Annotated in this window: 208 protein-coding genes, 2 pseudogenes and 1 riboswitch (2 of these 211 only partly in view); of the genes and pseudogenes, 100 read left to right on the top strand and 110 right to left on the bottom strand. The window is 72.5% G+C overall.

Annotated elements, in window-relative coordinates; all coding sequences use genetic code 11:
• Nucleotides 1-709, top strand: the 3' portion of a protein-coding gene (locus tag OG462_RS08030; protein WP_406055854.1) for a dipeptidase. It extends 656 nt beyond the left edge of the window; the window shows 709 of its 1,365 coding nt (coding positions 657-1,365); its start codon lies beyond the left edge, outside the window; the stop codon is at nt 707-709.
• A gap of 131 nt (nt 710-840) precedes the next feature.
• Here OG462_RS08030 and OG462_RS08035 read toward each other — a convergent pair whose 3' ends face one another.
• Entirely contained in the window at nt 841-1,875 is a 1,035-nt protein-coding gene (locus OG462_RS08035) for an NUDIX domain-containing protein (protein ID WP_406055856.1), read from the bottom strand.
• A 155-nt stretch (nt 1,876-2,030) separates the two neighbouring features.
• On the opposite strand from OG462_RS08035, the gene OG462_RS08040 reads away from it, so the two are divergent.
• A complete protein-coding gene (locus OG462_RS08040) occupies nt 2,031-2,213 on the top strand; it encodes a hypothetical protein (RefSeq protein WP_406055857.1) in 183 nt (60 codons plus the stop codon).
• A 23-nt stretch (nt 2,214-2,236) separates the two neighbouring features.
• Here OG462_RS08040 and OG462_RS08045 read toward each other — a convergent pair whose 3' ends face one another.
• The gene (locus OG462_RS08045) at nt 2,237-3,220 is read right to left on the bottom strand and encodes an ROK family protein (protein ID WP_406055859.1); all 984 of its coding nucleotides are present in this window, start codon (nt 3,218-3,220) and stop codon (nt 2,237-2,239) included.
• Nucleotides 3,221-3,415: 195 nt separating this feature from the next.
• Between OG462_RS08045 and OG462_RS08050 the strand changes: the two genes are divergently transcribed.
• Nucleotides 3,416-4,450 (top strand): LacI family DNA-binding transcriptional regulator, encoded by a 1,035-nt coding sequence (locus tag OG462_RS08050; protein WP_406055861.1) that lies wholly within the window; start codon nt 3,416-3,418, stop codon nt 4,448-4,450.
• A 49-nt stretch (nt 4,451-4,499) separates the two neighbouring features.
• Here OG462_RS08050 and OG462_RS08055 read toward each other — a convergent pair whose 3' ends face one another.
• The 5 genes from OG462_RS08055 to OG462_RS08075 all read right to left on the bottom strand — a co-directional run bounded on the left by OG462_RS08055 (nt 4,500) and on the right by OG462_RS08075 (nt 9,001).
• Nucleotides 4,500-5,789: a DUF6986 family protein gene (locus tag OG462_RS08055; RefSeq protein ID WP_406055862.1), complete on the bottom strand. Its 1,290-nt coding sequence runs from the start codon at nt 5,787-5,789 to the stop codon at nt 4,500-4,502.
• Nucleotides 5,790-5,959: 170 nt separating this feature from the next.
• Complete coding sequence (locus tag OG462_RS08060) at nt 5,960-6,922, bottom strand: electron transfer flavoprotein subunit alpha/FixB family protein (protein WP_406055864.1); 963 nt, start codon at nt 6,920-6,922, stop codon at nt 5,960-5,962.
• 54 nt (nt 6,923-6,976) lie between these two features.
• Complete coding sequence (locus OG462_RS08065; RefSeq protein WP_406055866.1) at nt 6,977-7,762, bottom strand: electron transfer flavoprotein subunit beta/FixA family protein; 786 nt, start codon at nt 7,760-7,762, stop codon at nt 6,977-6,979.
• A gap of 199 nt (nt 7,763-7,961) precedes the next feature.
• Nucleotides 7,962-8,492 carry a flavin reductase family protein gene (locus OG462_RS08070; RefSeq protein ID WP_406055867.1) on the bottom strand — a complete coding sequence of 177 codons (531 nt, stop codon included), beginning with the start codon at nt 8,490-8,492 and terminating at the stop codon, nt 7,962-7,964.
• A gap of 197 nt (nt 8,493-8,689) precedes the next feature.
• Nucleotides 8,690-9,001: a TlpA family protein disulfide reductase gene (locus tag OG462_RS08075; protein WP_406055869.1), complete on the bottom strand. Its 312-nt coding sequence runs from the start codon at nt 8,999-9,001 to the stop codon at nt 8,690-8,692.
• Between the two features lie 227 nt (nt 9,002-9,228).
• On the opposite strand from OG462_RS08075, the gene OG462_RS08080 reads away from it, so the two are divergent.
• The gene (locus tag OG462_RS08080; protein ID WP_406055871.1) at nt 9,229-9,951 is read left to right on the top strand and encodes a lysophospholipid acyltransferase family protein; all 723 of its coding nucleotides are present in this window, start codon (nt 9,229-9,231) and stop codon (nt 9,949-9,951) included.
• Nucleotides 9,952-10,067: 116 nt separating this feature from the next.
• Here the strand turns inward: OG462_RS08080 and OG462_RS08085 are convergent, their stop codons facing one another.
• From OG462_RS08085 to OG462_RS08110, 6 genes are all read right to left on the bottom strand, one after another.
• The gene (locus OG462_RS08085; protein WP_406055873.1) at nt 10,068-10,760 is read right to left on the bottom strand and encodes a B3/4 domain-containing protein; all 693 of its coding nucleotides are present in this window, start codon (nt 10,758-10,760) and stop codon (nt 10,068-10,070) included.
• Nucleotides 10,761-10,786: 26 nt separating this feature from the next.
• Complete coding sequence (locus OG462_RS08090; protein ID WP_406066422.1) at nt 10,787-11,386, bottom strand: transglutaminase family protein; 600 nt, start codon at nt 11,384-11,386, stop codon at nt 10,787-10,789.
• 81 nt (nt 11,387-11,467) lie between these two features.
• Nucleotides 11,468-12,547: a threonine aldolase family protein gene (locus OG462_RS08095; RefSeq protein ID WP_406055875.1), complete on the bottom strand. Its 1,080-nt coding sequence runs from the start codon at nt 12,545-12,547 to the stop codon at nt 11,468-11,470.
• Entirely contained in the window at nt 12,544-13,305 is a 762-nt protein-coding gene (locus OG462_RS08100) for an SDR family NAD(P)-dependent oxidoreductase (RefSeq protein WP_406055877.1), read from the bottom strand. Before OG462_RS08100 ends, OG462_RS08095 begins: the two co-directional genes overlap by 4 nt.
• A gap of 35 nt (nt 13,306-13,340) precedes the next feature.
• Nucleotides 13,341-14,756: a DUF6421 family protein gene (locus OG462_RS08105; protein WP_406055879.1), complete on the bottom strand. Its 1,416-nt coding sequence runs from the start codon at nt 14,754-14,756 to the stop codon at nt 13,341-13,343.
• Between the two features lie 181 nt (nt 14,757-14,937).
• The gene (locus OG462_RS08110; protein ID WP_406055881.1) at nt 14,938-15,489 is read right to left on the bottom strand and encodes a GNAT family N-acetyltransferase; all 552 of its coding nucleotides are present in this window, start codon (nt 15,487-15,489) and stop codon (nt 14,938-14,940) included.
• 191 nt (nt 15,490-15,680) lie between these two features.
• On the opposite strand from OG462_RS08110, the gene OG462_RS08115 reads away from it, so the two are divergent.
• The 4 genes from OG462_RS08115 (at nt 15,681) to OG462_RS08130 (ending at nt 18,917) form a co-directional block, all read left to right on the top strand.
• Nucleotides 15,681-16,277: a DUF5134 domain-containing protein gene (locus tag OG462_RS08115; protein WP_406055883.1), complete on the top strand. Its 597-nt coding sequence runs from the start codon at nt 15,681-15,683 to the stop codon at nt 16,275-16,277.
• A gap of 103 nt (nt 16,278-16,380) precedes the next feature.
• Nucleotides 16,381-17,322, top strand: a complete 942-nt coding sequence (locus tag OG462_RS08120; RefSeq protein ID WP_406055885.1) for a M56 family metallopeptidase — start codon at nt 16,381-16,383, stop codon at nt 17,320-17,322.
• An 89-nt stretch (nt 17,323-17,411) separates the two neighbouring features.
• Nucleotides 17,412-18,095 (top strand): phosphatase PAP2 family protein, encoded by a 684-nt coding sequence (locus OG462_RS08125; protein WP_406055887.1) that lies wholly within the window; start codon nt 17,412-17,414, stop codon nt 18,093-18,095.
• 129 nt (nt 18,096-18,224) lie between these two features.
• A complete protein-coding gene (locus OG462_RS08130; RefSeq protein ID WP_406055889.1) occupies nt 18,225-18,917 on the top strand; it encodes a TetR/AcrR family transcriptional regulator in 693 nt (230 codons plus the stop codon).
• Here the strand turns inward: OG462_RS08130 and OG462_RS08135 are convergent.
• Entirely contained in the window at nt 18,896-20,335 is a 1,440-nt protein-coding gene (locus OG462_RS08135) for an LVIVD repeat-containing protein (RefSeq protein ID WP_406066423.1), read from the bottom strand. The genes OG462_RS08130 and OG462_RS08135 overlap by 22 nt on opposite strands.
• A 272-nt stretch (nt 20,336-20,607) precedes the next feature.
• On the opposite strand from OG462_RS08135, the gene OG462_RS08140 reads away from it, so the two are divergent.
• On the top strand, nt 20,608-21,258 hold the full coding sequence (locus tag OG462_RS08140) for a DUF305 domain-containing protein (RefSeq protein WP_406055891.1): 651 nt from the start codon (nt 20,608-20,610) through the stop codon (nt 21,256-21,258).
• 52 nt (nt 21,259-21,310) lie between these two features.
• Here OG462_RS08140 and OG462_RS08145 read toward each other — a convergent pair whose 3' ends face one another.
• Entirely contained in the window at nt 21,311-21,664 is a 354-nt protein-coding gene (locus OG462_RS08145) for an ArsR/SmtB family transcription factor (RefSeq protein ID WP_406055893.1), read from the bottom strand.
• A gap of 124 nt (nt 21,665-21,788) precedes the next feature.
• Between OG462_RS08145 and OG462_RS08150 the strand changes: the two genes are divergently transcribed.
• Both OG462_RS08150 and OG462_RS08155 read left to right on the top strand, forming a co-directional pair.
• Nucleotides 21,789-22,874, top strand: a complete 1,086-nt coding sequence (locus tag OG462_RS08150; protein ID WP_406055895.1) for an NADH:flavin oxidoreductase/NADH oxidase — start codon at nt 21,789-21,791, stop codon at nt 22,872-22,874.
• Nucleotides 22,875-23,007: 133 nt separating this feature from the next.
• A complete protein-coding gene (locus tag OG462_RS08155) occupies nt 23,008-24,090 on the top strand; it encodes a WD40/YVTN/BNR-like repeat-containing protein (RefSeq protein WP_406055897.1) in 1,083 nt (360 codons plus the stop codon).
• An 84-nt stretch (nt 24,091-24,174) separates the two neighbouring features.
• Here OG462_RS08155 and OG462_RS08160 read toward each other — a convergent pair whose 3' ends face one another.
• Nucleotides 24,175-24,852, bottom strand: a complete 678-nt coding sequence (locus OG462_RS08160) for a uracil-DNA glycosylase (RefSeq protein WP_406055899.1) — start codon at nt 24,850-24,852, stop codon at nt 24,175-24,177.
• Between the two features lie 110 nt (nt 24,853-24,962).
• Here OG462_RS08160 and OG462_RS08165 point away from each other — a divergent pair, with 110 nt between their 5' ends.
• Nucleotides 24,963-25,967, top strand: a complete 1,005-nt coding sequence (locus OG462_RS08165; protein ID WP_406055901.1) for an N-acetylglucosamine kinase — start codon at nt 24,963-24,965, stop codon at nt 25,965-25,967.
• Nucleotides 25,968-26,114: 147 nt separating this feature from the next.
• Complete coding sequence (locus tag OG462_RS08170) at nt 26,115-27,038, top strand: sirohydrochlorin chelatase (RefSeq protein ID WP_406055903.1); 924 nt, start codon at nt 26,115-26,117, stop codon at nt 27,036-27,038.
• Between the two features lie 153 nt (nt 27,039-27,191).
• Here OG462_RS08170 and OG462_RS08175 read toward each other — a convergent pair whose 3' ends face one another.
• From OG462_RS08175 to OG462_RS08185, 3 genes are all read right to left on the bottom strand, one after another.
• Nucleotides 27,192-28,247 carry a lactonase family protein gene (locus OG462_RS08175; protein ID WP_406055905.1) on the bottom strand — a complete coding sequence of 352 codons (1,056 nt, stop codon included), beginning with the start codon at nt 28,245-28,247 and terminating at the stop codon, nt 27,192-27,194.
• Nucleotides 28,248-28,445: 198 nt separating this feature from the next.
• A complete protein-coding gene (locus tag OG462_RS08180; protein ID WP_406066425.1) occupies nt 28,446-29,948 on the bottom strand; it encodes an FUSC family protein in 1,503 nt (500 codons plus the stop codon).
• A 324-nt stretch (nt 29,949-30,272) separates the two neighbouring features.
• The gene (locus OG462_RS08185; RefSeq protein ID WP_406055907.1) at nt 30,273-31,193 is read right to left on the bottom strand and encodes a hypothetical protein; all 921 of its coding nucleotides are present in this window, start codon (nt 31,191-31,193) and stop codon (nt 30,273-30,275) included.
• 251 nt (nt 31,194-31,444) lie between these two features.
• Between OG462_RS08185 and OG462_RS08190 the strand changes: the two genes are divergently transcribed.
• The 3 genes from OG462_RS08190 to OG462_RS08200 all read left to right on the top strand — a co-directional run bounded on the left by OG462_RS08190 (nt 31,445) and on the right by OG462_RS08200 (nt 33,137).
• Nucleotides 31,445-31,921: an Lrp/AsnC family transcriptional regulator gene (locus OG462_RS08190; RefSeq protein ID WP_406055909.1), complete on the top strand. Its 477-nt coding sequence runs from the start codon at nt 31,445-31,447 to the stop codon at nt 31,919-31,921.
• A gap of 101 nt (nt 31,922-32,022) precedes the next feature.
• Nucleotides 32,023-32,418 carry a molybdopterin-binding protein gene (locus OG462_RS08195; RefSeq protein ID WP_406055910.1) on the top strand — a complete coding sequence of 132 codons (396 nt, stop codon included), beginning with the start codon at nt 32,023-32,025 and terminating at the stop codon, nt 32,416-32,418.
• A gap of 89 nt (nt 32,419-32,507) precedes the next feature.
• The gene (locus OG462_RS08200) at nt 32,508-33,137 is read left to right on the top strand and encodes a DinB family protein (RefSeq protein ID WP_406055912.1); all 630 of its coding nucleotides are present in this window, start codon (nt 32,508-32,510) and stop codon (nt 33,135-33,137) included.
• A gap of 35 nt (nt 33,138-33,172) precedes the next feature.
• Here OG462_RS08200 and OG462_RS08205 read toward each other — a convergent pair whose 3' ends face one another.
• Nucleotides 33,173-35,233, bottom strand: coding sequence for a SpoIIE family protein phosphatase (locus OG462_RS08205; RefSeq protein WP_406055914.1), 2,061 nt, complete (start codon nt 35,231-35,233; stop codon nt 33,173-33,175).
• A gap of 425 nt (nt 35,234-35,658) precedes the next feature.
• Between OG462_RS08205 and OG462_RS08210 the strand changes: the two genes are divergently transcribed.
• Entirely contained in the window at nt 35,659-37,260 is a 1,602-nt protein-coding gene (locus OG462_RS08210) for a hypothetical protein (RefSeq protein WP_406055916.1), read from the top strand.
• A gap of 53 nt (nt 37,261-37,313) precedes the next feature.
• Complete coding sequence (locus OG462_RS08215) at nt 37,314-39,230, top strand: protein kinase domain-containing protein (RefSeq protein ID WP_406066427.1); 1,917 nt, start codon at nt 37,314-37,316, stop codon at nt 39,228-39,230.
• On the opposite strand, the gene OG462_RS08220 is transcribed toward OG462_RS08215, so the two are convergent.
• The 3 genes from OG462_RS08220 to OG462_RS08230 form a co-directional block, all read right to left on the bottom strand.
• Nucleotides 39,212-42,469, bottom strand: a complete 3,258-nt coding sequence (locus OG462_RS08220; RefSeq protein ID WP_406055918.1) for an AAA family ATPase — start codon at nt 42,467-42,469, stop codon at nt 39,212-39,214. The two genes, OG462_RS08215 and OG462_RS08220, sit on opposite strands and share 19 nt — an antisense overlap.
• 68 nt (nt 42,470-42,537) lie before the next feature.
• Nucleotides 42,538-43,371, bottom strand: coding sequence for a phosphoenolpyruvate hydrolase family protein (locus OG462_RS08225; protein WP_406055920.1), 834 nt, complete (start codon nt 43,369-43,371; stop codon nt 42,538-42,540).
• Nucleotides 43,372-43,474: 103 nt separating this feature from the next.
• Nucleotides 43,475-44,725, bottom strand: a complete 1,251-nt coding sequence (locus tag OG462_RS08230; protein WP_406055922.1) for a Tm-1-like ATP-binding domain-containing protein — start codon at nt 44,723-44,725, stop codon at nt 43,475-43,477.
• Between the two features lie 137 nt (nt 44,726-44,862).
• Between OG462_RS08230 and OG462_RS08235 the strand changes: the two genes are divergently transcribed.
• A complete protein-coding gene (locus OG462_RS08235; protein WP_406055924.1) occupies nt 44,863-46,434 on the top strand; it encodes a PLP-dependent aminotransferase family protein in 1,572 nt (523 codons plus the stop codon).
• A 53-nt stretch (nt 46,435-46,487) separates the two neighbouring features.
• On the opposite strand, the gene OG462_RS08240 is transcribed toward OG462_RS08235, so the two are convergent.
• Nucleotides 46,488-46,973, bottom strand: coding sequence for a DUF2000 family protein (locus tag OG462_RS08240; protein WP_406055926.1), 486 nt, complete (start codon nt 46,971-46,973; stop codon nt 46,488-46,490).
• On the opposite strand from OG462_RS08240, the gene OG462_RS08245 reads away from it, so the two are divergent.
• From OG462_RS08245 to OG462_RS08275, 7 genes are all read left to right on the top strand, one after another.
• Nucleotides 46,972-47,787, top strand: a complete 816-nt coding sequence (locus OG462_RS08245) for a helix-turn-helix domain-containing protein (RefSeq protein WP_406055928.1) — start codon at nt 46,972-46,974, stop codon at nt 47,785-47,787. The genes OG462_RS08240 and OG462_RS08245 overlap by 2 nt on opposite strands.
• 304 nt (nt 47,788-48,091) lie before the next feature.
• Complete coding sequence (locus OG462_RS08250; RefSeq protein ID WP_406055929.1) at nt 48,092-49,729, top strand: FAD-dependent monooxygenase; 1,638 nt, start codon at nt 48,092-48,094, stop codon at nt 49,727-49,729.
• A gap of 63 nt (nt 49,730-49,792) precedes the next feature.
• Complete coding sequence (locus OG462_RS08255) at nt 49,793-51,313, top strand: flavin monoamine oxidase family protein (RefSeq protein ID WP_406055930.1); 1,521 nt, start codon at nt 49,793-49,795, stop codon at nt 51,311-51,313.
• The gene (locus tag OG462_RS08260) at nt 51,310-54,525 is read left to right on the top strand and encodes a ferritin-like domain-containing protein (protein ID WP_406055932.1); all 3,216 of its coding nucleotides are present in this window, start codon (nt 51,310-51,312) and stop codon (nt 54,523-54,525) included. The genes OG462_RS08255 and OG462_RS08260 overlap by 4 nt, the downstream gene beginning before the upstream one ends.
• A 3-nt stretch (nt 54,526-54,528) precedes the next feature.
• Complete coding sequence (locus tag OG462_RS08265) at nt 54,529-56,241, top strand: FAD-dependent monooxygenase (RefSeq protein ID WP_406055933.1); 1,713 nt, start codon at nt 54,529-54,531, stop codon at nt 56,239-56,241.
• Entirely contained in the window at nt 56,238-57,494 is a 1,257-nt protein-coding gene (locus tag OG462_RS08270; protein WP_406055935.1) for a cytochrome P450, read from the top strand. Before OG462_RS08265 ends, OG462_RS08270 begins: the two co-directional genes overlap by 4 nt.
• A 147-nt stretch (nt 57,495-57,641) precedes the next feature.
• Nucleotides 57,642-58,172 carry a carboxymuconolactone decarboxylase family protein gene (locus OG462_RS08275; RefSeq protein ID WP_406055937.1) on the top strand — a complete coding sequence of 177 codons (531 nt, stop codon included), beginning with the start codon at nt 57,642-57,644 and terminating at the stop codon, nt 58,170-58,172.
• 57 nt (nt 58,173-58,229) lie between these two features.
• Here OG462_RS08275 and OG462_RS08280 read toward each other — a convergent pair whose 3' ends face one another.
• From OG462_RS08280 to OG462_RS08295, 4 genes are all read right to left on the bottom strand, one after another.
• Nucleotides 58,230-58,514: a hypothetical protein gene (locus OG462_RS08280; RefSeq protein WP_406055939.1), complete on the bottom strand. Its 285-nt coding sequence runs from the start codon at nt 58,512-58,514 to the stop codon at nt 58,230-58,232.
• A 242-nt stretch (nt 58,515-58,756) separates the two neighbouring features.
• A complete protein-coding gene (locus OG462_RS08285) occupies nt 58,757-59,104 on the bottom strand; it encodes an ArsR/SmtB family transcription factor (protein WP_406055941.1) in 348 nt (115 codons plus the stop codon).
• Between the two features lie 223 nt (nt 59,105-59,327).
• Nucleotides 59,328-59,714, bottom strand: a complete 387-nt coding sequence (locus OG462_RS08290; protein ID WP_319311802.1) for an anti-sigma factor antagonist — start codon at nt 59,712-59,714, stop codon at nt 59,328-59,330.
• A 28-nt stretch (nt 59,715-59,742) separates the two neighbouring features.
• A complete protein-coding gene (locus tag OG462_RS08295) occupies nt 59,743-60,150 on the bottom strand; it encodes an ArsR/SmtB family transcription factor (protein ID WP_406055943.1) in 408 nt (135 codons plus the stop codon).
• Between the two features lie 370 nt (nt 60,151-60,520).
• Here OG462_RS08295 and OG462_RS08300 point away from each other — a divergent pair, with 370 nt between their 5' ends.
• Nucleotides 60,521-61,117 (top strand): TetR/AcrR family transcriptional regulator, encoded by a 597-nt coding sequence (locus OG462_RS08300; protein ID WP_406055945.1) that lies wholly within the window; start codon nt 60,521-60,523, stop codon nt 61,115-61,117.
• Nucleotides 61,118-61,171: 54 nt separating this feature from the next.
• On the opposite strand, the gene OG462_RS08305 is transcribed toward OG462_RS08300, so the two are convergent.
• The 6 genes from OG462_RS08305 to OG462_RS08330 form a co-directional block, all read right to left on the bottom strand.
• Nucleotides 61,172-61,774, bottom strand: coding sequence for an isochorismatase family protein (locus OG462_RS08305; RefSeq protein WP_406055947.1), 603 nt, complete (start codon nt 61,772-61,774; stop codon nt 61,172-61,174).
• Nucleotides 61,775-61,961: 187 nt separating this feature from the next.
• Entirely contained in the window at nt 61,962-63,002 is a 1,041-nt protein-coding gene (locus OG462_RS08310) for a hypothetical protein (RefSeq protein ID WP_406055949.1), read from the bottom strand.
• Complete coding sequence (locus tag OG462_RS08315; RefSeq protein ID WP_406055951.1) at nt 62,999-64,180, bottom strand: DUF2306 domain-containing protein; 1,182 nt, start codon at nt 64,178-64,180, stop codon at nt 62,999-63,001. The genes OG462_RS08310 and OG462_RS08315 overlap by 4 nt, the downstream gene beginning before the upstream one ends.
• 185 nt (nt 64,181-64,365) lie before the next feature.
• Nucleotides 64,366-64,881, bottom strand: coding sequence for a helix-turn-helix transcriptional regulator (locus OG462_RS08320; protein WP_406055953.1), 516 nt, complete (start codon nt 64,879-64,881; stop codon nt 64,366-64,368).
• Between the two features lie 159 nt (nt 64,882-65,040).
• Nucleotides 65,041-67,431, bottom strand: a complete 2,391-nt coding sequence (locus OG462_RS08325; RefSeq protein WP_406055955.1) for an ABC transporter permease — start codon at nt 67,429-67,431, stop codon at nt 65,041-65,043.
• A complete protein-coding gene (locus OG462_RS08330) occupies nt 67,428-68,123 on the bottom strand; it encodes an ABC transporter ATP-binding protein (RefSeq protein ID WP_406055957.1) in 696 nt (231 codons plus the stop codon). The genes OG462_RS08325 and OG462_RS08330 overlap by 4 nt, the downstream gene beginning before the upstream one ends.
• 264 nt (nt 68,124-68,387) lie before the next feature.
• Here OG462_RS08330 and OG462_RS08335 point away from each other — a divergent pair, with 264 nt between their 5' ends.
• Both OG462_RS08335 and OG462_RS08340 read left to right on the top strand, forming a co-directional pair.
• A complete protein-coding gene (locus OG462_RS08335; protein ID WP_406055958.1) occupies nt 68,388-69,785 on the top strand; it encodes a sensor histidine kinase in 1,398 nt (465 codons plus the stop codon).
• A gap of 26 nt (nt 69,786-69,811) precedes the next feature.
• Entirely contained in the window at nt 69,812-70,558 is a 747-nt protein-coding gene (locus tag OG462_RS08340) for a response regulator (protein ID WP_406066429.1), read from the top strand.
• Here OG462_RS08340 and OG462_RS08345 read toward each other — a convergent pair.
• The 5 genes from OG462_RS08345 to OG462_RS08365 all read right to left on the bottom strand — a co-directional run bounded on the left by OG462_RS08345 (nt 70,498) and on the right by OG462_RS08365 (nt 75,644).
• Nucleotides 70,498-70,995: an STAS domain-containing protein gene (locus OG462_RS08345; RefSeq protein ID WP_406055960.1), complete on the bottom strand. Its 498-nt coding sequence runs from the start codon at nt 70,993-70,995 to the stop codon at nt 70,498-70,500. The two genes, OG462_RS08340 and OG462_RS08345, sit on opposite strands and share 61 nt — an antisense overlap.
• Before the next feature lie 166 nt (nt 70,996-71,161).
• Entirely contained in the window at nt 71,162-72,304 is a 1,143-nt protein-coding gene (locus OG462_RS08350; RefSeq protein ID WP_406055962.1) for a 2Fe-2S iron-sulfur cluster-binding protein, read from the bottom strand.
• A gap of 18 nt (nt 72,305-72,322) precedes the next feature.
• Nucleotides 72,323-73,813: a phytoene desaturase family protein gene (locus OG462_RS08355; RefSeq protein WP_406055964.1), complete on the bottom strand. Its 1,491-nt coding sequence runs from the start codon at nt 73,811-73,813 to the stop codon at nt 72,323-72,325.
• Entirely contained in the window at nt 73,810-74,253 is a 444-nt protein-coding gene (locus OG462_RS08360; RefSeq protein ID WP_406055966.1) for a nuclear transport factor 2 family protein, read from the bottom strand. Before OG462_RS08360 ends, OG462_RS08355 begins: the two co-directional genes overlap by 4 nt.
• A gap of 119 nt (nt 74,254-74,372) precedes the next feature.
• A complete protein-coding gene (locus OG462_RS08365; RefSeq protein WP_406055968.1) occupies nt 74,373-75,644 on the bottom strand; it encodes a DUF418 domain-containing protein in 1,272 nt (423 codons plus the stop codon).
• Nucleotides 75,645-75,743: 99 nt separating this feature from the next.
• Between OG462_RS08365 and OG462_RS08370 the strand changes: the two genes are divergently transcribed.
• Together OG462_RS08370 and OG462_RS08375 are read left to right on the top strand one after the other, a co-directional pair.
• Entirely contained in the window at nt 75,744-76,367 is a 624-nt protein-coding gene (locus tag OG462_RS08370; RefSeq protein WP_406055970.1) for a GNAT family N-acetyltransferase, read from the top strand.
• Nucleotides 76,364-77,470, top strand: coding sequence for a PaaX family transcriptional regulator C-terminal domain-containing protein (locus OG462_RS08375; protein WP_406055972.1), 1,107 nt, complete (start codon nt 76,364-76,366; stop codon nt 77,468-77,470). Before OG462_RS08370 ends, OG462_RS08375 begins: the two co-directional genes overlap by 4 nt.
• On the opposite strand, the gene OG462_RS08380 is transcribed toward OG462_RS08375, so the two are convergent.
• Together OG462_RS08380 and OG462_RS08385 are read right to left on the bottom strand one after the other, a co-directional pair.
• Nucleotides 77,467-78,420, bottom strand: coding sequence for an IS481 family transposase (locus tag OG462_RS08380; RefSeq protein ID WP_406055974.1), 954 nt, complete (start codon nt 78,418-78,420; stop codon nt 77,467-77,469). The two genes, OG462_RS08375 and OG462_RS08380, sit on opposite strands and share 4 nt — an antisense overlap.
• A gap of 146 nt (nt 78,421-78,566) precedes the next feature.
• On the bottom strand, nt 78,567-79,406 hold the full coding sequence (locus tag OG462_RS08385) for an arylamine N-acetyltransferase (RefSeq protein WP_406055976.1): 840 nt from the start codon (nt 79,404-79,406) through the stop codon (nt 78,567-78,569).
• Nucleotides 79,407-79,566: 160 nt separating this feature from the next.
• Here OG462_RS08385 and OG462_RS08390 point away from each other — a divergent pair, with 160 nt between their 5' ends.
• Nucleotides 79,567-81,168 (top strand): serine/threonine-protein kinase, encoded by a 1,602-nt coding sequence (locus OG462_RS08390; protein ID WP_406066431.1) that lies wholly within the window; start codon nt 79,567-79,569, stop codon nt 81,166-81,168.
• An 85-nt stretch (nt 81,169-81,253) separates the two neighbouring features.
• Here OG462_RS08390 and OG462_RS08395 read toward each other — a convergent pair whose 3' ends face one another.
• The 3 genes from OG462_RS08395 to OG462_RS08405 form a co-directional block, all read right to left on the bottom strand.
• Nucleotides 81,254-82,666 (bottom strand): aminopeptidase P family protein, encoded by a 1,413-nt coding sequence (locus OG462_RS08395; RefSeq protein WP_406055978.1) that lies wholly within the window; start codon nt 82,664-82,666, stop codon nt 81,254-81,256.
• Between the two features lie 127 nt (nt 82,667-82,793).
• Entirely contained in the window at nt 82,794-83,369 is a 576-nt protein-coding gene (locus OG462_RS08400) for a hypothetical protein (protein WP_406055980.1), read from the bottom strand.
• 87 nt (nt 83,370-83,456) lie between these two features.
• Nucleotides 83,457-84,620, bottom strand: coding sequence for an ATP-binding protein (locus OG462_RS08405; RefSeq protein ID WP_406055982.1), 1,164 nt, complete (start codon nt 84,618-84,620; stop codon nt 83,457-83,459).
• 239 nt (nt 84,621-84,859) lie between these two features.
• On the opposite strand from OG462_RS08405, the gene OG462_RS08410 reads away from it, so the two are divergent.
• Nucleotides 84,860-85,843: a LuxR family transcriptional regulator gene (locus OG462_RS08410; RefSeq protein ID WP_406055984.1), complete on the top strand. Its 984-nt coding sequence runs from the start codon at nt 84,860-84,862 to the stop codon at nt 85,841-85,843.
• Here the strand turns inward: OG462_RS08410 and OG462_RS08415 are convergent.
• From OG462_RS08415 to OG462_RS08440, 6 genes and pseudogenes are all read right to left on the bottom strand, one after another.
• Nucleotides 85,791-87,893 carry a prolyl oligopeptidase family protein gene (locus tag OG462_RS08415; protein ID WP_406055986.1) on the bottom strand — a complete coding sequence of 701 codons (2,103 nt, stop codon included), beginning with the start codon at nt 87,891-87,893 and terminating at the stop codon, nt 85,791-85,793. The two genes, OG462_RS08410 and OG462_RS08415, sit on opposite strands and share 53 nt — an antisense overlap.
• 4 nt (nt 87,894-87,897) lie before the next feature.
• The gene (locus tag OG462_RS08420; RefSeq protein WP_406055988.1) at nt 87,898-88,446 is read right to left on the bottom strand and encodes an FABP family protein; all 549 of its coding nucleotides are present in this window, start codon (nt 88,444-88,446) and stop codon (nt 87,898-87,900) included.
• 1,931 nt (nt 88,447-90,377) lie between these two features.
• Nucleotides 90,378-90,900: pseudogene (locus OG462_RS08425) on the bottom strand (DUF4157 domain-containing protein); the annotation flags it as partial.
• A 269-nt stretch (nt 90,901-91,169) separates the two neighbouring features.
• On the bottom strand, nt 91,170-93,236 hold the full coding sequence (locus tag OG462_RS08430; RefSeq protein WP_406055990.1) for an iron ABC transporter permease: 2,067 nt from the start codon (nt 93,234-93,236) through the stop codon (nt 91,170-91,172).
• Between the two features lie 4 nt (nt 93,237-93,240).
• Nucleotides 93,241-94,218 carry an ABC transporter substrate-binding protein gene (locus OG462_RS08435; RefSeq protein WP_406055992.1) on the bottom strand — a complete coding sequence of 326 codons (978 nt, stop codon included), beginning with the start codon at nt 94,216-94,218 and terminating at the stop codon, nt 93,241-93,243.
• On the bottom strand, nt 94,215-95,075 hold the full coding sequence (locus tag OG462_RS08440; protein WP_406055994.1) for an ABC transporter ATP-binding protein: 861 nt from the start codon (nt 95,073-95,075) through the stop codon (nt 94,215-94,217). The genes OG462_RS08435 and OG462_RS08440 overlap by 4 nt, the downstream gene beginning before the upstream one ends.
• Before the next feature lie 173 nt (nt 95,076-95,248).
• Between OG462_RS08440 and OG462_RS08445 the strand changes: the two genes are divergently transcribed.
• The 6 genes from OG462_RS08445 to OG462_RS08470 all read left to right on the top strand — a co-directional run bounded on the left by OG462_RS08445 (nt 95,249) and on the right by OG462_RS08470 (nt 100,624).
• Nucleotides 95,249-95,332: a putative leader peptide gene (locus OG462_RS08445; RefSeq protein ID WP_351816447.1), complete on the top strand. Its 84-nt coding sequence runs from the start codon at nt 95,249-95,251 to the stop codon at nt 95,330-95,332.
• Between the two features lie 173 nt (nt 95,333-95,505).
• On the top strand, nt 95,506-96,366 hold the full coding sequence (locus tag OG462_RS08450) for an ABC transporter permease (RefSeq protein ID WP_406055996.1): 861 nt from the start codon (nt 95,506-95,508) through the stop codon (nt 96,364-96,366).
• On the top strand, nt 96,339-97,070 hold the full coding sequence (locus tag OG462_RS08455; protein ID WP_406055998.1) for an ABC transporter ATP-binding protein: 732 nt from the start codon (nt 96,339-96,341) through the stop codon (nt 97,068-97,070). Before OG462_RS08450 ends, OG462_RS08455 begins: the two co-directional genes overlap by 28 nt.
• A gap of 50 nt (nt 97,071-97,120) precedes the next feature.
• Nucleotides 97,121-98,155: an ABC transporter substrate-binding protein gene (locus tag OG462_RS08460; protein WP_406056000.1), complete on the top strand. Its 1,035-nt coding sequence runs from the start codon at nt 97,121-97,123 to the stop codon at nt 98,153-98,155.
• Entirely contained in the window at nt 98,152-99,363 is a 1,212-nt protein-coding gene (locus OG462_RS08465; RefSeq protein ID WP_406056002.1) for an LLM class flavin-dependent oxidoreductase, read from the top strand. The genes OG462_RS08460 and OG462_RS08465 overlap by 4 nt, the downstream gene beginning before the upstream one ends.
• Before the next feature lie 109 nt (nt 99,364-99,472).
• Nucleotides 99,473-100,624, top strand: coding sequence for an NAD(P)-binding domain-containing protein (locus OG462_RS08470; protein WP_406066433.1), 1,152 nt, complete (start codon nt 99,473-99,475; stop codon nt 100,622-100,624).
• A gap of 18 nt (nt 100,625-100,642) precedes the next feature.
• Here OG462_RS08470 and mltG read toward each other — a convergent pair whose 3' ends face one another.
• Nucleotides 100,643-101,548 (bottom strand): endolytic transglycosylase MltG, encoded by a 906-nt coding sequence (mltG, locus tag OG462_RS08475; RefSeq protein ID WP_406056004.1) that lies wholly within the window; start codon nt 101,546-101,548, stop codon nt 100,643-100,645.
• Nucleotides 101,549-101,854: 306 nt separating this feature from the next.
• Complete coding sequence (locus OG462_RS08480; RefSeq protein ID WP_406056006.1) at nt 101,855-103,738, bottom strand: ABC transporter ATP-binding protein; 1,884 nt, start codon at nt 103,736-103,738, stop codon at nt 101,855-101,857.
• A gap of 90 nt (nt 103,739-103,828) precedes the next feature.
• On the opposite strand from OG462_RS08480, the gene OG462_RS08485 reads away from it, so the two are divergent.
• The 3 genes from OG462_RS08485 to OG462_RS08495 all read left to right on the top strand — a co-directional run bounded on the left by OG462_RS08485 (nt 103,829) and on the right by OG462_RS08495 (nt 108,938).
• Nucleotides 103,829-104,308, top strand: a complete 480-nt coding sequence (locus tag OG462_RS08485; protein WP_406056008.1) for a MarR family winged helix-turn-helix transcriptional regulator — start codon at nt 103,829-103,831, stop codon at nt 104,306-104,308.
• A gap of 39 nt (nt 104,309-104,347) precedes the next feature.
• Nucleotides 104,348-107,272 carry an FAD-binding and (Fe-S)-binding domain-containing protein gene (locus OG462_RS08490; protein ID WP_406056010.1) on the top strand — a complete coding sequence of 975 codons (2,925 nt, stop codon included), beginning with the start codon at nt 104,348-104,350 and terminating at the stop codon, nt 107,270-107,272.
• 232 nt (nt 107,273-107,504) lie between these two features.
• Nucleotides 107,505-108,938: a Gfo/Idh/MocA family oxidoreductase gene (locus OG462_RS08495; protein ID WP_406056012.1), complete on the top strand. Its 1,434-nt coding sequence runs from the start codon at nt 107,505-107,507 to the stop codon at nt 108,936-108,938.
• A gap of 64 nt (nt 108,939-109,002) precedes the next feature.
• Here the strand turns inward: OG462_RS08495 and OG462_RS08500 are convergent, their stop codons facing one another.
• On the bottom strand, nt 109,003-110,619 hold the full coding sequence (locus OG462_RS08500; protein ID WP_406056014.1) for a peptide-N4-asparagine amidase: 1,617 nt from the start codon (nt 110,617-110,619) through the stop codon (nt 109,003-109,005).
• A gap of 211 nt (nt 110,620-110,830) precedes the next feature.
• Here OG462_RS08500 and OG462_RS08505 point away from each other — a divergent pair, with 211 nt between their 5' ends.
• Together OG462_RS08505 and OG462_RS08510 are read left to right on the top strand one after the other, a co-directional pair.
• Nucleotides 110,831-112,714, top strand: a complete 1,884-nt coding sequence (locus OG462_RS08505) for an ABC transporter transmembrane domain-containing protein (RefSeq protein WP_406056016.1) — start codon at nt 110,831-110,833, stop codon at nt 112,712-112,714.
• Nucleotides 112,711-114,492, top strand: a complete 1,782-nt coding sequence (locus OG462_RS08510) for an ABC transporter ATP-binding protein (RefSeq protein WP_406056018.1) — start codon at nt 112,711-112,713, stop codon at nt 114,490-114,492. The genes OG462_RS08505 and OG462_RS08510 overlap by 4 nt, the downstream gene beginning before the upstream one ends.
• A 53-nt stretch (nt 114,493-114,545) precedes the next feature.
• On the opposite strand, the gene OG462_RS08515 is transcribed toward OG462_RS08510, so the two are convergent.
• Nucleotides 114,546-115,253: an NAD(P)-dependent oxidoreductase gene (locus OG462_RS08515; RefSeq protein WP_406056020.1), complete on the bottom strand. Its 708-nt coding sequence runs from the start codon at nt 115,251-115,253 to the stop codon at nt 114,546-114,548.
• Nucleotides 115,254-115,387: 134 nt separating this feature from the next.
• Here OG462_RS08515 and OG462_RS08520 point away from each other — a divergent pair, with 134 nt between their 5' ends.
• Nucleotides 115,388-116,140 (top strand): TetR/AcrR family transcriptional regulator, encoded by a 753-nt coding sequence (locus OG462_RS08520; protein ID WP_406056022.1) that lies wholly within the window; start codon nt 115,388-115,390, stop codon nt 116,138-116,140.
• A 29-nt stretch (nt 116,141-116,169) separates the two neighbouring features.
• Here OG462_RS08520 and OG462_RS08525 read toward each other — a convergent pair whose 3' ends face one another.
• Nucleotides 116,170-116,961: a metal-dependent hydrolase gene (locus OG462_RS08525; RefSeq protein ID WP_406056024.1), complete on the bottom strand. Its 792-nt coding sequence runs from the start codon at nt 116,959-116,961 to the stop codon at nt 116,170-116,172.
• A 70-nt stretch (nt 116,962-117,031) separates the two neighbouring features.
• Between OG462_RS08525 and OG462_RS08530 the strand changes: the two genes are divergently transcribed.
• Together OG462_RS08530 and OG462_RS08535 are read left to right on the top strand one after the other, a co-directional pair.
• Nucleotides 117,032-119,605 (top strand): DEAD/DEAH box helicase, encoded by a 2,574-nt coding sequence (locus OG462_RS08530; RefSeq protein WP_406056026.1) that lies wholly within the window; start codon nt 117,032-117,034, stop codon nt 119,603-119,605.
• Nucleotides 119,606-119,619: 14 nt separating this feature from the next.
• Nucleotides 119,620-120,483: an acyl-CoA thioesterase gene (locus tag OG462_RS08535; RefSeq protein ID WP_406056028.1), complete on the top strand. Its 864-nt coding sequence runs from the start codon at nt 119,620-119,622 to the stop codon at nt 120,481-120,483.
• A gap of 10 nt (nt 120,484-120,493) precedes the next feature.
• Here the strand turns inward: OG462_RS08535 and OG462_RS08540 are convergent, their stop codons facing one another.
• Nucleotides 120,494-121,564 (bottom strand): RNA ligase (ATP), encoded by a 1,071-nt coding sequence (locus tag OG462_RS08540; protein ID WP_406056030.1) that lies wholly within the window; start codon nt 121,562-121,564, stop codon nt 120,494-120,496.
• A gap of 118 nt (nt 121,565-121,682) precedes the next feature.
• Nucleotides 121,683-121,907, bottom strand: coding sequence for a DUF6011 domain-containing protein (locus tag OG462_RS08545; protein WP_406056032.1), 225 nt, complete (start codon nt 121,905-121,907; stop codon nt 121,683-121,685).
• 36 nt (nt 121,908-121,943) lie between these two features.
• Between OG462_RS08545 and OG462_RS08550 the strand changes: the two genes are divergently transcribed.
• Complete coding sequence (locus OG462_RS08550; RefSeq protein ID WP_406056034.1) at nt 121,944-122,426, top strand: glutathione peroxidase; 483 nt, start codon at nt 121,944-121,946, stop codon at nt 122,424-122,426.
• On the top strand, nt 122,419-123,189 hold the full coding sequence (locus OG462_RS08555) for a putative protein N(5)-glutamine methyltransferase (protein WP_406056036.1): 771 nt from the start codon (nt 122,419-122,421) through the stop codon (nt 123,187-123,189). Before OG462_RS08550 ends, OG462_RS08555 begins: the two co-directional genes overlap by 8 nt.
• 28 nt (nt 123,190-123,217) lie before the next feature.
• On the opposite strand, the gene OG462_RS08560 is transcribed toward OG462_RS08555, so the two are convergent.
• From OG462_RS08560 to OG462_RS08620, 13 genes are read right to left on the bottom strand one after another with little or no spacing between them, the layout of a single operon-like run.
• Nucleotides 123,218-123,985, bottom strand: a complete 768-nt coding sequence (locus OG462_RS08560) for a hypothetical protein (protein WP_406056037.1) — start codon at nt 123,983-123,985, stop codon at nt 123,218-123,220.
• 46 nt (nt 123,986-124,031) lie between these two features.
• Nucleotides 124,032-124,598, bottom strand: a complete 567-nt coding sequence (locus OG462_RS08565; protein WP_406056039.1) for a nuclear transport factor 2 family protein — start codon at nt 124,596-124,598, stop codon at nt 124,032-124,034.
• Between the two features lie 26 nt (nt 124,599-124,624).
• Nucleotides 124,625-125,386: a hypothetical protein gene (locus OG462_RS08570; protein WP_406056041.1), complete on the bottom strand. Its 762-nt coding sequence runs from the start codon at nt 125,384-125,386 to the stop codon at nt 124,625-124,627.
• Nucleotides 125,383-125,898 carry a hypothetical protein gene (locus OG462_RS08575; RefSeq protein WP_406056043.1) on the bottom strand — a complete coding sequence of 172 codons (516 nt, stop codon included), beginning with the start codon at nt 125,896-125,898 and terminating at the stop codon, nt 125,383-125,385. Before OG462_RS08575 ends, OG462_RS08570 begins: the two co-directional genes overlap by 4 nt.
• Entirely contained in the window at nt 125,895-127,169 is a 1,275-nt protein-coding gene (locus OG462_RS08580) for an MCE family protein (RefSeq protein ID WP_406056045.1), read from the bottom strand. Before OG462_RS08580 ends, OG462_RS08575 begins: the two co-directional genes overlap by 4 nt.
• The gene (locus OG462_RS08585) at nt 127,166-128,404 is read right to left on the bottom strand and encodes an MCE family protein (protein WP_406056047.1); all 1,239 of its coding nucleotides are present in this window, start codon (nt 128,402-128,404) and stop codon (nt 127,166-127,168) included. The genes OG462_RS08580 and OG462_RS08585 overlap by 4 nt, the downstream gene beginning before the upstream one ends.
• Nucleotides 128,401-129,480 (bottom strand): MCE family protein, encoded by a 1,080-nt coding sequence (locus tag OG462_RS08590; RefSeq protein WP_406066435.1) that lies wholly within the window; start codon nt 129,478-129,480, stop codon nt 128,401-128,403. Before OG462_RS08590 ends, OG462_RS08585 begins: the two co-directional genes overlap by 4 nt.
• Nucleotides 129,480-130,526 (bottom strand): MCE family protein, encoded by a 1,047-nt coding sequence (locus OG462_RS08595; protein ID WP_406056049.1) that lies wholly within the window; start codon nt 130,524-130,526, stop codon nt 129,480-129,482. The genes OG462_RS08590 and OG462_RS08595 overlap by 1 nt, the downstream gene beginning before the upstream one ends.
• Nucleotides 130,523-131,578, bottom strand: a complete 1,056-nt coding sequence (locus tag OG462_RS08600) for an MCE family protein (RefSeq protein ID WP_406056051.1) — start codon at nt 131,576-131,578, stop codon at nt 130,523-130,525. The genes OG462_RS08595 and OG462_RS08600 overlap by 4 nt, the downstream gene beginning before the upstream one ends.
• Complete coding sequence (locus OG462_RS08605) at nt 131,575-132,828, bottom strand: MCE family protein (RefSeq protein WP_406056052.1); 1,254 nt, start codon at nt 132,826-132,828, stop codon at nt 131,575-131,577. The genes OG462_RS08600 and OG462_RS08605 overlap by 4 nt, the downstream gene beginning before the upstream one ends.
• Nucleotide 132,829: 1 nt before the next feature.
• Nucleotides 132,830-133,636 (bottom strand): MlaE family ABC transporter permease, encoded by an 807-nt coding sequence (locus OG462_RS08610; protein WP_406056054.1) that lies wholly within the window; start codon nt 133,634-133,636, stop codon nt 132,830-132,832.
• 5 nt (nt 133,637-133,641) lie between these two features.
• Complete coding sequence (locus tag OG462_RS08615) at nt 133,642-134,406, bottom strand: ABC transporter permease (RefSeq protein WP_209493641.1); 765 nt, start codon at nt 134,404-134,406, stop codon at nt 133,642-133,644.
• A complete protein-coding gene (locus tag OG462_RS08620) occupies nt 134,403-135,419 on the bottom strand; it encodes an ABC transporter ATP-binding protein (RefSeq protein ID WP_406056056.1) in 1,017 nt (338 codons plus the stop codon). The genes OG462_RS08615 and OG462_RS08620 overlap by 4 nt, the downstream gene beginning before the upstream one ends.
• A 620-nt stretch (nt 135,420-136,039) precedes the next feature.
• Between OG462_RS08620 and OG462_RS08625 the strand changes: the two genes are divergently transcribed.
• The 5 genes from OG462_RS08625 (at nt 136,040) to OG462_RS08645 (ending at nt 141,986) form a co-directional block, all read left to right on the top strand.
• On the top strand, nt 136,040-136,675 hold the full coding sequence (locus OG462_RS08625; protein ID WP_406056058.1) for a hypothetical protein: 636 nt from the start codon (nt 136,040-136,042) through the stop codon (nt 136,673-136,675).
• Between the two features lie 118 nt (nt 136,676-136,793).
• A complete protein-coding gene (locus OG462_RS08630) occupies nt 136,794-138,431 on the top strand; it encodes a DUF6801 domain-containing protein (RefSeq protein WP_406056060.1) in 1,638 nt (545 codons plus the stop codon).
• A gap of 98 nt (nt 138,432-138,529) precedes the next feature.
• Complete coding sequence (locus tag OG462_RS08635) at nt 138,530-139,474, top strand: hypothetical protein (RefSeq protein ID WP_406056062.1); 945 nt, start codon at nt 138,530-138,532, stop codon at nt 139,472-139,474.
• Nucleotides 139,475-139,690: 216 nt separating this feature from the next.
• A complete protein-coding gene (locus tag OG462_RS08640; protein WP_406056064.1) occupies nt 139,691-140,899 on the top strand; it encodes a helix-turn-helix domain-containing protein in 1,209 nt (402 codons plus the stop codon).
• A 133-nt stretch (nt 140,900-141,032) separates the two neighbouring features.
• Entirely contained in the window at nt 141,033-141,986 is a 954-nt protein-coding gene (locus OG462_RS08645) for an IS481 family transposase (protein WP_406055974.1), read from the top strand.
• Here the strand turns inward: OG462_RS08645 and OG462_RS08650 are convergent.
• Entirely contained in the window at nt 141,983-143,356 is a 1,374-nt protein-coding gene (locus OG462_RS08650) for a cytochrome P450 (protein WP_406056066.1), read from the bottom strand. The genes OG462_RS08645 and OG462_RS08650 overlap by 4 nt on opposite strands.
• Before the next feature lie 142 nt (nt 143,357-143,498).
• Here OG462_RS08650 and OG462_RS08655 point away from each other — a divergent pair, with 142 nt between their 5' ends.
• Nucleotides 143,499-143,966: a VOC family protein gene (locus tag OG462_RS08655; protein WP_406056068.1), complete on the top strand. Its 468-nt coding sequence runs from the start codon at nt 143,499-143,501 to the stop codon at nt 143,964-143,966.
• Nucleotides 143,967-144,095: 129 nt separating this feature from the next.
• Here the strand turns inward: OG462_RS08655 and OG462_RS08660 are convergent, their stop codons facing one another.
• Nucleotides 144,096-145,313: an acyl-CoA dehydrogenase family protein gene (locus OG462_RS08660; RefSeq protein ID WP_406056070.1), complete on the bottom strand. Its 1,218-nt coding sequence runs from the start codon at nt 145,311-145,313 to the stop codon at nt 144,096-144,098.
• Nucleotides 145,314-145,476: 163 nt separating this feature from the next.
• Between OG462_RS08660 and OG462_RS08665 the strand changes: the two genes are divergently transcribed.
• Complete coding sequence (locus OG462_RS08665; protein ID WP_406056072.1) at nt 145,477-146,124, top strand: TetR family transcriptional regulator; 648 nt, start codon at nt 145,477-145,479, stop codon at nt 146,122-146,124.
• A gap of 90 nt (nt 146,125-146,214) precedes the next feature.
• Here the strand turns inward: OG462_RS08665 and def are convergent, their stop codons facing one another.
• Entirely contained in the window at nt 146,215-146,775 is a 561-nt protein-coding gene (def, locus tag OG462_RS08670) for a peptide deformylase (RefSeq protein ID WP_406056074.1), read from the bottom strand.
• Nucleotides 146,776-146,901: 126 nt separating this feature from the next.
• Between def and OG462_RS08675 the strand changes: the two genes are divergently transcribed.
• The 5 genes from OG462_RS08675 to OG462_RS08695 all read left to right on the top strand — a co-directional run bounded on the left by OG462_RS08675 (nt 146,902) and on the right by OG462_RS08695 (nt 151,557).
• The gene (locus OG462_RS08675) at nt 146,902-148,149 is read left to right on the top strand and encodes a MurT ligase domain-containing protein (RefSeq protein WP_406056076.1); all 1,248 of its coding nucleotides are present in this window, start codon (nt 146,902-146,904) and stop codon (nt 148,147-148,149) included.
• A gap of 19 nt (nt 148,150-148,168) precedes the next feature.
• Nucleotides 148,169-148,897 carry a type 1 glutamine amidotransferase gene (locus OG462_RS08680; protein ID WP_406056078.1) on the top strand — a complete coding sequence of 243 codons (729 nt, stop codon included), beginning with the start codon at nt 148,169-148,171 and terminating at the stop codon, nt 148,895-148,897.
• Between the two features lie 192 nt (nt 148,898-149,089).
• The gene (locus OG462_RS08685) at nt 149,090-150,115 is read left to right on the top strand and encodes a 6-phosphofructokinase (RefSeq protein ID WP_406056080.1); all 1,026 of its coding nucleotides are present in this window, start codon (nt 149,090-149,092) and stop codon (nt 150,113-150,115) included.
• A 103-nt stretch (nt 150,116-150,218) separates the two neighbouring features.
• Entirely contained in the window at nt 150,219-151,163 is a 945-nt protein-coding gene (locus OG462_RS08690; RefSeq protein ID WP_406056082.1) for a cytochrome c oxidase assembly protein, read from the top strand.
• Nucleotides 151,164-151,347: 184 nt separating this feature from the next.
• A complete protein-coding gene (locus OG462_RS08695) occupies nt 151,348-151,557 on the top strand; it encodes a hypothetical protein (protein WP_406066929.1) in 210 nt (69 codons plus the stop codon).
• Between the two features lie 88 nt (nt 151,558-151,645).
• Here OG462_RS08695 and OG462_RS08700 read toward each other — a convergent pair whose 3' ends face one another.
• Complete coding sequence (locus OG462_RS08700) at nt 151,646-152,656, bottom strand: DUF3048 domain-containing protein (protein WP_406056084.1); 1,011 nt, start codon at nt 152,654-152,656, stop codon at nt 151,646-151,648.
• Nucleotides 152,657-152,735: 79 nt separating this feature from the next.
• On the opposite strand from OG462_RS08700, the gene OG462_RS08705 reads away from it, so the two are divergent.
• A complete protein-coding gene (locus OG462_RS08705; RefSeq protein ID WP_406066437.1) occupies nt 152,736-153,419 on the top strand; it encodes a lysophospholipid acyltransferase family protein in 684 nt (227 codons plus the stop codon).
• 100 nt (nt 153,420-153,519) lie between these two features.
• Entirely contained in the window at nt 153,520-154,557 is a 1,038-nt protein-coding gene (locus OG462_RS08710; RefSeq protein WP_406056085.1) for an NAD-dependent epimerase/dehydratase family protein, read from the top strand.
• A gap of 66 nt (nt 154,558-154,623) precedes the next feature.
• Here the strand turns inward: OG462_RS08710 and OG462_RS08715 are convergent, their stop codons facing one another.
• The 8 genes from OG462_RS08715 to OG462_RS08750 all read right to left on the bottom strand — a co-directional run bounded on the left by OG462_RS08715 (nt 154,624) and on the right by OG462_RS08750 (nt 161,430).
• A complete protein-coding gene (locus OG462_RS08715; protein ID WP_406056087.1) occupies nt 154,624-156,204 on the bottom strand; it encodes an alpha/beta hydrolase in 1,581 nt (526 codons plus the stop codon).
• A 178-nt stretch (nt 156,205-156,382) separates the two neighbouring features.
• Nucleotides 156,383-157,126 carry an urease accessory protein UreD gene (locus OG462_RS08720; protein ID WP_406066439.1) on the bottom strand — a complete coding sequence of 248 codons (744 nt, stop codon included), beginning with the start codon at nt 157,124-157,126 and terminating at the stop codon, nt 156,383-156,385.
• The gene (ureG, locus tag OG462_RS08725) at nt 157,123-157,800 is read right to left on the bottom strand and encodes an urease accessory protein UreG (protein WP_406056089.1); all 678 of its coding nucleotides are present in this window, start codon (nt 157,798-157,800) and stop codon (nt 157,123-157,125) included. Before ureG ends, OG462_RS08720 begins: the two co-directional genes overlap by 4 nt.
• 19 nt (nt 157,801-157,819) lie before the next feature.
• Complete coding sequence (locus OG462_RS08730) at nt 157,820-158,485, bottom strand: urease accessory protein UreF (RefSeq protein ID WP_406056091.1); 666 nt, start codon at nt 158,483-158,485, stop codon at nt 157,820-157,822.
• Nucleotides 158,485-160,206 (bottom strand): urease subunit alpha, encoded by a 1,722-nt coding sequence (locus OG462_RS08735; protein ID WP_406056093.1) that lies wholly within the window; start codon nt 160,204-160,206, stop codon nt 158,485-158,487. Before OG462_RS08735 ends, OG462_RS08730 begins: the two co-directional genes overlap by 1 nt.
• A complete protein-coding gene (locus OG462_RS08740; protein ID WP_406056095.1) occupies nt 160,199-160,597 on the bottom strand; it encodes an urease subunit beta in 399 nt (132 codons plus the stop codon). Before OG462_RS08740 ends, OG462_RS08735 begins: the two co-directional genes overlap by 8 nt.
• Before the next feature lie 13 nt (nt 160,598-160,610).
• On the bottom strand, nt 160,611-160,913 hold the full coding sequence (locus OG462_RS08745; protein ID WP_406056097.1) for an urease subunit gamma: 303 nt from the start codon (nt 160,911-160,913) through the stop codon (nt 160,611-160,613).
• 238 nt (nt 160,914-161,151) lie between these two features.
• Nucleotides 161,152-161,430 (bottom strand): type II toxin-antitoxin system Phd/YefM family antitoxin, encoded by a 279-nt coding sequence (locus OG462_RS08750; RefSeq protein WP_266902731.1) that lies wholly within the window; start codon nt 161,428-161,430, stop codon nt 161,152-161,154.
• Between the two features lie 58 nt (nt 161,431-161,488).
• Here OG462_RS08750 and OG462_RS08755 point away from each other — a divergent pair, with 58 nt between their 5' ends.
• The 3 genes from OG462_RS08755 (at nt 161,489) to OG462_RS08765 (ending at nt 163,426) form a co-directional block, all read left to right on the top strand.
• Nucleotides 161,489-162,112: an ATP-dependent Clp protease proteolytic subunit gene (locus OG462_RS08755; RefSeq protein ID WP_406056099.1), complete on the top strand. Its 624-nt coding sequence runs from the start codon at nt 161,489-161,491 to the stop codon at nt 162,110-162,112.
• A gap of 7 nt (nt 162,113-162,119) precedes the next feature.
• Entirely contained in the window at nt 162,120-162,425 is a 306-nt protein-coding gene (locus tag OG462_RS08760; protein WP_406056101.1) for a hypothetical protein, read from the top strand.
• A gap of 324 nt (nt 162,426-162,749) precedes the next feature.
• Nucleotides 162,750-162,946, top strand: a riboswitch (cyclic di-AMP (ydaO/yuaA leader).
• Nucleotides 162,947-162,949: 3 nt separating this feature from the next.
• Nucleotides 162,950-163,426, top strand: coding sequence for a C40 family peptidase (locus tag OG462_RS08765; protein ID WP_406056103.1), 477 nt, complete (start codon nt 162,950-162,952; stop codon nt 163,424-163,426).
• A 71-nt stretch (nt 163,427-163,497) separates the two neighbouring features.
• Here OG462_RS08765 and OG462_RS08770 read toward each other — a convergent pair whose 3' ends face one another.
• A complete protein-coding gene (locus tag OG462_RS08770) occupies nt 163,498-163,935 on the bottom strand; it encodes an ATP-binding protein (RefSeq protein WP_406056105.1) in 438 nt (145 codons plus the stop codon).
• A gap of 239 nt (nt 163,936-164,174) precedes the next feature.
• On the bottom strand, nt 164,175-165,356 hold the full coding sequence (locus tag OG462_RS08775) for an 8-amino-7-oxononanoate synthase (RefSeq protein WP_406056107.1): 1,182 nt from the start codon (nt 165,354-165,356) through the stop codon (nt 164,175-164,177).
• A gap of 143 nt (nt 165,357-165,499) precedes the next feature.
• Here OG462_RS08775 and bioB point away from each other — a divergent pair, with 143 nt between their 5' ends.
• The 11 genes from bioB (at nt 165,500) to mug (ending at nt 176,032) form a co-directional block, all read left to right on the top strand.
• Nucleotides 165,500-166,759 carry a biotin synthase BioB gene (gene bioB / locus OG462_RS08780; RefSeq protein ID WP_406056109.1) on the top strand — a complete coding sequence of 420 codons (1,260 nt, stop codon included), beginning with the start codon at nt 165,500-165,502 and terminating at the stop codon, nt 166,757-166,759.
• Nucleotides 166,752-168,032, top strand: a complete 1,281-nt coding sequence (locus tag OG462_RS08785; protein ID WP_406056111.1) for an adenosylmethionine--8-amino-7-oxononanoate transaminase — start codon at nt 166,752-166,754, stop codon at nt 168,030-168,032. The genes bioB and OG462_RS08785 overlap by 8 nt, the downstream gene beginning before the upstream one ends.
• Nucleotides 168,033-168,070: 38 nt before the next feature.
• Nucleotides 168,071-168,805 (top strand): dethiobiotin synthase, encoded by a 735-nt coding sequence (bioD, locus tag OG462_RS08790; protein ID WP_406056113.1) that lies wholly within the window; start codon nt 168,071-168,073, stop codon nt 168,803-168,805.
• 134 nt (nt 168,806-168,939) lie between these two features.
• Nucleotides 168,940-169,284, top strand: a complete 345-nt coding sequence (locus OG462_RS08795; protein WP_406056115.1) for a VOC family protein — start codon at nt 168,940-168,942, stop codon at nt 169,282-169,284.
• Nucleotides 169,285-169,294: 10 nt separating this feature from the next.
• Entirely contained in the window at nt 169,295-169,960 is a 666-nt protein-coding gene (locus OG462_RS08800; RefSeq protein WP_406056117.1) for a class I SAM-dependent methyltransferase, read from the top strand.
• Nucleotides 169,961-170,023: 63 nt separating this feature from the next.
• Nucleotides 170,024-170,449 carry a GNAT family N-acetyltransferase gene (locus OG462_RS08805; protein ID WP_406056119.1) on the top strand — a complete coding sequence of 142 codons (426 nt, stop codon included), beginning with the start codon at nt 170,024-170,026 and terminating at the stop codon, nt 170,447-170,449.
• 220 nt (nt 170,450-170,669) lie between these two features.
• Nucleotides 170,670-172,013 (top strand): hemolysin family protein, encoded by a 1,344-nt coding sequence (locus OG462_RS08810; RefSeq protein WP_406056121.1) that lies wholly within the window; start codon nt 170,670-170,672, stop codon nt 172,011-172,013.
• Nucleotides 172,010-173,029 (top strand): hemolysin family protein, encoded by a 1,020-nt coding sequence (locus tag OG462_RS08815; protein ID WP_406056123.1) that lies wholly within the window; start codon nt 172,010-172,012, stop codon nt 173,027-173,029. The genes OG462_RS08810 and OG462_RS08815 overlap by 4 nt, the downstream gene beginning before the upstream one ends.
• 108 nt (nt 173,030-173,137) lie before the next feature.
• Nucleotides 173,138-173,920: an SGNH/GDSL hydrolase family protein gene (locus OG462_RS08820; RefSeq protein ID WP_406056125.1), complete on the top strand. Its 783-nt coding sequence runs from the start codon at nt 173,138-173,140 to the stop codon at nt 173,918-173,920.
• Between the two features lie 109 nt (nt 173,921-174,029).
• Nucleotides 174,030-175,472 carry an adenylosuccinate lyase gene (gene purB, locus OG462_RS08825; protein WP_406056127.1) on the top strand — a complete coding sequence of 481 codons (1,443 nt, stop codon included), beginning with the start codon at nt 174,030-174,032 and terminating at the stop codon, nt 175,470-175,472.
• Between the two features lie 62 nt (nt 175,473-175,534).
• The gene (gene mug / locus OG462_RS08830; RefSeq protein WP_406056129.1) at nt 175,535-176,032 is read left to right on the top strand and encodes a G/U mismatch-specific DNA glycosylase; all 498 of its coding nucleotides are present in this window, start codon (nt 175,535-175,537) and stop codon (nt 176,030-176,032) included.
• A 53-nt stretch (nt 176,033-176,085) separates the two neighbouring features.
• On the opposite strand, the gene OG462_RS08835 is transcribed toward mug, so the two are convergent.
• Nucleotides 176,086-176,502: a hypothetical protein gene (locus tag OG462_RS08835; RefSeq protein ID WP_406056131.1), complete on the bottom strand. Its 417-nt coding sequence runs from the start codon at nt 176,500-176,502 to the stop codon at nt 176,086-176,088.
• A 163-nt stretch (nt 176,503-176,665) separates the two neighbouring features.
• Here OG462_RS08835 and OG462_RS08840 point away from each other — a divergent pair, with 163 nt between their 5' ends.
• The gene (locus tag OG462_RS08840) at nt 176,666-177,823 is read left to right on the top strand and encodes an ROK family transcriptional regulator (RefSeq protein WP_406056133.1); all 1,158 of its coding nucleotides are present in this window, start codon (nt 176,666-176,668) and stop codon (nt 177,821-177,823) included.
• Nucleotides 177,824-177,929: 106 nt separating this feature from the next.
• On the opposite strand, the gene OG462_RS08845 is transcribed toward OG462_RS08840, so the two are convergent.
• Complete coding sequence (locus OG462_RS08845; protein ID WP_406056135.1) at nt 177,930-178,670, bottom strand: GntR family transcriptional regulator; 741 nt, start codon at nt 178,668-178,670, stop codon at nt 177,930-177,932.
• Between the two features lie 313 nt (nt 178,671-178,983).
• Entirely contained in the window at nt 178,984-179,877 is an 894-nt protein-coding gene (locus OG462_RS08850; RefSeq protein WP_406056137.1) for an RNA polymerase sigma-70 factor, read from the bottom strand.
• A 122-nt stretch (nt 179,878-179,999) separates the two neighbouring features.
• On the opposite strand from OG462_RS08850, the gene OG462_RS08855 reads away from it, so the two are divergent.
• Nucleotides 180,000-180,833: an alpha/beta fold hydrolase gene (locus OG462_RS08855; protein ID WP_406056139.1), complete on the top strand. Its 834-nt coding sequence runs from the start codon at nt 180,000-180,002 to the stop codon at nt 180,831-180,833.
• Nucleotides 180,834-180,929: 96 nt separating this feature from the next.
• On the opposite strand, the pseudogene OG462_RS08860 reads toward OG462_RS08855, so the two are convergent.
• Both OG462_RS08860 and OG462_RS08865 read right to left on the bottom strand, forming a co-directional pair.
• A pseudogene (locus tag OG462_RS08860) lies at nt 180,930-181,718 on the bottom strand (EamA family transporter); the annotation flags it as partial.
• A 48-nt stretch (nt 181,719-181,766) separates the two neighbouring features.
• Nucleotides 181,767-182,810, bottom strand: a complete 1,044-nt coding sequence (locus tag OG462_RS08865) for a helix-turn-helix domain-containing protein (RefSeq protein ID WP_406056141.1) — start codon at nt 182,808-182,810, stop codon at nt 181,767-181,769.
• Between the two features lie 91 nt (nt 182,811-182,901).
• On the opposite strand from OG462_RS08865, the gene OG462_RS08870 reads away from it, so the two are divergent.
• From OG462_RS08870 to OG462_RS08895, 6 genes are all read left to right on the top strand, one after another.
• Complete coding sequence (locus OG462_RS08870; RefSeq protein WP_406056143.1) at nt 182,902-183,933, top strand: saccharopine dehydrogenase family protein; 1,032 nt, start codon at nt 182,902-182,904, stop codon at nt 183,931-183,933.
• Between the two features lie 149 nt (nt 183,934-184,082).
• Nucleotides 184,083-185,645 (top strand): PLP-dependent aminotransferase family protein, encoded by a 1,563-nt coding sequence (locus OG462_RS08875; RefSeq protein WP_406056145.1) that lies wholly within the window; start codon nt 184,083-184,085, stop codon nt 185,643-185,645.
• Nucleotides 185,646-185,786: 141 nt separating this feature from the next.
• Complete coding sequence (locus tag OG462_RS08880) at nt 185,787-187,400, top strand: alkaline phosphatase D family protein (RefSeq protein ID WP_406056147.1); 1,614 nt, start codon at nt 185,787-185,789, stop codon at nt 187,398-187,400.
• 70 nt (nt 187,401-187,470) lie between these two features.
• Nucleotides 187,471-188,916 carry an SWIM zinc finger family protein gene (locus OG462_RS08885; protein WP_406056149.1) on the top strand — a complete coding sequence of 482 codons (1,446 nt, stop codon included), beginning with the start codon at nt 187,471-187,473 and terminating at the stop codon, nt 188,914-188,916.
• A gap of 59 nt (nt 188,917-188,975) precedes the next feature.
• On the top strand, nt 188,976-191,735 hold the full coding sequence (locus tag OG462_RS08890) for a DUF6493 family protein (RefSeq protein WP_406056151.1): 2,760 nt from the start codon (nt 188,976-188,978) through the stop codon (nt 191,733-191,735).
• Nucleotides 191,736-191,823: 88 nt separating this feature from the next.
• Complete coding sequence (locus OG462_RS08895; RefSeq protein ID WP_406056153.1) at nt 191,824-193,278, top strand: GNAT family N-acetyltransferase; 1,455 nt, start codon at nt 191,824-191,826, stop codon at nt 193,276-193,278.
• Here OG462_RS08895 and OG462_RS08900 read toward each other — a convergent pair.
• Nucleotides 193,175-194,416: a trans-sulfuration enzyme family protein gene (locus OG462_RS08900; RefSeq protein WP_406056155.1), complete on the bottom strand. Its 1,242-nt coding sequence runs from the start codon at nt 194,414-194,416 to the stop codon at nt 193,175-193,177. The genes OG462_RS08895 and OG462_RS08900 overlap by 104 nt on opposite strands.
• A 59-nt stretch (nt 194,417-194,475) precedes the next feature.
• Here OG462_RS08900 and OG462_RS08905 point away from each other — a divergent pair, with 59 nt between their 5' ends.
• The 3 genes from OG462_RS08905 (at nt 194,476) to OG462_RS08915 (ending at nt 197,244) form a co-directional block, all read left to right on the top strand.
• On the top strand, nt 194,476-194,973 hold the full coding sequence (locus OG462_RS08905) for an Lrp/AsnC family transcriptional regulator (protein WP_406056157.1): 498 nt from the start codon (nt 194,476-194,478) through the stop codon (nt 194,971-194,973).
• Between the two features lie 49 nt (nt 194,974-195,022).
• The gene (locus tag OG462_RS08910; protein WP_406056159.1) at nt 195,023-196,726 is read left to right on the top strand and encodes a DUF885 domain-containing protein; all 1,704 of its coding nucleotides are present in this window, start codon (nt 195,023-195,025) and stop codon (nt 196,724-196,726) included.
• 68 nt (nt 196,727-196,794) lie between these two features.
• Nucleotides 196,795-197,244, top strand: a complete 450-nt coding sequence (locus OG462_RS08915) for an Lrp/AsnC family transcriptional regulator (protein ID WP_406056161.1) — start codon at nt 196,795-196,797, stop codon at nt 197,242-197,244.
• Nucleotides 197,245-197,292: 48 nt separating this feature from the next.
• Here OG462_RS08915 and OG462_RS08920 read toward each other — a convergent pair whose 3' ends face one another.
• From OG462_RS08920 to OG462_RS08935, 4 genes are all read right to left on the bottom strand, one after another.
• Nucleotides 197,293-200,331, bottom strand: coding sequence for an AAA family ATPase (locus OG462_RS08920; RefSeq protein ID WP_406056163.1), 3,039 nt, complete (start codon nt 200,329-200,331; stop codon nt 197,293-197,295).
• Entirely contained in the window at nt 200,328-201,506 is a 1,179-nt protein-coding gene (locus OG462_RS08925) for an exonuclease SbcCD subunit D (protein WP_406056165.1), read from the bottom strand. The genes OG462_RS08920 and OG462_RS08925 overlap by 4 nt, the downstream gene beginning before the upstream one ends.
• Nucleotides 201,507-201,705: 199 nt before the next feature.
• Entirely contained in the window at nt 201,706-202,332 is a 627-nt protein-coding gene (locus OG462_RS08930; RefSeq protein WP_406056167.1) for a YigZ family protein, read from the bottom strand.
• Between the two features lie 100 nt (nt 202,333-202,432).
• The gene (locus tag OG462_RS08935; protein WP_406056169.1) at nt 202,433-203,917 is read right to left on the bottom strand and encodes a PucR family transcriptional regulator; all 1,485 of its coding nucleotides are present in this window, start codon (nt 203,915-203,917) and stop codon (nt 202,433-202,435) included.
• 186 nt (nt 203,918-204,103) lie between these two features.
• On the opposite strand from OG462_RS08935, the gene OG462_RS08940 reads away from it, so the two are divergent.
• From OG462_RS08940 to OG462_RS08950, 3 genes are all read left to right on the top strand, one after another.
• A complete protein-coding gene (locus OG462_RS08940; protein ID WP_406056171.1) occupies nt 204,104-205,603 on the top strand; it encodes a long-chain-fatty-acid--CoA ligase in 1,500 nt (499 codons plus the stop codon).
• Between the two features lie 31 nt (nt 205,604-205,634).
• Nucleotides 205,635-207,161, top strand: coding sequence for a carboxylesterase/lipase family protein (locus OG462_RS08945; protein ID WP_406056173.1), 1,527 nt, complete (start codon nt 205,635-205,637; stop codon nt 207,159-207,161).
• 79 nt (nt 207,162-207,240) lie between these two features.
• Nucleotides 207,241-207,681: a CoA-binding protein gene (locus tag OG462_RS08950; RefSeq protein WP_406056174.1), complete on the top strand. Its 441-nt coding sequence runs from the start codon at nt 207,241-207,243 to the stop codon at nt 207,679-207,681.
• Between the two features lie 15 nt (nt 207,682-207,696).
• Here OG462_RS08950 and OG462_RS08955 read toward each other — a convergent pair whose 3' ends face one another.
• Nucleotides 207,697-208,260 carry a YbaK/EbsC family protein gene (locus OG462_RS08955; RefSeq protein WP_406056176.1) on the bottom strand — a complete coding sequence of 188 codons (564 nt, stop codon included), beginning with the start codon at nt 208,258-208,260 and terminating at the stop codon, nt 207,697-207,699.
• Nucleotides 208,261-208,396: 136 nt separating this feature from the next.
• Nucleotides 208,397-208,969 (bottom strand): helix-turn-helix domain-containing protein, encoded by a 573-nt coding sequence (locus OG462_RS08960; RefSeq protein WP_406056178.1) that lies wholly within the window; start codon nt 208,967-208,969, stop codon nt 208,397-208,399.
• A gap of 104 nt (nt 208,970-209,073) precedes the next feature.
• On the opposite strand from OG462_RS08960, the gene OG462_RS08965 reads away from it, so the two are divergent.
• Nucleotides 209,074-209,937 (top strand): EamA family transporter, encoded by an 864-nt coding sequence (locus OG462_RS08965; protein WP_406056180.1) that lies wholly within the window; start codon nt 209,074-209,076, stop codon nt 209,935-209,937.
• A gap of 46 nt (nt 209,938-209,983) precedes the next feature.
• Here OG462_RS08965 and OG462_RS08970 read toward each other — a convergent pair whose 3' ends face one another.
• Nucleotides 209,984-210,730, bottom strand: a complete 747-nt coding sequence (locus OG462_RS08970; RefSeq protein ID WP_406056181.1) for an acyltransferase — start codon at nt 210,728-210,730, stop codon at nt 209,984-209,986.
• 131 nt (nt 210,731-210,861) lie between these two features.
• Here OG462_RS08970 and OG462_RS08975 point away from each other — a divergent pair, with 131 nt between their 5' ends.
• A complete protein-coding gene (locus OG462_RS08975) occupies nt 210,862-211,389 on the top strand; it encodes a gamma carbonic anhydrase family protein (protein ID WP_406056183.1) in 528 nt (175 codons plus the stop codon).
• A gap of 76 nt (nt 211,390-211,465) precedes the next feature.
• On the opposite strand, the gene OG462_RS08980 is transcribed toward OG462_RS08975, so the two are convergent.
• Together OG462_RS08980 and OG462_RS08985 are read right to left on the bottom strand one after the other, a co-directional pair.
• Nucleotides 211,466-212,119 carry a DedA family protein gene (locus tag OG462_RS08980; protein WP_406056184.1) on the bottom strand — a complete coding sequence of 218 codons (654 nt, stop codon included), beginning with the start codon at nt 212,117-212,119 and terminating at the stop codon, nt 211,466-211,468.
• A gap of 197 nt (nt 212,120-212,316) precedes the next feature.
• Nucleotides 212,317-212,754 carry a DUF4442 domain-containing protein gene (locus OG462_RS08985; RefSeq protein WP_406066441.1) on the bottom strand — a complete coding sequence of 146 codons (438 nt, stop codon included), beginning with the start codon at nt 212,752-212,754 and terminating at the stop codon, nt 212,317-212,319.
• Nucleotides 212,755-212,875: 121 nt separating this feature from the next.
• Between OG462_RS08985 and OG462_RS08990 the strand changes: the two genes are divergently transcribed.
• Complete coding sequence (locus OG462_RS08990) at nt 212,876-214,048, top strand: hypothetical protein (RefSeq protein WP_406056186.1); 1,173 nt, start codon at nt 212,876-212,878, stop codon at nt 214,046-214,048.
• Between the two features lie 159 nt (nt 214,049-214,207).
• On the top strand, nt 214,208-215,608 hold the full coding sequence (locus OG462_RS08995; protein ID WP_406056188.1) for an MFS transporter: 1,401 nt from the start codon (nt 214,208-214,210) through the stop codon (nt 215,606-215,608).
• Here the strand turns inward: OG462_RS08995 and OG462_RS09000 are convergent.
• Nucleotides 215,570-216,415 (bottom strand): spermidine synthase, encoded by an 846-nt coding sequence (locus tag OG462_RS09000; protein WP_406056190.1) that lies wholly within the window; start codon nt 216,413-216,415, stop codon nt 215,570-215,572. The genes OG462_RS08995 and OG462_RS09000 overlap by 39 nt on opposite strands.
• A gap of 34 nt (nt 216,416-216,449) precedes the next feature.
• Nucleotides 216,450-217,229: a DNA alkylation repair protein gene (locus tag OG462_RS09005; protein WP_406056192.1), complete on the bottom strand. Its 780-nt coding sequence runs from the start codon at nt 217,227-217,229 to the stop codon at nt 216,450-216,452.
• 115 nt (nt 217,230-217,344) lie between these two features.
• Here OG462_RS09005 and OG462_RS09010 point away from each other — a divergent pair, with 115 nt between their 5' ends.
• Nucleotides 217,345-218,100, top strand: coding sequence for a TVP38/TMEM64 family protein (locus OG462_RS09010; RefSeq protein WP_406056194.1), 756 nt, complete (start codon nt 217,345-217,347; stop codon nt 218,098-218,100).
• A 9-nt stretch (nt 218,101-218,109) separates the two neighbouring features.
• Here OG462_RS09010 and OG462_RS09015 read toward each other — a convergent pair whose 3' ends face one another.
• A complete protein-coding gene (locus OG462_RS09015) occupies nt 218,110-219,279 on the bottom strand; it encodes a thiolase family protein (RefSeq protein WP_406056196.1) in 1,170 nt (389 codons plus the stop codon).
• 136 nt (nt 219,280-219,415) lie between these two features.
• On the opposite strand from OG462_RS09015, the gene OG462_RS09020 reads away from it, so the two are divergent.
• From OG462_RS09020 to OG462_RS09030, 3 genes are all read left to right on the top strand, one after another.
• Nucleotides 219,416-219,886, top strand: a complete 471-nt coding sequence (locus OG462_RS09020; protein WP_406056198.1) for a winged helix-turn-helix transcriptional regulator — start codon at nt 219,416-219,418, stop codon at nt 219,884-219,886.
• A gap of 81 nt (nt 219,887-219,967) precedes the next feature.
• The gene (locus OG462_RS09025; protein WP_406056199.1) at nt 219,968-220,840 is read left to right on the top strand and encodes an undecaprenyl-diphosphate phosphatase; all 873 of its coding nucleotides are present in this window, start codon (nt 219,968-219,970) and stop codon (nt 220,838-220,840) included.
• A 425-nt stretch (nt 220,841-221,265) separates the two neighbouring features.
• Nucleotides 221,266-221,529 (top strand): helix-turn-helix transcriptional regulator, encoded by a 264-nt coding sequence (locus OG462_RS09030; protein ID WP_406056201.1) that lies wholly within the window; start codon nt 221,266-221,268, stop codon nt 221,527-221,529.
• A 248-nt stretch (nt 221,530-221,777) separates the two neighbouring features.
• Here the strand turns inward: OG462_RS09030 and OG462_RS09035 are convergent, their stop codons facing one another.
• Both OG462_RS09035 and OG462_RS09040 read right to left on the bottom strand, forming a co-directional pair.
• Nucleotides 221,778-221,960: a hypothetical protein gene (locus OG462_RS09035; RefSeq protein ID WP_406056203.1), complete on the bottom strand. Its 183-nt coding sequence runs from the start codon at nt 221,958-221,960 to the stop codon at nt 221,778-221,780.
• Between the two features lie 104 nt (nt 221,961-222,064).
• Entirely contained in the window at nt 222,065-223,249 is a 1,185-nt protein-coding gene (locus tag OG462_RS09040) for a helix-turn-helix domain-containing protein (RefSeq protein WP_406056205.1), read from the bottom strand.
• A 118-nt stretch (nt 223,250-223,367) separates the two neighbouring features.
• Here OG462_RS09040 and OG462_RS09045 point away from each other — a divergent pair, with 118 nt between their 5' ends.
• Nucleotides 223,368-223,916, top strand: a complete 549-nt coding sequence (locus OG462_RS09045) for a flavoprotein (RefSeq protein WP_406056207.1) — start codon at nt 223,368-223,370, stop codon at nt 223,914-223,916.
• Nucleotides 223,917-224,656: 740 nt separating this feature from the next.
• On the opposite strand, the gene OG462_RS09050 is transcribed toward OG462_RS09045, so the two are convergent.
• From OG462_RS09050 to OG462_RS09075, 6 genes are all read right to left on the bottom strand, one after another.
• The gene (locus tag OG462_RS09050) at nt 224,657-224,953 is read right to left on the bottom strand and encodes a hypothetical protein (RefSeq protein ID WP_406056209.1); all 297 of its coding nucleotides are present in this window, start codon (nt 224,951-224,953) and stop codon (nt 224,657-224,659) included.
• 14 nt (nt 224,954-224,967) lie between these two features.
• On the bottom strand, nt 224,968-225,195 hold the full coding sequence (locus OG462_RS09055; protein ID WP_406056211.1) for a holin: 228 nt from the start codon (nt 225,193-225,195) through the stop codon (nt 224,968-224,970).
• A gap of 14 nt (nt 225,196-225,209) precedes the next feature.
• The gene (locus OG462_RS09060) at nt 225,210-225,998 is read right to left on the bottom strand and encodes an N-acetylmuramoyl-L-alanine amidase (RefSeq protein ID WP_406056213.1); all 789 of its coding nucleotides are present in this window, start codon (nt 225,996-225,998) and stop codon (nt 225,210-225,212) included.
• Between the two features lie 62 nt (nt 225,999-226,060).
• The gene (locus tag OG462_RS09065) at nt 226,061-226,567 is read right to left on the bottom strand and encodes a hypothetical protein (protein WP_406056215.1); all 507 of its coding nucleotides are present in this window, start codon (nt 226,565-226,567) and stop codon (nt 226,061-226,063) included.
• Entirely contained in the window at nt 226,567-226,968 is a 402-nt protein-coding gene (locus OG462_RS09070; protein ID WP_406056217.1) for a hypothetical protein, read from the bottom strand. Before OG462_RS09070 ends, OG462_RS09065 begins: the two co-directional genes overlap by 1 nt.
• Nucleotides 226,969-226,978: 10 nt before the next feature.
• Nucleotides 226,979-227,130 carry the final stretch of a hypothetical protein gene (locus OG462_RS09075; RefSeq protein WP_406056218.1) on the bottom strand. Its footprint extends 2,191 nt past the window's final position, so 152 of the gene's 2,343 nt are visible here — the last part of the coding sequence; its start codon lies beyond the right edge, outside the window; it ends in the stop codon at nt 226,979-226,981.

Below are 227,130 nucleotides of genomic sequence, written 5' to 3' on the forward strand. Positions count from 1 at the left end.
GTTCGGCGGCGCCGCGCCGGACGCGCTGGCCGCGATGATCCGCGTACTCGACTCGCTGCGTGGCCCGGACGGTTCGACCGTCATCGACGGGCTGCCGGGCGACACGGTGTGGGAGGGCCTGCAGTACCCGGAGGAGGACTTCCGTCAGGACGCCAAGGTCCTCGCCGGCGTGGCGCTGCCGGGAGCCGGTACGGTCGCCGACCGGATCTGGGCCCGTCCTGCCGTCACCGTCATCGGCATCGACTGCCACCCGGTGGCCGGGGCGACCCCGTCGATCCCGTCGTCGGCGCGTGCCCAGCTGAGCCTGCGGGTGCCGCCGGGCCAGGACGCGGCCGAGGCGACGAAGCTGCTGTTCGCGCACATCGAGAAGCACACGCCGTGGAACGCCCGCGTGTCCCTGGAGCAGGTCGGCCAGGGCCAGCCGTTCCAGGCGGACACGTCGAGCCCGGCGTACGCGTCGATGGCCGAGGCGATGCGGGTCGCGTACCCCGGTCAGGAGATGCAGACGGCGGGCATGGGCGGCTCGATCCCGCTGTGCAACACGCTGGCCACGCTGTACCCGGAGTCGGAGATCCTGCTGATCGGGCTGAGCGAGCCGGAGGCGCAGATCCACGCGCCCAACGAGTCCGTCTCGCCGGAGGAGCTGGAGCGCCTGTCGGTGGCCGAGGCGCACTTCCTCCTCAACTACGCGCGCTCGAAGCAGGGCTGACGGAGCGTCGGCTTCGCCGTATGGGTTCACCGGACGGTTCACCGGACGGGTTCACCGTAGGGCGAAGCCTCTCCGTCGGCCGCCCTCGGCCGGGCCCGTCTCGACGCCTCCGCCAGTGACCGCTCCGGCGGTCAGCCCACCGGGTCTCCCGCCTCCAGGTTGAGCACCGTGCCGCGTTCACGCGCGCGCAGGGCCCAGCGGAGGCGGCGGTAGCGGACGGGGGGCAGGAGGTCGGCGGCCTCCTCCTCGGTGACGAAGCGCCAGTCGCGGAGTTCGGCGCCGGGGAGGTGGAGGCGCTCCGTCTCGGCGGGGCCGAGCGTGCCGCCGTCGAAGAGGAGGCGGAGTCCGCCGTAGCCGGGGGGCCGGGGGCGTTCCCAGTCGACGAGCAGGAGGCGGGGTACGGCGTCGAGTTCGAGGCCTATCTCCTCGGCCACCTCGCGTATTCCGGCGCGGGCCGGGGGTTCGCCGGGCTCGACGACGCCACCGGGGAACTCCCAACCGGGTTTGTAGGTGGGGTCGACGAGCAGGAAGCGGTCCTGTTCGTCGAAGAGCAGGACTCCGGCCGCGAGGGTCTCGCCCGTCGGTTCGGGGGTCTGGACGATGCCGCAGGGGGCGGCGTGGCCGGCCCGGACCGCGTCGGCGACGGACCGGGCGGCCTCGGCCACGGTGAGCGCCGAGGTGTCGACGACGTACGCGTCGGCGGTGAGCCAGTCGAGCGCGGCGCGGTAGGGCGCGACGTGGCCGTGGCACCACTCGCGGACGCGGGCGTCGGTCTCGGGGTCGCCGTACTCCGACCTGCCGTCGATCCGCTGCCGCAGGATCGTTTCCTCCGGGGCGAGCAGCACATGCCGTACGTCGATGCGGCGGGCGGCGAGCCCACCGAAGATCTCGTCCCGGTACTCCTGCCGCAGCAGGGTCATGGGGACGACCAGGACACCGCCGACCTCGGCGAGCAGGGCGGCGGCGGTGTCGACCACCAGGCGCCGCCAGATCGGCAGGTCCTGGTAGTCCTCGACCTCGGCGAGCCGCTTGGCCGGAAGGAGGCCGCGCAGCCCCCCACCCGTGACCTCGGGGTCGTACAGCGTGCTGTTCGGGATCAGATCGACCAGCTCGCGCGCGGTGCTGGACTTCCCCGCGCCGAACGTACCGTTGATCCAGACGATCACGATTCCCCCTCTTCGACAGCCCCCTGTGGCTTGCCCGCAACACCCTGCCACGAAAACCCCGAACCCATGGCCCGGCATATGCGTCCCCTTGGGCATGTGCGTGACACTTCCGCACGGGTGTCGTTGAGAACGGCAAGCACGAGGGGGTGCGGAGAATGAGTCGTAGGGTTCTCGAACGTTTTCCGGCCGGCGGCCCGCGGGGCAGTTGGCCGGCGGAGGAGTTCGCCGGGGCGCGACGCGACGAGGGGGTGCCGGCCCGGGTCGTCATGGACCTGGCGTCCGACACGTTCCTGGTGATCGTCGAACAGCGGACGCCGGAGCGGGTGCGGGAGGAGTGAACCGGGCTTCGACCGCCCCTCGTTCAGGACGCCCCGCCCGCCCGCGCTCCCCCGCCCACCGCGCGCGATGCCGCCGCGGCGGCGCCGAGGAGACCCGCGTCGGTGCCCGTGAGGGCCGGGACGACGGTCAGGTTCCGGACGAAGTCGAGCGTGGCGTACGTGGCGAGGCCGCGCCGGAGCGGAGCGAAGAGGACCTCTCCGGCGCCCGCCACCCCGCCGCCGACGACCGCGATGTCGATCTCGACGAGGGCCGCCGTCGCGGCGATGCCCGCCGCGAGGGCCTGGGCGGCCCGCTCGAACGAGGCGATGGCGACCGGGTCCCCCGCGTGCGCGGCGGCGGCCACGCCGGCGGCGGAGACATCGCCGTCGGCCCCCGGGCGCCAGCCGTTCTCCAGGGCGCGGCGGGCGATGTGCGGGCCGCTGGCGATGCGTTCGACGCAGCCGCGCCCGCCGCAGGCGCAGGGCTCGCCGTTCATGTCGACCACCATGTGTCCGATGTGACCGGCGTTGCCGGTGGGGCCGGGGTGGACCTGTCCGTCGAGGACGAGGCCGCCGCCGACGCCCGTGGAGACCACGAGGCAGAGGGCGTTGTCGTGGCCCCGGGCCGCGCCGAGCCAGTGTTCGGCGGCCGTCATGGCGACGCCGTCGCCGACGAGGGTGACGGGCCGTCCGCCCGCCGCCTTGTGGACCCGTTCGACGAGCGGGTAGTCGCGCCAGCCGGGCACGTTGACCGGGCTGACGGTCCCCCGGTACGCGTCGACCGGTCCCGCGCTGCCGATGCCGACGGCCCCGGCGGCCTCCCACAGGGGCGAGCCCGCGAGGTCGGCGAGCACGTCCTCGACCGCGCGCATCACCGTCTCGCCGTCCTCATGCGCGGGCGTGGGCCGCTGGGAGCGGACGCGAATGCGTCCCTCGCCGTCGACCAGAGCGCCGGCGATCTTGGTGCCCCCGACGTCGAGGGCGACGGCGAGTCCGTCGGCGGGGCCCGTGGCGGGATCGGTGTGCATGGGCGCGGGGTCTCCAGTCGGCGACAGGCGGACGGAACCGTGTTCTTTCGTGTCCGTTCCGTACAGTCTCCCCTCCCGTGACAACGTTGTCCAGGCCCTATGCTTCGGCCAAGGAGTCGATCAGACACCGCTGTACGCCCGGCCGAACCGCTCTTCGCCCGGACGACCCGATCTTCGACGGAGGAACCGCGCACCGTGGCCGACATCGCCCGCCGCACCGAGCACCGCTACGGCAACCGGCCCACGATGAAGGACGTCGCCGCGCGCGCGGGCGTCGGCCTGAAAACGGTGTCCCGGGTCGTGAACGGCGAGCCCGGGGTCACCCCGGACACCGAGCGGCGGGTCCAGGAGGCCATCGAGATCCTCGGCTTCCGCCGTAACGACAGTGCGCGGGTCCTGCGCAAGGGCAGGACAGCGACCGTCGGCCTCGTCCTGGAGGATCTCGCCGACCCGTTCTACGGGCCGCTCAGCCGGGCCGTCGAGGAGGTCGCACGGGCGCACGGGGCCCTCCTCATCAACGGTTCCAGCGCCGAGGACCCGGCCCGGGAGCAGGAGTTGGCGCTCGCCCTGTGCGCGCGCCGGGTGGACGGCCTGATCGTCATCCCCGCCGGCGACGACCACCGCTACCTGGAGCCGGAGATCAGGGCGGGCGTCGCCACCGTCTTCGTCGACCGCCCGGCCGGCCTGATCGACGCCGACGCCGTGCTCTCCGACAGCTTCGGCGGGGCGCGCGACGGCGTGGCCCATCTGATCGCCCACGGGCACCGCCGGATCGGCTTCATCGGCGACCGCCCCCGTATCCACACCGCGTCCGAGCGGCTGCGCGGCTACCGCACGGCGATGGAGGACGCGGGCCTGCCGGTGGACGACGCCTGGGTCTCGCTGGGCTCCACGGAGCCGGAGCGGGTGAGGACGGCCGTACGGGAGATGCTGGCGGCGCCGGAGCCGGTGACGGCGCTGTTCGCGGGGAACAACCGGGTGATGGTCACGGTGGTCCGCGCCCTGGCCGGGCACCCGCGGCCGGTGGCCCTGGTCGGCTTCGACGACATGGAGCTGGCCGACCTGCTCGGCATCACGGTCATCGCCCAGGACGCGGCCGCGTTGGGCCGGACGGCGGCGGAACGCCTGTTCCGGCGCCTTGACGGAGTCGACGACGCGCCGGAGCGGGTGGTGCTCGGCACGACGTTCCTGGCCCGCGGTTCGGGCGAGATCCCGCCGCCGGCCGTCTGAGCGACGACTGTTCCAGGCCGCCGCCCCGGCGGCCCGGACGGTGTCGCCGCTACTCGGCCGAGGCCGTCAGGTCGCCTCGGCGCGGTGCGGCGAAGCGGTCGAGGGCGGCGCGGTTCATGCCGGTGAGGGCGTCGACCTCGGCGGTGTCGAGGGCGCCGCAGTCGATGCCGCGCAGCAGGTAGGAGCTGAGGGCCTTGGCGGTGGCGGGCTCGTCCATGACGTCGCCGCCCGCGTGGTTGGCGTACGCGGAGAGCCGCTTGGCGGCGGCCTCGAAGCCCTCGCGGTAGAAGGCGAAGACGGCGGCGTACCGGGTGGGGATGTGGCCGGGGTGCATGTCCCAGCCCTGGTAGTAGGCGCGGGCGAGGGCACGGCGGGTGAGGCCGTAGTGCAGGCGCCAGGCCTCGTGGACGTGCTCGGTGGTGCCGACGGGGAGGACGTTCGTGGAGCCGTCGGAGACGCGGACGCCGGTGCCGGCGGCGGCGACCTGCATGATCGCCTTGGCGTGGTCGGCGGCCGGGTGGTCGCTGGCCTGGTAGGCGGCGGAGACGCCGAGGCAGGCGCTGTAGTCGAAGGTGCCGTAGTGCAGTCCGGTCGCGCGGCCCTCGGCGGCGCCGATCATGCGGGCGACGGCGGCGGTGCCGTCGGTGGCGAGGATGGACTGGCTGGTCTCGATCTGGATCTCGAAGCCGAGGCGGCCGGCGTCGAGGCCGTGCGCCTTCTCGAAGGCCTCCAGGAGGCGGACGAAGGCGGAGACCTGCTCGGGGTAGGTGACCTTGGGGAGGGTGAGGACGAGCCCGTCGGGAAGGCCGCCGTTCTCCAGGAGGCCGGTGAGGAAGACGTCGGTGGTGCGGATGCCCCGGTCGCGCACCGCGGACTCCATGCACTTCATCCGGATGCCCATGTACGGGGCGGCCGTGCCGTTCCGGTACGCCTCCGAGATCAGCCGGGCGGCGCGGGCGGCGTCCTGGTCCTCGTCGGCGCCGGCGTAGCCGTCCTCGAAGTCGACGCGGAGGTCCTCGATGGGCTCGCGCTCCAGCTTGGCGACCACGCGGCCGTAGACGTCCTCGGCGAGGTCGTCGGAGAGGCCGAGGACGGCGGCGAAGGACTCGGCGTCGGGGGCGTGCTCGTCGAGGGCGGCGAGGGCCTGGTCGCCCCAGGAGCGGATGGTGCCGGCCTCGAAGACGTTGCCGGGGACGTAGACGGTGTGGACGGGCTGACGGGTGCCGGGGTCTCCCGGGTAGCGGCGGTCCAGCTCGGCGTCCACCGCTGCGAGGGAGGCGCTGATGCCCTCGCTGACCGCGCCCGCGAGGCTCGTCGACACCTTCTCCTGCTGACCCATCCCACATCCTCCTATTTTCCGCTTCACGGAATCAACAATCCGTATAGCGAAGTTAGTAGTCCGTCGGGACCTGCGTCAATGGCTGTCCGAAACGACCGGGGGCCGCGCGGTGATCATCACCACGCGGCCCCCGGACCGTACAGAAGCGCAGGTCACACCTGCGGTGTCAGTCAGCCCTTGCGGGACTTGACCTCTTCGGTCAGCTGCGGGACGACGTCGAAGAGGTCGCCCACCACGCCGTAGTCGACCAGGTCGAAGATCGGCGCCTCGGCGTCCTTGTTGATCGCGACGATCGTCTTCGAGGTCTGCATGCCCGCGCGGTGCTGGATCGCGCCGGAGATGCCGGAGGCGATGTACAGCTGCGGCGACACCGACTTGCCGGTCTGGCCGACCTGGTTGGAGTGCGGGTACCAGCCGGCGTCGACCGCGGCACGCGAGGCGCCGACGGCGGCACCGAGCGAGTCGGCGAGGGCCTCGATGATCGCGAAGTTCTCGGCACCGTTGACGCCACGGCCACCGGAGACCACGATCGCGGCCTCGGTCAGCTCCGGGCGGCCGGTCGACTCGCGCGGGGTGCGGGCGACGATCTTGGTGCCGTGCGCCTGCTCCGAGAAGGAGACGGCGAGCGCCTCGACGACACCGGCGGCCGGCGCGGCCTCGACGGGAGCCGAGTTCGGCTTGACCGTGATGACCGGGGTGCCCTTGGAGACACGGGACTTGGTGGTGAAGGAGGCGGCGAACGCGGACTGCGTCGCGACCGGGCCCTCGTCACCGGCCTCCAGGTCCACGGCGTCGGTGATGATGCCCGAACCGATGCGGACCGCGAGGCGGGCCGCGATCTCCTTGCCCTCGGCGGAGGACGGCACGAGCACGGCGGCCGGGGAGACAGCCTCGTACGCGGCCTGGAGGGCCTCGACCTTCGGGACGACGAGGTAGTCGGTGAACTCGGGGGCGTCGGCGGTCAGGACCTTCACCGCGCCGTGCTCGGCCAGGACGGCGGCGGTGTCGGCGGCGCCGTTGCCGAGGGCGAGCGCGACCGGCTCGCCGATACGGCGGGCGAGGGTCAGCAGCTCCAGGGTGGGCTTGCGGACGGCTCCGTCGACGTGGTCGACGTAGACGAGAATCTCAGCCATGGGACTTCAATCTCCTGCGAACGAAAGGGGCGGTCTGAGGGGCTCGCGCGAGCCTTAGATGAACTTCTGGCCCGCGAGGAACTCGGCGAGCTGCTTGCCGCCCTCGCCCTCGTCCTTGACGATCGTGCCGGCGGTGCGCGCCGGACGCTCGGCGGCCGAGTCGACCGCGGTCCACGCACCCTCGAGACCCACTTCCTCGGCCTCGATGTCGAGGTCGGAGAGGTCCAGGGACTCCACCGGCTTCTTCTTGGCGGCCATGATGCCCTTGAAGGAGGGGTAGCGCGCCTCGCCCGACTGGTCGGTCACGGACACGACCGCCGGGAGGGAGGCCTCCAGCTGCTCGGAGGCGGTGTCGCCGTCGCGACGGCCGGTCACCTTGCCGTCCTCGATCTTCACCTCGGAGAGCAGCGTGACCTGCGGGACGCCCAGACGCTCGGCGAGGATCGCCGGGAGGACACCCATGGTGCCGTCGGTGGAGGCCATACCGGCGATGACGACGTCGTAACCGGTCTTCTCGATGGCCTTGGCGAGCACGAGCGAGGTGCCCATGACGTCGGTGCCGTGCAGATCGTCGTCCTCGACGTGGACGGCCTTGTCGGCGCCCATGGACAGCGCCTTGCGCAGCGCGTCCTTGGCGTCCTCGGGGCCGACGGTGAGGACGGTGACCTCGGCGTCGTCGGCCTCTTCGGCGATCTGGAGCGCCTGCTCGACCGCGTACTCGTCGAGCTCCGACAGCAGGCCGTCGACGTCGTCGCGGTCGACGGTCAGGTCATCGGCGAAGTGCCGGTCGCCAGTGGCGTCGGGCACGTACTTCACACAGACAACGATCCTCAAGCTCACGCCGGCTCTCCTACTGCATCGTCATAACTGGGCTGCCTTGTTGCTCGCAGCATAGGCGCCTGAAGGGCGGGTTTCCGGTCGGGGCGCCGGACGCCCCGACCGAAATATTACTCGTCAGTACACCCAGTTTGTTACCAGTAAGCAAGCGCTCAGCGTGTGATCTGCCCAACGCGCGGAGAGCGGCGCGGCGGGGGAACTCTCAGTCGCGCAGCGCGTTGAAGCGGCCGTGGTGGTAGAGGAGCGGCCGGCCCGCCCCGTCCGGGTCTCCGGCGACGGCCTGCGCGATCACGATCCGGTGGTCGCCGGCCGGCACCCTGGCCACCACGCGGCAGACCAGCCAGGCGAGTACGCCGTCGAGTACGGGTACGCCCTCGGGTCCCACGCTCCAGCGGGTCCCCTCACCGAAGCGGTCGGCGCCGCTGCGCGCGAAGGTGGCGGCCAGCTCCTGCTGGTGCTCGCCGAGTATGTGCACGCCGATGTGCTCGGCCTCCGCGAGCACGGGCCAGCTGGAGGAGGTCGTGCCCACCCCGAAGGAGATCAGCGGGGGTTCGGCGGCGACGGAGTTGAGCGAGGTCGCCGTGAAGCCGACGGGGCGCTCCCCGTGCGCGGTGACGACCGCGACACCGGCCGCGTGCCGGCGGAAGACGGAGCGGAGCAGATCCGGCGAGGCCTGCCGGGGTGCGCCGATCGTGGGAACGGTGCCGAGTCGGAGGTCGGGCGTGACCGTCATGGAGTTGTCCTTCTGCGAGGGAGGCATGAGAGAGGTCCGGGGGTGGTCAGACACCCGGACAGCGCGCGCTCGCGTTGCGGGCCAGGTCCACGTGGGTCCGGCCGTAGAGAAGGAGTTCTGGGGGCACACCGTCAGGGTGACGATCGTTGCCGCGTGCAGTCAAGTGCGTACCGCGATGTGGGAGAAGTGTCACCGCGTCAGACCGCCCGCCCCAGGGCGGCGATGACGTCCGCCTTGCGCGGCTGTCCGGCGGCACGGCGGACGACGCGGCCCGTCCGGTCGAGGACCAGCACGGTGGGGGTCCTGGCGATGCCGAGCGCGCGCACGAGATCGAGCCGCTCCTCGGCGTCGATCTCCACATGCCCTACGCCCGGCACCATCGCGGCGACCTCGGCGAGGGTGCGGCGGGTGGCCCGGCAGGGCTGGCAGAAGGCGGTGGAGAACTGGACGAGGGTGGCGCGCTCCCCCAGCTCGACGCCGAGCGCGTCCGGTCCGAGCACCTCGGTCACCCCTGTCCCCTCTCTCTTTCGCACCCTGTCATGAGGTGCAGCGTCGCACGGGAGCGTTCGATTCCCGCCACGACCACCGCGAGTGACGAGAATCTCCCTGTACGAAGCCGCCTGGACTGGTCACGGCGGCCCACATGGGGCACGATCTGCCCAAAGCCGAAAACCTACGGCTGCGTAACTTCCGCCGGGAGAACCCTCCCCAGGCACAGAAGAAGGGTTCCTCTCAGATGGCAGAACTCGTGTATCGGCCGGTCATCGGCGCCGCACTGACCATGTTCAAGGCGCTCGACCTGAAGATCGACACGCAGGGTTCGGAGCACATTCCGCGCACGGGCGGCGCGGTGCTCGTCAGCAACCACATCAGCTATCTGGACTTCATCTTCACGGGCCTGGCCGCACTGCCGCAGAAGCGTCTCGTGCGCTTCATGGCGAAGGACTCGGTCTTCCGGCACAAGGTCTCGGGGCCGCTGATGCGCGGCATGAAGCACATCCCGGTGGACCGTTCGCAGGGCGAGCACGCCTACAAGCACGCGCTCGAGTCGCTGCGGGCCGGTGAGATCATCGGCGTCTTCCCCGAGGCGACCATCTCCCAGTCGTTCACGCTCAAGGGCTTCAAGACGGGTGCGGCGCGCCTCGCCCAGGAGGCCGGGGTTCCGCTCATCCCGATGGCACTCTGGGGGACGCAGCGCGTCTGGACCAAGGGCCGTCCGCGCAACTTCAAGCGCAGCCACATCCCGGTGACGATCCGTGTCGGCGAGCCCGTCGAGGCTCCCGCCGATCAGTACGCCGGCGCGATCACGCGGCGGCTGCGCGAGCGCGTCCAGGAGCTCCTGGAGGCCGCGCAGCGCGCCTACCCGGTGCGCCCCAAGGACGCGAGCGACACCTGGTGGGTGCCCGCGCACCTCGGGGGTACGGCTCCGACGCCGGCCCAGGTCAAGGAAGCGGGCTGACGGCTGCGCGGACGCGCGCCACTGCACCGTTCGAACGAAGAACCGTTACCTCGGGTCCCGGACGGTGATCCACCGCGGGTCCCGCATGGCGATCCACCGCGGTCCCGCACGGCGATCTACTCCGGATCCCGCACGGTGATCCGAACCCCCGGGCTGAGCTTCTCCAGCGACTCCGCCAGCTCGGCACCGGCCGCGAGGAGCTCCTCCCCGGTCATGGGGGCGAGCGCCTCAAGCAGGAAGAACGCGTCGACGGTGTCGTCGTCGATGCGGGTACGGGGGCCCTGGCGCCAGTTCCAGCGGCGGCAGGTCACGCCCTCCTCGTCGCACCAGACGATCTCCCCCGGCTCGGGGTGCTCCACGGCCTCCGCCCCGCCCGCCATGGTGACGAAGGGCTCGTCGCCGATGGCCCGGACCAGACGCATCGCGCCCCGGATCCTGCCCAGGTCCTCTCCGCCGACCGGGATGAGGTGGGCGACGCTGACCGCGTTGTAGGCGTCGACGAGCCGGTTGATCCGGGGCAGCCCACCGTCCGCGAGCGCGCGCCTGGCCAGCGCCTCCGCGGAGTTGCGGGTACGGGAAGGCTTGGCGCCGAACGCGGTGTACGCGGCGCGCCAGGCGGCGATGTGCGGGTCCTGGTCCGGGGTCCGGCCGTCGAGGCGCTCGGCGAGCCGCCGCGCGGCCTCGTCGAGAAGGGCCGAACTGGCGTCATCGCTGGGGCCGTTGATCAGCCCGTGGGCCTCGATCACCAGAGCGGTGAAGCCGGGTACGAGGGTGCGCACCTCGTCGGAGACGGTGAGCGTGAGATTCATGATCCGCCGTTCGCTGGTGTCCGAGGTCAGAGCTCCGTGGGGAGCGTCCGCCAGAGGTTCGGCCGGTCGGGTGCGGCGCGCAGCGCGTCCAGAACAGCCGGGTGTGGTTCAGCATAGAGCACTGGATAATCCACTTCATTGCACTCCGGTCGTACCTTCCACGCCAGCCGCTCCTCCCTCAGGGAGAACTGGGCGTCGACGCCGGGCTTGTTTCCACGTACGTCCTGACGAGCCCAGGCCCGTTCGCCGGGGAGCAGGACGGCGACGAGGCCGTGGATCACCGGGTTCGAGCCGTCGTCGTCGGCGAGCCGCTGGTAGCAGAGGGCGGCCGGGACGCCACGGGCCCGCAGGAGCGCCGCGTACGCGATCGACTTGGCGTAGCAGATGCCGGTGCGCTGCTCCAGGACGTCCGAGGCGCGCCAGGTGACGCGCGGGTCGCCGGCGTCAGCGGAGTGCGGGACGGTGTCGCGCACGCAGGCGAAGGCCGCTTCGGCGTATGCGTATGCGTCGGGGTGCCCTCCGGAGAGGTGGTTCACCACGGCACGGACCGTCGGATGCTCATGGTCGACGGCTTCGCTCGCGGCCAGGTAGGCGGCGATGTCGGGGTTCTGCTGGACGAGTTCCATGCGTTCCATGCGGGTGGAGCGTACGGAAACGGCCGGACGGAAGTCAATGACTTTCCATCCGGCCGTATATTCATGCAGCGACTAGCGGGCCAGCTCTTCCTTCAGGGCCTGGAGGAAGGCGTCCACGTCGTCCTCCGTGGTGTCGAAGGCGCACATCCAGCGCACGTCTCCGGCCGACTCGTCCCAGAAGTAGAAGCGGAAGCGCTCCTGGAGCCGCCGGGTCACGTCGTGCGGCAGGCGGGCGAAGACCGCGTTGGCCTGCACCGGGTAGAGGATCTCCACCCCGTCGACCTCGCGCACCCCGGCGGCGAGGCGCTGGGCCATCGCATTGGCGTGGCGGGCGTTGCGCAGCCACAGGTCCTTCGCGAGGAGGGCCTCCAGCTGCACCGACACGAAGCGCATCTTCGACGCGAGCTGCATCGACAGCTTGCGCAGATGCTTCATGTGGCTGACCGCGTCGGGGTTGAGGACGACGATCGCCTCGCCGAAGAGCATGCCGTTCTTCGTGCCGCCGTACGAGATGACGTCGACGCCCACCGCGTTGGTGAACGCGCGCATCGGTACGTCGAGCGAGGCGGCGGCGTTGGCTATCCGGGCCCCGTCGAGGTGCACCTTCATGCCCTTGGCGTGGGAGTGCTCGACGATCGCTCGGATCTCGTCCACCGTGTAGACGGTGCCGAGCTCCGTGTTCTGGGTGATCGAGACGACCTGCGGCATCGCCCGGTGCTCGTCCTCCCAGCCCCAGGCCTGCCGGTCGATCAGCTCGGGGGTGAGCTTGCCGTCCGGGGTCGGCACGGTGAGCAGCTTGAGGCCGCCCATCCGCTCCGGCGCCCCGCCCTCGTCCACGTTGATGTGCGCGGACTCGGCGCAGATGACAGCGCCCCAGCGGTCGGTGAGCGCCTGGAGCGCGGTCACGTTCGCCCCGGTCCCGTTGAAGACCGGGAAGGCCTCGGCGGTGGGGCCGAAGTGGCTGTGCATGATCCGCTGGAGGTGCTCGGTGTACTGGTCCTCGCCGTAGGCGACCTGGTGGCCGTCGTTGGCGAGGGCGAGGGCCGCGAGGACCTCGGGGTGGGCGCCGGCGTAGTTGTCGCTGGCGAAGCCCCGGACCGACGGGTCGTGGTGACGACGTGCGTCGGTCCTGGGGCCGAGTGCCGCGGTCACGGCTTGGGGGTCAGCCACAGACGCTGTCCATTCACTTCCTGGGCGGGCCTGCTCCACAGACCGGCGATCTCGTCGGCCAGGACCGTGACGTCGGTGAAGCCCGCGAACTTCGCGTTGGGGCGTTCGGCGCGCATGGCGTCGTGCACCAATGCCTTGATCACCAGGATCGCAGCCGCCGCCTGGGGGCCGTCGTCGCCCCCCAGCTTGCGGAACGAGTCGGCCATGGCGAGGGTCCAGGCCTCGGCGGCCGCCTTGCCGGCGTTGTACGCGGCGTTGTTGGCGAGCGGCTTGTGCGCGCCGACCTGGCTGACCAGGGCGTATCGCCCGCGGCCACCGGCCCGCAGCAGTCCGTCGTGGAAGGCCAGCGAGGTGTGCTGGACCGTACGGATCAGGAGCTTCTCCAGGAAGTCCCAGTCCGCGAGGTCGGTCTCCGTGAAGGAGGCGCTGCCGCGCCAGCCGCCGACGAGGTGGACCAGGCCGTCGATCCGGCCGAACTCCTTCTCGGTCTTCGCGGCCCAGTCGCGTGTGGCGTCCAGGTCGAGCAGGTCGACGGTGTCACCGACGACCTTGGCGCCGCCGTGCGCGTAGCGGGCGGCGTCGACGGCCTCCGCGAGGCGCGCCGGGTCGGCGTCGGCGCCGACGACGGTCGCGCCCGCTTCGGCGAGACGCATCAGCGTCGCGCGGCCCGCCGGGCCGGCCGCACCGGCGACCGCGATGACGGCGCCGTCGAGCGGCCCGCCGTTTCCGTTGGCGTTCATGGGCGACGCCTCCTCCGTGTCCTCCGTACGAGCGCTCACGCGGCAGCCCGCTCGGCCCGCTCGGTCCGCGAGACGTCGGCGGCGGTGATCCCCTTGGTGTCGGCGATCACGCCCTTCAGCTTCTTGGCGAGGGCCTCAAAGAACATGCTGAGCGGAAACTCGTCCGGAAGCACGTCGTCGACGAGCTTGCGGGGCGGGAGGGAGAGGTCGAGGGCGTCGGGGCCCTTGGCCCACTTCGATCCCGGGTGCGGGGCGAGGTAGGTGGAGACCAGCTCGTACGCCTTGAACCAGTGGACGAGCTTGGGGCGGTCGATGCCGTCGCGGTAGAGCTTCTCGATGTCGGCACAGAGCTGGTTGGTGACCTCGGGGGCCCGCTGCCAGTCGATCTTGAGGGTGTTGTCCGTCCAGCGCACCACGTCGTTCTTGTGGAGGTACGCGAAGAGGAGCTGGCCGCCGAGACCGTCGTAGTTGCGGTTGCGGTCGCCGGAGAGCGGGAAGCGGAACATCCGGTCGAAGAGGACCGCGTACTGCACGTCACGGCCGTGGGTGTTGCCCTCGGCCTCCAGCTTCACGGCCTCCTTGAAGGCGGTGAGGTCGCAGCGGAGCTCTTCCAGGCCGTACATCCAGAAGGGCTGGCGCTGCTTGATCATGAAGGGGTCGAAGGGCAGGTCGCCGTGGCTGTGGGTGCGGTCGTGGACCATGTCCCAGAGCACGAAGGCCTTCTCGCAGCGCTCCTGGTCGTCGATCATCGCGGCGATGTCGGCGGGCAGCTGGATACCGAGGGTGTCGACGGCGGCCTCGGTGACCTTGCGGAAGCGGGCGGCCTCACGGTCGCAGAAGATGCCGCCCCAGGTGAAGCGCTCGGGGGCCTCGCGGACGGCGATGGTCTCCGGGAAGAGGACGGCCGAGTTGGTGTCGTACCCGGCGGTGAAGTCCTCGAAGGTGATGCCGCAGAAGAGCGGGTTGTCGTAGCGGGTGCGCTCCAGCTCGGAGAGCCACTCCGGCCACACCATGCGGAGCACGACGGCTTCGAGGTTGCGGTCGGGGTTGCCGTTCTGCGTGTACATCGGGAACAGCACCAGGTGCTGGAGCCCGTCGACGCGGTCGGCGGCCGGCTGGAAGGCGAGCAGCGAGTCCAGGAAGTCCGGGACGGTGAAGCCGCTCTCGGCCCACTTGCGCAGGTCGGTGGCGAGGGCGCGGTGGTAGGCGCCGTCGTGCGGGACGAGCGGGGAGAGCTGCTCGACCGCGGCGGTGACCCGGTCGAGGGTCAGCTCGGCCACGGCTCGGGCAGGCGCGTCCTCGCGCTCGAAGTCGATGGAGCCGTCCGCGCTCTGCCAGGCGCGGATCTCCTCCACGGCATTCTTGAGCTCGGGCCAGGCGGGGTGGTCGATCACCCGGGCGGCGGTGGATATCCCCCCACCAGTCACGTCCTGCACAAGAATTTCCGTCATGCCTCTTCCTCCACAGGAGAACCTCGCGTCAAGACACCGTAACCATTGACGCTTCTTCGCCACAAGGGGGTCCAAGAGAAATTATCCTGCGCGACCCCCCTGATCGCAGAAGTTTTTCCTGTCAGTCAGGGGGGAGGCCACCCTTCCGCCGTGTTGCTCGCCGTGTTGCCGGCTGCGTGGCTCAGCTCAGCGGCTTCACCAGGAGCTCGAACTCCAGGTCGTCGCGCTGGGGCACACCGAAGCGCTCGTCGCCGTACGGGAACGGGGTCGTCCGCCCGGTACGGCGGTAGCCGCGGCGCTCGTACCAGGCGATGAGCTCCTCCCGTACGGAGATCACCGTCATGTGCATCTCGCGGGCGTCCCACAGCACCCGCACCCGGCGCTCGGCCTCCGCGATGATCTGCTTGCCGAGGCCCGCGCCCTGCAGCTCGGGGCGGACCGCGAACATGCCGAAGTAGGCGGCCTCGCCGCGGTGCTCCAGCTGGCAGCAGGCGACGATCTCGCCGTCGCGCTCGACGACCAGGAGCCGGCTGCCGGGCGCGGTGATCACGGCGGCCACGCCGTCGGGGTCGGTGCGCTGCCCCTGGAGGATGTCCGCCTCGGTGGTCCAGCCGCCCCGGCTCGCGTCGCCCCGGTAGGCCGACTCGACGAGCGGTACGAGGGCCGGGACATCGTCCAGGACCGCCTCGCGATAGCTGATCCGGCCGGTCTCCTGCGACGTGGCGGTGTCCATGTGAACGGGGCTCCCCTCGGGCGCTGACGATCGCCGTACGCGATCGTCCCGAGCCTACTTGGCTGCCTCACCCCGTCCTCCGCACCTTTCACTCCCCTCTCGTACGCCTGTGCGCGCCTGTGCGCCCGCGTGTGCCCGGTCGACTGTGGGCAACCTCCCGAGAGGGGACGGCGTCGAGGGGGAGGTGTGCCGTGCACGGACCGGCCCTGTCCGGATGGTTGATGGTCGTGCTCTGCGCGGTGACGGGCGTGTACTGCCTGCTGCGGATGCGCGCGTGCGCCGGCGAGGAGCGGCGGGCCGCGGGGGGCGAGGCGGTGATGGGCTTCGGGATGGCGTCGATGGCGCTGCCCGCGGCGGTGCTCACGCCGCCGGAGTGGAGCTGGGCGGTGTACGCGGCGGTGTTCGGCGGCGCGACGCTGCACGGTCTCGCGGCGGTCCGGCGCGGCGGGCACCATCTGCACCATCTGGTCGGCTCGCTCGCCATGGTCTACATGGCGGTGTCGATGGCGGCGCCCGCCACGGGGGCGCACACGGGGCACACGGCGGGCACCGCGGGTGGCATACCCGTACTCACGGGCGGGCTGCTCCTCTATTACATGGTGTACGTGCTGCACGCGGGCGCGAGACTCGTGCCGGTCGCGATACCGGCGGCGTCGATCCCGGCGGGCGGCACGGCGTCAGGAGCGGGGCGGGTACCGGGGCCGGCCTGGGCGACCCGGCCGGAGCTGGCCCTCGCCTGCCGACTGTCGATGGCACTCGCGATGCTGGCCATGCTGGTGACCCTGTGAGGACCGCCGACCGGTAGGGCAACGGGCAACGAAACCGTGGCGTACGTCACTTGCCGCCCGCGGGCATACCCCCGACCAGTACCGCACTCATAGGCTGACGCCCATGTGGGTCTCCCTCGCGCTGCTCCTGCTCGGCGTTCTGACCGCCCTCGCCGCCCCCCGGCTGCTGTCGCGGGCGGACTGGGTGGAGCGAGAACCCGTGGTGGCCCTCTGGGTGTGGCAGTGCGTGGTCGCCGCCGTACTGCTGAGCTTCGCGCTCTCCATGACGTTCAGCGCGTCGACCGCCTGGCAGGCCGTTCGGGGGCAGGTCTTCGCGCCCGCGCCGCGCGCGGTGGTCGACGCGTACGAACTGGGGACGACCGGGCCCTGGTCCGCGGTGCTCGCGGTGGCCCTGGCGGCCGGCGGGGTCTGGTCCGGGGCGATGCTGGGCCGGGAGTTCAGCCAGGCGCGGGCCCGGCGCAGACAGCGCCGCTGCGATCTGCTCGTCCGCGCGCCCCTGCTGCCCGGGGAGCAGCCGGGCAGCGAGCGTCTCGTGGTCCTGGAGGGCGAGCGGGCGAACGCCTGGTGGCTGGCGGGGAGTACGCCCCAGCTGGTCATCACGACGGCGGCGCTGCGGCGCCTGAAGGGGCGCCAGCTGGACGCCGTCCTGGCGCACGAGCAGGGGCACGCGCGCGCACGGCACGACTGGCTGCTGCACTGCTCGGCGGCGCTGGCCGCCGGCTTCCCGGGGATCCCGGTCTTCGCGGCCTTCCGTGAGGAGATGCACCGGCTGGTGGAGCTGGCCGCCGACGATGTGGCCTCGCGCCGGTTCGGGCGGCTGACGATCGCGCTCGCCCTGGTCGAACTGAACGAGGACCGGGGCGTGTTCGGGCCGGGCCAGGCCCCGTACGGCGACCTGCCGCAGCGGGTGAACCGTCTGCTGACCGCGGCGCCCCGGCTCACGGCCGGCCGTCGGCTCCGTCTCACCGCGGCCGCTTCCCTGGTGCCGGTGGTCCCGGTGCTCGTGGCCTTCGTCCCGGCGCTCAGCGCGCTGGGACAGGGGTGACGTCAGGCGCGCCGGTCCGGGCGCGCGCGACGGCGCGCGCGGGGAGCGCGAAGGATCGTCCGGGGCTGCTCGTCGGGCAGGATCGACTCATGCGCTCCTCCGCCGTGATCTCCGGGGTCCTGGCCGTTCTCCTGCTCGTCCTCGTCGCGGTGGGGTGGGCGCCCCTGCTCTCCTTCGACCGGTCGGTGGTCGAGACGCTCCACCGTGACGCGGTGGCCGACCCCGGGCTCACGCAGGCGCACCGCATCCTCAGCGACTGGGTGTGGGACCCGTGGACGATGCGCGCCCTGGCCGCCGCGGCCGTGGTGCTGCTGTGGTGGCGGCGGGAGCGGCGCCTTGCCGTCTGGGTGGCCGCGACGAGCCTGCTCGCGGTGGGGCTCCAGCAGGGCCTCAAGACACTGGTGGGGCGGGCTCGGCCGCAGTGGACCGACCCGGTCGACTCGGCGCGCTACGCCGCCTTCCCGTCCGGGCACGCGATGACGGCCATGGTCACCTGCGGGCTGCTGCTCTGGGTGCTGTCCCTGCGATGGCGGGACGAGTGGCGCGGCTGGGGCACGCTCGCGGGCGTGGCGCTCGTCTCGGTGCTCGGGGTCGGCTGGACCCGGGTCTACCTGGGCGTGCACTGGCCCACGGACGTGCTCGGGGGCTGGCTGCTCGGCTGGTGCTGTGTCGCCGTGGCGGTCCTGACGTACCGCTGGAGCGAGCGGCGCGTCCCCCGGCCCGGCTCCGAAGACGCCCATGACAAGGGGAGCAGAATGGGAGGAACAGGATGAAGCCGCCTGTTCTGGACGATCCCCCGTGTCGCCCAGAACAGACGGCATCCCCGGCGGTCTGCCACACGGGCATGCCGACGGGATGCGCCGAGTATATTGGCTGGCAGCCAGTCAACGCAGGAGTCCAGCATGTCCCCGCGTAGCCCATCGGTCAATGAAGAGCTTCGACGCAGGTCCCGGGAGCGCATTCTGCAGGCCACGGTGGAGCTGGTCGACACGCACGGCTACGAGGCGACGACGCTCGGCGACATCGCGGAGCGGGCCGGTTCGGCGCGGGGGCTGATCTCGTACTACTTCCCCGGCAAGCGGCAGCTTCTGCAGGCTGCGGTGCACCGGCTGATGCATCTCACCCTGGAAGAGGCTCTGGAGCGCGAGCCGCGCACGGAGGACGGCCGCGAGCGCATGGCGCGCGCGATCGACGCGATCCTGGGGCTCGCGGCGGAGCGCCCCACCCTGATGCGGACCCATATGGCGGGAATCCTGCAGGCCGAGGGGTTCGTGCAGTGCGAGGAGCAGCAGCGCCTCGCGTTCCTGCTGCGGGACACGGTCACGCGGTACGGGTCCGAGGACGTGGACACGGACTATCCGATGCTGCGTGCCCTGCTGATGGGTGCGGTGGTGGCGGTGCTGCTTCCCGGCGCCAAGATGCCGCTGGCGCGGCTGCGGTCGGAGCTGTTCCACCGCTACGGCCTGGACTGGGAGGCGGGCGCGCCGCCGGACGGGGGTCCGCCCGACGGCGCGCCGTCGCTCAGGCCGTCAGCCGGCCGTCGTGAGCCGACGGCCGGCGCTCACGACTCCGGTCAGTCGTCGAAGTCGAAGTAGTCCGGCTGGGTCTGGACGTTGAGCTCGTCCATCCGGATCCGCTTCGCGGGGTCGGTACGGCGGTCGGAGAGCTTCAGGACGTCGAAGCCCTTGGCGATGTCGTTCGAGTAGATGTAGCCGTTGTAGTAGTACGCGGACCACGAGCCACCGGTCGCGACGGTGGTGGCGGACAGCGGACCGCGCTCGAAGTAGGCGATCTCCTTGGGCTTGCGGGAGTCGGTGAAGTCCCAGACGGAGACGCCGCCCTGGTACCAGGCCTGGACCATGAGGTCCTTGCCCTTGACCGGGATCAGCGAGCCGTTGTGGGCGACACAGTTCTCGGTGTCGGCCTGGTGGCGCGGGATCTTGAAGTAGCTGCGGAAGACGAGCTTGCTCTTCTTGCCCTTGCCGACGATGTCGTAGATGCCGTCGGCACCGCGGTTCGGACCGACCACGGCGTTGCAGGTGGCCGCGCCGCCGCCGCCGAGCTCGTCGGTGAAGACGACCTTGTTGGCCTTCTGGTTGAAGGTCGCGGAGTGCCAGAACGCGAAGTTGACGTTGTCCTGGACCTGGTCGATCACCCGCGGGTGCGCGGGGTCCTCGATGTCGAAGAGGATGCCGTCACCCATGCAGGCGCCGGCCGCGAGGTCCTTCTCCGGCAGCACGGTGATGTCGTGGCAGCCCGTGGTCTTGGAGACACCCGGGTTGGTCGGACCGCCCGGGTTGCCGCCGCCGTCCGGGCCCTCGCCCGGGAAGAGAACGGGGAAGCTCACGATCGCGGCCTTCTCGGGCGCCTTGCGGGGCACCTTGATGACCGAGATGCCGTCGTGCGGGGGCTGGCAGTCCGGGAACGCGGCGTTGGGCGAGTACGAGGAGACGTAGACGTACACGTCCTTGCGCTTCGGCACCAGCGTGTGGGTGTGCGAACCACAGGCGGTCTCGACGGCGGCGACGTACTTCGGGTTGGCGATGTCGCTGATGTCGAAGATCTTCATGCCCTCCCAGGATTCCTTCACCGAGGCGGGCTGCGAGGTGCTGGTGCAGGAGTTGTCGCTGCGGGAGGAGTCCGTCGAGAGGAAGAGCAGGTCCCCGGAGACGGAGATGTCGTTCTGGGAACCCGGGCAGAGGACCTGGGCGACGGTCTTCGGGGCCTTCGGGTTGCTGATGTCGAAGATCCGGAAGCCGTCGTAGTTGCCGGCGAAGGCGTACTTGCCCTGGAACGCGAGGTCCGAGTTGGTGCCCGGGAGGGCGTCCTTGGGGATGTTGGCGAGGTGCTCGATGTTCGAGCTGTGGACGATCTCGTCCACGCCGGGTATCTCACCGCTCTGTATCGCCGAGCGCGCCTCGGCCGCCTGCTCCGAGGAGACCTTGCCCTGGACGAGGGCGTCGCCGGGGTCGGGGGTCGCGGTGGCGGGGCCGGCCACGAGCAGTGTGGCCATCAGCCCGGCCGCGGCGGATGCCACTCCCAGGCGTCTGAGCCGGGCACGCGGGTCGCGCGTGATGGACGTGGTACGCGGGGTACGCAACGAAGTCACTCCGTCCTCCCTGGTATCCGTTCAGCGTTGAACGGGTGTTGGACCCCGGCAGTATCTTCCTTGCCGTGCACATCTCAACAGATGGCAACACAGACGTAATGAAGGTTTTTGATCGGTCACCCCGAGAAAAGTGCTAGGAACGGTCACTGTCCCCGCAAGAACATCTGGAGGTCGCGTTGTTGATCCGCCGTCAGCGTGCCGTCGTCGCCGTGGCCCTGTCCGCCGTCGCCGTACTCGCCCTGGCCGCCTGCGAGTCGGGGCCCGACAAGGGCACCCCGGAGGCCAAGGCCTCGACCGGGACCACGGTGGTCGCGCCGGGCAAGCCCGGTGAACCGGCCAGGCGGATATCCCCGGAGGAGGCCGCGAAGCTGCTCCCGGACGAGAGCCCGAACGGCGCCGACTTCACCTATGTGCAGATGATGGTCGTACACCACCGACAGGCCCTGACGATGACGGCGCTGGCCCCCCAACGGGCGGGTTCACCCCAGGTCAAGAAGGTGGCCGAGCGGATCGCGGCGGCACAGCAGCCCGAGATCGGCGCGATGGAAGGTTGGCTGAAAAACAACGGTGGCCCGCGCGAACAGGCGGGCCACGACCATCACGCGATGCCGGGCATGGCGACCGAGGCGCAGCTGAAGGAACTGAGGAACGCGAAGGGCAAGGCCTTCGACGAACTGTTCCTGAAGCTGATGATCACGCACCACGAGGGGGCGGTGACGATGGCCGCCGAGGTCCTGAGCGAGGGCAACAACGTCCTCGTGGAGGAGATGGCGAACGACGTGATCGCTCAGCAGACGGCGGAGATCGGGAGGATGCGGGGGCTCTAGGCGGGGCTGTGGGCGGGCGCGGGCCGGCCTGCGGGGCGCGCGCCCGTACCCCCTAGGCCGTCTCGTCCTCACGGGCGGCCTGGGCTCCGGCCGCCGCCAGGACCGCGCCGAGGAGGCCCGGGAAGAGGGCTTCGAGGTCGTCCTCGCGCAGGGCGTTCAACTTGGCCGTGCCGCGGTACGTCTGCTGGATGACGCCACCCTCGCGCAGCACCCGGAAGTGGTGCGTCGTCGTGGACTTGGTCACCGGGAGGTCGAAGTACGAGCAGCTCAGCTCGGCGCGCTCGCGCGCCATGTCCCGCACGATCCGCAGACGCACCGGATCCGAGAGCGCGTGCAGCACCGCCTCCAGGCGGATCTGGTCGCGCGTGGGGTGTTCGAGGGCGCGGGGGCTGGTGGCGGTCGTCATGGCGGCGGCTCCACTTCATCCGGGATACGGGCCATTGTACGAGAACCCTCGTAGTTTGACAGACGCCGTACTACGATGGTTACCGTACTAGCGTCCTTCGAGGCATCCCGAAACGGAGTCCGTCATGAGCGTCGCCCTGTTCGAGCCCTACACCCTGAGGTCGCTGACCGTCCCCAACCGGGTCTGGATGGCACCGATGTGCCAGTACTCGGCGGAGATGACCGGACCCGACGCGGGTGTCGCCACGGACTGGCACTTCGCCCACTACGCCTCCCGGGCCACCGGCGGCACCGGACTGATCCTGGTCGAGGCGACCGCCGTAGCCCCCGAGGGCCGGATCAGCCCGGCGGACCTCGGCCTCTGGAACGACACCCAGACCGAGGCCCTCCGGCGGATCGCCACTTTCCTCAAGGAGCACGGCACCGTCCCCGGCATCCAGATCGGGCACGCGGGCCGCAAGGCCTCGACCAAGCGCCCCTGGGAGGGCCGCGGGCCCGTCCCCGAGGGCGGCCCCCGCTGGCAGCCCGTCGCACCTAGCCCGGTCGAGTTCGCCGAGGGCTACCCGGTACCGACCGAGCTGACCGTCGAGAAGATCCAGGAGATCACCGGCCAGTTCGCGGACGCGGCCCGCCGCGCCCTCGACGCCGGCTTCCAGGTCATCGAGGTGCACGGCGCCCACGGCTACCTGATCGGCGAGTTCCTCTCCCCGCACAGCAACCACCGCACCGACGCGTACGGCGGTTCCTTCGAGAACCGGACCCGCCTCGCCCTGGAGGTCGTCGACGCCGTGCGGTCCGTGTGGCCCGAGGAGCTCCCCGTCTTCTTCCGCATCTCGGCCACCGACTGGCTGGAGGAGCAGGGCTGGACGGTCGACGAGACCGTACGGTTCGCCGCGCTGCTCCGTGAGCACGGCGTCGATCTCCTCGACGTCTCCAGCGGTGGCAACGGCGGACCGGCCGAGATCCCGGTGGGCCCCGGCTACCAGGTCCCCTTCGCGGCCCGCGTCAAGGCCGAGACCGGGCTGCCCGTGGCCGCCGTCGGCCTGATCACCGAGAGCGGGCAGGCCGAGAAGATCGTCGCCAACGGCGAGGCGGACGCGGTCCTCCTCGGCCGCGAGCTGCTGCGCGACGCCTCCTGGGCCCGCCGCGCCGCCCGCGAGCTGGGCGCGGCGACGCACGCGGCGCCGCCGCAGTACGCCTGGGCGATCTGACGACCGCGAAGTGACCGCCGGAGCCTGAGACACCGCCGCGCGGCAGGGGCGCGGGAGTGTCCGGGGGCCGTTGTCAGTGGCCGGGTGCAGACTGACCCGTATCCGCGACAACGGCGTCCTGGAGGTGGCAGCCATGCCCGACGTACTCCTATCCGTAGGCACCCGCAAGGGGCTCTTCATCGGCCGCAGGCACGACGGCCGATGGGAGTTCGACGATCCGGCCTTTCCCGCGCAGGCGGTCTACTCGGTCGCCGTCGACACCCGGCGGCCGACCCCGCGTCTGCTCGCGGGCGGGGACAGCGCCCACTGGGGGCCGTCCGTCTTCCACTCCGACGACCTCGGCAGGACGTGGACCGAACCGGCGCGACCGGCCGTGAAGTTCCCCGAGGACACCGGGGCCTCTCTTGAGCGCGTCTGGCAGCTGCACCCTGCACCGGAGCACTCCCCCGGCGTCGTGTACGCGGGCACGGAGCCGGCCGCGCTCTTCCGGTCGGCGGACGGCGGGGAGTCCTTCGAGCTCGTCCGCCCGCTGTGGGAGCACCCGACCCGCTCCCAGTGGGTGCCGGGCGGAGGCGGGGAGGCCGTGCACACCGTGGTGACCGACCGGCGCGACCCGGCGGCCGTAACGGTCGCGGTGTCCACCGCCGGGGTGTTCCGCTCACAGGACGGCGGGGCCGCCTGGGAGCCCTCCAACAAGGGTGTGTCGGCGGTGTTCCTGCCGGATCCGCACCCCGTGTTCGGGCAGTGCGTCCACAAGATCGCCCAGGACGCGGGCAATCCGGACCGGCTCTATCTCCAGAACCACTGGGGCGTCTTCCGCAGCGACGACTCCGGCGCAGGCTGGACGGACATCGGTTCCGGGCTGCCGTCCGACTTCGGCTTCGCGGTCGCCGCGCACCCGCACCGCCCGGACACCGCCTATGTCTTCCCCATCACCGCGGACTCCGACCGGGTCCCGGCCGGCCGCCGGTGCCGGGTCTACCGGACGACCGACGCCGGGGCCACCTGGGAGCCGCTGACCCGGGGGCTGCCCGAGGGCGACCACTACGGCACGGTGCTCCGGGACGCGCTGTGCACGGACGACGCGGACCCGGCGGGCGTGTACTTCGGCAACCGGAACGGCGAGCTGTACGCGAGCGCGGACGACGGGGACAGCTGGCAGCTCCTGGCGGAGCACCTGCCGGACGTGCTGTGCGTGCGGGCGGCGGTGATCTGACGGCGCGGGGCGCCGGGATCGGAGGAGTCGATCAGGGCGCCGTGCAGTGGTCCGGCGCCCTTTCGTTCTCCGCCGGGCCGAGGGTCACGGCAGGCGCCAGTCCACGGGCTGAGCGCCCTGCTTCAGGAGGAGTTCGTTCGCGCGGCTGAACGGGCGGGAGCCGAAGAAGCCGCGGTCCGCCGACATCGGGGACGGGTGCGCGGACTCGATCGCCGGCAGGTTCCCGAGGAGCGGGCGGGCGTTGCGGGCGTCGCGGCCCCACAGGATCGACACCAGCGGCTTGCCGCGTGCGGCGAGCGCGCGAATGGCCTGCTCGGTCACCTCTTCCCAGCCCTTGCCGCGGTGGGCGGCCGGCTTGCGCGGGGCGGTGGTCAGCGCCCTGTTGAGGAGGAGGACGCCCTGACGGGTCCAGGGAGTCAGGTCGCCGTTCGACGGCCGGGGCGTCCCGAGGTCGGTGTGCAGTTCCCGGAAGATGTTCTCCAGACTGCCCGGCAGCGACTGGACCTCGGGCGCGACCGCGAAGCTCAGTCCGATCGCCATTCCCGGTGTCGGATAGGGGTCCTGACCCACGATCAGGACCCGCACCTCGTCGAAGGGCTGCTGGAAGGCCCGCAGCACATGCTGTCCGGCCGGCAGATACGTCCGGCCCGCGGCGATCTCCGCCCGCAGGAAGTCACCCATCTCCGCCACACGGCCTGCCACGGGGCTCAGGGCCTCCGCCCAGCCGGGCCCCACCAGTTCGTTCAAGGGTCGCGCTGTCACGGTCCGTCACTCTACCGGCCTACACGGACACCCCGGTCCGGGCGCCTTCCCGGCCCACCCCCTAGAATCCGCCCACTCCCCCGCCCCACCCGTTGCGAGGACGGTGCACCGTGGTTTCCGTGGCTTCCGTGAACGATCCGTCCGGCGCTCTGGTCGTCGGTGTCGACTCCGGGGGTTCGGGGCTCCGGATCGCGCTGGCCGAGGCGGCGAGCGGCACCGTGCTCGACACCCGGTCCTCGCGTGAACCCGTGCGGACCGGCCCCGGCGGGATCTCCGCCCGGCACTTCCTCGATCAGGTCCTGCCGGCCGTCGGCGCCCTGACGGAGCCTCATGGCGCGCGGCCGGTCGTCGCCGTGGCCGTGGGCGCCGCCGGGATGGCGACCCTCGGGGACGAACTGCGGGCCGAGCTGCCGGAAGCCTTCGCCGAGGCCTGGGGCGTACGGCGGCTCGCCCTCGCGGCCGACGCGGTCACGGCGTACGCCGGAGCACTCGGGCAGCGGGCGGGGGCCGTCGTCGCGGGCGGCACGGGGATGATCGCGCTCGGCACGGATCTGACGTCCTGGCGGCGGGCCGACGGCTGGGGCCACCTCCTCGGCGACTGCGGCAGCGGCGCCTGGATCGGCCGGGCCGGTTTGGAGGCGGCCATGCGCGCGTACGACGGGCGGCGCGGCGGTTCGGCGGCGCTCCTGGCCCGGGCGGAGAAGCTGTTCGGGCCGGCGGCGGGCCTGCCGGGCACGCTCTACCCCCGTACCGACCGGCCCGCGGTGCTCGCCTCCTTCGCCCCCGAGGTCGGGCGGTGCGCCGCGGAGGACCCGGTGGCGGCGGACATCCTGGCGCGGGCTGCCGGACACATCGCGGAGGCCGCCGAGGCGGCGTGCCCGACCCGACCGGGGGCTCTGGTGGCGCTGACGGGTGGCCTGTTCAAGATGGGCGACCCCCTGCTCGTACCGCTGCGCTCGGCGCTCGGGGAGCGGATCCCGCAGGCCCGGACGGTGGCCCCCGCGGGGGATCCGCTGGCCGGTGCGGTCGCGCTCGCGACGGCGCACGCCACCGGCACGCTGCGGCTGCCGGAAGACCCTTCACTGCTGTGTCTGTTCGGGAAGGCCGCCCCCTAGGCGGCGACATCCGCCCAGGTGGGAGGCGGTGCGTCGGGCCCTGACGGGGGTGCAGACCGGATTTCGGACGGGACATAGGGGGACAGAAGGCGCATGATCGTACCTCAGCCGACGCCGCCCCGGGCGAAACCAGTAGCATGCGGCGCCATGAGCTCCCCCAATGGGCCTGCTTCCGGCCTGCCTGTACGAATGCCTCGACCCCGTCAGTCCGGGCGGCACCGTCGCCCCGAACCCGCGGCGGCGCCCGAGGGCGCTCCCGCACTGGTTCTCGCTGTGCCCGGCGCGCCGTCCGCCGCCATACGCTCGCTGGCCGAAGAGGTCGTGAGCATCGCCCGTTCCGAGCTGCCCGGCCTCGACGCCCTGATCGGCTTCGTCGAGGGCGACGACAGCGAGTACCCCTCGCTCGCGACCGTGCTGACGGTCGCCGCCAGACTGCGCACCGAGCGGTACGAGCTGGCCGTGGCCGCCGGCCGCGAGGTCAGCGCCCCCACCGGCCCCGCCTCGGTCGTCGTGCCGCTGCTCGCCGGTCCGGACAGCGCCCAGACGCGCCAGGTCCGCCAGGCCGTCATGGACGCCGGCAACACCGCCGAGCTGACCGATGTCCTCGGCCCGCACCCGCTGCTCGCCGAGGCGCTGCACGTGCGTCTCTCCGAGGCGGGTCTGGCCCGTGCCGACCGCGCCCGGCTCTTCACGGTCGCGACGGCCGCCGACGGCATCATCCTCGCCACGGTCGGTGGCGAGGAGGCCGTCCAGGCCGCGGGGATCACCGGCATGCTGCTCGCCGCGCGCCTCGCCGTGCCGGTGATGGCCGCCGCGCTCGACCAGGAGGGTTCGATCGCCTCCGTCGCCGAGCAGCTGCGTGCCACCGGTTCGGAGCAGCTGGCCCTCGCCCCGTACCTGATCGGCCCGGAGCTGGCCGACGGTCTCCTTGAGGTGGCCTCGAAGGAGGCCGGGTGCGCCGCCGCCGAACCGCTGGGCGCCTACCCGGCGATCGGCAAGCTGGTGTTCTCGCAGTACACGGCCGCCCTGGGCATCCCGCCGCAGCAGCCGCAGGGCGCGCCCTCGCTCTGAGCGCCGCGACCCCGCCCGTACGTCGAAGGGCCCGCACCGGACATCCGGTGCGGGCCCTTCGACGTACGGGCGGAGCTGCGGAGGCCGGCACGGCCGGGCGTCGCGGGGTCCGCCACGGCGGGGCGGGGTCGCCCAGTCCGCTACGGGCGGGCCTCAGCCGAAGACGACACAGGAGGCCGCCGGGGCCTCGATCGAACCCACGCGCGCAGGGATCCCGGTCTCCGGGTCGAGGCGGAACCAGGTGACGTCGCCGGAGCGCTCGTTGGCCGCGTACAGGTGCCGACCGGACGGGCCGAGGGTCAGATCGCGGGGCCAGGTGCCGCCGCAGGGCACGGTGGCGACCAGGGCGACCTTGGCGCCGTCGGGGTCGAGGGCGAGCACGGCGAGGGTGTCGTCACCGCGCACGGCGGCCCACAGGAAGCGCCCGTCGGGGGCGACGACGACCTCGGACGGGTAGCTCGGACCGAGGGTGCCCTCCGGGACGACGGGGGTCTCGCCGAGCGGTTCGAGCACACCGGCCTCGGCGTCCCAGCGGCAGACGGTGAGGGTGGGTTCCAGCTCGTTCAGGACGTACGCGTGCGTGCCTGCCGGGTGGAAGGCGAGATGGCGCGGACCGGTGCCGGGACGCAGCGCGGTCTCGCCGTGCAGGGTGAGCGCCCCGCTGTCGGGGTCGAGGGCACAGACCCGTACGGAGTCGGTGCCGAGGTCCACGCTGACGATCCAGCGGCCACTGGGGTCGGGGAGCACCTGGTGGGCGTGCGGGTCGGCCTGCCGCGAGGTGACGGGTCCGCTCCCCTCGTGCCGCAGGACGGTCGTGGCCTGCCGGGCGGTGCCGTCCCCGGCCAGGGGCAGGGCGGTCACGCTGCCGGAGGTGTAGTTGGCGGTGACCAGGTGCCCGGCGGCGACGGCGAGGTGGGTGGGTCCCGCGCCGTCGACGGGGACGGGCGCCCCGAGGGGCCGGGGTACGGGCCCGCTGACGTCGAAGGCGGCGACGGCTCCCGCCTCGGTCTCGGACACGGCGTGCAGCACGGGGCCCGCGACGGCGAGGAAGGAGGGGTCGGCGAGGGCGTCGTCGGCACCGGTGACGGTCAGCGCGCCCGTCTCCTGGTCCACGTCGGCGGCGAGCACGCCTCGCCCGCCCGCCGAGGTGAAGGAGCCGATGTACGCCCGTATCGCGCTCCGGCCCTGAAGCGTCCCTGTGCCGCCCACGGTGCCTCCCCTGTCCCCTGGGGCCGGTCGCGGTCGACCGGCCTGCGTCCGGCCGACGGTAGCAGGCGGTCTAGACCAAAAGGGGGCGTTGGCGGGGGCGCGGCAGAGATGGCGCGGCGGAGCAGGCAGCCTGGAGCAACGGGCGCGGAGCGGCGTCTGCGACGGTGCCGGAGTCGCGCCGGGGTCCTGCCCGAGTTGTCAGGAGCGAACGAGCAACGAGCCCGGGGGCGTCCGCAGCGGCTCGTCGAGAGCCTCAAGGAGCTTCTCCAGACCGCTGACGTGGCCGAGCGCGGCCTGGCCTGCGGCCGGGGCTGCCACACCGTCCGTCGCCATCCGCTCCCCCGCCTCGCGACCGCCCCGGGGCGACGTCAGCCGCTCCACGGCGGCCTCGACGCGCCAACAGGCCGCCGCGAGCCGGGCGTCGTGACTCGCGGCCGGATCGGCCGCCACCGCGGCGAGCCCCCGCACCTCGTCGGCGCACTCGTCGAGCAGCGCAAGCACCTGACGGGCCCGGGCCTTCCGGCCGCGGAAGGGGCTCAGCGGATGGACCAGCGGCGCGAGGGAAAGGCGCACGCGCCCGAGCAGCAGCTCCAGCTCGGCGGCATGAGGGGTCGGATCGGCGTCCACGTCACCGGACAGGCGCCGCAGGGAGGCCGACGTGGCCGACCGCACGCCCCGCAGGGCGCGCTGGATCCAGGCGTCGTTGATCGCGTGGGTGGTGACCGGGAGGATGAGAAGCACGGCGAGCGCGGCACACGCCGCGCCGACGGCGGTCTCCTCGAGACGCAGCACCAGCAGCGCCGGATCGAGCACTCCGAGCAGCCCGTAGAGCAGACCGGCCATGACCGTGACGGCCAGCATCATCCAGCTGTACGACACGGGCGCCGTGTAGAAGATCCCGAAGACGCAGAGGGCCACCAGGACGGCCGTGGGCACCGCGGCACCGTCGAGCGGGATGGCGACGACCATGCCCACGGCGATCCCGATCACCGTTCCCAGGACGCGACGGAAGCCACGTACCAGCGTCTCGCCCCGCGACACGGTGTTGACGAAGATCCACCACGTCGTGCCGACGGCCCAGTACCAGCGGTCGTCGGAGAGCACCTGGCCGACCGCGAGCGCCCCCGCGCACGCGGCCGCGGCCTGGATCGCCTGCCGGGTGGTCACCCGGGAGAGCCCGGAGCCGGGCAGCGGGGCGGGCGCGGCGGGTGGAGGCGTACGTCGCTCCAGCGGCCACAGGACGAAGCGCACCGCGCCGGCGGCGGCCAGGGCGATGCCCACGGCGGCGTACAGCTCGGGCAGCTGCCCGGGAACGGCGTGCAGGAACTGGGTCGTGAAGAAGTTCATGAAGGCGAAGATCCCCAGCGCGTGCCCGCGCGGGCCCCAGCGTCGTGCGTAGACCCCACAGAAGACCACCGCGAGGAAGGCGACGTCCCGCAGCAGCGTGATGTCGTGCAGCGCGGTGGCCACGGCGAGGACGGGGAAGCCCGCGGCCGGGAGGAGCAGGGTGGTGACGGCCTGCGCGCGGACGGTGGAGTCCATGACGGTGAACAGCGCGAGCAGCGCGGCCAGACCACCGGTGATCGAAGCGGTCAGCGACAGGCCCGCCAGCTCCGCGAGGGCGACGGCGAGGGCGATACCCATGACGGCCCGCAGCGAGTTCTTCAACCTGACGTGCCCCGGATCCGGTGCCACGAACATCCTCTTCACGGCTGTGAACCGCCCCCTCGTCTTGCCTTCCGTCCTGCCTCACGGCGTCCCGGGGTGGTGGGAGCTCGCGGACATGACGAAGGCGCCGCGGTCCGGACCGGCCTCGTCGCCGCCCCGGCGCTGCGCGGCGCCGAAAGTACCTGGATACGACAAGGAAACCATCCGGGTCGCCTCTGGCTCAACTCACGGCCCATCGACTGGGCCATTGGCCCAGTGAAGCGACCCTCTTTCTGCCCACCTGGCGACCAACGGACCACCACGGTTCCGGCACGGTGCCGGCACATGCAGTGCCCGGCCTGACCGGCAGGACAGCCCCTAGCTCTCGCGCTCCAGGCGCTGAACGGCACGGGCGGCCTGCTGGGCGGCGCTGCGGGCTTCCCGCAGGGCGCGCTCCGCGGTCGTCACGGCCTTACCGGCCGTCGTGGCGACCGCCCCCGTCTGCTGCTTGGTCTGCCGGGCGTCCCGCAGCTCGCCCTCCAGGCTGCGGACCCGCTCGGCAGCCCGCTCGGCCTCTTCCGCCGCGGCCTGCCGCGCCTCCTTCGCCTCGGCGAGCCCCTGCTCGCGTCGGCCGACCTCGGCGTCGGCCTCCTCCGCCGTCGTACGGGCGTGTTCGAGGTCGCGCAGTCGCCGCGCGCTCTCGTCGCCGCCCGCCTTCGTCGTAGCCGTGGTCGGCTTCGCCGTCTTCCCGGTCTTCGCCTTCGGTGCCGGAGGCGGGGTCTTCGGGGTCGCGGTCCGGCGGGCGGGCACCGTGTCCGGAGCGACCGCGGCGAATCCGACGGCGGCTTCGGGCACCTTCACGAGACGGCCCTTCGACCACTGCTCGGCGATGTCCTCGTCGGCGAGGACGCCGTGGAGGGTCTGCTCGATCTCGTGCAGCACCGTGTCGCTCACCGGCTGCCCCGCTTCTCCGGCCACGGCGGCGGCCGTACGGGCGAGCGTCGTGACCAGCCTGCGCCGCTGCCCGCTCGCGGTCCGCAGCTGTTCGGCGTCGAGGGTCCGGTGGGCCTCCCGCAGCGCCTCCCCCAGGGCCAGGAACTGATGTGCCTCCTCCTGTCGCCGTCGGGCCAGCTGGTTCGCCGCCCAGGCGGCGAGCGACGGGCGCCGCAGCGCGGCGATCGCCTTCGCCGCCTTCGCGTCCTTCGCCTTGCGCGCCTCGGCGACGTACGCGTCCCGCGCGGGCACGAACTCCGCCGGCCTCAGCCCGTACAGCTCCTCGGCGACTTCCTCGACATCCACGCCGCCCACTCTGCGCCGACCGCGCGCGGCCGACACGCTCCCGCTCGCGGCCTCCTCCGGATGCCCGGTCCGATCACCCACTCGGACGCCGTCCACCCGCCGGGCGACTGTCCGGAGCCGCCGGGCGCAGTCGCCTTCCGGCCACTGTCGTGGGCCCGGAGGGACCCTGGAGGAGCGGATTCCGTACCGGAATGAAACGATTCCGAGCCCAGGGACGCACGCACCGAAGGAACAGAGGAGGCCCGCGGAGTATGGCCGTGGACGAGCTCGACACCCGGATCCTGCGGCTGCTCATCGAGCAGCCGCGGACGAGCGTGCGCGAGTACGCCCGGATCCTGGGCGTGGCGCGGGGCACCGTACAGGCCAGGATCGACCGCCTGGAGCGCGACGGGGTGATCACCGCGACCGGTCCCGTCCTCTCCCCCGCCGCGCTGGGGCACCCGGTGCTCGCCTTCGTCCACGTCGAGGTGACCCAGGGCCATCTGGACGAGGTCGGGGACGCCCTCGCCGCCGTGCCGGAGATCGTGGAGGCCTTCTCCATCACCGGCGGCGGCGACCTGCTCACCCGGGTGGTCGCCCGCGACGCCGGGCACCTGGAGGACGTCATCCAGCGGCTCATCCAACTGCCCGGGGTGGTCCGTACCCGCACGGAGATCGCGCTGCGGGAGCGGGTGGCGCACCGGCTGCTACCTCTGGTCGAAGCGGTGGGGCGACGGTCGGGTTCCTGAGCCCGTGCTCGATCGACCCCCTGGGATGAGGTTGGCAAATGCGATGAGAAATGCCTCTTTTTGCTTGCACATGAGATCCACCACGCCTTAACGTAAGGCGCATGCAGTCCTACACCATCGGGCAGGCGGCACGCCTGCTGGGCGTGAGCCCCGACACCGCGCGCCGCTGGGCCGACGGCGGCCGGTTCGCCACCCACCGCGACGACAACGGCCGGCGTCTGATCGACGGCCGCGACCTGGCCGCGTTCTCCGTCGAGGTCGCGCAGACCGGGCAGGGGGACGAGGACATGCCGTACACCTCGGCGCGCAACGCGTTCCCCGGCATCGTCACGGCGGTCAAGCTCGGCGACATCGCCGCGCAGGTGGAGATCCAGGCGGGCCCGCACCGGCTCGTGTCGCTCCTCACCCGCGAGGCGGTGGAGGAGCTGGGTCTTGAGGTCGGCATGCAGGCCACCGCGCGCGTGAAGTCGACGAGCGTGCACATCGACCGGGCCTGATCACGCCATTCATCCGGCCCGCCCTACTCCTACCCCTGCCCCTGCCCCTGCCCCTGCCCCTGCCCAATCCCCGCGATCCGGAGCTCCCGATGGCGATACCCGCACGGCTCGTCCCCCTTCTCGGCCAGTTCGACTTCGCCCGGCAGCGGCTGACCGACCGTATGGCGGGGCCGACGATGGACAGCGGGAACGGCACGGACGTCGAGGTCGGTCCGATGACCGACGCGGAGTACCTCTGGGAGCCGGGGCCCGGCTGCTGGTCCGTACGCCGCCGTACCGACGGTCCCGGGCCGCGCGCCACCGTGCTCACCGGCATCGGCGACTGGGGCAGGGACGCGACACCGGCACCGCACCCGACTCCGCCGCCGTTCACGACGATCGCCTGGCGGCTGAGCCATCTCAGCGAGCTGCTCGCGCTCCGCGCCGACCACACCGACGGCACCCACACCCTCACCCGCGACGACTACGTGATCAGCGGGGACGTGGCGACCGCCGTCGCCGCCTTCGACACCGCGGCCGGTGCCTGGCGGGACGCGCTGCTGTCCGCCGACGACACGGCGCTCGACACCGTCGGCCACAGCACCTACCCGCACGGCAGCGATCCGGACGATCCGTTCCTGGAGACCGTCTGGTGGGTGAATCAGGAACTCCTGCACCACGGGGCGGAGATCGCGCTCCTCCGTGACCTCTACCGGCTCCAGCAGCCCGCGGGAGCCTGATCCGGAAGTCCGACATCCGCTGCCCGGGAGGGAGTTCAGCGGGTGATACGGGCAAGCAGCATCGCCACGTCGTCCTGCGCGGGCGCCGCGAGCAGCTGTTCCAGGATCTCGTCGCACAGCTCGTCCAGGGGACGGTCGAAGTTCCGGAGCGCCCGTGCCAGCTGCCGCATCCCCTCGTCGAGGTCGCGACCGCGGGCCTCGATGAGGCCGTCCGTGTAGAGCACGAGGAGCCCGCCCTCGGGCAGGGCGACCTCCTCCGTGCCGAAGTCGTGCGCGCCGGTGCCCAGCGGGGTTCCCGGCGGCCCGTCGAGGAAGGTGATCGTTCCGTCCTGGGTGGCCACGGCCGGCGGCGGATGGCCGGCGCGGGCGATGACCCAGCCGCCGGTGGCCGGGTCGTGGACGGCGTACACACAGGTCGCCATCGTGTCCTCGCCGAGGTCGGCGACGACGGCGTCGAGGGAGCTGAGCATCTCGGCCGGCGGGATGTCGTGCCGGGCCAGGGTCCGTACCGCCGTGCGCAGTTGGCCCATGACCGCGGCCGCGTGGATGCCGTGCCCCATGACGTCGCCGATGACCAGGCCCGTCCTGCCGCCGGGCAGGGCGATGACGTCGAACCAGTCGCCACCGACGTCATGTGCGCTCGCGGGCAGGTAGCGGCCGGTGAGTTCGAGCCCGGTGACGGCGGGCAGCGCGCTGTTGGTGAGGCTGTGCTGAAGGGTGAGGGCGGCCTCCCGCTGGGTGGTGTAGAGGCGCGCGTTGTCGATGTTGAGGGCGGCCCGGGCCACGACCTCGTCGATGAGGACGCAGTCCTGCGTGTCGAAGGGCTCGCGGGTCCGCAGCCGGGTCACCGTGACCGAGCCGAGCACCTTGCCCCGGGCCACCATGGGGACGAGCCGCGCCGAGCCGATGCGGGTGGCGAAGTAGGTGCGGAGCGCCTCGGTGCGCGGGTCGGTGAAGAGCTCCGGGATGTCGGACGTGGAGAGGTTCGTGGGCCGGCCGCGGGCGACGACCTCCTCGTACACGGAGTCCAGCGGGATCTGGAAGGTCTGCCCCGCGACGAGCAGGGACGTGGGGGCCGTGGGGTCCGGAAAGCGGGCCGCGAGCCGCCGTAGCACCCCGCGCGTGGAGGCGACGGGATCGTCCGGTGCGAGGACGGACTCCAGAACCTGTACGTCAGCCGAGTCGGCGAGCTGGGGCACGAGGAAACGTACCGTCTCCTCGGCCGTCTGCTTCAGATCCAGAGTGGTGCCGATCCGGGCCCCGGCCTCGGCGAGCAGGGCGAAGCGGTGCCGGGCCCGCTCGACCTCGCTGTGCGCCTCCTGGCTCTCCGTGATGTCGACGAGGGAGGCGATGAGTCCCAGGGACCGCCGGTCGGTACGGTCGATGAGCGGGGCGTACGAGCAGGACCAGATGTGGTCGCGTTCGGGGTCGGCGGGGGTACGGCCGACCCGGCGGGCGTCGACGACGGCGTTCCCGCTCTCCATGACCTCACGCATCAGGGATTCGAGCGATACCGCGTTGACTCCGGGCACCACTTCGGTGAGGCGGTGCCCCACGTGCTCGGCCGCAGGCACCCCGTTCATCCGGGCCAGGGCGTCGTTGACCCGCAGAAACCGCAGGTCGGGGCCGAGCAGGGCGAGGCCGATCGGCGACTGGGTGAAGAGGCTCTCCATCGCCGCCAGGTTCTCCCGCATGCGCAGGACCTCGGAGGTCTCGACCGCGATGAGCATCGCCCCCGGGCGCCCCTCCGGGTCGGCGGCCGGCACGATCCACATCTCCATGGCGATCGCGTGCCCGTCGCGGTGCCGGACGGGGAGCGTGCCGACCATGGTCTCGCCGGCCTGGACACGGTGGGTGAGCCGTTCGGCGAGTTCCCGGTTGGCGTCGGGGACGAGCAGCGGCGTGGCGAGCCGTCCGATCACGTGTTCGGGGCGGTGGCCGAGCAGGTCCTGGGCGGCGAGCGACCACTCGACGATGCGGCCCTCGGCGTCCTCCCGCCACAGGGCGATCGGCAGCAGCTCGCGGAGCACACCCGCGTCCCCGACGGCCGCCCGGGGCGGCTGCGGAACCCTGCTCGACGACTGGTGGTTCTCCAACGCATCGACCTACGCATCGGCCCGGCCCCGGGGGGCACATTCCCTACCGAAATCACCCTAGCCGAGTACCTGAGGGCGGGCGCTGCGCAGTGCGGCCGATCGATTCGGGGGTGGGGAGGGGGAGGTGGAGGGGGAGGGACGGAGCACGTCGGGCACGGGTGGGCGGAGGCAGGGGCGGACGGGGCCCGGCGGTAAGGGCAATGCCGCCGGGCGAGGATTCCGTAGTTCTACGGATGTGCGAGGGGCGCGGGACTGCGAAAGTCGGTCCGACCTCTGTGTTTGCAGTCCTGCCGTCTGGGTCGTCCTCATTTCCCCACCGCTCCGCGCCTCCCCCGTTTCCCCTCTCTTTCGCCCTCTTTCCCCTCCTTCCCTCACTTCCCGGTCCGCGTCCCCCCTCCCCGTCCCCTCCCCCCGGAGCCCCCCGCATGAGCAGCCGCTCGCCCGACGAGTTCCGCCTCGGTGTGCGTCCGTACGGCCGGGGGCCCGGCAGCGGCGGCGAGCCGGAGGATCCCCACGAGCTGCTCCACCGGGCCCGGCGGCTCACCGCCCATGGGCATCCCTGGGCCGGAAGCGCCTGGGAGCGGGCCGCGACGGCCCTTCAGCGCGCCGGCGGGGCGCTCACCCCCGGGGATCACGCCGACGCCCTGGACGCGACCGCGCTCGACTGCCGGGGCGCGGCGCTGCCCGCCGCGGGACCGCTCTTCTTCCGAGCCGCCGACCTGCACGAACAGGCCGGGCGGCGGGGCAAGGCCCTGGTCTCGCGGGCGCGTGCGCTCGTCGCGGGCCCCGATCCCGGCGCGACGGCCTGCGCCCGGCTCGGGGAGCTGTGCGAGCGGGCCACCGCGCTCCACGCGATCGGGCAGTCCGGAGCCGCCGAGACCGCGACGGTGCGTCTGCTGCACGGCGGGGCCCGAGCGGATCTCCTGGACACCGCGCCCGACCCGGCGGCCGAGGCCTCGGCCCTGCGCGAGGAACTGACCCGGCTGGTCGCCTTCGCCGCGCCGCACCGGGCCGATCCCGCCGTCCTCGGCGTGCTCGCCGACACACGCGCACTGCTCGGCCGGATCGCGGCGCCCGACGACCCGGCCGCCGCGCCGGCCCACCTGAGGGCCGCTCTCGACGACCACCGAGCCGGGGGCCTGCTGTGGCCTGCCACCGAGTACCAGCTCCAGCTCGCCGCGGTACTGCGGACCACGGGCGCGCATGAGGAGGCGGCCGCGCTGCTCCGGGCCGCTCTCGCATCCGAGGTGCCGGACACGCCGCTGCGAGCCGCCGACCGGGCCCGTCTCTGCCTGGCTCTGGCACGAACGCTCGACGGGTCCGGCGAGCAGGACCGTACGGCCCGAGGGGCGGAAGGGGAGGACGAGCGGCTCTCGCTCCTCGCAGAGGCCGTGCACCACGCCGACGGGCCGGCCCAGGATGTCCGTGTGGGCGCCCTCGCGCGCCTCCTGCTCGGCGTCGCGCACGCCGAGCACGGACGGTGCCGCAAGGCCTCGGCCCTCCTCGAACAGGCCCTGACCGGGTTCGGGGAGGACGGGGACACGGCGGCGCGCGTACGGGTCAGGGCCTGGCTCGCGGACTGCGTGCTGCGCCTGGGCGAACCCGGCCGGGCCGCGCGGGAGTACGCGCTCGCGGCGGCGGAGGCCCGGTCCTGGGAGGACCAGCGCCACGGCACGGCCCTGAGCCACCGAACGGCGCACGTGCTCGGCATGGCCGGTGCGCCGGAGAGGACCCGACGCCCGATGGCGGAGGTCCACGGCACGGGCGGTACGGTCGACGCCGACGAGAAGGCCGAGACCGAGGCGGACGTTGACGCCGGGGACGGAGTCGGCTCCGAGGCGGATCCCGAAACCGACCCCGATCCCGAAGAGGGCTCGGGCGCGGACGGGCCTTGGCCGGGATTGCGTGAGCTCCCGGAGCCGTTCGGGCCGCCGGGGCGCTACCAGGTGAACATGTACGGCGAAGTGGGCGGGGCAGGGCCGTGGGCCGCCACCGCCCCGGGGACCCGAGTACAGGGGTGCGTGTGAACAGAGTGATCGACGGCCGTTTCGAGCTGGTGGAGCGGCTGGGCGGCGGCGGGATGGGGACGGTCTGGCGCGCCCGCGACCTGGTCCTCCACCGTGACGTGGCGGTCAAGGAGGTACGCCCGCCGGACCCCGCGCACGCCGAGCACGACGTCGAGAGCGCCCGGACCCTGCGCGAGCGTGTCCTGCGCGAGGCACGCGCCCTTGCCCGGATCGACCACCCCAACGTGGTGACCATCCATCACATCGTCGACGCGGGCGAGGGCACCTACCCCTGGCTCGTGATGGAGCTGGTCACCGGAGGATCCCTCCAGGACCGGCTCGATCGGGGCCCGATGACCCCCGTCGAGGCCGCGACGATCGGCCGCGAGCTGCTCTCGGCCCTGCGGGCCGCCCACGAGCGGGACATCGAGCACCGCGACGTGAAGCCCGCCAACGTCCTGCTGCGCCCCGACGGGCGGCCGGTGCTCACCGACTTCGGCATCGCCGCGATCCGCGAGTCCACCGTCCTGACGGCCTCGGGCTCGATCATCGGCTCGCCCGACTACATGGCGCCCGAGCGGATCCGCGGCGGAGGCGGGAGTGGTCCGGCCGCCGACCTGTGGTCGCTCGGCATGGTGCTGTACGTGGCCGTCGAGGGCCACCACCCGCTGCGCCGGGAGAACACCCTCGCCACACTGGCGGCCGTCCTCTCCGACGACGTACCGCCCCCGCAACGCGCCGGCGAGCTGACCGGCGTACTGACAGGGCTTCTCGTACGGGACCCGTCGGCCCGCCCTGACGCGGACGAGCTCGACCGGGCGCTCGCCGCCGTCACGTCACCGGACCCGACCGCGCGTCCGGCTCTCCGTCAGGACGCGGGCGCGGTACGGGACCTGGCGCCGGCGCCCGCGAACGGGGCGGGTCCGGGAGCCGTCGGCGAGCAGAGGGAGAGTGCGGCGGGCGAGGGCGAGGCGACTTCGTTCCACCTGGCGCCGCCTGCGACTGCGGCGGCCTCGGGCTCGACGTCGGGTTCGATGTCGGGTTCGGCCTCGGTTCCGACCTCGGTTCCGACCTCGGGCTCGGGTTCAACCTCGACCTCAAACTCGGGCTCGGGCTCGGGCTCGGGCTCGGACTCGGACTCGGACTCGGACTCGGACTCGGACTCGGACTCGGGCTCGGCGGCTGCCGCGACGGCCTCTTCGGCCGGTTCTCCGGCAACCGCTCCCCCGGCGGCCGCCCCCGTGAGCGTCCCCTCGGTTGTCTCCCCCTCGGCCACTCCCTCGACTCCCTCGACCACCTCCCCGGCCCGGGCCGCCGAGGGGCGGCGGCGGAGTCGTACCTCCCGGTTCCTGGGTTCCGCCGCCGTGGTGGTACTCGCCGTCGGGATTCCCGTCGCCGCCATGACCTGGGACTGGCGGCCGGCCGACCTGGGAGGCGGGCCGAGCAGCGCGCCTCCGTCGCAGCAGGGCCCGGTCGCCCAGCGGCCCGACGCGTCGAAGACACCGACGCCGACGCCGACGAAGGACGCCGACCCGGTGAAGCTCGATCTGCTGACGCCCGCCGGGGTTCGGTCCGCCATCGCCGCGATCAAGGAGGCCGCGGGCGGGACCATGGTCACCGGCTTCGTCGTGTACCCGGAGTACGCGGTCGCCGAATCAATCGTCAAGGGCAGTACGAAGCGGTACGACCGGTACATCTACCGGGGCGAGGACGTGGCCGTCCGCCAGGGATCCGGCACCTCGTTCCCCGGCGCGGTGCCGGCCGATCTGAACGACTTCGACTGGGACGCCCTGCCGGGGCTGATGAAGCGCGCGGACAAGGAGCTGGGCGTCGACAAGCCGACCAGTCGCTACCTCGTCCTCACCCCGGCCTCCACGCTTTTCGGGAGCAAGGCGGGAATGAGTGTCTATCTGTCCGACACGTACGGCACCGCCTATCTGAACGCGGACGCCAAGGGCCGGGTGACCGATACTCATCCCCGCGAGGACTGACCGTCACCGACCCCGTCCCTGACCACGAGGGAGGCGAGGGCGGCCCGGGTCTCCACACCCGTCTTGCGGTAGACCCGGGCGACATGGCTCTCGACCGTGCGGGGGCTCAGACAGAGCCGGTCGGCCACAGCCTGGTTGGTGAGCCCCTCGGCGACCAGGACCGAGATCTCCCGTTCCCTCGGCGTGAGGAGGGAGAGCCGTCCCCCGGCAGCGGCGTCCGGCGGGGCCGGGCGGGTGCGGTCGGCCAGATCGACCAGCATGCGGGCGCCGCCCTCGGCGGCCAGACGGCGGCCCCTGCGCCACTGGGCGGCGGCCGTCGCCGCGTCGCCCATCGCATGTGTCTGCGGCGCGGCGAGGAGCAGGCTGTGGGCCTCGCGCAGGACGGCCCCCGAGTGCGCGCTCTCCCGCGCCGCGTCGGTGAACGCCCGTGCGGCGGCGGCCGATTCGCCGCGCCGGGCCAGGACCTGCCCCCAGGCACGCAGCGCGGCGGCGCGCTGGACGGGCAGGCCGAGCGGTTCCGCCTCCGCGAGGGCCCTGCGGGCGACCCGCTCGGCCTCCGCCCGGTCTCCGATGGCGAGGGCGGCGCCCGCGAGGAGTTCGAGGTAGCCGGGGCGCAGGGAGGCCTGGAGCCGGGAGAGGTTCCGGTCGCCGCCCGCGCGCACCAGCACGTCGCGCACCCGGTGCGGGTCCCTGCTGAGCGGTAGGGCGTAGCCGAGCAGGCTACGGGCCTGCGTCGCCCACCAGCCCTCGGCGGTCCCCACCGTGGCCGCGGCCTCCTCGGCGGCGGCCTGCGCCGAGGGGTCGCCCAGGGGCCGGGCGTGGAGAAGGACGACGGCCCGGATCGCCCCGCTGAAGCCGACGAGTTCGGCGCCGCCCAGAGCGCGGGCGACGGCGAGCGACTCCTCGGCCAGGTCGAGCGCGGCACCGACCCTGCCGGTCAGGAAGTGGACGTACGCCGAGCAGAGGAGGAGCTGCGACAGCGCGAAGGGCCGTCCGGCGCGGCGGGCCATCCCGATGCCCCGGGTGGCGTGGCGCTCGGCTCTCCCGTACTCCTCCAGGAAGACCTCGGTCCAGCCGAGCCGTACCAACGATTCGGGGTGGGCGGCCAGTTCGCCGTCGGTGAAGGTGTCGGTGAGGGCCGCGGCCTCCGCCGCGTGGGCGCGGGCGGCGGCGGTCTCGCCCGCGTACACCTCGCCGAGCGCGGCCAGGGTGAGCACCTCCGCCGTGCCCGCTTCGTCGCGCCGCCGCCGGGCCTCGTCGAGGGTCCGGGCGACGACGGGTCGGACTTCGGGGTACCGGGCGGCGAAGAGGGCCCGGCAGCCCCACTCGACGACGAGCCAGGTCCGCAGGTCGGGGCGGGGCCCGGGGGTTCGCTGGAGTTCCCGGCGGAGCAGCGCGTCGGCCTCGGGGTAGCGGCCGAGGTGGCGCTCCATGAAGGCGCAGAGCAGGACGGCCGAGGTCCGCAGCTCGGCCGTGTCCGTCCCGCCTGAGATGCCGCTGCTGTCTTCCCGGCTGCTGCCTTCCCTCCCCTGGTCACCGGGGCGGCAGGCGTCGATGAGGTGGTGGAGGAGGTCCCGGCTCTCCGCCACCCGGCCGGCCGATCCGAGGGCCTGGGCCCGTCTGAGCGTCAGGTCACGCCAGGTGGCGCGGTGTTCGGGGGTGTCGGGGAGCAGGGCGAGGACGGCCGCCAGCCAGTGGGCGGCGCGCGCGGGATCGGCCGCACCGATCCGCTCGGCGGCCTCGACCAGCTCGGCTGCGACGGCCGGGTCCCAGGCCGTCACGGCGCGGACCAGGTGGGGAGCGCGCTCGGTCACGGGCGCCCCCGCCCGGGCGAGAGCGTCGGCCGCCCGCCGGTGCAGCTCACGGCGGCGCCAAGGGTCGAGCGTGCCCCGGACGAGCTCCGGCAGGGCGGGATGACGCAGCACGAGCACGCGCCCGTCCTCGTCGGGCCGGACGAGGTCACGCCGGGTCAGCTCGCTGAGGACCTCGCCCGAGGCTGCGGGGCCGGCAGGGACCACCGGGCGCGCTGAGTCCGGTGGGTCCGCGGGGCCTTCTGGGTTCGGTGGGTCCGCGGGGCCTGCCGGGTCCGGTGGGTCCGCAGCGCCCACTGCGCCCGCTGAGGCCACCCGGCCTGCCGAGTCCACTCGGCCGACCGTGCCCGACGGGCCTGCCCGGCCCGTCGGGCCCGGCGCCTGCGGCGTGGCCAGAGCGACGGCGGCCAGCAGTTCGGCCGTGGGGCGCCCGTCGAGTACGGCGAGCGCCTCGACGACCGCCCGCTCCGCCCCCGTGAGCGCGGCGAGCTCGTCGAGCACCACCGCCACGGGCCCGGTGCCGGGTGCCGCTCCTCGGCGCGTACGGGCGTGGGCGAGAGCACGGTGGTAGAGCGGGTTGCCGAGGCCGACGGCGTGGATCTCCCGGGCGAGGTCGGACGTCAGCCCGGGGACGAGTCCCTCGGCGCAGTCCTCCGGCGCCAACGGCCCGAGGGCGAGCCGGGCGAGGTCCCCCGCGTCCGATGCACGGGCGAGGGCGGAGGCGAGCGCGGGCCCGGTCTGACGCTCGCGGCGGGCGAGGACGAGCAGGACTGGCGCCCGGAGCGGATGCCGGAGGAGATGGTCGACGAGCGCGACGGAGGCGGGGTCGGCGGCGTGGAAGTCGTCGAGCACGAGCAGGAGCCCGGGCGCCGGAACCCGGCCCAGCGCCGCCGCGATGCCCCGCACTTGGGCGCCGTCACCCGAACCGGAATACGTGAACTCCCCTCCGGGCCCACCGCCCGAGGCGGCCGGAGTACCCGCGGCTGTCGCGCCGGGGGCGGTCGAGAGGGACGAGCCGCCGCCACCCGCCTGGCCGCCCTGACCTGTCCTGTCGCCGGACGGCGGCAATGTCGGCTCGACCAGTTCCGAAAGGGCGGCCAGGGCCGGCGACGTCGCGCGGTCCCGGTGGTCCAGGTCCGCGAAGGCGTCCGCGAAAGCCTGGAACGGCGGGCCCGGGTGCCGGTCGGTGGGTCCCGCGCGGCCGCGCAGGACCGTCGCCCCGCGCCGCCTCGCCCGTACCGCGAACTCGGCGAGGAGTCGGGACTTGCCGATGCCCGGCTCGCCCACGACCTCCACGGCCACCGCGGCCGCCACCGGGCCCGTTCCCTCGACCCGGTGGCGCAGCAGCGCGTCGAGCCGGTCGAGTTCGACGGCCCGCCCGACGAAGGGCGCACGCCCGGCACACCCCAGGTCCGCGACAGTGTCCACCTGCAGTCCCCTCGTGCGGTCGTTCTCTTCCCCGCCCTCAGTTGTACGGCACGGCACCGACAACGGCGTCAGCCGGTCACGAGGGCCTTGAACGCGCGGGTCTGTTCCGTGATCGCCCGCTCCGTCGGCAGACGCTCGATCGACGAGGCTCCGAAGAAGCCGACGACGCCGGTGGTGTGCTCCAGGACGTGGCGGGCGTCCTCCGGCTCGGCGATGGGACCGCCGTGGCAGAGCACCAGGATGTCGGGGTTCACGCGCTTGGCGGCGTCGTGCATCTCCTGGACCGCTGCCGCGGCCTGGTCGAGCGTCATGGCCGTCCCCGCGCCGATGGCCCCCTTGGTCGTGAGCCCGACGTGGGGCACCAGGACGTCGGCGCCGGCCCGCGCCATGTCGGCCGCCTGCCCGGGATCGAAGACGTACGGGGCGGTGAGCAGGTCCCGCTCGTGGGCGGCGCGGACCATGTCGACCTCCAGGCCGTAGCCCATACCGGTCTCCTCCAGGTTGACGCGGAAGGTGCCGTCGTAGAGGCCTACGGTGGGGAAGTTCTGCACGCCGGCGAAGCCCATGGCCTTGAGCTCGTCCAGGAAGAGGTCCATGCTGCGGAACGGGTCCGTGCCGCAGACGCCCGCGAGGACGGGGGTGTCGCGGACCACGGGCAGCACCTCGCGCGCCATGTCCTGGACGATCGCGTTGGCATCGCCGTACGGCAGGAGTCCGGCGAGGGAACCGCGCCCGGCCATCCGGTACCGGCCCGAGTTGTAGATGATCAACAGGTCGACCCCGCCGTCCTCGGCGCACTTGGCGGAGAGTCCGGTGCCCGCGCCGGCGCCGACGATCGGGCGGCCGGCGGCGACCTGGGCGCGCAGCCGGTCGAGCACGTCCTGACGGCTGATGGTGTTCACGATGACGTTCGCTCCTCGGTGTCTCGGATTCCCCGGTGGCCGGTGCCCCGTGGCCCGGTGGCCCGGATTCCCGGTGGCCCGGTGGCCCGGTGCCGTACGTGTCTCAGCGGACCGCGCCGCGGGCGTTCTCGGTGATCAGCTGGTGGAGGCGGTCCGCCATGGCGACCGCGAACGACGGGTCGTTGATGTGGGCGTCGAGTTCGTGGACCCGCACCTCGCCGCCCCGGACGGCGGCGCGCAGCGCGTCGAGGCCTGCCCGGTCCGCTTCCGGGTCGGCGAAGGGCCCGTCGGTGACGTCCACGGCGGAGATCCCCCGGAGCGGCCAGAAGACCTCGGCAGGTCCGCGCGAGGCGCGGAGCTTGCGGCCCATTCCGGTCCCGATCTCGCCCATCTCGCGCGCGGTGGTCCGCATCAGGGTGACCGTCGCGTTGTGGATGAGCAGGTGTCGTCCGGCGAACCGCTCGGGAACGCTCGCGACCGGTCCGAAGGTGACCATGTCGAGCGCGCCGGGGGCGACGACCTGCGGGATGCCCATGGCGCCGGCGGCGGTGAGCCGGGACGGGCCCGCGCTGAGCACCCCGCCGACGAGCTCGTCGGCGAGTTCGGTGGTGGTGAGGTCGAGGACACCGTCGAGCATGCCGTCCCTGGCGAGTTTCTCGACGGCCCGGCCGCCCGCGCCGGTGGCGTGGAAGACGAGGACCTCGTAGCCGAGTTCGGCGAGCCGCGCGCGGGCCACGTCGACGGCCGGGGTCGTCACGCCGAACATCGTGGCCGCGACGACCGGCCGTCCCCGGCCCGCGGGCTCGTCGTGGTTGCGCTCGTGGCGGCGGGCCATTCCGGCGGCGGCGGCCGCGGCATTGCCGAGCACCTGGCGGGTGACGGAGTTGAGCCCGGAGACGTCGACGACGCTGTACATCAGGGTGAGGTCGCTGCTGTCGACGTACGGGGAGACGTCACCGCCCGCCATGGTGCTGACGAGCACCTTCGGTACGCCGATGGGCAGCGCCCGCATGGCCTTGGCGGCGATGGCGGAGCCACCGCTGCCGGCGGCGGCGAGCACGGCGTGCAGCCTGCCCTTGCGGTAGAGGTCGACGACGACCCGCGTGAGGCCCTGGGCCATGGCGGCGACGGCCGCTCCGCGGTCGCCGTCGGCCCGCAGCCTCGCCAGGTCGTGGCCCGCGGCCCGCGCGACGGCATCGGCGGTGACGTCGGCCACCGGCGCGTGGGCGGGCGCGGGCATGATCCCGGTGTCGACGAGGAGGACGTCGCTGCCGTACTCCCTGAGCCGCTCGCGCAGCCAGGCGTACTCCTCCCCCTTGGTGTCCAGTGTGCCGACCAGCACGACGGTCGCCATGCGCCCACCCTTCTCCCGTTCCCGCCTCTCGGTCCCGTCGCCCGGGCCCCGCCGCTGTCGATCCTCCGTCGGGTGACCTGCGGCGACAACGACCAGTCGGGCCGGATTGGCCTGCGTCGTGGCGCAAGATGGGTGCCATGGCCAGGATTGCTTCGACCCGTTTGTCCCGACTCCTCACCGGCTGGTCCTCGGAGGGGCCGGGGCCGCTGCCACGGCGGCTCGCGGACGCGCTGCGGGAGCTGGCCGAGCGCGGCGACGTGGCGGGCGGCACCGTCCTGCCCTCGCAGCGCGAACTGGCCCTCGTGCTCGGCGTGAGCCGGTCCACCGTGACGGCCGCGTACGGGCTCCTGGAGAGCGAGGGGTGGCTGGAGAGCGTACGGGGCAGCGGCTCGCGGCTGCGGGGGTCGGGGGCGGTCGACGGGTACGTCACGGAGGGACGGCTCGTGAGCTTCGACGCCCGGTCGCGTACCGCCGCGGCCGGCACCGCGGACCTGTCGAGCGGGGCGCTGCCCGGGCTCGGCGCGGTGGGCATGGCGGTGGGGGCGCTGACATGCGGGGATCTCGGTGCGCTGCTCGAGGACGACGGCTACCACCCGTACGGGATCCCGGCGTTGCGGGAGGGCATCGCCGCGTACTACCGGGCGGCGGGGGTGCCGACGGAAGCGGGGCAGATCCTGGTGACCTCGGGTTCGCAGCAGGCGGTGTGGCTGGTGGCGCAGGCGCTGGTCGACCCGGGCGACACGGTGCTCGTCGAGAACCCCACCTACCGGGGCGCCCTCGAAGCGCTCCGCGCGCGTGGCGCCCGTCTGGTCCCGGTGGGCGGGGACGGTCCCGGCGGCGGCGCGGCCGGTGCCGACGCGGCAGCGCTGCGGCGGTTGTGCACCCATGGGCGGCCCCGGCTCGTGTATCTCCAGCCGACGGCGCACAACCCGACGGGGCGCAGCCTGGACGGCGCGGCGCGGCGGGAGTGGCAGCGGGTGCTCGCGGACCAGGAGCTGTTCGCGGTCGAGGACACGGCCTGCGCGGAACTCACCTTGGGGGACGCGCCGCGGGGCACAGCCGGGCCGGACGGGGCCGCTCCGGAGGGGGCGGCTTCGGGCAAGTCCGGTCCCGACGCGGCCACTTCAAACAAGGCAGCTCCCGACCCAGTCGCTTCGGGCCATGCCGCTCACGACGGGGCCGCTCCGGTGCCGCTGGTGGCCGAGCTGCCGATGGGGTCGTCGGTGACCGTCGGCACCCTTTCGAAGCTGTTCTGGGGCGGTCTGCGGGTGGGTTGGGTCCGTTCCTCGCCGCAAGTGGTGGCCCGGCTCGCGAAGATCAAGACCTCGGTGGACCTGTCCTGCTCGGTCGTGGACCAGCTTGTCGCCGTCCGTCTGCTCGACCGGTTGCCGGAGGCACGCGCGCGGAGGCGGTCCGAGTTGCGGGGCCGACGGGACGCGGCGGAGGCGCTCCTGCGCGGCAAGGCCCCGCACTGGGAGTGGACCCGGCCCGCGGGCGGCCCCGCGCTCTGGGTAAAGGTCCCGGGAACCGACACCGAGGCCCTCGCCCAGCTGGCGCGGCGTCACGGTGTGTCGGTCGTCCCGGGGCCGGCCTTCTCACCGGTGGACGGTTTCCGGGACCGGCTCCGACTGCCGTACGGGCACGGGACTGACGCCCTCGCGGCCGCGCTGCCCACCCTCCTGGAGTGCGCGGAGCGCGCGGCCGGGTGATGTCCCGGGGTACTACGCGTCCGAGGGCAGCCCGCGAGAGCCCCGGTGGCTCCTCAGGGGTGCATCCGCGCGCCCTTGAGCACCTTGTCGACCGCGTTGCGCGGCCCGTACACCGCGAGACCCGCCAGATCCAGCCGGTCGCTCGCCACGGCCCGTACCGCGGCGCGGTTGTCCCGGTCGTTGCCGGTGGTGAAGAGCTCGGTCGTGAAGACCGCCCGCGGGAGCGCGCGGGAGAGTGCGCGGGCGTGCGCTGCCGCCAGCGTCTCCTTCGAGCCTTCGAAGACCAGGACGGGCTGTCGGAACATCGGCAGGTACGGGGTGTCGTCGGCATCGGCGTACGGGTCCCCGATCACCTCGGGCCGGTCCGAGCCGAGGCCGCTGACCAGGAACGCGGTGACGTTCAGCCGTTGCCAGGTCTCCAGGTCCTCCCTCAGGAGCACGGCGATCTTGGTGTCGAAGCGGACGGGCGCGTCATCGGTGGTCGTCATGGTCCGAGACTGCCGATCACCCCGTCGGACCGTCTTGTACATTCCTTGCATGGTGGCCGGGCAGAAGGTTTCGGCATGGCGCCCGCACGTTCCGGGAGTCGTGGAGGTCTTCCACGCCCACTTCACCGCGCACGCGTACCCGATGCACGTCCACGACGTGTGGACGCTGCTCATCGTCGACGACGGCGCCGTCCGCTACGACCTGGACCGGCGCGAGCACGGCACACCGGGCGACACGGTGTCCCTGCTCCCGCCGCAGGTGCCGCACAACGGCTCGCCGGCGACCCCGCACGGCTTCCGCAAGCGGGTCCTCTATCTGGACCTGACCCAGCTGGACGAGAGCTTCATCGGCGCAGCGGTGGACGGGCCCGATCTCGTCGATCCGCTGCTGCGCCGACGTGTCGGACAGCTGCACGCCGCTCTCGCGCACCGGGGTGGTGAGCTGGAGGCGCAGAGCCGTCTCGCCCTCATCCGCGAACGGCTGCGCACCCACCTGAGGCCCAGACCGGTCACGCGCGCGCGGCCGGCAGATCCCGGTGTGGCCCACCGTCTGCGCGAGCTCCTCGACGCACGGCTGCTCGAAGGGGTGACCCTGGACGAGGCCGCGCGGATCCTGCACGCCCATCCCACGCATCTGGTACGGGCGTTCAGCGGCGCCTTCGGTATCGCCCCGCACCAATATCTGACGGCCCGCCGCCTCGACCGGGCCCGCGGGCTGCTCCTGGACGGGCAACCGCCCGGGGAGGTGGCGGCGGCGACCGGCTTCTACGACCAGTCGCATCTGAGCCGCTCGTTCAAGCGACTCGTGGGCACGACCCCGGGGCGCTTCGCCCGGAGGCCCGAGGAAGCGGCGCCCGTGTCGTGAACTGGCCACGCTCCGTGGCGTGAGCGAGCCGCGACGACACTCCGGGAGTGGGCGGGCAGGAGCGGAATGGACGCTACCTGGGGACAACTTCGCTCCCCAGCGTAATGATCCGGCCAGGGGTGGTGACTCTCCGTGCAGTAGACGGCTGAATTCCGCCGCCGTCACGCAAACGGACCAGATGATGCACAGGTAGTCACCTCCCCTGGTCGCCGTGATCCCCGCGCCCCGCCGCACGCCCTGTTGAAGGTGATCTTCCGCCCGCACGCTGAGTATCGGGAACTTGAGCGGAGAGCGGGTGACACGGGTGGAGACAGGCAGGGGCACGGACGGGGCCCGGGACCACGGCGGCGGGGCCGGAGACGTGGACGTGTGCGTGGTGGGGGCGGGGCCCGTCGGGCTCACGCTCGCGATCGGCCTGCGCCGGCTCGCGCTGCGGGTACGGATCGTCGACAAGGCCCCCGCGACCAAGCACGAGGCCCGCGCCCTGGTGCTCTGGGCGCGGGCCCGGGAGGCGCTCGACGCCCTGGGGGTCGGCGAAACGCTCCGACGCAACGGCGTGGAGCTGGACGTGGTGACGATCCACGCCCGCGATCGCACCCTCGGCGAACTCACCACCGGCTGGGCACGGTCGGCCCACGCCCGCCCGCTCAACATCGAGCAGCACGACATCGAGCGGCTCCTCTGCGAGGAACTGGCCCGGCTCGGCACCCACGTCGAGTGGAACACCGAGGTGACGGACGTCAAGGTCCACGACGACCGGGCGGAGTTCACCCTGCGGCGCGAGGACGGCGCCGTCGAGTCCGCCGCCGCCCCGTGGATCGTCGGCTGCGAGGGCACCGCCAGCGTGGTCAGGGACCGCCTCGGCATCCCCTTCGAGGGCCGGCGCCGCACCGGCCTCCAGGTCGTCCAGGGCAACGCCCACCCCACCTGGGCGCTCGGCGAGGAGCCCGGCCGGGGTCACATCTTCCTGGCCCCGCACCGCTCGCTGCTCGTGTTCCCGCTGCCCGGCGGGGGCTACCGCTTCTTCTGCTTCCGGGACGACCCCGATCCCTCGCTGACCGCCGCCCCCACCCTCGGCGAACTGCGGGACCTGGTCGCGGACACCGCCCGGATGCCGGACCTGCGTCTCGGCGCCACCGAGGTTCCCTGGCTGAACCGGGCCCGCTTCAGCGACCGGGTGGCCGCCACACTCCGCTGCGGACGCGGGCTGCTCGCCGGGGACGCGGCGCACGCCTGGGCCCCGGTCGGCGGCCACGGCATGAACGTCGGCATCCTCGGCGCCCACAACCTCGCCTGGAAGCTCGCCGCCGTGCACCACGGGCAGGCGGGCGAGGACCTCCTCGACACGTACAGCGACGAGCAACGGCTGCTCGCCGTGCGGTACATCCGCGAGATGCGGTTCAACTTCATGGAGCTTCCGCTGCCGCCGCTCGGCTACCGGGCGTTCACGGCCACGGTGCCGACCGCGCTCGCCCGGCGTGGCTTCCAGCGTCGGCTCGACCTGCGGCTGAGCGACCTGGGCCGGAACCACGCGGGCAGTGCGCTGTCCTCGCACCGCCCCGGCCGGCAGCGCCGTTCGGGCCCGCGCGCGGGCGACCGCATGCCGGACGTCACGGTCACCACCTGCCCGACGGATCCCACCAGCCCGTCCGCCACGCGTCTGCACACTCTCCTCGACTACGAGCGGTGGACCCTGGTCCTACATGCCGCCCGCGCCCGACCGGGCGTGCTCGACGCCCTCAGGGACGCGTGCGCGCACTTCCCCGCCCCGGTCCGGATCCTGCCCGTGACCCCGTGGGACGGCGCGGAGGCCGAACGCCTCGGGCACCCCGACGACCTGCGTCTGGTGCGCCCCGACGGCTATGTGGGCCTGGTGGCCCCGCTCACCCGTCCCGCCCTGCTCCGCGACTACCTGACGGCACTTGCCCACAGCGGCCCGTGAACGTCCGAGTTCCGCCACACCCACCCACACCTGCGCACCGAACCGATCGGGAGTCGGACCGTCATGCAGACCACCACCGTCATACAGTCCCGTCATGTGCCGCGCGCCCGGCGGCGGACCCGCGCCAACAGCACGGTCAGCGTCGTGGGCGCCGGGATGGCCGGCCTGGTCGCCGCCTACGAACTGGAGCGGCTCGGGTTCCGGGTCGAGGTCATCGAGGGCAGCCACCGGCTCGGCGGCCGCGTCCACACGCACCGCTTCGGCGCGGCCGAGGGCGCCCCGTTCGTGGAACTCGGCGCCATGCGCATCCCCACCGCGCACCACCGCACCATGCACTACGTGAAGCACCTGGGCCTCGCCGACCAGGTGCGGCCGTTCACCACCCTGCTGTCCGAGGAGAACGCCTTTCTTGCGACCAGTACCGGCCATGTACGGCTCCGGGACGCGCCCCGGGCCCTGATCGCCGATGTCCGGGCCTCGCTGCCGGGTGCCCCGTACCGCGAGGAGACCGTCGTGTTCGGCGCGTGGCTGGCGGCGGTCGTCGACGCCGTCGCACCGCCGGGGCTGCGCGCCGGGCTCCGCGCCGACCTGGCCCGCAACCTCCTCGACCTGGTCGAGGACGTCGACCTGTCGCCGCATCTCCTCGGCCACGCCAAGGACCGGATCGACGTGCACGGTCTGTTCGCGGCGCACCCCGGGATCCGTGCGGGCTGCGGTGACCGGCTGAACAGTTTCCTCGACGACATCCTCACCGAGACCAGTCCCGAACTGGTGCGGCTCGCCTGCGGGATGGACCAGCTCGCGCAGCGGCTCGCCGCCCGGATCCGGGGTCCCATCTGGCTCGGCCAGCGGGTGTCCGGCTTCGAGGTGGCCCCCGATCACGTCCTCGTACGCCTCGGGGGCGGCCCGTCGGCAGCGGTCCGGCGCTGCGACTACGTCCTGTGCACGGTGCCGTTCTCCGTCCTGCGGAGTCTGACGCTCACCGGTTTCGACGAGGACAAGCTCGCGGTCGTGCGGGAGGTGGACTACTGCCCGGCGACGAAGGTCGCCGTCCACTGCCGCGAGCCGTTCTGGGAGCGGGAGGGCATCAGGGGCGGTGCCTCGTTCAGCGGGGGCCGCATCCGGCAGACGTACTACCCGCCGTCCGACACCGACGGGGCCACGGATCCCGCGCAGGGCGCAGCGCTGCTCGCCAGCTACACGATCGGTGAGGACGCCGAGCATCTCGGCACGATGCCACCCGCGTTGCGGCATCGGACGGTGGTGGAGGAACTGGGGCGGATGCATCCGCAGTTGCTGCGTCGGGGCATGGTGCGGGGCGTCGCGAGCCTCGCCTGGGGCGAGCATCCCTGGACGGCCGGCGGGTGCACGATCCGTTGGGGGCAGGACGCGGTCGCGTGCGAGGAGCAGCGGCGGCGTGCCGTGCGGCCGCAGCACCGGATGTTCTTCGCCGGGGAGCACTGCGCGAGCGAGCCGGCGTGGATCGAGGGTGCGGTGGAATCGGCCCTCGAAGCCGTGACGCTGATCGCCCGGCACGCGCCGGGCCGGGGCGTCGTGGAGCCGGCCGGACTGGAGGCGGCATGAGCGTGTTCGATCTGCCCCGGCTGTACTTCGGGGGAACGGCGCTGACCCGGCTGCCGACGGGTCCGCGCGGCGGCTTGGTGGACCTGGCACGCAACACCGCTCTGCGGCGCAGGGACGTCGGGGAGACGGGTCCCGAACGACCGGCCGTTGTCGGCCCGTTCGGCGCCGACGAGCCCGCCGAGGCCTACCACGAGCACCTGGCCGGACACGGGGCGCGCGGGGTCCACTTCTCCGGGAACGGCCACTTCCTCCTGGAGGCCCGGGTGACCGGGGTGCAGCGGACGGACGGCAGTGCCGTGGACACGGCGGATCCGGTGGTCGGGCGAGCCGTCGATCTGTGGGGGCACTACAACCCGTACCTGGGGACGACGGTGAACCGGGCCCGGGTGTTCGACGTCGACCCCGCGTCCGCGTGGACCACGACGCTGATGGGCGGCCAGTTCGCCTTCGGGCGCGACGGGCGCTCGCACGACGCGGGCTATCTGTGCGTCGGGGAGGTGACCGGTTTCATGCCGCCCCGGTGGCACGGCTTCGCTCCGGTCCGCCGCACGCTCCACCAGTTCGCGATCGCGGCCGGGGAGGGACTCGACTGGCCGAACGGGTCGGCGGACTCCCCCGCCGTACGGGCCCTCAGGGCCGCCGCAGAGGCACGTGACGGCGGCGGCATCCTCGTCCAGTTCACCCTTGAACAGCCGGTTGTGAACGGTGACTTGGCGTGGGAGGACGCTCCGGGGCAGTGGCGGCTGCGGGGTGCTGTCGCGCCCTGGCACCCCGACGAGCCGCGCACGCACCCGGCGGGCCGACTGCTCGTCCCGCACAGGCGGCACGCGGAGGGTGTGCCGGATCCGTGCACGGTACGGATCTCCCCGGCATGGGTGTCCTTCAACTGGCCTTTCACGAGTCGGGCTCACGTCTCCGACGACCAGGGCGTACGGGACGAGGGTGCCCTGGAGCTGAGGACCGCGCACTCGGATCTGCCGGTCGCCCTCCTGCCCGAGGGGGCGCCCGAGGGCGGTGCGGTGGTGACCGTGCCGGCGGCCTCGGCGGAGGCGGTGCGACATGCGGAGGCGGAGGGCCTCGTCCTGGTGCGGCCGAGCGGAGACGGCGGGGCCTCGCGCGTGGTGCTGCTGCGGGAGCGCGAGGCGGTCGTCCTGACCGACGAGGCCTGCCTGATCCTGGAGCACCCGGACCCCGAGCGGGGTGACGAGCACGCGGTCGAGGTCCCGGTGCGGAGCTTTCTGCGGGGTCGCCCGGCCTCCGTCGACCCGGTTGTCGTCCGTCAGTACCCGAACCCGCGTGCCCTGCCGCTGGATCCCGTTGCCTCGACGCCGAACGCCCGCTGTGGGGACGTGGAGATCGTGCGGCTCCGGGCGGGCCGGACCACCGCGGAGAAACCCGCGACGGACGCGCCGGGAACGGCAGAGGGTGCGCGCTGCCGTCTCGTCACGGACGCGCGCGGGCGTGGCTGGTTCACGGTGTCCGGTGCTCGGGCCGGTACGGCGCGGCTGCTTCTCGCGGCGGAGCCCGAGGAACAGCCGCCCACCGATCCGGCGGCCCGCGGCTCGGCCGAAGCCTGCTACGACCACGACAACGCCCTGGACTTCTGGCCGTGGGCGGGCTCGGCTGCGGTCCGGGTGCTGCCGGACGACTGGCCGCTGGACGCCGTGCTCCAGCAGGACGTGACCTTCGAGCTGCTGCACCGCGAGGTGTTCGCGTACTACGAGCAGTTGTTCCCCTTCATGCGCGACGAGGTGTTCAGCCTCGCGGACCGCTGCAAGGTCGAGACGTACGCGAAGCTCATCTGGCAGATGTGCGATCCGGCGAACAAGGACCGGACGTACTACATGCCGCCGACCCGCGATCTGTCGCTGCCGAAGGCGCGGCTGCTGCTCAAGTACCTGCGCGCGCAGAGCACGGCGGCGGCGGTGCCACCGGCGGCCGTCCCGTCGCCGGTCCGCGCGTATCCGCAGATCACCACGCGGGCGCAGCTGCGGTCGGCGCTCTGGCAGGCGGTGTCCGTGGAGCTCGCCAGTTCACTGCAGTACCTGTACGCGGGCTACTCGGTCCCCACCCACGGCACCGGGTTCGAGTACGTGCGCAGCGGGGTGTGGACACCGCGGCAGCTCCGGCTGGCCTGCGGCGACGGCGGCGAGACCCTGGCCAAGGGCGTGCGGGACAGTCTCTTCGACGTGGCCCGCGAGGAGATGATGCACTTCCTCGTCGTCAACAACATCCTGATGGCGATGGGTGAGCCGTTCCACGTCCCGGAGATCGACTTCGGCACCCCGGGCCGGCTGCCGCTGCCCCTCGACTTCGCCCTGGAGCCGCTGCACCTGGGGAGTCTCCAGCGGTTCATCGCCATCGAGCGGCCCGAGCGGCTCGCGGGCGGCACGGGAGCGATGGACGGGCCCAACCCCTTCGGTTCGCCGAGCGAGCTGTACGCGGGCATCCGGGAGGGTCTGACACGCGTCCCCGACCTCTTCGTGGTCGACCGGGGGCGGGGCGGGGGCGAGCACCATCTCTTCATCGGCGGGGCGGTCAACGCCGTCCATCCGGACTACCAGTTGGAGGTGGACGACCTGTCGAGCGCGCTGTTCGCCGTGGACTTCGTGACCGAGCAGGGCGAGGGCGGTGTCCTCGACACGGAGAAGGACGGCTCGGAGTCCCATCACGACACCTTCGTACGGCTCGCGGAGCTCCTGACGACGGAGCGCGCCGACGGCCCGTACGGGGAGGGGACGCCGTGGCACCCCGCGTACCCCTCGCTGCGCAATCCGACGCTCGACCCCGGGCACCCCGGGCGGGCGGCGGTGAGCGATCCGCACGCACGGCAGGTGATGCGCCTGTTCAACCGCTGCTACTTCATGATGCTCCAGCTGATCGTCCAGCACTTCGGGGAGAGCCCGGACGCGAGTCTGCGCCGCTCGAAGCTGATGAACGCCGCCATCGACGTGATGACGGGGATGATGCGCCCGCTCGCCGAGCAGGTGATGCCGCTGGAGTCGGGGTGGCGGGGACGGACGGCCGGCCCGTCCTTCGAACTGGAGGAGCCGCCGGCGTACATCGCGCGCCCGGACGTGGCGCGGCGCGGGTTCGCGATGCGGTTCCGGCACCTCGCGGCAATGGCCCGGGAGTGCGAGGGCGTACCGGACCGGGTGCCGGAGCTGATGGCCTGGTACGCGGAGCGCTTCGAGCACGAGGGGAGCAACTGAGTCGTGGAGACTGATGTGTTGATCGTGGGCGGCGGGCCCGTCGGGCTCGCCCTCGCGCTCGATCTGGCCCAGCGGGGCGTGGACTTCGTCCTCGCGGAGGCCGGTGACGGCCAGGTCGCCCATCCCAAGGTGTCGACCGTCGGTCCACGGGCGATGGAGGCGTTCAGGCGCTGGGGCGTCGCGGACGCGATCCGGGGTGCGGGGTGGCCGGCCGATCACACCCTGGACATCGCCTGGGTGACCGCCGTCGGAGGCCATGAGCTGCACCGGCTGCGCCTCGGCACGGCCGGGGACCGGCCCCCGCCCCCGTACACACCGGAACCCGAGGCGATCTGCCCGCAGCACTGGCTCGCGCCGCTGCTCACCGCCCGGCTCGGCGTCCACCCGGCGGGTCCGGTGCGGCTCGGCACCCGGCTGCTGGAGTTCACCCGGCTTCCCGACCGGGTGAGCGCCGCGCTCGTGGACGGGGCGGGGGTACGGACGACGGTGCACGCCCGGTACCTGGTGGGCTGTGACGGGGCCTCGTCCTCCGTGCGCAAGGCGTGCGGGATCGGCGCGCCCGAGCGGCACCGGACGCGTGTCCTGCGCAACATCCTCTTCCGGGCACCGGGGCTCGGCGCCCTCCTCGGCCCGCGCGCGGCCCTGGTGCACTTCGTGACCGAACCGGGCGGTCTGCGCTACCCGTTGAGGGCGATCGACGGGCGGGACCTGTACCGGCTGACGTGTCCGGCCGGCCCCGCCGAGGCGCTGAAGGCCGTGCGGCGGGCCGTCGCCCCGGACGTGCCGGTCGACGTGGTGTCGGACTCCACCTGGTACCTGACCCACCGGGTGGCTTCGCGGTACCGCGCCGGGCGGGTCCTGCTCGCCGGGGACGCGGCGCACACGCTGTCGCCCTCGGGCGGGTTCGGGCTCGCGACGGGCGTGGGCGACGCGGCGGACCTGGGCTGGAAACTGGCGGCGGAGCTGGCGGGGTGGGCCGGGCCCGGTCTGCTCGACACGTACGAGAGCGAGCGGCGGCCGGTGGCCCTCCGCAGCCTGGAGGAGAGTCACCGCAATCTGCGGCGGACCCTCGACCGGCGGCTCTCCGCGGCACTGTGCGACGCGACGGCCGGTGGGGAGCGGGCGCGTGCCGCGCTCGGCCGGGAGATCGCGGAGTCCGACCCGGGGCGCGAATTCGACGCACCCGACGCCCACTTCGGGTACCGCTACGCGTCGCCGGTCGTGGCGAGGGAGAAGGTCGTCACGGGCGAGAGGGTCGTCGCGGACGAGAAAGTCGTCACGGGCGGGCAGGTCGTCACGGGCGGGCAGGCGGAGGCTCCTCGAACCGGCGCGTCGGAAGCCGACCCCTGGTGGAACCGTACGGCCGTGCCGGGCGCCAGGGCTCCGCACCTGTGGCTGGGGCCCGGCCGGTCGACGCTCGATCTCTTCGGCCCGGAGTTCGTGCTCCTCTCTCTCGGCCGGGGCGACCCGCCGGGCCTCGGCCGGGGCGACCCGGCGGGCCTCGCCCGCGGCTTCGCCGACCGCCGGGTTCCCCTGCGGGTGGTGTGCTGCGACGACGAGGAGGTGGCGAGGCGGTACGAGCGCCCGCTCGTACTCGTACGCCCCGACGGTCATGTGGCCTGGCGGGGCTTCACCGCTCCGGCGGATCCAGGGCGCCTGGCGGACCTGGTGCGCGGGGCGGAGACGGCCGGGGACGGGGCGGGGGCGGAGGGATGAACGGGCGTCGAGCAGCGACGGGCGGCCCGGAGCCGTTCGATCCGGCACGACTCGACCTGGCCGACCCCTACCCCGTCTACAAGCGCTACCGCGAGACCGACCCCGTCCACGCGGTACGCCACCCACGCGCCGGCGGCCCGACCGGGCCGACGACCTGGTACCTCTTCGGCCACACGGAGGTGGCGCGGGTCCTCACCGACCGGGGCTTCGGGCGCGCGTCCCCTGCGACGGCCGGCGCGGTACCGGTACCCGAGGGGTACGTGATGCTCCGCCGGATCGTGGAGAACTGGCTGGTCTTCCTGGACCCGCCCCGGCACACGCGGCTCCGTGCGCATGTGGCCCCGCCCCTGGGCGCCCCTGCCGTACGGGCCCTGCGTCCGCGCGTACGGGAGATCGCGGAGGAGCTCGTACGGCCGCTGGCGCGGCGGCCGGTGGTGGAGCTGGTCGAGGGCTTCGCCGCGCCGTTCCCGCTGCTCGTCGTGGCGGGGCTGCTCGGGGTGGACGCCGGGCGGTGGCCCTGGTTCCGGACGGAGGCTCTCGCCCTCCAACAGGCCGGCGGGACCAGGGGTGACCGTTCGCCGGCCGCGCTCGAACGGGCCGACCGGGCGGCGGCGGAGCTCGACGGGTATTTCCGTGAGGAGCTGGCGGTCCGGCGTACGGAGGACCGGGGCGACCTGCTCTCCGCTCTCGCGGCGGCCGGGGTCGAGGACCCGTCCCTGGGGACGACCGCGCTGACGTCGACGTGCGTGCATCTGCTGACGGCCGGGCACGAGACGACGACCGGGCTGATAGGAAAGGCGGTGCTCGCGTTACTCGCCCGTCCGGAGATCGGGGAGGAACTGCGCGCGGACCCGGGCCTGTTGCCGAACGCGGTGGACGAGTTCCTGCGCCACGACCCACCCGTCCAGATGATCACGCGATGGGCGCACCGGGACGTCGAACTCGCCGGCCGGTCCGTCCACCGGGGCGACCGCGTCCAGCTGGTCCTGGGCTCGGCCCACCGGGATCCGGCACGCTTCCCGGACCCCGACACGCTGGACATCCACCGGGACAGCGGCCGGCACTGCGCGTTCGGCCTGGGCATCCACTACTGCGTGGGCGCGGCGCTCGCGCGGGCGGAGGCCGAGATCGGGCTCGGGCTCCTGGTCGACCGGCTTCCCGCGCTCCGTCCCGGCGCCCGACCACGGGTCGAGGTGGAGTACGCGCCGGACTGGGTGTTCCACGGCCCGTCACGCCTGGTGCTGTCGAGCTGACGTGGCGGCGCGGCGTCCTGGCGGCGGCGTCCTGGCGGCGTGGCAGCTTGGCGTCCTGGCGGTTCGGAGTCTTGATGGCCCACGCCGTCGGGAACGTCCCCGACCCCCTCCTCGTTATACCCCCCACGGGTATAACGAGGAGGCTTTGTGACCACGAGAAGACTGACCGCGCTCACACCCGAGCAGGCACCGGGACGGGCGGGCGAGCTGCTGGCCGACATCGTCCGACGACACGGTTCCGTCGGCGAGATGGTGTCGACGATGGCGCACTCACCGGCCCTGCTCGACGGCTACCTGAACCTGTCACGGGCGATGAAGCGGGTGAAGATCCCACGCGCCCTGAGCGAGAAGCTGTCGCTCGCCGTCCAGGAGTGGATCGGCTGCGGCACCTGCGGCGAGGCGCACCGCGAGGCGGGTCGTGCGGCGGGTCTGAGCGAGACGGACATCGAACTGGCCCGCCAGGGGACGTCCACCGATCCGCGCGAGGCCGCCCTGATCGGCCTGGCGCTCCGGGTCCTGGCCGAACCGGGCTCGCTGTCGGACGAGGACGTCGCCGAGGTCCGGGGCCACGGCTGGAGCGACCGCATGATCGCGGAGGTGGTCGGCGTGGTCACTCTCAACCTGCTGACGGGCGCCTTCAATCTGCTGGCGGGCATCCAGCCGGACCGCGAGGCCTGACGGACCGGGGGGACACCGCCGCGCCGCCCTGAACCCAGGCCGACGGCGGGTGTCCCCTCAGCGCAGGATCCCGCGCGCTTCCCTGGCGACGGCCGCGTCGGCGTCGTCCGTCAGGGCCGAGACCAACTCCCGGAGCCGTTCGACGTCCTCATCGGACTGGCGGCAGACGTCGTTGATCGCGAAACCGAGGTGGTCGGCGGCGTTGTCGTCCGCGCGGACGAGCGCCGCCAGGACCATGCGCACGCCGAGGACGTCCCACCGTTCCAACAGAGCTTCGGCCGTCTCGCGAGTGACGCCGGTGTCCCGCTCGTCCAGCAGCAGCCGATGCAGCACCTCGGCCACTCCGGCACCCTCGGTTACTCCGGCACTCTCGGCTGCCCCGGCACTCTCGGCCGCACGAGCCAGCCGCCGCCCGGCGGCCGCCCTGACGGCCCACGACTCGGAACGTGCGTCCCGAACGGCCGCAAGCACGAGAGCGTCGATATCAGAGCCGGCCACGACCTCCATCCTGCCAGGCCGCGCCGGGGCCCGGGCGGGAGCCCACCCCGGCTCGTCGAGGTCGACGGACCCGAAGCCGAGTCCGGCTAAGGGGTCTTCTCCCGGGGCGCGGGGGTCCGGAGGCCGGAGGGTGGTTCCGCCTGGCACGCGACGGCGCCGGAGAGGATCGTGCGTGCGATCCGTAGCAGTCCGGCCACCTGAGGAGTCGTCAGCGCGTAGTACACGGCCGTGCCCTCGCGTCGGGCGACGACCATGTTCGCGCGGCGTAGCACGGCCAACTGCTGGGAGAGGTACGCCGGTTCGACACCCGTGTCGCGGAGCATCTCGGCTACCCCGTGCTCGCGCTCGCTCAGCAGTTCCAGGACGCGGATGCGGACGGGGTGTCCGAGCGTCTTGAAGAACTCGGCCTTCAGTTGGTAGAGCGGCGTACTCATCGCACCCACCCCGAGCGTCGCGTCGGCCCAGCACTCTGCAGCATGACCCCATCCTCGCGCCTGCCGCGACGGAAGGAGAACCAGGGGCGAGCCCTGGGCGGATCATGGCCCGAACCTGCCCGGACCGCCCGCCACTTGGACGGGACTTGGGCGTTCGTGAGCGGTACTCGGCGGGCCCTGCGGCGAGACTCGGTCGCCCGCCGGCCGGGCGGCCGCCGCGGGATCAGGTGGTCGGCCAGGCGTCGCTGCGCCACGCCCGCTGTTCCGCGCCCGCGTCGCGGTGCGCGGCGAGCGCGGCGGCCAGGTCGCGGTGGACCAGGACCGGGGGCCCTTCGCCCGCGGGGACGAGGGAGCCGTCGGCGGGGATCGCGGCCAGTTCGAGGGCGCGGCCGGCGGCCCTGAGCCGGAGCGCCGCCTCCGCGACGGCGAGCTGCCCGCCCACCGACCAGCCCCGCAGCCTGGTCAGGTCGAGGACGACCGGCCCCGTGCCGCGCGCGACCGCCCACCCCACGGCCCCGGTGAACCGTCCCACGGCGTCGGCTCCGAGGAACCCGGCCAGGGACAGTACGCCCAGGTCCTGCTGGACGGTGTAGCGCCATTCGATGGTCATGTGCGTCGTCATCCTTCTCGTACGGCGATCACTGCGGAAGCACGGGTGGGAGGCAGGACTGAGGGGTGGGGGTACAGGAGGCGCCAGGGGTGGCGGGCGCGGCGGGGGTGTCGCTCTCGTGGAGTTCCGCGAGGAGCCGGCCCTGTCCGGTGAGCATCTCGGTGAGGATCCGGCGGGCGGCCTGCATCAGCTGGGTCACGTCTCCGCCCGCGAGCGTGTAGACGACGGTCGATCCCTCGCGCGACGCGGTCACGATCCCGAAGCGGCGCAACACGGCGAGCTGCTGCGAGAGCGCCGCCGGCTCGACCTCGATCCGTGCGAGCAGTTCCCGTACGGGCATCGGCCCGCGCTGGAGCAGTTCCAGGACCCTGATGCGTACGGGATGGCCCAGCATGCGGAAGAACTCGGCCTTGGCCTGGTACAGCGGGACCGGCACGGTCTGTCCTCCGGGGGCGCGGGTGCGCGGGGCGGGGTGCCGGCCCGGCGGCTACCCACGGGCACGGCCCGATCAGGATGTATCGAATTGCAGAAATTTGCAATTTACCTATCTCACGTCCCGAGACGCCTCATGGCGCGCTCCGCCCCCTCCCCTCGCACGCCTGGCGGAAGCTGGTGAACGACCGGCCTTGATCACGCACGACCGGAACAGACAACCGACACAGACGGCCGGAAGCGAACATTCCGGAGAGGTCTCCCCCGAGCGCACCGAAGGCTTCCAGGGCTGACCGCGCGCCTCCCGGACCCGGGCACTCCGCCGCCGCTTCATTAGAACCAAATTCTAATTACGGCTGCACTAGGGTGTGCCCATGTCTCCTAAGCAGCAGCGTGGCGAGGCCACGGTCGAGCGCCTGCTGACCACGGCACTGAGGGTGTACGCGGACTCCGGCCAGCAGGGTTTCACCGTGAACGCGGTGACGGCGGCCGGCGGTGTCAGCCTCGGCAGCCTCTACCACCACTTCGGCAGTTTCGACGGTCTCGCCGCCGCCCTGTACATCCGGTGCACGGAGCAGCTCTGCGGCGAGGTCGTCACCGCCCTGACCCGTACCAGGACCGCCCGTACCGGCGTGCGGGCGGTGGTCACCACGTACCTCCGGTTCACGGAGGAGCACCCGGACGCCGCGCTGTTCATCCACGCCTCCGCCTGCTCGGGCCTTCTCGTCGCCCACGCCGACCGCATCCGGGCGGCCGAGGAGCCGATGCTCGCCGCCATCGGGGCGTGGAGGCGGCCGCTCGTCGAGGCCGGCGAGATCGCGCCCCTTCCCGAGCCGCTGATCGAGGCGCTGGTCATCGGGCCGGTCGCCGAGACGGCCCGGCGCTGGCTGTCCGGCGCGCACGACGTGGATCTCGCGCAGGCGACCCGGCTCCTGCCGGACCGGATCTGGCGTTCGCTCCGGCCGGAGTGAGCACGCGCCGGGACCTCGACCGGGGCCGAGGACTTCAGTGGGCCTGAGGGAACGTCAGCCGGCGGCAGGGGCCGTGAAGCTGACCTCCGAGGCGCGTACGGTGACCTCCGCGTCGCTTCCGAGGGCATAGGCCGCGACCCGGGAGACCGTCGCGGCCGGTACGACCTCGCTGATCCCGGGCGCCGCCGGAACGTCCTGGGTGGCGTGGGCGTCATGCGGTACGACGACGCGGTAGCCGTGCGCCAGGGCCGTACGGGCCGTCGCCTGCACGCACATCTCGGACATCACGCCGCAGACGGCGACCGCCCGCACCCCCGCGTCGGTGAGCACGCCGCCCAACGGGGTCTCCTCGAAACCGTCGTCGTGCGGCTTGCGGATGACCAGCTCCCTGGGGCCGGGCTCGACCGGGTGGTGGAGCTCCCAGCCCGGCGTGTGGGGTTCGTCCTCCGCGCCGGGCAGGCCGTCGTTCTGGAGGTGCACGACGAGCGCCCCGTCCCGCCGGGCCCGCGCGAGGAGATCCGTCGTTCGGTCGACGAGCCGGGCCGCCGCGGGCACGGCGCCGTCACCGGTGACGAAGGCCGCCTGCACGTCCACGACGATCAGGGCGTCGACGGGCTGCGGGTGCGGGGGTGAGGGCAGGGGCGCGTACGAGGTCATCCCGTCATCATCACTCCCAACGGTCCCCGCTGCCACGGGGTTTCGCCCGCCGGACCGGACCGAAAGGGCCCGCTGGTGGGTGTCCTGCCGATCCGGCCTGATCCACAAGACACCCTAGGAGGCGCGCCATCGCTCCGGTGCCGCGACGGTCTCTTCGAGGCGCGCGAGGAGTCGACGGAGGTCCTGCCTACGCGTCGTCTCCTGGGTGAGCCTTGGCGCCGGCCGGCGCCGGGGGCTCATTCCTTTCGGCGTCGGCGTCGGCGCCGCTCGCGCGCGTGGTCCTGGCGAGGAGCCAGTGACCCGAGAGGCCGGTCACGAGCAGGCCCGTGACGAGCGCGATCAGGGAGACACCCGGGCCCGACGCCCAGTCGACGTCCCGGGAGTGGACCGCGAGGAGGGCGCCGAGCGCCAGCGCCACCGCCGGGACGGCCCGGAGGGCCGGGCGGATGCGGGTCAGGTCGTCCTCGGCCAGCGCGCCCAGGACGCCGACGCCCAGCGCCAGCGCCCACACACCGAGGCCCTGCGCGTCCGCGCGGTTCACCGTCCACGGCACGAGGGCGCCCCAGAAGTCGGGGAAGGCCAGCAGCCCGGCCCCGATGCCGAACCATCCCGAGCCGACGACGGCGAGCGGCGGCTTCGACCAGTCGGGCATCGGGGCGACCGGCTGCCGCCGTGCCGCGCCCGCCGGCCCGGCCGCGACACCGCCCGCGCGCCCGGGCGAAGCGCTGCCCGCCGGTCCCGCCGGCGCACCGGACGCGCGCCCGGCCCGCCCGCGGTACTGCGCGGCCAGGCAGCCCACCGCGCCGAGGGCGAGCAGTCCGAGGGTGGCCACCCAGCCGAGGCTGAAGAGAGCGAGGAACAGCGGGCCGCCCTTGGCCGCCTGGAGGGAGCCGCCGTTCAGCACGCTCACCGCGAACAGGCCGACCAGCACGATCACCAGCGGCAGCACCAGGCTCCGTACGTCCTCCCAGACACGCGCCCGGCCGATCGTGAACAGCGCCGGAGCCACCCCGGCCATGGCCGCGCCGATGAGCCCGGGACTCAGCGCCTCCGGGGACACCCAGGCGCCCGCCGTGTACCCGAACAGGCTCGCCACGGCGAGCAGCGCGCCGATGGTGAGGCTGATGCCGCCCACGACGGCGCTCAGGACGACGATGCCGGGCGAGAGCTCCCGGCCGTCGGGCCTGCCGGCGCCTGCGGTCGCCGCCTGACGCCGTAGGTCGCTCATCGATGCTCCCCCGCTCCTGCGACCCCGCCGGCACCGACCGGAGTCGCGGTCGCCGGGCCCGTCGGCAGGTCCGCGAACTCCCGTTGTCGCCTGAGGACTTCACGGCCGTGCACGAGGCGCAGACTCACCACAACGACCGCCGCGTACGACAGCATTCCCGCGCCGATGCCGACTCCCGCGACCAGGGACGTGAGCCGGTCCAGGCCCATCGTCCGCTCCAGTACGGGCACGGTCACCGCCGAGAACGCGGGCGCCAGGCACTGGGCCGCCAGGTGCAGGCGCCACTCCTCGCGCCCCCAGGTCGCACCGGCACTCCGGGCGCGCGCCGCACGGAGCGCGATGACGGCGTACGTCAGCACGTACGGGACGAGGTACGCGACGAGCAGCCGCCGCCCCTGCGTCCCCTGGTCGAGGAAGGCGTACGTGATCCATCCCAGCCCCGCGGCGCCCGCGAGATGGGCCGCGACGAGGACCGGGCCCGGGGCCCACGTGCCGCTCAGGCCGGGGATGTCGGTCCGCCGGTCGAGGGCCCGGGAGGCCAGGAGCGCGCCGAAGGCGACGAGGGCGCCGAGGTGCATGATCGCGACGCGGTTGATGTCCTGGAGGGAGAGGCCGGGGTACAGCGCGGGCAGCGCGCCCCATTCGAGCCGCAGCAGCGGAGCGGTCATCAGGAAGCCGTAGCAGAGCAGCATCCAGCGCTGGTGCAGGTCCGGGAAGCCGCGGACGGCGGCGAGGATGCCGAAGGTCACGCTGCCGACGGTGCCCACCAGGATCGTCGCGAGGACGATCCAGAACGCGGCGCCGCTGAAGGCCTCCGCCGGCGGGGTGCGCAGCAGGTAGAGCGCGGCGCCGGCCATCGACACGTACACCGTTCCGGCGAAGACGGTTCCGGCGATGCGGTGCAGGCGGACGCGGCGGCGTACCGCCGAGAGCAGCTGCACCGGTCCGAGCAGCATCAGGAGGCCGCCCAGGACCGAGTGCACGATCAGCGGGACCAGGCTACGGCCGTACGGTCCCATCCGGTCGCGCACGGCGTCGGCCACGAACTCCGGGGAGACGGACCGGCCGAGGAGCCACTCGCCGATGGCGGGCGCCCCGGGCGTGGCGTACGGCCAGAGTTCGGTCATGGCGATCGGGGCGTACACCAGGCATACCACCGTCACGGCGACGGCGGACACCCGGCCCCACCTCACGCCCGTACCCCTGCCCGCGCCCGCACCTGAACTCGTACTCGTACTCGTCGGACGTCCCACGGCGCATCCCCCTCCACCGTCCTCGCGCGTTCACCGCCGCGATAGTCCTTTCTGGACTATGGAGGAAGGTAGGGCGGGGCACCCCGGGGGTCAACCGGTCAGTAACAAATTCAGGACTCGCGGCTCTCGACCCACTGCCAGAAATCGACCATCATCCGCTCATACCGGATACCGAACTCCAGCGCCTCGCGCTGCCCGCGCGTCAGCAACTCACCGACCTCACCCGCGAGTTCCTCGTACTCGTCCAAGGTCCGCCGGTGCTCCTCCATCTGGACCGGGGCGTGGACGCGCGGGCTCGCCCCGAACCACAGCTTGAGGATGCCGCGTTCGCGCGCCTCGACCGGCACGAAGGCGGGGTCGGCGAGCCAGCCGCGCAGGGCGGCCGAGCCCTCGTCGGTGAGCTTCATCAGACGCCGGTTCCGGCCGCCGGGCTGCCTGACCTCCGAGAGCAGCCCCGCCTCCAGGAGCCGGTCGCACTGGGCGTAGACCTGCGCGTGCGGCATGGACCAGAACGGCGCCACGGTCCGCGCGGCCTCGACCTTCACGTCGTACGGGCTGGCCTCGCCCAACTTGTCGATGATGCCCAGCACGAGAAAGGAGGGCGTGGTCAACCGGACTTCAGACATGCGGCCGACGGTACCGCGAGGGCCCGTCCGGTTCTCCGCCCTCAAGGCCCATGCCTCATCCGCCCCTCCTTGCCCATGTCTGCGGCGCCCGCCCGCCCGCCATTGCCCGTGCCTACTCCGCCCCATTGCCCGTGCCTGCACCGCCCCCATTGCCCCTGCCTACTCCGCTCTCAGTGCCCGCGCCGTGGCCGCCCTCGCCGCCCAGCCCGCCGGGAGCAGGGCGCCGGCCGTCGCGATCAGCACCCCGGCGGTCGCGAGGAGCACCAGCAGGGGCGTGCCGTACACGTCGATGTCGGCGGACGGGATCGTGGTGCCGACCGCGCGCCCCATCGCCGGCATCACCTGGCGGTGCAGTGCCACGCCCAGTGGCACGCCTACTGCGCCCGCCACCAGGCCGATGACGCCGACGGCGGTGAGGACCTGCGCGACCGTCTGCCGGGGCGTCATCCCGAGTGCCTTGTACACACCCAGGTCCCGGACCCGGTCGCGGGTGTCGAGGACCACGGTGTTGAGCACCCCGAGACAGGCGACCACGACCAGCATCAGCGTGAGCATCGCGATCAGGGCCTGCATCGCCCGGATGACGCTCGACTTGCCCGCCTCCGTGACGGCGGCCTCCGCGCGCAGCGGGGAGACGGCGGTGTGCAGCCGCTCGGCGTAGCCCGCGGGGTCCGTGCCGGAGGCGACGGTGACGGCGAAGTCCGGGGGCAGGTAACGGGGTTGCAGCGCCGTGATGGACCCGGCTCCGGTGCGCAGGGTCATGCCCTCGCCGCCCAGGTCGAAGACCTCGCCGACGAGCCGTACCCGCACGGTGCGCCCCTGTTCGGACAGGGCGACCGTCTCCCCCACGCGAACCCCCGTCGCCCGCAGGAACCGCGTCGGTGCCACCGCCTCGCCCGGGGCTGCGAACCAGCGTCCGGAGACCATCGTGTGCGGGCTGCCGGCGGTGTTCCCCTCGTACGCGACGAGCGGCGCGCCGCCCTTGAGTCCGGCCACCTCCACCTGCGTCTGTGCGGTCCGGTACACGGAGGCGGTCCCCGGGAGCGCGGCGATCGCCGCCTCGACGGCGGCCGGATCGGCCGGCTTCCCGGGCAGGGGCACGCCCGGTCCGCCGTCCCCTCCGCCCGGCTGTCCGGGTGCCGGGTCGTCCGGCCTGGCCACGGTGTGGACGGTGACGTCGCCGCCCTTGTCCGGATCCCCGTCGGTCTTCACCGCGACCAACGTGCTCCCGAGTCCCACCGCGAAGGTCACCGCGAGGGCCCCGAAGGTCACCGCGGCGGCCGTGCTCGCCGCGCGCGCCGGGCGGGCGAAGGGGGCGGCAAGGCCCAGCGTCACCGGTCGGGGCAGTGGCAGCCGCCCGAAGAGGCCGCGGATGCGGCGCCCCCGGCCGCCCCCGCCTGCCGCGCCGAGCCGCAGGACCGCCGCGGTCGGCAGCCGGGCGGCACGCAGCGCGGGGCCGAAGGCGGTACCGGCGATCACCACGAGAGCGGCGGCCGGCACGAGGAGGTCCACCCAGAGGGGGACCAGGACTGCCGTCGTCCCGTACGTCTCCGCCACCTCCGCCATGAGGGGAACGGCGAGCACGTTGCCGAGGGCGACACCGAGCGCGGCCCCGACGGCGCCCGGGATCAGGGCCTGCGCCACGTACGCCCGTCCGACCTGGAGCGGGGTGAAGCCGAGCGCCTTGAGGATGCCGATGCGGCGGGTCGCGGCGCCCACGGCGCCGCTCACCACGATGCCGATCACCAGGACCGACATGGCGAGCCCGAGGAGCGCGAAGGCGGTCACGAACGGCACGAAGGCCGCCGTGTTCTCCTGGGCGGACTCACGGACGTCGAGGTACGACCGGGCGCCGACGACCGCTCCCGCCGGGGCGGCGGCGACGATCGCGTCCCGGCCCGCCGCGACCTCCGCGCGGGTGCCGGCGGCGTCGAGCCGGTAGAGCATCTGGAACGCGGAAGGCCGCTCCCCCGCGAGCGCGGTGAGCTGCCCCGGTACGACCCAGGCGTCGGCGCTCTCCCCTGCGGACCCCGCGATGCCGACCACGGTGAGGGCGACGCCTCCGGCGGTCAGCCGCGTCCCCACGCCCGCGCCCGGCGGGCGGGACCCGCGCTCCAGGACGATCTCGCCCGGAGCCCCGGCCCACCGGCCCTCCACGAGGGTCACCGCGTCCACGGGCCCGGCGGCGGACGCCCGGCCGACCACCGTCAGGGGCGGCGGCTCGAACCCTGGCGGGGCCGCTCCGTCCGTACGGGGGCGTACCGAGACGACGCCGAACGGGCCGGTGGCCACTGCCACTCCGGGCGCGTGCGCCGTGGCGGCCAGCCGGTCCCCCGTGCCACCGGCCGAACCGTCGAACCGCACGGTCAGATGGGCCCCGCGCTGCTGGTCGAAGGCCCGGTCGAAGGGGGCGCCCGAGGCGACGAGGAGGCCGACCGCGAGGACGGCGGAGGCGACCGACAGCAGCGTGGTCAGCACCATCACCGCGGTCTGGGTACGCCGCCGACCGACTCCGGCGCGCACGACCCGGCCGAGAGCACCGCTGCTCATCGGGTCACCGCCATGACGTCGCGGGCGATGCGGCCGTCGACGAGTTCGATCGTGCGGGTCGCGCAGGCCTCGGCGAGCGCCAGGTCGTGGGTCACCAGGACGATGGTCTGCCCGTCGGCGTTCAGCTCCCGGAGGAGATCGCGGACGTCCGCGCCGGACGCGGTGTCCAGCGCTCCCGTCGGCTCGTCGGCGAGGAGCAGCGGCGGCCGGTTCATCAGGGCCCGTGCGACGGCGACGCGTTGGCGTTCGCCCCCGGAGAGGCGGCCGGGATGCACGCGCGCGTGCCGGGCGACACCGAGCCGCTCCAGGAGTTCGGCGGCCCGCGCCGCCGCCCGGGCCCGTGGCATCCCGGCCAGCTGGGCCGGGAGCAGCACGTTGTCGGTGACGGTGAGGTCGTCGAGGAGGTTGAAGAACTGGAAGACCATGCCGATCCGGCTGCGCCGGTAGGTGGCGGAGGCGGTCTCGCTCAGCCGGTCGACGCGCAGCCCGTCCACCGTCACCCGGCCGGTGGTCGGCCGGTCGAGGCCGGCGAGGAGGTTGAGCAGGGTCGACTTGCCGCTGCCGGAGGGACCGAGGACGGCGAGCGCCTCGCCCCGTGCGACACGCAGGGTCAGCTCGGACAGCGCGGCCCGGTCGTCGTACGTCCTCCCCACGTCGCTCAGGTCGATCAGGGGCTCGGGCGGTGCGCTCATGGGCCCTCCAGGGCTCTGGTTTCGGGAAGCGGCGACGAAGAGGGCGCGGCCGGTCGGCTCTCGGCGGCTTTCCCGTCGGCCGTGTCCGCGCCGCACCGACGCTAGGAGCGGCCCCGCCACGGGCGCGTCGGCCTCGGTGGCGAAGATCCGTACCGTGGGCGGTGGAGGCGCGGCCACGTCATCCGTGCGATGTACTCCCCCCGGAGCGGCGCGCTGGTCCCACGGGCTGATCCCCCGCTCCTCCCTCCTTGGCAGACTGCACCGGTGAGCTGGTACGAAGAACTCGTCGACCGGGTACGCGGACCCCGAGCCTTCGGTGCGCCGCCCCCGATGTCCCGCTGGGCGTGGGTGGCCGACGGGCTGCTCGCCGTGGCACTCGCGATCACGACGATCGTGGGTGATCTGAACCGCTGGTACGTGGACGTCCATCCGGATCCGGAGGACATTCCACTCCCTCTGCCGGTGCCGCCACCGATCCCGGTGCCGCCGAACCCGGTGGCGCCACCGATCCCGGCGCCCTCGCCGCCCCTCCCCCCGGCGATCCCGGAGGTTCCCCATCCCGTGCCCGCCGTGGAGCATCTGCTTCCCCCGGCCGACGCCTGGGAGTTGCTCGCGGCCGCGCTGACGGCGCTGCCACTGGTGCTGCGCCGCCGCTTTCCGTTGGCCGTCTACTGGGTGGTGATGGGCGCGACGGTGCTCCTGCACCAGGGCCACGTCGCCGCCGACGCGACCACGGTCACCTTCGCGTCGGGTCTGGTCGCGGCGTACAGCGCGGCGATGTACAGCCCGCACCGCACGGCGGTGGTGGTCTCCCTCGCCGCGGGCGTGGTGCTGTACGCGGTCTTTCCCCTGGTCCCGGACGTGGACGAGGGCCTCGTACCCCTGCTCGTCCTGCTGCCGATCGCCCTCGCCTCGCACGGCGTCCACCTGTGGCGGCAGCGGGAGCGGGCGCTCCGCACCGAGCGGGAGGCCGAGCTGCGCCGGGCGGTGGAGGCCGAGCGGTCCCGGATAGCGCGGGAGCTGCACGACGTGGTCACCCACAACGTGAGCATGATGACGATCCAGGCCGGTGCCGCGCGCACGGTGCTCGCCACCTCCCCCGACCAGGCCCGCGAGGCGATGCTCGCGGTGGAGGCGGCGGGCCGGACGGCGATGTCCGAGCTGCGGCACGTGATGGGGCTGCTCACCATGGCCGCGGACGGTCCCGACCCCGCCACCTACGTCGAGCTCGCCCCGCAACCGGGCCTGGACCGGCTGACGGAACTGACGGACCGGGTACGGGCCTCCGGGGTACCGGTGGACGTGGCGGTGAAGGGCGGGCCGGTCGCGCTGCCGGCCGGGGTGGACCTCGCCGCGTACCGGGTGGTGCAGGAAGCGCTGACGAACGTGGTGAAGCACGCGCCGGGTGCCAGGGTCTCGGTCACCGTGGAGTACGGGCCGGAGCGGCTCCACGTGGAGGTCTCCGACACGGGCACCGCCGGCCCTGGTTCCGGCCCTTCCCGGGACCGGGGTCCCGGGCGGCGACCGGCGGAACCCGGCGGCGGGCACGGCCTGCTCGGCCTGCGGGAACGGCTCGCGGTCTACGGCGGTACGCTGCGGACGGGCAGGGGCCCGGCCGGTGGGTACCAGGTCCGGGCGGTGATTCCGTGGGAGGCTCCGTGACCGACGCTCCGGGTGTGACTCCGGGTGTGACCGACGCTCCGCGTGTGGTGATCGTCGACGACCAGGCCCTGGTGCGGACCGGTTTCCGGATGATCCTCGCCGCCGACGGCATCGAGGTCGTCGCGGAGGCCGCCGACGGCGACGCGGCGGTGGCCGCTGTACGGCGGACCCGTCCGGACGTGGTCCTGATGGACATCCGGATGCCCGGCACCGACGGCCTGGAGGCCACCCGCCGCATCCTCGCGGACAGGCCGGACAGGACGGACAGAGCCGATGGGGCCGATGGGGCCGATGGGGCGGGCGAGGCCGCGGCGCCCAGGATCGTCGTCCTCACCACCTACGACCTCGACCAGTACGTGTACGCGGCGCTCGGCGCCGGTGCGAGCGGCTTCCTGCTCAAGGACGTGACCCCGGAGCATCTGACGGCGGCGGTCCGGCTCGTCCGCTCCGGCGACGCGCTGCTCGCCCCGGCGATCACCCGCCGCCTGGTGGCGCGCTTCGCCACGTCCGGTGGGCGAGCGGCCGCCCCGCACCGCGAACTGGCCACGCTGACCCCGCGCGAGCTGGAGGTCCTCGAAGCCCTGGCGCGCGGCCTCAGCAACGCCGAGCTGGCCGAGCGGTTCCACCTGAGCGAGGCGACGGTGAAGACGCATGTCGCCCGCATCCTGTCGAAGCTCCGGCTGCGCGACCGGGCGCAGGCCGTGATCGCCGCCTACGAGACGGGTCTTGTCACACCGGGCTCGGACAGCCAGGGACCCGCCGGGTCCCAGTGAGGGGCCGTCACGTCCGGCAGCACACCCACCGGCTCCACCCCCCACCCTTCCGGGAGCGCCCCCACCGGCGTCTCCACCAGCGCCCCCACCCCCGCTGGCTCCGGCTCCGGCTCCGGCTCCGGGCACAGGAGATCCGCCAGTTCCGTCAGGCGGATCAGCCGGATGATCCACGGCTGGTCGCAGACGAGCCTCCAGCGCGCACCCCGTTCCCGGGTGCGCCCCGCGCAGTGGGCGAGGAGGCCGAGCCCGGTGGCATCGCAGAAGGTGAGGCGCCGGATGTCGACGGTCAGGGCGTCGGACTCCCGCACGAGGGCGTCGAGCTCGGGCCGCAGGTGCCGTACGAGGACGAGGTCGAGCTCACCCCGGAGGGCGGCGACGGTGACGTCGCCGGTCGAATGGACGGCCATGTACGGGTCATGACGGGGGATCAGCTGCATCGGGCGCTCCACAGGGTGGCTCCATGTGTCGCTTCGAGCGTGGCCGTCCCGCCGCAGGGAGGGACGTTTCGCCTCGGCCTGTGTCACCTGAATCGGTGAATGTTCGAGCCACTTCCCCTCGTACGGACGATCTATGTGCGTACGTACGCCCAACCCCTCTGTCTCCTCACACGTCCAGCTCCACGTCCGTCAGGGGATACGCGACGCACGCGTGCGCGTACCCGGAGTCCGGGTCGGAAAGCCGCAGTCGGGCCTCCTCCGCGTGGTGGACCTCGCCCTTGAGGACGCGGACCCGGCACAGGCCGCACTCGCCCGAGCGGCAGGCGGACTCGGGGCGGATGCCTGCGTCCTCCAGTGCGTCCAGGAGCGGCCGTCCCCGCCGGGTGCGGAACGCCGTGCCACGGGCGGCGACCGTGACCTCCTCCGCCGGGTCGGCGTCGCCCGGCCAGTGCGGCTGGCGGGTGGGGTCGGCGGGGGCGCCGTTGGCCTCGAAGCGGATCCTGCGGCGCGGGTGTCCGAGCCGCCCGGTGAGCTGCCCGAGGGCGTACGGGTAGAGGGCCTGGGGCCCGCACACGTACACCATCCGCCCGTCGAGGGGCCCGGCGAGCTCCGTGACGAGTTCGGCGGTCAGCAGTCCGGTGGGTCCCGGCCGGCGCGGGTCGGGGTCCTGAAGGACGTGGTGGACCCGGATGCCGGGGTGCTCGTCGGCGAGCGCGTCGAGTTCCGCCCGGAACAGGATGTCGTCGAAGGACCGGGAGCCGTAGAGCAGATGGAAGCGCCGGTCGAGCCCCCGGTCGGCGATCTCCCGGAGCATGCTCATCGCGGGTGCGACGCCGGAGCCGCCCGCGAGGAAGACGACGTCCTCGCCGTGGAAGAGCGGGTTGTGGTGGAAGGTGCCCTGGGGGCCGGTGGTCGTCAGGGGGTGACCGGCGGCGAGGGTGTCGATCAGGTGGTTGCTGATCCGCCCGCCGGGCACCCGGCGCACGGTCAGGTCGTAGTGGCGGAGGTCGGCCGGGCTGGAGGAGATCGCGTACGGGCGGTTCGTCCCGTCCGCGAACACCCCGACGTACTGCCCGGCGAGGAAGGGCGGCAGGTCGGCGCCGTCCGGGCGGCGGAGCCGGAAGGTGCGGGTGCTCGGCGTCTCGTCGACGACCCGGTCGACCCGGAGGTCGAGCCGTCGCGGGTGGTACGTGTCGATGGTCCGGCGGGTCAGGGCGGCATGGTCGGCGGCGTCGGCCGGGCGGGCCTCGATCTCGTCCTGGATGCGGTCCGCCCCGGCGAAGCGCGCGGTGAGGTGATGAGGCGTCACAGTTCTCTCCGGGTTCTCTCAGGCGGCCTTGGAGCGCAGCAGGCGTCGGGCCACGCGCGCGCCTGCTTCGAGGGTGGGCTGGAAACCGCCCATGCCGGACCAGGATCCGGCGAGGTGGAGGCCAGGCACGTGCGGGCGGCGTTCGCTGTCGCGGAACTGCCAGCTCTCGGTGGCGTCCTGGTCATAGCCGTAGATCGCCCCGCCGGGGTGGCCCAGATAGCGGCTCATGGTGAGCGGGGTGGCGACGTCGACCTCCTCGATGACGCCCCGGATGCCGGGGGTGACGGTCTCGACCAGGTCGAGCAGCGTCTCGGCGTAGGCGAACTTCTCCCGCGCGTACGCGGCGGGTTCGACGCCGTCCCAGGCGGAGCCGTACTGGAGGGTCATGAGGCTGACATGGGTGGCCCCGCTCGGCGCGAAGCCGATCGGCTCGACGTCGTACGAGGTGACGCAGATCCCCCGGGCCGGTTCCCTCGTACGCCAGGAGGCGGACGTGCGGTCCGCGTCCAGGTCGGTGTTCACGAAGGTGGTGCTCGTGGTGAAGCCGAGTTCCGCCGGGGCGGCGTCGAGGCCCATGTGCAGGACGAAGCCGGAGACCCCGATCCGTCGGGTGGCGAGGTCGGCGCGGACGGCGCCGGGGATGTCGAGGCCGTCGAGCATGCCGTAGGTGAGGGGCAGGGAGGCGTTGGAGACGACATCGGGGGCGCTCACCTCCTGACCGTCGTCGAGGCGGACGCCGACGACCTTCCCGCCGCGCGTCAGGATCGCCTCGACGGCTGTGTGGAACCGCACTTCGCCGCCGGCCTCCAGGAACGCGTCGAGGATCGCGCTCGACATCGCCTGCGAACCCCCGTGTACGTGCCAGGGCTTGAACTCCAGGTACGCGAAGAGGATCAGCGCCAGGTCCTGGAAGGGCAGCCGGGACGGAGGCTGGCCGAGGTAGCCCCAGTAGGAGGCGAGGACCGCCTTGAGCCGCTCGTCCTCGAAGTGCTCGTCGAGCACGTCCTGCGCGGGCCGCAGGCCGTGCCGGAAGAGGAGCTCGTCCACCTGGTCGGCGGGCGTGCCGCGCATCGCGGCGATCTGCCAGAAGGTGAGGTCCCGCACGAGGGCGAAGAACCGTTCGAGGCGGGCGCGGTTGCCCGGGAAGTGCGCCTCCAGGGTCGCGGTCGCGCGCTCCCAGTCCGCCGGGACGGTCACGTCGAACGAGCCGGGGACCACCGTGCGGTAGAGGTCGGGCTCCCGGACCCAGGTCAGCCGGTCACCGACGCCCAGCGTGTCGAACAGGGGCCGCAGCGAGAACGCCTGCCCCTCGGCTCCGATACCGGACAGCTGGTGCAGAGCCACCTCGAACTCGAACCGGCCTCTGCGGAAGGAGGTCGCGCAGCCGCCGGGCACACTGTGGCGCTCGACGAGCAGCGTACGCGCGCCGGCGCGCTGGAGGGTGGCGGCGGCGGTGAGTCCGGCGTTGCCCGCGCCGATGACGACGGCGTCGAAGTCCGCGCCGCTCACCGCTCGCCCTCGGCGGACACGTCACCGGCGACGGCGCCTCCGACGGCCGCCCCACCGAAGGCCTCCGCCTTGATGCGGTCGAACTGGGCGCCCATGGCGGCGGAGAGCGCCTGCGCGGCGGAGAGCGGCCGGACCATGACCATGAAGTCGTCGATCTTCCCCTCCTCGTCGAAGCGGAGGAAGTCGCAGCCGTTGATCTCCATGTCGCCGACCTTCGCGGTGAACACGAGGGCGTGGTCCCGGCCGTCGTCGCTCCCGATCTCGCGCACGTACCGGAAGTCGGTGAAGACGCGCATCACCCCGCGCAGGATCGCGGCGGTGATGGGCTTGCCGGGGTACGGCCTGAAGGCCACCGGGCTGGTGAAGACGACGTCCTCGGCGAGGAGGGCCTCGATGGCGGCGTGATCCCGGTTCTCGACGGCCGAGCGGAACGGATGCATGACGCGACTCCCTATGCAACTTGTTGATTAGGTGCAAGGGCAGCTAACCGCATCACCCGGGGCACGTCCAGGGGTCGACCCACCCCGCCCCGGCCCACCCCTGAATCGGCCACACCGAATCAACCCACGTGCACCTCCGCGCGCCGGAGGGGCGGCCATGTCAGCGTGGTCCAGGCCCGCAGCAGCCATTCGACGGGGCCGTACCGGTACCGCCGGAGCCACCACCGGCTGACGACGATCTGCACGGAGAAGAGCGCGAGAGCCGTCGCGAGCACCGTCGGCGGCGACACCCGGCCGACGAGGCCCGCCCCGTACCCCGTGAACAGCAGGGCGCAGACGAGCGACTGAGCGAGATAGCCGGTCAGGGTCATGCTGCCCACCGGTCCGAGTACGGCCACCGTGCGCCCACCGAGGCGCCCCTGGGTGAGGCGGAGCACGGTGGCGGCGTACGCGGCGGCGAGCAGCGGCGCGGTGACGACGTCGATCCCGAGGGCGAGGATCTGGTACGCGCCTCCCGGGCGCACCAGGCTCGCGTGGGCGTACACGGCGCCGCCGAGGAGCCCCAGCGTGAAGCCCGCCCACTGGAGCCGGACCAGGGTCGTACGGTGGCGGGCGAGGTCCCCGAGCACACGGCCCCGCCCGGCGGCGAGACCGAGGAGGAAGGCCGCGAACGCGGCCGGAGCCTGGAAGAAGGCCAGCAGGAACACGACGTCGGGCAGCTGCCCCAGGTGTTCCCCGATCACCGCACCGGGGCCGCCGCGCAGCGCCTCCGCCGCACGCTCGGCCTCGGCCGCCGCCCCCGGGTCCACCCCCGCGCCGCCCGTCAGATGCACGCCGACCGCGAGCAGGACGTACAGGGCGGCCGTCACCGCGAAGAGGACGACGGCGGTACGGACTGCCGTGCGGGGCCCGATGCGGCGCACGGCGAGCAGGATCAGGCCGAGAACGGCGTACGTGGTGAGGATGTCGCCGGGGAACAGCAGGACCGCGTGCAGGACGCCGAGGACGTACAGGCCCGCCAGGCGCCGCAGGAAGCGCGGGCCGAAGCGGGCACCACTCCGCTCGGCGGAGGTGAGCTGGAGGGTGAAGCTGTAGCCGAAGAGGAACGAGAACAGCAGGAAGAACTTGGCCTCGAAGAACACCGTGACGAACCACCGGACCGCACCGTCGAGGGCCGAGCCGAAGCCGGGGTCCTCCAGCCCCGAGCCGTGGTAAGTCGACGCCATGTAGCCGATGTTGACGACGAGGATGCCGAACAGGGCGAAGCCGCGCAGGGCGTCGACGTGCGCGAGTCGCGCTCCGACGCCGAGGCCGGAGCCGTCGGCATCGCCGCCGGCGCGGACCACCGGACCACCACCTCCGCCGCCCCGTTCTGCCGCTCGTAGGTTCATGACCTTCCCCCAAAACTATCGAATCTGAAACGCCCGTATCGAGAATGAACGTATTACTATCGATAGCGCAAGCCCGTCCGACGAGAACGAGGAGCACCGATGGACACACGGTCGGTGGTGCGCCGCGGCGTGCCCGAAGGGAGCGAGGCCAGGGTCGCCGCGCTGTACTGGGAGGCGTTCGGGCGCAAGCTCGGCGCCGCCCTGAACCCGCCCGACAAGGCCCGCGCCTTTCTCGCGGCCCACCTCCACCGCGACCGCGCCGTCACCGCGCTCGTCGACGGCGAGGTGGCGGGGGTGGCCGGCTACCGGCTCGACGGACGAGGGCTCACGGGCGGCGGGGCATCGGATGTCCTCGCCGCGTACGGGGTGGTGCGCGGGCTGCCCCGACTGGCTCTTCTCGGCCTCCTGGGGCGCCGGCCGGCCGACCGCGAACTGGTGATGGACGGCATCGCGGTCGCCCCCGAGCACCGGGGCACGGGCATCGGCGGCCTGCTCCTGCGCGAGATCGCGGCCGTGGCCGCCGAAGCGGGCTGCCGCCGCATCCGGCTCGACGTCATCGACGTCAACCCGCGCGCCCGCGCCCTGTACGAGCGGCACGGCTTCGTCGCCGTCCGCACCGAGAAGACCCCGTATCTGCGCGGCCTGATGGGCTTCGGCGCCGTCACGACCATGCACCGGCCCGTCACTGCGGCCGACTCCCACCAGAGCGAGGAGACCCGATGAAGCCCGGAGGCACCGCGACGAAGGCCGGGAATCCCGGGGCCGCTGGCGTCACCGGGACCGCCGAAGTCACCGAGGTCACCGGAGACGCCGCAAGCGCCGAATTCTCTGGAGCCTCCGAGGACCCCGCCTGGAACCCCATCCCCACCCGCACCCTCGTACACGCCCTCGTCCGCACGGACGGCACCGTCGACGCCGGGGAGCTCTACACCGTCGCCGGGCTGCTCTCCATGACCGACCAGCAGGTCCGGCTCTGCGTCAAGCGCCTTGTCGCGGAGGGTCGTTTCACCCACGAGGGACGGGGGCGCAAGGCCGTCCTCCGCGCGGTCGCCGACCCCACCGGCACGATCGCCCCCGACGCCGCCCATGTCCGCTTCGCCTACCGGCAGGACCGCGGACTCGACCCCTGGGACGGCAGTTGGCACCTCTTCGCCTTCGCCGTTCCGGAGTCCGCGCGGGCCGCCCGCGACGCGCTCCGCGACACCCTGCTCGGCCTCGGTGCCGCGCCTCTCCAGGGGGGCCTGTACGTCGCCGCCAACCCGATCGAGCCGCTCGTCGAGGCCCAGGCCCACCATCTCGGCGTCCCCGGCCAGGTCACGTACCTCACCAGCACCGACCTACGGGTCGGAGACGTCACCGAGCCGCAGGCGCTGGCCGCCGCGCTCTGGCCCCTGGACGAGATCGCGGCCCGACACGACCGACTGGCCGCCTTCGCCTCAAGCTGCCTGGCAGCCCTGGAGCGGCCCGAAGGCCCGGAGACCCTGCCGGACCCCGAACGACTGACAGACCCCGAGCATCCGACGGATCCCGAGCGCCTGACGGATCTCAGACATCTGACGGATCCCGAGCGTCTGACGCTCGCCGTCCAGCTCGCCGCCGCCTTCACGTACGCCATGCGGCCCGATCCCTTGCTGCCCCCCGAACTGCTCCCCCGGCCCTGGCCGGGCACCCGGGCGCGCGAGCTTTTCGCCACCGTCTGGACCGCGCTGACGAACCGCCCCGCGCCGGACTCCGGACCGCCCCTCCCCCGCCTGTTCGCCCTGTACGAGGACCTGGCGGGCCCGGCGGACCTGGCCGGTCCCGAGGAGACCCCGGAGACGACCTAGGTGTATTGACCCGCAGCGTTGTTGACGCGGCTGATGGGTGGCTTGCCGTCGAGTGCTGTGTGGCAGCGGTGATGGTTGTAGGTGTGGAGGAAGTCTGCCAGGGCTTCGGTCCGCTCGTTGTTCGAGGTGTAGGGCCGCAGATAGGCCCACTCATCGAGCAGGGTGCGGTTGAAGCGTTCGACCTTGCCGTTGGTCTGCGGCCGGTAGGCCCGGGTGAGTTTGCCGGTTGCGCCGAGGTCGGCGAGGACGGTCTTCCAGGCCAGGCCCTTGCGGTAGGCCCAGGCGTTGTCGGTCAGGACCCGTTCGATCCGGTCGATGCCGTGGGTGTGGAAGAACGCGGCCGCGCGGGTGAGGAAGCTCGCGCAGGTCGCGACCTTCTCGTCGGGGTGGATCTCGCTGTAGGCCAGGCGGGAGTGGTCGTCGACAGCGGAGTGGACGTAGTCGAAGCCCATGCCGCGGATTGGCCTGCCGGCCTCGCGGCCGTTGGTTTTGTGGCCGCCGCCGTCGGGGATCCGGCCGAGTTTCTTGACGTCCACGTGGATCAGCTCGCCGGGCCGGTCGCGCTCATAGCGGCGGATCACCGTGCCGGTCGGCCGGTCCAGCCAGGCCAGCCGATTGAGCCCGTGGCGGGTCAGGATCCGGTGGACGGTCGAGGTGGGCAGGCCCAGGACCGGGCCGATCCTGGCGGGGCCGAGCTTGCGGGTGCGGCGGAGATCGCAGACGCGGGCCTCGACGGCCTGGGGGGTGCGATGCGGTGTGTGCTGCGGCCTGCTGGAGCGGTCGACCAGGCCCGCGTCGCCTTCCATCCGCCAGCGGCGAATCCACTTGTGGGCGGTGGGCCTCGATATGCCCATCTCGGCCGCCACATGAGCAACCGGCCGTCCTGCCAGGACGCGTTCGACCAGGATCCGCCTGCCGTGAACGGTCAGCCGGGCATTACGGTGGGACACGAAGACCTCCGTGTGCGGTGTGGAGCCTAGACACCTCCACCACACCGGAGGTCTTCGCCATGATCAAGACCTGCGACTGTCAACAACGCTCGTGATCAATACACCTAGGGAGCAGTGGGGAGGCCGAACCCCGCACAAGGCATTCCTCACTGCTGCCCCGCGGCCTCCCACTCCTGGTGCGCGGTGTGGACGCGGTGCCACAGCATCGCTCGCGCAGGGGCGGCGACGTCGGTCAGGTCCAACCGGAACACGCCGGCCAGTACGTCGTACCAGTCGTCGGCCGAGTCGATCGTCCGCTCGTCCGTACCCCCGGCCTCGATCCGGCGCAGCACACAGCCGCGCAGCACGTCCACGCCCGTGGCATCGCGGAGCTGGGCGGTGAGGGTCCGAACGAAGCCGGACTCGGGGGAGGTGGACAGCCACGCGTGCTTGTCGGCGAAGGAGGACAGCTCCACGGGGTCCGGCGCGAAGACCATCGCCGTGAACGCGCCGCGGGGGTCATGCGTGAATCGCCAGCCGCCGGGCGCCGCCACCGACGGGGCCATCGCGTAGGTGAACGGCCCCTGGGTGTAGCGGCCTTCGCGCAGCGGCAGCGGCTCGTACATTCCGCCGGCGAGCCCGGTGTCGACCAGCCACCGCTCGCCGTCGAGCCGCACGGTGAGCGCGAGATGGTCGCCGGCCGGGCCCGCGGGGTCCTCGACGTCACCCTGCACCCCGGCCCGGTGCAGCGTGACGTCGTAGCCGAGGGCCGTCAGCAGCGCACTGAAGGCTCCGTTGAGGTGGTAGCAGTAGCCGCCGCGCCCGCGCATGATCCGGGCCACGGATTCCGCGGTGCCGATGCTCGTCGGCCGGCCCAGATGAATGTCGAGGTTCTCGTAGGCGACCCGCTCCACCTGCGCCCGGTGCAGGGCACACAGCGCCTCGGCGGTCGGGGCCGCCGGCCGGGCGACCCCCAGGACGGCCAGATACCCGTCGACGTCGATCATGCTTCCCCTCACTGCCCGAGGGGACTCACTGCCCAAACGGTGATCATCATAGGTACCGGTACCGCCCATGCCCCGGGTGACGTCGGGCGGAAGGGTCGGCCATACTGACCGGCGGCATTCCAACGGGGGCGTGCGGCACAGGGGGTGGCGAGTGGACGGCATGGATCTGCCCGAGCGCATCGGCGATTACGCCGTGGAACGTGAGCTGGGTGCGGGCGGCATGGGGACGGTGTACCTGGCACGGTCCCGGGGCGGACGTACCGTGGCCGTCAAGGTGGCCCGCCCCGAGCTGGCCGCCGACCCGCACTTCCGCGCCCGGTTCCGCGCGGAGGTCGACGCCGCCCGCAGGGTCGGCGGGTTCCATACGGCGCAGGTCGTCGATGCCGACCCGGAGGCGGCGGCGCCCTGGCTGGCCACCGCCTACATCGCGGGGCCGACGCTGTCGGGGCTGCTCGCCGAACGCGGTCCGATGGACGAGGCCCGACTGCGGCTGCTCGGCGCGGCGTTGGCGGAGGCACTGCAGGCCATTCACGACTGCGGCCTGATTCACCGCGACCTCAAGCCCGGCAACATCATCATGGCCGATGACGGCCCGCGGGTGCTCGACTTCGGTATCGCCCGGGCCCTGGAGTCGACCCGGCTGACCTCCACCGGGGCGGCCTTCGGTACCCCTGGTTTCCTGGCCCCCGAGCAGGCTCAGGGTCTCGAAGTCGGCGGCGCCGCCGATGTGTTCGCGCTGGGCGCGGTGCTGGTCGCGGCGGCAGGTGGCCATCCGTTCGGGGAGGGCACCCCGATGGTGCTGATGTACCGGGCCGTGCACGAGCCGCCGGACCTGTCCGCCCTGCCCGAGGGCGTGCGCCCGGTGGTCGCCGCCTGTCTGGCCAAGGATCCGGCACAAAGGCCGACCCCGAAACGGCTGTTGGACCTGCTGGCGCCGGACAACGCTCCGGAGCCGGCGCCGGCCACGGCTGCCCACCCGCCGACCCAGCCCTCGCCGGCCGTGCCGTCCGCGCCGACGCCGACCGCCGGGTCGGCTGCCGCGTCGACCGGCGGGGACATCGCCCATGCCGCGACCGTTGCCGCGGCCCCGCGCGCCGAGTCCCCGCCCGGCTTCCCGCAGCAGGCAACCCCGAGCCGGGAGACGAAGACCGCCCCGCCCGGGAAGAAGCGCACCGCGCTGCTCGCCGCCGGTGTGGCGGGGGCCCTGATCGTGCTCGGCGGCGCGGGCTACGGCATCTACGCGTCCGGGGGCTTGGGCTCGGACGAGTCCTTCCCCAAGGCCACGCACGAGCTCGTCATTCCCGAGTCGATCGTGGGGGGCGCGTACGGGTGGGACATCGAAAACCGCCTCCCTCCGGACCCGCAACCGGACAGCGGAAGCCAGCGGGATGCAACGCACTTCAGCGCCGACTACACCGTCACCAGCACCGGTACCGACAACGCCGCCGCGTTCCGAACGGTGCAGGTATACGGCTCTTCCGGTCGGTACAAGAACCCGGAGGGGCGTCGGGACGCCCTGGTGGAAGCCATGACCGTCACAGGCAGCGAGACCGTCAGCGATCCGCCGAGAACGATCCGCGTTCCCGGCTCGGACGTCGATTTCCGCTGCGAGACGGTGGACCAGAAGACCGTGTGCGGCTGGGGCGACGACAACACCACCGTCGCGATCGCGTTCACCCCGACCGGCTCACTCGAACTGGCGGCGGCGGAGACCCGCAAGATACGCGACGACATCCGCAGGCCGATCGCACAACGGCCCTGACGGCCCTCCATCCCCTGGACCGCACCGTCGAGGGGATGAAGGACCGCCGGCTCCCGTGCTCCGTACGGGACTTTCCGGACTCGGCCTAGCCCGCGAAGCGGGCCATCCAGGCCTCGACCTCGGCCGAGGAACGCGGCAGACCCGCCGACAGGTTCTCGTGGCCGTCGTCGGTGACCACGAGGTCGTCCTCGATCCGGACGCCGATGCCCCGCCACTCCTCGGGCACGGTCAGGTCGTCGGGCTGGAAGTAGAGGCCGGGCTCGACGGTGAGCACCATGCCCGGTTCGAGCACGCCGCCGACGTACTCCCCCGTGCGGGCCTGCGCGCAGTCGTGGACGTCCAGGCCGAGCATGTGCCCGGTGCCGGCCATGGTGAAGCGGCGCTGGAGGCCGAGGGCGTACGCACGGTCGACGGGGCCCTCGATGAAGCCCCACTCGACGAGCTGTGCCGTCATGTGCCGCTGGGACGCCTCGTGGAAGTCGCGGTACGGGGCACCCGGCTTGACCGCGGCCATGCCGGCCTCCTGGGCCTCGTACACCGCGTCGTACACCTGGCGCTGGACCGGGGTGAAGGTGCCGCTGATCGGGAGGGTGCGGGTGACGTCGGCGGTGTAGAGGGAACGGGTCTCCACGCCGGCGTCGAGCAGGAGCAGTTCGCCCGGCCGGACCGGGCCGTCGTTGTCCGTCCAGTGCATGATCGTGGCGTGCTCGCCGGCGGCGCAGATGGAGCCGTAGCCGACGGCGTTGCCCTCCAGGCGCGCCCGTCGGAAGAAGGTGCCCTCGATCCACCGCTCGGAGGAGGCGACGGCCCGGGACAGCTCGCCGACGCAGTCGGTGAACCCGCGGACGGTGGAGTCGACCGCCTTGCGCATCTCGCCGATCTCCCAGGCGTCCTTGACGAGCCGGAGTTCGGAGAGCGCCTCCTCCAGCTCGTCGTCGCGCTCCTCGTCGGTGGTGACGGCGGCTTCGAGAGCGGGGTCGTGGCCTCGGACGATCCGCGTGGGGACGCCGCCGGCGGCGGCCAGGTCGGCGGCGGCCGTGCGGACGTCGCGGCAGGGCAGCCCGAGGACGACCTCTGCCTCGGCGAGGGTACGGCGGCGGCCCATCCACAGTTCGGCGGTGTTGCCGATCCAGAACTCGTCGTTGTCGCGGCTGTCGCGGGGCAGCTGGTAGCAGTAGGCGTCGTGGCCGCCGTCCGCGCGGGGTTCGAGCACGAGGGCGCCGTCGCGCGCCTGGTCGCCGGTCATGTGCACGTATCCCGTGTACGGGCGGAAGGGGTACGTGTCGTCGTTGGAGCGGGTCTTGAGGTTGCCGGAGGGGATCACGAGGCGCTCGCCGGGGAAGCGCGCGGACAGCTCGGCGCGCCGGCGGGCCGCGTGCGGGGCCTGCTCGTCGGGCTCGAGCCCGTGCCGTTCGGTGTCCGCCCACCCCGACCTCATCAGGGCGGAGAGCTCCTCGGAGACGCCTTCGTAGAGGCCGTTCTTGCGACCCTTCGCCACGTCCTGCTCCTTCTTCCGGGTGGGTTCCTCGGCCGCCGTGGGCCGGCGACTCCCGGAAGGTACTCCGCGACGTGGGCACCGGTTGCCGAAGACCGCCAGTGGCACGAATCGGCCAGACCCGCACCGTCTAGCGGGGCGTCCAGGCGGCGGTCGGCCAGTCGTACTCGGAGAAGCCGTCCGGCAGCTTGCCGCAGGGCGCATAGGCGCTGAGGGCGAAGGTGCCCGTGGGCTCGTACCAGTCGACGTCCACCTTGTCTCCGGTCCGGGGGTGTTCGAAGCGGAAGCCCAGGTCCGAGACGTTCTCGCTGACGAGCTTCCAGCCGTCCCGCTCCAGGCGGAGGCGGGTGCGCGCCTGTGCCGCACGGGCGCTGGTCTCCGGCACGTCCGTGAAGCGCCAGGTGAGCCCGAAGCTGCGCACGTCGAGGCGGCCGCGGTCGATGTGGGCGACGGACCTGAGGCCGCGGTAGGAGCAGGTGCCCGTCTCCACCCGGAACTGCACACCGGGGGCTCCGGGGAGCGCGGCCTCGTCGTAGACCCGTTGCGCCTGCGCCTTGAGGCGCGCGGCGACCGCGTCGGGGTCGGTCTCGGGGTACGGCGGGCCGTTCCACAGGTAGTAACCGGCGGCGACCAGGCCCACGGCGATCAGGCCGTGGAGGAAGGGCCGCACCACTCGGCCCGGACGGCTTCGGGCAACAGCACTCATGATCGAGAGCCTAGGACGGCCACCCTGCACGGCGCGTGGGCGCTGCTACTCACCCGTGGGTGAGTAGCAGCGCCGCGGCTCGGCGGCTCAGTCCCGGCCCGCTCCCCGGACGATGCGGTGTACGACGGCCGATGCCTGCTCCGGGTGCCGCTCCAGCCACGTGCCGACGTGATCGCGGACGGCCGCCTCGACGCAGGAGCGCACCTCGGCGCCGGCCAGGAGCGTGCGGGTGGCTCCGTGGAACTCCGGCCGGTCGAGCTTCACCGACACGACCGCCGTGAGGCCCTCGCCGACACTGTCGGCATCGAGACCCGGGTCCGCCGCCGTCAGAAGACGCCGCTCCCTCGCGTACGCGGTGAGCGCGGCCGCCAGTCCGGCGCGGAAGCCCTCCACGTGTTCGCCGCCTTCATGCGTGCGACGGCTGTTGGCGAAGCTTCGGACCACCGCGTCCCGTGAGTCGCACCACCGGAGGGCCACCTCCACGGACCCCGCCATCCGCGGGTCCTCCACCTCGAAGTCGAGGATGTCCGGGTGGGCGGGCTCGCCCTTGACGTCGGTCTCCAGGAAGGCGACGAAGTCCCGTACCCCGCCCTCGAACCGCTCGGTCACGGCCCCGCCCGGGGGGCGTTCGTCGGTCAGTGACATGCGCAGGCCGCGGTTCAGGAAGGCGAGTTCCCTGAAGCACTCCGCCAGCACGTCGTACGAGCATTCCGTCGTCTCGAAGATGTCGGCGTCCGGCCAGAAGGCGAGGGTGGTCCCGCTGCCGGTCGCCGGCCCGGCGGGCGTGGGCGGGGTGAGCGCGACACCGCGCGCGTGCTCCTGGATCTCGCGTACTCCCTCGCGCCGCACCTCGGCGATCAGGCGGCTCGACAGCGCGTTGACGGTACTCAGCCCGATACCGAAGAGGTCACGCCTCGCCCCACGGTGTCCGCCGAGCTCCCACCCGGCGTACAAGCTTGTCAGCTGGGCTTCCAGGCCGGGAGCGGCGGCGTCCCCGGCACTCTCGAAGGGGACGCCGGGCCCGTCGTCGGCGACCCGGACGCCGCCGTCGGACGTGAGCGTGACGTCGACGGAGCCCGCACCACGCATCAGGACCTCGTGCACGGCCGGGTTCAGGGCTTCGAACACCATCTGGTGCAGACCTCGTTGCGAGGTCGATCCGACATACATCCCCGGCCTCTTCCGAATGGCCTCAAGGCCTTCGATCACCTGGATACGGCCGGCGTCGAACATGTCTGCGGCGTCGCTCATGAAGTCCCCTCCGACGGTGTCTTCCAGACCTCCGTCAGCCTAGGCGAGTTCCCACAAAGCACCAGGTCAGAGCGGATTGGCGAACGCCTGGGAGGGAAGGGTGGACGCCTGTCCCGAGGCGGTCGGCCCCGGGGTCGCCGACCCCTGTCGGCGGCCCTCCGAGGTGGCCTTCAAGCCCGTCACGGCACACGAACGGCGGGGACCGACGGTCCCGAATCGAAGACGTCGATAATCGGTGCATGGCAAACGAGAAACTCAGCGAGGCACTCCGGCTTCTGGGCATCGGACAGGAGGGCGCCCGGGTCTACCGGACGCTCCTGGAGCTCGGGCCCGCGCCGCTGAGTTCGATCGGTTCCGCGGCCGGGCTCGGGGACGCCGCGCTGGCGGAGGCGTACCGCGAGCTGGTCGACTGCGGGCTGGCGAGCGCCGCCGAGGAGGGTTCCGACGTGGTGGCGCCGGTGCCGCCGACGGCGGGCCTGGAGATCCTCGGGCGGCGGCGGGCGGCCGAGCTCGACGCGTCCCGGATCACCGTCGGGGGCGCGTTCGAGTCGTTCCGGCGGCATCGGCTCGCCGGGTATCACGACCCTCTGGTGGAGGTCGTCACCGGCGACGCCATCGGGCTCCGGATGCGTCAGGCGTGGGCGAGTGCCCGGGAGCAGATCCGGCAGTTCGACTCGCCGCCGTACTTCCCCCTCGACGGCGCCACGGACGACGCGCTGGCCACGCTCGCGCGTGGGGTGACGCAACGGGTCGTGTACTCGCGGGAGTCACTTGAGCATCCGGGGCAGCTGGAGAACTCCATCGAGCCCGTCATCGAGGCCGGCGAGCAGGCGCGGGTCCTCCCGTCGGTACCGGTCAAGCTCGTGATCATCGACGACGCATACGCGCTGGTCGCCCTGTCGATCAAGGAGACGGACGTGTACAACACCATGCTCGTCGTGCAGCCGTGCGGGCTGCTCTCCGCGCTCGTGGCGCTGTTCGAGCAGGCCTGGCAGAACGCGCTGCCGTTCCACGGCCGTTCGGCCCGGCCGGCGGGGCTGTTGCCCGCCGACCGGCGTCTGCTCCGGCTGCTCGCGGCCGGCGCGAGCGACGAGGTGATCGCCCGGGAGATCGGCGTCAGCCGTCGTACGCTCTTCCGCCGGGTGCAGGTCCTGATGGCCCGGCTCGGGGCTACGAGCCGGTTCCAGATGGCGCTGCAGGCACAGCGTTCGGGGTGGCTGTGACCGGTCCGGGGATGACCGGACGTTCGGCGCCGGTGAGCTGCTGCCACAGATAGGTGTGCACGAGCGCGCTGTTGTGGGCGGCCTGTTCGTTGTCGCCCGCGCCCGCGTGACCGCCGCCGGTGTTCTCGTGGAACAGGACCCGGTGGCCGAGTTCCCGCAGCCGGGCCGCCGTCTTCCGGGCATGGCCAGGGTGGACGCGGTCGTCGCGGGTCGAGGTCATCAGCAGGACCGGCGGGTAGTCCCGGTCCGCCGCGAGCCGGTGGTACGGGGAGAGCGCCTCCAGGTGCGGGCGGTCGGCCTCGTCGTCCGGGTCACCGTACTCGGCGATCCAGGACGCGCCCGCGAGGAGCTTGTGGAAGCGGGTCATGTCGAGGAGCGGCACCTGGGCGACGATCGCGCCGAAGAGTTCGGGATGGCGGGTGAGCATCGCACCCATGAGCAGCCCGCCGTTGCTGCCGCCCTTGGCGCCCAGCATGGCCGGGGTGGTGATGCCCCGTACGACGAGGTCCTCGGCGACGGCCGCGAAGTCCTCGAAGGCCCGGGGGCGTTCGGCGCCGAGCGCGGCCTGGTGCCAGTCGGGGCCGTACTCGCCGCCGCCGCGGATGTTCGCGATGACATAGGTACCGCCGCGCTCCAGCCAGGCGCGGCCCGTCACCGCGCCGTAGAACGGGGTGAGGGAGACCTCGAAGCCGCCGTAGCCGTAGAGCAGGGCGGGACCGGGACCGGGTGTGGTGGCGCGGTCGGGGCCGATGACGAAGTACGGCACGCGCGTGCCGTCCCGGGAGCTCGCGAAGTGCTGGTCGACGGTGAGACCGGCGGAGTCGAAGCGGTGCGGGGCCTGCTTGAGGACTTCGGAGCCGGCGCCGATCCGCCCGAGGTGGAGGGTGGAGGGCTGCAGGAATCCGGAGACGTCGAGGAAGTACTCGTCGGACACGTCGGGGTCGGTGTCGACGACGCTGACGGCCGAAAGGGCCGGAACGCCGACGAGCGGCTCGCGTGCCCATCCGCCGCCGGGAACAGGGGTGAGCACCTCGATATGCGTGCTGACGTCCCGCATCGTCTCCAGGATCAGGTGGTTACGGGTCCAGGTGTGCCCGGCGAGTGCGGTCCGCGGATCGGGGGTGAACAGCACCTCGGGAGTGCGGTCGCCCGCCAGGAAGGCGTCGAAGTCGAACGCGAGCAGTGAACCCGTCGGCTGCCCGAGCCACTCGGACTTGAGGGTGACGATCAGATACTGCCGATGGGCGTAGGCACTGGCGTCGTCGGGCACCTCGATCCGCGCGCGGGTGCCGTCGGGGCGCAGGAGGTGCGTCTCGCTCCGGAAGAAGTCCAGCGAGCGGCCGACGAACTCCCGCTCGTAGCCGGGCGTGGTGTCCCGGTACCCCCAGGCGGCCACGTCCCCCTGCTCGGCCTCGAAGACGAGGGTGGCGTCCTCCACCGGCGTTCCGCGCCGCCATCTGCGGACGGTGCGCGGATAGCCGGAGTCGGTCAGTGAGCCCGGGCCCAGGTCCGTACCGACGAGGACGGTGTCGGCGTCGACCCACCCGATGCGCGTCTTCGCCTCGGGCAGCCGGAACCCGTCGTCGGCGAACTCCCTCGTACCGAGGTCGAATTCGCGCACGACGACGGCGTCCCCACCGTCCCGCGAGAGCCGCACGAGGGCCCGGTCGTACTCCGGTCGCCGTACCCGCGCCCCGTCCCAGACCCACTTCTCGCCCTCGGCGGCGGCCAGCGCGTCGATGTCGAGGAGCACCTCCCACGCGGGGGCGGCCCGGCGGTACTGCTCCAGGGTCGTACGCCGCCACACCCCGCGCACGTGCTCGGCGTCCCGCCAGAAGTTGTACAGGTACTCTCCGCGCCGCACGGTGTAGGGAATCCGGTCGGAGGCGTCGAGCACCTCCCGCAGCCGCGCCTTCAACACCCCGAACGCGTCGCCCCCGGCCACCGCCCCCGAGGTCTCCGCGTTCCGCTCGGCCACCCATGCGAGCGCGGCCTCGCCGGAGATGTCCTCCAGCCACAGGTACGGGTCGTCGTCGTTCACGTTCCGCATGGTGCTACTTCCCGTCCTCACGCCGCAGTCGTGCCGAAAGGTGGTGCTGCAGCCGCTGTTCCACGGCGGCGAGGTCGTGGACGAAGTCGAGGGTGTCCCCGTCCGTCAGGGTGTAGCGGCGACGGGTGGCCTCGACGTCCTTGGCCGTGGGGGCGAGGGCGACCGTGTGGGTGGAGAGATCGACCGTGCCGTCCTCCGCGCGGCCGACCATGATCTCCGCGATGCCGGTGGGCTGGGTGATCAGCGCCTCGACATGACCCTCCGGCTTGAGCCGCCACCAGCCGCTCTCCCGCGCCGCCGGACGGAGCGGGGTGCCCTCCGCGTCGATCAGCCAGGCGCGCGCCTCGTAGTGGAGAAAGGGCCGGCCGTCGTGGCTGAAGGTGACCTCCTGCGCGTACGTGAAGTCCTCGGCGAGCGTCGGGTACCCGCCCCGGCCCTCGCCGACCCAGGTACCGAGCAGTCCGGTCACCGGCCCGAGCAGCTCGTGCGGGGCCGGCGCCGCGTCCGGGCGGAGCGCGTCGGGGTACGGATACTGCCGGTCGCGGTCGGTCATGGTGCGCGCTCCTGGGTCGAGGCCTGTGCCGGAGGAAGCTTAGGTCGTCGGCCCGGCGGGGCCGGAGTACGCCACTTGCCGGGAGCCCTGGTCCGGCCCGCCCGTGATCCGCCGGACACGGCCCAAAGCGAGATCACCCCACCCCGTGACGAAGCACTGCTAGACCTTGTTCTTGAACTTCCTGTCCTCTTCGTCCTGCTTCACCTGCGCCGCGATCCTGTCGCGGATCGCCCGCTTCTTGTCCGGCCCCAACGTGGTGCTCTCCTCGAACTCTTCACGGCTGGCCGCATGCAGCGGATGGGACCGGTGCCGGAATTCGTCATCCGTCGCTACGGTCCTGCCCGCGGCGCGGGTGGGGGCGAAATAGTGACCTATCGCGTCCTCTATCATTGCCTGATCCTCGCCCCCGAAGGCGCCCGCCCATTCGAGGTCGGGGACTTCACGGTCATTCTCCCTGGCCTCGTGAAGGAACGCCCGTCCGTACTGTGGACCGAAGATCGCTTCCAGTTTTCCGCCGCGCTCCCAGCCCTTGGACGGGTAGTCCTCCACCTTGGTGTCGTTGTCCACCCCGCCCGTCGCATCCGCCCCGGGCCTGGACTGGTACGGGGAAATGTCGATGGACAGGGTCTTGATCCCCGCAAAAGCGAACTGATCGGTGACTCCGCTGCGCATCCCCACCGCGCCGAGGATGGTGAAGTTCTCCTGGAGGAACCTCAACAGCGCCAGCTGGGAGCGGCGGTCCCTCGTCTCGGGCCACGTCCAGTACTCAAGCAGGTGCGGCCCCTCGACGGTGGCCGGAGACGGATATCCGCCGATGGGAACCGGCTGTGCGCCCCCCAGCTCGGGGTTCTGCCTGATCATGTCCTGGATCTGGGCCAGGCCGTCCCGGCCGGTGTCGAGCGCGGGGGCGTTCCCTTCCCCCGTATGGCCACTGTCCCGGAAGTTCACGATGACGTACGGGACGTCCTTCTTGAACCTGCTCAGTAGGTGATCGGGATCCGCGCACGCATCCTTGAAGGCACGCTCGGTGGCGCCGTCCGGGGCTGCGTAGTCGTGGTAGAACCCCTCCATCTTCGCCGCGCCGTCTTCAGCGCCGACCCAGGCGTTCCTCTCCAGCATGCCGGTCTTGAACTTGGTGGTGGAGAGATTCTCCCCGCCACCGTGCTGAAGCCCGAGGTCCTCCCCGGAACCCTTCTTGGTGTAGAAGATCCGGCCGGGCCCCAGGTCCCTGCTGAGCTGGAACATGTGCGACGCCTTCCGGTCGAGACCTCGCTTCTTCCCGGGGCGCTCTTCCCTCTCCCTGTTGATCTGTGCCGTGGCGGCTTCGTCGATCTCTCTCGCGAGGTCGGCGTCGTATTGCCCTGCTTCCGTCTTTGCCGCATCGACGTCGCGCTTCATTTGATCCTTGCGCTCCTTCTTCACCTCGGCGGAGATGCCCTCCTCTTTGATCCCCGCCCCGGCACCTATCTGGATCTCACGCAATTTCTGCTTGAGCGCTTCCGTCCTCTCTCCCCTCTGCGCGACCTTGACCGGGTCGGAGTTCTCCTCCGCCATCCTGGTGTTGCGCAGGAAATCAGTGATCCTTTTCTTGTCGTCCCTCTCGCTGAAGTCGCTCAACATGCCGTACATGAGGAGCTTGAGGGTCGGGTCGAGGAGCATGGCGGCCCGAATGTGGTACATGTCGCCGGAGTGTCCCGCGTCCACAACGAGGGTGTTTTCTTTCGTGAGTCCATGGAGCGCTGCCTCCGACTTGGTCCTGACCTCGATGCCGAATTCCTGATCGGTCGCGACCGCTGTTCCCTGCGTGACCGGCGCGGAGGACGACGACGACGTCGTCTCCTCCTCCATACGCTGAAGGGAAGGCCGGGCCGGCGTGGAGGATGAGGATGTCTCCTCGGTCATGCGCTGAACAGAACGCTGAGCCGGCGGAGCCGAGCCCGACAGGGCACGCCGGGCGTTCGCCTCCGCTTCGCGTTCGAAGCGGTCCGAGGGGTCGGAGACGTTCAGTCCGGAGCCGTTGTCGGTTCCGGCGACCGGGCCTTGGCGCTGCTGGATGACGTGGGTCAGCTCGTGGGCGAGGGTGTGCCGGTCGCCACCGCCGTCGCCGATGACGATGTGGTTTCCGGAGGTGTAGGCGCGGGCGCCGACCTCGGCTGCCGAGGCACGAGCGGCACCGTCGTCATGGACGCGGACGTCCGAGAAGTCGGCACCCAGACGCGACTCCATGTCGCCGCGCGTGCTGTCGTCCAGAGGGCTTCCGGCACTGCGCAGGACGTCGTGGACAGCGGAACGCTGCACCGGCGGGGCGGGCGCGTCAGCGGTGCTCTGGCCATGGCCGCAACCGGCACCGTGCTGGTGGCGGGAGTCTTCGATCAGACGGGAGACCGCGGCGTTGCCGATGCTGCGCTGCAAGGCGAGGGCCGTCTGCGGAGACATGCCGCCGATGCCCGCCATCGGCACGACCGCGGAGAACGTGACGCTGCGCGAAATGTCGTGGCGCGATTCCGCGTCCGACGGTTTGGGGGCGTCCTTGGCGTGCATAGGAGTCCTTCTGAAGGGCGCGGTATACGTGCTTTCCTGTCTAGTTGGCCGAGTCGGCGAGGCGCAACGGACGCTCGGGCAGCGTGCGGTGGGCGAACGGGCAACACCCCGGCCGGCACCCGGCGTCCGCATGGCGCAGGCGTCTGAGCGGCGGCTTCACCGACGCTGACCGTACGAAACCCCTAGCCCCGTCGGCTCCGGACCAGGAGATGGAGGAAGTACGGCGTGCCGATCACCGCGGTCATCAGGCCCGCTCCGAGCTGGGCCGGGGCGATGACCGTGCGGCCCACCAGGTCGGCGGTGCAGACGAGGACGGCGCCCAGGAGGACCGCGACCGGCACCACGCGGGCGTGCTGTCGGCCGACCAGGGCGCGGGCCGCGTGGGGTGCCACGAGGCCCACGAAGCCGATGGTGCCGGCGGCGGCGACGGCGGCGCTGAGGAGGACGGCGAGGACGAGGAAGCCGAGGCGGCCGCGGCCCAGGCTCAGGCCGAGGAGTCGCGGGGTGTCCTCGTCGAGGGACACCAGGTCGAGTTCGGTGCGGCGGGCGGCCGCCACGACCACGCCCACGGCGAGAATCACCGCGAGGGGCAGCACGTCGGGCAGGGTCCGCCCGTACGTGGAGCCCGAGAGCCAGGTGAGGGCCTTGGTCGCGTTGAACGGGTCCGTGAGGATGATGAGGAGACTGATCAGGGCCGATGCCCCGGTCGCGACGCCGAAGCCGACGAGGACGAGCCGGTTCTGCTGGAACCCGCCCCTCGCGGCGAGGCCGAAGACGAGGACGGAGCTGACGGCGGCGCCGGCGAAGGCCGCGCCCGCCACGCCCCACGTTCCCGCCGCGGGCACGGTCGTGACCAGGAGGACCGCGCCGAGCGCGGCTCCGCCGGAGACGCCCAGGATGCCCGGTTCGGCGAGCGGGTTGCGGGTCACGGCCTGGACGAGGGTGCCGGCCAGGGCGAGTGCGGCGCCCGCGAACAGGGCGGCGAGAACGCGGGGCACGCGCGTGTCGAGGACGAACGCGGTGGTCCGGCCCGCCCGCCCCTGCAGCCAGTTCACCACGTCGCCGAGCAACAGGTGGGCGTCGCCGAGGAGTACGGCCGCGATGACCACGCCGACGAGGACGACGACCAGGACCGCGGTGGTGGTGAGGAAGACGGCCCGGCTCCTGATGCGCAGCCGGTCGGGCGCGGAGGCCGCCGCCGTGTCCCGGGTCCGGGTGGCCATGACGATGAGGAAGACGGCGCCGACGAGGCTGGTGACGACTCCCGTCGGTACGCCGACCGCGATGTCCGAGGGCACGAGGAGGCGCAGGACCACGTCGGAGCCGAGTACCAGGGCCGCGCCGGTGAGACCCGCGAGAGGCAGGTTGCCCCGCGTGCGGGTGAAGGCGCGGAACCGTCGGGCGAGCGGCCGGACGAGCGCGGGCGCGCAGAGGCCGACGAAGCCGATGGGTCCGGCGAGGGTGACCGCGGCCGTGGAGAGGAGGGCGGCGAGCACGACGGCGGTGAGCCGGGTGGCGCGGACGGGGACGCCGAGGCCGCGGGCGGCGTCGTCGCCGAGGGCGAGGGCGTCGATCCGGCGGGCGAGGAGCAGCAGTCCGACGAGTCCGGCGACGGCGATCGGTGCCATCTGGAAGACGCCGTCGAAACCGTTCTGGGCGATGCTGCCCTGGTTCCAGCGGTAGATGCCCTCGGTCTGCTGGGGGAACAGCAGGAGCAGGCCTTCGGTGACGGCGGTGAGGCCGAGGGTGAGGGCGCTGCCCGCGAGGACGAGCCGGACGGTGCCGGTGCCGAGGCCGGAGAGGCCGAGGACGACCGCGGCCGCCACGAGACCGCCGGCGAACGCGATGCCGGAGGAGGCGAGCAGGGGCAGCGAGACGCCGGTGGCGGCCGCCAGGCCGAGGGCGAAGTAGGAGCCCGCGTTGACGGCGAGGGTGTCGGGCGACGCGAGGACGTTGCGGCTGACGGCCTGGAGGGCGGCGCCCGCCATGCCGAGCACGGCGCCGACGAGCAGCCCCGCGGTCATACGGGGCAGCCGGGAGGCGATGACGACGGACGCGTCGGACGGGTCGGCCCGGCCGGTGAGCGCCTTCCACACCTCCGGGGCGCCGACGGCGGCCGTGCCCTGGGTGATGTCCACGACCGCGAGGACGACGACGAGAAGGATGAGGGCGGCCGTCACCGGGGCCGCGCCCGTCCGGGACGTGGCCGCCGGCGGACGGGTGGCGGGGGTGGTTGCGGTGACGGCCATGGTGTTACTTCGTCAGGGCGGCGACGACGGAGTCGATGTACTTGCTCATCGACCCGGGACCGCCGAACATCCAGACGCCGTCGGGCAGACGGTGGACGTTGCCCTTCTTGACGAACGGCAGCGAGGTCCACACCTTGTCCTTGGCGAGGACACCCGTGAACGGGGTGCTGCCGGCGTCGCCGTCGTTGCCGATGTAGGCGAACTGCACGTCACCGATCTTGGTGAGGCCCTCGACGTCGGTGGAGCCGAGGCCGTAGGCCGGGTCGCCCTTCACCGTCCAGGCGTTCTTCAGACCGAGCTTCTCGTTGACCGCGCCGATCAGCGAACCGCTGGTGTAGGGGCGGATCGAGACCTGGTTGGACATGACGTAGCCGTCGGCGAAGGCGTACTTCGTGCCGGCGAGTCCGGCGTCGGCGAGCTTCTTCCTGCCCTCGTCGAGCTTCGCCTGGAACTGCTTCTTGAGCTCCTCGGACTTCTGCGTGGTGCCGGTGGCCTTGGCGATGGCGTCGAGGTCCGCGTTCATCCGGCCGATCGGGTCGGCGGCGTCGGCGGCCTTCAGCGTCAGGACCGGGGCGACCTTGCGCAGCTGCTTCACGGCGGCCGGCGGCAGGTCCGTGGTGGCGACGATGAGGTCGGGCTTCAGGGCGGCGACGGTCTCCACGCTCGGCTCGCCGCGGGTGCCGATGTCCTTCGGCTCGTTCTTGAGCGGGACGGCGGTGTCCCAGGTCTTGTAGCCCTTGACGTCGGCGACGCCCACCGGGTCGACGCCCAGCGTGATCAGGTGCTCGACGACGTTCCACTCGGTCCCGACGACCTTCTTGGCGGGGCCGTCGAGTTCGACCTTCTCGCCCGTGGAGTCGGTGAGGGTGATGGGCTCGGCGGACTTCTTCGCGTCGTCGGCGGCGGGCTCGGTGGTGCCGCAGGCGGTCAGGGTGAGGGCCGCGGTGGTGGCGACCGCCGTGGTGAGGAGGAGGCGTCTCATGAGGTGGTGCTGAGCCTTTCGCTTCGCGAGTGGTGGCGGCCCATCGCACGGGTGCGCAGCCGGCCGGTGAGGGGATCGGTGTCGACCTCGATGCGGATGCCGTACGTGTCGGTCAGCCGCTCGGGTGTCAGGACGTCCGAGGGGCTGCCGTCGGCGACGACGCGTCCCGTGTCGAGCAGGACGATGCGGTCGGCGACGGCCGCCGCCTGGTCGAGGTCGTGGAGGACGGCCCCTACGGCGATGCCGTGGTCGTCCGCCAGGTCACGCATGAGGTCGAGGAGTTCGACCTGGTAGCGCAGGTCGAGGTACGTGGTGGGCTCGTCGAGCAGGAGGACGCCCGTCTGCTGGGCGAGGCAGCCGGCGAGCCAGACGCGCTGGAGCTGGCCGCCGGAGAGGTGCTCGGCGCCGCGCCCGGCGAGTTCGGTGACGCCGGTCATGGCGAGCGCGCGGTCCACCGCGGCCCGGCCGTCCGGGTCGGCCTTGCCCCAGCGTCCCCGGTAGGGGTAGCGGCCGAATTCGACCACGTCCCGGACGGTCAGCCCGCTGGGTGTGGGGCGTCCCTGGGTGAGCAGGGCGACGTGACGCGAGAACTCACGGGGGCTCAGGGCGAGACCGTCGATGGCGCCGTCGAGGACGAGCGCGACGGTCCGTGGCTGCTGGAGCCGTGCGATCGTGCGGAGCAACGTCGACTTGCCGCTGCCGTTGGGCCCGACGAGGACGGTCACTTCGCCGGGGCGCAGCGTCATGGAGGCGTCGTGGACGACATCGACGCCTTCGTACGCCACGGTGACACCCGTGGCCGAGAGTTCATGACCGTGGGGACGGGGAGTCGCGTCGGTCTCTTCACCTGCTTGCACGTCGCAGAGGTTAGCCTAACCTTACTGATTGGCAAAAGGGGTCTTGAATGGCGGCGGCAAGACGGATTCAGGCCAGCCTGATGCCCCTGTTTCGCTCCGCCGCTTCGCCCCGAAGCACGTCCACGCTCCGAGACACCGTTGACCCGGGGCGCGAGCGTCGCTACCTTCGCGCCATGTTGCGTACAGCCCTGCTCACCACGCGCGGTCACATCGACCTGCTGCGGGTGGCCTCCGCCGCGTGTCGCCGCGGCTGCTGACGCCCTTTCACGCCTCCGGCACCCCTTCGCCTTTCTGACGCCGCATGCCCGCACGCTCGGGCGTGCGCCGTACCCGTACCCCTGACGTCCTCATCTCCGTGCGCCCGCGCTCGCCCCGCGTCGCCCACGGCCGCTGACGCGTACCCACACCTCCCCTCCCCCGGAGTTCCGCCATGACGGTCGGCCACGCCCCACCCCATTCCCCGCCCGACATGTCGCCTTTGCCGGATGTCGAGCCCCTCACTCCCGACCGGGGCCCCGGTCGCGCCCCCGCCGTTCCGCGCTGGCTGCGCCGCACCGTGGGCCCCGTACTCCTCCTCGCCCTGTGGCAGACCCTCAGCGCGACGGGGGTGCTGCCCGCCGACGCGCTCGCCTCGCCGGGGACGATCGCCCGCGCCGGTGGTGAGCTGATCGGCGACGGAACCCTCCCGACCGCGATGGGCGTCTCCCTGCGGCGCGTCGCCGCGGGACTCCTCATCGGCGGGATCGTCGGCATCGCGCTGGCTCTGCTGTCCGGACTCTCCCGGCTCGGCGAGGACCTCGTGGACGCGCCCGTCCAGATGCTGCGGACCGTTCCCTGGGTCGGCCTGATCCCGCTCCTCATCATCTGGCTGGGCATCGGCGAGGCACCCAAGGTCGCGCTCATCGCGCTCGGCGTCGCCTTCCACCTCTATCTGAACGTGTACGCCGGAATCCGCGGCGTCGATGCCCAACTCGTCGAAGCGGGGCAGTCCTTGGGGCTCGGGCACTGGGGTCTCGTCCGGCACGTCGTGCTGCCGGGCGCACTGCCCGGGGCCATGACCGGGCTGCGCTACTCGCTCGCCACGGCCTGGCTGGCGCTGGTCTTCGGCGAGTCCATCAATGCCGACGCAGGCATCGGCTTCCTCATGAACCAGGCGCGGGAGTTCTTCCGCACGGACGTGATCGTCGTCTGCCTGGTCGTCTACGCCTTCCTCGGCCTTCTCGCCGACGCCGTCGTCCGTACTCTCGAAAGGCTGCTGCTGCAATGGCGACCGACCTTCACCGGGCAGTGACCGTCCAGGGCCTCACCCGTTCCTTCGACGGACGTCCGGTCGTCGACGGGCTCGATCTGACCCTGCGCGCCGGGCAGTTCACCGCCCTCCTCGGCCACAGCGGCTGCGGCAAGTCCACCCTCCTGCGTGTCCTCGCGGGGCTCGACCGGGAGATCTCCGGCACCGTCCTCGTCCCGCGCCGCCGTGCCGTCGCCTTCCAGGCACCGCGCCTCATGCCGTGGAAGCGGGTCTGGCGCAATGTGCTCCTCGGACTGCCGGGGAAGCCCGGCCGGGCGGTCGCGGAGAAGGCCTTGGAGGAGGTCGGGCTCGGTCACCGCTCGGGCGCCTGGCCGAAGACCCTCTCCGGCGGCGAGGCCCAACGCGCATCCCTCGCCCGGGCCTTGGTACGGGATCCGGATCTGCTGCTGCTCGACGAGCCGTTCGGCGCGCTCGACGCGCTGACCCGGATCAAGGCCCAGCGGCTCGTGGCCGAGCTGTGGCAGCGGCGCGGCTGCACGGTCCTCCTCGTCACCCACGACGTGGACGAGGCGCTGCTGCTCGCGGACCGCGCCCTGGTGATGCGGGACGGCGTCATCGCCTACGACACCGCGGTCGACCTGGACCGGCCCCGCTCCCCCGGCGATCCCGCCCTGGCCGCGCTCCGGACCCGACTGCTCGCCGAACTCGGCGTCCAAGAGGCCGAGTTCGCCGAGAAGGCGGCCTGACGGCCTGACTGCTCGACCATGCCACTTCCCCTCCTCAAGGAGAGATACCCGTGAAGTCCTTCCGCCTGTCCACCGCGGCCCTGCTCGTGCCGCTCGCACTCCTCGCCTCCGCCTGCTCCGGTGCCTCCGCGGCCGGCCAGTCCTCGAACACCGACGGCAAGGGCTCCCTCGTCCTCGACGTCGGCGACCAGAAGGGCGGCTCCGAGGCTCTGCTGCGGGCCGCCGGCGAGCTCGACGACCTCCCGTACCGGATCACATGGTCGACGTTCACCTCCGGCCCACCCCTGCTCGAAGCGGTGAACGCCAAGGCCGTCGACATCGGTTCCGTCGGCAACACCCCACCCGTCTTCGCCGCCGGCGCCGACTCGAAGATCACCGTGGTCTCCGCGACGCACGGCGACTCCGCGGGCGAGGCGCTCCTCGTCGCGAAGGACTCGCCCCTGCGCTCCGTGGGAGACCTGAAGGGGAAGAAGGTCGCCGTCGCCCAGGGAAGCTCCGCCCACTTCCAGCTGATCGCCTCGCTCGGGAAAGCCGGCCTCAAGCCGAGCGACGTCCAGGTGACCCTGCTGCAACCGGCCGACGCCCTGGCCGCGTTCACCAGCGGCAAGGTGGATGCCTGGGCGGTCTGGGACCCGTACACCTCGCAGGTCCTGCTCAGCGGCAAGGGCCGGGTCCTCGCGGACGGGCGCGGGCTCGTCAACGGCCTCGGCTTCCAGGTCGCCGCCCCCTCGGCGCTCGCCGACCCCGCGAAGGCGAAGGCCATCGGCGACTTCGTCGAGCGGCTCCGGCGCGCCCAGGGCTGGGTGTTCGACCACCCCGAGGCCTGGGCCAAGGTCTGGGCGAAGGAGACCGGACTGCCGTACGAGGTGGCCCTCGCCGCCGTGAAGCGCAGCAACGGCACCCGCATCCCGGTCGCCCTCGACGATGCGGCGATCGCCTCCGAGCAGAAGATCGCCGACACCTTCGCCGCCCTCGGGCTCATCCCCCGCACGTTCCGCTTCGCCGACTACGTCGACACCCGCTTCAACAAGGACCTGCCGCCGTCGACCACACCGGCGCGCAGCTACGGAAAGGCCTCCTCATGAGCGTCCATCTGCACTGGTTCCTGCCGACCGGCGGCGACGGCCGGACCCTCGTCGACCGGCATGCCTACACGGACGGCGGGATCACCCGCGACCGCACCGTGTCCGGGGTGCGCGCGCCCGACATCGACTATCTGATCCAGATCGCCAAGGCGGCCGAGCAGTTGGGCTTCGAGGCCGTACTGACCCCGACCGGGACGTGGTGCGAGGACGCCTGGCTGACCACGGTCGCGCTCGCCCAGCACACCGAGCGGCTCAAGTTCCTGGTGGCGTTCCGACCGGGCGTGATCTCGCCGGTGCTCGCGGCCCAGATGGCGTCCACGTACCAGCGGATCACCCGGGGCCGGCTCCTCCTCAACGTGGTGACCGGCGGCGACTCGGCCGAGCAGCGCCGCTTCGGCGACCATCTGGACCACGACCGGCGGTACGCGCGCACGGCCGAGTTCCTGTCCGTCGTGCGGGGCGCGTGGAGCGGCCGGCCGTTCGACTACGAGGGCGAGCACTTCCGGATCGAGGGCGGTCTCACCGCGCTGCCGCCGGACCCGCTGCCCGAGATCTTCTTCGGCGGTTCGTCCGCCGCGGCCGGTCCGGTGGCGGCCGAGCACGCGGACGTCTATCTGACCTGGGGCGAGCCGCCGTGGCAGGTCAAGGAGAAGATCGACTGGATCCGCGGCCTGGCGGAGGAGCGCGGCCGCACGGTCCGCTTCGGGATCCGGCTGCACACGATCTCCCGTGACTCGGCGCGCGAGGCCTGGGCGACGGCCGACCGGCTGCTCTCCGATCTCGACGCCGAGACGATCGCCGCCGCGCAGCAGGTACTCGGCCGGAGCGAGTCGGTCGGCCAGCAGCGGATGCTGGCGCTGCACGAGGGCGGCTCCCTCGGCCGCGACCGGCTGGAGATCTCGCCGAACCTGTGGGCGGGGGTCGGTCTCGTCAGGGGCGGGGCCGGGACCGCGCTCGTCGGCAGCCACGCCGAGGTCGCGGACCGCATCGAGGAGTACCACGACCTGGGCGTGGAGCACTTCGTCCTGTCCGGCTACCCGCACCTGGAGGAGGCGTACTGGTTCGGCGAGGGCGTGCGGCCGGAGCTGGCGGCGCGCGGTCTGCTGCCGACGGTCCTGCCGTCCCCGCTGCTCGGCGTCCCGGCCGCGAACGGCCGCCCGGCCTCGGCGCCGGGAGGTGCGCCGCTGCTCGTGGCCGGCGGACGGTAGGCCCAGGGCGGAGAAGTCGTCGTGGGGGCGCGGGAAGATCCGCGCCCCCGCCTCGGTTGGTAGAACCGTGAACGATTACGGGGTCGAAGAGGCGGCGGAGGCCGAGGCTGTGGCAGCGGGCGGGCAGCGGCTCAGGACGGTGGACGTCGTCGTCATCGGCGCCGGGCAGGCCGGCCTCTCGGCCGCCTTCCATCTGCGCCGCGCCGGCCTGGAGCCGGACCGGGACTTCGTGGTGCTCGACCACGCCCCGCGGGCGGGCGGCGCCTGGCAGTTCCGGTGGCCCTCGCTCACGTACGGCAAGGTCCACGGCATGCATGCGCTGCCCGGCATGGAGTTGACCGGCGCCGACCCCGCCCGCCCCTCCTCCGAGGTGATCGGCGCGTACTTCGACACCTACGAGCGGACCTTCGACCTGCGGATCCATCGCCCCGTCGACGTCACCGCCGTCCGGGAGGGCGACGACGGGCGGCTGCGGGTCGAGACCTCCGGAGGCACGTACACCACCCGCGCCCTGATCAACGCCACCGGCACCTGGGACCGCCCCTTCTGGCCGCGCTACCCGGGCCAGGAGACCTTCCGGGGGTCCCAGCTGCACACCGCCGGTTACCCGGGCCCGGCGGAGTTCGCCGGAAAGCGGGTTCTCGTCGTCGGCGGCGGGGCCTCGGGCACCCAGCACCTCATGGAGATCGCGGACGTCGCCGCCGAGACGTTCTGGGTGACCCGGCGCGAGCCCGTCTTCCGCGAGGGTCCCTTCGGGGAGGCGGAGGGGCGTGCCGCCGTCGCGCTCGTCGAGGAGCGGGTGCGGCAGGGACTGCCCCCGCAGAGCGTCGTCTCGGTCACCGGGCTCCCCCTCAACGACACGATCCGGGCGGCACGCGCGCGCGGGATCCTGGACCGCCTCCCCATGTTCGACCGCATCACCCCGACCGGGGTGGCCTGGGACGACGGCCGTGCCGTCGACGTGGACGTGATCCTCTGGGCCACGGGTTTCCGGGCGGCGATCGACCATCTGACCCCGCTGCGGCTGCGCGAGCCGGGCGGCGGCATCCGGGTCGAGGGCACGCGCGCGGTACGGGACGAGCGCGTCCACCTCGTCGGGTACGGGCCCTCGGCCTCGACGATCGGCGCCAACCGAGCCGGGCGCGCGGCGGTCTCGGACATCCGCCGTCTCCTGCGCCGCGGGCCGGCCGCCGCCCCGAAGGGCGTCGCCGTCTCCGCGGCCGTCCCGGAGGCCGTCTCCGCCGTCGTCGCGACGACCTGACCTGCCGAGGTCTCGGCCTCAGCCCTTCTCCGCGCCCCGGTTGGCGTTGAACTCGGCCACGTTCACCTGGTGGGACGCGTAGTCGGCGGTGAAGCGGGTGTCCCCCGGGGCCACCGTGACGAAGTAGAGCCAGTCGCCGTCCGCCGGGCGGATCACCGCGTCCATCGCCAGGTCACCGGGATTGCCGATGGGCGTCGGCGGCAGGCCCTTGTGCTCATAGGTGTTGTACGGGCTCTCGGTCCGCGTGTCCTCGAACGTGGTGTCCACGGTGCTCCGGCCGAGCGCGTAGTTGAGGGTCGAGTCCATCTGGAGGGCCATGCCCCGGGCGAGCCGGTTGTGGACGACCCGGGCGACCTTGCCCATGTCCTCCGGGTTGTCGGCCTCGGCCTGGACGATGCTGGCCGCGATCACCGTCTCGTACACGCTCATTCCGTGCGCCCGCGCGCCCTCGGCGATCCGCGCGGCCCCGAAGCGCTTCCCGGCCGTGTCGACCATGAAGCGGAGCAGCCCCTCGGGGGTGGTGGCGTTGAGCACGGGATACGTCGCCGGGAAGAGGTAGCCCTCGGGGTTCCCTCCGGCCGCCGCCGGCAGCGGAAGGGCGGTGGCGGATGCGGTCGCGGTCTTCCGCGCCGTGCCTTCGGGCAGGCCGAGTGCCCGGTCGACGGCCGTGTAGACCTGGCCGGCCCGCCAGCCCTCGGGGACGAGGAGCGCCCGGGGCTGTTCGACGGCCGGTTCGTCCCGGGGCAGGAGCAGCGGAAGGGTGATCGCGGCGGCCACGGCGACGACGGCTCCGAGCAGGAGGGCGAGGCGTCCGCGCCGGGTGAGCCGGGGGCGGCGTCGGGAGGGCCGGAGGCCCGGGGGGAGGGACGGGCGTCGGGGGCGGCGGCGTGGGGGTGCGGAGGGTGACGGCGGCCGGTACGTCATGGCCGCACGCTAACCCGCCGCGCAGGGGAATCCCGGGAGCCCGCGCACGCGGCGGCGCCGCCGGCCCCCTGGGACGGGGAACCGACGGCGCCGGGGCACTGCGATCGTCAGACGAGCCAGCCCAGGAAGTGGACGACGCCGGCGAGCAGGTTGGTGATGACGTTCATGGTGGTGCTTCTCCTCGTACAGGTACATCAGTGGGACTGATGCTTCAGTGGGACTGCGCGGTCACGGTCTGCAGCCCGTCGATCGCGCACCGCAATCATCCGATGCCGTACGGGAGTTGAGCAACGAATCCCGGCACGATCACACGTTCTGGGGAACAACCGCTCCCACGTTCGCTTGTTCGGCCGCCCCCGCCGAGGCCCCGGCGCTGACGGCCGCGGCACTCCGCGCGTCCCGCCGGACCAGGGCCGCGTACTTCCCGTCCCGGGCCAGCAGCTCGTCGTGCGTGCCGCGCTCCGCGATCCGGCCCGCCTCCAGGACGACGATCTGGTCGGCGTCGCGGACGGTGGAGAGCCGGTGGGCGATGGTGATCGTGGTGCGGCCGGCCGACAGGGCGTCGATGGCCTGCTGCACGGCATGCTCCGTACGGGTGTCGAGGGCGCTCGTGGCCTCGTCGAGGATCAGTACGGGCGGGTCGCGCAGGATGGTGCGGGCGATGGCCAGGCGCTGCTTCTCGCCGCCCGAGAAGCGGTAGCCGCGCTCGCCGACCAGGGTGTCGTACCCCTCGGGCAGCGAGGCGATGTGGTCGTGGATCTGGGCGGCGCGCGCGGCGGCCTCGATCTCCTCGTCGGTGGCGTCCGGCTTGGCGAACCGGAGGTTGTCGGCGACGGAGGCGTGGAAGAGGTACGTCTCCTGGGAGACGACGCCGACCGCACGGGCGAGGGTGTCGAAGTCCAGATCGCGCACGTCGACGCCGTCGAGGGTGACGCGGCCGCCGGTGACGTCGTACAGCCGGGGCACCAGGTAGCTGAGGGTGGACTTGCCGGAGCCGGTGGGGCCGACGACGGCCAGGCTGCCCCCGGCGGGGACGGTCAGGTCGATGGAGTCGAGGGTCGGACGGCCCGCGCCCTCGGGGTCGTAGTGGAACTCGACCTTCTCGAAGGCGACCTCACCGCGGACCTTCGCGAGCCGGACGGGCTCGGCGGGCTCGGTGATGTCCACGGGCAGGTCGAGGTACTCGAAGATGCGCTGGAAGAGCGCGAGGGACGTCTGCATCTGCACGCCGGTGGAGAGCAGGCTGACGGCGGGCCGGAAGAGGCCCTGCTGGAGCGAGACGAAGGCGACGAGCGTGCCGAGCGAGATCTCGGAGCCGCCCGAGCCGAGGGCGATGCCGGCGACCCAGTAGATCAGGGCGGGCATGGCGGCCATGACGATGCCGATGGTGGACATCCGCCACCGTCCGGCCATGGAGGAGCGCACTTCGAGGTCGACGAGGCGCTCGGACTCCTCGGCGAAGGACTTGGTCAGGGAGTCGGCGCGGCCCATGGTGCGGCCGAGCAGGATGCCGCTGACCGAGAGGGACTCGGTGACGGTCGCGGCCATGGCGGCCATCTGCTTCTGGCGCTGGGTGGTGATCCGCTTGCGCTCGCGGCCGACGCGCCGGCTGATCCAGACGAAGACGGGCAGCAGGAGCAGCGACACGACGGTGAGACGCCAGTCGAGGGCGAGCATGGCGACGATCGTCGCGACGACGGCGGTGAGGTTGGAGACGAGGGAGGTGGCCGTGGAGGTCACGGTCGCCTGCATGCCCCCGATGTCGTTGGCGATCCGGGACTGGACCTCGCCGGTACGCGTGCGCGTGAAGAACGCGAGGGGCATGCGCTGGAGCTGCTCGTAGACCCCGGTGCGCAGGTCGTGCATGACGCGCTGGCCGACGGTGGTGGAGATGAGGGTCTGGAGCACGCCGAAGACGCTGGTCAGCACGGCGGTGGCGATCATGCCGAGGGCGAGCAGGCTGAGCAGCCCGGTGCGGCCCTGGGGGATCGCGGTGTCGAGGATCTCCTTGAGCAGGAAGGGCGAAGCGACCGTGACGAGCGAGGCGGCGCCGACCAGGAGGCCGACGAGCACCAGGCGGGCCCGGTAGGGGCGGAAGAGCCGCAGGATGCGCCGCAGCTGCGCGGGCTCCTTCGGCTGGGCGGAGTCGCGGGGCGGGGGCGTCCAGTCGGACTGGTCGTGGGGGCGCATGGGCTCCTTCGAGGGTTCGGTGATATCGATGAGAGCATAGCTCATTGTTACCTATGCTCACAATGAACCAGGTCCTGATATTGTTCCCGCATGAGCACCTCCGCCGTCCCGACCGGACCCGGCCGTTCGGGGGAACCCGACGCCGACGGCCTCCTCGCCGAGCAGCTGCTGCGCCTCACCCGGCGTCTGCACCGCATCCAGAAGCGCCACCTGGAGCCGGTCGGCATCACGCCCGCCCAGTCCCGGCTGCTCCGCACGGTCGCGCATTTCGGGGACCCGCCCCGGATGGCCGACCTCGCGGCCCGCCTCGAGGTCGTCCCGCGCGCGGTGACCAGTCTCGTCGACGGCCTGGAGGCCGTCGACCGGGTGCGCAGGGTGCCCGATCCGAACAACCGCCGGGTCGTCCGGATCGAGCTCACCGACGCGGGCCGCGCCACGCTGCGGGAGCTGCGCAGCGCGCGCCGGGCGGCCGCAGAGGACATCCTTGCTCCATTGACCGCTGCACAGCGCGAGGTACTCGGAGGTCTGCTGTCCGCCCTGGTCGACTTCGGCCCGGAGGCCGGCTGCTGACCTCTCGGGCACGCGGACGCGCCGAAGGGGAGCCGTGACATGCCGTTGTTCGAGCCGAACCCGCAGGCCCTTCGCCCCGGTACGAAGCGGAGTCCGGCCCCGGACCGCGTGCCGGAGCTCCAGGCGCGGGGAACGCCGAGGCGGCTGCGCGAGGAACTGACCGAGCTCCTCGGCCCCGAGAAGGTCCTCTCCACGATCTCCGACCTCGTCCGGTACGCCTCGGACGCCAGCCCGTACCGCTTCGTCCCGCAGGTCGTCGTGGTCGCCGAGGACATCGACGACATCTCCACGGTCCTGTCGTACGCGCACGGCAAGGGCCGCGAGGTGGTCTTCCGGGCCGCCGGGACCAGCCTCAACGGACAGGCGCAGGGCGAGGACATCCTGGTCGACGTGCGCCGCCACTGGACGGGCGTCGAGGTCCTGGACGGCGGAGCCCGTGCCCGGATCCGCCCCGGCACCACCGTCGTCCGGGCCAACGCCGCGCTCGCCCCGTACGGGCGTGTCCTGGGTCCGGATCCGGCCAGTGCCATCGCCTGCACCATCGGCGGGGTCGTCGCCAACAACGCCTCCGGCATGACGGCCGGGACGACGAGGAACTCGTACCGGACGGTCTCCTCGCTCACCTTCGTGCTGCCGAGCGGGACCGTGGTCGACACGGCCGACCCGGCCGCCGACGAGGAGCTGGCGCACGCCGAGCCCCGGCTGTGCGCGGAGCTGATGGAGCTCAAGGCGGAGATCGAGGCGGACGCCGAGCTGGCCGACCGGATCCGCGCCAAGCACGCCATCAAGAACACCAACGGCTACCGGCTCGACGCCTTCCTCGACGGCGACACCCCGGTGCGGATCCTGCGGGGCCTCATGGTGGGTTCCGAGGGCACCTTCGGCTTCATCTCGGAGGTCGTCTTCGACACCCTGCCGCTGGACCGCGAGGTGTCCTCGGCCCTGCTCTTCTTCCCCTCGCTGCCGGCGGCGGCGGAGGCCGTGCCCCTGTTCAACGCGGCGGGTGCGCTGGCCGTCGAGCTGATGGACGGCAACACCCTGCGGGCCTCGGTGAGCGTGGCGGGCGTCCCCACGGACTGGGCGGAGCTGCCCAAGGACACGGCGGCGCTCCTGGTCGAGTTCCGGGCACCGGACGCGGCGGCGCGGGAGGCGTACGAGCGGGCGGCGGCAGAGGTTCTCGCCGGTCTCGATCTCGTCGCACCGGTGGCCTCCGTGGAGAACGTGTTCACCGGGGACCCGAAGCGGATCGCCGGCTACTGGAAGGCCCGCAAGGCCTTCGTGACGGCGGTCGGCGGCTCCCGCCCCTCCGGTACGACCCTGATCACCGAGGACTTCGCGGTGCCCCCGGCCCGGCTCGCCGAGGCCTGCGGGGCGCTGCTCGACCTCCAGTCCCGGCACGGCTTCGACGCGGCCGTCGCCGGTCACGCCGCGCACGGCAACCTCCACTTCCTGCTCGCCTTCGACGCGGGCGACCCCACCGACGTCGAGCGGTACGCGGGCTTCATGGACGAGTTCTGCAAGCTGACCGTGGAGCGCTTCGACGGCTCTCTGAAGGCGGAGCACGCCACCGGCCGCAACATCGCGCCGTTCCTGGAGCTGGAGTGGGGCACGAAGGCGACCGAGCTGATGTGGCGGGTCAAGGAGGCCATCGACCCCGACGGGGTCCTCGCCCCGCGGATCGTCCTGGACCGCGACCCGCACGCCCATCTGCGGGGGCTGAAGACGATCCCGGCCGTGGAGCGGATCGCCGATCCCTGCATCGAGTGCGGCTTCTGCGAACCGACCTGTCCCAGCCACGACCTGACGACCACTCCGCGCCAGCGGATCGTGCTGCGCCGGGAGATGATGCGGCAGAAAGACGGCTCCCCGGTCGAGACCCGTCTCCTGGAGTCGTTCGGCTACGACGCCGTCGACACCTGCGCCGGCGACTCCACCTGCAAGCTGGCCTGTCCGGTCGGGATCGACACGGGCGCGCTGATGAAGGAGTTCCGGCACGAGCGGCATACCTCGCGCCAGGAGCGGATCGCCGCCCTGGCCGCGAAGAACTTCCGGGCGGCGGAGGCCTCCGCGCGGCTCGCGGTCGCCGCGGCCGACCGGATCGGCGACCGGGTCCTGGCGTCCGTGACCGGCCTGGCCCGCCGGGCGGTCAGCACCGACCTCGTACCGGAATGGCTGCCGGAGATCCCCGGCGCGGCGCCGCGCCGGCTGCCCCGCACCCACCGCCCGGCGGCGGTCGCCGTCTACTACCCGGCCTGCGTGAACCGTATCTTCGGCAATCCGGACGGCCGGCGCGGCCCCTCGCTCCCCGAGGCCGTGGTCGCGGTGTCGGCGCGCGCGGGGAAGCCGGTGTGGATCCCCGACGACGTGGCCGGAACCTGCTGCGCGACGATCTGGCACTCCAAGGGGTACGAGCGCGGCAACAAGGTGATGGCGAACCGGATCGTCGAGGCCGCCTGGGGGTGGACGGCCGGCGGGACGCTGCCGCTGGTCGTGGACGCCTCCTCGTGCACGCTCGGCATCGCGCACGAGGTCGTGCCGTATCTGACGGAGGACAACCGGGCTCTGCACGCAGAGATGACGGTGGTCGACTCGCTGGTGTGGGCGGCGGACGAGCTGCTCCCCCGGCTCGACGTACGCCGCCGGGTCGGCTCCGCCGTGGTCCATCCGACGTGCTCGATGCGGCACCTCGGCGACGAGGACAAGCTGACGGAGCTCGCGCGGGCCTGTGCGGACGAGGTCGTCGTCCCCACCGACGCGGGCTGCTGCGCCTTCGCGGGCGACCGGGGCATGTTGCACCCGGAGCTGACGGCCTCGGCGACGGCCCGGGAGGCGGCCGAGGTGACGGCGCGGCCGTTCGACGCGCATCTCTCGGCCAATCGGATGTGCGAGATCGGAATGGACCGGGCGACGGGCCGCAGCTACGGATCGGTGCTCCTCGCCCTGGAGCACGCGACTCGGCCCTGACGAACCGTCGATTTCGCGTCACTGACGGCCCCTCACCCCTTGCGTGAGGGGCCCTTTCGTCCGTTCGAGTGAGGGTGGGCGCCCGGTACGGCTCGGCGCGAGATCCGGAACAGTAAAGTCCAACCACTTGTCGCAAGAGTCCTATCGGCGCCCTTGCGAACCATCGGTCACCGGGTCCAGGGTCCTGTGCGGGATTCATGAAACAGCCGTGCACACAGCTCCGGGAGGTTCCATGAACGATCAGTCACCGCACACCCCGAGCCGCCGCAAGGTCCTCAGGACCACCGCCGCGGCGGCCGGAACGGGCCTCGGTATCGGCGCCATCGGCGTTCCGTCCGCGCAGGCCGCGACTCCGTCCGCGGCTCCGGCCGAACAGGCCCCCGAGTCACCCGCCGAGGGCGCGGACACACCGAAGCGCCGCGGGGCCACCATGGCCGGGGTCCCCTTCGGGGTCCGCTCCACCGTCCGGGTCGGCATCGTCGGCTTCGGCAACCGGGGCGCCGGCATGATCGGCCACTTCCTCTCGCACCCCTGGGTCCGGGTGAACGCCGTCTGCGACCCCGTCCGCGACAAGGCCGAGCGGGCGGCCGCGGCGGTCGTCGCCGCCGGGCAGCCCGCCCCCGCCGTCTACGCGAACGGCGAGAGCGACTACGAGAAGCTCTGTGCCCGCACGGACCTCGACCTCGTGTACGTGGCCACCCCCTGGGAGACGCACTTCCCGATCGCCCGCGCGGCGATGCTCAACGGCAAGCACGTCGGCGTGGAGTGTCCGGTCGCGATGCGGCTCGACGAACTGTGGGAGCTCGTCGACCTGTCGGAGCAGACCCGCCGCCACTGCATGCAGCTGGAGAACTGCTGCTACGGCCGGAACGAGATGCGCGTGCTGCGGATGGCACACGCCGGGAAGTTCGGCCGCCTCCTGCACGGAGCGGGGGCGTACAACCACGACCTGCGCGGTCTGATGTTCTCCCCGACGTACTACGAGGGCCCCTGGCGCCGGCTGTGGCACACCCAGCTGAGGGGCGACCTCTACCCCAACCACGGCTTCGGTCCCGTCGCCAACTACATGGACGTCAACCGGGGCGACCGGGCGGTGAGCATCAGCAGCTTCGGCACACCGGCGCTCGGACTCGCCGAGTACCGCGAGGAGCACATGCCGTCCGGCGACCCCAGCTGGAAGGAGACGTACATCGGGAGCGACCGGACCATCAGCCTGGTCCAGACGGCCCAGGGCCGGGTCATCCGCCTGGAGCACGACGTCTCCACGCCGCACCCGTACAGCAGGATCAACAGCCTGGGCGGCACCCGGGGCGTCTTCGAGGACTACCCGGCCCGGATCTACCTGGAGCCGGACCACAAGGACGACGAGTGGGCCGACTTCTCGGCGTACGCGGGCGAGTTCGACCACTGGCTCTGGAAGGAGCACGCCAACCCGCCGGGCGGTCACGGCGGCATGGACTACATCATGGTCTACCGCCTGATGCAGTGCATGAAGCTCGGGCTGCCGCCGGACTTCGACGTGTACGACGCCGCCACGTGGACGGCGCCGGTGCCGCTGAGCCACGCCTCGATCAAGGCGAAGGGCGCGCCGCAGGAGATCCCGGACTTCACGCGCGGGGAGTGGCGCAAGGCACGCTCGGGCGTGGACTCGGCGAAGCCGGCCTGACGGACGAGGTGCCTCCGCAGCGGTGCCCGGCCCCCTCGGTACGGGGGGCCGGGCACCGCCGTGTTCAGCAGCGCCGCAGGTCCTGGGTGACGGTTCCCTGAACGGTCGTCAGGCTCCGGTCGTAGCAGCCCTCGGAGCCGTACAGCCGGTAGCGGTCGTGCGTGGTGCCGACCGCGTGCCGCTGGTCGCGCGGCACGCCCGTGGTGTACGTGGCGTCCCCGGTGTACGTGTCGTCGAGCCGCGACCAGGACAGGCGCCGTCCGTCGCGCAGGACGCCGGTGTCGGCACGGTCCCCGAGGGTGAGGACCGTGCGCAGCCGGTCGCCCGCGCCGATCGTGGTCTCGCCGTCCATGGTGTACGTCCGGTCGGCGCGGGTGACGGTCCGGCCGCTGGTCACGGTCTCCCGGTCGGTCCAGCGCCCGGTGAACGCGTCCGGGTTCTCCCCCTCGCCCCAGCGGTGGACGGAGCTGTGGGCGACGGTCCGGTCGACGGTGGTGGTCACCCGGCCGTGCGAGGTGTTCAGGTGTCCGGTGACGGTGAGCCGGTGTCCTGCCTCGGTGTCGAGTCGGTGGAGGGAGTCCGCGGTGCCCGCCGTGTAGACGGAGGAGTTGCGCGGGGTGGTCTCCTCGTGGCGGTCGAGGCCGCCGGTGACGACCCGGCTGCCCTCGTCCTGCCACAGCAGCACGTTGGTGGGCGTGGACCAGCCCGCCTGCCCGGCCGGGACCCCGGCGACGGTGACCTCCACCCGGTGGGCGCGACCGTCGTTGAGGACCGCGGCGAACGGGGTCAGGTCGTAGAGGACCGGCTGGACGTCGAAGGCGCGCGGCCCGGGGGTGACGTACCAGAGGAAGGGGTTCGACCAGCCGCCGGTCCAGACGGTCGGGAAGGGCGCGGCGATGCCCGCGAGGCGTCCGTCGACGGAGACGCGGACCTCCCGGTGGGGGCCCTCGGTGGCCCGGCAGGAGTAGGGGGCCGCGTCGGGGACGGAGAGGTACCAGTACTCCTCGCAGCCGCCGCCGGAGCCGGTGGCGTACACCTCGGCGAGGACGCGTTCGGTGTTGCGCGGGGTGGTGAGGGTGGAGCCGGTGAGCGGGATGACCCGGTCGGGCGTGTCCGCGGCGGGTTTCACGCGGCCCTGGGCGGTGTGGAAGGTCAGGGTGACGCGGACGTCGAGGACACCGGTGTAGGTCTCGTTCACGACATTGCCGATGAGCATCTCGACGGCGCCCGGGCGGCTGAGGGTGTCGCGGTAGCGGGTGACGTCCTTCTCGACCGACCAGGTGATGCCGTCGGGCGAGGGCTGGGGCGTGGAGGTGCGGAGGATCTCCACGCCGCCGACGGTGAGGTACCCGAGGCGGTCGTACTGGCGGCCCTTGACGCTGCCTTCGAGGCGCAGGACGACCTTGTTCCAGCGGGTGCCGCACTCCTTCGGCGGGGCGTAACCGCCCTGGTAGGGGGTGAAGTCGCGGAACTGGGCGGCGGCGAGGGTCACCTCGCAGCTACGGGTGCCGGGGGTCTCGACGGGCGGGGCGGCGGTGACCGGGTCGTGCCAGTCGCTCGTGAACTCGGCCGGGGGCGTCGGGCCGTTCGGGCCCTCGGCGGCGGCCGGGTGGGCGGTGAGGAGCGCGCCCGCGGCAAGCACCAGGCCGCTGAGCATGCTCATGATCTTGAGTGATCTCATGGGGCTGGAGTGAAGCGTGGTCAGTGCCGTGCGGTCCAGAGGACGATGAGCGGACATGGCGCGATCTGTTCCGTCGTGGGGAAAATCAATTGCCGCCCCCGGGCGAAAAAGCGAACCTTGCACGGTTTCCCCCTGCCCTCGCACCACCCTCCGCCGTCGCACACCCCCGGCGCGCGTTCCCCCAGACAAGACCCGGAGACCCTGGGACGCCATGCAGATTCGAGATCTTCCCTACGCCGACCCAGGGGTCCCCGTTGTCCGCTCGGGCACCCGGTTCCTCGTCTGGCTCGGCCGTCAGCAGCTCGGCGGGCAGGTGAAGTCCATGCTGTGGGGACTTCTGCACCACCTGGGCATCGCCGGACTGCCGCTCGGCACCGGCATCGCCGTGCAGGCGGTCGTGGACCGCGACGGCGGGCGCCTCGCGCTCGCCGGAGCCCTGCTCGTGACCTTCGGCATCGCCATCGCCGCCGGTGACGTGATGCTGCACCGCACCGCCGTCACCAACTGGATCACGGCGGCCGCCCGCGTCCAGCAGCTCCTCTCCCGCAAGACCGCCGAACTGGGCTCCGTCCTGACCCGTCGGGTCGCCGCCGGCGAGGTCGTCGCCGTCTCCACCGGAGACGTCGAGAAGATCGGCTGGTTCGTCGAGGCCCTGTCGCGGTTCGCCGCCGGCGCCGTCACCCTGGTGATCATCTGCGTCGGCCTGACCGTCTACCAGCCCGCCCTCGGCGTCGTCGTGGCCGTCGGCGTCCCCGTCCTCGCCCTGTCCGTGCTGCCGCTCCTCCCCCGCGCGACGCGCCGGGCGGACGTCCAGCGCGAGAAGGCGGGCAAGGCCACGGAGCTCGCCTCCGACACCGTCGCCGGACTCCGTGTGCTGCGCGGCATCGGCGGTGAGGAACTGTTCCTCGGCCGCTACCGCGCCGCCTCCCAGGAGGTCCGCAAGGCCGCCGTGCGCAGCGCGCGCATGTGGGCGCTGATCTCCGCGATCCAGGTCGTGCTGCCCGGCATCCTGCTCATCGTCGTGGTGGCGTACGGGGCCCGGCTCGCGTTCGACGGGCGAATCACGGTCGGTGAACTGGTCACCGTCTACAGCGCCGTGGCCCTCACGTACCACCCGCTGCGCAACTTCGAGGAGATCGCCATGGCCTTCTCCTTCTCCCGGCCGTCCGCGAAGCGGGCCGCCCGGGTGCTCTCGCTGGCCCGTACGACCAGCACGACCGCCGCGGTCGGGGACGAGGACCGCAAGGCGACCGGTGACCTGTACGACCCGCTGACCGGGCTGCTCGCCCCGGCCGGTCGGTTCACCGCGGTGGTCTGCGGCGACCCGGACGTGGCCGGGCGGCTCGCGGACCGGCTCGGCGGCCACCCGGCCGATCCGGGTGAGGACCACACCTCGGTCCTGCTCGGCGGCGTCCCGCTCGACGAACTGCCACTGGACACCGCCCGTACCGCCGTCCTCGTCCAGGACAAGGACCCGGTCCTGCTCTCGGGCACGCTCAGTGAGCTGCTCGACGTGCCCCGCTCGGGCGGGGTGCTCCCCGACGACGCCCTGGCCGCCGCCCGGTGCGAGGACGTCCTCGACGCGCTCGCGCAGGCGTCCGTGGACACCGACGGCGATCCGATGCGCACCCGCATCACCGAGCGGGGCAGGTCGCTGTCCGGCGGCCAGCGCCAGCGGCTCGCCCTCGCCCGGTCCCTGGTGACCGACCCGGAGGTGCTCGTCCTCGACGAGCCCACTTCCGCGGTCGACGCGCACACCGAGGCCCGGGTCGCCGCCGGCATCAGCGAACTGCGCGCGGCCAGGACCACCGTGGTCCTCGCCTCCTCACCGCTGCTCCTGGACCGCGCCGACCGCGTCGTCCTGGTCGACGAGGGCCAGGCGGTCGCCGTCGGCACCCACCGCGAGCTGCTCGCCCGGGAGCCCCGCTACCGGGCGGTCGTCACCCGCGAGACCGACGAGGAGCTCGCCGCGCCGGTAGCCGCCGACACCACGCTCGAAGCGGTCGCCCCGATCGAATCGGTCGGAGCAGTCGGAGCGGTCGGAGCGGTCGGAGCGGTCGACGAACTCGAAGCACTGGAAGGGGAATCGGCATGATCGGCCTGGCGCCACCGGGGTACGACCCGGCGGCCCCGACGACGGCGACCACGCTGCCCGTCGCCGGCAACACGACCGTCCGCACCTACGTACGCGAGCTGCTGAGCCGCCACCGCCGGGCGTTCGCGCTGCTCATCGGGGTGAACGCGGTCGCCGTGATCGCCTCGATGGCCGGCCCGTACCTGCTCGGTTCGCTGGTGGACAAGCTGGCCACGGGAGCGCGCGAGCTCCATCTGGAGCGCACGATCGCGCTGTTCGCGGTCGCGCTGCTCATCCAGACCGCCTTCGTCCGGCTCGTCCGGCTGCGCGGCGCGATGCTCGGCGAGGAGATGCTCGCCGACCTGCGGGAGGACTTCCTCGTCCGCGCGGTCGGCCTGCCGCCCGGCGTGCTCGAACGGGCCGGCACGGGTGACCTGCTCTCCCGCATCACCACGGACGTCGACCGGCTCTCCAACGCGATGCGCGAGGCCGTGCCCCAGCTGGCCATCGGCGTCGTGTGGGCCGGGCTGCTGCTCGGCGGCCTCACGGTGACGGCGCCGCCCCTGGCGCTCGCCGCGCTGCTCGCGGCGCCGCTGCTCGTCGTGGGCTCCCGGTGGTACTTCCGGCGGGCGCCGGCCGCGTACCGCTCGGAGTCCGCGGGGTACGCGGCCGTGGCCGCCGCCCTCGCCGAGACGGTCGACGCGGGCCGCACGGTCGAGTCGCACCGCCTCGGCGCCCGCCGGATCGCCCTGTCGAACCGGCGCATCTCCGAGTGGGTCGCATGGGAGAGGTACACCCTCTTCCTGCGCTCCGTGCTCTTCCCCGTCGTCAACCTCACCCATATGACGGTGCTGTGCTCCGTGCTGCTGCTCGGCGGGGTGTTCGTGCTGCAGGGCTGGATCGACGTCGGGCAGCTGACGACGGGCGCCCTGCTCGCGCAGATGCTGGTGGACCCCATCGGGATCGTGCTCCGCTGGTACGACGAGCTCCAGGTCGCGCAGGTGTCGCTGGCCCGGCTCGTCGGCGTCCGCGACATCGAGCCGGACGCGGGCGACACGGAGGTACGGCCGGAGGGCCGGGCGGTCCGGGCGGACGAGGTCCGGTTCGGCTACCGCGAGGGCGTCGACGTGCTGCACGAGGTGTCCCTGAAGGTGGCGCCCGGCACCCGGCTCGCGCTGGTCGGCCCGTCCGGCGCGGGCAAGTCCACCCTCGGCCGCCTCCTCGCGGGCATCTACGCCCCGAGGACCGGTTCGGTCACCCTCGGCGCGGCCGAGCTGGCGCGGATGCCCGCCGAGCGGGTCCGTGAGCACGTGGCCCTGGTCAACCAGGAGCACCATGTCTTCGTGGGCTCGCTCCGGGACAACCTGCTCCTGGCCAAGACGGGGGCCTCGGACACCGAGCTGTGGTCTGCGCTCACGGCGGTGGACGCGGAGGTCTGGGCCCGCGGGCTCGACGAGGGCCTGGACACCGAGGTCGGCTCGGGCGGCCGGTCGCTGACCCCGGCGCAGGCCCAGCAGATCGCACTGGCCCGGCTGGTCCTCGCGGACCCGCACACGCTGGTCCTGGACGAGGCGACCTCGCTGCTCGACCCGAGGGCGGCCCGGCATCTCGAGCGCTCCCTCGGCCGGGTCCTGGACGGGCGGACGGTCGTGGCCATCGCGCACCGGCTGCACACCGCGCACGATGCCGACCTGATCGCGGTCGTCGAGTCCGGCCGGATCAGCGAACTCGGCAGCCACGCGGAACTGGTCGCGGCGGACGGGGCGTACGCGGCGCTGTGGAGGTCGTGGCACGGCTGACCCGTGCGGAGGACCGGGGCTCCCGCTCCGCCGGAGCGGGAGCCCCCACCCGTTCAGTAGCCGATCGTGAAGCGGCGCTGGACGAAGCGGGGCAGTTCCGCCTCGTCGACGAGGGCCACGGCCGCGTCCTCCGCCGAGACGCGGCTGCGCCCCTCGGCGTCCCGGACCGGCTGGTCCTCGCCGAGGCGGAAGCGGCCGGTGCGCTCGCCGGGGGCGATGTCCTCGGCGGGACTGAAGTAGGTCCAGCGGCGGTTGGAGGTGCGCAGCACGTTCAGGGCGTCGCGGTGGCCCCGTACCGCCGCCGCGTAGGCGCGGGGAAGGCCGACGCCGTCGAGCGTCTCGTGGAGCCGTTCCTCCGCGTCGGCGAGGACCACACCGGGCTCGACCTCCAGGCTGCCCGCGCCGCCGATCACGATGAGCCGGGTCCTGGGGTGGCTCTCCAGCGCCTTGAGCAGGGCCCGGGCCGCGGTGGCGTAGACCCCGGCGTCGGCGATCGAGCGCCGCACGGTGTCCGCCAGGTCCTGGGCGGCGTTTCCGGGCTGGAAAGCGCTGACGAGGACGTCGAGTCCGGGCAGGACGGCGGCGATTCCCGCCGGGTCGAGGACGTCGAGGCTCGCCCAGGTGATGTTCTCGCGGGTCTCCCCCGCCGCCGCCCCCGTGGCGTCGCGGCTGAAGGCCCTGATCTGGTGCCCGCGCTCCAGGGCCTCCGCGACGACGCGACTGCCGATGGTGCCCGTGGCTCCGATGACTCCGATGTGCATGACTCTCCCCTGTGCTCACATCTCCGACGCATCACTGACGCATCACTTGCGTGACGCCGTGCGAAAACTATACGCCGTGAAGTGCACGGCGTGCAGTTTCCTTACGCCCACCAACGAAGCGATAGGCTGCCCGCATGACCGGGACAGCGGAGACAGGGACGGCACGGGCCGGGCGCGGCCGCCGTGAGCGGCTGCGGGCCGAGACCACGGCCGAGATCAAGGACACGGCCCTGCGCCTGATGGCCTCGGGCGGCCCCGACGCGATCACCCTGCGGGCCATCGCCCGTGAGATGGGCATGACGGCCAACGCGATCTACGGCTACTTCGCCACCCGCGACGACCTGGTCACCACGCTCATCGACGACGTGTACTCGGCCCTCGCCGACGCCGTGGAAGCAGCCTGGGCCGCAGCGGCCACGCAGCACCCCACCGAAGACCCGGCCGCCCGCATCCTCGCCTGGGCCCGCGCCTTCCGCACCTGGGCCCTGGCCAACCCCGAGGGCTTCCGGCTCGTGTACGGCGACCCCGTGCCCGGCTACCGGGCGCCGGAGGAGGGGCCCGCCCCGGACGCGGCCCGCCGGGTGTGCACCGGCCTCGCCGGACTCGCCGCGGCGGCCTGGCCGTACGCCGAACCCCTCTACCGGGACAGTTCGTTCACCTGGACCGACTTCGACGCCGGACTTCTCGACAAGGTGCGCCCGGCCTTCCCCGAGCTGCCGCCGGCCGGAGTCGCCCTCGCGCTACGGCTCTGGGGGCACCTGCACGGACTCGTCGCCCTGGAGGTGTACGGGCATCTCGGCCGCCAGACGACGAGCCCGGACAAGCTCTTCCAGGAGGAGCTGACCCGGCTCGTGACGACGCTCGGGGTACCGGGGATCAGCGGGTAGCCATCGGGGTACCGACGATCGGTGAACAGCTAGAAGAAGCCGAGCGCCGAAGCTCCGCCCACCCCGCCGAGCACCATGAACACGGGCATCAGGACCTTCAGCTCGACCCAGCTCCCGGCCCGGAAGCGCATGCCCTTCGGCGGGCCGATCGGGTACCAGCGCTTCCGGCCGACCGGGATGGGCCACAGGATCGGGCAGCCGGAGACGGTCAGGGCGTCGCCGATGTCGTGGACGAGGGCGCCGAGCACGATGGGAAGCCCGAGCCACAGGTACTCCTGGCCGGGTCCGGTGAAGAACCAGTCCGAGCCGTTGCCCGGCTTGTCGAGGACGCCCGCCAGGATCCAGGCGCTGGTCGCGCCGAGCAGCCAGACCAGGACGTCGCTGGACATCCGGGCGGCCCGCCACAGCAGGCCTTCCACCGCGAGGACCAGGTGCACGAAGAGGATCGCGAGCACCGCCCACCGGCCGCCGGTGACCGCCGCGACGGACGCACCGCCGCCGATCAGGACCGCCCAGAGCCAGGTGTGGGTGAGGGTCCGGTGGCCGCCGGACCTGCGGGGGTCGGCGGAGGAGCGGGTCGCCTTGTAGACGGCGTACGACAGCTTGTCGACGATCTCGCACAAGCCCTTGGAGACCGGTCCGAAAGCGCGCGAGATGGTCGCCGACTTGTGGTCCAGGTCGGGGGCGAGGGCGGCGCCCGCGCAGATGAGTGCGCCGACGACGAGAACCGGCCACGGCATCGGGCGGTCGAAGGCCGCCGCGGCCGCTCCGACACCCAGCCAGGCCGCCGCTCCGGACAGCGAGTGTGCCGGTCCCATCATGGTTGGCCCGCCCCGTTTCTCCCCTGCCGGCGCTCAGTTGACGACCGGTCGACGGACGAGCCTATCGTCCGTGATCTTCGAACCGGTGGCCGGTTCCCTCATCCGAGCGGAATCCAGGCAAGATGGGGGCGTGACCCTTATCGATCAGCTGCCGCCGACCGCCGACCCCGACGCCCTCTTCGAGGCCTTCTCCTCCTGGGCCGAGGACCGGGGCATCACGCTCTACCCGGCCCAGGAAGAGGCGCTGATCGAGGTCGTCTCCGGGGCCAACGTGATCTTGTCCACGCCCACCGGATCGGGAAAGTCGCTGGTCGCGGCGGCTGCCCACTTCACCGCGCTCGCGAACGACCAGGTGACCTTCTACACCGCGCCGATCAAGGCGCTCGTGTCGGAGAAGTTCTTCGACCTGTGCAAGATCTTCGGCACCGAGAACGTCGGCATGCTGACCGGCGACGCGTCCGTGAACGCGGACGCGCCGGTGATCTGCTGCACGGCCGAGGTGCTGGCCTCGATCGCGCTGCGGGACGGCAAGTACGCGGACATCAACCAGGTCGTGATGGACGAGTTCCACTTCTACGCCGAGCAGGACCGCGGCTGGGCGTGGCAGATCCCGATCCTGGAACTCCCCCAGGCGCAGTTCATCCTCATGTCGGCGACGCTCGGCGACGTGTCGATGTTCGAGAAGGACCTGACCCGGCGCACGGGCAAGCCGACGTCGGTGGTCCGTTCGGCGACCCGGCCGGTGCCGCTCTCGTACGAGTACCGGCTCACCCCGATCACGGACACCCTGACGGAGCTCCTGGAGACCAGGCAGGCGCCCGTCTACATCGTGCACTTCACGCAGGCGCAGGCCGTCGAGCGCGCGCAGTCGCTGATGAGCATCAACATGTGCACGCGCGAGGAGAAGGACAAGATCGCCGAGCTGATCGGCAACTTCCGCTTCACCACCAAGTTCGGCCAGAACCTCTCGCGTTTCGTCCGCCACGGCATCGGCGTGCACCACGCGGGCATGCTGCCGAAGTACCGGCGGCTCGTCGAGAAGCTCGCGCAGGCGGGTCTCCTGAAGGTGATCTGCGGGACCGACACCCTCGGCGTGGGCGTGAACGTGCCGATCCGTACGGTGCTCTTCACCGCCCTGACGAAGTACGACGGCACCCGGGTGCGGACCCTGCGCGCCCGTGAGTTCCACCAGATCGCGGGCCGGGCCGGCCGGGCCGGCTTCGACACGGCCGGTTACGTCGTCGCGCAGGCCCCCGAGCACGTCATCGAGAACGAGAAGGCGCTCGCGAAGGCCGGCGACGACCCGAAGAAGCGCCGCAAGGTGGTCCGCAAGAAGGCACCCGAGGGCTTCGTCGCCTGGAGCGACACCACCTTCGAGCGGCTCATCGACGCCGAGCCGGAGCCGCTGACCTCCCGCTTCAAGGTCACCAACATCATGCTGCTGTCGGTCATCGCCCGGCCGGGCAACGCCTTCGAGGCGATGCGCAAGCTCCTGGAAGACAACCACGAGCCGCGCAAGGCCCAGCTGCGGCACATCCGCCGGGCCATCGCGATCTACCGCTCGCTGCTCGACGGCGGAGTGGTGGAGCAGCTGGACACCCCGGACGCCGAGGGCCGCACGATCCGCCTGACGGTCGACCTCCAGCAGGACTTCGCGCTCAACCAGCCGCTGTCGACGTTCGCGCTCGCCGCCTTCGACCTGCTCGACCCCGAATCCCCCTCGTACGCCCTGGACATGGTCTCCGTCGTCGAGTCGACGCTCGACGACCCGCGCCAGATCCTCGCCGCCATGCAGAACAAGGCGCGCGGCGAGGCCGTCGGGCAGATGAAGCGAGACGGCGTCGAGTACGAGGAGCGGATGGAGCGGCTTCAGGAGATCTCGTACCCGAAGCCGCTGGACGAGCTGCTCTGGCACGCGTACGACGTCTACCGGAAGTCGCACCCGTGGGTGGGCGACCACCCGGTGTCGCCGAAGTCCGTCATCCGTGACATGTACGAACGGGCGATGACCTTCACCGAGTTCACCTCCTGGTACGAGCTGGCGCGGACCGAGGGCATCGTCCTGCGCTACCTCGCGAGCGCGTACAAGGCGCTCGACCACACCATCCCGGACGACCTGAAGACCGAGGACCTGGAGGACCTGATCGCCTGGCTGGGCGAGATGGTGCGCCAGGTGGACTCCTCGCTGCTCGACGAGTGGGAGCAGCTGGCCAACCCGGAGATCCAGACGGCCGAGGAGGCCCAGGAGAAGGCCGACCAGGTCAAGCCGGTCACCGCCAACGCCCGCGCCTTCCGGGTCCTCGTGCGCAACGCGATGTTCCGCCGGGTGGAGCTGGCCGCCCTCGACAACGTCGACGCGCTCGGCGAACTCGACTCCGAGGCCGGCTGGGACGCGGACGCGTGGGGCGAGGCGATGGACGCGTACTGGGACGAGTACGACGACCTCGGTACGGGCCCGGACGCGCGCGGCCCGAAACTGCTCTCGATCGAGGAGGACGCGGCCCACGGCCTGTGGCGCGTCCGCCAGACCTTCGCCGACCCGAACGGCGACCATGACTGGGGCATCGGCGCGGAGGTGGATCTCGCGGCCTCCGACGAAGAGGGCCGCGCGGTCGTCCGTGTGACGTCCGTCGGACAGCTGTAGAGGAGAGACCTGTCGTGACCAATCCCGCCGAGAGGCTCGTCGATCTGCTCGACCTGGAGCAGATCGAGGTCAACATCTTCCGTGGGCGGAGCCCGCAGGAGTCGCTGCAACGGGTCTTCGGCGGGCAGGTCGCCGGGCAGGCCCTCGTCGCGGCCGGCCGCACCACCGAGGGCGACCGGCCGGTGCACTCGCTGCACGCCTACTTCCTGCGGCCGGGCCGGCCGGGCGTGCCGATCGTGTACCAGGTGGAGCGGGTGCGGGACGGGCGGTCCTTCACGACGCGCCGCGTCACGGCCGTGCAGGAGGGGCGGACGATCTTCAATCTGACGGCCTCCTTCCACCGGCCGGAGGAGGGCGCCTTCGAGCATCAGCTGCCGCCGCGGCACCTGACCGACCCGGAGAGCCTGCCGAACCTCGCGGACGAGATCCGCGAACACCTGGGCACGCTGCCGGAGGCCCTGGAGCGGATGGCCCGCCGGCAGCCCTTCGACATCCGGTACGTGGACCGGCTGCGCTGGACCCAGGACGAGGTCAAGGGCGCGGACCCGCGCAGCGCGGTGTGGATGCGGGCCGTGGGTCCGCTCGGTGACGACCCGCTGATCCACACCTGCGCCCTGACGTACGCCTCGGACATGACGCTGCTGGACGCGGTACGGATCCCGGTGGAGCCCCTGTGGGGCCCCCGCGGGTTCGACATGGCGTCGCTGGACCACGCGATGTGGTTCCACCGGCCGTTCCGCGCCGACGAGTGGTTCCTGTACGACCAGGAGTCGCCGATCGCGACCGGTGGACGCGGCCTGGCCCGGGGCCGGATCTACGACCGCGAGGGGCAGCTCCTGGTGTCGGTGGTCCAGGAGGGCCTGTTCAGGAAGCTCTGAGCAGGTCCGGTCACTCGTACTCGGTGCCGCCCTTCCGCGTCAGGTAGGCCGGGCTGACCGCCTTGGCGATGGCCCGGCCGCCGACGACCGGGCTGTACCGCTCGGTCGCGGGCCGGATCACGACGCCCTCCCGCAGGTGCGCCTCCCGGCCGGAGACGGTCTCCCGGCCGCTCGCGTGGGCGAGGACCGTGTCCAGGTCGTACGGGCCGGAGTACAGCCGCGGGACGAGCGGGACCTCGCCGGCCTCCAGGACCTCGGCCGGGTCCAGCCACTCCACCCGGCCGTCGATCTCGGCCGAGACGTCGAAGAGCGCGTACCCGACGGTCTCGGACCGGGCGTCGGCGCCGTACGCCAGGTCCTGCACGCCGGAGCCGTACACCTCGCCGAAGAACCCGACCCGGCGGGCGCCGAGACGTTTCGCCAGCCGCTCGGCGACGGCGGCCAGTCCGTGGCCGTGGACGGCTCGCCAGTACAGATTGCGCGGGTCCTCCTGGAGGGCCAGTCCCTTCGACCCGAAGCCCTTGGACGAGACCTGGACGCGTCCCTCCTCGGCGAGGTAGGTCATCAGACAGGCCGAGCCGTGGAGCTTCTCGGTCAGGACGACGGGCTCGCCGGGCTCGAACACGTCCGGGTAGCGCTGGAGGTTCTCGATGTCGACCCAGGGCAGCAGGTCCGGCGCGACCTCCACGTCACCGCTCATCGTCGGCGGTATCGGCGGCACCCACTTGGTGATCCCGAGCGTCTCCGCGAAGTCGGTCCGCTCGGCCGCCGCCCGCGTCAGGTCGGCGCCGGCGAGCGCGCCGGGCCGGCACACGATGCCCTGCGACAGCTCCCCGCGCAGCCGCACCGCCTTCACCCGGTCCGACTTCCCTCCGGCGAGCCGCCCCGTGAGTCCGAGCTCCTCGACGAGCTCCACGGGCAGCACGGCCTGCTCCGGGATGTAGACGGCGGCGTCACCGGTCCGATAGGCGCCCTTGGCGACGACGGCCCGATAGAGGCCGACCTGGGCCAGCTCCAGGGCGTCGGCGTTGGGGTGGGGATGGACGGTCAGGACTTCGGCGGTGACGCGCAGGGTCGACATCTCAGGACTCCGGTTGCTCGGGTTTCGCACTCATCGCGGCCCACTGTGCCGAGCGGGGAAAGGGCTGGGCCATCGATTTACCGGCTGGTACCGTCGCCCGGTTCCCCGTCCAAGTGCCTTACAGGACCTGGTCGATGCCGGGGAGGGCGTCCTGGTCCACCTCGTGGCGGCGGGTGCGGATGTCGGGGGCCGGTGGGTGGAGTTTGGCGTCGCAGGTGGGCCCGAGTCCGGAGCGGCGGGAGTCGGCGCCGGTGAGGGGGCGGCCGCAGAGGCGGCAGAGGACCCGGCGCGGCCCTGCCTCCGGCGCGGAATCGATCGAGATTGCCAGTGGTTCATCTCCCATGCTGAGATCAAACCCTATTCCGACGAGGAGCTGTCCATGAGCCTGTACGACATTCCGCTGAAGACCCTGACCGGCGAGCCGGTCTCCCTTGCCGACTACCGGGACCACGCGGTCCTGGTCGTGAACGTCGCCTCCAAGTGCGGTCTGACCCCGCAGTACGCGGGTCTGGAGAAGCTGCAGAAGGAGTACGGCGACCGCGGCTTCACCGTGCTCGGCGTGCCCTGCAACCAGTTCGCGGGCCAGGAGCCCGGCAGCGCCGACGAGATCCAGACCTTCTGCTCGACGACGTACGGCGTGTCCTTCCCGCTCCTGGAGAAGCTCGACGTCAACGGTGACGGCCGTCACCCGCTCTACTCGGAACTGGTGAAGGTCGCCGACGCCGAGGGCGAGGCCGGTGACGTCCAGTGGAACTTCGAGAAGTTCCTGATCGGCCGTGACGGCCAGGTCACGCGTTTCCGTCCGCGCACCGAGCCGGACGCCCCCGAGGTCGTCTCCGCGATCGAGGCGCAGCTTGTCTGACACGAGCGTCGTCGAGCGGCTGCGGGCCGCGGGCTGTGTCTTCGCCGAGGAAGAGGCGGAGATGCTGCTCGCGGCGGCGGCCGGACCCGCCGAACTCGACCTGATGGTCGAGCGGCGGGCCTCGGGCCTGCCCCTGGAGCACGTCGTGGGCTGGGCCGAGTTCGCCGGGCTGCGCATCGAGGTGGACGGCGGGGTGTTCGTACCCCGGCGGCGTACGGAGTTCCTGATCGAGCACGCGGTGGAGCTGGCCCGGCCGGGCGCCGTCTGCGTCGACCTGTGCTGCGGCTCCGGCGCGGCGGGCGCGGTGCTGCTCGACCGGGTCGAGGGCGCGGAGGTGCACGCCTCGGACATCGAGCCGGCGGCGGTGCGCTGCGCCCGGCGGAACGTCGAACCGCGCGGCGGCCTGGTGTACGAGGGCGATCTCTTCGCCCCGCTGCCCGGGGAGCTGCGGGGCCGGGTCGGGATCCTGGTCGCCAACGTGCCGTACGTACCGACCGGGGACATCGGGCTGCTGCCTCCGGAGGCACGCGACCACGAACCGCTCGTCACGCTCGACGGCGGCCCGGACGGTCTCGACGTGCTGCGGCGGGTCGCCGCCGAGGCGCGGGAGTGGCTGGCGCCGGGCGGGCACCTGCTCGTGGAGACGAGCGAGCGGCAGGCCGAGCGGGCGGTGGAGGTGGTCTCCGCGTGCGGTCTGGAGGCGCGGGTCCTGAGCTGCGAGGAGCGGTACGCGACCGTGCTCGTCGCCACCTGGGCGGGCTGACGGGGCTCCTCACTGCTGGACGGGCGGCTCAGCGGCCGAAGGTGTCGATGTTCTCGACGAGCCAGCGCCCGTCGCGGTGCACGACGTCCACGGCGAACATGGCGCCCGCGTAGACACCCTGGTCCTTGGCCGTCGACTGCTTCTTCCCGGCTTCGCCGCCCTTGCCCGTCCCTGCCGTGCTCACGCTGCTCTGGTCGGCGTAGACCAGGACCCGGGCACGGTCGCCGTCGATCCGCTCGACCGCGCTGTCGGTGACCGTCGTGGTGATCACCGTCTTCTGCTGGGCCGCCTTGGCGAGCACCCCGCCGAGCAGCGTCCGGTGCTGAGCGACCGCCTTGCCCGTGAGGAGGGTCTTTCCGGCCCGCTCGAAGGGAGCGGTGTCGGCGTGGTCGTACGAGAAGAGCGCGGCGACGGCCGCGGCCGTCTGTCCCTTGATCTCACTGGTGCGGGCGAGGTCGGTGAGGGCGGTGTTGCCGCGCGCGGGGTCGTCACGGAGCTCGCCCGCCCTGCCGTACGCCCATCCGGCGAAGCCGCCGAGCAGGAGCGTCAGGACGCACAGGACCACCAGGGGGACGCGGCCGCCCACCGCGCGGCCGGTCTTCTCGCCACCCCCGGCCTCCCCCTTCGGCTCCGCGGCGCTCTCCCGCACGGACTTCACCGCCGGTCGTTCCCGGGTGCGGGGGGCGGGCTCGGTGAGGACGCCCACGGGCGTACGGGGCCTGTCGCCGGGCGCCGGCTGGTCGGCGAGGGCCTGGCGGCGGCGCTGGCGGTTGAGGTGGTGGCGGGGCGTCGGCATCGTGCGTGTCCTTTCGGGTGCGGGCGGCTGTCGCGGTACGGCCCGGTCAGCCGGCCGCCGTGCCGCCCACGGGGGCCTGCCCCAGACCGCTGAGCTTCCACTGGCCGTCGGTGCGGGTGAGTTCGCCCAGCATGCGGCTGTCCTTGTCCGTGCTCTTGCTGTCGGGCGTCGTGACGGTGATGCGCAGGGCGACGAGCAGCCGGGCCCGCCCCGCTCGGTCGTCGAGTTCCGTGACGGCGCCGGACAGCACCCGGGCCGTGGTCACCGTCCTCGCGCTCTTCACCTGACCGGTGAACTCCGCGCGTCCTTCGACGAGTTGCTGATGCAGGTCGCCGGTCGTGGACGATTCCCAGAGGTCGAGCCCCTGCTCCACGCGCAGGTGGTCGAGCGTGTTGAGGTTCTGTACGGCCTGCTCCCCCGCCGCGAGCGCCTCGTCGCGCTGCACGGCGTACGCGGCGGAGTCGTCGTGGGCGGCGGCGTACCAGTCCAGGCCGGCCCAGGCCGCGGACGCACCCGCGGCGAGGGTGAGCACGAGGGCCACGGCCAGGGCCGGCCGGATACCGGCCGGGGTGCGGACCGGGGTGCCGGCCGGGGTGCGGACCGGGCGTGTCATGGGGTGCTCCCGTCTCCCGCTCATCGTCAGCGGGCCTTGATGTCGACGATCAGCCACCGGTCGCCCTGGAACCTCGCGGTGACGGTGAGCTGGGCCGCGGCGGAGGTGGCGGTCGCCTTGTCCTGGCGCGGGCTGTCCCGGCGCGAGGTCTGGTCGAGGAACACGAGGAGGCGCGCGCTGTCCCCGTCGAGTTCGATCACGCCCGTACGGACGGCCTGGGTGGTGAGGGTGATCCGCTGCTCGACGAGCTTCGCGCGCACCTGGGCGAAGAGATCGCTGTACTGGCGGGCGGCGCGTCCGGCGAGGACGGTTCCGGCGGAGCGTTCGGCGCCGTCGGTACTGGCGGGTGTGTAGGAGAAGATCCGGGCGAGGCCTTCGCCGACGTCGCCGCCGACGCGGGTGGTGGCCCCGGCGTCGGTGAGCGCGTGGTTGCGCGCCGAGGGGGTCGAGCGGAGCTGGTGGGCACCGTGGAAGAAGGCGCTCCCGCCGAGGAGCAGGAGGGTGACGGCCGCGGCGACGGCGGCCTTCCGCCAGCCGGCGGGCGAACGGCCACCGCCCTCGTCCGTGGCCGCCTTCCCGTCCCCGTCCGTGGCCTCTGCCGCGTTCCCGTCCTCGTCCGTGGCCGCCCTCCCGTCCGTGGCCTCTGCCGCGTTCCCGTCCTCGTCCGTGGCCGCCCTCCCGTCCGTGGCCCCTGCCGCCTTCCCGTCCTCGTCCGTGGCAGTCGCCGCTTGCTCGGGCAGCGAGGGCGTCTCCTCGGTCGGCTCCGACGGGTGCAAGAGTCGCGTCATTCGTCCTCGCTCTCCTCGGCTCCGGCGACGGGGACCGCGCTCAGCGCCGCGACCCTCCAGGTGTCCTCGCCGGTGCGCGTCAGGACCGCCTCCAGACGCTTGCGGTCGGTGGTCGCGGCGCCGCCTCCGCGCGGGGTGACGTCGACGCGGACGGTCGCGATGAGTTTCGCCGTACCGGCTCGCTCGTCGAGCGCGGTGAGGGCGGCCTCGGTGACCGTGGCGCGCGCCGAGGCTCCCACCGCGGGTTCGGTGCGCCCCAGTTCGGTGCGGAGCGGTCCGGTGGACGCGTCGCGCCAGGCCCGGATGCCCGCCTCGGCGTGTTCGCGGGTCGAGGCGTCGAGCGTGTTGAGGACGGTGAGGCGGTCCCGGCCTTCGGCGAGCGCGGTGTCCCGCTCACGGCTGAAGGCGAGGCCCTCGTCGGTGCGGGCCTGCGCATAGGTCCACGCGCCGGTTCCGCAGAAGCCCAGGGCGACGACGAGGGCGCCGGCGCCGAGGATCCGGCCCCGCCTCATCGCGCGCTCCCGGTGCCCAGGCCGAACAGTCCTGCCATGTCCGTCGGGCCGCCGTTCTGGCCGGGCAGCGCGAGCGCGCCGGGCAGGGCCTGCTGCGTGCCCGTCGTGGTGCGCGCGCTGCCCGAGGGCAGGGACCCGGGCCGGGCGGGTGCGGGTACCCGGCCGCCCTTCGGGGCCTGGGCCGAGCCGCGTACGTTGACCCCGGACGCGGCGGAGCCCCTGCAGGAGGCGCCGGTGTTGAGGGCGGGCGCGGTGCCCAGGTCGAGTCCGTTGCGGTAGCGCGTGGCCCCGTATCCGGTGGTGCAGGGCAGTGGCTTGAAGAAGGTGACGGCCATGCCGAAGTTCATGCGTCCGCCGTCGACGGCGGTGGCTCCGGCCGAGACGGCCGCCGGGTACTTCACGAACAGTTCCTCCATGCCGCGCTGCCGGGTGACGGCGATCTCCGAGGTGGTCAGGAGATTGGCGAGGACGACGCCGAGGCTCGGGTCCAGGTCGCGCAGGAGGCCGCTGACCTGGCCGGTCGCGTCGGGTGTGACGGCGAGGAGGCGGCGCAGGTCGCTGTCGGAGCCCTTGAGGGTGGTGGCCAGGGTGCGGGCGCCGGTGGCGAAGTCCCGGATGGCGCGGCTCTCTTCGGCCTGGGTGCGCAGGACGACCTCACCGTCGTTGATGAGCCGGGTGGTGGCCGGCAGCGAGGTGTCGGCGGCCTGGACGAACCTGCTGCCGCTGTCGAGGAGGACCTGGAGGTCGTCGCCGTGTCCCTCGAAGGTCTTGCCGAGTTCGTCGACGACCGTGCGCAGGGACTCCAGCGGTACGGAGCCGGTGAGGTCGTTCATGCTCGCGAGCACGTCGGTGACCGGTGCCGGGACCTGGGTGTCGGACTGTTCGATGCGGGCGCCGTCGGCGAGGAAGGGGCCGTCGTCGCTCTCGGGGCGCAGGTCGATGTACTGCTCGCCCACGGCGGAGAGTCCGGCGACCACGGCCTGAGCGTCCGCGGGGATCCTGGGGGCCGACTTCTTGATGCGCAGCTCGGCCACGACTCCGTCGGCGGTCAGGCCGATGTCGCCGACCCGTCCTACGGAGACGCCCCGGTAGGTGACGTCGGAGTGGGTGAACAGGCCTCCCGTGCGGGCGAGATGGACCCGGACGGTGTAGTGGTCGGCGACGCCGGCGTAGCGGCCGAGGTCGGCGTAGCGGACGCCGACGAAGCCGAGGACGAGTACGGCGATGACGAGGAACGCGAGGTTCTTCAGCCGTACGGTACGGGTGATCACCGGTTCTCGCCTCCGTCCTTCGGTGGGGTGGCCGGGGGCAGCGGCAGGGCCGATTCCCGGCTCGGGGCCCCGCCGCTCGACCCGGATCGCCGCTGGGTGGCCGGGCCGGGGTCGGACGGGGAGGGCGTGGGGGTGGGCGTCGGCTGGGTCCTGGGGATCAGTGGCGGGATCACCTGGGTTCCCGGTGCGGCGGCGAGGTGCAGATAGGTGTTGAGGTAGTCGCCCTTGATGCCCCGCATCACCTCGTCGGTGAAGGGATACGTCAGCAGCACCTGGAGCGATTCGGGCAGGTCGGCACCGGCGTCCGCGAGTGCCGTGAGGGTGGGCGCGAGGGCCTTGAGGTCGGCGACCATGTCCTTCTTGCTCGCGTCGATGGTGGTGACGGCGACCCCGGACAGCGTGTCCAGGGCGCGCAGCATGGTCAGCAGGGAACCCCGCTGGTTCTCCAGCGTCTTCAGGCCGGGCGAGAGGCCGGTGAGGACCGTGTCGACGTCCTTCTTGCGGCCGGCGAGGGTGGCGGAGAGCCGGTTGAGGCCGTCGAGGGCGCGGGTGATGTCGCCGCGATGGGCGTCCAGGGTCGTCACCAGGGTGTTGACCCGCTTGAGCATCGAGCGGACTTCGGGCTCGCGTCCGCCGAGCGCCGCGTTGAGTTCCCGGGTGATGGTCTTGAGCTGGTTGACGCCGCCGCCGTTGAGGAGCAGGGACAGCGCGCCGAACACCTCCTCGACCTCGGTGTTGCGGCTGGTGCGGGCCAGCGGGATGACGCTGCCGTCGGTGAGCCGTCCGCCGTCGCCCTTCCCGCCGTCGTCCTTTCCGCCGTTGTCCTTCCGCGGGGCGACGAGCTGGATGTACTTCTCGCCGAGCAGGCTCGACTGTTCCAGGCGGGCGCCGGCGTCGGCGGGCAGCCGGACGTCGCCGTTGATCTTCAGGGTGACGCGGGCGGACCAGGTGTCGGTCCCGAGCTCGATGGCGGTGACGCGGCCGACGGCGACGTCGTTGACCTTGACCGCGGACTGCGGCACGAGGCTGAGCACGTCGTCGAGTTCGGCGGTGACCGTGTAGGGGTGGGGGCCGAGGTCGGCGCCGCCGGGCAGGGGCAGGTCCTCGATGCCGTCGAACCGGAGCGGGTTCCCGGGGATCGCGCCGAGGACGACGGCGAGCCCGAGGCCGAGCGCGATGACGCCGACGGCTCCGGCCCCGGCGGCCCTCCGGGAGGGCAGGGTGCCGCGTCTCACCGCTCCCCCTCTCCGGTGGTCGCCGAGGAGCTACCGGCCGGCGAGGGGCCACCGCTCCCCGCGGAGCCACCGCTCGCCGCGGATCCGCCGGTCACCGGCAGCGGGAGCAGCGGTCCGCCCATGCTGATCTCGTTGAGGTTGGCGCGTCCGTCGAGGGTGCGGGTGTCCTTGTTGTACGCGTTGACGACGTTGCCGGCGGCGAGCGGGGCGACGTCGAGGGCCTCGGCGAGGGAGGCGCGCTGGTCGACGAGGGTCTGGGTGATGGGCACGAGCCGGTCGACGTTCTTCTTCAGCTCGCCGCGGTTGTCCTTGATGAACGTCTTGACCTGGACGAGGGCCTTGCCGAGTTCCTTGAGGGCGCCGGCGAGGTCGTCCTTGTTCTCGGCGAAGTAGCCGACGACCTCGTCGAGGCGTTCCTGTGCGGTGCGGACGTCGCCGTCCTTGTTCTTGAGCATGGTGGTGAAGGTCTGGAGCTGGCCGAGGCTGGTGAACAGGTCCTCGCTGCTGCCGTCGAGGGTCTTGGCGGCCTTGCCGAACTGTTCGATGGAGGTGCCGATGTCGGTGCCGTTGCCCTTGAGGTTCTTCGCTCCGGTGTCGAGGAGTTCGGACAGGGCTCCGGCGGAGTTGGCGCCGTCCGGGCCGAGCGCCCGACTCAGTTCGGTGATCGAGTCGTAGAGCTGGTCGATCTCGACGGGGGTGCGGTTGCGGGCGGCGGGGAGTTCGGCGCCGTCGGCGAGGGTGGGGCCCGCGCTGTACGCGGGGGTGAGCTGCACGTATCGGTCGGCGACGATGCTCGGGGCGACGACGAGGGCCCGGACGTCGGCGGGGACGCGTACGCCCTCGTCGAGGAGGAGCCGGACGCGTACCCGGGTGCCCTGCGGCTCCACGGACTCGACCTCACCGACCCGTACGCCGAGGACGCGCAGGTCGGAGCCCTCGTAGATGCCGACCGCCCGGTCGAACCAGGCGGTGATGCGGGTGCCGTCGTCGCCGAGGACGCGTACGGCGACGAGCCCGCAGGCGGCGAGCAGGACGAGGGCGAGCCCGGCGACGAGGGGTTTTCTGGGCTTGTTCATCATTCACCGCTCCCCTTGGCCGTCGCCGTCTGTTTCGGCGGCAGGCATCCGGTCTTGGGCTGCGAGGCTTCGGGCAGATAAGTACGGGGCACCACGCCGCACAGGTAGCTGTCGAACCAGCGGCCGCTGCCGAGGGTGTTGCCGACGAGCCGGTAGTACGGGCCGATGAGCGCCAGTGTCTTGTCGAGCTGGCCGCTGTTCTTCTCCAGGACGCCGGTGACCCGGCTGAGGGCCTTGAGGGTCGGGCCGAGCTGCCGGTCGTTGTCGCCGACGATGCCGCTGAGTTCGGTGCCCAGGGCCCTGCTGCCCTTGAGGAGGGCGCGGATGGCGTCGCGGCGCTTCCGGAGCTCCCCGAGCAGGGAACCGCCGTCCTCGATCAGCGTCTCGAAGCTGGACTTCTTGTTCTCCAGGGTCTGGGTGAACTTCCTGCTGTTCTGCAGGAGCCTGGCGAGTTCGGTGTCGCGCTTGGAGACGGACTTCGACAGTTCGGAGAGGCCTGTGGCGGCGTTGCGGACGTGCGGCGGCGAGTTCTTGAAGGTGTCGGAGATGGTCTGGAAGCTCTCCGCGAGCTTCGCGGTGTCGATGGCGTCGACGGTGCCGCTGAGGTCCTGGAAGGCCTGCGTGACGTCGTACGGGGAGGTGGTGCGCGACTGCGGGATGCGGGCTTCGGGGTCCTGCCGGCCGGAGCCCAGCGGATCGAGCGCCAGGTACTTCTCGCCGAGGAGGGTCTTGATGGCGATGGCGGCGGTCGACCGGTCGCCGACCCAGGCGTCGCCGACCTCGAACGTCACCTTGACCTTGGCTCCGTCGAGGGCGACCTCGGTGACCTTGCCGACCTTGACCCCGGCGATGCGCACCTCGTCGCCGGCGTCGAGTCCGGCGGCCTCGGAGAAGTCGGCGCTGTAGGTGGTGTCGTCGCCGACGAGCGGGAGCCGTTCCACGTTGAACGCCAGGGCGGCGACCAGCGCGAGGAGCAGCAGTCCCGCGACGGCGACGGCGACCGGGTTGCGCTCCTTGACCGGCCTGAGCCGGCGGCGGGGGCTCATCCGCGGCACCTCGGTTCGGTCACGGCGATGCCGGTCGGCGGCTTCGAGCCGTCGGAGGTGCCCACGCCGGTCACGCGCGCCTCGCAGAGGTAGAGGTTGAACCACGATCCGTACGAGGACAGCCGGGCCAGGGCGGTCATCTTGGTGGGGGTGTTGGCGAGGAAGGCCTCGATGGCGGGCGTGTGCTCGCCGAGGGTGCCGGAGAGCCTGCCGAGTTCGCGGATGTCCTTCTTGAGGGGGGCTCTCCCCTCCTGGAGGAGCCCGGCGGTCGTCGTGGTGAGGGCGCCGATGGCCTGGACCGCCTCGCCGAGGGGTTTGCGGTCGGTGTTGAAGCCGGTGACGAGTTTCTGGAGGGTGACGACGAGGTCGTCGAAGGCGGCCTCGCGGTTGTTGAGGGTGGTGAGGACGGTGTTGAGGTGGGTGACGACCTGGCCGATGACCTTGTCCTTGGCGGCGACCGTCTTGGTGAGGGAGCCGATGTGGCGCAGCAGGCTGTCGACGGTGCCGCTCTCGCCCTGGAGGACCTGCACGAGTGATCCGGCGAGATCGTTGACGTCGGCGGGCGAGAGGCCCTCGAAGAGCGGCTTGAACCCGTTGAACAGCAGGGTCAGGTCGAGTGCGGGGGTGGTGCGGTCGAGCGGGATGGTGTCCCCGTTCCGCAGGGTGCCCACCAGGTCGCCGCTGCCCCGGTCGAGGGCGATGTAGCGCTGCCCGACCATGTTGAGGTACTTCACGGCGGCCGTCGCCGACCGGGGGACGGATCGGTCCTCGCGGACGGAGAAGGTGACCTGGGCCGTGCGCCGCTCGACGACGCGGACGTCGGTCACCTCGCCGACCTTCACTCCCGCGATGCGCACGGAGTCGCCCTTGACGAGCCCGGTGACGTCGGTGAACAGCGCCTTGTACGAGCGGGTGGCCGAGCCGACCCCGGTGTTGGCGATGCTGAGGCCGAGCACGGTGGTGGCCAGCGCCGTGACCAGGACGAACGCGAGGGACTTCAGCAGCGTGCCGGTCAGGCCGCGTCGTCGCGTGTGGGTGGGCCGCGTCGTCATCGGAGGGTCACCTCCGCGCCGCGGAACGCCGGGCCGGCCAGCATGCTGCTCCAGTCCGGGAGGTCGCCGGGCCGCTTCTTCGCCCCGGGGGCGAGGAGTTCGTTGACGAGGTCGTTCTCCTGCGGGGAGTTGGCGGGGCCGAGATCCTGGTCGGCCGCGGCGGACGCCCGCGCGGCGGGGGCGACCGGAATGCCGAGGTAGGGCACGGGGTAGCAGCGCGGGCCGCCGCCGGATCCGTAGGACGGTGTGTCACGGCCGGGGACGTAGGCGCCCCGCGAGGGCACGGTGGTGACGTCGACGTGCAGTCCGGGCTGGTCGGTGCCCTTGCCGAGCGCCTTGTCCATGGCCGGTACGAACTGGGCGAGGGTGCGCAGGGTGCAGGGGAAGGACGGGGAGTACTCGGCGAGCAGCTCCAGGGTGGGCCGGCTGGTGGCGCTGAGCCGGATGATGTTGTTCTTGTTCTGGCGCAGGAAGGCGGTCAGGTCCTGGGCCGTCCTGGTGGTGGCGCCGAGGGTGCCGGCCAGGTCGGCCTCCTTCTCGGCGAGGGTGCCGCTGGTGGTGGTGAAGTCGGTGAGCGCCGTGACGATGTCCGGGGCGGCGTCGGCGTAGAGGTGGCTGACCTTCACGAGTTCTTTCAGGTCGCGGGTGAGGGCGGGCAGCTGGGGGTTGAACTCGCGCAGGTGGGCGTCGAGTCGGGCGAGGGTCTCGCCGAGCTTGTCGCCGCGCCCCTCCAGGGCCTTGGAGACGGCCGAGAGGGTCGCCGACAGCTTCTGCGGCTGGACGGCGGTGAGCAGGGGCAGGACGTTGTCGAGGACCTGCTGGAGTTCGACGGCGTTGCTGGAGCGGTCCTCCGGGATGACGGCTCCGGGGCCCAGTGGCGCTGCCGAGGAGTTCCCGGGCGGTACGAGGGCCACGAACCGTTCGCCGAACAGCGTGGTGGGCAGCATCTGTGCGCGGACGTCGGACGGTACGTGGCTCAGGGTTCCGGGCCGCATGGCGAGGGTGAGCCGGGCTCCGCCGTCGATGGCGTCGATGGCGCGGACCTCGCCGATGACGACGCCGCGCAGTTTCACCTCGGCGCCGAGGTGCATCTCGTTGCCGACGCTGCCGGTCTCGACGACGACCGGGTCGGAGTCGGTGAACCTCTTGTCGTAGACGGCGACCGCCAGCCAGGCGAGCAGGGCGGGCACCAGCAGGAAGACCACGCCGGCGAACCGGCGGCGCAGGGTCTCGGCACGTGAGTCGCTCATCTCACCCCGCCACCTTCACGGTCGTGGTCGCGCCCCAGAGGGCCAGCGACAGGAAGAAGTCGGTGACGCTGATCAGCACGATGGCGTTGCGTACGGAGCGGCCGACCGCGATGCCGACGCCGGCGGGGCCGCCGGAGGCGCGGTAGCCGTAGTAGCAGTGGGCGATGATCACCATCACGCTGAAGATCAGCACTTTGAGCACCGACAGCAGGACGTCCGTCGGTGACAGGAAGAGATTGAAGTAGTGGTCGTACGTGCCCTGGGACTGGCCGTTGAACAGGACCGTCACATAGCGGGAGGCCAGATAGGAGGAGAGCAGGCCGATCGCGTACAGCGGGACGATGGCGACGACTCCCGCGATGATGCGGGTGGTGACCAGGTACGGCATGGAGCGGATGCCCATGCCTTCGAGGGCGTCGACCTCCTCGTTGATGCGCATGGCGCCGAGCTGGGCGGTGAATCCGGCGCCGACGGTCGCGGAGAGGGCGAGTCCCGCGACGAGCGGGGCGATCTCCCGGGTGTTGAAGTAGGCGGAGACGAAGCCGGTGAACGCCGCGGTGCCGATCTGATCGAGGGCTGCGTAGCCCTGGAGGCCGACGACGGTTCCGGTGAAGAGCGTCATCGCGATCATGACGCCGATGGTGCCGCCGATGACCCCGAGGCCGCCGGAGCCGAAGGCGACCTCGGCGAGCAGCCGTTGCACCTCCTTGAGGTAGCGGCGCAGCGTCCGCGGCACCCAGAGGAGGGCCCTGACGTAGAAGAGGAGCTGGTCACCGGACCGGTCGAGCCAGACGAACGGGGAGGCCATCGCCCTCAGCCTCCCTTCGGCGGGACGATCTGCAGGTAGATGCCCGTCAGCACCATGTTCACGAAGAACAGCAGCATGAAGGTGATGACGACGGACTGGTTGACGGCGTCGCCGACCCCTTTGGGTCCGCCGCGGGGGTTGAGGCCCCGGTAGGCGGCGACGATGCCGGCGATGAACCCGAAGATCAGGGCCTTCAGTTCGCTGATGTAGAGGTCGGGCAGCTGGGCGAGGGCGGAGAAGCTGGAGAGGTAGGCGCCGGGGGTGCCGCCCTGGAGGATGATGTTGAAGAAGTAGCCGCCCAGGGTGCCGACGACGGAGACCATCCCGTTGAGCAGTACGGCGACCGCCATGGTGGCGAGGACGCGCGGGACGACCAGACGCTGTACGGGCGAGACGCCCATGACCTCCATCGCGTCGAGTTCCTCCCGGATCTTGCGGGAGCCGAGGTCGGCGCAGATGGCGGAGCCGCCGGCGCCGGCGATCAGGAGGGCGACGATGAGCGGGCTGGCCTGTTGGATGACGGCGAGGACGCTGGCACCGCCGGTGAACGACTGGGCCCCCAACTGCTGGGTGAGCGAGCCGACCTGGAGGGCGATCACGGCGCCGAACGGGATGGAGACGAGCGCGGCGGGCAGGATGGTGACGCTCGCGACGAACCAGAACTGCTCGACGAACTCCCGGAACTGGAAGGGCCGCCGGAAGACGGCCCGGCTCACCTCGGCGGCGAGGGCGAAGAGTCGGCCGGTCTGCCGCAGCGCACCGGTGATCACGAGCCGCTCCCGGTGATCCGCTGCCGCTGGGGCAGGGTGTACGCCGCTTCGTTCTGCGCGTAGGTGTCGCTGATGGCGGCGCGGGCTGCGGGCGGCAGCCGGTCGAGCATGCCGAGGACGCGCTCCCGCCGCCGTGCCACCGCCGCGCGGGGCGGCAGGCCGGGCGACGGCTCCAGCTGCGGGACGATGACGCGGGGCGCCGTCCGGTGGTTCGCGGGGTTGTCCAGCTCGGCGGCGAGCAGAGCCGCGTCCTTCTCCTCGGACATGCCGATGGGGCCTTCGCGGCGGCCGGCGAGGAACTGGGTCACGACCGGTTCGTCGCTGGTGAGGAGTACCTCGCGGGGGCCGAAGGTGACGAGGCTGCGCCGGAAGAACATCCCCATGTTGTCGGGGACGGTGGCGGCGATGTCCAGGTTGTGGGTGACGATCAGCATCGTCGCGTCGATCCGCGCGTTGAGGTCGATCAGCAGCTGGGACAGGTAGGCGGTGCGGACGGGGTCGAGCCCGGAGTCCGGTTCGTCGCACAGGACGATCTGCGGGTCGAGCACCAGTGCACGGGCCAGTCCGGCGCGTTTGCGCATGCCGCCGCTGATCTCGCCCGGCAGTTTCCCCTCCGCGCCCAGCAGGCCGACGAGTTCGATCCGCTCCATCACGATCCGCCGGATCTCGGACTCCCGCTTGCGGGTGTGCTCGCGCAGCGGGAACGCGATGTTGTCGAAGAGGGTCATGGAGCCGAAGAGGGCGCCGTCCTGGAACATGAGGCCGAAGAGTTTCCGGGTCTCGTAGATGTCCCGTTCGGGGCTGCTGACCATGTCGACCCCATTGATGAGGACGCGGCCCTGCTGGGGTTTCAGCAGCCCGATGAGCGATTTGAGGAAGACCGTCTTCCCGGTGCCGGAAGGGCCGAGCATCACGCTCACCTCTCCGGCCGGCAATGTCAGGGTCACGTCCTGCCAGATATTCTGCTTGCCAAAGGACATGGTCAGACCCTCAACGACTACTTCGATTCCCATCCCACCTCCAGCAAGCGTGCGTCGGGTGTGCGCCGCGGGCGCACGTTAAGTCGGATCGGATCATTCGGACAAGGGGCTTGGCGCAGAATCCTTGATCCGCTCCCGACTTTGTCACCACGGAGACAAAGTCGGGAAGGACTTTTGTCTCCGCCGAGACAGAGTGGCCCGCCGACCTGCGACTGAGCCACCGCCCCGGGAACGTTACGGCCGAGTAACCTCCCCGGGCAATACCGGATTCCGAGTTTTCTCCAGGCCCCGCCGGACGGCGCGACAGTTATCAGGCGGGAGATAGTTTCCAGGCGGAACCTGTCACCGGCGAGAGCAATTCCGCACCCCATCGGGCCACCGGTGAGCAGTTCACGCGATATCCCCTCACACCCCCGGGTGATCGATCATAATTGTCGACATTGCGCACCCTGGAACCAAGGGTATTCAAGCCACCGCTCACCCTCCTGACAGGCAATGAGACCTCTTCAAAGAATCATGGACTGCGCCATTGTTCAGCTAAGTTTCCCGCAAGTAACGTCAGGTTTCGCGGCCGAGAAATACCGGGCCGTCGGCCGCTCCCCCACCGCGGTCGCACCCTCTGCTGGTCAATCCCCAAGGAGAGTCCCAGACCCATGAAGAAGCAGATGAGAAACTTCGCCGTCGTCGCAGGGGCGGCCACCGCCGCGTTCGCCCTCGCCACGGGCCCGGCCTCGGCGGTGCCTTCGACGGTCTGGACCGTCAGCCCCTCGCCGGCCAGCTTCACCGCGACCAACACCGGGAACGTCGTCCTGAGCGTCAACGGCATCGCCATGACGTGTACCAAGTCGAACGGCTCGGGCACGATGGCCAGCGCCACCGGAAACCCTGCGACCGTCGCCTCCATCAGCGCCATCGCCTTCGGCGCCACCGGCGCGCCCTGCACCAGCGTGCTGGGCAACGTGACCACCGTCGCGACCACCCCCTGGACCGTGGTGGCGCAGGACTACACCGCCGCGACCGGCGTCACCAAGGGCTACGTCGGCAACGTCGACGCCAAGGTGACCGTCGGCGCCTGCGTCTTCCGCGTGACGGGCAAGGCCTCCGGCACGTACACCAACTCGACCGGCAAGCTGGCCGTCGCCAGCACCTCCGGTGAGCTCACCGTCGTCTCGTCGACGAACTGCGGCTCGGCCGTCCCGGTCGGCGCCAAGCCGCTCTTCACCGGTGCCTACCTCGTCAAGCAGACGGGCACCACGACCATCCCGACGATCGTCGGCTCCAACCCGTAGGACGCAGGAACCCGCGTCCGCCCGGCCGGCGCCCCCGGCCGGGCGGACGCGGGCTGTCCGCGCCCCTGACAGCTGACCCCCTCGCGCTCGCGCGCGTACAACCCGAGCGGAGCACCAGATGAGAGGCCAGCGAGCCGAATTGCGGCCCTCCCGCGCCCACGCGCGCGGTGCGGCGATCGCCGCACTCGTGGCACTCGCCCCCCTTCTCCCCGCCGCGGCCGTGGCCCTGGGCTCGCACGAGGTCGACACCGCACTGCCCTATCTCTGCACCCTGCCGTCGGGCCAACAGCCCGCGACGGTACGGATCAGGGCCACCGTCCCCGACCGTGCGGCCGTCGGCGAAGCGCTCCGGCCGACCGATGTCAGCACGACGGTGGAGCTGCCCGCCGCGGCCGTGGCCGACCTCACCGCCCTCAAGGCCGCCACCGTACGGGGGGAGACGCTGCTCACCGTCGGCGCGAGCCAGGACGGCCGGCGTACGGACGTCACATGGCGCGGCACGACGCAGCCCGCCGCGGTGCCCGCCGAAGGACCGCTCGCGCTCACGTCGACCGGTGACGTACCGGCCCTGACGACGGACACCCCCGGCGAACTGACCCTCACCGCCGAGAACTTCGCCGTCGACCTCGCCCTGAGCGCGGCCGACGGCACGGCCACCACGCCCGCGTCCCTCTCCGTCACCTGTGTCCCCGGCCAGGACCCGGAGGGCCGCACGGTGCTCGCCACGGTCCCGGTCGGCCCGGGCACCTCCACCGGAGAACCGAGCCCGTCCGCCCCACCGTCGACCGCGCCGTCCTCTCCTTCCCCCTCCTCGCCCTCCCCTTCGTCCGCCTCCTCGCAGCCGGCACCGCCGACCGGGCGGGAGACCACGGGCGGGACGGGCGGGGCGCCGAAGGACCCGGCGGATTCCGGACGCGAGGCGGAGAAGGGCCCGAAGGCGGTCGCCGAGAACGAGCCCGGCGCCCCTGCGGACCGGCGGGCGGCACCGCCGTGCATCACCGAGAAACCGACCTCCACGTCGCTGGCCGCGTACATCACCGGCTACTCCAACGTCCGGAAGCTGAACGGGGCCTCGCTCATCCCGGTGTCCTGCGTCCAGATCGAGCAGGGCGAACCCGTGATCGACTTCCGGCCGGACGGCACCGTGCACCTGCTCCAGAAGTCGGTCGGCTCCCTCTCCTACCAGGGGCGCAAGCAGTCCCCGCCGTTCACGTCCACGTTCCTGACGTTCGGCTTCGCGCCGACCACGGCGACCCTGGTCCTGGAACAGGCGGGCCCCATGACCGTCGAGTCGGACGTCCTCCTCGTCTTCCCGGACAACATCGCGGAGACCTACATCCGCGTCCCCCTCGTCCTGCGCGTCCTCGACGTCGAGGTCAACGGCACCCGGCTGGACGTCGGCCCCTCGTGCCGCACGGTGAAGCCGCTCACCTCACCCGAGCCCGATCCCGCCAAGTACCCCGGTGACCACCTGGTGCTCCTGGGCAAGGGGCAGCTCCTCAACGGCACCGACGCCACCGGCTACGTCCTCACCAGCGGCGGCCCGCTCACCGGCGAGGTGACCGTCCCCGCCTTCAAGGGCTGCGGTGCCGGCGGCGAGAACCTCGACCGGCTCCTCACCGCGTCCATCTCCGGCCCCGGCAACTACATCAAGCAGATCCAGGGCCAGACCTGCGCGGTCGGCGTCGAGGTGCCCACCGAGGGTCAGTGCACCGAAGACCGTCAGCCGTACGTGGTCCCCAAGCCCGAGCGCTGAGCCGGCGCAGCCCGGTCCGCCCACGGGTCCCCCCGCTTCCCCTCTCCTCACCGCTCACCCCTCGCCCTCGACCCACCCCTCAACGGAAGGCACCCACCATGCCGCTCGTCTCCTCCCGCACGCGCCTCGCCACGCTCTCCGCCCTCACGGCGCTCGGCGCCTTCGCCTCCATCGGGACGGCGACGGCGAGCGACCCGCAGCTGAACGGCGGCTGGGGGCCCTCCACCCGCTGCCCCGTCGACGCCGGGGCGATGCTCGCCTCGGACGGCCTCGACACCTCGCCGCAGTGCGTCGTCTCCTACTCCGCCGGCGGCTCGATCAAGCTGGGCAAGACGACCGTGACGACCGGGCGGACCAACCTCCAGATCGGCGTCGTCCAGAACCCCGACGGCACCAGCACGGTGGCCGCCCCCGCCGGCGGCGCGCTCATCGCCGACTCCGCCACGGTCCCCGGCGGTCTGCTCGGTCTGATGTGTCCGAGCGACATCCCGTTCATCACCGACATCTGCCGGCAGCTGACCGACGCCAAGCTCAACAAGATCACCGCCACCGTGGAGTCGGTCGGCACCCCCTCGGACTTCGACCAGATCGCGGGCGTCCTCACCGACCGGCCGATCGTGTCCCTCCCGGTCCGCATCCACCTGGAGAACCCGTTCCTGGGCAGCAACTGCTACATCGGGACGAAGGCCAACCCGATCATTCTGCGCCCGAGCAACCTCACGTCGCCCGACTTCGGCGTCGAGCGCTTCAACGGCGACGGCTCCCCGAACGAGGAGGGCGACATGAGCCGCCTCAACATGCTCGGCTCGACCCAGGTCGACAAGACCTTCGCCGTCCCGGGTGCCAGCGGCTGCGGCCTGGGGTGGTTCGGCGTGATCGACGCCGCGGTCAACCTCAAGACGGGGCTGCCCTCCGCCGCCGGGAAGAACAGCCTCACCCTCGACAACACCCAGTCCCACCTGACCGGGCTCTTCGCACCCGGCCTCGCCGCCCCCGACGCCGGCAGGACGCTGTCCCGCAACTGGCACTCCGCCGTCAAGTAACAGCCATTCAGGGGTGATTCCCGGTCGACTCCATCGGCCCACGCCCCTCCTGGGCGTCAACTCTTGCTCAACGCGTGTACACCGCACGGCAGTTGACTTAGCTTCAGCAGTCCACGTTGGTACGCACCTGACGACCGCGGCGGCGCCCGCCATTCCAGGCCGGGCACCGCACCGTCGCTCCCCCACCGGTCGCGTAGGAGAGCAAGGGATCGGTTCATGCCCGCAATCGCACAGTCGCCGGACATCGGTGAGCCGCTCGACCCGCTCCCCAGGGAGTTCGCCGCCCTGATGAGGCCGGAGATCCCCGGCCTCATCAAGGAGATCGGCATGGAGGTCCAGCGGGCCTACCCCGTGTACGCCCATCTCTTCAACGGGCCCCACTCGGACGCGATCCGCCAGGGTGTGGAACAGGCGCTGGCCGCCTTCGTGGAACGGGTCGCCGACCCGGCGACCAACGCGCCCCTCAGGGACGAACTGCTGCGCAAGTTCGGCCGGGTGGAGGCCTACGAGGGACGCGATCTCGACACGTTACTCGGCGCCTACCGCCTCGGCGCGCGCGTCGCACTGCGCCGGGCCAAGATCATCGGACGTACGTACAACCTCTCCCCCACCCTGATCCTTGCCTTCGCCGACGCCCTCTTCGCCTACGTCGACGAACTGGAAGCGCTTTCCCGCGAGGGTTACGTCATGGCGCAGGCCCGCGCGGTGTCCGACGTGGCCGCGCTGCGAAGACAGTTACTCCACCTGGTCGTCGCCGGCCCGCCCCTGCCCAGGGCCACGATCGCCGAGCTGTGCCAGGAGGCCTCCTGGCAGCTCCCCGCCGAATGCACCCTGGTCGCCCTCCGCCCGCCGGTCGCCGAACTCGTCCAGGCGGGGCTCGACCGGGACGTCCTCGCCGACCTCAGCCTTCCCCAGCCGTATCTCCTCATCCCCGGTCCCCTCACCGCCGAGCGCCTCGGGATGCTGGGCTCCGCCCTGGCCGGCACCCCCGCCGTCGTCGGTCTGACCGTGCCGTCGGCGCAGGCCGCCCACTCCATCCGCTGGGCCCGGCGCGTCCTCCAGCTCATCGACGACGACGTCGTGGCGGACGCTCCCCTCGTCCACTGCGAGGAGCACCTGACAACGTTGTGGCTGTTGTCCGATCCGGCCCTCGTGGCCCAGCTGGCCAGGCGTGAACTGGCCCCGCTCGACGAGCTGTCCGGCACCCGGCGCGACCGGCTGATCGAGACCCTTCGCGTCCACATCTCCACGCGGGCACCCGCCGAACAGGTCGGCGAGCTCCTCGGCGTACACGCCCAGACGGTCCGCTACCGCCTGCGGAACCTGGACAACCACTTCGGCGACCGGCTTCTCGATCCCGACCACCGCTTCGCCCTCGAAGCGGCTCTGCGCTCGCTCCACCTCGGCGGGAAGCGGACGGACTGAGCCGCACACGTCCGCCGGACACCCCCTAGGTGTATTGATCACGAGCGTTGTTGACAGTCGCAGGTCTTGATCATGGCGAAGACCTCCGGTGTGGTGGAGGTGTCTAGGCTCCACACCGCACACGGAGGTCTTCGTGTCCCACCGTAATGCCCGGCTGACCGTTCACGGCAGGCGGATCCTGGTCGAACGCGTCCTGGCAGGACGGCCGGTTGCTCATGTGGCGGCCGAGATGGGCATATCGAGGCCCACCGCCCACAAGTGGATTCGCCGCTGGCGGATGGAAGGCGACGCGGGCCTGGTCGACCGCTCCAGCAGGCCGCAGCACACACCGCATCGCACCCCCCAGGCCGTCGAGGCCCGCGTCTGCGATCTCCGCCGCACCCGCAAGCTCGGCCCCGCCAGGATCGGCCCGGTCCTGGGCCTGCCCACCTCGACCGTCCACCGGATCCTGACCCGCCACGGGCTCAATCGGCTGGCCTGGCTGGACCGGCCGACCGGCACGGTGATCCGCCGCTATGAGCGCGACCGGCCCGGCGAGCTGATCCACGTGGACGTCAAGAAACTCGGCCGGATCCCCGACGGCGGCGGCCACAAAACCAACGGCCGCGAGGCCGGCAGGCCAATCCGCGGCATGGGCTTCGACTACGTCCACTCCGCTGTCGACGACCACTCCCGCCTGGCCTACAGCGAGATCCACCCCGACGAGAAGGTCGCGACCTGCGCGAGCTTCCTCACCCGCGCGGCCGCGTTCTTCCACACCCACGGCATCGACCGGATCGAACGGGTCCTGACCGACAACGCCTGGGCCTACCGCAAGGGCCTGGCCTGGAAGACCGTCCTCGCCGACCTCGGCGCAACCGGCAAACTCACCCGGGCCTACCGGCCGCAGACCAACGGCAAGGTCGAACGCTTCAACCGCACCCTGCTCGATGAGTGGGCCTATCTGCGGCCCTACACCTCGAACAACGAGCGGACCGAAGCCCTGGCAGACTTCCTCCACACCTACAACCATCACCGCTGCCACACAGCACTCGACGGCAAGCCACCCATCAGCCGCGTCAACAACGCTGCGGGTCAATACACCTAGGGAGTCCTGGGGGTGAGGCGGCAGCGGGCCGGGCCGGCGGCCTGGAGGGTGATCGCGGGGGCGACGGGCACCACGGTGTCGACGGCCTCGAAGTCGTACCGCTGGAGCATCATCGCCAGGGCGATCACCGACTCCAGCATCGAGAAGTGCTGGCCTATGCACGCGCGCGGGCCACCGCCGAAGGGGAACCAGGCGTAGCGGGGGCGGGCTGCCTCCCCCTCGGGCGTGAAGCGGTCGGGGTCGAAGCGCTCCGCGTCCTCCCAGTAGTCCGGGTGCCGGTGGGTGACCCAGGGGGCGACGATGACGTCCGCGCCGGCCGGAATGGTGACGCCGCCGACCTGGGTGGCGGCGACGGCGCGGCGCCCGATGACCGGGGCGGCCGGGAAGAGCCGCATGGCCTCCTTGAGGACCTGGGTGACGTACGGCAGCGCGTCGAGGTCGGCGGCGCCGGGGGTGCGGCCGGCGAGGACCCGGTCGACCTCCTCGTGGGCCCGCTTCCGCTCCTCCGGATGGAGGGCGAGGAGGTGGAGGGCGAAGCCGAGGGAGGTGGCGGTGGTCTCGTGCCCTGCGAGGAGGAAGACGAGGACCTGCTCGCGCAGTTCGGTCGCGTCGAAGCGGCCGTCCTCGGCGCTCTCCGCCTCGACGAGGAGGGTGAGCAGGTCCTGGCCGTCGCCGGGGGCCCGGCCGGAACTGCGCCGCTCGGCGATGATGCGGTCGCAGACCTCGTACAGCGCCTGGTGGACGGTGGCGGCGCGGCGGTTGCCGGGGGTGGGCCAGGCACGGGGGACGTTGAGCGGGGAGTAGCCGCGGCGCAGGACGTAGGCACCGACGTCGGGGAAGTTGTTCTCGACGATCTCGACGGCCGCGTCGACGTCCGTGCCGAAGAGGATGCGGGCGACGGCGCGCAGGGCGAGGCGGGCCATGTCCTGGAGGACGTCGACGGGTTCGGCGCCGCCGTCGCGCCACTCGTCGGTGAGGGTGGTGACCTCGGTGGCGATGGCGGCTGCGTAGCTGTCGACGCGGCGGCGCGTGAAGAGGGGCTGGACGAGCCGGCGCTGGCGGAGGTAGTCCTCGTCCTGGCTGGTGAGCAGTCCGTTGCCGAAGGACTCGCGGATCTCCTGGTAGAAGGCGTTGTCCTTGCGGAAGTTGGCCGATTCCCCGGCGAGGACCTGCTGGGCTCCTTCGGCGGAGAAGACGCCGTAGACGGTGGCGCGGATCCCGGGCGGTCCCGCGGTGATCCGTACGACGTCGCCGTGCTCACTCCGGGCGCGGAGGAAGGTGCCCAGGGAGTCGTTCTTGAGGTCGAACATGGAGCCGAGCAGCGGAAGTCCCGCGAGTTCGGGCGCTTCGGTGCCGGTGGTGGTGGCCATGAACGGTTCCCCTCGATCGTCGCCTGACGGGTGATTGTCCCGCAGGGCGTGACTCACGGGTAGGGATGCCCGAACAGCCGACCGATTCTGGCCTGTTGGCTCGAATCGGCCGACTGTCAGTGGTGTCTGCGAGGCTCGTCGCATGGAACGCCCTGAGATGACCCTGCAACTGACCATCGACTGCGCGGACCCGCAGCGCCTGGTGCCGTTCTGGCTGGAGGCCCTGCGGTACGTCCCCGATCCGCCGCCCGAGGGCCACGCCACCTGGCGGGCGTACTGGGAGGCGATCGGCGTCCCCGAGGACGAACTGGGCGACGACGCCGGGGAGCTCCCGGAATCCATCGTGGACCCGAAGGGCGTGGGTCCCCGGATCTGGTTCCAGCGCGTCCCGGAACCGAAGACCGTCAAGAACCGCGTCCACCTGGACCTCAAGGTGGGCGGCGGCCGCGGGGTCCCGCTCGCCCTGCGCCGCGAGCGCGTGGACGGCGAGGTGGCCAGACTCACGGCGATCGGCGCGACGATCCTGTACACGATGGACGAGCCGAACGGCATGGACTACTACGCGGTGGTCCTCCAGGACCCCGAGGGCAACGAGTTCTGCCTCGTCTGACCAGGCCCGAAGAGAGCGGCGCATGTCCACACTTCCACCCGCGGTGGAGGCGTTCCGCCGTGACTCCGGGGGCGGGCCCGAGGGGCGGACCCGCCACCGGAGAGGCGGCGGGGTTTCCCGTCGTCGGCGCTACTTCGCGAGCGCCCGGCTGATCACCATGCGCTGGATCTCGCTCGTGCCCTCGAAGATCGTGTAGATCGCCGCGTCGCGGTGCATGCGCTCCACCGGGTACTCGCGGGTGTAGCCGTTGCCGCCGAGGATCTGGATGGCCTGACCCGTGACCTGCTTGGCGACCTCGCTCGCGTACAGCTTGGACATGGAGCCCTCGGCCGCCGTGAAGGGCTTGCCCGCCGTCGCCATCCAGGAGGCGCGCCAGACGAGGAGGCGGGCCGCGTCGATCTGGGTGGCCATGTCGGCGAGCTGGAAGGCGACGCCCTGGTTCTCGATGATCGGGCGGCCGAACTGGACGCGGGTCTTCGCGTAGTCGAGGGCGACCTCGTACGCGGCGCGGGCCGTGCCGACGGCCATGGCGCCGACCGCCGGGCGGGAGGCCTCGAAGGTGGCCATGGCGGCGTTCTTCACGCGCTCACCGCCGCCCGCCTTGGCCTTCTCGCGGGCGCGGGCCAGACGCTCGTCCAGCTTCTCCTTGCCGCCGAGGAGGCAGTGGCCGGGGATCCGGACGTCCTCCAGGACGACCTCGGCGGTGTGGGAGGCGCGGATGCCGTGCTTCTGGAACTTCTGGCCCTGGGAGAGGCCGGGGGTGTTCGGCGGCACGATGAAGGACGCGTGGCCCTTGGAGCCGAGCTCGGGGTCGACGACCGCGACGACGACGTGGACGTTGGCGATGCCGCCGTTGGTCGCCCAGGTCTTGGTGCCGTTGAGCACCCACTCGTCGGTGGCCTGGTCGTACACCGCACGGGTACGCATCGAGGCGACGTCCGAGCCCGCGTCGGGCTCGGACGAGCAGAACGCGGCGACCTTGACGTCGTTCGCGTCGCCGTACATCTGCGGGACCCAGGTGCCGATCTGCTCCTCGGTGCCGTTGGCGAGGACGCCGACGGCGGCGAGGCCCGTGCCGACGATGGAGAGCGCGATGCCGGCGTCGCCCCAGAAGAGCTCCTCCATCGCCATGGGGATGCCGAGGCCCGTCGGGTCGAAGAACTGCTGGGCATAGAAATCGAGCGAATAGATGCCGATCTTGGCCGCTTCCTGGATGATCGGCCAGGGAGTCTCCTCACGCTCGTCCCATTCGGCGGCCGCGGGGCGCATCACATCGGCGGCGAAGCCGTGGAGCCAGTCGCGGACCTGCTTCTGGTCATCGTTGAGTTCGAGCGTGAACTCGCCCATTTTCCCTCCCAGCTGTACGTTACTTGCGGTAACACCAGTCTGTTACCGACGGGTATACGCTGTCAACCTGCGGTGGAGCGGTTCCGCCCGACCGGCACCGGACACCGGCCGGGTGTTACGTTGCGACAGCCTCACGGAATCGCACGGGCGGGGAGACACGCTTATGGACATCGCACACCGGACCACCGACCAGCAGACGCCCGCCGAACAGCGGCGACGCGAACTGCTGGAGGCGGCGGACCGGGTGGTGCTCCGCGACGGCCCCAAGGCGTCCATGAACGCGATCGCCGCCGAGGCCGGCATCACCAAGCCGATCCTCTACCGCCACTTCGGCGACAAGGGCGGCCTCTACCGCGCCCTCGCCATCCGGCACACGGACGCCCTCCTCGCCGCCCTGCGGGCCGCGCTCGACGCGCCCTCCGACCGCCGTCGCCGCGTCGAGTCCACCCTGGACACCTACCTCGCCTCGATCGAGGCGATGCCCCAGGTCTACCGCTTCCTCATGCACCCGGCGGAGGAGTCGCACCAGACCGAGCAGGGCTTCGACGTCGGCCGCCACTCGGCCCCGCTGCTCCGCCGCATGGGCGAGGAGCTCGGCCAGGTCATCGCCGAACGCGTCGACCTGGGCCCCGACGCAGAGGTCCAGGCCCGCATCTGGGGACACGGCATCGTCGGCATGATGCACGCGGCCGGCGACTGGTGGCTCGGCGAGCGCCCCTGCTCCCGCGCCGACCTCGTCCGCAGCCTGGCCGACCTCCTGTGGGGCCGACTCGCGCAGGCACCGGACCTCCCCGGCGGCCCGGGGTTCTAGCCGGGACCGTCGGACTCCGAGACAGTCGGTGCTCCGGGACAACTGGACTCCGGGACCGTCGGGCTCCGGGACAGCCGGACTCCGGCACCGTCAGCCCTCCAGCACCCCGACCCCGCTCCCCCACGGCTGCTTGCGGATCGCGCGGATCAGACGTGACTTGCGCCACCCCATGACGTGGTCCACGTAGACCCCGCCCTCCAGGTGGTCGGCCTCGTGCTGAAGACAGCGGGCGAAGAAACCCGTGCCCTCCACCCGCACCGGAGTCCCGTCCACCCGTACTCCCTCGACCACCGCGCGGTCGTAACGGGGCGTCGGAGCCTCCATACCCGGCAGGGAGAGACAGCCCTCCGGGCCCCGGAACAGGTCACCGTCCGCCGCCACCAGGCGCGGGTTCACGACATGTCCCAGGTGGCGGGTCTCCTCGTCGTCGGGGCAGTCGTACACGAAGACGCGCAGGCCCACGCCCACCTGGTTCGCCGCCAGGCCGACGCCGTTCGCCGCGTACATCGTGGCGAACATGTCCTCGACGAGCCGGGCCAGTTCGGGTCCGAAGTCGGTGACGGGCGCGCAGGGGGTGTGCAGGACGGGGTCGCCGAGCAGAGTCATCGCTCGGACGTGGCCGGAACTGCCGGGGATGGGGCGGTTTCGCATGGCGGTAAGGGTACGGTCCGCCGTGACCTGGCTGTTTCGCACGGCCGCTCGGCGGTGCCGCTGTTCGGGCTGCTGGCCGGATCTCGATAGGCTGAGCCCGGACCGACGCAAGGAGGAACAAGAACGATGTCAGGACACCCCGGTAATCCAGAGCCGCTGTCGCCGCGCGCCAAGCTGGCCGTGACGGCGGGCAGGGCCGCGGCCGCGGTGTCGCGTGCGGCGGGACGCGGCAGCGGGTCGGTGATCGGCGGCAAGGTGGCGCTGAAGCTGGACCCCGACCTCCTCGGCCGGCTCGCACAGCATCTGGACGTCGTCCTGGTGTCGGCGACCAACGGCAAGACGACGACGACCCGGCTGATCGCGGAGGCGCTGCGCGCCGCCGGCCCCGTCGTCTCGAACGCCCTCGGCGCCAACATGCCCGCCGGCATCACCTCGGCGCTGGCCGGCGGCTCGGAGTCGAAGTACGGAGTGATCGAGGTCGACGAGAAGTACCTCGCCGGCGTCGCCCGTGACACCACGCCCAAGGTGATCGCGCTGCTCAACCTCTCCCGCGACCAGCTCGACCGCGCCGCCGAGACCCGGATGCTCGCCGAGAAGTGGCGCGAGGGTCTCAACGGCACGAAGGCCGTCGTCGTCGCGAACGCCGACGACCCGCTCATCGTGTGGGCCGCCTCCTCCTCGCCGAACGTGGTGTGGGTGGCCGCCGGCCAGGAGTGGAAGGACGACGCCTGGTCGTGCCCCGCCTGCGGCGGTGTGATGCAGCGCCCGGGCGACGACTGGTTCTGCGGCGAGTGCGGCTTCCGCCGTCCCGCGCCGAGCTGGGCGCTCAGCGGCGACCACGTGCTCGACCCGCACGGTTCGGCCTGGCCGATCCGTCTGCAGCTGCCCGGCCGCGCCAACAAGGCGAACGCCGCGACCTCTGCCGCCGTCGCCGCCGTCTTCGGTGTGCCGCCGCAGGTGGCCCTGGAGCGGATGTACCAGGTGCAGGCCGTCGCCGGACGCTACGACGTGGTGTCCTTCCAGGGCCGTGACCTGCGTCTGCTGCTCGCGAAGAACCCGGCCGGCTGGCTCGAAACGTTTTCCCTCATCGACGGGCCGCCCGCCCCGGTGATCCTCTCCGTCAACGCGCGCGGCGCCGACGGCACGGACACCTCCTGGTTGTGGGACGTGGACTACGGCCGGCTCGCCGGACACCCGATCATGGTGATCGGCGACCGCCGGCTGGACCTCGCGGTCCGCCTGGAGGTCGCGGGTGTGGACTTCCGCGTCTGCGAGACGCTGGACGAGGCCGTCGCGATGGCCCCGCCCGGACAGATCGAGCTGATCGCCAACTACACCGCCTTCCAGGACGTCCGCCGCCGCGTCGGCAACTGACCCGTAGAGGACTTGCAGCATGAGTGACAGCAGCCTGCGCCTGGTCTGGGTCTACCCGGACCTGCTCAGCACCTACGGCGACCAGGGCAACGTCCTCGTCGTCGAGCGCCGCGCCCTGCAGCGCGGCCTCAGCGTCGAGCGCGTCGACGTCCGCAGCGACCAGCCGGTCCCGACCTCGGGCGACATCTATCTGATCGGCGGCGGCGAGGACCGTCCGCAGCGGCTCGCGGCCGAGCGGCTGCGGCGGGACGGCGGCCTGAGCCGCGCCGCCTCCAACGGTGCGATCATCTTCTCGGTCTGCGCCGGCTACCAGATCCTGGGCCACGAGTTCATCAACGACCTCGGCGAGCGGGAGGCCGGTCTCGGTCTCATCGACGTGATCTCGACCCGCGGCGAGGGCGAGCGGTGCGTCGGTGACGTCCTCGCGGACATCGACCCGCGGCTCGGCCTGCCCCAGCTGACGGGCTTCGAGAACCACCAGGGCATCACCCATCTCGGCCCGACGGCCAGGCCGTTCGCCCGGACCGTCTTCGGCAACGGCAACGGGACCGGCGACGGCACCGAGGGCGCGTACAACGACACCGTCTTCGGTACGTACATGCACGGCCCCGTCATGGCGCGCAACCCGCAGATCGCGGACCTGCTCCTGAAGCTGGCCCTCGACGTGAACGCGCTGCCGCCGACCGACGACCGCTGGTACGAGGCCCTGCGCGCCGAGCGCATCGCGGCGGCCACGCAGCCCGCCTAGGGCCCGTACGGCCCCGAACCGAAGACAGGGCCGAGGCAACACACGCACCGCCGTTGGTCCCTCGTACGAACGTACGTTGTCCACTGTGCGGACATCCGGTTCGGCCCCGCCACCCTGCACCGATAGGGTGGCGGGGATCCAGCCGGACGACGTGGTCCGGGAGTCGGCCCACGTTGCAAAGGTTTTTGGGCTATGCGCATTGGCGTGCTCACCTCCGGCGGAGACTGCCCCGGTCTGAACGCTGTCATCCGTTCCGTCGTGCACCGCGCCGTCGTCGATCACGGCGACGAGGTCATCGGCTTCCACGACGGGTGGAAGGGCCTCCTGGAGTGCGACTACCGCAAGCTCGACCTCGAAGCGGTGGGCGGCATCCTGGCCCGGGGCGGCACCATCCTCGGTTCCTCGCGGGTCCAGCCCGCGCACCTGGTCGACGGCGTCGAGCGCGCCCGCGGCCATGTCGCCGACCTGGGACTCGACGCGATCATCCCGATCGGCGGCGAGGGCACCCTCAAGGCGGCGAACCTGCTCTCCGAGGCGGGCCTCCCGATCGTCGGTGTCCCGAAGACCATCGACAACGACATCGCCTCCACCGACGTCACCTTCGGCTTCGACACGGCCGTGACGGTCGCCACCGAGGCCCTCGACCGGCTGAAGACCACCGCCGAGTCGCACCAGCGGGTCCTCGTCGTCGAGGTCATGGGACGTCACACCGGCTGGATAGCGCTGCACTCCGGCATGGCCGCCGGCGCGCACGCCGTGGTCGTACCCGAGCGCCCCTTCGACATGGACGAGCTGACCACCCGGGTCGGCGAGCGCTTCGAGGCCGGCAAGCGGTTCGCGATCGTGGTCGTGGCCGAGGGCGCGAAGCCGCGTGAGGGCTCGATGGAGTTCAAGACCGCCGGCACCGACATCTACGGCCACGAGCGCTTCACCGGGATCGCCAACCAGCTCTCCGTGGAGCTGGAGCGGCGCCTGGGCAAGGAGGCCCGTCCGGTGATCCTCGGTCACGTCCAGCGCGGCGGCACCCCCACCGCGTACGACCGTGTCCTCGCGACCCGCTTCGGGTGGCACGCCGTCGAGGCGGCGCACCGCGGCCAGTTCGGCATGCTGACGGCGCTGCGCGGCACGGACATCACGATGGTTCCGCTGGCCCAGGCCGTGGAGAGCCTCAAGACGGTCCCCGCCGACCGTTACGCCGAGGCCGAGTGCGTGATCTGAGCCACGCCCGCGCGTGACACCGCCCCCGGTCGCAGTCGCGGCCGGGGGCGGTTCTAGTCTGGTGCGGACAACAAGCGCGAATCGGGCTCCAGGAGTACACACGATGGATCACAGCGGGCACGGCATGACCACGGATCTGCCGCCGTTCACGCTGGGACGGGGCCTGGAGTTCTCTCCCGACCTGTTCTTCCTGGTCGGCTGCCTCGCGGCGCTCGGTCTGTACGGCTGGGGCGTGGCGCGGCTGCGGCGGCGCGGGGACGCGTGGCCGGTGAGCCGGACGGTGTTCTTCACGGTCGGCGTGCTGACCATCGCGCTCGTCATGTGCACCAAGCTCAACGACTACGGCATGGTCATGTTCAGCGTGCACATGGTGCAGCACATGGTGATCTCCATGCTGTCGCCGATCCTGCTGCTGCTCGGTGCGCCGGTGACGCTGGCCCTGCGTGCGCTGCCGGTGGCGGGCCGGGGCTCGACGGGGCCGCGCGAGCTGCTCCTGAAGCTGCTGCACAGCCGGTACATGAAGGTGATCACGCACCCCGGCTTCACGATCCCGATGTTCATCGCGAGCCTGTACGCGCTGTACTTCACGCCCTTGTTCGACTTCCTGATGGGCTCGAAGCCGGGTCACATCGGGATGATGGTCCACTTCCTGATGGTGGGCGTGGTCTTCTTCTGGCCGATCATGGGCGTCGACCCGGGCCCGCACCGGCCGGGCTATGTGATGCGGATGCTGGAGCTGTTCGCAGGCATGCCGTTCCACGCCTTCTTCGGCATCGCGCTGATGATGGCCTCGGAGCCGATGGTCAAGGCGTACCAGAACCCGCCGGCCTCGCTGGGGATCGACGCGCTCACCGACCAGAACGCGGCGGGCGGCATCGCCTGGGCGTTCAGCGAGATCCCGTCCGTGCTCGTGCTGATCGCGCTGGTCTACCAGTGGTACCACTCCGAGCAGCGGCAGGCGGTCCGCCTGGACCGGGCGGCCGACCGGGACGGGGACAAGGAGCTGGAGGCGTACAACGCGTACCTGGCCTCGCTCCGGAGCCGGTGACGATCGGCGCGCTGTGAGCGGACCCGTTCCGGGCCCGGTGCCGCACCTCGTAGGGGGTGCGACACCGGGCCCGGTTCCGTTTCCGGCGCACGCCGGAGCGCCCGGGGAGTAGCGCGCGCCCCTCTCGGGGGGTCACGATGGCTTGGACGGCTTCCACGACCTCGGTCGGGAGGAGGGCGGACTGATGTCCGGTGGCACGAAGACGATGGCGGTGCTCACCTGCGCCGCAGTGGTGCTCACGACGGCGTACACGGTGGCTCTCGGCAGCAGCGGCTGGCTCTGGTTCGGCTCGGTGGTTCTCTGTGTGGCGACGATCGGCCTGGCCGCGTCGGACAACGCGACCCCGGCGGGACCCCGCCGCCCACCGACGGGTCCGGGGCCGGCGAATCCCTGAACCGCCCTGACCGGCGTGGCGCACCCCAGGAGGCGCAGTGACAGGCGCCGCGAAGCCAGGGGAGCCCGGCCTGACCGGCAGGGCACCTCTAGCTTCGCGGCGCCAGGACCACCCAGACCTGTCCCGGTGCGAAGGCCAGTGGCTCACCGCCCGGGGTCGTGAACGTGGTGCCCGATGTCGCCGACGAACGGGACCAGCGGGCTTCGTGGGCGCGCCCGTCGCGCAGGACCAGCGCGGTGCCGCTGCCGACGGTCTCGGTGTACGGGGAGACCGCGCCGGTGATGTCGTGGAGGCCGGAGGGACGGACGGTGACGTGCTGGACGACCACGGTCGACGGCGCCAGGGGTCCCGTGTCGGTGGCGCGGGCCGCGCGGCCGTCCATCGCCACCCGCCAGGTCCGGTCGGAGGCGGACCAGGTGAAGGTGTAGCGGGCCGCCGGGTAGCGGACGGTCTCGGAGTCGACCGGGGTGCCGCCCCCCGGGGCGGGCCCGAAGCGGAAGCCGATGTCCCGGGCGTTCTGGGGCTCGGGGACGGTGCCGAGGGCCCGCTCGGGGCGCAGGTAGAGGTTGTGCGGGGCGGCCCGGTCCGGGGAGCGCCGGAAGGCGCCGGGGGTGGTGGTCTCGGTGACGGGGTGGAGCGGCGCGGCGCGCAGCAGGGGGTTCAGGGCGGACTGAGCCCCCGAGTAGGCGAGGACCGGCCGGCCGAAGGCGCCGAGCAGTTCTATGTCGGACTCGCGGGCGCTGCGGACGGGTCCGACAAGGTCGGGGAGGCGGGAGGAGTACACGGCGAGGAGCCGGGTCGCACCGCCCTCGACCTGTTCGACGTAGACGAGATCGGCGGCGCCGAGCCCGGTGTGGGGGCGGGCCGCGGCCACGTTGTCGATCTTCACGGCGAGCACCGGGGCCGCTCGTGCCGGGAGCCCGGTGAAGGGCGAGAGGCCGGTCGGGGCGGGTGTCGTGGTGGCGGGCGCGGGAGTCGGCGTCGGGGTCGGCTCCGGCGGGCCCGAGTCCGAGCAGCCGTACAACCCGGCCGCCGCCACCGCGCACAGCAGCGCGGTGAGGACGCGGCCGGGGCGCCTGGCTCCGCGCTCGCCTGTCATGATGACGCTCCCCCACCAGTGGACCACGGGCCCGCGCACGGATACAACGGGCTTGACGGACGACGAACGGGGGTCGCGGGTGTTCTACCACCTGATGAAGTACGTACTGCTGGGGCCGCTCCTGAAGCTGCTCTTCCGACCGCGGATCGAGGGGCTCGAGCACATCCCGGAGGAGGGCGCGGCGATCGTCGCGGGCAATCACCTCTCCTTCTCGGACCACTTCCTGATGCCGGTCGTGCTCGATCGGCGCATCACCTTCCTGGCGAAGCAGGAGTACTTCACGGGGCCCGGGATCAGGGGCAGGCTCACGGCCGCCTTCTTCCGGGCGGCCGGTCAGATCCCGGTCGACCGCTCGGGCAAGGAGGCCGGGAAGGCGGCGATCCGGGAGGGCCTCGGTGTGCTCGACAAGGGCGAGCTCCTCGGCATCTACCCGGAGGGGACGCGCTCGCACGACGGGCGGCTCTACAAGGGGAAGGTGGGCGTCGCGGTGATGGCGCTGACGGCCGGGGTGCCGGTGGTGCCCTGCGCGATGGTGGGGACCTTCGAGATCCAGCCGCCGGGGAAGGTCGTGCCGCGGATCCGCCGGGTCACCATCCGGTTCGGGGCACCGCTGGACTTCTCCCGGTTCGCCGGGTCGGCGGGTGAGCGGGCGGTGGTCCGCGCGGTGACGGACGAGATCATGTACGAGATCCTCCGCCTGTCCGGTCAGGAGTACGTGGACGACTACGCGGCGGTGGTGAAGGCCGCGGAGGCGGAGGGCTGAGCCGTGGCGGGAAAGTTCCCGCGCGCCGAACGCTGAGGGCGGATCCGCGCTCGGCGCAAACCCCTGGGCCACCGCACCGGGCGGTCGTAGCGTCACGCTCATGACCAAGGGAAACGCTTTCGTGCTGGGTGGATCGGGACAGGTGGGGCGGGCGGCCGTGCGGGCCCTCGTCGGGGACGGCTGGGAGGTGACGGCCGTCTCGCGGGGCGGCGGCAGGGACGACAGATGGCCGGCCGAGGTGCGGTCGGTGGCGCTCGACCGGACCGAGGAGGGCGCACTCGCGGCCGCCCTGGGCGACGGGTGCGACGTGCTCGTGGACATCGTGGCGTACGACGCCGGGCACGGCCGGCAGTTGACGGGCCTCGCGGACCGGATCGGTTCGGCGGTGGTGGTGTCGAGCGGCGCCGTCTACGAGGACGAGCAGGGGCGCAGCTTCGACACCCAGGACCGGCCGGACGGCTTCCCCGCCTATCCGCTGCCGATCCCGGAGGACTGCCGGACGGTCGCGCCCGGCGACAGCACGTACGGGACGCGGAAGGTGGCCCTGGAGCGGGAGCTGCTCGCGGCGGGTGACGCACTGGCGACGACGGTGCTGCGGCCGGGCGCGATCCACGGACCGTACTCTCCGGGACCGCGCGAGCTGTGGTTCGTGAAGCGGGCGCTCGACGGGCGGCCGGTGCGCCTTCTCGCGTACGGCGGGACCTCGCGGTTCCACCCGGTGCACGTGGACAACCTCGCGGAGCTCGTGCGGCTCTCGGCGGCGAAGCCCGGTAGCCGGGTGCTCAACTGCGGGGACCCGGAGGCGCCCACGGTGGCGGAGATCGGGGCGGCGATCGACGCGGTCATGGGCGTCGAGAGCGAGACGGTGCTGATCGAGGGCGCGCCGCCGGAGGACGTCGTGGGAGCCACCCCGTGGACGGCGCCCCGGAACGTGGTCTACGACATGGCGGCGGCCGAGCGGGAGTTGGGGTACCGGCCGGTGGTGTCGTACGCCGCGTCGCTGCCGGAGACGGTCGCGTGGCTGAGCGAGCGGGTGGCGGGACGGGACTGGCGGGAGGCCTTCCCTGCTTGGGCGCGGCACGGGATGGACTGGTTCGCCTACGCGGCGGAGGACGCCTGGCTGGCCGCCCGTCGATGATTCCGGAGTGAGGAGAGGGGCGGCCGTCGGACGGCCGCCCCTCTCTTCATGCTCCTGTGCGGCCTGTTACGGCTGCGGCGTGGCGTGCGGGGCGCAGGTCTGGTCCCTGGCGTCCAGCTTCCCGGTCAGCAGGTAGGCCTCGACCTTGGTGTTGAGGCAGGGGTTGACCAGGTTGGTGATGCCGTGCGAGCCGGCGTCCTTCTCCGTGATCAGGCGCGAGCCCTTGAACCGCTTGTGCAGCTCGACGGCACCGGTGTACGGGGTGGCGGCGTCACGCTCGGACTGGGTGATGAGCACCGGCGGCAGGCCCTTGCCGGTCTTCACCTCGGTCGGGCGCTGGCGCGGCGCGGACCAGGTGGCGCAGGGCAGGTTCATCCATGCGTTGGACCAGGTCATGAAGGGGTACTGCGCGTGGAGCCGGCTGTTGTCCCGGTCCCACTTCTTCCAGCTGGTCGGCCAGGGGGTGTCGTTGCACTCGACCGCGGTGTAGACGGCGTTGCCGTTCTCCGAGGCGATGTTCCCGGCCGTGTCCGTGAGGTCGGCGGCCGCGTTGTCGATCAGCGGCTGCGGGTCGCCCGCGGCGTACGCGCTCCAGGCCTCGGCCACGGGGGCCCACATGGAGTCGTAGTAGGGGGCGTTCTGGAAGAAGCCGATGAGCTCGGCGGGGCCGACCTTGCCGCCGAGGGGCGCCTTCTTGGCGGCGGCGCGCAGGGTCACCCACTGCTGCCGGACCTCTGCCAGGGTGTCGCCGAGGTGGTAGGTGGCGTCGTGCTGGGCGACCCAGGTCATCCAGTCCGTGAGCCGGCCCTCGAAGGCGATGTCCTGGCCGAGGTTGGCCTCGTACCAGATGTTGCTCGTCGACGGGTCGACGACGCTGTCGAGGACCATGCGGCGGACGTGGGTCGGGAAGAGGGTGCCGTAGACCGCGCCGAGGTAGGTGCCGTAGGAGACACCGACGAAGTTGAGCTTCTTCTCGCCGAGGGCGGCGCGGACGACATCGAGGTCACGCGCGGTGTTGCGGGTGTTGATGTACGGCAGGAGGTCGCCGTTCTTCTCGGCGCAGCCCTGGGCGTACTCGGCGGCGAGCTTGCGCTGCGCGCGCTTGTCGGCCTCGCTGTCGGGGACCGGGTCGAGCTTGGGGCCCTTGACGAACTCGGTCGGGTCGACGCACGAGATGGGGGCCGACTTGCCGACACCGCGCGGGTCGAAGCCCACGAAGTCGTAGGCCTTGGCGGCGCTCGCCCAGATCGCGTTCTTGGTGGTGACCCGGCGCGGGAAGCGCAGGCCGGAGCCGCCGGGGCCGCCCGGGTTGTAGAGGAGCGCGCCCTGGCGCTCGGCGGGGGTGCCGGTGGAGTTGATCCGGTCGACGGCGATCTTGATCTTCTTGCCGTTGGGCTTCGCGTAGTCGACGGGGACGGTGACGAAGCCGCACTGGATCGGCTTCTCCAGGCCCCAGTCGGCCGGGCAGTCCTGCCAGTCGATGCCCGCCTGCGCGGCCCGCGCCGCGGCGACGACGACGCCGATCGACTCGGCGTCGCGCAGGTGACGGTTGCTGTCGGCGTTCGCGGCCGGGGCCGCGAACGCGCCCGCGACGAGCGTGCCCGCTATCAGAGTGCCGGCCGAGCCGAGCACTGCCGTACGTCTCACGTGTCTCCCCCTGTGGGGGCGCCGCCCCCCGTGGCGGCGCCGTGTGTTGACTGTCCGGGGGATCCTTTCGTCCCGGAGGCTCCCGACGAAAGGGCGAACACGTGTTTCTTTGCCGAACCAATAACCGGTGAACGGTGTACCGCTGAGCGGTGACCTCCCGGACCCGGTACAGGACCGGTCAGAACGGGGCGAGTTCGGTCAGAGCGGTGTCGAGCAGGCGTCGCACCGCGAGGGCGTCCGGGGCGACGGCGGTCACGAGCGCCGCGGGTCCCGCGAGCGGGGTGACGGCGGCGTGCTCGCCGAGCAGCCTGGGCTCCACCGGCTTCTCCGCGAACGCCGGGTCGACGACGAGGAGCTGCCCGGTGGCCCGGTGGCCTCCGAGGACCGCGCCGCCGTCCCAGCCGCCGGGCGCGCCGGGACCGAACGCCAGCTCCTGGTCGAGGAGGGGGCGCCCGGCGCGGCGGACGGTGAGGCGGGTGACGAGGGTCCCGGGCGGTTCGCCGTGCCGGCCGAGGATCTGTTCCTCGCGGAGGACGAGGCGTGCCGTGGCGGCGAGTTCGACGACGGTACGCATGCGCAGGTCCGAGCCGTGGACGGAGACCAGCTGTTCGGGCAGCCAGCGGAGCACGCCCTCCTCGCCGACGGTGATCCGTACGTCGTACGCGGCGGGGTCCGCGCTCCGGCCCGGCAGCGCGAGGGTGGCGGCGGCCGAGTCGACCAGGAGCCGGGCCCCGTCGCGCACCTCGGTCTCGACGGCGAGCCGGTCACCGCCGAGCGGGGCGCTCATCGCCCCGACGACGGTGACCCGGGTGTACGGACCGGAGGCCCTGGTACGGCGCAGGGCCAGGGGCCCGTCGCTCACGAGCAGCGGCAGGCCGCCGTCGGCGTCGGCGACGATCCGGGCGGTGGCGCGCAGGCTCACGCGGTCCATGCCCCGAGCTGGGCCCGGACCCAGTCGGCGACGGGGCCGACGCCGTTCTCGGCGCGCAGCGAGGTGAAGGCGACGGGCAGTCCGCCGCGCTGCTCCTCGGCGTCGCGCGCCATCCGCTCCAGGTCGGAGCCCACGTAGGGGGCGAGGTCGGTCTTGTTGACGACGAGGAGGTCGGCGGTGGTGACGCCGGGGCCGCCCTTGCGCGGGATGTCGTCGCCGCCGGCCACGTCGATGACGAAGATCTGGGCGTCGACGAGGCCCTTGGAGAAGGTGGCGGTGAGGTTGTCGCCGCCGGACTCGACGAGGATGAGGTCGAGCGGGCCGACCGTGTCTTCGAGCTCCTCGACGGCTTCGAGGTTGGCGGAGATGTCGTCGCGGATGGCGGTGTGCGGGCAGGCACCGGTCTCGACGGCCTGGATGCGCTCGGGCGGCAGGACGGCGTTGCGGAGCAGGAACTCGGCGTCCTCCCGGGTGTAGATGTCGTTGGTCACGACGGCGAGGGAGAAGGTGTCGCGCAGGATCCGGCAGAGGGCGGCGACGGTGGCTGTCTTGCCGGAGCCGACCGGTCCGCCGAGCCCGATGCGCAGGGCGCGGCGGGTGCCGTCGGGGCGATGGGCGTCGGCGGAGACGGCGCCGAGGTGGTCGTGGCCGTGGTCGAGGTGCATGGGGCGGCTCCAGTGGTTCTCAGGATGCGAAGAGGCGGACGGGCCAGGACGCGTGCTGCTCGGCGGTGATGTCGAGGAGGGGCGCGGAGGCCGCGGGCAGGGCGTCGACGCCCTGCCGGGCGGCCGCCGCGGCGCGCTCGGCCACCCGGTCCATCTCGGGTGTGAGGCGGGCGAGGACGGCGGTGGCCTGGTAGGGGTCGAGACCGAGGAGGCGGACGACCGCGGTGGCGGGTCCGCCGACCGTCTCGTACGCGACGCAGTACGCGGCGTCCTCGGGGCCGAGTCCGGCGGCCAGGGCCGTCGTGCCGAGGACGACGGGCTGGTGGGCGCCGCGCGGGAACGCGGCGGCGAGCGCGTCGAGTCCGGGGCTCGGCCAGGTGGCGCGGGCGGCCCGCATCAGCTGACGGCCGAGCCTGCGGGCGGCGGCCCGCAGGGCGGGCGAGGGGGTGCGGGCGTCGGCGGCCGCGTCGAGTTCGCCCGGGTCGAGTCCGTGCGCGGCTCCGGCGGCGAGCGCGGCGGAGGTGAGGCCGGTGGTGTGCAGCCGGCCTCGGCAGAAGGCTTCGAGTCCGGCGGCGTCCTTGACGCGGCCGGCCTTGACGGCGGCCTCGGCGCCGCCGGAGTGGGCGTGCCCGCCGGCGGGGAAGCGCCCGTCGGCGAGCACGAGGAGGGCGGAGCGACTCGCCATCAGAAGAGGAAGTAACGCTGGGCCATGGGCAGTTCGGCGGCGGGTGCCGGCTCGACCGCCTCGCCGTCGATGGTCACCGTGAAGGTGTCGGCGTCGACTTCGACCCGGGGCAGGGCGTCGTTCTCCCGCATGTCCGCCTTGGACACCCGCCGGGTGTTGCCGATCGCGGTGAACTCCTTGTTCACGCCCACCCGTCGGGCGATGTCGTCCTCGATCGCCGCCTGGGCGACGAAGTTGACCGAACCGGCCGCCGCCGCCTTGCCGAGCGCGCCGAACATCGGCCGGGGCAGCACGGGTTGGGGCGTGGGGATGGAGGCGTTGGCGTCGCCCATCTGCGCGTACGCGATCTGGCCGCCCTTGAGGACGGTCAGCGGCTTCACCCCGAAGAAGGCGGGCTCCCAGAGGACCAGGTCGGCGAGCTTGCCGGGTTCGACCGAGCCGATGAGGTGGTCCATGCCCTGGGCCACGGCCGGGTTGATCGTGTACTTGGCGACGTAGCGGCGGGCGCGGTGGTTGTCGGCGCGGCCGTCCCCCGGCAGGGCTCCGCGTCGCTTCTTCATGACGTGGGCGGTCTGCCAGGTGCGCATGATCACCTCGCCGATGCGGCCCATGGCCTGGGAGTCGGAGGAGATGATCGAGATGGCACCCAGGTCGTGGAGGACGTCCTCGGCGGCGATGGTGGAGGGCCGGATCCGGGACTCGGCGAAGGCGAGATCCTCGGGGACGGCCGGGTTGAGGTGGTGGCAGACCATCAGCATGTCGAGGTGTTCCTCGATGGTGTTGACGGTGTGCGGCCGGGTCGGGTTGGTGGAGCTGGGCAGGATGTACGGCTCCGAGACCACCGTGATGATGTCGGGCGCGTGCCCGCCGCCGGCGCCCTCCGTGTGGTACGCGTGGACGGTCCGCCCGGCGATCGCGGCGAGGGTGTCTCCGACGAAACCGGCCTCGTTCAGGGTGTCGGTGTGGATGGCGAGCTGGGCACCCGTCTCCTCGCACACGCCCAGGCAGGCGTCGATCACGGCGGGGGTGGCGCCCCAGTCCTCGTGGATCTTGAATCCGAGGGCTCCGCCGCGCAGTTGGGAGTGCATGGCCTCCCGGGACATGGTGTTGCCCTTGCCGAGCAGACCGATGTTGACGGGGAAGGTGTCCAGGGCCTCGAACATCCGGGCCGTGTGCCAGGGTCCGGGGGTGACCGTGGTCGCCTTGGTGCCCTCGGCCGGTCCCGTACCGCCGCCGACGAGCGTGGTGACGCCGGTGGCGAGGGCCTGCTCGACGACGGTCGGCGAGATGAAGTGGACATGGGCGTCGACGGCACCGGCGGTGACGATCCGGCCGTTGCCGACGATGATCTCGGTCTCGGGGCCGATCACCAGGTCGGGGTGGACCCCGTCCATGGTGTCGGGGTTGCCGGCCTTGCCGAGTGCGGTGATCCGGCCGTCCCGGATCCCGATGTCCGCCTTGACGATGCCCCAGTGGTCGATGATCACGACGCCGGTGATCACCGTGTCGGGGGCGCCTTCGGCACGAGTGGTGCGGGCCTGGCCCATGGACTCGCGGATGACCTTGCCGCCGCCGAACACGGCCTCGTCGCCTGCGCGGCCGGGGCCGCCGCTGCGGTCCTCCTCGATCTCGACGAGGAGGTCGGTGTCGGCGAGCCGGATGCGGTCGCCGGTGGTGGGGCCGAACAGGTCGGCGTAGACGGCGCGGTGCAGCTCAGGCACGGTCGGCCCCCTCGGCCTCGTCGGTCTTGCTGGTCTCGTCGGTCCTGCTGGTCCCGCCGGTCTCGCTCGTCCTGCTGTCGGACGTGTCGAGCGGGCCCGCCGTCTCGCCGCGCAGGCCGGGCACGATCCGGCGGCCGGCGAGCGGGACGAGTTCGACCTCGACGGGGATGCCCGGCTCGAAGCGGACGGCGGTGCCTGCGGCGATGTGCAGCCGCTGTCCGCGCGCGGCGGCACGGTCGAACTCCAGGCCGGGGTTGACCTCGGCGAAGTGGTAGTGGGAGCCGATCTGGACGGGCCGGTCGGCGGCGTTGAGCACGGTCAGACGCGTGACGGGGCGCCCCTCGTTGAGGGCGACGGGGCCGTCCGCGTACAGGATCTCTCCGGGGATCATCGGCGCGGCCCGTTCAGAGGATGGGGTCGTGGACGGTGACGAGCTTGGTGCCGTCGGGGAAGGTGGCCTCGACCTGGACGTCGTGGATCATCTCGGGGATGCCGTCCATGACCTCGTCGCGGGTGATCACCTTGCGTCCGGAGGCCATCAGCTCGGCGACGGTGCGGCCGTCCCGGGCGCCTTCCAGGATGTGGGAGGTGATGAGGGCGACGGCCTCGGGGTGGTTGAGCCGCACACCCCGCGCCCGGCGCTTCTCGGCGACGTCCGCCGCCACATGGATGAGCAGGCGTTCCTGTTCGTGCGGGCTCAGTTGCACTCTTCCACCTCACAGTCGTCGACCGGGGGAACCCGGACAGCTGCGGACCCTACCGAGCGTCAACACCTTGTTGAACTGCGGAGATGTGGATCGCGGCCAGACATTGCACGTTAGGGCGGAAGTTTTTCCGGCTCGTTAACTCCGGCTTTGCGATCTCATGATCATCGGGCCGGAAGGCGCCGGGCGAGCAGAAGAAGAGGTGCCCGGCGCGCGGATCGGGACACGCGGGGCTCGCGCGCTAGGAGACGCCGGGCTCGCGGTGGTGGGCGGCGATGCCGAAGCGGCGCTGTTCGCCGGTAGCGGAGTCGAGCGGGTGGAGGCCGGAGACCGAGCTGATCACCTGCTCGTCGGCGGGCTTCTCGGCCGCTTCGAGTTCCTCCAGGTCAGCGGCGGACACCAGGGCGACGAGCGGCTTCCCGTGACGGGTGACGACGACGCGCTCCCCGCCGTATACGACGCGGTTGATCAGGTCGGCGAGCTCGGCTCGCGCTTGCGTCACCGGGATCTCGTAGGTCATGCTCCCCATCTTACGGGTTGTACATCCTGTACATTTTTTACAGATGGAGGTACCCGCCATGGATGCTCGCTACGTCCTGCCCGAGTTCACCGAGCGCACCAGCTACGGAACCCGGACCCTCGACCCCTACTCGAAGCTCCTCGCGTCCCGGATCGTCTTCCTCGGGACGCCGATCGACGAGGCGTCGGCCAACGACGTCATCGCCCAGCTCCTGTATCTGGACCACGCCGGCCCCGAACAGGACATCTCGCTCTACATCAACTCCCCCGGCGGCTCGATCAGCTCCATGACCGCGATCTACGACACGATGCGCTCGCTCCACTGCGACGTGGAGACCACCTGCCTGGGCCAGGCCGTGTCCACCGCCGCCGTCCTGCTCGCCAGCGGCACCCCGGGCAAGCGCATGATCCTCCCCTGCGCCCGGATCACCCTCCAGCAGCCCGCCGTGGACGAGCCGCTGCAGGGCCAGCTGAGCGACCTCGACCTGGAGGCGCGCGAACTGCTCCGACTTCGCGCCCTGGTGGCCGGGATGCTCACCGAGCACACGGGGCAGGACCGGGAGCGGATCGACGCCGACCTCGATCGCCTGACGGTCCTGGACGCGCCGGCGGCGGTCGCGTACGGCCTCGTGGACCACGTGATCACGAGCCGGCGCGCGGGCGCCGGCGGCACGGCGGGGTGAGCCGGCCGTGGTTCCCGAGCTGCCGCCGCTGCCCGCCCTGACGCGTGCCGAGAGTGAACTGGTCGACTCCTACCTCGAAGTCGTCGACCTCCTCGGGAAGATCAATCCATCCAGGGGTACGCATACCTATGGAGCACTTCGCGCGGCACAGGCCCTGGTGGGGCGGGCGGAGGCGCTTCTCCAAGCCCTGACGCTCATGCATATGCGGGGCGAGACCGAGGTGCACGCGGACACGTTGGCGCGCGCCCTAAGGGTGTTGGACGGGGAGCGCCGAGCCGACCGCGTCACCGTCCCGCGAGCTCAGGCGAGTTGACATTCCCGCGTGTCGTGTCCAGGTCCGGACGGGCGACGCGCACCGCAGAATCGCTCCCCCGTTCGGCGTAGTAGACGAGTCGACATATGCGTCGGATGAGTTGCGCAACAGGTGTACGCATTTGGCGGAATCGGGCGTTCCGCCGCTGGTGCGAGGCTCGTAGGCCAAACCTCCGAAGATCACAAAGGCTGCCTGTCCACCCGAACGGATCAGTCGTGAGGAGCCTCACATATCGCCGTTTCAGCTCGGATTTCGCCCTGGGTGTGGGTCAAGATCCCTGTCGACGACAAGCCCCCGCCACCACGGCGGGGCGGTCCGGGCGGACGCCGAGTCCTGCCGCTGTCCCGGACGTCTGGTCGACAGGATTGGATCGGCAGGAGTGGAGGACCCGATTTTTACGGGACGTACGCGCTGTTTCGGCAGCGGGGCCGTCCCTTGGGGTGAAGCCGCATCAGCGGCCGGGCATCTTCGCCTGCCCGAACCCGACAGGTCATCCTTCTCAGGCGGCTGACGAAGGGTTGCGCATGACCGCGCAGATGCACGTCCCGTCCCTGCTGTCCCGGGCCGGAGCCGTCTCGGCTCTCACCCTCGCCGCCGTCGGCGGCACGTTGTTCGCACCAGGTGCGGCATCGGAGGCCCAGGCAGCCACCACGCACGCGAACAAGGCACTGAGCGTCGCCGCGTCCAAGAAGGGAGCCCCGTACCGGTACGGAAGCACGGGACCCTCCAGGTTCGACTGCTCCGGACTGACGCTCTACGCGTACAAGAAGGCGGGCAAGTCGCTGCCCCGCACCGCGCAGCAGCAGTACAACAAGACCCGGCACATCTCCGCCTCCACCAGGCAGAAGGGGGACCTGGTCTTCTTCCACTCCGGCGGGAGGGTCTACCACGTGGGCATCTACGCCGGTAGCGGCAAGATCTGGCACTCACCCAAGACGGGTTCCTGGGTGAAGCTCGACAAGATCTGGTCGTCGAAGGTCTCCTACGGCCGCGTCCGCTGATCAGGCGGCGGTAGCGGTCCGTTCGTGAGGGGTGCGGTGGCGCCGCCGTACCCTGGCCGACCAGGCACGACCTAGCAGCTGGCCACGGAGGCCACGGTCCACGGAAGAGTGATCCAGACCGTCTTGCCGCCGTCCTCGGTCGGTGTGACCGAGAGGCGGCCGCCGGCCTCCGCCGCCAGGACGCGGATGATGACCATGCCGCGGCCGTTGTCCTGCTGGACCGCCGCCGGGAGCCGGCGCGGCCGGCGCGGGTGGCTGTCGGTGACGCCGATGTGGAGCCGTTCCTCGCGCTCCAGGCGGACGTCGACCGTGAACGTGGGCGACTGGCCGAGGGTGTGCAGGACGGCGTTGGTGGCCAGTTCGGAGACGATCAGCCGGATCGCGTCGGCGATCTCCGCGGCGTCGTCCAGGCCCCAGCCCGTGAGCACGTCCGCGACGTACCGCCGGGCCGTGGGGACCGAGGCGGGGTCGCTCGGCAGCGTGACGGATGCTTCCTGGTGATCTGCCATGGCGACGCTGTCCCTTTCCCGCCGGGGCCGCTGCCCCGGATTGCGCTTCGCGTCAGAGTGCCACCGATCGTGCCGCGCCGCGCGGCGTTCCACCAAGATATGTCCCCATCTGTCGCCCGAAGCGGTGAACTCTGCTGCCCGGGAACGCTCTTGGGCCCGTGGGGGGTGTCTTGTCGATCAGGCCGGGCTCGCGGCGTCCGGTGCCGCTCCCTGATCCGGCCTGATCGACGAGACACCCCCTACCCGGCGGCCGGCGCGGTGCGCAGGATCGTCCGCACCGCGTGCTCGATCTGCGCGTCGGTCAGATCGGCGCGGGCCGTGAGGCGCAGCCGCGAGATGCCGTCGGGTACGGACGGGGGCCGGAAGCAGCCGACCGCCAGGCCCTGTTCCCGGCAGTCCGCGGCCCAGCGCAGCGCCGCCTCCGGGGAGGGCGCGCGCACCGAGACGACGGCCGCGTCGGGCCGGGCGGCCGTGAGTCCGGCGTCGGTGAGCAGCCGGTGGAGCGTGGTGGCGACGGTACGGGCCCGCTCGGCGAGGCCCTGTTCGGCCCTGATCAGGCGCAGGCCGGCGAGCGCGCCGCCCGCGGCGGCCGGGGCGAGACCGGTGTCGAAGATGAAGGTGCGGGCCGCGTTGACCAGGTGTTCGATCACCCGGGCGGGGCCGAGGACGGCGCCGCCCTGGCTGCCGAGGGACTTGGAGAGGGTCAGCGTGGCGACGACGTCGTCGTCGCCCGCGAGTCCGGCCTCGTGGAGGGCGCCCCGGCCGCCTTCGCCGAGAACACCGAAGCCGTGGGCGTCGTCCACCACCAGTCCGGCGCCGTGCTCCCGGCAGGCCGCGGCGAGCTCGGGCAGCGGGGCCTTGTCGCCGTCGACGGAGAAGACGGAGTCGCTGACGACCAGGGCCCGCCGCCCGGGGTGCGCGCCGAGGGTCTTGCGTACGGCCTCGGGTTCGGTGTGCGGCACGACGGCCGTCTCGGCGCGCGCGAGGCGGCAGCCGTCCACGATCGAGGCGTGGTTGGAGGCGTCGGAGACGATCAGGGAGTCCCGCCCCCCGAGCGCGGTCAGCGCGGCCAGGTTGGCGGTGTAGCCGGAGGAGAAGACGAGGGCCGCCTCGAATCCGCAGAACTCGGCGAGTTCGCGCTCCAGGCGGGTGTGCAGCCGGGTGGTGCCGGTGACGAGCCGTGAGCCGGTGGATCCCGCGCCCCAGCGCCTGGCCGCCTCGGCCGCCGCCCCGGTGACCTCCGCGCGGCGGGTGAGGCCGAGGTAGTCGTTGCTCGCCAGGTCGAGCAGGTCCGACTCGGCCGACCGGGGCCGCAGCGTACGGACGAGACCGGCGTCCGCCCGGCGGCGCGCCTCCGCGTCGGTCCAGTCGAACGCGGTACGGCGCGGGCCCGCGGCCCGTGCGTCGTCGGCCTGTGGCATTCGGCGATCCTTTTGTAGGCAGCGCACAGACCCTAACCGGAGGATGCCGAGGTCGGGATGTGGTCATCCACACACCTCGATCGGCGGCGTTTGTTCGGATCCTCCTTGGCCCGGGGGTGGGCGGTAGGCAAGGATCAGCGTTTATGGACCTGCTGAACACGCTGGTGGAGAAGGGGCTGCGGCGCGAGCTGCCGACCCGTGAAGAAGCGCTCGCCGTCCTGGCGACCTCCGACGACGAACTGCTCGATGTGGTGGCGGCGGCCGGCAAGGTGCGCCGTCAGTGGTTCGGGCGGCGGGTGAAGCTCAACTACCTGGTGAACCTGAAGTCGGGGCTGTGCCCCGAGGACTGCTCGTACTGCTCGCAGCGGCTCGGCTCCAAGGCCGAGATCCTCAAGTACACCTGGCTGAAGCCGGACGAGGCCTCCCAGGCCGCCGCCGCGGGTGTCGCGGGCGGGGCGAAGCGGGTCTGCCTGGTGGCGAGCGGCCGCGGTCCGACGGACCGTGACGTCGAGCGGGTCGGCAAGACCATCGAGGCCATCAAGGAGCAGAACGAGGGCGTCGAGGTGTGCGCCTGTCTGGGGCTGCTCTCGGACGGCCAGGCGGAGCGGCTGCGGGACGCCGGCGCCGACGCGTACAACCACAACCTCAACACGTCCGAGGCGACGTACGGGGAGATCACCAAGACCCACACCTACGCCGACCGGGTGGACACCGTCCAGAAGGCGCACGCCGCCGGTCTCTCGGCCTGCTCGGGTCTGATCGCGGGCATGGGCGAGACCGACGAGGACCTCGTCGACGTCGTGTACGCGCTCCGCGAGCTCGACTCGGACTCGGTGCCGGTCAACTTCCTCATCCCCTTCGAGGGCACCCCGCTCGCCAAGGAGTGGAACCTCACCCCGCAGCGCTGCCTGCGGATCCTGGCGATGGTGCGGTTCGTCTGCCCCGACGTCGAGGTGCGGATCGCGGGCGGCCGCGAGGTGCACCTGCGGTCGATGCAGCCGCTGGCGCTGAACATCGCGAACTCGATCTTCCTCGGCGACTACCTGACGAGCGAGGGCCAGGCCGGCCAGGCCGACCTGGACATGATCGCGGACGCGGGCTTCGAGGTGGAGGGCGCGGGCACGACCACGCTGCCGAAGCACCGCGCGGACGCGCTCGCGGCGGCGGGCGGCGGTTGTGGTTCGCAGGCGTCGGCGGGCTGCGGCTCGCAGGACGCGGCGGAGGGCGCGGGCTGCGGTTCGCACGCGGAGGCGGGTGGCGGCTGCGGGCCGTGCGGCGGTCACGCGCCGGCGGCGCAGGCGGCCCCGGAGGCCGAGCCCGCGACCGAGGTGCCGGGTGCCCGTCCCGACCTCGTGGCGGTGCGCCGCCGTGGCGCCGGGACGGAGCTCGCTCCGAATGCGTAACGACGAACTGCTCGCCCTGGACCGGGCGCACGTCTGGCATCCGTACGGGCCCATGCCGGGGCGTACTGATCCGCTGGTCGTCGAGTCCGCCTCCGGTGTACGGCTCCGGCTCGCCGAACCCGTACACGGACAGTCCGAGTTGATCGACGGCATGTCCTCGTGGTGGTCGGCGCTCCACGGCTACAACCACCCCGTGCTCAACGAGGCGGCGCACGGCCAGCTCGACCGGATGAGCCACGTCATGTTCGGCGGGCTCACCCACGAGCCGGCCGTCCGGCTCGCCACCCGCCTGGTCGAGATCACCCCCGAGCCCCTCCAGCACGTCTTCCTCAGCGATTCGGGCTCGGTCTCCGTCGAGGTCGCGGCCAAGATGTGCCTGCAGTACTGGCGCTCGGTGGGCCGGCCCGGCAAGCAGCTCCTGATGACCTGGCGCGGCGGCTACCACGGGGACACCTGGCAGCCGATGTCGTTGTGCGACCCCGAGGGCGGGATGCACGAGCTGTGGTCGGGCGTGCTCCAGCGCCAGGTCTTCGTGGACGCGCCGCCGGTCACGTACGAGGAGTCGTACGCCCGGATGCTGCGGGAGCAGATCGCGCTCCACGCGGACGAGGTCGCCGCGGTGATCGTGGAGCCGGTGGTGCAGAACGCGGGCGGGATGCGCTTCCACCCGCCGGAGTACCTGCGCGTTCTGCGCGAGGCGTGCGACGAGCACGGGGTGCTCCTGATCTTCGACGAGATCGCGACCGGCTTCGGCCGTACGGGCACGCTGTTCGGCGCCGACCAGGCCGGGATCTCGCCCGATGTGATGTGTGTGGGCAAGGCACTGACCGGCGGCTATCTGTCGATGGCGGCCACGCTCTGCACGACGGAGATCGCCGAGGGGATCTCGCGCGGCGAGGTTCCCGTGCTGGCGCACGGGCCGACCTTCATGGGCAATCCGCTGGCCTCGGCCGTGGCCTGCGCCTCGATCGACCTGCTGATGTCCCAGGACTGGGCGCTGGAGGTCAAGCGCATCGAGACGGGGCTCCGCGAGGGGCTCGCCCCCGCCGCGGACCTCCCCGGCGTGCGCGAGGTACGGGTGCTCGGCGCCATCGGCGTCGTCCAGCTCGACCACGACGTCGACATGGCCGCGGCCACGGAGGCGGCGGTCCGGGCGGGCGTGTGGCTGCGCCCCTTCCGCGACCTGATCTACACGATGCCGCCGTACGTGACGAGCGACGAGGACCTGGACCGGATCTGCGCCGCGGTGTGCGCGGCGGCGAGCTCGGCCTGAACGGAAGAACGGGGAAAGCAATGGGAGCCGGGACAGCAGTGGGAATCGTCGTCGTCAGCGGGACGGGCACGGAGATCGGCAAGACGATCGTGACCGCTGCGGTGGCCGCCGTGGCCACGGCCGCCGGGCGGTCGGTCGCCGTGCTCAAGCCCGCGCAGACGGGCGTCGGACCGGACGAGCGCGGTGACGCGGACGAGGTCGTACGGCTCTCGGGCGCCGTGGGCTCCACCGAGCTGGGCCGTTTCCCGGAGCCGCTGGCCCCGGGCACGGCGGCCCGGCGGGCCGGGCTCGCCCCGGTCGGCCCCGGGGAGGTCGCCGAGGCCGCCAGGAAGCTGGCCGCCGAGTACGACCTGGTCCTGGTCGAGGGGGCGGGCGGACTGCTCGTCCGCTTCGACGAGGAGGGCGGCACGCTCGCGGACGCGGCGGCGCTGCTCGGCGCACCGGTCCTGGTGGTGGCCCCGGCGGGCCTAGGGACGCTCAACTCCACGGCCCTGACGGCGGAAGCGCTACGGGCGCGTGGGATCGAGCAACTGGGCGTGGTGGTCGGCAGCTGGCCGGACGCGCCCGACCTGGCGATGCGTTGCAACCTCGCGGACCTGCCGGAGGCGGCGCGCGCGCCGCTCCTCGGGGCCGTACCGGAGGGGTCGGGGTCGCTCGACCCGGCCGAGTTCCGGGCGGCGGCGGGGAGCTGGCTGGGGCCGGCGCTCGGCGGCACGTGGGACGCGGAGGCGTTCGGGGAGCGATTCGCGGAGCCGTACGCGGGAGCTTCGTAGAAGCCGTACGCGGGCGGGTCGTGGAAGCCGTACGCGGGAGCTTCGTAGAAGCCGTACGCGGGCGGGTCGTGGAAGCCGTACGCGGCACCTTCGTGGAGCGGGACGCGGGGGTCCCCGCTCCGTAGGCTGGAGGCATGCGCGCTCACGTTCAGGAGATCGTCTTCGACTGTGCCGACCCGGCCGTACTCGTCCGGTTCTGGTCCGGGCTCCTCGGCGGTACTCCGGTCGACCGGAGCGCCGACTGGTCGTACGTGGACCCGCCGGATTTCGTCCGGCTCGCCTTCCAGCGGGTACCGGAGGGCAAGGCCGTGAAGAACCGCGTCCATCTCGACCTGGAGGTAGAGGACCCGGCCCTGGCCGCCGACGAGGCACTGCCCGCGGGCGCGTCCCGGGTCGGCGGCCTCGTGACGGACGAGCAGGGCTCCTTCCAGGTCATGCGGGACCCGGAGGGCAACGAGTTCTGCTTCGTGACGGGCTGAGGAGGCTCCGATGACACCGCCGAACTCCCCGCTGCCCCCGTCACCGGGTGTCCACCATCCGCTGTTCGCCCGCTTCTACGCCCGGTTCAGCGTGTCCGCCGACACCAGAGGCGGGCTCGGCGAGCTGCGGGAGGAGCTTCTCGCCGGGCTCTCCGGCCGGGTGATCGAGATCGGCGCCGGCAACGGGCTGAACTTCGCTCACTACCCGGCCGGGGTCACCGAGGTGGTGGCGCTCGAACCGGAGTCCCGGCTCCGCCGGCTGGCCCAGGAGGCCGCGCTCCGGGCCCCGGTCCCGGTGACCGTCCTCCCGGACACGGCCGAGGCGCTGCCCCTGGAGGGCGCCTCCTTCGACGCGGCCGTGGCCTCGCTCGTCCTCTGTACGGTACGCAACCTCCCGCAGGCCCTCGCCGAGCTGCACCGGGTGCTGCGTCCCGGCGCCGAGCTGCGTTTCTTCGAGCACGGCATGGCGGAGACACCCGGCCTCGCGCGCGTGCAGCGGGGTCTCGACCGGACGGTCTGGCCGTTGCTCTTCGGCGGCTGCCACACCTCCCGCGCCCCGCTCGCCGCGATCGAGGCGGCCGGATTCGCCCTGGGCCCGTACCGCTCGTTCGACGTGCCGGAGAAGGGGCCGCGGCTGCCGTCATCCCCCTGTGTCCTGGGCACGGCCCGGCGGTAGCGCCGCCGTCCCACAGACCGGAAATCCTGGCAACGTCCCGGCCCCGCGTGATGGGATCCGATCATGATCGATCTGCAGATACGGGCTGCCACCCCTGACGACGCCGAGGCTGTGCTCGCCTTCTGGGAGGAGTCCGCCGAGGGGACGTCCATCTCGGACGACGTGCACGGCGTGACCCGGCTCGTGGAGCGCGATCCCGAGGCGCTCGTCCTGGCGCTCGCCGACGGCCGGATCGTGGGGTCCGTGATCGCCGGCTGGGACGGCTGGCGCGCCTCCCTCTACCGGCTCGCCGTCCTGCCCTCGTACCGCCGCCGGGGCATCTCCAGCGCGCTCCTGCGCGCGGCCGAGGAACGCTTCGTCGCGCTCGGCGGACGGCGGGCGGACGCCATGGTCCTGGAGGCGAACGAAACCGGCCGGCGACTGTGGACGGCCGCCGGCTACGGGCGCGAGGAGCGCTGGCGCCGCTGGGTGAAGCCGCTCACGGACTGAGCCGCGCGGACCGGCCCCCACCGGTTACCACACCGTTTTGCCGGTCCTTTACCATGGTCTCTCATCCAGACGACCCGACGACCGAAAGGTGTGAGCGTCCGCCCATGGGCGAGCCTCCCAGTAGTACTGATTTCCGTACTGCTTCCGAAAGCACCGGCTCCGACAGCCGACATCGAGCATTCCCCCTCCCCCTGACTGATCATGGGACGGAGGTGAACCGATGACCGAAGTGCTTCTGCTCCTCCTGGCGCTCCTCCTCTCCGTCGCGTGCGGCGCGTTCGTCGCGGCCGAGTTCTCGCTGACCACGGTCGAGCGCCGCGAGCTCGAGGACGCCGCGGAGCGTGGCGAGCGCGGTGCGGCGGGAGCGCTCAAGGCCGTCAAGTCGCTCACCTTCCAGCTCTCCGGCGCCCAGCTGGGCATCACCGTCACCAATCTGGTCGTCGGCATGCTGTCCGAGCCGTCGATCTCCAAGCTCATCCGCGGGCCGGTCGAGGACCTCGGCCTCTCCCCCGCGGTCGCCTCGTCGGTGGCGCTGGTCCTGGGCACCGCCCTGTCGACCGTCGTCCTGATGGTGGTCGGCGAGCTGGTCCCCAAGAACTGGGCGATCTCCTCGCCCCTCGCGGTCGCGAAGGTGGTCGCCACCCCGCAGCGGGTGTTCACCGCCGCCTTCAGGCCGCTGATCAGCCATCTCAACAACACCGCGAACAGGATCCTGCGCCGCCTCGGCATGGAACCCACCGAGGAGCTGGCGTCCGCGCGCTCCCCGCAGGAGCTGGTGGCACTCGCCCGCCACTCCGCGAAGGAAGGCGCCCTGGAGGCGGACACGGCCGAGCTGTTCGTCCGCACCCTCAACCTGGCGGAGCTGACCGCCGAGAACGTGATGACGCCCCGCGTACAGGTCACCGCCCTCGACGTGCAGGCCACCGTCGAGGACGTCGCCAACGCGACCCGGGCGACCGGCCTCTCCCGCTTCCCCGTCTACCGGGGCAGCCTCGACGCGGTCGTCGGCATCGCGCACATCAAGGACGTCCTGGCCATACCGGCCGAGGAGCGGCCCCACCGCCGGATCGGCGAGCTGCTGCGCGAGCCGCTGCTCGTCCCCGAGACGCTGACCGTGGACCGTCTTCTGGACCGGCTGTCCGGGAAGCAGACCATGGCCGTCGTCATCGACGAGTACGGCGGCACCGCCGGGGTCGCCACCCTGGAGGACATCGTCGAGGAGGTCGTCGGCGAGGTACGCGACGAGCACGACCCGCACGAGACGCCGGACCTGGCGCGGGCGGGCGAGGACGCGGACGGGCGTGAGCTCTGGTCCGCGGACGGCGCGGCCCGCACCGACCAGGTGGGGGCGATCGGCCTCCGCGTGCCGGACGGCCCGTACGAGACGCTCGCGGGCGCCGTCGCCCATGAGCTGGGCCGTATCCCGACCGTCGGCGACAGCGTGGAGCTGGCCGGCTGGCGGCTCGACGTCGTCGACGCCTCGGGCCGGCGCGCCGCGCGCGTGCTGCTGCACGCCCCCGCTTCGCAGGAGCACCAGGACGAGACCGGGGAGGTCGGCCGATGATCGTGATCCAGCTGTTGATCGGCCTGCTGACCCTGGTCGTCAACGCCTTCTTCGTCGGCGCCGAGTTCGCCCTGATCTCGGTGCGCCGCAGCCAGATCGAGCCACAGGCCGAGGCCGGGAACCGGCGGGCGCGCAGCGTCATCTGGGGCCTTGAGCACATCTCCGCGCTGCTCGCCGCGGCGCAGCTCGGCATCACGCTCTGCACCCTGGTGCTCGGCATCGTCGCCGAGCCGGCCATCGCGCACCTGCTCGAACCGGTCTTCGACGCGGTCGGCGTGCCGCACGGCCTGGTCCACCCGATCTCGTTCGTGATCGCGCTGAGCGTGGCCACGTATCTGCACATGCTGCTCGGCGAGATGGTGCCGAAGAACATCGCGCTCGCCGAGCCGACGCGAACGGCCCTGCTGCTCGGCCCGCCGCTCGTGACGCTCACGCGGGCGCTGCGGCCGGTGATCTTCGCGATCAACGCCTTCGCCAACGCGCTGCTCAAGCTGTTGCGGGTGGAGGTCAAGGACGAGGTCGCGGCGACCTTCTCGGACGACGAGCTGGCCCGTATGGTCACCGACTCCGGCGACGCCGGGCTCCTGGACGACCGGGCCGCCGAGCGGCTGCACGACGCCCTGGAGCTGGGCCGGCGTCCCGTACGGGATGTCGTGATGCCGGCGGAGAAGGTGGTGTACGCGCAGGTGGGCACCACTCCGGAGGAGCTGGAGGCGCTGTCGGCGCGGACGGGCTACTCGCGCTTCCCCGTGGTCGACGAGGAGCGCAGGATCCTGGGCTATCTGCACGTCAAGGACGCCCTGGACGTCACGCCGCGCGATCTGCCGTTCCCGGTGTCCGCGCTGCGGCCGATCGCCCGGGTGCGCGCGGCCACGCCACTGGACGACGTCCTGACGGCGATGCGCCGCAGCCGGACGCACCTGGCGGCCGTGCTCGACGAGGACGACAAGCCGGCCGGCCTCGTGGCGATGGAGGACGTGCTGCGGGAACTGGTGGGCCGCCCGGCGGCGCCGTAGCACCGTGTGAGGTCGGGGAGGGCCCCGGGAACGCGACGTTCCCGGGGCCCTCCCGCGTTCGGACTCCGGCGGAGCCCGGCGCATACCGCGCGGTATGATCTCTCCGCCATGGAGATCAATGCCACGTACAACAGTTTCGTCGCCCTCGGCGACAGCTTCACCGAGGGAATGTCGGACCGGAAGCCCGACGGTTCCTACCGGGGCTGGGCCGACGTCCTCGCGGACCGCCTCGCCGCCCGCACCCCCGACTTCCGCTACGCCAACCTGGCCGTACGCGGCAAGCTCATCGGCCAGATCGTCGAGGAGCAGGTCGAGACGGCCGCCGCCATGAAGGCGGACGTCGTGACGCTCGTCGGCGGGCTCAACGACACCCTGCGGCCCAAGGTCGACATGGGCCGGGTGCGCGGGCTGCTCACCGAGGCCGTCGAGCGGCTCGCGCCCTCCTGCGGGCAGCTGGTCCTGATGCGCAGCCCCGGCCGGAACGGGCCGGTCCTGGAGCGCTTCCGCCCCCGGATGGAGGAGCTGTTCGCGCACGTCGAGGACCTCGCCGCCCGGCACGGGGCCCTCGTCGTCGACCTGTACAGCGCCCCCTCGCTCGCCGACCCACGGATGTGGGACGTGGACCGGCTCCATCTGACGGCCGACGGGCACCGGCGGGTCGCCGAGGCCGTGTGGCAGACGCTCGGCCTGGCACCCGAGCATGACTGGCGGACGCCGCTGCCCCCGGCCGCACAGCCGGGCTGGGCGAGCCGCCGCCTGGCCGACGCCCGCTTCACCAAGGAGCACCTGGGCCCGTGGATCGGGCGACGCCTCACGGGCCGCTCGTCGGGTGACGGCCGCGCGCCCAAGCGCCCGGAGCTGCTGCCGTACGAGCCGTCGACGGAGCCGTAGGTCAGGTGCCACGCCACCCGACCGCCGGCACCGTGAGCTGCGTCTCGTAGCAAGCTCCACATCGGACCGTGGCACTGACCTGCAGAAAGCGCCAGTAGAATCTGTCCACGTGACAGCTGTGACTGCGAAGCCCCGCATCCCCAACGTTCTGGCCGGCCGCTACGCCTCCGCGGAGCTCGCCGTCCTCTGGTCCCCCGAGCAGAAGGTGAAGCTGGAGCGTCAGCTCTGGCTCGCCGTACTGCGTGCGCAGAAGGACCTCGGGATCGAGGTTCCGGACGCCGCCCTCGCCGACTACGAGCGCGTGCTCGACCAGGTCGACCTCGGCTCCATCGCCGAGCGCGAGAAGGTCACCCGGCACGACGTGAAGGCCCGGATCGAGGAGTTCAACGCCCTCGCCGGCCACGAGCACGTCCACAAGGGCATGACCTCGCGCGACCTCACCGAGAACGTCGAGCAGCTGCAGATCCGGCTCTCCCTGGAGCTGATGCGGGACCGTACGGTCGCCGTCCTCGGCCGCCTCGGCAAGCTCTCCGCCGAGTACGCGGAGCTGGTCATGGCCGGCCGCTCGCACAACGTCGCCGCCCAGGCGACCACCCTCGGCAAGCGATTCGCGACCGCGGCGGACGAGCTGCTCGTGGCGTACGCCCGCCTGGAGGAGCTGCTCGGCCGCTACCCGCTGCGCGGCATCAAGGGCCCGGTCGGCACCGCGCAGGACATGCTGGACCTGCTCGGCGGCGACGCCGGCAAGCTGGCCGACCTGGAGCAGCGGATCGCCGGTCACCTCGGCTTCGCCAACGCGTTCACCTCGGTCGGCCAGGTCTACCCGCGCTCGCTCGACTACGACGTGGTCACCTCGCTCGTGCAGCTGGCCGCCGCCCCGTCGTCGATCGCCAAGACGATCCGGCTGATGGCGGGCCACGAGCTGGTCACCGAGGGCTTCAAGCCCGGCCAGGTCGGCTCCTCGGCGATGCCGCACAAGATGAACACCCGCTCCTGCGAGCGCGTCAACGGCCTCATGGTCATCCTGCGCGGCTACGCCTCGATGACCGGCGAGCTGGCCGGCGACCAGTGGAACGAGGGCGACGTGTCCTGCTCCGTGGTCCGCCGGGTCGCGCTGCCCGACGCGTTCTTCGCGCTCGACGGTCTCCTGGAGACCTTCCTCACCGTGCTCGACGAGTTCGGCGCCTTCCCGGCCGTCGTCGCCCGCGAGCTCGACCGCTACCTGCCCTTCCTGGCGACCACCAAGGTCCTCATGGGCGCCGTGCGCGCCGGCGTCGGCCGCGAGGTCGCCCACGAGGCCATCAAGGAGAACGCCGTCGCCTCCGCCCTCGCCATGCGCGAGCAGGGCGCCGAGCGCAACGAGCTCCTCGACAAGCTGGCCGCCGACGAGCGCATCCCCCTGGGCCGGGCGCAGCTCGACGAGCTGATGGCGGACAAGCTGTCCTTCACCGGCGCCGCCGCCGACCAGGTCGCCTCCGTGGTCTCCCGTATCGAGGAGATCCTCAAGCAGCACCCGGAGGCCGCCGCCTACGCCCCCGGGGCGATCCTCTGACCGGGACTCCCCGGTTCACCAAGGAGCAGCTGGAGGCCGCCCGCGACCGCGTCGTTCCCGACGTGGTGGCGGGCGGCCTTTCGGTGCTGTTCTGCGGGATCAACCCGGGTCTGATGACGGCGGCGACGGGCCACCACTTCGCCCGTCCCGGCAACCGGTTCTGGCCGGTGCTCCACCTGTCGGGGTTCACGCCGAGGCAGCTGCGGCCGGACGAGCAGGAGGAGCTCCTGTCGTACGGTCTCGGGATCACGAACGTGGTGGCGCGGGCGACCGCGCGGGCCGACGAGCTGACCCGCGAGGAGTACCGGGAGGGCGGGCGGATCCTCGTCGACACGGTGGAGAGGCTGGCGCCCCGCTGGCTCGCGGTCGTCGGTGTCACCGCGTACCGCACGGCGTTCGGCGAGCCGAAGGCGGCCATCGGGCCGCAGGAGCGCATGATCGGATCCACCCGGATCTGGGCGCTGCCCAACCCGAGCGGCCTCAACGCGCACTGGACGGCGACGACGATGGCCGAGGAGTACGCCCGCCTCCGCGAGGCCGCCGAGGGACCCGACGCGTAGACCCTGATCGGCAGGACACCCCCTGGGGGTGCGACGCGCCCATCGGCCGGGGCTCACGCTCCCTGCGGCGGGTCCACCGTCGTGGCCACGGCCAGGAGCTGGAACGGCAGCTCCTTGTCCCACTGGGAGACGCCCAGCCCGATCCAGTGCCCGTCGGCCCGCCACAGGCGCAGGTCCGGGGTGTGGCAGCTGAGCGTGGACCAGGGCTCGGGTATCGACTCCCCCTCCATGCTCCGCTCCAGGACGGGCCCGAGGTCGAGTTCCCGGGCCGGGCCCCAGCGCGCGGTGAGGAGGACGGCGAGCCCGTCCCGTTCCGCTTCGTACTGGTCCTCGACGATCACGCGGCGCGTGCCGTCGTCCTCCCAGAAGTCCTCGCTCGTGGCGAGCTCCGCCAGGTGGAACTCCGGTCCGCCGTCGAATCCCCGGGCCCGAAGTAAGTCGATCGCCGCCAGATGGCCTGCCGTGGTCATGGCCCCAGTAAAGCCCCCACCACTGACAGTTGGCGCCGTGTCAGAAGCGGCGGGGGACGAGGGGACCGGTGCGCATCCGCTGCGTGGCGGGGGCGGCACTCGCCGCGACCGTGCCCATTGAGTACCATCCGCCGAAGAGGTGCACGAGCTGGGAGGACACACTGTGGGGCGGCTGACCGGCGGGGATCCGTCTCTGCTGCGGCGGATCAACTCCGCGGTGGTACTCCATGCGCTGCGCGGCGCCGACGCGCCCACGCTCACGGATCTGACCCGGATCACGGGCCTCTCGCGGCCCACGGTCGAAGGGGTCGTCGAGGGACTCATGGAGGGCGGTCTCGTCGTCGAGGCGGCGCCCGAGGAGGGCGAGGCCCGGCGGCAGGGGCGTCCGGCGCGGAGGTTCCGCTTCCGCGCGGAGGCCGGTCATCTGCTCGGCATCGAGATCGGCCCGCACCGGGTGGCCGCGCTGCTCTCCGGTCTGGACGGACGGATCATCGGCGCCGGATCGCGCGAGGTGTCGGAGACGGCGCCCGAGGACGAGCGCCTCGACCGGGTGCGTACGGTCGTGGCCGACGTACTGCGCAGGGCCGGGGTCGCCCGGTCCAATCTGCGGGCCGTCGGCGTCGGCACCCCCGGCATCGTGGAGGCCGACGGCACCGTCCGCCTCGGTACGGCCCTGCCGGGCTGGACGGGCCTCGCGCTCGGCGAGCGGCTGCGGCGCTCCTTCAAGTGCCCGGTGATCGTGGAGAACGACGCGAACGCGGCGGCCGTCGCCGAACACTGGAAGGGTGCCGCGACCGACTCCGACGACATCGTCTTCGTCCTGGCCGGGCTGAGCCCGGGCGCCGGTTCGCTGATCGGCGGCCGGCTGCACCGCGGCTTCGGCGGCGCGGCCGGCGAGATCGGCGCCCTGCACCTGCTCGGCCGGGGCGTGACCCCCGAGCACCTGCTCTCGACGACGGACGAGCCGCTGCACCCGCTGGACGAGCAGGCGGTCGCCGAGGTCTTCGCGCTGGCCCGCAAGGGCGACGCGCGCGCGGAGGCGGCGGTGGAGCGGTTCATCCAGCGGCTCGTGCACGACGTGGCGGCACTGGTGCTCGCGATCGACCCCGAGCTGGTGGTCGTCGGCGGCTGGGCGGCCGGCCTGGACGGCGTACTCCAGCCGCTCCGCAAGGAGCTGGCCCGGTTCTGCCTGCGGCCCCCGCGGGTGGTGCTGTCCCTGCTCGGCGAGGCCGCGGTGGGGACGGGCGCGCTGCGGCTCGCCCTCGACCATGTCGAGGAGCAGCTCTTCGCGGTCGACGGCACGGTGACGGCCCGCCGCTAGGGAGTCCCTTGCGACGGGCCGCTGCCCGCGGGATCGCGGGGTGTGCTGCTCGTGGGTGAGCCGCGCGTGACGTGTGCCGCTCGTGACGCGTGCTGCTCGTACGGCGTTACGAGGCCATGACCAGGTCGACCGAGTCGCCGAAGGTGAGGCGGCAGGTGTCCGCGCGGTAGGTGGCCACGGAGACGGCGGCGGTACGCCCTCCGGAGAGGTAGCGGGTCGTCACGACGAGCACGGGCGCGCCCGGCAGCCGGTCGAGCTCCTTGGCGTCGTCGGCGCGGGCGGAGCCGAGCTCCACGGAACGGTCCTGGCCGTCGAGGGCGAGGTGCTGGAGTTCACGCAGCACCACGCGGGCGCGTGCGGGTCCGGCAGGCGCGTCGATGGCGCTGAGGCCCGGGACGGAGCCGGCGGGCACGTAGAGCAGCTCGGCGGCGACGGGCTGGCCCTGGCTGACGCGGAGGCGGCGGACGATGTGCACCGGCTCCTCGGCACCGCTCTCCAGGACGCGCGCGACGGCGGCCGGAGCCACGTCGGCGGCGGAGTCCAGGGACTGCCAGGCCTCGTCACCGACGCCCGGCCAGGCGTGCTGGGTGGTGGAGACGTCGACGCCGACGCGCGGCGGGGCGACGGTGGTACCGACGCCGCGACGGCGCTGCAGGCGGCCTTCCAGCTCCAGCTGCTCCAGGGCCTGGCGGAGCGTGGCACGGGCCACGCCGAAGCGGGCCGCCAGCTCGCGCTCGTTGGGAAGGATCTCCCCGACCGCGAAGTCCGAGTCGAGCGCTTCGCCGATGACTGTCTTGAGGTGCTGGTACTTCGGCTCCGGTACCGATGCCAGCTGCGTGGTCCCCACCCTGATCCTCCGCAATTCGCCGTGTCCCGCGGCGTTTTTCCGCGCCCTTGTTTATTAAAGGTTCCTGCACTAACTCTGCGACCATAAGGCGAGCCCCTCCCTTGGTCAAGACCAATCCTCTACCGAACGCCCCCGAATGTGACCCTCTGACCTAGATCGTTCACAGGACGTTCGCGCCCCCGTGAGCCCTGCGCAGCAAAAGACCCCGCCTCCGGGGTGGGAGGCGGGGTCGGTTCCGGCCGATCGGCGCGATCAGGCCGTTCTGCCGCGCGGGTGGGTCTCGGAACTACCGCGCGCGGGGGTCTCGGACGCGTCAGAGACCGGCGAGCCCCTGGAGCTTGTCGGGGTTGCGGATGATGTAGACGCACTGGATGCGCCCGTCGCGCACCTCGACCTGGAAGAAGGAGTCCGGCTTCCCGTCGACGAGGGCGAGCAGGGCGGGGCCGCCGTTGAGTTCGACGAAACGGAACTCGAAGAGTTCGTCCGCCCCCCGGGCCGTGGCGTGGAGGAAGCGGCCGACCTTGTCGGCGCTCTCGATGATCCGCAGCGGGGCCTTGGACTTGCCGCCGCTGTCGCCGACGAGCCGCACGTCCGGGGCGAGCAGGGCGAGCAGCCCGCCGAGGTCGCCGCCGGCCGCGGCGGCGAGGAAGCGCTCGGTGAGGTCGCGGCGCTCGGTCGGGTCGACGTCGTAGCGCGGCTTGCCCTCGTCGACATGACGCCGGGCGCGCCCCGCGAGCTGGCGTACGGCCGCCTCGGAGCGGTCCAGGGCGGTGGCGATCTCCGCGTACGGGAAACCGAAGGCCTCGCGCAGCACGAAGACGGCCCGTTCCAGCGGCGAGAGCGATTCGAGGACGACGAGGACGGCGAGCGAGACGGAGTCGGCGAGCAGGGCGCGCTCGGCCGTGTCGGGTGCGGTCGGGCCGAAGTCGGTGACGACGGGCTCGGGCAGCCACGGGCCGACGTAGGACTCGCGGCGCACCTGGGCCTGCCGGAGCCGGTCGATGGCGAGCCGCGTCGTGATCCGTACGAGGAAGGCGCGGGGCTCGCGGACCTCCGCCCGGTCCTCTGCGGTCCAGCGCAGCCAGGCCTCCTGGACGACGTCCTCGGCGTCGGCGGCGCGGCCGAGCATCCGGTAGGCGACGCCGAGGAGCATCGGGCGGTGCTCCTGGAAGAGTTCGGTCAGGGTGTCGGTCGTATCGATGGGCACACCTCCATCCCAGCTCACCTCGGTGGCGCTGTCCAGTTTCGGACAGGGGCTTGAACTCCCGGCTACTGATCGGTAATTCTCATTGACGGGACGTCTAAAACGCTTCAGGACAGGGAGTCCGCATGCCCGAACGGATCGCGTTCACGATCGAGACCCCGGCGGGCCCCCGCACGGCGTCCCTCACGTACGAACGCCGGGGCGCGGGCGAACCCCTGCTGCTCCTGCACGGCATCGGGCACCACTGGCAGGCCTGGGAGCCCGTCCTCGACGTCCTGGCCACCGAGCGGGACGTGATCGCCGTCGACCTGCCCGGCTTCGGCGCCTCCGACGAACTGCCCGACGGCTGCCCGTACGACCTGTCCACCGTCGGGAGCGTGCTCGGCGCCTTCTGCGAGGCCCTCGGCGTCGAGCGCCCGCACGTGGCGGGGAACTCGCTCGGGGGGCTGCTCGCCCTGCAGCTCGGCCGGGAGAAGCTGGTGCGCTCGGTCACCGCCCTCTCCCCCGCCGGATTCTGGTCGGAGGGCGAGCGGCGGTACGCCTTCGCGACGCTGCGGGCGATGCGGGGCGCGGCCCGGTCGCTGCCCGTGCCGGTCATCGAGCGCCTCTCCCGTACGTCCGCCGGGCGCACCGTGCTCACCAGCACCATCTACGCGCGCCCGGGACGTCGTTCACCCGAGGCCGCCTACGCCGAAACGCTCGCGCTGCGCGGGGCCACCGGGTTCCGGCAGACCCTGGCCGCCGGCGGGAGCGTGCGGTTCCGCGACGACGTCCCCGCGGTACCGGTCACCGTGGCCTGGGGTGCCCGCGACCGGCTGCTCCTTCCCCGGCAGGGCATCCGCGCCAAGCACACCATCCCCGGCGCGCGCCTCGTCCGGCTGCCCGGCTGCGGTCATGTGCCCATGAACGACGACCCGGCTCTCGTCGCGCGCGTCGTCCTGGACGGCAGCAGTATCTGAGGCCTGCCGGGTCCTTCGGGCGAAGAGGCCGGTGCCCACGGCGGCGCCGGCCCCCACCAGCAGGCTGCCGACCGCCTGCGGGAGGCCGAAGGCGGCGCCCGCGACCAGGGCGGCGCTCAGCGCCGCGGCGACGGGGATCGCGCCGGTGAAGAGGGTGGCCCGCTCCATGCCGACCCGCTGGACACCCATGTAGAACAGGACGAACCCGACCACGGTGGCCAGGGCGGCCTGCCAGACCAGGGCGCCCGCCTCCACCGCGGTCGGCATCCGGACGAGGCCGGCCCCGTCCACGACAAGACCCACGAGCGCCGCCTCGGCCGCGCCGACGCCGCACACGGCGGCCGTGAGCAGCTTCGGCCCGAGCAGCCGGAGGACCGGGACGGCCAGCACCGTGAACCCGACCTCGCCCGCGAGCGCGGCGACCGACCAGCCGATCCCGGCCAGGTCCGTACGCCCCCAGCCCTGCACCGTGAAGGCGCCCGCGGCGACGAGCAGCGCCCCGTACAGCACGGCGGGGGCGGGCCTGCGGCCCTCGGTCAGGGGGACCAGGACGGCGACGACGACCGGGGCACAGCCGACGAGGACGCCGGGTACGGCCGGCTCGGCGGTCCGCTCGGCGGCGAGGATCGCCAGGTTGAAGCCGACCATGCCGACCCCTGCGAGGGCGGCGAGCCGCAGCCAGTGACGGACGGTCAGGATCCGCAGCGGGGCGAGCCCGGCACGGCCGAGCAGCGGGAGGAGGAGCAGGCAGGCGGCCCCGTAGCGCAAGGCCTGGCCGCCCGCGTACGGGTAGGCGCCGAGGAGGCTGTTGGCGGTGAAGGAGGCGCCGACGAGGGCGTAGGCGAGGGTCACGAGGAGAGCTCCTCGCAGGGCGTTCGCGTTCATGCCTCCGACGCTAGGAAGCCGCGCGGCCCTGGTGAAGGTCCACTTCTGTCACGCCATCGGGGACCACTTCGGACTACGGGCGTCCTCCGGGCCGATGCCCTCGTCCGGGCCGGGGCCGTCCTCCGGGCCGGGGCGGGTCCGGGCGCGGAAGGTGCGGCGGTAGGCGTCCGGGGGCACGCCGACGGTGCGGTTGAAGTGCCGGCGCAGGGTCGTGGCGGTGCCCATGCCGGTGGCCGTCGCGATGCCCTCGACGCTGTCGTCGGTGGACTCCAGCAACTCCTGGGCGTGGCGGATCCGTTGGGTCAGCAGCCACTGCAGCGGGGTCGTACCGGTCACCGATCGGAAGTGGCGGCCCAGGTTGCGCGAGCTCATCCGCGCCCTGCGGGCCAGGTCCTCCACGGTCAACGGCCGGTCGAGCCGTTCCATCACCCAGGGGAGCAGATCGCCGAGCGGATGGTCGTCCCGCGCGGGCACCGGGGTGGTGACGAACTGGGCCTGGCCGCCCGCGCGGTGCGGCGGGACGACCAGGCTGCGGGCGATCGTGTTGGCGACCGCCGAGCCGTGGTCGAGGCGGACCAGGTGCAGGCACAGGTCCATCGCGGCGGCCTTGCCGGCGGAGGTGAGCACCCGGCCGTCGTCCACGTAGAGCACGTCCGGGTCGACCTCCACCCGGGGGTGGCGGGCGGCGAGTTCCTCGGTGTGCGCCCAGTGCGTGGTCGCGCGCCTGCCGTCGAGCAGCCCTGCGGCGGCCAGCACGAACGCGCCCGTGCAGAGGGACGCCACGCGCGCGCCTGCCTCATGGGCCGCGCGCACCGCGTCGACCAGCCCGGCGGGCGGGGCCTCGTCGGTATCGGCGAGCGCGGGAACGATCACCGTGTCGGCGCGCGCCAGCCGGTCGAAACCGCCGTCCGGCTCCACCCGGAACCTGCCCATCCGCACCGCGTCCGGTCCGCAGAGGGCGATGTCGTACCAGGGACCGCTCACACCGGACGGGGCGGGGCCGAAGACCTCGTACGCCACGGACAGCTCGAAGTGCCGCATTCCCTCGGTGACGGCCAGCGCGACAGTGTTCACGTCCGTAATTGTACGCATGATGTCGTTCCGGACACTCGTGCGGGACGCCCGTCGACGCCAGGATTGCCACAAGAGATCAGTTCGGGTCATGCGAGAACAGGGAGAAGTCATGGAAACGGGGCTCACGGTCGCGGTGTTCGGCGCCTACGGACACACGGGGCGGTTCGTGGTGGCGGAGCTGCTCGCTCGCGGGTTCGTCCCGGTGGCCGCCGGCCGCGACGCGGACAAGCTGCGGGCCCTCGCGGAGTCCCATCCGGGGCTCGACGTCCGGCCGGCGTCGGCCGACGACCCCGCGTCGCTCGACCGCGCGCTGGCCGGTGCGGCGGCCGTGATCAACACCGCGGGGCCCTTCGCCACGACCGGCGCCCCCGTGATCGAGGCGGCCCTGCGCGCCGGGATCCCGTACGTGGACGTGGCGGCCGAGATCGAGGCCAACGTCGACACGTTCGCGCAGTTCACGGACCGCGCCCGGGCGGCGGGAACGGTGATCGTCCCCGCCATGGCCTTCTACGGCGGCCTCGGCGACCTGCTGGCCACCGCCGCGATGGGCGACTGGACGACGGCCGACGAGGCCCACATCGCGTACGGGCTGAGCAGCTGGCACCCCACGGCCGGCACCCTCGCCGCGGGCAAGGTCTCCCGAGAGCGGCGGAACGGCCGGCACGTCCGCTACACCGGGGGGCGACTGGAGTACCACGACGACGAGTTCGCGGTCCTGGAGTGGCCCTTCCCTGCCCCGATGGGTCCCCGGCCCGTCATCGGCGAGTTCACGATGGCCGACGTCGTCACCATCCCGAGCCATCTGAAGGTGCCCGAGGTGCGCACGTACATGGCGGTCGACGCGGCCCAGGACCTGTCGGCGCCGGACGCGTCGGCACCTGCCGCGATCGACGAGCTCGGCCGGTCCGACCAGACCTTCCTCGTGGACGTCGTCGTCCGCTCAGGCGACGCGGAACGCCGGGCCGTCGCGGTCGGGCAGGACATCTACGCCGTCACCGCGCCGCTCGCGGTGGAAGCGGTCGAGCGGATTCTCACCGGCCGGACCAGGACGACGGGCGTCGCCTCGGCCGGCGAGATCTTCGACGCACCGGACTTCCTCGGCGCGCTGTCCGCGCACCTGACGGTCGAGGTGCACCAGTGACGGTTTCCCTCGAAGGTCCGCGTCGGTGAGGTTCGCGCCGTGGCCGGCGCCCCATCGGCCTCGGCATCATGGGGCATCGGCATCATGGGCATCGACCGGGACAGATCGGGGAGGCCCGGCAACCGGACGGCGAGAGGGGGCCACAGGGAATGAGCAGCCAAGGACAGGCGGCCTGGGAGCTGCTCCTGCCGGCCGCCGCCGCCCCGGCGCGACGGCGCGGGCGGGCCCTCCAGGAGGCGCTGCGCGAGGCGGTGCGCTCGGGGCGGCTCGCGGCCGGGACCCGGCTGCCGTCGACGCGCGCGCTCGCGGCCGACCTGGGCGTCTCCCGGGGGCTGGTCACGGAGGCGTACGAACAGCTCACCGCCGAGGGATACCTGCGCAGCGACCGGGGCGCGGGCACATGGGTGGGTGACGCGGCAAGGGGGCGACTCGCCGGTGGGACCGGGGCGGCGGGGGAAGAGAGCGGCGGGCCCCGCCCGCTCGACGCCACGCGCGCGCGTGGAGCCCGGGGCACGTCCTCGGGCGGGCGCCGCGCGTATCCGCACCGTGCCCACGGCCAGGCCCCGGGGGCGCCCGACGTCCGGGTGGACTTCCGCCCGGGAACGCCCGACCTGTCGCTCTTCCCGCGGGCCGCCTGGTCGGCGGCGCAGCGCGCTGTCCTCGCGCGCCTCCCCCACCCGGCGCTCGGGTACCCGGACCCGCGTGGGTTGCCCGAACTGCGGGAGGCGCTGGCCGGGATGCTGACTCGGCGGCGGGGCGTGGTGGCCGATCCGGAGCGGCTCGTGGTCTGTTCGGGTGTGGCGCAGGCGTCGACCCTGCTCGGTTTCGTCCTGCGGGCGCGGGGGCTCGACGCGGTCGGCATCGAGGATCCGGGCAGCCCGGAACACGGTCGGCTGTTCGCGTCGACCGGTCTGGACACGGTGTGGCTGCCGCTCGACGAGGAGGGGCTGCGGCCGGAGCCGCTCGCCGCCTCCGGGATACGGGCGGTGGTCGTGACGCCCTCGCACCAGTTCCCGTCCGGGATCAGCTGGTCGGCGGAGCGCCGCACCGCGCTGCTCGACTGGGCACGGGCGGTGGACGGGTACGTCCTGGAGGACGACTACGACGGCGACTTCCGCTACGACCGGGCTCCCGTCGGCGCGCTCCAGGGTCTCGACCCGGAGCGGGTCGTCTACACGGGCTCGGTCAGCAAGTCGCTCGCGCCCGGTCTGCGGCTCGGCTGGATGCTCGTCCCCGAGGCGCTGCTCGCCGAGGTCGTCGAACGCAAGCGGACGATGGACCTCGGCAACCCCGTACTCGACCAGGCGGTGCTCGCCGAGTTCGTGACGCGGGGCGGGTACGACCGGCAGCTGCGCCGCTGCCAGCGCGCGTACCGGGAGCGGCGGGACGCCCTGCTCGGCGCGCTCGCGGAGCACCTGCCGGGGACCGGGGTGAGCGGCATCGCGGCCGGACTGCACGTCATCGCGCGCGTACCGGGGCGTTACGGGCCGCCGGAGCGGTTCCTCGCGCGGTCGGCGGAGGCGGGGGTGGCGCTGCGGCCACTTGAGGAGTACGGGACAGCGCGGCCCGGGGACGGGGACGTACGGCTCGTCATCGGGTACGCGCACCTGGCGCCGTCCGTCGTGGCGGACGGGATCCGGCGGGTGGCGGAGGCGGTCGGCCGGGGTGAGCCGTTCACCCCACCCGTGGCGGAGGCGGTCGGCCGGGGGTGAGCCGTTCACCCGGCCCGTGGCGTCGGAGGCCTTCGGCCCTCGGGTGATCTGTTCACGCGGGGTTCGTGTGGGCGCCGCCCCCGGCCGTTAGGCATGGGGCGACGCACCGCCCCCGCCCGGACAGCCCTCGGAGGCTCTTCCATGTCCCAGTCCGTACCCGGCAGTTCCCCCTCCCCCGCCCGCCGCAGCGTGCTGCGCGGTTCGCTCGCCGCCTCGGCGGCGCTCACTCTCGGCGGCACCGGTCTCGCCGCCCCGGCGTTCGCGCTGTCGGGCCGGCCCCGCGCCGAGTGGGGTGTGCAGACGGGCGACGTCACGACGTCCTCCGGTCTGGTGTGGGTGCGCTCGGACCGGCCGGCGCGCATGCTCGTGGAGACCTCGGCGAGCGAGTCGTTCCGGCGGGTACGCCGCCACCACGGGCCGCTGATCGGCTCGGGCTCGGACTTCACCGGCACCACCTCCCTGCGCGGTCTGCCCGCCGGCGAGCAGATCCACTACCGGGTCACCCTCGCCGACCCCGACGATCCGCGCCGGACGGGCGAGCAGATCGTCGGCACCTTCCGTACCGCCCCCGACCGGCGTCGGGACGGGGTCCGCTTCCTCTGGTCGGGGGACATCGCCGGGCAGGGCTGGGGCATCAACCCGGACATCGGCGGCTTCCGCGCGTACGAGGAGATGCGCCGCCTCGACCCGGACTTCTTCCTGTGCAGCGGCGACTCGATCTACGCCGACGGGCCCCTCCAGCCGAGCGTGACGCTGCCCGACGGGCGGATCTGGCGGAACGTCACGACGCCGGAGAAGTCGAAGGTCGCCGAGACGCTCGACGAGTACCGGGGCAACTTCCGCTACAACCTTCTCGACCACAACGTCCGCGCGTTCAACGCGCAGGTGCCCACGGTCATGCAGTGGGACGACCACGAGGTGCGCAACAACTGGTACCCGGGCCAGATCCTGGACGACGCGCGCTACGCGGAGAAGGACGTGGACGTCCTCGCCTCGCGTGCCCTGCGCGCCTTCGGCGAGTACACGCCGGTCTCCACCCTGCACGCGCGCGCGGGCGGGGGCCGGGGAGCGGGCGCGGGCTCGCGAACGGCCCGGATGCACCGCGTGGTGCGGTACGGGCCGCTGCTCGACGTGTTCGTGCTCGACATGCGCTCGTACCGTAACGCCAACTCCCCCGGGCGGCAGGCCGACGACACCACCGGCATCCTCGGTGCCGAGCAGCTCGCCTGGCTCAAGCGGGAGCTGGCCGCCTCCACCGCGGTGTGGAAGGTGCTCGCGGCGGACATGCCGCTCGGCCTGGTCGTCCCGGACGGCACGAACATCGAGGCGATCGCCCAGGGCGACCCGGGTGCACCGCTGGGCCGCGAGCTCCAGATCGCGGAGCTGCTGCGGTTCGTCAAGCACCGGCGGATCACCGGCACGCTGTGGCTGACGGCGGACGTGCACTACACCTCGGCGCAGCACTACGCGCCGGAGCGGGCGGCCTTCCAGGACTTCGCGCCGTTCTGGGAGTTCGTGTCCGGGCCGCTGGCCGCGGGCGGCTTCCCGGCGAACGCGCTCGACGCGACCTTCGGCCCGGAGCGGGTGTTCGTCCGGGCGCCCGACCGGGCCAACCTGTCGCCGATGGAGAGCCCGCAGTACTTCGGGGAGGTCGACATCGACGGCCACAGCGGCGAACTGACGGTCCGTCTGCGGGCCGAGGGCGGCACGGTGCTGTTCAGCAAGGTGCTGCGACCGGGTCGCGTCGGGCAGTAGCACCTGGTCAGAGGTGGTGCGGGACCCCGGTGCCGGGTGATTGTCAGTGCCGGGTCCTAACGTCGTTTCCATGACGCGATCCGTACAGGCACTCGCCTATGTCCGTCCTTCCGCGCTGGAGTCCACGGGCTCCGGCCGGCTGCTCGGTCTGGAGACGGCGGGGGGACTCACGCCCCGGGGGGCCGAGGCCCATCCCCGCTTCTTCTCCGGCTTCCTGGCCTCGCCGCAGGTGGCCGCCCGCGGTCTGCTCGCGGTCGCCGATGTGGCCGCGGCCCGCTACCACCAGCGGATACGGCCCGGGTCGCTCGACCCGGTGGTGACGGGGAACGGGGACCGGCTGCGGTTCGAGTCGTTCTCCGGTTGCGGCGGGGTGTACGCGCGCCTGGACGTGCTCGACGAGGGGCTCGGCGGTACGGAGACGGGGCACGGCACCACCAACGTCGATGTCAACAACCCGCTGCGCGAGGCGCTGTCGCGGATGTCGGGGGACGATCCGCTGCATCTGCGGGTGGGTCCGGAGGAGATGGCGGTGACCACGCTCGCGGGGGCGGTCGTGGAGAAGAAGGTCCCGCTGCCGGACCGCTGGCTGCGGGGCTTCGCCGAGGCGCAGGTCGCCTCCGCCCGGTTCGATCTGCGGGCCGAGCTGAGCGGGACCGAGGCGGTCCGCTTCCTCCGGTCCCTGCCGCGCAACCAGGCCCGTGGGCGCGGTCCGCTGTGGATCACGCAGTCCGGCCGGACCCTGCGTCCGACGACCCGGCCGGGAGCCGGCGCGGTGTGCCTGCCGGGGCCGGACCGGCTCGTCGCCCTGGAGCGGGTGCTGCGGCACGCGACGGGTCTGCGGGTGTACGGGCCGGTGCCGGACGGGACCCTGGCCACGGCGAGCGCCTGGGAGGTGATCCTGCCGGGCATGCGGCTCACGCTGACGCTGTCGCCGGACCCCGCGCGGGGCTTCTCCGGCGAGGGCGGGGTCCTGGAGGCCCTGGCGACGGAGGAGGCGGCGCAGGACGCCGAGCTGGTCGCGGTCCTTCTCGCCTGGGAGCCCCGGATCGACCCGGCCGACCTCGCGGCACAGGCGGGGCTCACCGTCGACCGGGTGCGGGCGGCGCTGACCCGGCTCGGCACGGCCGGCCGCGTGGGGTACGACGTGGCGGACGCGGCCTACTTCCACCGGGAGCTGCCGTACGACGCGGACCGCGCCGAGCGGCACAACCCGCGCCTGGTGAGCGCCCGTCGGCTGGTCGCGGAGGGCGCGGTGACCCTCGAAGGCGACCTGGCGACGGTGGCCTCGGGCGAACGGCGCTACCGGGTACGGGAGTCGGACGGGGTGCTGAGCTGCACCTGCCAGTGGTGGGCCGACTACCGGGGACGGCGGGGGCCGTGCAAGCACGCACTCGCGGTCCGGATGGTCCGGCGGGGCGCGACGGCCGACCGCGCCTGGGGCGATGTCGGGGTCGATGTCCAGGTCGAGGCCGGGGTCGAGGCCGGCGGGGCGACGGGCGCCGGGGCGGCGCGATGACGGGGAACGGCGGGGCGAGGGGGAACGACGCGGTGACGGGGAACGGCGGGGGGACCGGGGTGGCGAACACCCTGGTGAACAGGGTGATGGACAGCATGATGATCAAGGTGAGGAACACCATGGCGCGTGGGGCGGGGACCGACACGGGGAACGATGCGGGGAGCACGAGCGGCAAGGCGGACGACACCCCGGTCGAGAAGCTGATCGAAGCGGTGCGCGCGGGGCGCGCCCACGAGGTGCCGAGGTTGCTGGAGCCCCTCGACGCCACCGCCCGGAAGGCCGCCCTCGCGCAGTTGAAGGCGGTGCGCTCCGAGGTTCGCGCCTGGGACTGGAAGCGGTGGAACGAGGCGACCGCCGTCCGGCGCGCCCTGTACGTGGCGGGTGCCGGCTGTCAGACCGGCGCGGCCGCGGCGGCGACCTGGCTCGGTGGGCGGGACCTGCTGAGCTGGCGCTCCGAGGACGGCGTCCTGGTCCTCTCGGTGCTCGCCGACCGGGACCGGGCGTGGACGGCGGACGTGGCGCACCGGCTCGCCGCGCGCCCGACCGTGGCGGAGAACAGTTACGGCCTGATCCACGGACTCGTGGAGCGCTCCGGTTGCGCGGTGCCCGCGACCGACGGCTATGTCCTCGCCTGGACCCGGCAGATCACCGACTCGCGGCTTCTGGAGCGGCTCCGGGAGGACCCGCACACGCCGGTGCTCGTGCCGCACGCGCTCGCGATGGCCGAGACGCCCGACCGGCTGACCTGGTCGGTCGGCCCCGAGGCGCCGACGCACTGGCCGACCGCGTTGGCGACCCTCGTCACGGAGGGGGTGCTCGACCGGGCCCAGGTCGTGGACCTGTGCGTCTCCCGGCTGCTGCGCGGCGGTCGTGCCCGGGACCTGCGGTTCCCGCTGGACGTACTGCGGCTCGTCGAGCCGAACGCAGCCGAGCGCCGGGAGCGGGTCCCGGACTGGATCGGGATGACGGCCGACGCGCCGTCCCCGGTCGCGGGGTACGCGCAGGAGGTCCTGGCGGGCCTCGCCGCCGAAGGGGCGCTGGCGACCGGGGCGCTGGTCGAGATGACGGGCGGGGTGCTGTTCCGTACCGAGAAGAAGCTGGTGCGGGCCCAGTTGACGCTGGTCGGCAAGGTGCTGGCGCGGGAGCCGGGTGTGGCGGACGAGCTGCTGCCCGCCGTGGCGGAGGCCTTCGGGCACGAGGACACCACGATCCAGGAGCGGGCCCTGAAGCTGGTGGGCCGTCATGTGGCGGCGGTGGACGCCTCCGTACGTGGTGAGCTCGCCGAACAGGCCGGTCTGCTGAGTCCGGTGCACCGTCCGACCGCCGTCGAGCTGTTCGGGGAGGCCCTGGAGGTGGAGTCCGGGACTCCGTACGAGGAGATCCTGCCGCCGGTGCCCGAGCGGGAGGCGGTCGCTCCGCCGGCGACGACGGTCGAGGCCCTGGTGGAGGAGCTGCTGACGAAGGGGCAGTCCCAGGACCCGTCCGCGTTCGAGCGGACGCTCGACGGTCTGGTGCGGCTCGCGCGGCGGGACCGGGCGGGGCTGGAAGCGGCGGTGCGGGAAGCGTTCCCGACGGAGCACTGGCAGCACCAGCACTACTTCACCCACGACACCCATGGGGCGGAGGTGGTACTCGCGGGGCTGCTCGGGCTGCTGCCGGGGTGGCGCGTCGACTCCGGCCGGGCGAAGGGGAACGACCGGAATGCCTGTCACCACGAGGCGCTGTCGGGGATCCTGAGCGCGCGCCTCTGGGAGGCCGCCGGCCTGGTGGGCACGGACGCGCTGCCGTTCCTGCTCGCCGCACCGACCGTGCACACCGGCGAGATCGCCCCGCTGATGCTGGTGGAGCGGCTGAGGGTCTACCGGGACGCGGGCGTCGAGCCCGCCCCGGCCGACTTCGCCCAGGCTCTGCTGCGGGTCGGGCGGATGGACTCGTCGGCCGGGCGGGCGGCCGAGGAGGCGGAGGCGCTCGGCACGCGGGCAGGGCGGCGGCTCGCCGCGTGGCTGCGGACGGAGGAACCCCTGGGGGTGAGGGTGCGGCTCCTCGCCAGGGGGAAGGACCGGGCCTCGCAGAAGTGGTGGCTGACGGACCGGATCGTCGTCGAGATCGACGGGCGCGCCGTGGTGCGCAAGGAGTTCCCGGCTGCGTTCCGGTGGCTGGGCGGCGAGTTGCAGGCGACTCCTCGACGCTGTTACCACTGGGTGGACACGCGGGCGCACTGGGCCGCGGCATTGCCGGTCGACCGTGAATTCGTGGCGACCTGCGTCCTGTCCTCCCTCGCTTCGGGGGCCGACGGGGACCAGCGCGGAATGACCGAGCCGCTCACCGCGCTCGCCGAGGCCGGCGGTCCGGTCGGCCGGGCCGTCCCTCTCGCCCTGGCGTTCGGTCTGGGCTGCCAGGACCCGGACGACCGGCTGCGCGCGGTGGACGCGCTGCTCGTCCTGGCGTCGCGGGGCGACCTGGATGCCGGGCGGCTCGGCACGGAGCTCGCTTGGCTGGTCGCGGAGGGCTCGGTGAAGCCGAACCGGCTGGCGGACGCGCTCCGGACGACGGCTGCCACGGGTGCGTACGCCACGGTCTGGGCGGTCCTGGAGCCGATGCTGCCGGAGCTGCTCGGAGCGGAGAAGCCGATACGTGGCCTGGGCGAGGTGCTCGCGGTCGCGGCGGACTGTGTGGAGCGGTGCGGGGCCGGCGGCGAAGTGGCCGGGCTCGACGTGGTGGCCTCGGCGCGCGGTGCCTCGCAGTTCGTCGTCCAGGCGAAGCGGCTGTCGAGCGCGCTCCGCCAGGGGGTCGATCAACCTCTGACAGAAACGGTCTGAATCGTTCTTTAAGCCGCTAGATGGGCGCTTAACCCGTCAGTCACAAAGCGTTCGTGATCACGCAACACCACTGGGTCACAGTGAGGTCATGACCGATGTGACGTCTTCGAAGAGTGCCCGCCGTCCGCACCACTGGCGGCACGACCTGATCGAGCTCGCCGCGCTGTTCACCGCAGTGGTGGTGGCCGACACGATCGCCAAGACCATCGCCAAGGGGCCCGACGGCCCCTATCTCCTGGTGTTCTCGGCGATCGCGCTGGCCGCCACCGCCGGCTTCCACACCTGGTGGGCGCGGAGGCACAGTCATGCGAGCCATGCCCCGCCCGCCGGTGACACCGGCGGGCACTCCACCGTGACCGTCCCCGCGAAGACCGAAGGGGAGCACGGGGAGGCGGGGTCCGTGGTGCCCGTCGAGACCGCGCTGTGGCGGATGCGGACCACCGTCGCGGACACGCCGGGCAGCCTCGCCGCCCTGTGCACGGTCCTCGCCCGTCTCGGCGTGGACATCCTCACCCTCCAGACGCATCCGCTCGCCGACGGCACGGTCGACGAGTTCCTGCTGCGCGCCCCCGCCGATCTCTCCGCCCACGCCCTCACCCGTGAGACGGCGGCGGCCGGCGGCCGCGACACCTGGACCGAGCGGGCCGATGCCCACGACCTGGTGGACACGCCCACCCGGGTCCTCGGCCTGGCCACCCGTACGGCGCTCGACGCGGCCGAACTTCCGCTCGCGCTGCGCCAGCTCCTGGGCCGCTGCACCCTCCACTCCGTGCCCGCCGTCTCGCTCACCGGCCGTCCCACCGGTGAACACGCCCCGGTGGAGGGCGTCCTGGAGGAGACCGTGATGCGGCTGCGCGACCCCAACGGCGGCACGCTCATCGTGGAGCGGCCCTACCTCCCCTTCACTCCGACCGAGTTCGCCCGGGCCCGCGCCCTCGTGGAGCTCGACGCGCGCCTCGGCCACCGTGTCCCGCGCAGCCAGGACGTGCTGACCCTGCCCGAGGGCAACGAGATCACCGTCCGCCGCGCCGACCAGCGCGACCTGTCCGCCGCGCGTGCCATGCACGACCGCTGCTCGGCCCGCACCCTGGGCCTGCGCTACCACGGCCCCGTCGGCGACGCGGACCGCTACCTCGACCATCTGCTCAGCCCCCGCTTCGGGCGCACCCTCGCCGTGCAGACCACCTCAGGCCGTCTGGTCGCCCTCGGGCATCTGCTCTGGGACGGCGACGAGACGGAGGTTGCGCTGATGGTGGAGGACGACTGGCAGCGGCGCGGCATCGGCTCCGAGCTCCTCGGCAGGTTGGTGGCGATGGCCGAGGAGGCCGGCTGCGCGAGCGTGTACGCCGTGACCCAGTCGTCCAACACCGGGATGGTGGCCGCCATGCGGGCGCTCAACCTGCCCCTCGACTACCAGATCGAGGAGGGCACCCTGGTGATCACAGCCCGGCTGGCCTCGGCACCGCGACCGGCCGCCCGCCCGCAGCACCAGGAACAGCCGCAGGAACTGCCGCACGAAGGGGTGCGGCGGGCGGAGCGCTGAGCGCCTGGGTCAGGTCCCGCCACAGGTCCTCGACGTCCTCGAGACCGACCGACATCCGCAGCAGGCGGTCGCTGACGCCCGCCGAGCGCCGGTCTCCCTCGGCCACGATGCGGTGGCTTATGGAGGCCGGGTGCTGGATGAGGGTGTCGACGCTGCCGAGGCTGACGGCGGGGGTGATGAGCCGGACGCCGGCGATGACGTCGTGCGGGTCGCCGTACACCTCGAAGGCGATCATGGCGCCGCCGATCCGCGGGTAGTGGACCCGCGCGATCCGGGGGTCGGTGGCGAGCCGTCGTACGAGCTCCGCCGCCGTGCCGGACGCCGCACGCACCCGTACCGGCAAGGTGGAGAGACCGCGCAGCAGCAGGTATCCGGCGAGCGGGTGCAGCACTCCGCCGGTGGCGAAGCGGACCTGGCGGAGGGTGCGGGCGAACTCCTCGTCGCAGGCGACGATGCCGCCCATGACGTCGCCGTGTCCGCCGAGGTACTTGGTCGCGCTGTGCAGGACGATGCGGGCGCCCTGCTCGACCGGACGCTGGAGCACGGGCGTGGCGAAGGTGTTGTCGACCAGGAGCGGCACGGAGCCGCAGGAGTGGGCGAGGGCGCGGATGTCCGCCTCGGCGAGGGTCGGGTTGGCGGGGGACTCCACCATGACCAGGCCGGTGTCGGGCCGGATCGCCGCCGCGACGCCCGCCGGGTCGGTCCAGGTCACCTCGGTGCCGAGCAGCCCGGCGTCCAGGAGGTGGTCGCTGCAGCCGTACAGCGGACGGACCGCGACGACATGGCGCAGGCCCTGGCTCGCCCGGGCGAGGAGGACGGCGGTGAAAGCCGCCATGCCGCTGGCGAAGGCGACGGCCGCCTCGGCGCCCTCGAGGCGGGCGAGGGCCTCCTCGAAGCGGGCGACCGTGGGGTTGTCGAGCCGGGCGTAGACCGGCGGCCCGTCGAGCCGGGCTCCGGTGGTGGCGAACTCGTCGATCCGGGCGGCCTCCGCCCGGGCGTCGTACGAGGGGTAGGTGGTGGACAGGTCGAGCGGCGGGGCGTGCAGACCGAGCGAGGCGAGGTCTTCGCGGCCGGCGTGCACGGCTTCGGTGGCGAGGGCTCTCGGGGTGGCCGAGGGGCCGTAGTCCATGGCGTCCATGGCGGCACTGTGAACGGATACCGGGAAGTAGCGGGAAATCGCCGTGCTACGTTCGCCAGATGGCCGATTCTGTCGTACTGGACGCGGTCGATCTGCACATTCTTCGCCTCCTGCAGAACGACGCCCGGACCACCTACCGTGAGCTCGCCGCCGAGGTCGGAGTGGCACCCTCCACCTGCCTGGACCGGGTGGCGCGTCTCCGCCGCACGGGTGTGATCCTCGGACACCAGCTACGACTAGATCCGGCCAAACTCGGCCGAGGGCTTGAAGCACTCCTTCTCGTCCAGGTCCGGCCGCACCGGCGGGAACTCATCGGTCCGTTCGTCGACCGGATCCGGGCCCTGCCGGAGTCCCGGGCGCTCTTCCACCTGACGGGACCCGACGACTACCTGGTGCACGTGGCCGTCGCGGACCCCGCCGACCTGCAACGACTCGTACTCGACGAGTTCACCTCACGCCGCGAGGTGGCACGCGTCGAGACCCGGCTGATCTTCCAGCAGTGGGAGTGCGGCCCACTTCTCCCGCCCTCTTCGAGCCCCTCCTTGTCAGCCGACTGAACCCTGACGAGGGTGACGCGGGCCCGCCGGAGGCGCCAGGATGACCCCCATGCCAGAGACTTCCAGCAGCCCGCTGCCCCGCCAGGTCGCCGACGAACACGTCGACGCACTCATCGCCCTCGACCCGATCACCGGTACGTACCTGGGAGTCAAGGAGAGCGCCGGACTGCTGCCCGACTTCTCGCCGGCCGGCCAGCGGGCCGTGGCCGACCTCGCCCGCCGTACGCTCGCCCGGCTCGACGAGGCGGAGCGCTCCCCGGGCGCGGACAGCGAGGCCGAGCGGCGGTGCGCCCGTCTGCTGCGGGAGCGCCTGACGGCGGAACTCGCCGTGTACGAGGCCGAGGAGGGTCTCTGTGCGGTCAGCAACATGCGCTCGCCCGCGCACAGCGTCCGCATCGTGTTCACCGTGACGCCGACGGATACCGAGGAGGACTGGGTGGCGGTCGCCGCCCGGCTGCGCGCGGTCCCGGCCGCCCTGGAGGGCTACCGTTCCTCGCTCGCGCTCGGCCTCGAGCGCAAGCTCTTCGGCGGGCCGCGCCCCACCGCCACCTTCGTCGACCAGCTCACGGAGTGGGCGGGTGCGGAGAGCGGAAAGCCGGGCTGGTTCGAGGAGTTCGCCGCCGCGGCCCCCGCCACGCTGCCCGAGGACCTGCGCGCCGAGCTCGCGAAGGCGGGCCGGGGCGCCACGGAAGGCGTCACGGCGCTGCGGGACTGGATGCGGGACGCGTACGCCCCGGCCGTCGCGGACGCCCCGGACACGGTGGGCCGCGAGCGCTACCAGCGCTGGACCCGCTTCTTCAACGGCACCGACCTGGACCTCGACCAGGCGTACGCGTACGGCTGGGCCGAGTACCACCGGCTGCTCGGCGAGATGCGGGCCGAGGCCGAGCGGATCCTGCCGGGCTCCGACCCCTGGGAGGCGCTCGCCCACCTCGACGAGCACGGCACCCACATCGAAGGGGTGGAGGAGGTCCGGGTCTGGCTCCAGGAACTCATGGACGAGGCCATCGAGGCCCTCGACGGCACCCACTTCGAACTCGCCGACCGCGTACGGCGGGTGGAGTCCCGTATCGCCCCGCCGGGCGGCGCCGCCGCGCCGTACTACACCGGCCCGTCCGAGGACTTCTCGCGCCCCGGCCGCACCTGGCTCCCGGTGGACGGCACGACCCGCTTCCCGGTCTACGACCTGGTGTCGACCTGGTACCACGAGGGCGTCCCCGGCCACCACCTCCAGATCGCGCAGTGGGTGCACGTCGCCGACCGCCTCTCCCGCTACCAGGCGACCATCGGCAAGGTCAGCGCCAACTCCGAGGGCTGGGCGCTCTACGCGGAGCGCCTCATGGACGAACTCGGCTTCCTGCCCGACGCGGAGCGGCGTCTCGGCTACCTCGACGGGCAGATGATGCGCGCGTGTCGGGTGATCGTGGACATCGGCATGCACCTGGGTCTGGAGATCCCGGCGGACTCGCCGTTCCACCCGGGCGAGCGGTGGACGCCCGAGCTCGCCCAGGAGTTCTTCCAGCGGCACAGCAGCCGCCCGCCGTCCTTCGTCGAGAGCGAGATGACCCGCTATCTGTCGATGCCGGGCCAGGCCATCGGCTACAAGCTGGGCGAGCGTGCCTGGCTGCTCGGCCGCGCCAACGCGCGGGCGGCGCACGGCGACGCGTTCGACGCGAAGGCCTGGCACATGGCGGCCCTCTCGCAGGGGCCGCTGGGCCTCGACGACCTGGTCGACGAGCTCTCGCGCCTCTGACGCGTCGGGGATGAGATTCCCCGGCCGATCACTTGATCGACCGGGGAATCCCCTGCTATCTGTCGTTCATGACCTCCGAGTACACCCCCGACGCCACCGACTGGCGCATCCTCGAAGCCCTCCAGTCCGAGGGCCGCGCCAGCTTCGCCGAGCTCGCCCGTACGGTGTCGATGTCGCCGTCCGCGGTGACCGAGCGGGTGCGGCGCCTGGAGGAGGCGGGGGTGATCACCGGATACACGGCGATCGTCGACCAGGACCGGCTCGGGCTGCCGATCCTCGCGTTCGTACGGCTCCGCTATCCGCACGGCAACTACAAGCCGTTCCACGACCTGCTCGGGACCACGCCGGAGGTCCTGGAGGCGCACCACGTCACCGGCGACGACTGCTTCGTCCTCAAGGTCGCCGCGCGTTCCATGAAGCACCTGGAGGCGATCTCCGGGAAGATCGCCACGCTCGGCTCGGTGACCACCAGCGTGGTCTACTCCTCGCCGCTCCCCCGGCGTTCCCTCAGCCGCTGAGTGCCGCGCCGCACGGGCCTCGGCCACTGAGCTCGGGCCCCTCGGGTCTCAGCCGCCGAGCGCGTCCCCGCCGGTGCGCAGCCGTACCGTCGAGCCGTGCCGCGCCTTGACGAGCTCCAGCTGGGCCGGGATCCGGCGGCGCAGGTCGCCGACGTGGCTGACGATGCCGACGCTGCGGTCGCGCTCGCGCAGCGAGTCGAGGACGTCGAGGACCTCGTCGAGCGTCTGCTCGTCGAGGCTGCCGAAGCCCTCGTCGATGAAGAGGGTGTCGAGCCGTACGCCGCCCGCCTCGTCCGTGACGACATCGGCGAGACCGAGGGCGAGGGCGAGGGAGGCGAAGAAGGTCTCGCCACCGGAGAGCGTGGCCGTGTCGCGCTCGTTGCCGGTCCAGGCGTCGACGACGTGCAGGCCGAGGCCGGCCCGCTTGCCGCCGGAGCGCGCGTCGGAGTGGACGAGGGTGTAGCGGCCGGAGGACATCCGCTGGAGGCGGGCGGTCGCGGCGGCCGCGACCTGTTCGAGACGGGCGGCCAGGACGTACGACTCCAGGCGCATCCGGCGCTCGTTCTCGGCCGAGGTGCCGGCGGTGAGGGCGGCGAGGCGGGCCACCCTGTCGTACTCCTCGCGCAGCGGGCCGAGGCGGCGGACCTCGGTGAGGGCCTGCCGGGAGATCCCGGCGAGGGCGGTGGCCCGTTCCCGGGCGGCGGCCAGGGCCGAATCGGCCTCGCGGAGCGCGCGTTCGGCCGCCGCGTGGGCGGCGGACGCCGCCGCGGGGTCGGCGGGCGGAAGAGCGGCGGCGGCCGCGGTGCCGGGCTCGGCGAGCCGGTCCGCGACGGCGGCGGCCTCGGCCTGCCAGGCGTCCACGCGCTGCTGGTGGTCCCGGCGCTCGCCCTCACGGAGGAGCGCGGCAGACGCCTCGGCAGGGGTGGCGAAGCCCGCGCGGTAGGCGGCGTCCGCGAGCCGGTCGTCGGCCTCCTTGAGGCGCTGGGCGGCGAGTTCGGCGGTACGTACGGTCCCGGTGGCGTCGACCAGGAGGGCGATCCGCCGTTCGAGGAGGGTGGCGTGTTCGGCCACGGTGGCGAACGCGCCGCGCCCCCGGGTGAGTTCCTCGTCGAGCGCGGCCTGTTCGCGGTCCAGGGCCTCGCGCCGCGAGGTCCGCGCGGCGACCCGCCGCTCGGCCTCCCGCTGCGCGCCGACCCGCTCCTCGTACTCCCGCTCGGCCCGCGCGAGCGTCTCCCGCGCGCTGTGGGTCTGTCCGGCGAGCGCGCGCGCCTCGGCGTGGAGGCGGGTCAACTCCTCGACCTCAAGGGCCAGTTCGTCGGCCGTCGGCTCGGGTGAACCGGTCGGGGCGCCCGCCAGGACCTCGGCCCGGGCCGTGGACCAGGACTCGTGGGTGACGGCCAGTTCGCGCTCGGCGGCCGTACGGGCCTCCTCCGCGCCGGTGTAGGCGGCATAGGCGGCGTCCTCCGTGGCGCGGTCGACATGATCGGCGGTGGTGCGGGCGGGTGCCGGGTGGGCGGTGGAGCCGCAGACCTGGCAGGGGTCGCCCGGGGCGAGGGTGACCGCGAGTTCGGCGGCGATGCCCTCCAGGCGGCGGGACTTGACGTCGAGCCAGCTCTCGTGGGCGGTGTTCCGGCGCTCGCGGGCGTCCGCGAGGCGCGCCTCCGCCGCGCGGGTGTCCTCGGCGAGGGTGTCACGGCGGCGGGCCGCGTAGAGCCGGCGCCGGGCGGGGTCGAGGCGGCCGGCGAGGTGTTCGGCGCGGGCAGCGGCGTCCCGGGCGGCCTCGACGTGCTCGGTGAGCGCGGCGCGGCGCGGTTCCCAGCCGGCGAGCCAGTCGGCGGTGTCGCGAAGGACGTCGTCGTCGGCGCGTGCCTCGCGCGCGAGGACGGCACGTTCGTCACCGATCGTGGCGGCGCGGCGCTCGGCGCGGCGGGCCGCCTCCAGGCCGCCGAGGTCCTCGCGCAGCCGGTGTTCGAGGGCGGAGAGGTGCTCGGCCCCGGCGTCGGCGAGGTCGGGGGGCAGCTGGGCGCGGGAGCGTGCGCGGGCGGCGTACGCGGTGGCGTGCTCGCGCTCGGCGTCCTGGCGCAGTCCGAGCGCGGGGGCCACCCGGTCCGCCTTCAGGCTGCGGTCGAGGGCGGCCTGGAGGCGGTCGCGCTCGGGGGTGTGGGCGGTGAGCCGCTCGTGGCGCAGGAGCGCGTCGGCGTGTCGGGCCTGGCGTGCGGCCAGGTCGTTCTCGGCGTCGAGCGTGGCGCGCGCCGCGGCCTGCCGGGACTCGGCCGCGTCGAGCCGTACGCGCGCGATGTCGAGTGTTTCGCGGGCCTCCGTACGGGCGACGGCGGCCCAGCCGAGCACCGCGTCGGCGACGCCGGGGTCGCCGGGCCGCCCCTCGACGGAGGTACGGGCGACGGCGAGGCCCCCGGCGGCCTGGCCCATCCGGTGGGCGAGGGCGAGAAGGCGCTCGTCGCCCTCCTCGACCTGCTGCTGTGCGGCACGCCGCAGTTCGGCGAGGCGCTCCTCCACGGCGGCGAAGCGGCGGGTGTCGAAGAGGCGGCCGAGGAGCTTGCCCCGGGCCTCGGCGTCGGCGCGCAGGAAGCGGGCGAAGTCGCCCTGCGGGAGGAGGACGACCTGGCAGAACTGCTCGCGGCTCATGCCGACGAGCTGGGTGATCTCCTCCCCTATCTCCTGGTGGGAGCGGCTCAGGCCGTTCCACGCGCGCGTGGCGGGGTCGTACTCGCGCAGCCAGGTCTGGGCCTTCTCGGTGGTGAAGCCGCCGCCGCGCTTCTTGGGGCGCTGCTGGGCCGGGCGCCGGGTGATCTCCAGGCGCCGCTCCCCCACGGTCAGTTCGAGGACGACCTCGGTGGACGTGCCGACGGGGGCGTGGTCGCTGCGCAGGGAGGCGCCGGGGGTCTGGCGGACGCCGGGCACGCTTCCGTACAGGGCGAAGCAGACCGCGTCGAGGACGGAGGTCTTGCCGGCGCCGGTCGGCCCGTGGAGGAGGAAGAGCCCGGCGGAGGACAGGGCGTCGAAGTCGACGGTCTGCGTGCCGCCGAAGGGGCCGAACGCGGTGATCTCCAGGCGGTGCAGCCTCACCGGCCCACCTCGCGCTCGGCCGTGTCGACCCGTACGTCGTCGAAGGCGCCGTACAGGACCGTCCGCTCGGGCCCGTCGAGGGCCGAGCCGCCGCGGACGTGGGCCACGAAGTCCTCCGCGATCTGCTGGTCGGTGCGGTCCCGGAGCCGCTGGGCGTAGGAGGCGTCCGGGTCGTCCCCGGTGCGCTCGGGGTCGAAGACCAGGTTCAGGGTGTGGGGGAAGCGTGCGGTGAGCCGGGCCATCGGCTCGGCGGGGCGCACGGGGTCGGTGAGCGTGGCCTCGACCCACGACTGCTCATGGGGCGTGAGCGCGGGGTCGTCGAGGAGGTCGTCGAGCCGCCCCCTGATCCGGGCGAGGGGGCGCGGGACGGGGCAGTCGAGCCGCTCGGCGCCGGTGATCGCCCCGTCGGGACCGGTCGGGCCCAGGTCGACGAGCCACATGGTCTTGCGGTGGTCGGCCTCGGAGAAGGAGTACGCGAGAGGGGAGCCGGAGTAGCGCACGCGCGGGGTGACGGTCTGGCTGCCGTGGAGGTGGCCGAGGGCCACGTAGTCGACGCCGTCGAAGATCCCGGTGGGGACGGCGGCGACGCCGCCGACGGTGATGTCCCGCTCGCTGTCGCTGGGCGCGCCCCCGGCGACGAAGGCATGGGCGAGGACGACGGAACGGGTGCCGGCGGCCCGGCCTGCGAGGTCGGCGCGGACCCGGTCCATGGCGGCGGCGAGGACGGCCTCGTGGCCGGCCTTCTCGGCGCCGAGCCGTTCCCGGACGAGGGCCGGTTCGAGGTAGGGCAGGCCGTAGAGGGCGACGTCGCCGTGGTCGTCGGTGAGGACGACGGGGGTGCCGATGCCGGCCGGGTCGGTACGGAGATGGATACCGGCGCGCTCCATGAGTCCGGCGCCGACGCCGAGGCGGCGGGCCGAGTCGTGGTTGCCGGAGATCATGACGGTGGGCACCCCGGCCTCGGCGAGCCGGTGCAGGGCTCTGTCGAACAGCTCGACGGCGGGCAGCGGGGGCACGGCCCGGTCGTAGACGTCACCGGCGACGAGGACCGCGTCGACCTCGTGCGCGTGGACGGTCGCCACGAGGTGGTCGAGGAAGGCGGCCTGTGCGTCGAGGAGGCCGACACGGTGGAAGGACCGGCCGAGATGCCAGTCCGAGGTGTGCAGGAGCCTCACGATGCCGTCCCACCCCGCATGTGCGTCGCTCCTCGCCGCTGGTTCCCGTACGTGTGCGCCCACCACGCTATCCCGCCGGGGGGTGTGGTCGGGGCCGTACGGGACGGGCCGTCGGGGGCGGTACGGGCTGCGCGGTCGGAGGTTCGGGCGCGCCGGACGGAGGGTGCCGGTCGGGCCTCGCCCGTCATGTGTTCACCCGTCAGGCGTCCCCGTACGCCTCGCCGCCCAGTTCGAGCGAGGCCGTGCCCGCCGTGGCGTCCGCGAGCCAGGCGCGGAAGGCGGGGACGTCCGAGTCCGGGAGGCCGATCTCGATGGTGACGGCGTCGGTGTAGCGCACGTCACGGACGGCCCGCCCGGTCGCCCGCAGGTCGTTCTCCAGCTTGCCCGCGCGCTGGTGGTCGACGGTGACGGTGGCGAGCCGGAAGCGCTGCCGGGTCACTGTGCCGAGCGCGTCGAGGGCCTCGCCGACCACCCCGCCGTACGCGCGGATGAGGCCGCCCGCACCGAGCTTCACGCCGCCGTAGTAGCGGGTGACGACGGCGGCGACGTACCGCATCTCGCGACGCAGGAGCATCTGCAGCATCGGGACGCCGGCCGTGCCGCCCGGCTCGCCGTCGTCGCTCGCCTTCTGGACGGACGCGTCGGCGCCGAGGACGTACGCGAAGCAGTTGTGGGTGGCGGTCGGGTGCTCCTTGCGGATGCGCGCGACGAACTCCTGCGCCTCCCGCTCGTCGGCGACGGGCGCGAGCGCGCAGAGGAAGCGCGAGCGGTTGATCTCGGTCTCGTGCACACCCTCGCGGGCCAGCGTGCGGTACTGCTCCTGCATCCGGCCAGCCTACGTTCCGCCCGGCCCCGCCCTCTCCGCCGGCCGCTCCGGGAGCGCCAGGGGTGTCCGGCGGCCCGGGCACGATCCGCCGGGCAACCCCCTACGTCCCCTCCGCCTCGCGTTCCCCGGCGGCCGGTTCGGGCGGGGTCGCGAGGCCGGCGTAGGGCAGGGCGCGCAGGGCCAGGGCCCAGCCGAGGCGGGCCTCGCCCGACTCGCTGGAGCGGCCGGTGAGCTCGGAGATGCGGCCGATGCGGTTGAGGACGGTGTTGCGATGGCAGTAGAGCTGGTCGGCGGCCCGGGAGGCCGAGCAGCCGTGGTCGAGCCAGGCACGGAGGGTGGTGAGGAGCGCGGCCCGCTCGCCGCCCGTGGCGAGCACCGGGCCGAGGTGGACGGTGACGATGCGCTCGGCGATGTCGGTGCGCCCGCTGAGCAGCACCTGGGCCAGCCGGTCGTCGAAGACGCCGACCTCGCCGCTGCCCGCGGGAAGGGTACGGAGGGTCTGCTCCGCGAGTCGCAGGGCGCGTCCCGCCTGGGAGAGACGCTCGAACTCCGGCGAGACGCCCGCGGTCGCCCCGGTCCGCTCGCGCAGGGCCGCGAGGAGCGCGCGCGTGGCCGGGTCGGCTCCGCCGCACGGGGCGGCCGCCGTGGACCGCCCGGCGGGCGCGTCGCGGCGGGGCAGCCGGACGATCCCGGCGTACCGGCCGGAGCGGGGCCGCCAGTACGACCACATGCCCTGGGCCTCCAGGACCGGCGCCGGGTGCGGCGGGGCGGCCGGATCCTGGGCGGCGACCACGACGACGTAGCGGTCGACCGCGGGGACGCCCAGCGCGGCCGCGGCGGCCGAGGCGACGGCGGGGTCGTCGGCGCGCCCGTCGAGCAGCGCCTCGAAGAGGGCGACGCGCCGGGTGTCCTGGCGGCTCTGGAGTTCCAGCTGGGCGATCCGGTACGCGTCGGCCATCGCGACCGAGTAGCGGTCGATGGTCTCCCAGACGCCGCTCGCCATGTCGAGCTCGATGTCCCGGCTGTCGGACTCGCGCCCGGCCCGCACCCGGAGGTACTCGGCCATGACCTGCCAGAGGACCCGGCCGCCGCGCCGGTAGGCCTGGAGCACGGTGTCGAGCGGCACCCCTTGCTCGGCGCGGCGGCGGCCGGTCTCGCGGGCCGCCCACTCGAAGTCGCCGCCGGTCGCGGCGAGGCCGCCGAAGTCCTCCAGCGCCCGCAGCAGGTTGTCCCGGCAGATCTCCCAGAGGTCCTCGCGGGTGACGGGCGCGCCGGAGGCGTACGTGCCGGAGTGGGCGCGGATGTCGTCGACGGCGCGGTCGGTGAGCCGGTCGATGTCGACGAGCATCGCCGTGGCGAGGGCACGGCGCAGCGCACCGGAGCCACCGGTCCCGCTCAGCGGGGTGTGGACTCCACCGGAGCCGGTCTGAGGGATGTGGGGCCCGCCGGAGCCGGAAAGGGGGGTGCGCGGTCCGCCGGAGCCGCCCCGGGGTGCGCCGGAGCCGCCCGCGCGACCCGGGGAGGTGCGGCTTCCGCCGGAGCGCGCCCCCGGGGGTTCGCCGGGTGCGGCCGAGCTGTGCGTCATGGCTCGCACCGTAGCGCCGGAATTTGGCGAATGCCACGGGCCGGGCGGGACGGCGGGGCCGCTGCCCAGCTCGGCGGGTCACATGGTGGGCACCTGCACATGGCTTCCGGACGGGGTCGCGACGGATTCTGTGCCGTGTCACCGATCGTCAACAGAGCTGTTGACTCCGCGTACCTGGAGCGTGTCATGTCACTGAGCGTCGCCGGCGTCCTGGGCGAGTCCGCCCGCCACTTCCCCGACCGGATCGCGGTCGTGGAGGGCGCGACCCGGCTCACCTACGGCGAGCTGTGGACGGAGGCGCTGCGCTGCGCCGCCGGGCTGCGCGAGGCCGGGGTGAAGCCGGGCGACCGGCTCGCCGTACTGCTGCCGAACACGATCGAGTTCCTGCGGGTGTACTACGGGGCGCTCGCGGCCGGCGCGACGGTCGTCCCGGTGCACGCGCTGCTCGTCGCCGACGAGGTGCGGTACGTCCTGGAGCACAGCGGCGCGGTGGGCATCGTGAGCGGCGGGCCGCTGTGGGCGGTGGCCGACGAGGCGGCCCGCGCGGCCGGGGTACGCGCCTTCCAGGGGGCGCCCTCGTCGGCGCGGCCCCTGGCCGCCGCCGAGCCGGCGGACCCCTCGGACACCGCGGTGATCCTCTACACGAGCGGGACGACGGGCCGCCCGAAGGGGGCCCTGCTCACCCATCTCAACATCGTCATGAACGCCTCCGTGACCTCGCAGGACCTGCTCGGGCTCGGCGCGGCCGACGTGGTCCTCGGCTGTCTGCCGCTCTTCCACAGTTACGGCCAGACCTGCGCGATGAACGGCACGCTCCGGCAGGGCGCGACGCTCGTGCTGATGCCCCGGTTCAGCGGTCCGGCCGCCCTGCGGGTGCTCGCCGACGAGGGCGTGACGGTCTTCATGGGCGTACCGACGATGTACCACGCCCTGGTGGAGGCGGCGGCCGGTTCCGACGTGCGCCCGGAGGCCCTGCGCGCCGCCGTGTCGGGCGGCGCTGCGCTGCCGGTCGCCGTCCTGGAGCGCTTCGAGGAGACCTTCCGTACGCAGGTCCTGGAGGGGTACGGCCTGACGGAGACCTCGCCGGTGGCGACCTTCAACCAGCCGCACATCGGCCGCCGGCCGGGCACCGTCGGGCACCCGGTCTGGGGTGTCGAGGTGGGCATCGCGGACGCGGCCGTGGAAGGCGAGATCCTGCTGCTCGCGGACGGGGAGACCGGGGAGGTCGTGGTGCGCGGGCACAACGTCTTCGCCGGCTACCTCGACAACCCCGAGGCGACGGCGGCGGCGATCGTGGGCGGCTGGTTCCGCACGGGTGACCTGGGCGTACGGGACGAGGACGGCTTCCTGCGGATCGTGGACCGGAAGAAGGACCTGGTCATCCGCGGCGGCTTCAACATCTACCCGCGCGAGGTCGAGGAGGTGCTCGTGCGCCACCCCTCGGTCTCGGAGGTCGCGGTGATCGGCGTCCCCGACGACGCGAAGGGCGAGGAGGTGTGCGCGGTGGTCGTACGCCGGGAGGGCGCGGCGCCGCTCTCCGAGGACGAGCTGGTCGACTGGTCGCGGGAGCGGCTCGGCCGCCACAAGTACCCCCGGATCGTGCGCTTCGTCGAGGAGCTGCCGCTGGGCCCGACGGGCAAGATCCTGAAGCGCGCGCTCGTGGCGCAGGCACAGCCGCAGGCCTGATACTCCGACGGTCCGAGGAAGGGTGGCATCGATGGTGGAACACGGACCTGAGGTCCTGACTCCGTACGGAGCCCTGCGCGGCTCCGCGAAGGACGGCGTCGCGGCCTTCCTGGGGGTGCCCTACGCGCAGGCCCCGGTGGGTGCGCTGCGGTTCCGGGCGCCCGAACCGGTCGAGCCCTGGGAGGGCGTACGGGAGGCCACGGCCTTCGGTCCGACGGCGCCGAAACGCCCGTACGCCCCGCCGCTCGACGCCCTCCTCCCCGACCCCGACATCGCGGGCGACGACTGTCTGAACCTGAACGTGTGGGCCCCCTGGGACCGACCGGATTCCGCGACGAAGGAGGGCGGACCGGAGTCCACGACGCCGGACGGCGGTCCGCGTTCCGCGACGCCGGACGGCGGACGTCCGGTGATGGTCTGGATCCACGGGGGTTCGCTGATCCACGGCTCCGCGGCGGTCCCCGTCTACGACGGCACCGCCTTCGCCCGGGACGGGATCGTCCTCGTCTCGGTCAACTACCGGCTGGGCGTGGAAGGGTTCGGGGTCTTCCCCGACGCTCCCGGAAACCTCGGCCTGCGCGACCAGATCGCCGCGCTGACCTGGGTACGGGACACCATCGCGGCCTTCGGCGGGGACCCTGAGCGGGTGACGGTCTTCGGCGAGTCGGCGGGCGCGATCTCGATCGCCGCGCTGCTCGCCTCGCCGCTCGCGAAGGGGCTGTTCCGCCGGGCGGTGGTGCAGAGCGGGGCCCCGATCGCCCAGCCGCTCGACACGGCGCGCCGGACCACGGAGGCGGTGGCGGCCCGGCTGAAGGTGCCGGCCACTGCGGAGGCCTTCGCGCGCGTGGACCGGGATCTGCTGCTCGAAGCGCAGACAGAGGTGACCGGCAAGGGGTCACCGCTCACCGGCGGGCACTCGTTCCAGGTCGTCGTGGACGGCGAGGTGGTGCCGCGCGATCCGGCGGAGGCGCTCGCGGACGGGGCCTCGGCCGAGGTGGATCTGCTGATGGGCACGACCGCCGAGGAGTACCGGCTGTGGTTCGTGCCGAGCGGGGTCACGGACCGGGTGGGCCCCGTGGCCCAGCGGCTCCTGTTGTGGAAGACGAAGGTGCCGTCCCGGACGGCGCGGCTGTACCGCGCGGGCCGTCCGCAGGAGAAACCTGGCGAGATCCTGGGCGCGCTCGCCACGGACAAGCTGCTGAGGATCCCGCTGAACAGGCTCGCGGACGCCCGGCTGCTCTCCGGCGCGCGGGCGGGAACGTATCTGTACGAGTTCGGCTGGCGCTCCCCCGTGCTGGACCTCGGCGCCTGTCACGCGCTCGAACTCGGCTTCGTCTTCGACACGCTCGACCTGCCGGAGACCCGCGCCCTGACGGGCCCGGACGCGCCACACGGCCTTGCGGCGGCGATGCACGCGGCCTGGGTGTCCTTCGCCGCGACGGGCGATCCGGGCTGGCGCCCGTGGGACCCGGCCCGCCCGGTGATGACCTTCGGCCCGGGCCTCCCGTCCCTGGTCGAGGCCCCGCGGGAGGCCGAACGGCGCGCCTGGGACGTCTGAGACCGGCGGCGGGAATCACGGCAGGGGGCGGCCCGTTGACGAGGATGACGGGCCACGCCGAGGAGAGGCAGCACCACCGATGAGCGTCCACACCACGACCGCCGGACCGACCGGGTACTCCGCGGACGAGACGGTACGGCGGATCCTCACGTCCACGGGCGACACATGGGCGGTGGTCGGCCTGTCAACGAACCGGGCGCGCGCCGCGTACGGCGTGGCGGCCGTCCTCCAGCGCTTCGGGAAGCGGATCGTCCCGGTCCACCCGAAGGCGGAGACCGTCCATGGCGAGCAGGGCTACGCGTCCCTCGCCGACATCCCCTTCCCCGTCGATGTCGTCGATGTGTTCGTCAACAGCGAGCAGGCGGGCGGGATCGCCGACGAAGCGGTCGCGATCGACGCGAAGGCGGTCTGGTTCCAGCTGGACGTCATCGACGAGTCCGCCTTCGCGCGCACGCGCGCGGCGGGCCTGGACATGATCATGGACCGCTGCCCCGCGATCGAGATCCCGCGTCTGGGCTGAGCACGCCCGTCCCCGTCACGCGACGGGGACGCCGAGCCCCTCCAGGACGATCGCGCCCGGCAGTTGGGCGAAGGCCTTCCCCGGCAGGATCAGCTTGCCGCGCCGACGGCCGCTGCCGACCAGGACCCACTCGGTGTCGACCACGGCGGCGTCCACGAGGAGGGGCCAGTCGGCCGGGAGGCCGATGGGGGTGATGCCGCCGTACTCCATGCCGGTCTCGCCGGTCGCGGTGTCCATCGGCGCGAACGAGGCCTTGCGGGCGCCGAGATGCTTGCGTACGACCCCGTTGACGTCGACCCGGGTCGCCGACTTCACGATGCACGCGGCGAGGGTCGTCGTCTCGCCGCGCTTGCCCGCGACGACCACGCAGTTGGCGGACGCATCGAGCAGCGCGGGCCCGTAGTGCTCGACGAAGACGGCGGTGTCGGCGATGGCCGGGTCGGTGTCCACGTACACGAGCTGGTCGGCCGGTACGGGCCCGGTCCAGGCCCGCACGGCTGCGGCGACGGGGCCGGTCAGCAGGTCGAGGCAGTCGGGGGCCGGGCGGGCGTCGTCGAAGTCTCCGATGGGTGAGCGCATACGCCTCACGCTAACAACCACGGCCCGGGGCACGGCCGCCCGTCTCAACGTGCGGGCGGGGCGGTGTCGGAGTGGGTCGACGTACGGGCTGGGCGGCGCCGGAGTGGTCGGCGTACGGGCGGGGCGGACGGGCGGGTCAGCGTACGGGCGGGATGGAGACGGCCATCGTCATCTCGGCGGGCTCGTCGCCGTCGTTGCGGTACTCGTGCGCCGTGTTGGCCTCGAACACGGCGGAGGTGCCGGCCGGCAGGGTGTGTTCCTCACCGTCGACGACCAGGGTGAGGACTCCCACCGTGACGTTGAGCAGCTCGATCGTGCCGTCGGGGTGCGGGTCGGACGCACTGCCGTCGCCCGGCATGAGGGTCCAGGACCACAGCTCCAGGGGGCCGCGGGCCTCGGTGCCGACGAGGAGCGTGGTGTGGCTGCCGGTGGAGGTGGACCACATGCGGACGGCCTGGTCCGGCGGGACGATCCGGACCTGGGGGCCCTGCTCGTAGTCGAGCAGTGTCGTGATGGAGACGCCGAGCGCGTCGGCGAGCTTCACCGTGGTGCCGACGCTGGGGTTCGTCCGGGCCTGTTCGATCTGGATGATCATGCCGCGGCTGACGCCCGCCCGTGCGGCGAGGGCGTCCAGGGTGAGTCCCCGTTCCTTGCGCCAGCGCTTCAGGTTCCGTGCGAGCGACTGCGTGAGCTGATCGAGGTCCGACACATTCCGTCCAATATTTTGGATGACAGAGTTCAATAAACTGAACTACGGTGGGGTGCACCCGATTGTTCACTGCACTGTACTGCCGCCCGTGACTGCGAGGACCCATGACCGCCCTGTTCGCCCTGGCCACCAGCCTTCTGTGGGGCCTCGCCGACTTCGGCGGCGGGCTCCTGACGCGCCGGATCCCCGCCCTCACGGTCGTCGTGGTCTCCCAGCTCCTCGCGGTCCTCGTCCTCGGCGCCGTCGTCCTCACCACCGGCGCGTGGACCGAGGCGGGACCGCAGCTCTGGTACGCGGTCGGGGCGGGCGTCGTCGGCCCGGCGGCCATGCTCGCCTTCTACAAGGCACTCGCGCTGGGCCCGATGGGCGTGGTCTCGCCGCTCGGCTCGCTCGGCGTCGTCGTCCCCGTCTCGGTCGGCCTCCTCGTCGGCGACCGGCCGGGTCTCGTGCAGTTCGCCGGGATCGGGGTGGCGATCCTCGGCGTGGTCCTCGCCGGCGGACCGGAGCTGCGCGGGGCACCCGTACAGCGCCAGGCGGTCCTGCTCACCCTGGTCGCGGCCTTCGGCTTCGGCTCGGTGATGGCGCTGATCGCCGAGGCCTCCACGACGGTCACCGGCCTCTTCCTCGCCCTGTTCGTCCAGCGGGTCACCAACGTCCTGGTGGGCGGCGGAGCCCTGTACGCCTCGGTGAAGCGCGGCGGCCGGGCCCTCCCCGAGGGTGGTCCGCAGGTGATCCGCGCGGCGCTGCCGGCCCTCGCGTTCGTCGGCCTCGCCGATGTCGCCGCGAACGGCACGTACGCGATCGCCGCCCAGCAGGGCCCGGTCACCGTCGCCGCCGTCCTCGCCAGCCTCTACCCGGTGGTCACGGCCCTCGCCGCCTTCGGCGTCCTCAAGGAACGCCTCCGCGCGATCCAGGCGGCGGGCGCGGGCCTCGCCCTGGTGGGCACGGTCCTGCTCGCGACGGGATAAGGCCCTGATCGCGAAGGGCCAGGGGTGCCCTGCCGGGCGCGGCGGCTCAGCGCGCCCGCTCGACCTCCCACGCGGCGAGCGCCGCGAGCTGTTCCGACGTCACGTGGTCCGGGATCGGGACCGGGGCCGGGGTCCGCAGCGGCGGCTGCCAGCCCTTCTCCGGGTCCCAGCTGCGGACGACCTTGGCGGGGGCGCCCGCGACCACCGAGTGGTCCGGCACCTCACCGCGTACCACCGCACCCGCGGCGACGACCACGTTCCGGCCGAGGCGGGCGCCGGGGAGGATCACCGCGCCCGTGCCGAGCCAGCAGCCGGGGCCGATCGTGACCGGCTCCGAGCGGGGCCACTGACGGCCGACCGGCTCGTCCGGGTCGTCGTAACTGTGGTTGGTCGAGGTGATGTAGACGTACGGGCCGCAGTAGGTGTCCGAGCCGATGGTCACCTTCGCGTCGGCGATCACATGGCTGCCCCGGCCGAGGACGACCCCGTCGCCGAGCGTCAGCACCGTGTCCGCCCCGAGGTCGATCCCCGGCAGCATCCCGGCCGTCAGCGTGACCTGCTCGGCGACGATGCAGCACTCGCCGATCTCGATCCACCGCTCACCGAAGACCGTGCCCTGCGGGAACGCGAGCCGGGTACCGGCACCGATCCGGCGGAAGCGCAGCTTCCCCGGGTGCTCGGCGGTGACGGAGCCGGTCTCCTGCACCCAGCGCCAGCCGCCCTGCACGGCACGGGCGAGCATCCGGCGGCGCCAGGCGGCGAGGGATGAGAACGTGTTTCTGTTCCTGGGCACCCGGACACCGTAGTCGGCACCGTCGTGCCTGATCAGTGCGGTGCGCTGTGATGTCCGTCATGAGCACGGCATAGGCTGCGGCCGGGGGCACCCCCGGGCGTGACATGACGGCTGACGATCAGGAGCGAACCATGACAGAGGCGTTGATCAAGGGTGTGGGCGGCAAGGAGCCGCAGATCGACCCGACCGCCTTCACCGCCCCGACCTCCGTGGTGCTCGGCGAGGTGACGCTCGGCGCCCGCGCCAGCATCTGGTACCACGCGGTGCTGCGCGCGGACTGCGGGCCCATCGCCGTCGGCGAGGACTCCAACATCCAGGACAACTGCACGGTCCATGTCGACCCCGGCTACCCCGTCTCGATCGGTGACCGCGTGACCGTCGGCCACAACGCGACCGTGCACGGCTGTGTCATCGAGGACGACGTGCTCGTCGGCATGGGCGCGACCGTCCTCAACGGTGCACGGATCGGCTCCGGTTCGCTGGTCGCCGCACAGGCGCTCGTCCCGCAGGGCATGGAGATCCCGCCGGGCTCGCTCGTCGCGGGCGTCCCGGCGAAGGTCCGCCGCCCGCTGACCGACGAGGAGAAGGCGGGCATCCGGCTGAACGCCGAGATGTACCTGCTGCTCGCCAAGGGTCACGCCGAGGCCTTCGAGGACTGAGCCGTACGACGTCCGGTACACGAGGAAGGGCGGCACCCGTCGACGGGTGCCGCCCTCCTCCACGTCAGGCCAGGGGTCAGTCCGCGACCGCGACCGGCTCCTGCCCGGAGGCCTCGGCCCGCTCCGACGCCGCCTTCTTCGCACGGTTCTTGATGATCAGCATCGAGGCGACACCGATCAGCACGGCGAGGACGAGACCCAGCCACGAGAAGCGCTTGAGCCAGGCCTCCGCGACGATGCCGACCGAGTAGATGACGGCCGTCGTGCCACCGGCCCACAGGATGCCGCCGAAGACGTTGGCGATGAGGAACTTCCAGTACGGCATGTGCAGCACGCCCGCGAGCGGCCCGGCGAAGATGCGGAGCAGGGCGATGAAGCGGCCGAAGAAGACCGCCCACATGCCCCACTTCTCGAAGGAGCGCTCGGCGAGACCGATGTTGGCCTCGCTGAAGTGCTTGGGGAACTTCCTCCCCAGCCAGGCGAGCAGCGGCCGTCCGCCCTTGCGGCCGATCGCGTACCCGATCGAGTCACCGATGATCGCGCCGACGGTGGCGCAGGCGCCCAGCACGTACGGGTTGATGTCACCGTGCTGCGAGGCGAGCAGCGCCGAACTCACGAGCACGATCTCGCCGGGCAGCGGGATGCCCAGGCTCTCCAGCCCGATCACCACCCCCACAAGGACGTAGACGGCCACCGCGGGGATCGTCTCGAGCCACTCCTGGACGTGCAACGCGGCTTCCTCCCGTTTCGACTGCCCTGCCGCGCCCGGCCCGTGGTCGGGGGCCGTGGCGCCGGCGTGCACCGCGGCGGGGCACGCCGGGGCAGCCTACCCGGTCGGGACGGACCGCCCTCGACGTCGGCCGTCCGGAACGCGGCCGCCCCCGCACCTTGGGGAAGGAGTACGGGGGCGGTCCGCGGCGTCCCGGATCAGGCGTTCGGGCGCAGGGTCCAGACGACGGTCATCTCGCCGGTCACGGCGCCGTCCTCGCGGGTGATCTCGATCCGCACCGGGAACTCCGGCCGCTGCCCGGCGTCGAGCTCGGCGACGACGTCGGCGGCCGGACGGCCCAGGGTGGCGGTGGCCGTGACGATGCCCATGGCGAGCTTCTTGTAGCCGATCTCGGCCTTGACGGCGAGCGGCACGGCGCGGCTGAGCTGGTCGCCGAACGCGGCGAGCACGATGGCGCCGCTGGCGGACTCGGCGAGCGTGAACATCGCTCCGGCGTGCGGGCCGCCGACGTGGTTGTGGTAGGCGGGCTGGTCCGGCAGGCGCACGACGGCGCGCTCGGCGGTGGTCTCCAGGAACTCCAGGTTCAGGGTTCCGGCCATGGGCACCGTGGCGGCGAGCATCTCGCCGACGGTCATCTGGTCTGCGCTCATGGCCGTGATGTTACCCACCAGTAGCAGCCTTGGCCATCCCCCCGCACGTGCACGGTCCGGGGGCGGGCGTGGTCGAGGCGCCTCCACACCTCTATGGTTACTGGCCATGTGGCCAGGACAGCAGCCGCCCGGGGGCGAGCAGAACCCGCAGGACCAGAATCAGAACCCCTACCAGCAGTCGGGGTACCAGCAGCCGAACCCGTATCAGCAGCCGCCTGCCCAGCCCGGGTACCCGCAGCCGCCGACACAGCCCGGCTATCCGCAGCAGCAGCCGACGCAGCCCGGCTACCCGCAGCAGCCGCCGGCCCAACCCGGCTATCCGCAGCAGGAATACGGCCCGCAGCCGGGTTACGGCCAGCCGAACCCGTACCAGCAGCCGACCGTTCCCCAGCAGTACGCGGTGCCGGGTCCGGGTCAGCCCGGCGGGCCCGACGGCGGGAAGAAGAAGCAGACGACGCTCGTGGCGATCGTCGCCGCGACCGCCGTGGTCGTCGCGGCCGGAGTCACCGGCTTCCTGGTGCTCGGCAAGGACGACGACAAGCAGCCGAACGCCGACGACCAGAAGCCGTCCGTGGTGCCCTCCGCGCCGACGGACCCGTCCGCCGACCCGTCGACGATCCCTTCGACGGAACCGAGCGACACCCCGTCCGGGATCGCCAACCCGCGCGACGGCGCCGCCCAGCAGCCGACGATCCCCGGCTGGAAGGTCGTCTACAACCCGAAGTACGGCACCCTCTTCGACGTACCGCCGGAGTGGGAGGTCCTGAAGCCGGGAATGATCACCTTCTTCGAGGACGAGAAGAAGAACGACGGCAGCCCGCTCGTCACCATGTCGTCGCCCTCGCGCCTCAAGAGCGAGTGGTGCACGTACGACACCGACAAGAACGGCACCAACGAGACCTGGGGCCTGAGCACCGCCGGCACCAAGGGCGGCCAGGGCGCCAAGAACACCGCGGACGCCTCGCGCAGCGAAGCCGGTACGTGGGTGTGGGGCGGCTACGCCCAGCACATGCCGCAGAGCACCATCAAGATCAGCAAGCCGGTGCCGTACAAGACGAAGTCCGGTCTCACCGGTCACATGGCGACCGCGACGGCGCCGGGCGTCAAGAAGCGCAACAAGTGCGAGACGGACGGCAAGTCGATCGCCTTCACGTTCAAGAACGCCAAGGGCGACTTCTCGACGTGGGTGCTCTACGGGGCTGACGGCGTCAAGGACGAACTGCCGGACGCCACCATCAAGCAGATCCTGTCGACTGTCCGGCTCGCGCCGGCGTCCTGACCGGACCTGAGTCGACGTCGTGGCCCCGGCGCGTGGTTCGTCCGCGCGCCGGGGCCGACCCGTCCGGCCACCGGCCTCGTACCCGCCGGCCCGGTCCCCGGGCCGCCCCGTCCGGATATCGGGTTGGCATCCGGGCGAACCGACAGGGATAGTCCCGGGGTGAACAGTCCCGCCGCTTCCCTCCGCGCCCCCCTCGGCTCCCGCCGACCCGAGTGGGCCGGGCGCAACTACGTCCTCCTGACCGCCGCCACCATCGTGACCAACCTCGGCACGCACGGCGCTCTGATCGCCACGACCTGGGCGGTGTTCGAGACCGGAGGCGACGCGGGCGACGTGGGACTCGTGGCGATGGCGCGCTTCCTGCCGCTCGTCCTCTTCCTGCTGATCGGCGGCGCGGTCGCCGACCGGGTGCCCCGGCACCGGGTGATGGTCGCCGCGAACGTCCTCAACTGCCTCTCCCAGGCCGCCTTCGCCGCCCTGGTGCTCGCCGGTGAGGCCCAGATCTGGCAGATGATGGTCCTCACCGCGCTCTGCGGCACCGGGCAGGCCTTCTTCAACCCGGCGGCCGAGGGCATGCTGATGTCCAGCGTCACCGGGGAGCAGGCGAGCCGCGCCTTCGCCGTCTACCGGATGGCCATGCACGGCGCGTCCATCGGCGGCGCGGCGCTCGGCGGCGCGCTCGTCGCGTTCGTCGGACCCGGCTGGGTTCTCCTGATCGACGCCATCGCTTTCGCCGTCGCGGGCGGTCTGCGCGCCTTCCTGGACGTGAGCGGTATCCCCGAGCGCGCTCCCGGCGGCGGGCTCTTCTCCGATCTGCGCGAGGGCTGGCACGAGTTCATCGGCCGGCCCTGGCTCTGGTCGATCGTCGCCCAGTTCTCCGTCGTGGTGGGGCTGATCGGGGCGGTCGAGTCGGTGTACGGACCGCTGGTCGCCAAGGCGGAACTGGGCGGTGCGCGCCCTTGGGGCATCGCGCTCGCCGCGTACGGCGTGGGGACGCTCGCGGGCGCCGTCCTGATGGCCCGGTGGAAACCGCGCCGGCTGCTGTTCGTCGGAACCCTCTGCGTGTTCCCGATCGCGCTGCCGTCGGCGGCGCTCGCCGTGCCGCTCGACGCGGTGGGGCTCACGGCCGCGATGTTCGTGAGCGGCGTGGCCATCGAGGTCTTCGGCGTCTCGTGGATGACGACCATGCACCAGGAGATCCCGGAGGAGAAGCTGTCCCGGGTCTCGGCGTACGACTGGTTCGGCTCGACGGCCCTGCTGCCGCTGACGACGGCGCTCGCGGGTCCGGCGGAGAGCGCGTTCGGCCGGGGCACGGCGCTGTGGGGCGCGGCAGGGCTGATGGTGCTGGTCACTGCTCTCGTCCTGCTGGTGCCGGACGTACGGAATCTGACCCGACGTCCGCACACGAAGGAGACGGCGGGCGCGACGATGTCGGCCGCCGCTTCCGACTCCGTGCCCGCCCCGACAGCGGCGCCGACCGCCGCGACCAACGCGCCCGCCCCGGCCGGCGCCGCCCCCGCCTCAGCCGATGCCGAAGGCTCCGGCCGGCGGAACGGGTGAGGGTACGGCCCCGGCGTCGAGGACCGGTTCCGCGGCGCCGGTGAACCGCTTGAGCGTGTCCCCGTGCTCCACGCGCGCGGGGAAGGCGTCCGCCGCGGCCCGGCGCGCGAGGTGGGCGGTGTCGATCTCCCGGCCGGAGGCGACCAGGACCGCGTTCCCGAAGCGGCGGCCGCGCAGGACGGCCGGTTCGGCGACCAGCGCGAGCTCGGGGAAGACGGCGGCGAAGGTGGCGAGCTGGGAGCGGAGGAAGGCGAACGGCGCCCCGTCGGCCAGGTTGGCGGCATAGATGCCGCCCGGTCGCAGGACGCGGCGGACCTCGCGCGCGTACTCCACGGAGGTGAGGTGGGCGGGCACGCGGGAGCCGCCGAAGACATCGCCGACGACGAGGTCGGCCGAGGCGGCGGGGGCCGCCTCCAGCCAGCGCCGGGCGTCCGCACCGTGCACGGTGATCCCGGACCCCTCGGGCAACGGCAGGTGTTCGGCGACGAGCGCGAGCAGCCCCCGGTCGGCCTCGACCACGTCCTGGCGTGAGCCGGGACGACCGACGGCGACGTAACGGGGCAGGGAGAGCGCGCCGCCGCCCAGGTGCAGGACGTCCAGCGGTTCGCCGTCGTCGGCCGCGCCGTCGACGACATGGGCGAGCCGGCGTGCGTACTCGAACTCCAGGTACGCCGGGTCGTCGAGGTCGACGTACGACTGGGGTGCGCCGTCGACCGTCAGGAGCCAGGCCCGCTCCCGGTCCACATCGGGCATGAGGCGCGCGGTGCCCTGGTCGACCTCGCGGATGACGGGAATCTGCTCGTTCACGCTCTCATTGTGCCGGGGGCGGCAGCCGGGACGGTCAGAGGTGCTTGAGGGCCTCGCGGACCGAGAGGGGTGAGAGACGGGTGGTGTTCGCGGTGACGAAGGCGCGGACCTCTGCCGGGGCCGACTTGGCATACTCGCGCAGGCTCCAGCCGATGGCCTTGCGGAGGAAGAAGTCGGTGTCGGCGGCGCGGCGCAGACAGTGCGCGAAGAGCCGGTCCGCGTCGGTGGCCTCCTTGAAGCGGAGCTGGTGGAGGAGGGCCGTCCGGGCCACCCACAGGTCCTCGTCCTCGATCCACTCGTCCATGCGGGCGCCGAGGGACGCGTCGGCCGCGACCAGGCCGCCGACGACATGCGCGGCAAGGTGGTCGACCGTGTCCCACCAGGAGACGGTGGTGACGAGGAGCCGGGCGACGGGCAGGAAACCGGACGAGCAGCGCTTCACATGGCGGCGCAGGTAGTCGACGGCGAAGTAGTGGTACTCGCGCTCGGGCAGGGCGAAGCAGCGCAGGGCGACCGCGGCGCAGTCCTGCTCGTCGGGGCGCGGGGTGCCGTCGAGGACGGTGCGGGACAGGGCGCGGCGCTCAGGGGTCCGAAGCCCGAGGAAGGGGGCGACACCCTTCATGTACGCCACCATCTCCTGCGCCCGGAAGGGGTTCCCGGCGGCCGGGTAGACCGTGATGAGCCGCTCGAGAACGGTGTCGGCGAGGGAGCTGTCGGGGATCTCGGGGATACCGGAGATGTCGGCGGGGATGTCCGAGGTGATCCCGGCGTGGACGTCGGCGGGTCCGCCGCCCGGCGGCGCGGTGTCGCTCATGGGGGCCTCCGGTCATGGGTGCGCCGGGATCCGTCGCCATGGCGCTCGCGATCCGCCCGGACGGACATGACGCACATTACGGCGATCATACGGACGCGTCCGTTACTCTCCCCGAATGCTCGCTCCCGTGCCCCGGCCGCCGGGCTCCGTCGCCCTCCGCTGCTCCCGGGCCCTGCTCGCGCCCCGCGCACGGCTCTCGATGCTCGCGCTGCTGCTGCTCACCTCGGCGGCCCTCGTCCTGCTGTACGAGCCGCAGCGGCTGCTCTCCTCGGGCTGGCCACAGCAGACGAGCGGCGCCGGGGCGGTGATGCTCTTCGGCCTCGCGTACGGCGTGTGCACGGCGGCCTTCGTACCGCGCCCGGTGCTCAATCTGGCGGCGGGCGCGCTCTTCGGCTCGGCTGCCGGTCTGACGGCGGCGATCGCGGGGACGGTGCTCGGCGCCGGAATCTCCTTCACCCTCGGCCGGTTCCTGGGGCAGGACGCGCTGCGGCCGATGCTGCGGGGCCGCTGGCTGACGGCGGCGGACGGACAGCTCAGCCGGCACGGGTTCCGTTCGATGCTGGCGATCCGACTGTTCCCCGGGGTGCCGTTCGCGGCGGCCAACTACTGCGCCGCCGTCTCCCGGATGCGGTACGTGCCGTTCCTGGTGGCGACGGCCATCGGCTCGGTGCCCAACACGGCGGCGTACGTCGTCGCGGGCGCGCAGGCGGGCGAACCCGGCTCCCCGGCCTTCCTCGTCTCGGCGGGCTTCATCGTCCTGTCGGGTCTGGCGGCCGCCGTGGTCGCCTGGCGCAAGCGACACCGTCTGCGGGCCCCGGCACCGGCCGTGGCGCCGGAGCCGGAGCCGGAAACGGTGGGCAGCGCCCGCTGACGACCGGGGTCAGAGCGCCTCGACGATCATCGCGTTGGCCAGGCCGCCCGCCTCGCACATCGCCTGGAGTCCGTAGCGGGCGCCCCGGGCCCGCAGTGCGTGGACGAGCGTCGTGGTGAGGCGGGTGCCGCTGGCACCGAGCGGGTGGCCGAGGGCGATCGCGCCGCCGTGGACGTTGACCTTGGCCGGGTCGGCACCGGTCTCCTGCTGCCAGGCGAGGACGACGCTCGCGAAGGCCTCGTTGATCTCGAAGAGGTCGATGTCGGCCAGGGAGAGACCCGACCGCCGCAGCACCTTCTCCGTGGCCGGAATGACGCCGGTGAGCATGAGCAGCGGGTCGGAGCCGGTGACGCTGAAGCTGTGCAGCCGGGCGAGCGGCCGCAGGCCGAGGCTCCGGGCGGTGTCGGCGGCCATCACGAGCACGGCGGAGGCACCGTCGTTGATCGGGCTGCTGTTGCCGGCGGTGACGGACCAGTCGATCTGCGGGAAGCGTTCGGCGAAGCCGGGGTCCTCGAAGGAGGGCCGGAGCCCCGCGAGGATCTCGGGGCTGGTCGCCGGGCGCACCGACTCGTCGCGGCGCACATCCTCGTACGGGGCGACCTCGGCGTCGAAGAGTCCGGCCGCCCAGGCGCGAGCCGCCTTGGTGTGCGAGGCGGTGGCGAAGGCGTCCATGGCCTCGCGGTCGATCGACCACTTCGCGGCGATGAGCTCGGCGCTGATGCCCTGCGGGACGAGGCCCTCGGGGTAGCGCTCGGCGACGCCGGGACCGAAGGGGTCGGCGCCGGGCGGCACGTTGGACCACATGGGGACCCGGCTCATGGACTCGACTCCGCAGGCGACGGCGATGTCGTACGCCCCGGAGAGCACGCCCTGGGCGGCGAAGTGGACGGCCTGCTGGGAGGAGCCGCACTGCCGGTCGACGGTGGTGGCGGGCACGGAATCGGGGAATCCGGCGCCCAGCCAGGCGTAGCGGGTGGTGTTCATGGCCTGCTCGCCGACCTGGTCGACGGTGCCCCCGATCACGTCGTCGACGAGGGCGGGATCGACGCCGCTGCGCTCGATCAGGGCGCGCAGGGTGTGGGAGAGCAGGGCGACAGGGTGGACATGGGACAGGGCTCCGCCCGCCTTGCCCTTTCCTATCGGGGTCCGGACGGCTTCGACGATGACGGCGTCGCGCATGACTGGCTCCTGAGTTGGATAAGTGGACCAACACGCATCGGTAACATAGCCCAGTGGGTTGGGTTTTCAAACCTACTCCGCGAGGTGAGTTCGTTTTCCCAACCGACCCGGGGCGCGCTGTCCTACTCTTGACCCCATGAAGGCCGCACCCCGTCCCTGCTCGATCGCCGACACCCTGGCGCTCGTCGGCGAGAAGTACTCGCTGCTCGTACTCCGCGAGGTCTCCCTCGGTGTGCGCCGCTTCGACCGGATCGCCCGCAACACCGGCGCCCCCCGCGACATCCTCACCACCCGCCTCAAGCGGCTCGTCGAGGCCGGAATCCTGGAGAAGGTGCCGTACAGCGAACGCCCACAGCGCTTCGAGTACCGGGCCACAGCCGCCGGCGAGGAGCTCCAGCCGGTACTCGTGACCCTGATGGCCTGGGGCGACCGCCACCTCAACGCCGACGACCGCCCGATCGTCCTCGAACACCGGTGCGGCGAGATTCTCAGCCCCCGGGTCGTCTGCGCCCACTGCGGCGACGAGGCCGACCGCGAGAGCCTCAGAGCCCATGTCCGGGCACCTGGCTGGACGACGGCGGGCCCGACGACCCCCCAGGAGGCCTGAGAACCGACCCGTCATCTGGGGACGGTACGCTGCGCACGACCTTCTGATCGCACACGTACATAACGGGACGGCCCTAGCCCCATGAGTTGGTTCGAATCGTTCATCCTCGGACTCGTCCAGGGGCTGACGGAGTTCCTTCCCATCTCCTCCAGCGCGCACCTCCGTCTCACGGCGGCGTTCGCGGGCTGGGAAGACCCGGGTGCGGCCTTCACCGCCATCACCCAGATCGGCACGGAGACCGCGGTACTGATCTACTTCCGCAAGGACATCGCCCGGATCGTCTCGGCCTGGTTCCGCTCGCTCACCGACAAGTCGATGCGTTCCGACCACGACGCCCAGATGGGCTGGCTGGTGATCGTCGGCTCGATCCCGATCGGCGTCCTCGGCATCACGCTCAAGGACCAGATCGAGGGCCCCTTCCGCGACCTGCGACTGATCGCCACCACCCTGATCGTCATGGGCATCGTCCTCGGCATCGCGGACCGGCTCGCCGCCCGCGACGAGATCGGCGGCCGCCACCGGGCGATCCGCGAGCGCAAGACGCTCAAGGACCTCGGCGTGAAGGACGGCCTCATCTTCGGCGTCTGCCAGGCCATGGCCCTGATCCCGGGCGTCTCCCGCTCGGGCGCGACGATCTCCGGCGGCCTGCTCATGGGCTACACCCGCGAGTCGGCCGCGCGTTACTCCTTCCTCCTCGCGATCCCGGCGGTCCTCGCCTCGGGCGCGTACGAACTGAAGGACGCGGGCGAGGGACACGTCTCCTGGGGCCCGACGATCTTCGCCACGATCATCGCCTTCGCCGTCGGTTACGCGGTGATCGCCTGGTTCATGAAGTTCATCACCACCAAGAGCTTCATGCCCTTCGTGATCTACCGCATCCTGCTCGGCATCCTGCTGTTTGTGCTGGTCGGGACCGATGCACTCAGCCCGCATGCGGGCGAGTCCGGGGGCTGAGCGACCCTTGGATCTAGCGCACTTCGCTAGAGCTTATTAGAGCCAGTAAGAGTAGAACCGAGCCCGATAGAGCTGTTCGTCTCCCACCCTTCTCCCACTCCCCCGCATGCATCTCCCAGCGAGGGTTGGGCAGAGAATGGAGAGCCGGGACGGGGTCGCCACCTGGAGGGGTGGAACCGGCTACCCCGCCCCGGCCGTTTCGGGGCGCCCCCGCATTGCAGGCGGGGGCGCCTGGGCGTTCTGGTTTCCTTACCTCGCACACGGCGCGCAACCCTCACGTCACCCGTTCGGGTGAACACCAGTGCGAATAACTCGGACCGTATCGCGGGTCTGACAGGTACGCCAGAGGGGCTCTACCCCCACCAGAAGTTCATGTATCCGCTTGGATACTGACTAATGATCCAGCAGGTCAGAGCGTCTGTCGAGTGTCCCCCGACCGCCGCCTGCCCTACCCCGACGACGTCCTCGCCCACCGCCCCCGCCTGGGGCTCCGCATCGCCATGCTGCGTCGCGCCGCCCGCCTCTCCCAAGACGGCCTGGCCGAGCGGACGTTCGTCAGCAGGCAGAGCATCATGCGGTGGGAGAACGGCACCAGGGATCCGCGCTACCTCGACCTCGTCGCCCTCGCTGCCGCGTTGAACATCACAGTCAGCGAACTCGTCGACCTCGACGCAGACCTCGTGCGGTAGCCCCGGCCGGGGGACGGGCCGGCCGGGGCAGCATGCCCTGTCCACGAACGATCGGCGCCGCCCGCGGACAGGAAATCAGATCTGCCTGAGATGCCGCTGCAACGGGGACACGACCCGCTGCTCCTTGGCCTCGGTGCACTCATCGGCCGTCTCATGCCAGTGCAGCGTGGGACGGGCGCCGGAGTCCGAGTGGGGTGTCACCTCACGGGCCTTGCCAACGATGGGGTACCCGCAGGACTGGCAGCGCTTCACCGCGTGACCGCCTTGTGGCAGGCGCAGTCGCAGCGCGGGGCGGGGAACACGAGGATGCCGGCCGTCGGGGTACGGACCTCTTCGAGCCTGCACCACGTGTGCTCGCCGACCTGGCATTCGGCCCGGACTACGGCCCGCGTGGAGGCCTTCGCAGTCGCGTCGCGGGGTTGGGTGAGCATCGCGTACCCCCAGCTCGTCAGGTGATCAGGAACATCACCATCGTGACGAGCGGGAAGAGCAGGAACGCTCACAGATCTGTGAGCGCCCCGCCGTCCTGGTCGAGCTACATGCCGACCCAGGAGGCCATGCCGCCGAGGGCTTCCGGCGTACGGCGTGACGCGTGCACGAGACCGCGGATGGTCTCACGCGCACCAGGGTGGTAGCGGGTCTGCTCGGGCGCTGCCCGGCGAGCTGCGACCAACGACTTGAGAGACGCCTCTGTGTGCCCGAGTTCCATCTCCGACCGGGCCCGGTCGATGAGGAAGTGCGCGCGTCGGCTCGTGGCCATGGACGCCGGAGGCTTGATCTTCTTCGCCAGCTTCAGCGCGTCGTCGTAGTGCCGCATCTCCACGGCCGCCGACATGCGGTGCATGGCGACGTTCGTCGGGCCGAAGGACAGCCAGTGCACGTCCGAGGCATCCCCGACCCGGCGCGCGAGGCTCTTCGCCTCCGCGATGTGCGTGGCAACCGCCGTCTCGTCCTCCGCCCGTGCGGCAATCACCGAAGCGCCGAGATGGAGTTGGCCAGCCACAGTGAGGGACTCGCGGGTCTCGGCGGCCTGGCCAAGGACGCGGTGGCCAGAGACGATGAGTCGGCGACCGATCGAGTACTCGCCTTCGCGGAAGTAGACGAGGGCCCGCATGTACTGGCGGACCGCGGCCACGCACGGGTCGGACGCGCGCTGCGCAGCCCAGTCCATCCGGTCCAGCGCGACGGAGCTGAGGTCGTAGTAGCCGAGCTTCACCGCGATGTCGTGGGCGGTGCGGTACGTCGAGGCTAGGGCCTGCCAGAGGGCCGTCGACGGGGCACGCCACGCGGCAGTCGTCAGCTCGGTAATGGCGTCCGGCAGCGCAGCCGCCGCGCTGTGCAGGTGAGTGGCCCGGACCTGCCCACACAGAATGTCTGCCGCGGCGATCAGCTGTCCGGCTGTGCGGGTCGTGACGGCAGGATCGGGGCCAAGGTCGTAGAGGTCGAGGGCCTCGCGGATCGGGCGGACGAGGTCGGCGAGGCGGTCCTGGTGGAGTTGGGTCACGTAGGGCTGTCCTGTCAGCACGGTGACGTCGACCCTGAGGGCTCGCGCGACGGCAGCGACGAAGTCCGCGCTGGCCGGCCGGGCTCCGCACTCGACCTGATTGAGCAGGCTGTACGAGTACGGGATGCGGTTGGCCAGTTCCCGTTGGGAGAGACGGGCAAGACGTCGCTGTTCTTTGATGCGCGTTCCGGTGTGGTCATCGTCCAGTGTCGGCATACTGGTCTCCGTTCCTGACTCGTCATCTGGAACGGTACTCGCGCAAGGGCGCGGGTGTACTGCGTCCGCCCCCGACTCCACCCGGAGCGGGGGCGGTTGCATGTGATCGGATGGGTACATGAGCACTCGGACCCTGTACCTGTTCAGCTCGGCGGCCCCGCCCGCCTTCGACATCGCCCACGTGATCGAGGACGCACAGGCCGACGGCTGGGACGTCTGCCTCGGCCTTACCCCCACCGCCGCCCGGTGGCTCACCGACTCCCTTGACGGCCTCGCCGTGCTCACCGGACACCCTGTCCGCTGGGACTACAAGCTCCCCGGCGAACCGGATGTGTGGCCGAAGGCAGATGCGATCCTTGTTGCACCAGCCACCTTCAACACGATCAACGCGTGGGCGCTCGGGATCACCGACAAGTACATCGTCGGCGTGGTCGCGGAGGGCATCGGCAAGAGCATTCCGACGGTGGCGATGCCGTGTGTGAACGCGGCCTACGTCCAGCACCCCCAGTTCGACCGGTCTGTCGAGACGCTCCGCGGCGCCGGGGTCACGGTGCTGTACGGCGAGGACGGGTTCGTGCCCAACCAGCCTGGCCAGGGAGACCCAGCGGTGTACCCGTGGCGCCTGGCCCTCGATGCCGTGCAAGACCAGGATCCCGCCGCCGACTGACCCCGGCCACGACAAAGCCGCCCCCTCCCGCGCACGTGGCACGGGAGGGGGCGTCGTTGTTCACGGGTAGATGCGGCGGGCAGGATCGAGCGCTACGGTCTCGGCCCGCTTCACCGGGCCCGGCGCGGGCGTGCCACTCGTGCGGCGGCAGACCAGCGCATCGGGGTCATCGTGCGGCGGCTGGAGGGTGTACCCGTCGGGGCAGGTCTGTCCGTCGGCACCGTCCCGGCCGTCGGCTCCGTCCCGCCCGGCAACGCCCGGCTCGCCCTTCTCGCCCTGCGGGCCCGTCGGCCCCGATGCACCGGCAGGTCCAGGCGGGCCGGTGGGGCCCGGTGCACCGGACGGGCCCGGCTCGCCAGTCGAGCCCAGCCCGTTCGCACCGGGACTCCCCGACGGACCGACTGGGCCCAGACTTCCTGCCGGCCCGACCGGGCCCGTGGGACCAGGCTCGCCCATGAGCCCAGGGTCCCCCGGAGGCCCGGACGGCCCCGGCGGGCCCTCGACCGTATTACCCGGCTGCCCGCGAGATCCCGGGGGACCTGCGATCGGCTGGCCGCCGAGCCGTTCGACCTGCGCCGCAAGCTGGTCTCGTGCCGCGTTCGACGTTCTGAGCTCCACCTGGAGAGAGCGGATCGAGATGAGGATCCCGGCCAGGATGAGGCCGATGGAGACGGCGGCCGCGACGGCGAGCAGGTCGCCGCGGCGCCACCGTCTCTCCTCGGCGCGCAGCTGCGTGCGGGTCATGTGCCGGCCCCCTGAGAGAGAAGGATGATCACAGGCATGAGCACGGCCACGAGCGGGATGATGACGGCGCCGATCAGCCACCGGCGGGTGGCGACCAGTTTCTCGGCGTCCTTCTCGCGGAGGGTTTCCAGGGTCGTCACGCGCCCGGCCAGTGCCTCGTGGCGGAGGTCGTAGACCTTCTGGTCGACCTTCTCGTCCATGCGGCGGCCGAGCTGCTGGATGTCGTCGCGGACGTCGGTGAGCCGATCCTCGAATCGGCGGACGACCTCTCCGAGGGTCGGCTCATCGGTCATGCGTGGTGCTCCGATCAGACGCGAGAGTTCTTGGCGATCCATCCGACCGTGGTCTTGTCGCCGATCAGCGTGCCGAGCGCGGCCTTCACCACGGACAGGGCGGCCGGGACGGACGCGATCGCGGCGGCCTTCAGCGCGCCAAGGCTGGTGAGGTCGAAGCCGTCCGCGAGGAGCAGGCCGAGGAACGTGACGGCGTACGTGCCGACGGTGCGCTCGACGGTGTCGAGGAGGAGACGAGACATAAGAGGTGCTCCGATCAGTTGGCGAGGCGGGCGGCGAGCTTGTCGGCGATGGCGTCGGCGAGCTTCGGGTTCGTGGCAACCGCGGTGGCGATCGCGGTGATCTGGGCGTCGGTGAGCGGCTGCTTCTCCAGGCGGGCGAGGCGGTCCTCGATGCGCTTGGCGCGGGCCTCGGTGTCCCGCAGGTACGCGTACGCGTCGCGTGTCTCGCTCTTGCCCTTGTAGGCCCAGACGTCGACGGGTTCCATGTCGTCCTCCTGCTCGGGGGGTGTGAAGGGGCCGGCCGCGCGGCCGACGATGCCCGGGAACACGAGCTCGCGGAACTGGCGGACGCGGGCGTCGCCGGGGCAGTTGGTGCCGGAGACGGCCCACTCGGGGTGGAGCCGGTGGTAGCCGAACCCGGGGTCGTCGTGGGTGCGGCAGAGCCGCAGCGGGATGCCGTGCTTCTGGTGCAGCCAGACGCCGAGCTTGATCAGCTCCTCGACCTGCGCGGCTGTCCAGGGGTCCGTGCCGCTGGTGTTGGACGCGGTCTCGATCGACACGGCGCCCGTCCCGTCGGCCCGCCGGTTCGCCTGGTAGTTGGCGTCCGCGCGGGTCTCCGTCCCGATGAACTGACCGAGGTCGCCCTCGTACCCAAGACCGAAGTGACTCTCCAAGTTCGTCGAGTCGCGCCAGTACTCGTACGTCCGCTTCGCCGTCCACGGCGCTGCGATGCTGTGGAAGATGAACTGCGTCGGGCGGATGGCCGGCTGGTCATCCGACTCCGGCTGCAGCTCGTACCGGGTTGCCCCGGGGTACCAGGCCATAGGCCCTCCAGACATGACGAAGGCCCCGGCCGGCGGCGCGGGGCGGACGGAGGTGTAGCTGGTCAGGTGGTTTCGTAGGAGAGCTGGGCTTCGAGGTAGTTGGTGCTCGCGCCAACCCAGACCTGCGGCTGGGTCGCGGCCCATTCAGCACTGTGTTGGTGAGAGAAGAGCCGGGCGACCGCGAAGCCCTTCGCGACGGCCACCGTTCCGGTCACCCACTGAGAGGCGTTGTGACCGCGGGCGGCGCCCAGGTAGGAGAAGTTCGTTGACGAGGAGGCGGGGCTCGCTGCAGTGAACGGAACCGAGAAGCCCCAGGCGCCGGAACCGAACGTCGAGGTCGTCCCGAACACGGCCTCCAAGTTGACCGTGCATACCTTCCCGACCAGCTTGTACCGGCCGAAGATGCTCCCGTTGCCGAGGACCGGCGCTGTGCCTGTCGCGGTCCAGGACGGGGTGTAGTTGGTCCACCCGGAGATCAGATCCGTCCACTGATCCCGCACCTCGGCGTTCAGCATGGCCGCGGTGACGACCTCGCCAACGACCCAGGTACGGGGGGTAGCGATCGCCATCAGACCTCCAGGGTGGGACGGGCCGGGTCGGTCGGGTCGTCGGTGGACCACCAGTTCCGTTCGGCTACGGGCAGCTCGGCCAGCTGCTGCTCGACAGCAGCCACGTCGGGGGGGAAGCGCACCTGCCACCAGCCGGTGCCGCACTCCACGCACCACATGCGCGGGTCGATCGGGGTGACGATCTGCGCCGACATGCACGTGCAGTTCGCGACCCACCGGCCGTGGTTGACCTGGGCATAGAGCTGCTGGTCGAGGATGACGCCCTCGGTCACGGGAAGGCGGCGCTGGCTTCGCATCTCGTACCAGCGGACCGCGCGCATCGCTGGGGGCTCGGTGTCCCAGGCGTCGGCGTTCATGTGCGGCGGAGGGAGGTAGAAGCTCTCCGCCCGTGTGATCGGCATGCGGTGCCTTTCAGTAGGCGAGGCGGGTGGTGGTGCCGAGGACGCTGTAGGTGGGGTCGTCGAGGACCCAGACGGCGCCGATGTCTGCGCGCGAGGTGTGGAAGTTCAGCAGGTGCTGGGCCTCCTTGATCTCCTCGGTGTAGCCCTCCACGAGCACTGTGG

Source organism: Streptomyces sp. NBC_01077 (genome assembly GCF_045162855.1).
Classification (GTDB): Bacteria; Actinomycetota; Actinomycetes; order Streptomycetales; family Streptomycetaceae; genus Streptomyces.

Bases quoted from the DNA above. Each gene is read 5' to 3' on its own strand.
- OG462_RS08040 (WP_406055857.1), top strand. From the start codon at position 2,031: ATGAGTCGTAGGGTTCTCGAACGTTTTCCGGCCGGCGGCCCGCGGGGC.
- OG462_RS08045 (WP_406055859.1), bottom strand. From the start codon at position 3,220: ATGCACACCGATCCCGCCACGGGCCCCGCCGACGGACTCGCCGTCGCC.
- OG462_RS08055 (WP_406055862.1), bottom strand. From the start codon at position 5,789: ATGGGTCAGCAGGAGAAGGTGTCGACGAGCCTCGCGGGCGCGGTCAGC.
- OG462_RS08060 (WP_406055864.1), bottom strand. From the start codon at position 6,922: ATGGCTGAGATTCTCGTCTACGTCGACCACGTCGACGGAGCCGTCCGC.
- OG462_RS08070 (WP_406055867.1), bottom strand. From the start codon at position 8,492: ATGACGGTCACGCCCGACCTCCGACTCGGCACCGTTCCCACGATCGGC.
- OG462_RS08080 (WP_406055871.1), top strand. From the start codon at position 9,229: ATGGCAGAACTCGTGTATCGGCCGGTCATCGGCGCCGCACTGACCATG.
- OG462_RS08085 (WP_406055873.1), bottom strand. From the start codon at position 10,760: ATGAATCTCACGCTCACCGTCTCCGACGAGGTGCGCACCCTCGTACCC.
- OG462_RS08090 (WP_406066422.1), bottom strand. From the start codon at position 11,386: ATGGAACTCGTCCAGCAGAACCCCGACATCGCCGCCTACCTGGCCGCG.
- OG462_RS08100 (WP_406055877.1), bottom strand. From the start codon at position 13,305: ATGAACGCCAACGGAAACGGCGGGCCGCTCGACGGCGCCGTCATCGCG.
- OG462_RS08105 (WP_406055879.1), bottom strand. From the start codon at position 14,756: ATGACGGAAATTCTTGTGCAGGACGTGACTGGTGGGGGGATATCCACC.
- OG462_RS08110 (WP_406055881.1), bottom strand. From the start codon at position 15,489: ATGGACACCGCCACGTCGCAGGAGACCGGCCGGATCAGCTATCGCGAG.
- OG462_RS08120 (WP_406055885.1), top strand. From the start codon at position 16,381: ATGTGGGTCTCCCTCGCGCTGCTCCTGCTCGGCGTTCTGACCGCCCTC.
- OG462_RS08125 (WP_406055887.1), top strand. From the start codon at position 17,412: ATGCGCTCCTCCGCCGTGATCTCCGGGGTCCTGGCCGTTCTCCTGCTC.
- OG462_RS08130 (WP_406055889.1), top strand. From the start codon at position 18,225: ATGTCCCCGCGTAGCCCATCGGTCAATGAAGAGCTTCGACGCAGGTCC.
- OG462_RS08135 (WP_406066423.1), bottom strand. From the start codon at position 20,335: ATGGCCACACTGCTCGTGGCCGGCCCCGCCACCGCGACCCCCGACCCC.
- OG462_RS08145 (WP_406055893.1), bottom strand. From the start codon at position 21,664: ATGACGACCGCCACCAGCCCCCGCGCCCTCGAACACCCCACGCGCGAC.
- OG462_RS08150 (WP_406055895.1), top strand. From the start codon at position 21,789: ATGAGCGTCGCCCTGTTCGAGCCCTACACCCTGAGGTCGCTGACCGTC.
- OG462_RS08155 (WP_406055897.1), top strand. From the start codon at position 23,008: ATGCCCGACGTACTCCTATCCGTAGGCACCCGCAAGGGGCTCTTCATC.
- OG462_RS08170 (WP_406055903.1), top strand. From the start codon at position 26,115: ATGAGCTCCCCCAATGGGCCTGCTTCCGGCCTGCCTGTACGAATGCCT.
- OG462_RS08180 (WP_406066425.1), bottom strand. From the start codon at position 29,948: ATGTTCGTGGCACCGGATCCGGGGCACGTCAGGTTGAAGAACTCGCTG.
- OG462_RS08190 (WP_406055909.1), top strand. From the start codon at position 31,445: ATGGCCGTGGACGAGCTCGACACCCGGATCCTGCGGCTGCTCATCGAG.
- OG462_RS08195 (WP_406055910.1), top strand. From the start codon at position 32,023: ATGCAGTCCTACACCATCGGGCAGGCGGCACGCCTGCTGGGCGTGAGC.
- OG462_RS08200 (WP_406055912.1), top strand. From the start codon at position 32,508: ATGGCGATACCCGCACGGCTCGTCCCCCTTCTCGGCCAGTTCGACTTC.
- OG462_RS08210 (WP_406055916.1), top strand. From the start codon at position 35,659: ATGAGCAGCCGCTCGCCCGACGAGTTCCGCCTCGGTGTGCGTCCGTAC.
- OG462_RS08215 (WP_406066427.1), top strand. From the start codon at position 37,314: ATGGGGACGGTCTGGCGCGCCCGCGACCTGGTCCTCCACCGTGACGTG.
- OG462_RS08230 (WP_406055922.1), bottom strand. From the start codon at position 44,725: ATGGCGACCGTCGTGCTGGTCGGCACACTGGACACCAAGGGGGAGGAG.
- OG462_RS08235 (WP_406055924.1), top strand. From the start codon at position 44,863: ATGGCCAGGATTGCTTCGACCCGTTTGTCCCGACTCCTCACCGGCTGG.
- OG462_RS08245 (WP_406055928.1), top strand. From the start codon at position 46,972: ATGGTGGCCGGGCAGAAGGTTTCGGCATGGCGCCCGCACGTTCCGGGA.
- OG462_RS08240 (WP_406055926.1), bottom strand. From the start codon at position 46,973: ATGCAAGGAATGTACAAGACGGTCCGACGGGGTGATCGGCAGTCTCGG.
- OG462_RS08255 (WP_406055930.1), top strand. From the start codon at position 49,793: ATGCAGACCACCACCGTCATACAGTCCCGTCATGTGCCGCGCGCCCGG.
- OG462_RS08260 (WP_406055932.1), top strand. From the start codon at position 51,310: ATGAGCGTGTTCGATCTGCCCCGGCTGTACTTCGGGGGAACGGCGCTG.
- OG462_RS08270 (WP_406055935.1), top strand. From the start codon at position 56,238: ATGAACGGGCGTCGAGCAGCGACGGGCGGCCCGGAGCCGTTCGATCCG.
- OG462_RS08285 (WP_406055941.1), bottom strand. From the start codon at position 59,104: ATGAGTACGCCGCTCTACCAACTGAAGGCCGAGTTCTTCAAGACGCTC.
- OG462_RS08290 (WP_319311802.1), bottom strand. From the start codon at position 59,714: ATGACCATCGAATGGCGCTACACCGTCCAGCAGGACCTGGGCGTACTG.
- OG462_RS08300 (WP_406055945.1), top strand. From the start codon at position 60,521: ATGTCTCCTAAGCAGCAGCGTGGCGAGGCCACGGTCGAGCGCCTGCTG.
- OG462_RS08305 (WP_406055947.1), bottom strand. From the start codon at position 61,774: ATGACCTCGTACGCGCCCCTGCCCTCACCCCCGCACCCGCAGCCCGTC.
- OG462_RS08310 (WP_406055949.1), bottom strand. From the start codon at position 63,002: ATGAGCGACCTACGGCGTCAGGCGGCGACCGCAGGCGCCGGCAGGCCC.
- OG462_RS08320 (WP_406055953.1), bottom strand. From the start codon at position 64,881: ATGTCTGAAGTCCGGTTGACCACGCCCTCCTTTCTCGTGCTGGGCATC.
- OG462_RS08325 (WP_406055955.1), bottom strand. From the start codon at position 67,431: ATGAGCAGCGGTGCTCTCGGCCGGGTCGTGCGCGCCGGAGTCGGTCGG.
- OG462_RS08330 (WP_406055957.1), bottom strand. From the start codon at position 68,123: ATGAGCGCACCGCCCGAGCCCCTGATCGACCTGAGCGACGTGGGGAGG.
- OG462_RS08345 (WP_406055960.1), bottom strand. From the start codon at position 70,995: ATGCAGCTGATCCCCCGTCATGACCCGTACATGGCCGTCCATTCGACC.
- OG462_RS08360 (WP_406055966.1), bottom strand. From the start codon at position 74,253: ATGCATCCGTTCCGCTCGGCCGTCGAGAACCGGGATCACGCCGCCATC.
- OG462_RS08365 (WP_406055968.1), bottom strand. From the start codon at position 75,644: ATGAACCTACGAGCGGCAGAACGGGGCGGCGGAGGTGGTGGTCCGGTG.
- OG462_RS08370 (WP_406055970.1), top strand. From the start codon at position 75,744: ATGGACACACGGTCGGTGGTGCGCCGCGGCGTGCCCGAAGGGAGCGAG.
- OG462_RS08375 (WP_406055972.1), top strand. From the start codon at position 76,364: ATGAAGCCCGGAGGCACCGCGACGAAGGCCGGGAATCCCGGGGCCGCT.
- OG462_RS08385 (WP_406055976.1), bottom strand. From the start codon at position 79,406: ATGATCGACGTCGACGGGTATCTGGCCGTCCTGGGGGTCGCCCGGCCG.
- OG462_RS08390 (WP_406066431.1), top strand. From the start codon at position 79,567: ATGGATCTGCCCGAGCGCATCGGCGATTACGCCGTGGAACGTGAGCTG.
- OG462_RS08400 (WP_406055980.1), bottom strand. From the start codon at position 83,369: ATGAGTGCTGTTGCCCGAAGCCGTCCGGGCCGAGTGGTGCGGCCCTTC.
- OG462_RS08405 (WP_406055982.1), bottom strand. From the start codon at position 84,620: ATGAGCGACGCCGCAGACATGTTCGACGCCGGCCGTATCCAGGTGATC.
- OG462_RS08410 (WP_406055984.1), top strand. From the start codon at position 84,860: ATGGCAAACGAGAAACTCAGCGAGGCACTCCGGCTTCTGGGCATCGGA.
- OG462_RS08415 (WP_406055986.1), bottom strand. From the start codon at position 87,893: ATGCGGAACGTGAACGACGACGACCCGTACCTGTGGCTGGAGGACATC.
- OG462_RS08420 (WP_406055988.1), bottom strand. From the start codon at position 88,446: ATGACCGACCGCGACCGGCAGTATCCGTACCCCGACGCGCTCCGCCCG.
- OG462_RS08430 (WP_406055990.1), bottom strand. From the start codon at position 93,236: ATGGCCGTCACCGCAACCACCCCCGCCACCCGTCCGCCGGCGGCCACG.
- OG462_RS08435 (WP_406055992.1), bottom strand. From the start codon at position 94,218: ATGAGACGCCTCCTCCTCACCACGGCGGTCGCCACCACCGCGGCCCTC.
- OG462_RS08445 (WP_351816447.1), top strand. From the start codon at position 95,249: ATGTTGCGTACAGCCCTGCTCACCACGCGCGGTCACATCGACCTGCTG.
- OG462_RS08450 (WP_406055996.1), top strand. From the start codon at position 95,506: ATGACGGTCGGCCACGCCCCACCCCATTCCCCGCCCGACATGTCGCCT.
- OG462_RS08455 (WP_406055998.1), top strand. From the start codon at position 96,339: ATGGCGACCGACCTTCACCGGGCAGTGACCGTCCAGGGCCTCACCCGT.
- OG462_RS08465 (WP_406056002.1), top strand. From the start codon at position 98,152: ATGAGCGTCCATCTGCACTGGTTCCTGCCGACCGGCGGCGACGGCCGG.
- mltG (WP_406056004.1), bottom strand. From the start codon at position 101,548: ATGACGTACCGGCCGCCGTCACCCTCCGCACCCCCACGCCGCCGCCCC.
- OG462_RS08480 (WP_406056006.1), bottom strand. From the start codon at position 103,738: ATGCGCCCCCACGACCAGTCCGACTGGACGCCCCCGCCCCGCGACTCC.
- OG462_RS08485 (WP_406056008.1), top strand. From the start codon at position 103,829: ATGAGCACCTCCGCCGTCCCGACCGGACCCGGCCGTTCGGGGGAACCC.
- OG462_RS08490 (WP_406056010.1), top strand. From the start codon at position 104,348: ATGCCGTTGTTCGAGCCGAACCCGCAGGCCCTTCGCCCCGGTACGAAG.
- OG462_RS08495 (WP_406056012.1), top strand. From the start codon at position 107,505: ATGAACGATCAGTCACCGCACACCCCGAGCCGCCGCAAGGTCCTCAGG.
- OG462_RS08500 (WP_406056014.1), bottom strand. From the start codon at position 110,619: ATGAGATCACTCAAGATCATGAGCATGCTCAGCGGCCTGGTGCTTGCC.
- OG462_RS08505 (WP_406056016.1), top strand. From the start codon at position 110,831: ATGCAGATTCGAGATCTTCCCTACGCCGACCCAGGGGTCCCCGTTGTC.
- OG462_RS08510 (WP_406056018.1), top strand. From the start codon at position 112,711: ATGATCGGCCTGGCGCCACCGGGGTACGACCCGGCGGCCCCGACGACG.
- OG462_RS08515 (WP_406056020.1), bottom strand. From the start codon at position 115,253: ATGCACATCGGAGTCATCGGAGCCACGGGCACCATCGGCAGTCGCGTC.
- OG462_RS08520 (WP_406056022.1), top strand. From the start codon at position 115,388: ATGACCGGGACAGCGGAGACAGGGACGGCACGGGCCGGGCGCGGCCGC.
- OG462_RS08525 (WP_406056024.1), bottom strand. From the start codon at position 116,961: ATGATGGGACCGGCACACTCGCTGTCCGGAGCGGCGGCCTGGCTGGGT.
- OG462_RS08540 (WP_406056030.1), bottom strand. From the start codon at position 121,564: ATGTCGACCCTGCGCGTCACCGCCGAAGTCCTGACCGTCCATCCCCAC.
- OG462_RS08545 (WP_406056032.1), bottom strand. From the start codon at position 121,907: ATGGGAGATGAACCACTGGCAATCTCGATCGATTCCGCGCCGGAGGCA.
- OG462_RS08550 (WP_406056034.1), top strand. From the start codon at position 121,944: ATGAGCCTGTACGACATTCCGCTGAAGACCCTGACCGGCGAGCCGGTC.
- OG462_RS08560 (WP_406056037.1), bottom strand. From the start codon at position 123,985: ATGCCGACGCCCCGCCACCACCTCAACCGCCAGCGCCGCCGCCAGGCC.
- OG462_RS08565 (WP_406056039.1), bottom strand. From the start codon at position 124,598: ATGACACGCCCGGTCCGCACCCCGGCCGGCACCCCGGTCCGCACCCCG.
- OG462_RS08570 (WP_406056041.1), bottom strand. From the start codon at position 125,386: ATGACGCGACTCTTGCACCCGTCGGAGCCGACCGAGGAGACGCCCTCG.
- OG462_RS08575 (WP_406056043.1), bottom strand. From the start codon at position 125,898: ATGAGGCGGGGCCGGATCCTCGGCGCCGGCGCCCTCGTCGTCGCCCTG.
- OG462_RS08590 (WP_406066435.1), bottom strand. From the start codon at position 129,480: ATGAACAAGCCCAGAAAACCCCTCGTCGCCGGGCTCGCCCTCGTCCTG.
- OG462_RS08595 (WP_406056049.1), bottom strand. From the start codon at position 130,526: ATGAGCCCCCGCCGCCGGCTCAGGCCGGTCAAGGAGCGCAACCCGGTC.
- OG462_RS08600 (WP_406056051.1), bottom strand. From the start codon at position 131,578: ATGACGACGCGGCCCACCCACACGCGACGACGCGGCCTGACCGGCACG.
- OG462_RS08605 (WP_406056052.1), bottom strand. From the start codon at position 132,828: ATGAGCGACTCACGTGCCGAGACCCTGCGCCGCCGGTTCGCCGGCGTG.
- OG462_RS08610 (WP_406056054.1), bottom strand. From the start codon at position 133,636: ATGGCCTCCCCGTTCGTCTGGCTCGACCGGTCCGGTGACCAGCTCCTC.
- OG462_RS08620 (WP_406056056.1), bottom strand. From the start codon at position 135,419: ATGGGAATCGAAGTAGTCGTTGAGGGTCTGACCATGTCCTTTGGCAAG.
- OG462_RS08625 (WP_406056058.1), top strand. From the start codon at position 136,040: ATGAAGAAGCAGATGAGAAACTTCGCCGTCGTCGCAGGGGCGGCCACC.
- OG462_RS08630 (WP_406056060.1), top strand. From the start codon at position 136,794: ATGAGAGGCCAGCGAGCCGAATTGCGGCCCTCCCGCGCCCACGCGCGC.
- OG462_RS08635 (WP_406056062.1), top strand. From the start codon at position 138,530: ATGCCGCTCGTCTCCTCCCGCACGCGCCTCGCCACGCTCTCCGCCCTC.
- OG462_RS08640 (WP_406056064.1), top strand. From the start codon at position 139,691: ATGCCCGCAATCGCACAGTCGCCGGACATCGGTGAGCCGCTCGACCCG.
- OG462_RS08650 (WP_406056066.1), bottom strand. From the start codon at position 143,356: ATGGCCACCACCACCGGCACCGAAGCGCCCGAACTCGCGGGACTTCCG.
- OG462_RS08655 (WP_406056068.1), top strand. From the start codon at position 143,499: ATGGAACGCCCTGAGATGACCCTGCAACTGACCATCGACTGCGCGGAC.
- OG462_RS08660 (WP_406056070.1), bottom strand. From the start codon at position 145,313: ATGGGCGAGTTCACGCTCGAACTCAACGATGACCAGAAGCAGGTCCGC.
- OG462_RS08665 (WP_406056072.1), top strand. From the start codon at position 145,477: ATGGACATCGCACACCGGACCACCGACCAGCAGACGCCCGCCGAACAG.
- def (WP_406056074.1), bottom strand. From the start codon at position 146,775: ATGCGAAACCGCCCCATCCCCGGCAGTTCCGGCCACGTCCGAGCGATG.
- OG462_RS08675 (WP_406056076.1), top strand. From the start codon at position 146,902: ATGTCAGGACACCCCGGTAATCCAGAGCCGCTGTCGCCGCGCGCCAAG.
- OG462_RS08680 (WP_406056078.1), top strand. From the start codon at position 148,169: ATGAGTGACAGCAGCCTGCGCCTGGTCTGGGTCTACCCGGACCTGCTC.
- OG462_RS08685 (WP_406056080.1), top strand. From the start codon at position 149,090: ATGCGCATTGGCGTGCTCACCTCCGGCGGAGACTGCCCCGGTCTGAAC.
- OG462_RS08690 (WP_406056082.1), top strand. From the start codon at position 150,219: ATGGATCACAGCGGGCACGGCATGACCACGGATCTGCCGCCGTTCACG.
- OG462_RS08695 (WP_406066929.1), top strand. From the start codon at position 151,348: ATGTCCGGTGGCACGAAGACGATGGCGGTGCTCACCTGCGCCGCAGTG.
- OG462_RS08700 (WP_406056084.1), bottom strand. From the start codon at position 152,656: ATGACAGGCGAGCGCGGAGCCAGGCGCCCCGGCCGCGTCCTCACCGCG.
- OG462_RS08710 (WP_406056085.1), top strand. From the start codon at position 153,520: ATGACCAAGGGAAACGCTTTCGTGCTGGGTGGATCGGGACAGGTGGGG.
- ureG (WP_406056089.1), bottom strand. From the start codon at position 157,800: ATGCACCTCGACCACGGCCACGACCACCTCGGCGCCGTCTCCGCCGAC.
- OG462_RS08730 (WP_406056091.1), bottom strand. From the start codon at position 158,485: ATGGCGAGTCGCTCCGCCCTCCTCGTGCTCGCCGACGGGCGCTTCCCC.
- OG462_RS08740 (WP_406056095.1), bottom strand. From the start codon at position 160,597: ATGATCCCCGGAGAGATCCTGTACGCGGACGGCCCCGTCGCCCTCAAC.
- OG462_RS08750 (WP_266902731.1), bottom strand. From the start codon at position 161,430: ATGACCTACGAGATCCCGGTGACGCAAGCGCGAGCCGAGCTCGCCGAC.
- OG462_RS08755 (WP_406056099.1), top strand. From the start codon at position 161,489: ATGGATGCTCGCTACGTCCTGCCCGAGTTCACCGAGCGCACCAGCTAC.
- OG462_RS08765 (WP_406056103.1), top strand. From the start codon at position 162,950: ATGACCGCGCAGATGCACGTCCCGTCCCTGCTGTCCCGGGCCGGAGCC.
- OG462_RS08770 (WP_406056105.1), bottom strand. From the start codon at position 163,935: ATGGCAGATCACCAGGAAGCATCCGTCACGCTGCCGAGCGACCCCGCC.
- OG462_RS08775 (WP_406056107.1), bottom strand. From the start codon at position 165,356: ATGCCACAGGCCGACGACGCACGGGCCGCGGGCCCGCGCCGTACCGCG.
- bioB (WP_406056109.1), top strand. From the start codon at position 165,500: ATGGACCTGCTGAACACGCTGGTGGAGAAGGGGCTGCGGCGCGAGCTG.
- OG462_RS08785 (WP_406056111.1), top strand. From the start codon at position 166,752: ATGCGTAACGACGAACTGCTCGCCCTGGACCGGGCGCACGTCTGGCAT.
- OG462_RS08795 (WP_406056115.1), top strand. From the start codon at position 168,940: ATGCGCGCTCACGTTCAGGAGATCGTCTTCGACTGTGCCGACCCGGCC.
- OG462_RS08800 (WP_406056117.1), top strand. From the start codon at position 169,295: ATGACACCGCCGAACTCCCCGCTGCCCCCGTCACCGGGTGTCCACCAT.
- OG462_RS08805 (WP_406056119.1), top strand. From the start codon at position 170,024: ATGATCGATCTGCAGATACGGGCTGCCACCCCTGACGACGCCGAGGCT.
- OG462_RS08810 (WP_406056121.1), top strand. From the start codon at position 170,670: ATGACCGAAGTGCTTCTGCTCCTCCTGGCGCTCCTCCTCTCCGTCGCG.
- OG462_RS08815 (WP_406056123.1), top strand. From the start codon at position 172,010: ATGATCGTGATCCAGCTGTTGATCGGCCTGCTGACCCTGGTCGTCAAC.
- OG462_RS08820 (WP_406056125.1), top strand. From the start codon at position 173,138: ATGGAGATCAATGCCACGTACAACAGTTTCGTCGCCCTCGGCGACAGC.
- OG462_RS08835 (WP_406056131.1), bottom strand. From the start codon at position 176,502: ATGACCACGGCAGGCCATCTGGCGGCGATCGACTTACTTCGGGCCCGG.
- OG462_RS08855 (WP_406056139.1), top strand. From the start codon at position 180,000: ATGCCCGAACGGATCGCGTTCACGATCGAGACCCCGGCGGGCCCCCGC.
- OG462_RS08865 (WP_406056141.1), bottom strand. From the start codon at position 182,810: ATGCGTACAATTACGGACGTGAACACTGTCGCGCTGGCCGTCACCGAG.
- OG462_RS08870 (WP_406056143.1), top strand. From the start codon at position 182,902: ATGGAAACGGGGCTCACGGTCGCGGTGTTCGGCGCCTACGGACACACG.
- OG462_RS08875 (WP_406056145.1), top strand. From the start codon at position 184,083: ATGAGCAGCCAAGGACAGGCGGCCTGGGAGCTGCTCCTGCCGGCCGCC.
- OG462_RS08880 (WP_406056147.1), top strand. From the start codon at position 185,787: ATGTCCCAGTCCGTACCCGGCAGTTCCCCCTCCCCCGCCCGCCGCAGC.
- OG462_RS08885 (WP_406056149.1), top strand. From the start codon at position 187,471: ATGACGCGATCCGTACAGGCACTCGCCTATGTCCGTCCTTCCGCGCTG.
- OG462_RS08895 (WP_406056153.1), top strand. From the start codon at position 191,824: ATGACCGATGTGACGTCTTCGAAGAGTGCCCGCCGTCCGCACCACTGG.
- OG462_RS08900 (WP_406056155.1), bottom strand. From the start codon at position 194,416: ATGGACGCCATGGACTACGGCCCCTCGGCCACCCCGAGAGCCCTCGCC.
- OG462_RS08905 (WP_406056157.1), top strand. From the start codon at position 194,476: ATGGCCGATTCTGTCGTACTGGACGCGGTCGATCTGCACATTCTTCGC.
- OG462_RS08910 (WP_406056159.1), top strand. From the start codon at position 195,023: ATGCCAGAGACTTCCAGCAGCCCGCTGCCCCGCCAGGTCGCCGACGAA.
- OG462_RS08915 (WP_406056161.1), top strand. From the start codon at position 196,795: ATGACCTCCGAGTACACCCCCGACGCCACCGACTGGCGCATCCTCGAA.
- OG462_RS08930 (WP_406056167.1), bottom strand. From the start codon at position 202,332: ATGCAGGAGCAGTACCGCACGCTGGCCCGCGAGGGTGTGCACGAGACC.
- OG462_RS08935 (WP_406056169.1), bottom strand. From the start codon at position 203,917: ATGACGCACAGCTCGGCCGCACCCGGCGAACCCCCGGGGGCGCGCTCC.
- OG462_RS08940 (WP_406056171.1), top strand. From the start codon at position 204,104: ATGTCACTGAGCGTCGCCGGCGTCCTGGGCGAGTCCGCCCGCCACTTC.
- OG462_RS08945 (WP_406056173.1), top strand. From the start codon at position 205,635: ATGGTGGAACACGGACCTGAGGTCCTGACTCCGTACGGAGCCCTGCGC.
- OG462_RS08950 (WP_406056174.1), top strand. From the start codon at position 207,241: ATGAGCGTCCACACCACGACCGCCGGACCGACCGGGTACTCCGCGGAC.
- OG462_RS08955 (WP_406056176.1), bottom strand. From the start codon at position 208,260: ATGCGCTCACCCATCGGAGACTTCGACGACGCCCGCCCGGCCCCCGAC.
- OG462_RS08965 (WP_406056180.1), top strand. From the start codon at position 209,074: ATGACCGCCCTGTTCGCCCTGGCCACCAGCCTTCTGTGGGGCCTCGCC.
- OG462_RS08975 (WP_406056183.1), top strand. From the start codon at position 210,862: ATGACAGAGGCGTTGATCAAGGGTGTGGGCGGCAAGGAGCCGCAGATC.
- OG462_RS08985 (WP_406066441.1), bottom strand. From the start codon at position 212,754: ATGACCGTCGGCGAGATGCTCGCCGCCACGGTGCCCATGGCCGGAACC.
- OG462_RS08990 (WP_406056186.1), top strand. From the start codon at position 212,876: ATGTGGCCAGGACAGCAGCCGCCCGGGGGCGAGCAGAACCCGCAGGAC.
- OG462_RS09005 (WP_406056192.1), bottom strand. From the start codon at position 217,229: ATGAGCGACACCGCGCCGCCGGGCGGCGGACCCGCCGACGTCCACGCC.
- OG462_RS09010 (WP_406056194.1), top strand. From the start codon at position 217,345: ATGCTCGCTCCCGTGCCCCGGCCGCCGGGCTCCGTCGCCCTCCGCTGC.
- OG462_RS09015 (WP_406056196.1), bottom strand. From the start codon at position 219,279: ATGCGCGACGCCGTCATCGTCGAAGCCGTCCGGACCCCGATAGGAAAG.
- OG462_RS09020 (WP_406056198.1), top strand. From the start codon at position 219,416: ATGAAGGCCGCACCCCGTCCCTGCTCGATCGCCGACACCCTGGCGCTC.
- OG462_RS09025 (WP_406056199.1), top strand. From the start codon at position 219,968: ATGAGTTGGTTCGAATCGTTCATCCTCGGACTCGTCCAGGGGCTGACG.
- OG462_RS09035 (WP_406056203.1), bottom strand. From the start codon at position 221,960: ATGCTCACCCAACCCCGCGACGCGACTGCGAAGGCCTCCACGCGGGCC.
- OG462_RS09040 (WP_406056205.1), bottom strand. From the start codon at position 223,249: ATGCCGACACTGGACGATGACCACACCGGAACGCGCATCAAAGAACAG.
- OG462_RS09045 (WP_406056207.1), top strand. From the start codon at position 223,368: ATGAGCACTCGGACCCTGTACCTGTTCAGCTCGGCGGCCCCGCCCGCC.
- OG462_RS09050 (WP_406056209.1), bottom strand. From the start codon at position 224,953: ATGACCGATGAGCCGACCCTCGGAGAGGTCGTCCGCCGATTCGAGGAT.
- OG462_RS09055 (WP_406056211.1), bottom strand. From the start codon at position 225,195: ATGTCTCGTCTCCTCCTCGACACCGTCGAGCGCACCGTCGGCACGTAC.
- OG462_RS09060 (WP_406056213.1), bottom strand. From the start codon at position 225,998: ATGGCCTGGTACCCCGGGGCAACCCGGTACGAGCTGCAGCCGGAGTCG.
- OG462_RS09065 (WP_406056215.1), bottom strand. From the start codon at position 226,567: ATGGCGATCGCTACCCCCCGTACCTGGGTCGTTGGCGAGGTCGTCACC.
- OG462_RS09070 (WP_406056217.1), bottom strand. From the start codon at position 226,968: ATGCCGATCACACGGGCGGAGAGCTTCTACCTCCCTCCGCCGCACATG.